The organism is Marinobacterium nitratireducens (genome assembly GCF_014645375.1).
GTDB classification, from domain to species: domain Bacteria; phylum Pseudomonadota; class Gammaproteobacteria; order Pseudomonadales; family Balneatricaceae; genus Marinobacterium_A; species Marinobacterium_A nitratireducens.
On record NZ_BMLT01000002.1, the window covers coordinates 115,344 to 346,029 of the forward strand.

At 62.1% G+C, this 230,686-nt stretch carries 193 protein-coding genes, 4 tRNA genes and 1 pseudogene (2 of these 198 only partly in view); 102 read left to right on the forward strand and 96 right to left on the reverse strand.

Annotated features, from left to right (window positions below):
- Both IEX85_RS03535 and IEX85_RS03540 read left to right on the forward strand, forming a co-directional pair.
- Positions 1-784, forward strand: the 3' end of a protein-coding gene (locus IEX85_RS03535) for a diguanylate cyclase (protein WP_229721780.1). The gene continues 971 nt to the left of window position 1, outside the view; the window shows 784 of its 1,755 coding nt (coding positions 972-1,755); its start codon lies off the left edge, out of view; it ends in the stop codon at positions 782-784.
- Positions 785-988: 204 nt separating this feature from the next.
- Positions 989-1,978, forward strand: coding sequence for an NADP-dependent oxidoreductase (locus IEX85_RS03540; protein ID WP_188858375.1), 990 nt, complete (start codon positions 989-991; stop codon positions 1,976-1,978).
- A gap of 19 nt (positions 1,979-1,997) precedes the next feature.
- Here IEX85_RS03540 and IEX85_RS03545 read toward each other — a convergent pair whose 3' ends face one another.
- Complete coding sequence (locus IEX85_RS03545; RefSeq protein WP_188858377.1) at positions 1,998-2,540, reverse strand: gamma carbonic anhydrase family protein; 543 nt, start codon at positions 2,538-2,540, stop codon at positions 1,998-2,000.
- A gap of 89 nt (positions 2,541-2,629) precedes the next feature.
- On the opposite strand from IEX85_RS03545, the gene prlC reads away from it, so the two are divergent.
- From prlC to IEX85_RS23935, 4 genes are all read left to right on the forward strand, one after another.
- Positions 2,630-4,654 (forward strand): oligopeptidase A, encoded by a 2,025-nt coding sequence (prlC, locus tag IEX85_RS03550; protein WP_188858379.1) that lies wholly within the window; start codon positions 2,630-2,632, stop codon positions 4,652-4,654.
- Positions 4,655-4,667: 13 nt separating this feature from the next.
- Complete coding sequence (locus IEX85_RS03555) at positions 4,668-4,922, forward strand: YheV family putative zinc ribbon protein (protein WP_188858381.1); 255 nt, start codon at positions 4,668-4,670, stop codon at positions 4,920-4,922.
- The gene (locus IEX85_RS03560; protein WP_188858382.1) at positions 4,922-5,506 is read left to right on the forward strand and encodes a DNA-3-methyladenine glycosylase I; all 585 of its coding nucleotides are present in this window, start codon (positions 4,922-4,924) and stop codon (positions 5,504-5,506) included. Before IEX85_RS03555 ends, IEX85_RS03560 begins: the two co-directional genes overlap by 1 nt.
- A 291-nt stretch (positions 5,507-5,797) precedes the next feature.
- Positions 5,798-5,989: a DNA-3-methyladenine glycosylase I gene (locus IEX85_RS23935; protein ID WP_229721781.1), complete on the forward strand. Its 192-nt coding sequence runs from the start codon at positions 5,798-5,800 to the stop codon at positions 5,987-5,989.
- 183 nt (positions 5,990-6,172) lie between these two features.
- On the opposite strand, the gene IEX85_RS03570 is transcribed toward IEX85_RS23935, so the two are convergent.
- From IEX85_RS03570 to IEX85_RS03585, 4 genes are read right to left on the reverse strand one after another with little or no spacing between them, the layout of a single operon-like run.
- On the reverse strand, positions 6,173-7,513 hold the full coding sequence (locus IEX85_RS03570) for an MATE family efflux transporter (protein WP_188858384.1): 1,341 nt from the start codon (positions 7,511-7,513) through the stop codon (positions 6,173-6,175).
- The gene (gene znuB / locus IEX85_RS03575; protein ID WP_188858386.1) at positions 7,510-8,313 is read right to left on the reverse strand and encodes a zinc ABC transporter permease subunit ZnuB; all 804 of its coding nucleotides are present in this window, start codon (positions 8,311-8,313) and stop codon (positions 7,510-7,512) included. The genes IEX85_RS03570 and znuB overlap by 4 nt, the downstream gene beginning before the upstream one ends.
- 4 nt (positions 8,314-8,317) lie before the next feature.
- The gene (gene znuC, locus IEX85_RS03580; RefSeq protein ID WP_188858389.1) at positions 8,318-9,094 is read right to left on the reverse strand and encodes a zinc ABC transporter ATP-binding protein ZnuC; all 777 of its coding nucleotides are present in this window, start codon (positions 9,092-9,094) and stop codon (positions 8,318-8,320) included.
- On the reverse strand, positions 9,091-9,591 hold the full coding sequence (locus tag IEX85_RS03585; protein ID WP_188858392.1) for a Fur family transcriptional regulator: 501 nt from the start codon (positions 9,589-9,591) through the stop codon (positions 9,091-9,093). Before IEX85_RS03585 ends, znuC begins: the two co-directional genes overlap by 4 nt.
- 66 nt (positions 9,592-9,657) lie before the next feature.
- Here IEX85_RS03585 and znuA point away from each other — a divergent pair, with 66 nt between their 5' ends.
- From znuA to IEX85_RS03620, 7 genes are all read left to right on the forward strand, one after another.
- Entirely contained in the window at positions 9,658-10,545 is an 888-nt protein-coding gene (gene znuA / locus IEX85_RS03590) for a zinc ABC transporter substrate-binding protein ZnuA (protein ID WP_188858394.1), read from the forward strand.
- A gap of 274 nt (positions 10,546-10,819) precedes the next feature.
- Positions 10,820-10,906 (forward strand) — tRNA-Leu (locus tag IEX85_RS03595).
- Positions 10,907-11,122: 216 nt separating this feature from the next.
- Entirely contained in the window at positions 11,123-12,052 is a 930-nt protein-coding gene (locus tag IEX85_RS03600; protein WP_188858396.1) for a LysR substrate-binding domain-containing protein, read from the forward strand.
- Between the two features lie 136 nt (positions 12,053-12,188).
- The gene (locus tag IEX85_RS03605; protein WP_188858398.1) at positions 12,189-13,619 is read left to right on the forward strand and encodes an efflux transporter outer membrane subunit; all 1,431 of its coding nucleotides are present in this window, start codon (positions 12,189-12,191) and stop codon (positions 13,617-13,619) included.
- A complete protein-coding gene (locus IEX85_RS03610) occupies positions 13,616-14,818 on the forward strand; it encodes an efflux RND transporter periplasmic adaptor subunit (protein WP_188858401.1) in 1,203 nt (400 codons plus the stop codon). Before IEX85_RS03605 ends, IEX85_RS03610 begins: the two co-directional genes overlap by 4 nt.
- Positions 14,815-17,952 (forward strand): efflux RND transporter permease subunit, encoded by a 3,138-nt coding sequence (locus IEX85_RS03615; RefSeq protein WP_188858403.1) that lies wholly within the window; start codon positions 14,815-14,817, stop codon positions 17,950-17,952. Before IEX85_RS03610 ends, IEX85_RS03615 begins: the two co-directional genes overlap by 4 nt.
- A gap of 92 nt (positions 17,953-18,044) precedes the next feature.
- Complete coding sequence (locus IEX85_RS03620) at positions 18,045-21,359, forward strand: EAL domain-containing protein (protein WP_188858405.1); 3,315 nt, start codon at positions 18,045-18,047, stop codon at positions 21,357-21,359.
- A gap of 53 nt (positions 21,360-21,412) precedes the next feature.
- On the opposite strand, the gene purK is transcribed toward IEX85_RS03620, so the two are convergent.
- The 5 genes from purK to IEX85_RS03645 form a co-directional block, all read right to left on the reverse strand.
- Complete coding sequence (gene purK / locus IEX85_RS03625; RefSeq protein WP_188858408.1) at positions 21,413-22,489, reverse strand: 5-(carboxyamino)imidazole ribonucleotide synthase; 1,077 nt, start codon at positions 22,487-22,489, stop codon at positions 21,413-21,415.
- A gap of 2 nt (positions 22,490-22,491) precedes the next feature.
- The gene (purE, locus tag IEX85_RS03630; protein WP_188858410.1) at positions 22,492-22,980 is read right to left on the reverse strand and encodes a 5-(carboxyamino)imidazole ribonucleotide mutase; all 489 of its coding nucleotides are present in this window, start codon (positions 22,978-22,980) and stop codon (positions 22,492-22,494) included.
- 198 nt (positions 22,981-23,178) lie between these two features.
- The gene (locus IEX85_RS03635) at positions 23,179-23,964 is read right to left on the reverse strand and encodes an alpha/beta fold hydrolase (protein WP_188858411.1); all 786 of its coding nucleotides are present in this window, start codon (positions 23,962-23,964) and stop codon (positions 23,179-23,181) included.
- Positions 23,965-24,280: 316 nt separating this feature from the next.
- Positions 24,281-25,681, reverse strand: a complete 1,401-nt coding sequence (locus tag IEX85_RS03640) for an MATE family efflux transporter (RefSeq protein WP_188858413.1) — start codon at positions 25,679-25,681, stop codon at positions 24,281-24,283.
- A gap of 87 nt (positions 25,682-25,768) precedes the next feature.
- The gene (locus tag IEX85_RS03645; RefSeq protein ID WP_188858415.1) at positions 25,769-29,431 is read right to left on the reverse strand and encodes an ATP-binding protein; all 3,663 of its coding nucleotides are present in this window, start codon (positions 29,429-29,431) and stop codon (positions 25,769-25,771) included.
- A 191-nt stretch (positions 29,432-29,622) separates the two neighbouring features.
- On the opposite strand from IEX85_RS03645, the gene IEX85_RS03650 reads away from it, so the two are divergent.
- The 5 genes from IEX85_RS03650 (at position 29,623) to IEX85_RS03670 (ending at position 34,976) form a co-directional block, all read left to right on the forward strand.
- Complete coding sequence (locus IEX85_RS03650) at positions 29,623-30,696, forward strand: class I SAM-dependent methyltransferase (RefSeq protein WP_188858417.1); 1,074 nt, start codon at positions 29,623-29,625, stop codon at positions 30,694-30,696.
- 64 nt (positions 30,697-30,760) lie between these two features.
- A complete protein-coding gene (locus tag IEX85_RS03655; RefSeq protein ID WP_188858420.1) occupies positions 30,761-31,108 on the forward strand; it encodes a hypothetical protein in 348 nt (115 codons plus the stop codon).
- A gap of 82 nt (positions 31,109-31,190) precedes the next feature.
- Positions 31,191-31,625: a DUF411 domain-containing protein gene (locus IEX85_RS03660; RefSeq protein ID WP_188858422.1), complete on the forward strand. Its 435-nt coding sequence runs from the start codon at positions 31,191-31,193 to the stop codon at positions 31,623-31,625.
- Positions 31,626-31,636: 11 nt separating this feature from the next.
- Positions 31,637-32,122 carry a c-type cytochrome gene (locus IEX85_RS03665; RefSeq protein WP_188858424.1) on the forward strand — a complete coding sequence of 162 codons (486 nt, stop codon included), beginning with the start codon at positions 31,637-31,639 and terminating at the stop codon, positions 32,120-32,122.
- Positions 32,123-32,261: 139 nt separating this feature from the next.
- Positions 32,262-34,976: an HAD-IC family P-type ATPase gene (locus tag IEX85_RS03670; RefSeq protein WP_188858425.1), complete on the forward strand. Its 2,715-nt coding sequence runs from the start codon at positions 32,262-32,264 to the stop codon at positions 34,974-34,976.
- 202 nt (positions 34,977-35,178) lie between these two features.
- Here the strand turns inward: IEX85_RS03670 and IEX85_RS03675 are convergent, their stop codons facing one another.
- The 10 genes from IEX85_RS03675 to IEX85_RS03720 all read right to left on the reverse strand — a co-directional run bounded on the left by IEX85_RS03675 (position 35,179) and on the right by IEX85_RS03720 (position 48,220).
- Positions 35,179-36,957: a SulP family inorganic anion transporter gene (locus IEX85_RS03675; protein WP_188858427.1), complete on the reverse strand. Its 1,779-nt coding sequence runs from the start codon at positions 36,955-36,957 to the stop codon at positions 35,179-35,181.
- Positions 36,958-36,960: 3 nt separating this feature from the next.
- The gene (locus IEX85_RS03680) at positions 36,961-38,703 is read right to left on the reverse strand and encodes a bifunctional protein tyrosine phosphatase family protein/NAD(P)/FAD-dependent oxidoreductase (protein WP_444543271.1); all 1,743 of its coding nucleotides are present in this window, start codon (positions 38,701-38,703) and stop codon (positions 36,961-36,963) included.
- Between the two features lie 120 nt (positions 38,704-38,823).
- Positions 38,824-39,687, reverse strand: a complete 864-nt coding sequence (locus IEX85_RS03685) for an MBL fold metallo-hydrolase (RefSeq protein WP_188858429.1) — start codon at positions 39,685-39,687, stop codon at positions 38,824-38,826.
- 551 nt (positions 39,688-40,238) lie between these two features.
- Entirely contained in the window at positions 40,239-41,222 is a 984-nt protein-coding gene (acuI, locus tag IEX85_RS03690) for an acrylyl-CoA reductase (NADPH) (protein ID WP_188858431.1), read from the reverse strand.
- Positions 41,223-41,564: 342 nt separating this feature from the next.
- Entirely contained in the window at positions 41,565-42,203 is a 639-nt protein-coding gene (gene acuR / locus IEX85_RS03695; protein ID WP_188858433.1) for an acrylate utilization transcriptional regulator AcuR, read from the reverse strand.
- A gap of 175 nt (positions 42,204-42,378) precedes the next feature.
- The gene (ahpF, locus tag IEX85_RS03700) at positions 42,379-43,950 is read right to left on the reverse strand and encodes an alkyl hydroperoxide reductase subunit F (RefSeq protein ID WP_188858435.1); all 1,572 of its coding nucleotides are present in this window, start codon (positions 43,948-43,950) and stop codon (positions 42,379-42,381) included.
- 148 nt (positions 43,951-44,098) lie between these two features.
- A complete protein-coding gene (gene ahpC, locus IEX85_RS03705) occupies positions 44,099-44,656 on the reverse strand; it encodes an alkyl hydroperoxide reductase subunit C (RefSeq protein WP_444543275.1) in 558 nt (185 codons plus the stop codon).
- 175 nt (positions 44,657-44,831) lie between these two features.
- Positions 44,832-46,448, reverse strand: coding sequence for a hypothetical protein (locus tag IEX85_RS03710; RefSeq protein ID WP_188858439.1), 1,617 nt, complete (start codon positions 46,446-46,448; stop codon positions 44,832-44,834).
- A gap of 75 nt (positions 46,449-46,523) precedes the next feature.
- A complete protein-coding gene (locus tag IEX85_RS03715) occupies positions 46,524-47,744 on the reverse strand; it encodes a hypothetical protein (protein ID WP_188858441.1) in 1,221 nt (406 codons plus the stop codon).
- Between the two features lie 77 nt (positions 47,745-47,821).
- Complete coding sequence (locus tag IEX85_RS03720; protein WP_188858443.1) at positions 47,822-48,220, reverse strand: hypothetical protein; 399 nt, start codon at positions 48,218-48,220, stop codon at positions 47,822-47,824.
- 916 nt (positions 48,221-49,136) lie between these two features.
- On the opposite strand from IEX85_RS03720, the gene hsdR reads away from it, so the two are divergent.
- The 10 genes from hsdR to IEX85_RS03770 all read left to right on the forward strand — a co-directional run bounded on the left by hsdR (position 49,137) and on the right by IEX85_RS03770 (position 59,561).
- Positions 49,137-51,536: an EcoAI/FtnUII family type I restriction enzme subunit R gene (hsdR, locus tag IEX85_RS03725; protein ID WP_188858445.1), complete on the forward strand. Its 2,400-nt coding sequence runs from the start codon at positions 49,137-49,139 to the stop codon at positions 51,534-51,536.
- Complete coding sequence (locus IEX85_RS03730; RefSeq protein ID WP_188858453.1) at positions 51,536-52,018, forward strand: HNH endonuclease; 483 nt, start codon at positions 51,536-51,538, stop codon at positions 52,016-52,018. The genes hsdR and IEX85_RS03730 overlap by 1 nt, the downstream gene beginning before the upstream one ends.
- A gap of 19 nt (positions 52,019-52,037) precedes the next feature.
- Positions 52,038-53,552, forward strand: coding sequence for a type I restriction-modification system subunit M (locus IEX85_RS03735; RefSeq protein ID WP_188858455.1), 1,515 nt, complete (start codon positions 52,038-52,040; stop codon positions 53,550-53,552).
- Positions 53,549-55,366 carry a restriction endonuclease subunit S gene (locus IEX85_RS03740; protein WP_188858457.1) on the forward strand — a complete coding sequence of 606 codons (1,818 nt, stop codon included), beginning with the start codon at positions 53,549-53,551 and terminating at the stop codon, positions 55,364-55,366. The genes IEX85_RS03735 and IEX85_RS03740 overlap by 4 nt, the downstream gene beginning before the upstream one ends.
- Positions 55,366-56,319: an Abi family protein gene (locus IEX85_RS03745; protein ID WP_188858459.1), complete on the forward strand. Its 954-nt coding sequence runs from the start codon at positions 55,366-55,368 to the stop codon at positions 56,317-56,319. Before IEX85_RS03740 ends, IEX85_RS03745 begins: the two co-directional genes overlap by 1 nt.
- Positions 56,320-56,695: 376 nt before the next feature.
- Positions 56,696-57,286, forward strand: a complete 591-nt coding sequence (locus IEX85_RS03750) for a hypothetical protein (RefSeq protein WP_188858461.1) — start codon at positions 56,696-56,698, stop codon at positions 57,284-57,286.
- A complete protein-coding gene (locus tag IEX85_RS03755; RefSeq protein WP_188858464.1) occupies positions 57,283-57,648 on the forward strand; it encodes a hypothetical protein in 366 nt (121 codons plus the stop codon). Before IEX85_RS03750 ends, IEX85_RS03755 begins: the two co-directional genes overlap by 4 nt.
- Entirely contained in the window at positions 57,641-58,303 is a 663-nt protein-coding gene (locus IEX85_RS03760) for a hypothetical protein (protein WP_188858466.1), read from the forward strand. The genes IEX85_RS03755 and IEX85_RS03760 overlap by 8 nt, the downstream gene beginning before the upstream one ends.
- Before the next feature lie 78 nt (positions 58,304-58,381).
- Positions 58,382-59,281, forward strand: coding sequence for a viperin family antiviral radical SAM protein (locus IEX85_RS03765; RefSeq protein WP_188858468.1), 900 nt, complete (start codon positions 58,382-58,384; stop codon positions 59,279-59,281).
- A 25-nt stretch (positions 59,282-59,306) separates the two neighbouring features.
- Positions 59,307-59,561: a ParE family toxin-like protein gene (locus IEX85_RS03770; protein WP_188858470.1), complete on the forward strand. Its 255-nt coding sequence runs from the start codon at positions 59,307-59,309 to the stop codon at positions 59,559-59,561.
- A 157-nt stretch (positions 59,562-59,718) separates the two neighbouring features.
- Here IEX85_RS03770 and IEX85_RS03775 read toward each other — a convergent pair.
- Positions 59,719-59,814: transfer RNA gene (locus IEX85_RS03775), tRNA-Arg, on the reverse strand.
- Positions 59,815-59,955: 141 nt separating this feature from the next.
- Positions 59,956-60,612 (reverse strand): recombinase family protein, encoded by a 657-nt coding sequence (locus tag IEX85_RS03780; RefSeq protein WP_188858472.1) that lies wholly within the window; start codon positions 60,610-60,612, stop codon positions 59,956-59,958.
- A gap of 220 nt (positions 60,613-60,832) precedes the next feature.
- Here IEX85_RS03780 and IEX85_RS03785 point away from each other — a divergent pair, with 220 nt between their 5' ends.
- Positions 60,833-61,141 (forward strand): hypothetical protein, encoded by a 309-nt coding sequence (locus tag IEX85_RS03785; protein WP_188858474.1) that lies wholly within the window; start codon positions 60,833-60,835, stop codon positions 61,139-61,141.
- 150 nt (positions 61,142-61,291) lie between these two features.
- Entirely contained in the window at positions 61,292-61,891 is a 600-nt protein-coding gene (locus tag IEX85_RS03790) for a hypothetical protein (RefSeq protein WP_188858476.1), read from the forward strand.
- 185 nt (positions 61,892-62,076) lie between these two features.
- Here IEX85_RS03790 and IEX85_RS03795 read toward each other — a convergent pair whose 3' ends face one another.
- From IEX85_RS03795 to IEX85_RS03805, 3 genes are all read right to left on the reverse strand, one after another.
- On the reverse strand, positions 62,077-62,349 hold the full coding sequence (locus IEX85_RS03795; RefSeq protein ID WP_188858477.1) for a hypothetical protein: 273 nt from the start codon (positions 62,347-62,349) through the stop codon (positions 62,077-62,079).
- A gap of 183 nt (positions 62,350-62,532) precedes the next feature.
- Complete coding sequence (locus tag IEX85_RS03800; RefSeq protein WP_188858479.1) at positions 62,533-63,153, reverse strand: hypothetical protein; 621 nt, start codon at positions 63,151-63,153, stop codon at positions 62,533-62,535.
- Positions 63,154-63,617: 464 nt separating this feature from the next.
- Positions 63,618-64,493 carry a restriction endonuclease gene (locus IEX85_RS03805; protein WP_188858481.1) on the reverse strand — a complete coding sequence of 292 codons (876 nt, stop codon included), beginning with the start codon at positions 64,491-64,493 and terminating at the stop codon, positions 63,618-63,620.
- 234 nt (positions 64,494-64,727) lie between these two features.
- Between IEX85_RS03805 and IEX85_RS03810 the strand changes: the two genes are divergently transcribed.
- Entirely contained in the window at positions 64,728-65,534 is an 807-nt protein-coding gene (locus IEX85_RS03810) for a recombinase family protein (RefSeq protein WP_188858483.1), read from the forward strand.
- A gap of 912 nt (positions 65,535-66,446) precedes the next feature.
- On the opposite strand, the gene IEX85_RS03815 is transcribed toward IEX85_RS03810, so the two are convergent.
- The 7 genes from IEX85_RS03815 to IEX85_RS03845 all read right to left on the reverse strand — a co-directional run bounded on the left by IEX85_RS03815 (position 66,447) and on the right by IEX85_RS03845 (position 80,380).
- A complete protein-coding gene (locus IEX85_RS03815; RefSeq protein ID WP_188858485.1) occupies positions 66,447-67,064 on the reverse strand; it encodes a hypothetical protein in 618 nt (205 codons plus the stop codon).
- 1,305 nt (positions 67,065-68,369) lie between these two features.
- Positions 68,370-69,935: an NACHT domain-containing protein gene (locus IEX85_RS03820; RefSeq protein ID WP_188858487.1), complete on the reverse strand. Its 1,566-nt coding sequence runs from the start codon at positions 69,933-69,935 to the stop codon at positions 68,370-68,372.
- Complete coding sequence (locus IEX85_RS03825; protein WP_188858489.1) at positions 69,928-73,908, reverse strand: N-6 DNA methylase; 3,981 nt, start codon at positions 73,906-73,908, stop codon at positions 69,928-69,930. Before IEX85_RS03825 ends, IEX85_RS03820 begins: the two co-directional genes overlap by 8 nt.
- Before the next feature lie 5 nt (positions 73,909-73,913).
- Positions 73,914-75,080 carry a restriction endonuclease subunit S gene (locus IEX85_RS03830; RefSeq protein ID WP_188858491.1) on the reverse strand — a complete coding sequence of 389 codons (1,167 nt, stop codon included), beginning with the start codon at positions 75,078-75,080 and terminating at the stop codon, positions 73,914-73,916.
- Positions 75,077-76,558, reverse strand: a complete 1,482-nt coding sequence (locus IEX85_RS03835) for a type I restriction-modification system subunit M (protein WP_188858493.1) — start codon at positions 76,556-76,558, stop codon at positions 75,077-75,079. Before IEX85_RS03835 ends, IEX85_RS03830 begins: the two co-directional genes overlap by 4 nt.
- A gap of 32 nt (positions 76,559-76,590) precedes the next feature.
- Positions 76,591-78,885: a DEAD/DEAH box helicase family protein gene (locus IEX85_RS03840; RefSeq protein WP_188858495.1), complete on the reverse strand. Its 2,295-nt coding sequence runs from the start codon at positions 78,883-78,885 to the stop codon at positions 76,591-76,593.
- A gap of 97 nt (positions 78,886-78,982) precedes the next feature.
- Entirely contained in the window at positions 78,983-80,380 is a 1,398-nt protein-coding gene (locus IEX85_RS03845) for a sigma-54 interaction domain-containing protein (protein WP_229721782.1), read from the reverse strand.
- Positions 80,381-80,797: 417 nt separating this feature from the next.
- Here IEX85_RS03845 and IEX85_RS23940 point away from each other — a divergent pair.
- From IEX85_RS23940 to IEX85_RS03865, 4 genes and pseudogenes are all read left to right on the forward strand, one after another.
- A pseudogene (locus IEX85_RS23940) lies at positions 80,798-81,001 on the forward strand (M48 metallopeptidase family protein); the annotation flags it as partial.
- Between the two features lie 186 nt (positions 81,002-81,187).
- Positions 81,188-81,448 (forward strand): hypothetical protein, encoded by a 261-nt coding sequence (locus IEX85_RS03855; protein WP_188858498.1) that lies wholly within the window; start codon positions 81,188-81,190, stop codon positions 81,446-81,448.
- Positions 81,445-83,973 (forward strand): McrB family protein, encoded by a 2,529-nt coding sequence (locus IEX85_RS03860; protein ID WP_188858500.1) that lies wholly within the window; start codon positions 81,445-81,447, stop codon positions 83,971-83,973. Before IEX85_RS03855 ends, IEX85_RS03860 begins: the two co-directional genes overlap by 4 nt.
- 14 nt (positions 83,974-83,987) lie before the next feature.
- Positions 83,988-85,352 (forward strand): McrC family protein, encoded by a 1,365-nt coding sequence (locus tag IEX85_RS03865; RefSeq protein ID WP_188858502.1) that lies wholly within the window; start codon positions 83,988-83,990, stop codon positions 85,350-85,352.
- A gap of 144 nt (positions 85,353-85,496) precedes the next feature.
- On the opposite strand, the gene IEX85_RS03870 is transcribed toward IEX85_RS03865, so the two are convergent.
- From IEX85_RS03870 to IEX85_RS03880, 3 genes are all read right to left on the reverse strand, one after another.
- Positions 85,497-86,471, reverse strand: coding sequence for an integrase (locus IEX85_RS03870; RefSeq protein WP_188858504.1), 975 nt, complete (start codon positions 86,469-86,471; stop codon positions 85,497-85,499).
- 479 nt (positions 86,472-86,950) lie between these two features.
- Complete coding sequence (locus IEX85_RS03875; RefSeq protein ID WP_188858506.1) at positions 86,951-87,865, reverse strand: nuclease-related domain-containing protein; 915 nt, start codon at positions 87,863-87,865, stop codon at positions 86,951-86,953.
- A 198-nt stretch (positions 87,866-88,063) separates the two neighbouring features.
- Positions 88,064-88,140 (reverse strand) — tRNA-Arg (locus IEX85_RS03880).
- Positions 88,141-88,660: 520 nt separating this feature from the next.
- Here IEX85_RS03880 and IEX85_RS03885 point away from each other — a divergent pair.
- Positions 88,661-89,083 carry a c-type cytochrome gene (locus tag IEX85_RS03885; RefSeq protein ID WP_229721784.1) on the forward strand — a complete coding sequence of 141 codons (423 nt, stop codon included), beginning with the start codon at positions 88,661-88,663 and terminating at the stop codon, positions 89,081-89,083.
- A 223-nt stretch (positions 89,084-89,306) separates the two neighbouring features.
- Here the strand turns inward: IEX85_RS03885 and ilvY are convergent, their stop codons facing one another.
- Positions 89,307-90,191: an HTH-type transcriptional activator IlvY gene (gene ilvY, locus IEX85_RS03890; RefSeq protein WP_188858510.1), complete on the reverse strand. Its 885-nt coding sequence runs from the start codon at positions 90,189-90,191 to the stop codon at positions 89,307-89,309.
- 185 nt (positions 90,192-90,376) lie between these two features.
- Between ilvY and ilvC the strand changes: the two genes are divergently transcribed.
- From ilvC to betB, 5 genes are all read left to right on the forward strand, one after another.
- Positions 90,377-91,393, forward strand: coding sequence for a ketol-acid reductoisomerase (ilvC, locus tag IEX85_RS03895; RefSeq protein ID WP_188858512.1), 1,017 nt, complete (start codon positions 90,377-90,379; stop codon positions 91,391-91,393).
- A gap of 196 nt (positions 91,394-91,589) precedes the next feature.
- Positions 91,590-93,116 (forward strand): diguanylate cyclase domain-containing protein, encoded by a 1,527-nt coding sequence (locus tag IEX85_RS03900; RefSeq protein WP_188858520.1) that lies wholly within the window; start codon positions 91,590-91,592, stop codon positions 93,114-93,116.
- A 93-nt stretch (positions 93,117-93,209) separates the two neighbouring features.
- On the forward strand, positions 93,210-93,824 hold the full coding sequence (locus tag IEX85_RS03905) for a DUF938 domain-containing protein (protein ID WP_188858522.1): 615 nt from the start codon (positions 93,210-93,212) through the stop codon (positions 93,822-93,824).
- Positions 93,825-94,058: 234 nt separating this feature from the next.
- Positions 94,059-94,658, forward strand: a complete 600-nt coding sequence (gene betI, locus IEX85_RS03910) for a transcriptional regulator BetI (protein ID WP_188858524.1) — start codon at positions 94,059-94,061, stop codon at positions 94,656-94,658.
- Positions 94,659-94,684: 26 nt separating this feature from the next.
- Positions 94,685-96,142 (forward strand): betaine-aldehyde dehydrogenase, encoded by a 1,458-nt coding sequence (gene betB, locus IEX85_RS03915; RefSeq protein ID WP_188858526.1) that lies wholly within the window; start codon positions 94,685-94,687, stop codon positions 96,140-96,142.
- An 854-nt stretch (positions 96,143-96,996) separates the two neighbouring features.
- Here the strand turns inward: betB and IEX85_RS03920 are convergent.
- From IEX85_RS03920 to IEX85_RS03970, 11 genes are all read right to left on the reverse strand, one after another.
- Positions 96,997-97,635 (reverse strand): ceramidase domain-containing protein, encoded by a 639-nt coding sequence (locus tag IEX85_RS03920; protein ID WP_188858528.1) that lies wholly within the window; start codon positions 97,633-97,635, stop codon positions 96,997-96,999.
- 531 nt (positions 97,636-98,166) lie between these two features.
- Positions 98,167-98,242 (reverse strand) — tRNA-Phe (locus tag IEX85_RS03925).
- A 105-nt stretch (positions 98,243-98,347) separates the two neighbouring features.
- Complete coding sequence (locus IEX85_RS03930) at positions 98,348-98,698, reverse strand: Na+/H+ antiporter subunit G (protein ID WP_188858530.1); 351 nt, start codon at positions 98,696-98,698, stop codon at positions 98,348-98,350.
- 9 nt (positions 98,699-98,707) lie between these two features.
- Complete coding sequence (locus IEX85_RS03935; RefSeq protein WP_188858532.1) at positions 98,708-98,977, reverse strand: K+/H+ antiporter subunit F; 270 nt, start codon at positions 98,975-98,977, stop codon at positions 98,708-98,710.
- A complete protein-coding gene (locus IEX85_RS03940; RefSeq protein ID WP_188858534.1) occupies positions 98,971-99,462 on the reverse strand; it encodes a Na+/H+ antiporter subunit E in 492 nt (163 codons plus the stop codon). Before IEX85_RS03940 ends, IEX85_RS03935 begins: the two co-directional genes overlap by 7 nt.
- Positions 99,462-100,982 carry a monovalent cation/H+ antiporter subunit D gene (locus IEX85_RS03945; RefSeq protein ID WP_188858536.1) on the reverse strand — a complete coding sequence of 507 codons (1,521 nt, stop codon included), beginning with the start codon at positions 100,980-100,982 and terminating at the stop codon, positions 99,462-99,464. Before IEX85_RS03945 ends, IEX85_RS03940 begins: the two co-directional genes overlap by 1 nt.
- Before the next feature lie 225 nt (positions 100,983-101,207).
- A complete protein-coding gene (locus IEX85_RS03950; protein ID WP_188858538.1) occupies positions 101,208-101,558 on the reverse strand; it encodes a Na+/H+ antiporter subunit C in 351 nt (116 codons plus the stop codon).
- On the reverse strand, positions 101,558-104,353 hold the full coding sequence (locus IEX85_RS03955) for a monovalent cation/H+ antiporter subunit A (RefSeq protein ID WP_188858540.1): 2,796 nt from the start codon (positions 104,351-104,353) through the stop codon (positions 101,558-101,560). Before IEX85_RS03955 ends, IEX85_RS03950 begins: the two co-directional genes overlap by 1 nt.
- Positions 104,354-104,415: 62 nt before the next feature.
- Positions 104,416-104,697 carry an oxidative damage protection protein gene (locus IEX85_RS03960; protein ID WP_188858542.1) on the reverse strand — a complete coding sequence of 94 codons (282 nt, stop codon included), beginning with the start codon at positions 104,695-104,697 and terminating at the stop codon, positions 104,416-104,418.
- A gap of 22 nt (positions 104,698-104,719) precedes the next feature.
- Positions 104,720-105,763 carry an A/G-specific adenine glycosylase gene (gene mutY, locus IEX85_RS03965; protein ID WP_188858544.1) on the reverse strand — a complete coding sequence of 348 codons (1,044 nt, stop codon included), beginning with the start codon at positions 105,761-105,763 and terminating at the stop codon, positions 104,720-104,722.
- Positions 105,763-107,940, reverse strand: a complete 2,178-nt coding sequence (locus tag IEX85_RS03970) for an AsmA family protein (protein WP_188858546.1) — start codon at positions 107,938-107,940, stop codon at positions 105,763-105,765. The genes mutY and IEX85_RS03970 overlap by 1 nt, the downstream gene beginning before the upstream one ends.
- A gap of 576 nt (positions 107,941-108,516) precedes the next feature.
- Between IEX85_RS03970 and hisB the strand changes: the two genes are divergently transcribed.
- From hisB to IEX85_RS04000, 6 genes are all read left to right on the forward strand, one after another.
- The gene (gene hisB, locus IEX85_RS03975; protein WP_188858548.1) at positions 108,517-109,110 is read left to right on the forward strand and encodes an imidazoleglycerol-phosphate dehydratase HisB; all 594 of its coding nucleotides are present in this window, start codon (positions 108,517-108,519) and stop codon (positions 109,108-109,110) included.
- A 79-nt stretch (positions 109,111-109,189) separates the two neighbouring features.
- Positions 109,190-109,840: an imidazole glycerol phosphate synthase subunit HisH gene (gene hisH, locus IEX85_RS03980; RefSeq protein ID WP_188858550.1), complete on the forward strand. Its 651-nt coding sequence runs from the start codon at positions 109,190-109,192 to the stop codon at positions 109,838-109,840.
- Positions 109,841-109,944: 104 nt separating this feature from the next.
- A complete protein-coding gene (gene hisA / locus IEX85_RS03985) occupies positions 109,945-110,682 on the forward strand; it encodes a 1-(5-phosphoribosyl)-5-[(5-phosphoribosylamino)methylideneamino]imidazole-4-carboxamide isomerase (protein WP_188858552.1) in 738 nt (245 codons plus the stop codon).
- Between the two features lie 11 nt (positions 110,683-110,693).
- On the forward strand, positions 110,694-111,467 hold the full coding sequence (gene hisF, locus IEX85_RS03990; RefSeq protein ID WP_188858554.1) for an imidazole glycerol phosphate synthase subunit HisF: 774 nt from the start codon (positions 110,694-110,696) through the stop codon (positions 111,465-111,467).
- 268 nt (positions 111,468-111,735) lie between these two features.
- Positions 111,736-112,758: an efflux RND transporter periplasmic adaptor subunit gene (locus IEX85_RS03995; RefSeq protein ID WP_188858556.1), complete on the forward strand. Its 1,023-nt coding sequence runs from the start codon at positions 111,736-111,738 to the stop codon at positions 112,756-112,758.
- A gap of 3 nt (positions 112,759-112,761) precedes the next feature.
- On the forward strand, positions 112,762-115,851 hold the full coding sequence (locus IEX85_RS04000) for an efflux RND transporter permease subunit (RefSeq protein WP_188858558.1): 3,090 nt from the start codon (positions 112,762-112,764) through the stop codon (positions 115,849-115,851).
- On the opposite strand, the gene IEX85_RS04005 is transcribed toward IEX85_RS04000, so the two are convergent.
- The 3 genes from IEX85_RS04005 to elbB all read right to left on the reverse strand — a co-directional run bounded on the left by IEX85_RS04005 (position 115,841) and on the right by elbB (position 119,568).
- Positions 115,841-117,964, reverse strand: coding sequence for a putative bifunctional diguanylate cyclase/phosphodiesterase (locus tag IEX85_RS04005; protein WP_188858560.1), 2,124 nt, complete (start codon positions 117,962-117,964; stop codon positions 115,841-115,843). The genes IEX85_RS04000 and IEX85_RS04005 overlap by 11 nt on opposite strands.
- Positions 117,958-118,836 (reverse strand): phosphate/phosphite/phosphonate ABC transporter substrate-binding protein, encoded by an 879-nt coding sequence (locus tag IEX85_RS04010; RefSeq protein ID WP_188858562.1) that lies wholly within the window; start codon positions 118,834-118,836, stop codon positions 117,958-117,960. Before IEX85_RS04010 ends, IEX85_RS04005 begins: the two co-directional genes overlap by 7 nt.
- Positions 118,837-118,914: 78 nt before the next feature.
- Positions 118,915-119,568, reverse strand: coding sequence for an isoprenoid biosynthesis glyoxalase ElbB (gene elbB / locus IEX85_RS04015; RefSeq protein ID WP_188858564.1), 654 nt, complete (start codon positions 119,566-119,568; stop codon positions 118,915-118,917).
- A gap of 256 nt (positions 119,569-119,824) precedes the next feature.
- Here elbB and hemB point away from each other — a divergent pair, with 256 nt between their 5' ends.
- The 6 genes from hemB (at position 119,825) to IEX85_RS04045 (ending at position 126,782) form a co-directional block, all read left to right on the forward strand.
- A complete protein-coding gene (hemB, locus tag IEX85_RS04020; protein ID WP_188858566.1) occupies positions 119,825-120,835 on the forward strand; it encodes a porphobilinogen synthase in 1,011 nt (336 codons plus the stop codon).
- A 52-nt stretch (positions 120,836-120,887) separates the two neighbouring features.
- Positions 120,888-123,092, forward strand: a complete 2,205-nt coding sequence (ppk1, locus tag IEX85_RS04025) for a polyphosphate kinase 1 (protein WP_188858568.1) — start codon at positions 120,888-120,890, stop codon at positions 123,090-123,092.
- A gap of 526 nt (positions 123,093-123,618) precedes the next feature.
- Complete coding sequence (locus tag IEX85_RS04030; RefSeq protein ID WP_188858576.1) at positions 123,619-124,395, forward strand: ABC transporter ATP-binding protein; 777 nt, start codon at positions 123,619-123,621, stop codon at positions 124,393-124,395.
- A 110-nt stretch (positions 124,396-124,505) separates the two neighbouring features.
- The gene (locus tag IEX85_RS04035) at positions 124,506-125,267 is read left to right on the forward strand and encodes an ABC transporter substrate-binding protein (protein ID WP_188858578.1); all 762 of its coding nucleotides are present in this window, start codon (positions 124,506-124,508) and stop codon (positions 125,265-125,267) included.
- Between the two features lie 53 nt (positions 125,268-125,320).
- Positions 125,321-126,013 (forward strand): ABC transporter permease, encoded by a 693-nt coding sequence (locus IEX85_RS04040; RefSeq protein ID WP_188858580.1) that lies wholly within the window; start codon positions 125,321-125,323, stop codon positions 126,011-126,013.
- Between the two features lie 28 nt (positions 126,014-126,041).
- Complete coding sequence (locus IEX85_RS04045; RefSeq protein ID WP_188858582.1) at positions 126,042-126,782, forward strand: ABC transporter permease; 741 nt, start codon at positions 126,042-126,044, stop codon at positions 126,780-126,782.
- Positions 126,783-126,910: 128 nt separating this feature from the next.
- Here the strand turns inward: IEX85_RS04045 and IEX85_RS04050 are convergent, their stop codons facing one another.
- Entirely contained in the window at positions 126,911-127,747 is an 837-nt protein-coding gene (locus tag IEX85_RS04050; protein WP_188858584.1) for an SDR family oxidoreductase, read from the reverse strand.
- 79 nt (positions 127,748-127,826) lie between these two features.
- On the opposite strand from IEX85_RS04050, the gene IEX85_RS04055 reads away from it, so the two are divergent.
- From IEX85_RS04055 to IEX85_RS04070, 4 genes are all read left to right on the forward strand, one after another.
- Positions 127,827-128,741, forward strand: coding sequence for a hydrogen peroxide-inducible genes activator (locus IEX85_RS04055; RefSeq protein WP_188858586.1), 915 nt, complete (start codon positions 127,827-127,829; stop codon positions 128,739-128,741).
- Positions 128,738-130,816: an ATP-dependent DNA helicase RecG gene (gene recG, locus IEX85_RS04060; RefSeq protein ID WP_188858588.1), complete on the forward strand. Its 2,079-nt coding sequence runs from the start codon at positions 128,738-128,740 to the stop codon at positions 130,814-130,816. The genes IEX85_RS04055 and recG overlap by 4 nt, the downstream gene beginning before the upstream one ends.
- 197 nt (positions 130,817-131,013) lie before the next feature.
- The gene (locus IEX85_RS04065) at positions 131,014-131,976 is read left to right on the forward strand and encodes a M14 family metallopeptidase (RefSeq protein ID WP_188858590.1); all 963 of its coding nucleotides are present in this window, start codon (positions 131,014-131,016) and stop codon (positions 131,974-131,976) included.
- A 4-nt stretch (positions 131,977-131,980) separates the two neighbouring features.
- Positions 131,981-132,487 (forward strand): DUF501 domain-containing protein, encoded by a 507-nt coding sequence (locus IEX85_RS04070; RefSeq protein ID WP_188858592.1) that lies wholly within the window; start codon positions 131,981-131,983, stop codon positions 132,485-132,487.
- Between the two features lie 178 nt (positions 132,488-132,665).
- On the opposite strand, the gene IEX85_RS04075 is transcribed toward IEX85_RS04070, so the two are convergent.
- Positions 132,666-132,914: a YfhL family 4Fe-4S dicluster ferredoxin gene (locus IEX85_RS04075; RefSeq protein WP_188858602.1), complete on the reverse strand. Its 249-nt coding sequence runs from the start codon at positions 132,912-132,914 to the stop codon at positions 132,666-132,668.
- A 32-nt stretch (positions 132,915-132,946) separates the two neighbouring features.
- Complete coding sequence (gene coaD / locus IEX85_RS04080; RefSeq protein ID WP_188858604.1) at positions 132,947-133,426, reverse strand: pantetheine-phosphate adenylyltransferase; 480 nt, start codon at positions 133,424-133,426, stop codon at positions 132,947-132,949.
- Between the two features lie 267 nt (positions 133,427-133,693).
- Here coaD and IEX85_RS04085 point away from each other — a divergent pair, with 267 nt between their 5' ends.
- Positions 133,694-134,320: a TetR family transcriptional regulator gene (locus IEX85_RS04085; RefSeq protein ID WP_188858606.1), complete on the forward strand. Its 627-nt coding sequence runs from the start codon at positions 133,694-133,696 to the stop codon at positions 134,318-134,320.
- Between the two features lie 10 nt (positions 134,321-134,330).
- Here IEX85_RS04085 and rsmD read toward each other — a convergent pair whose 3' ends face one another.
- Both rsmD and IEX85_RS04095 read right to left on the reverse strand, forming a co-directional pair.
- The gene (rsmD, locus tag IEX85_RS04090) at positions 134,331-134,960 is read right to left on the reverse strand and encodes a 16S rRNA (guanine(966)-N(2))-methyltransferase RsmD (protein ID WP_188858608.1); all 630 of its coding nucleotides are present in this window, start codon (positions 134,958-134,960) and stop codon (positions 134,331-134,333) included.
- Between the two features lie 64 nt (positions 134,961-135,024).
- The gene (locus tag IEX85_RS04095; RefSeq protein WP_188858610.1) at positions 135,025-136,218 is read right to left on the reverse strand and encodes a peptidase M16 family protein; all 1,194 of its coding nucleotides are present in this window, start codon (positions 136,216-136,218) and stop codon (positions 135,025-135,027) included.
- A 233-nt stretch (positions 136,219-136,451) separates the two neighbouring features.
- Here IEX85_RS04095 and ftsY point away from each other — a divergent pair, with 233 nt between their 5' ends.
- The 8 genes from ftsY to trmB all read left to right on the forward strand — a co-directional run bounded on the left by ftsY (position 136,452) and on the right by trmB (position 142,918).
- Positions 136,452-137,756, forward strand: a complete 1,305-nt coding sequence (gene ftsY, locus IEX85_RS04100) for a signal recognition particle-docking protein FtsY (RefSeq protein ID WP_188859409.1) — start codon at positions 136,452-136,454, stop codon at positions 137,754-137,756.
- A 26-nt stretch (positions 137,757-137,782) separates the two neighbouring features.
- A complete protein-coding gene (ftsE, locus tag IEX85_RS04105; RefSeq protein WP_229721785.1) occupies positions 137,783-138,454 on the forward strand; it encodes a cell division ATP-binding protein FtsE in 672 nt (223 codons plus the stop codon).
- The gene (ftsX, locus tag IEX85_RS04110; RefSeq protein WP_188858612.1) at positions 138,441-139,448 is read left to right on the forward strand and encodes a permease-like cell division protein FtsX; all 1,008 of its coding nucleotides are present in this window, start codon (positions 138,441-138,443) and stop codon (positions 139,446-139,448) included. The genes ftsE and ftsX overlap by 14 nt, the downstream gene beginning before the upstream one ends.
- A 140-nt stretch (positions 139,449-139,588) precedes the next feature.
- Positions 139,589-140,446: an RNA polymerase sigma factor RpoH gene (rpoH, locus tag IEX85_RS04115; RefSeq protein WP_188858614.1), complete on the forward strand. Its 858-nt coding sequence runs from the start codon at positions 139,589-139,591 to the stop codon at positions 140,444-140,446.
- 165 nt (positions 140,447-140,611) lie between these two features.
- The gene (locus tag IEX85_RS04120; RefSeq protein WP_188858616.1) at positions 140,612-141,019 is read left to right on the forward strand and encodes a DUF423 domain-containing protein; all 408 of its coding nucleotides are present in this window, start codon (positions 140,612-140,614) and stop codon (positions 141,017-141,019) included.
- 34 nt (positions 141,020-141,053) lie between these two features.
- Positions 141,054-141,254, forward strand: coding sequence for a sulfur carrier protein ThiS (gene thiS / locus IEX85_RS04125; RefSeq protein WP_188858618.1), 201 nt, complete (start codon positions 141,054-141,056; stop codon positions 141,252-141,254).
- A 107-nt stretch (positions 141,255-141,361) separates the two neighbouring features.
- On the forward strand, positions 141,362-142,156 hold the full coding sequence (locus tag IEX85_RS04130) for a thiazole synthase (protein ID WP_188858619.1): 795 nt from the start codon (positions 141,362-141,364) through the stop codon (positions 142,154-142,156).
- Positions 142,157-142,225: 69 nt separating this feature from the next.
- Complete coding sequence (gene trmB, locus IEX85_RS04135; protein ID WP_188858621.1) at positions 142,226-142,918, forward strand: tRNA (guanosine(46)-N7)-methyltransferase TrmB; 693 nt, start codon at positions 142,226-142,228, stop codon at positions 142,916-142,918.
- A 324-nt stretch (positions 142,919-143,242) separates the two neighbouring features.
- Here trmB and IEX85_RS04140 read toward each other — a convergent pair whose 3' ends face one another.
- A complete protein-coding gene (locus IEX85_RS04140) occupies positions 143,243-143,743 on the reverse strand; it encodes a Spy/CpxP family protein refolding chaperone (RefSeq protein WP_188858623.1) in 501 nt (166 codons plus the stop codon).
- 147 nt (positions 143,744-143,890) lie between these two features.
- Between IEX85_RS04140 and IEX85_RS04145 the strand changes: the two genes are divergently transcribed.
- Entirely contained in the window at positions 143,891-144,595 is a 705-nt protein-coding gene (locus IEX85_RS04145) for a response regulator transcription factor (RefSeq protein WP_188858625.1), read from the forward strand.
- On the forward strand, positions 144,592-145,884 hold the full coding sequence (locus IEX85_RS04150) for a sensor histidine kinase (protein ID WP_188858627.1): 1,293 nt from the start codon (positions 144,592-144,594) through the stop codon (positions 145,882-145,884). Before IEX85_RS04145 ends, IEX85_RS04150 begins: the two co-directional genes overlap by 4 nt.
- Here IEX85_RS04150 and astD read toward each other — a convergent pair.
- The 6 genes from astD to glnK (IEX85_RS04180) all read right to left on the reverse strand — a co-directional run bounded on the left by astD (position 145,856) and on the right by glnK (IEX85_RS04180) (position 151,747).
- Positions 145,856-147,346, reverse strand: a complete 1,491-nt coding sequence (gene astD, locus IEX85_RS04155; RefSeq protein ID WP_188858628.1) for a succinylglutamate-semialdehyde dehydrogenase — start codon at positions 147,344-147,346, stop codon at positions 145,856-145,858. The genes IEX85_RS04150 and astD overlap by 29 nt on opposite strands.
- Positions 147,343-148,377, reverse strand: coding sequence for an arginine N-succinyltransferase (gene astA, locus IEX85_RS04160; protein ID WP_188858630.1), 1,035 nt, complete (start codon positions 148,375-148,377; stop codon positions 147,343-147,345). The genes astD and astA overlap by 4 nt, the downstream gene beginning before the upstream one ends.
- A gap of 17 nt (positions 148,378-148,394) precedes the next feature.
- Positions 148,395-149,210, reverse strand: coding sequence for a DUF1338 domain-containing protein (locus IEX85_RS04165; protein WP_188858632.1), 816 nt, complete (start codon positions 149,208-149,210; stop codon positions 148,395-148,397).
- Positions 149,211-149,505: 295 nt separating this feature from the next.
- Complete coding sequence (gene glnK / locus IEX85_RS04170; RefSeq protein WP_188858634.1) at positions 149,506-149,844, reverse strand: P-II family nitrogen regulator; 339 nt, start codon at positions 149,842-149,844, stop codon at positions 149,506-149,508.
- Between the two features lie 248 nt (positions 149,845-150,092).
- On the reverse strand, positions 150,093-151,367 hold the full coding sequence (amtB, locus tag IEX85_RS04175) for an ammonium transporter AmtB (RefSeq protein ID WP_188858636.1): 1,275 nt from the start codon (positions 151,365-151,367) through the stop codon (positions 150,093-150,095).
- A gap of 41 nt (positions 151,368-151,408) precedes the next feature.
- Positions 151,409-151,747, reverse strand: a complete 339-nt coding sequence (gene glnK, locus IEX85_RS04180; protein WP_188858638.1) for a P-II family nitrogen regulator — start codon at positions 151,745-151,747, stop codon at positions 151,409-151,411.
- A 316-nt stretch (positions 151,748-152,063) separates the two neighbouring features.
- Here glnK (IEX85_RS04180) and IEX85_RS04185 point away from each other — a divergent pair, with 316 nt between their 5' ends.
- Together IEX85_RS04185 and IEX85_RS04190 are read left to right on the forward strand one after the other, a co-directional pair.
- Complete coding sequence (locus IEX85_RS04185; RefSeq protein ID WP_188858640.1) at positions 152,064-152,333, forward strand: accessory factor UbiK family protein; 270 nt, start codon at positions 152,064-152,066, stop codon at positions 152,331-152,333.
- A 114-nt stretch (positions 152,334-152,447) separates the two neighbouring features.
- A complete protein-coding gene (locus IEX85_RS04190; RefSeq protein WP_188858642.1) occupies positions 152,448-153,959 on the forward strand; it encodes a YifB family Mg chelatase-like AAA ATPase in 1,512 nt (503 codons plus the stop codon).
- Between the two features lie 253 nt (positions 153,960-154,212).
- Here the strand turns inward: IEX85_RS04190 and IEX85_RS04195 are convergent, their stop codons facing one another.
- Positions 154,213-155,925, reverse strand: a complete 1,713-nt coding sequence (locus tag IEX85_RS04195; RefSeq protein ID WP_188858644.1) for a putative bifunctional diguanylate cyclase/phosphodiesterase — start codon at positions 155,923-155,925, stop codon at positions 154,213-154,215.
- A 219-nt stretch (positions 155,926-156,144) separates the two neighbouring features.
- On the opposite strand from IEX85_RS04195, the gene rep reads away from it, so the two are divergent.
- Together rep and IEX85_RS04205 are read left to right on the forward strand one after the other, a co-directional pair.
- A complete protein-coding gene (gene rep / locus IEX85_RS04200) occupies positions 156,145-158,157 on the forward strand; it encodes a DNA helicase Rep (protein WP_188858646.1) in 2,013 nt (670 codons plus the stop codon).
- Between the two features lie 97 nt (positions 158,158-158,254).
- Positions 158,255-158,827 (forward strand): class I SAM-dependent methyltransferase, encoded by a 573-nt coding sequence (locus tag IEX85_RS04205; protein WP_188858648.1) that lies wholly within the window; start codon positions 158,255-158,257, stop codon positions 158,825-158,827.
- A 74-nt stretch (positions 158,828-158,901) separates the two neighbouring features.
- Here IEX85_RS04205 and IEX85_RS04210 read toward each other — a convergent pair whose 3' ends face one another.
- Complete coding sequence (locus IEX85_RS04210; RefSeq protein WP_188858650.1) at positions 158,902-159,303, reverse strand: acyl-CoA thioesterase; 402 nt, start codon at positions 159,301-159,303, stop codon at positions 158,902-158,904.
- Positions 159,300-159,971, reverse strand: coding sequence for an HAD family hydrolase (locus IEX85_RS04215; RefSeq protein WP_188858652.1), 672 nt, complete (start codon positions 159,969-159,971; stop codon positions 159,300-159,302). Before IEX85_RS04215 ends, IEX85_RS04210 begins: the two co-directional genes overlap by 4 nt.
- 123 nt (positions 159,972-160,094) lie before the next feature.
- Here IEX85_RS04215 and IEX85_RS04220 point away from each other — a divergent pair, with 123 nt between their 5' ends.
- Positions 160,095-162,014 carry a PhoX family protein gene (locus tag IEX85_RS04220; RefSeq protein WP_188858654.1) on the forward strand — a complete coding sequence of 640 codons (1,920 nt, stop codon included), beginning with the start codon at positions 160,095-160,097 and terminating at the stop codon, positions 162,012-162,014.
- 126 nt (positions 162,015-162,140) lie between these two features.
- Here IEX85_RS04220 and radD read toward each other — a convergent pair whose 3' ends face one another.
- Together radD and IEX85_RS04230 are read right to left on the reverse strand one after the other, a co-directional pair.
- Entirely contained in the window at positions 162,141-163,883 is a 1,743-nt protein-coding gene (gene radD / locus IEX85_RS04225) for a DNA repair helicase RadD (RefSeq protein WP_188858656.1), read from the reverse strand.
- A gap of 79 nt (positions 163,884-163,962) precedes the next feature.
- Entirely contained in the window at positions 163,963-167,055 is a 3,093-nt protein-coding gene (locus IEX85_RS04230; RefSeq protein ID WP_188858658.1) for an ABC transporter transmembrane domain-containing protein, read from the reverse strand.
- 208 nt (positions 167,056-167,263) lie between these two features.
- Between IEX85_RS04230 and IEX85_RS04235 the strand changes: the two genes are divergently transcribed.
- Complete coding sequence (locus IEX85_RS04235) at positions 167,264-169,519, forward strand: arginine/lysine/ornithine decarboxylase (protein ID WP_188858660.1); 2,256 nt, start codon at positions 167,264-167,266, stop codon at positions 169,517-169,519.
- Positions 169,520-169,874: 355 nt separating this feature from the next.
- Here the strand turns inward: IEX85_RS04235 and ilvN are convergent, their stop codons facing one another.
- Together ilvN and IEX85_RS04245 are read right to left on the reverse strand one after the other, a co-directional pair.
- Positions 169,875-170,366 carry an acetolactate synthase small subunit gene (ilvN, locus tag IEX85_RS04240; protein WP_188858669.1) on the reverse strand — a complete coding sequence of 164 codons (492 nt, stop codon included), beginning with the start codon at positions 170,364-170,366 and terminating at the stop codon, positions 169,875-169,877.
- A 2-nt stretch (positions 170,367-170,368) separates the two neighbouring features.
- Entirely contained in the window at positions 170,369-172,090 is a 1,722-nt protein-coding gene (locus IEX85_RS04245; protein WP_188858671.1) for an acetolactate synthase 3 large subunit, read from the reverse strand.
- Positions 172,091-172,545: 455 nt separating this feature from the next.
- Here IEX85_RS04245 and IEX85_RS04250 point away from each other — a divergent pair, with 455 nt between their 5' ends.
- The 3 genes from IEX85_RS04250 to IEX85_RS04260 all read left to right on the forward strand — a co-directional run bounded on the left by IEX85_RS04250 (position 172,546) and on the right by IEX85_RS04260 (position 174,577).
- Entirely contained in the window at positions 172,546-172,812 is a 267-nt protein-coding gene (locus IEX85_RS04250) for a hypothetical protein (protein WP_188858673.1), read from the forward strand.
- 230 nt (positions 172,813-173,042) lie between these two features.
- The gene (locus IEX85_RS04255) at positions 173,043-173,630 is read left to right on the forward strand and encodes a GNAT family N-acetyltransferase (protein ID WP_188858675.1); all 588 of its coding nucleotides are present in this window, start codon (positions 173,043-173,045) and stop codon (positions 173,628-173,630) included.
- Positions 173,627-174,577, forward strand: coding sequence for a carbon-nitrogen hydrolase family protein (locus IEX85_RS04260; RefSeq protein WP_229721786.1), 951 nt, complete (start codon positions 173,627-173,629; stop codon positions 174,575-174,577). Before IEX85_RS04255 ends, IEX85_RS04260 begins: the two co-directional genes overlap by 4 nt.
- 16 nt (positions 174,578-174,593) lie before the next feature.
- Here the strand turns inward: IEX85_RS04260 and IEX85_RS04265 are convergent, their stop codons facing one another.
- The 3 genes from IEX85_RS04265 to IEX85_RS04275 are packed head-to-tail and all read right to left on the reverse strand — an operon-like array spanning position 174,594 to position 176,432.
- Positions 174,594-174,935 (reverse strand): DOPA 4,5-dioxygenase family protein, encoded by a 342-nt coding sequence (locus tag IEX85_RS04265; protein WP_188858677.1) that lies wholly within the window; start codon positions 174,933-174,935, stop codon positions 174,594-174,596.
- Positions 174,936-174,985: 50 nt separating this feature from the next.
- Complete coding sequence (locus tag IEX85_RS04270) at positions 174,986-175,372, reverse strand: hypothetical protein (RefSeq protein ID WP_188858679.1); 387 nt, start codon at positions 175,370-175,372, stop codon at positions 174,986-174,988.
- Entirely contained in the window at positions 175,356-176,432 is a 1,077-nt protein-coding gene (locus IEX85_RS04275; protein WP_188858681.1) for a phytanoyl-CoA dioxygenase family protein, read from the reverse strand. The genes IEX85_RS04270 and IEX85_RS04275 overlap by 17 nt, the downstream gene beginning before the upstream one ends.
- Positions 176,433-176,620: 188 nt before the next feature.
- On the opposite strand from IEX85_RS04275, the gene IEX85_RS04280 reads away from it, so the two are divergent.
- Positions 176,621-176,860, forward strand: coding sequence for a GlsB/YeaQ/YmgE family stress response membrane protein (locus IEX85_RS04280; protein ID WP_188858682.1), 240 nt, complete (start codon positions 176,621-176,623; stop codon positions 176,858-176,860).
- Between the two features lie 103 nt (positions 176,861-176,963).
- On the opposite strand, the gene purT is transcribed toward IEX85_RS04280, so the two are convergent.
- The 4 genes from purT to IEX85_RS04300 form a co-directional block, all read right to left on the reverse strand.
- Positions 176,964-178,139, reverse strand: coding sequence for a formate-dependent phosphoribosylglycinamide formyltransferase (gene purT / locus IEX85_RS04285; RefSeq protein ID WP_188858684.1), 1,176 nt, complete (start codon positions 178,137-178,139; stop codon positions 176,964-176,966).
- A 164-nt stretch (positions 178,140-178,303) separates the two neighbouring features.
- Positions 178,304-179,098, reverse strand: coding sequence for a DUF5602 domain-containing protein (locus IEX85_RS04290; RefSeq protein ID WP_229721787.1), 795 nt, complete (start codon positions 179,096-179,098; stop codon positions 178,304-178,306).
- 186 nt (positions 179,099-179,284) lie between these two features.
- Positions 179,285-181,855 (reverse strand): ATP-dependent chaperone ClpB, encoded by a 2,571-nt coding sequence (gene clpB, locus IEX85_RS04295; RefSeq protein ID WP_188858686.1) that lies wholly within the window; start codon positions 181,853-181,855, stop codon positions 179,285-179,287.
- 320 nt (positions 181,856-182,175) lie between these two features.
- Positions 182,176-182,790 carry a M15 family metallopeptidase gene (locus tag IEX85_RS04300; RefSeq protein ID WP_188858688.1) on the reverse strand — a complete coding sequence of 205 codons (615 nt, stop codon included), beginning with the start codon at positions 182,788-182,790 and terminating at the stop codon, positions 182,176-182,178.
- A gap of 150 nt (positions 182,791-182,940) precedes the next feature.
- Between IEX85_RS04300 and IEX85_RS04305 the strand changes: the two genes are divergently transcribed.
- Entirely contained in the window at positions 182,941-184,146 is a 1,206-nt protein-coding gene (locus IEX85_RS04305) for a GGDEF domain-containing protein (RefSeq protein WP_188858690.1), read from the forward strand.
- Between the two features lie 16 nt (positions 184,147-184,162).
- On the opposite strand, the gene IEX85_RS04310 is transcribed toward IEX85_RS04305, so the two are convergent.
- Positions 184,163-184,660: a MarR family winged helix-turn-helix transcriptional regulator gene (locus IEX85_RS04310; RefSeq protein WP_188858692.1), complete on the reverse strand. Its 498-nt coding sequence runs from the start codon at positions 184,658-184,660 to the stop codon at positions 184,163-184,165.
- Positions 184,661-185,017: 357 nt separating this feature from the next.
- On the opposite strand from IEX85_RS04310, the gene ectA reads away from it, so the two are divergent.
- From ectA to IEX85_RS04345, 7 genes are all read left to right on the forward strand, one after another.
- Complete coding sequence (gene ectA, locus IEX85_RS04315) at positions 185,018-185,536, forward strand: diaminobutyrate acetyltransferase (protein WP_188858694.1); 519 nt, start codon at positions 185,018-185,020, stop codon at positions 185,534-185,536.
- Positions 185,537-185,589: 53 nt separating this feature from the next.
- The gene (gene ectB / locus IEX85_RS04320) at positions 185,590-186,867 is read left to right on the forward strand and encodes a diaminobutyrate--2-oxoglutarate transaminase (protein WP_188858696.1); all 1,278 of its coding nucleotides are present in this window, start codon (positions 185,590-185,592) and stop codon (positions 186,865-186,867) included.
- Positions 186,868-186,881: 14 nt separating this feature from the next.
- Positions 186,882-187,283, forward strand: coding sequence for an ectoine synthase (locus tag IEX85_RS04325; RefSeq protein WP_188858698.1), 402 nt, complete (start codon positions 186,882-186,884; stop codon positions 187,281-187,283).
- A 90-nt stretch (positions 187,284-187,373) separates the two neighbouring features.
- Entirely contained in the window at positions 187,374-188,288 is a 915-nt protein-coding gene (gene thpD, locus IEX85_RS04330) for an ectoine hydroxylase (protein ID WP_188858700.1), read from the forward strand.
- A gap of 94 nt (positions 188,289-188,382) precedes the next feature.
- On the forward strand, positions 188,383-189,813 hold the full coding sequence (locus IEX85_RS04335) for an aspartate kinase (RefSeq protein WP_188858702.1): 1,431 nt from the start codon (positions 188,383-188,385) through the stop codon (positions 189,811-189,813).
- A gap of 180 nt (positions 189,814-189,993) precedes the next feature.
- Positions 189,994-191,238 (forward strand): EAL and HDOD domain-containing protein, encoded by a 1,245-nt coding sequence (locus IEX85_RS04340; protein ID WP_188858704.1) that lies wholly within the window; start codon positions 189,994-189,996, stop codon positions 191,236-191,238.
- 10 nt (positions 191,239-191,248) lie between these two features.
- On the forward strand, positions 191,249-192,010 hold the full coding sequence (locus IEX85_RS04345) for a TSUP family transporter (protein WP_188858706.1): 762 nt from the start codon (positions 191,249-191,251) through the stop codon (positions 192,008-192,010).
- Between the two features lie 60 nt (positions 192,011-192,070).
- Here the strand turns inward: IEX85_RS04345 and IEX85_RS04350 are convergent, their stop codons facing one another.
- Entirely contained in the window at positions 192,071-192,265 is a 195-nt protein-coding gene (locus tag IEX85_RS04350; protein ID WP_188858708.1) for a (2Fe-2S)-binding protein, read from the reverse strand.
- 743 nt (positions 192,266-193,008) lie between these two features.
- Positions 193,009-194,853: a dihydroxy-acid dehydratase gene (gene ilvD / locus IEX85_RS04355; protein WP_188858710.1), complete on the reverse strand. Its 1,845-nt coding sequence runs from the start codon at positions 194,851-194,853 to the stop codon at positions 193,009-193,011.
- A gap of 399 nt (positions 194,854-195,252) precedes the next feature.
- Here ilvD and IEX85_RS04360 point away from each other — a divergent pair, with 399 nt between their 5' ends.
- From IEX85_RS04360 to IEX85_RS04370, 3 genes are read left to right on the forward strand one after another with little or no spacing between them, the layout of a single operon-like run.
- Complete coding sequence (locus tag IEX85_RS04360; RefSeq protein WP_188858712.1) at positions 195,253-195,591, forward strand: PepSY domain-containing protein; 339 nt, start codon at positions 195,253-195,255, stop codon at positions 195,589-195,591.
- A 41-nt stretch (positions 195,592-195,632) separates the two neighbouring features.
- On the forward strand, positions 195,633-196,313 hold the full coding sequence (locus IEX85_RS04365; protein ID WP_188858714.1) for a response regulator transcription factor: 681 nt from the start codon (positions 195,633-195,635) through the stop codon (positions 196,311-196,313).
- Complete coding sequence (locus tag IEX85_RS04370) at positions 196,313-197,683, forward strand: ATP-binding protein (RefSeq protein WP_229721788.1); 1,371 nt, start codon at positions 196,313-196,315, stop codon at positions 197,681-197,683. Before IEX85_RS04365 ends, IEX85_RS04370 begins: the two co-directional genes overlap by 1 nt.
- Before the next feature lie 35 nt (positions 197,684-197,718).
- Here the strand turns inward: IEX85_RS04370 and IEX85_RS04375 are convergent, their stop codons facing one another.
- From IEX85_RS04375 to IEX85_RS04400, 6 genes are all read right to left on the reverse strand, one after another.
- The gene (locus IEX85_RS04375; RefSeq protein ID WP_188858716.1) at positions 197,719-198,729 is read right to left on the reverse strand and encodes a M48 family metallopeptidase; all 1,011 of its coding nucleotides are present in this window, start codon (positions 198,727-198,729) and stop codon (positions 197,719-197,721) included.
- Positions 198,726-199,760: a YjgN family protein gene (locus tag IEX85_RS04380; protein WP_188858718.1), complete on the reverse strand. Its 1,035-nt coding sequence runs from the start codon at positions 199,758-199,760 to the stop codon at positions 198,726-198,728. The genes IEX85_RS04375 and IEX85_RS04380 overlap by 4 nt, the downstream gene beginning before the upstream one ends.
- Before the next feature lie 310 nt (positions 199,761-200,070).
- Positions 200,071-201,432, reverse strand: coding sequence for an amino-acid N-acetyltransferase (gene argA, locus IEX85_RS04385; RefSeq protein ID WP_188858720.1), 1,362 nt, complete (start codon positions 201,430-201,432; stop codon positions 200,071-200,073).
- Positions 201,425-202,591, reverse strand: a complete 1,167-nt coding sequence (argE, locus tag IEX85_RS04390) for an acetylornithine deacetylase (RefSeq protein WP_188858722.1) — start codon at positions 202,589-202,591, stop codon at positions 201,425-201,427. The genes argA and argE overlap by 8 nt, the downstream gene beginning before the upstream one ends.
- Positions 202,592-202,746: 155 nt before the next feature.
- Positions 202,747-204,012: an inorganic phosphate transporter gene (locus IEX85_RS04395; protein WP_188858724.1), complete on the reverse strand. Its 1,266-nt coding sequence runs from the start codon at positions 204,010-204,012 to the stop codon at positions 202,747-202,749.
- Between the two features lie 26 nt (positions 204,013-204,038).
- Positions 204,039-204,719, reverse strand: a complete 681-nt coding sequence (locus IEX85_RS04400) for a TIGR00153 family protein (protein ID WP_188858726.1) — start codon at positions 204,717-204,719, stop codon at positions 204,039-204,041.
- Positions 204,720-205,023: 304 nt separating this feature from the next.
- Between IEX85_RS04400 and IEX85_RS04405 the strand changes: the two genes are divergently transcribed.
- Together IEX85_RS04405 and glnE are read left to right on the forward strand one after the other, a co-directional pair.
- Positions 205,024-206,136 carry a CYTH domain-containing protein gene (locus IEX85_RS04405; RefSeq protein ID WP_188858728.1) on the forward strand — a complete coding sequence of 371 codons (1,113 nt, stop codon included), beginning with the start codon at positions 205,024-205,026 and terminating at the stop codon, positions 206,134-206,136.
- 64 nt (positions 206,137-206,200) lie between these two features.
- Positions 206,201-209,104, forward strand: coding sequence for a bifunctional [glutamate--ammonia ligase]-adenylyl-L-tyrosine phosphorylase/[glutamate--ammonia-ligase] adenylyltransferase (glnE, locus tag IEX85_RS04410; protein WP_188858731.1), 2,904 nt, complete (start codon positions 206,201-206,203; stop codon positions 209,102-209,104).
- Positions 209,105-209,161: 57 nt separating this feature from the next.
- On the opposite strand, the gene IEX85_RS04415 is transcribed toward glnE, so the two are convergent.
- The gene (locus IEX85_RS04415; RefSeq protein WP_188858733.1) at positions 209,162-210,157 is read right to left on the reverse strand and encodes a branched-chain amino acid aminotransferase; all 996 of its coding nucleotides are present in this window, start codon (positions 210,155-210,157) and stop codon (positions 209,162-209,164) included.
- Positions 210,158-210,376: 219 nt separating this feature from the next.
- Between IEX85_RS04415 and IEX85_RS04420 the strand changes: the two genes are divergently transcribed.
- Positions 210,377-211,279 carry a mitochondrial fission ELM1 family protein gene (locus tag IEX85_RS04420; protein ID WP_188858735.1) on the forward strand — a complete coding sequence of 301 codons (903 nt, stop codon included), beginning with the start codon at positions 210,377-210,379 and terminating at the stop codon, positions 211,277-211,279.
- Between the two features lie 20 nt (positions 211,280-211,299).
- Here the strand turns inward: IEX85_RS04420 and IEX85_RS04425 are convergent, their stop codons facing one another.
- Genes IEX85_RS04425 through IEX85_RS04440 form a run of 4 tightly spaced genes read right to left on the reverse strand, consistent with a single transcriptional unit; the run spans position 211,300 to position 215,273 of the window.
- Positions 211,300-212,343 (reverse strand): glycosyltransferase, encoded by a 1,044-nt coding sequence (locus tag IEX85_RS04425; protein WP_188858737.1) that lies wholly within the window; start codon positions 212,341-212,343, stop codon positions 211,300-211,302.
- 5 nt (positions 212,344-212,348) lie between these two features.
- Positions 212,349-213,056, reverse strand: coding sequence for a YrbL family protein (locus IEX85_RS04430; protein ID WP_188858739.1), 708 nt, complete (start codon positions 213,054-213,056; stop codon positions 212,349-212,351).
- Positions 213,053-214,099 carry a glycosyltransferase family protein gene (locus IEX85_RS04435; RefSeq protein WP_188858741.1) on the reverse strand — a complete coding sequence of 349 codons (1,047 nt, stop codon included), beginning with the start codon at positions 214,097-214,099 and terminating at the stop codon, positions 213,053-213,055. Before IEX85_RS04435 ends, IEX85_RS04430 begins: the two co-directional genes overlap by 4 nt.
- Before the next feature lie 58 nt (positions 214,100-214,157).
- A complete protein-coding gene (locus tag IEX85_RS04440) occupies positions 214,158-215,273 on the reverse strand; it encodes a glycosyltransferase family 4 protein (RefSeq protein WP_229721789.1) in 1,116 nt (371 codons plus the stop codon).
- Between the two features lie 203 nt (positions 215,274-215,476).
- On the opposite strand from IEX85_RS04440, the gene IEX85_RS04445 reads away from it, so the two are divergent.
- From IEX85_RS04445 to rffA, 4 genes are read left to right on the forward strand one after another with little or no spacing between them, the layout of a single operon-like run.
- The gene (locus tag IEX85_RS04445) at positions 215,477-216,388 is read left to right on the forward strand and encodes a glycosyltransferase family A protein (RefSeq protein ID WP_188858745.1); all 912 of its coding nucleotides are present in this window, start codon (positions 215,477-215,479) and stop codon (positions 216,386-216,388) included.
- A gap of 5 nt (positions 216,389-216,393) precedes the next feature.
- On the forward strand, positions 216,394-217,452 hold the full coding sequence (locus IEX85_RS04450; RefSeq protein ID WP_188858748.1) for a TDP-N-acetylfucosamine:lipid II N-acetylfucosaminyltransferase family protein: 1,059 nt from the start codon (positions 216,394-216,396) through the stop codon (positions 217,450-217,452).
- Between the two features lie 42 nt (positions 217,453-217,494).
- Complete coding sequence (locus IEX85_RS04455; protein ID WP_188858750.1) at positions 217,495-218,067, forward strand: acyltransferase; 573 nt, start codon at positions 217,495-217,497, stop codon at positions 218,065-218,067.
- Positions 218,054-219,190, forward strand: a complete 1,137-nt coding sequence (gene rffA / locus IEX85_RS04460; RefSeq protein ID WP_188858752.1) for a dTDP-4-amino-4,6-dideoxygalactose transaminase — start codon at positions 218,054-218,056, stop codon at positions 219,188-219,190. Before IEX85_RS04455 ends, rffA begins: the two co-directional genes overlap by 14 nt.
- 142 nt (positions 219,191-219,332) lie before the next feature.
- On the opposite strand, the gene IEX85_RS04465 is transcribed toward rffA, so the two are convergent.
- The 5 genes from IEX85_RS04465 to IEX85_RS04485 form a co-directional block, all read right to left on the reverse strand.
- Positions 219,333-220,217 carry a GT-D fold domain-containing glycosyltransferase gene (locus IEX85_RS04465; RefSeq protein ID WP_188858754.1) on the reverse strand — a complete coding sequence of 295 codons (885 nt, stop codon included), beginning with the start codon at positions 220,215-220,217 and terminating at the stop codon, positions 219,333-219,335.
- Between the two features lie 32 nt (positions 220,218-220,249).
- The gene (locus tag IEX85_RS04470; protein ID WP_188858756.1) at positions 220,250-221,236 is read right to left on the reverse strand and encodes an NAD-dependent epimerase; all 987 of its coding nucleotides are present in this window, start codon (positions 221,234-221,236) and stop codon (positions 220,250-220,252) included.
- 26 nt (positions 221,237-221,262) lie between these two features.
- Positions 221,263-222,327, reverse strand: coding sequence for a glycosyltransferase (locus IEX85_RS04475; RefSeq protein ID WP_188858758.1), 1,065 nt, complete (start codon positions 222,325-222,327; stop codon positions 221,263-221,265).
- A gap of 89 nt (positions 222,328-222,416) precedes the next feature.
- On the reverse strand, positions 222,417-223,346 hold the full coding sequence (gene lpxL, locus IEX85_RS04480) for an LpxL/LpxP family Kdo(2)-lipid IV(A) lauroyl/palmitoleoyl acyltransferase (protein WP_188858759.1): 930 nt from the start codon (positions 223,344-223,346) through the stop codon (positions 222,417-222,419).
- A 177-nt stretch (positions 223,347-223,523) separates the two neighbouring features.
- Entirely contained in the window at positions 223,524-224,693 is a 1,170-nt protein-coding gene (locus IEX85_RS04485) for a nucleotide sugar dehydrogenase (protein WP_188858768.1), read from the reverse strand.
- Positions 224,694-224,913: 220 nt separating this feature from the next.
- On the opposite strand from IEX85_RS04485, the gene msbA reads away from it, so the two are divergent.
- Both msbA and waaA read left to right on the forward strand, forming a co-directional pair.
- Positions 224,914-226,674, forward strand: a complete 1,761-nt coding sequence (gene msbA, locus IEX85_RS04490) for a lipid A export permease/ATP-binding protein MsbA (RefSeq protein WP_188858770.1) — start codon at positions 224,914-224,916, stop codon at positions 226,672-226,674.
- 3 nt (positions 226,675-226,677) lie between these two features.
- Positions 226,678-227,976: a lipid IV(A) 3-deoxy-D-manno-octulosonic acid transferase gene (gene waaA, locus IEX85_RS04495; protein ID WP_188858772.1), complete on the forward strand. Its 1,299-nt coding sequence runs from the start codon at positions 226,678-226,680 to the stop codon at positions 227,974-227,976.
- A gap of 11 nt (positions 227,977-227,987) precedes the next feature.
- On the opposite strand, the gene cyaY is transcribed toward waaA, so the two are convergent.
- On the reverse strand, positions 227,988-228,311 hold the full coding sequence (gene cyaY / locus IEX85_RS04500) for an iron donor protein CyaY (RefSeq protein WP_188858774.1): 324 nt from the start codon (positions 228,309-228,311) through the stop codon (positions 227,988-227,990).
- A 112-nt stretch (positions 228,312-228,423) separates the two neighbouring features.
- Here cyaY and lptM point away from each other — a divergent pair, with 112 nt between their 5' ends.
- The 4 genes in view from lptM to IEX85_RS04520 are tightly spaced (at most 18 nt apart) and all read left to right on the forward strand, a layout consistent with a single transcriptional unit that may run on beyond the window.
- Complete coding sequence (gene lptM / locus IEX85_RS04505) at positions 228,424-228,540, forward strand: LPS translocon maturation chaperone LptM (protein WP_188858776.1); 117 nt, start codon at positions 228,424-228,426, stop codon at positions 228,538-228,540.
- 18 nt (positions 228,541-228,558) lie between these two features.
- Positions 228,559-229,818, forward strand: coding sequence for a diaminopimelate decarboxylase (gene lysA, locus IEX85_RS04510; protein WP_188858779.1), 1,260 nt, complete (start codon positions 228,559-228,561; stop codon positions 229,816-229,818).
- Between the two features lie 9 nt (positions 229,819-229,827).
- Positions 229,828-230,658 carry a diaminopimelate epimerase gene (gene dapF / locus IEX85_RS04515; RefSeq protein WP_188858780.1) on the forward strand — a complete coding sequence of 277 codons (831 nt, stop codon included), beginning with the start codon at positions 229,828-229,830 and terminating at the stop codon, positions 230,656-230,658.
- Positions 230,655-230,686, forward strand: partial view of a DUF484 family protein gene (locus IEX85_RS04520; RefSeq protein WP_188858782.1) — the 5' portion only. It continues 658 nt past the right edge of the window; 32 of the gene's 690 nt are visible here — the first part of the coding sequence; its start codon is at positions 230,655-230,657; its stop codon lies off the right edge, out of view. The genes dapF and IEX85_RS04520 overlap by 4 nt, the downstream gene beginning before the upstream one ends.

Sequence of the window (230,686 nt, forward strand, 5' to 3'; positions counted from 1 at the left end):
GCTGATGGGGGTTCTGGCGCTGTGGCGGGGTTCGCGACCGGCGCGTTATTACATGGTCGCCTTTACGGCGCTGCTATCCGGGGTACTCGCGTACATGCTGAAAACCTTCGGTTTGCTGCCCCACAACGTTTACACCCAGAACGCCTTCCAGATCGGCTCGCTGATCGAGATGGTGCTGCTGAGTCTGGCGGTCGGATCACGTATCGGCGAGCTGCGCGACCGCGGCTACCTCGACGCTCTGACCCAGCTGCACAACCGCCGCTATTTCAACGATCAGGTGGCGAAGGAGTTCTACCGGGCACGCCGGCGCAAACGTCCCCTGTCACTGCTGGTGCTGGATATCGATCACTTCAAGCAGTTCAACGACCGTTTCGGACATGCACGGGGCGACCAGGCCCTGAAAGCGGTCGCTCAGGTGCTGGCAACCTCGGTGCGCAAACCCAACATGCCCTGTCGCTACGGCGGCGAGGAATTCGTGGTGATTCTGCCGAACACCAGCGAGTCGCAGGTTCAGGTGGTGGCGGAGCGGATTCGCCGCGAGGTGGAGGCGTCTACGGCCGAAACCTTCAAGCTCAGCGTCAGTATCGGGCACGCCACCAAGGCGCCGGGCGTGTTCGGCAACCCGCAGGATCTGTTCATTGCCGCGGACTTCGCTCTCTATACCGCCAAGGACGGCGGGCGCAACCGCGTTGTGGGCTACCGTGACTGCGAGTCCAAGCGCGAGGGTGATGCAACCTCGGCGCCCTTGCGCACTTTCGAGGCGCCTGCGGGTTCCGGTCGCTGAGACCCGCGCCGCTGTAGGTTCGGGGGCCGGCGTGCCCCTTCTCGCCCCGGCTGGACTTACCACACTTCACGCCAGTTGCTTGATAGTTTGCGACAGCGGTCTATTACGCTGTCGGGCCCGTTGGCATAATCCGGTCAATATTTCGCCGCCCGGCGGGTCCCTTTCTGCCGAGCCGTGCTGTCACCACAACTACGAGGGTGTTCCATGAGCTACAAGGCTATTCAACTGATCAAGCGGCCGAGCGGAGACCTCACGCCGGACATTTTCGCGACCGTCGAGCTGCCGCGCCCGGTGCTGGAGGAGGGGCAGTTCCTCGTCCGGCAGACGCACATGTCGCTGGACCCCGCCATGCGGACCTGGCTGCAGGAGCGCGAAGACAGCTATATCGAGCCGGTTCAGGTCGGTGAAGTGATGCGCTCCTATGGTGTCGGCGAAGTGGTGGAGTCGCGCAACCCGGACTACCCGGCAGGCGCCAGGGTGATCGGCATCACGGGATGGGCGGAATACGTGCTCGGCAATGCGGATATGCAGGTCGTGGATCCCGCGATCGACCCCGAAGCGCTGCTGTCGGTCTTCTACATGACCGGCCTCACCGCCTACGTCGGTCTGATCAGGATCGGCCGCCCCAAGGCCGGCGAAACCCTGGTCGTCAGTGGTGCCGCGGGATCCGTCGGGTCGCTGGTGGGTCAGATCGCGAAGGCGGAAGGCATGCGTGTGGTCGGCATCGCCGGCAGTGACGAGAAGTGTCGCTGGCTCGAAGAGGAGCTTGGCTTCGACAAGGCGATCAACTACAAGTCTGACAATCTTGGCGGTCAGCTGGACGAAGCCTGCCCGAACGGCATCGATCTGTACTATGAAAACACCGGTGGCGTCATTCAGCCGCTGGTGTTCGAGCGCATGAACCGGTTCGGGCGTATCGTGGTCTGTGGCATGATTTCAGAATACAACCGCGATCAGCCGACCCCGGGTCCGAGCTGGGTCGACATCAACCTCAAGGCGCTGCGGGTCGAGGGTTTCGTGGTGGTCGACCACCAGGACAAGGCCCAGGAGGCGACCGAAGCGCTGGCCGGCTATCTCCAGAACGGACAGCTGCGCTTCCGCACCCAGGTGCTGGAAGGCCTGGACAGCGCGATTGACGGCCTGTCGATGCTGTTCCGGGGCGACAATACCGGCAAGCTGCTGGTCAGGATCTGAAACCTGACTGCAGGAGTCGTTACCGGCTGTACGGTTCCTGCAGGTGCTTGTCCTTTAGCCTGACGTAGTTGCCGGCGGTGTAGCCGAAGAACGACATCTCCTTCTCGGTCAGTGCCCGCACCTGCTTCGCCGGCCGCCCGACGTACAGGTGGCCGCTTTCCAGCGTCTTGCCCGGCGGCACCAGGCTGCCGGCGCCCAGCACCACGTCCGACTCGATCACGGCGCCGTCCATGACCATGCTGCCCATGCCGATCAGCACCCGGTCGCCGATGGTACAGCCGTGCAGCATTGCCTGGTGGCCGACGGTCACTTCGTTACCGATGGTAAGCGGAAAACCGTCGGGGTTGTAGGGACCTGCGTGGGTGATATGCAGCACCGAACCGTCCTGGATGCTGCTGGAGTGGCCGATGCGGATGCGGTGCATATCGCCGCGGATCACCACCAGCGGCCACACGGACGAGTCGTCGCCGATCTCGACGTCGCCAAGCACCACGGCGCTCGGGTCGACGAATACCCGCTCGCCAAGTTGCGGGGTTTTGCCCTGGTAGGATCTTATCTTCATCGCGGTCGTCCTGTTGAATTCCGGTTGCGTTGCCCCATTGTATAATGCATGTCTTGTCATTACCCCTGGCCCACAGGAGAGCCCTGTCCATGAGCAACCCGCTGCTGCAGCCCACCGAGCTGCCCGCCTTCAGCACCATCCGCCCCGAAGCGATCGAGCCGGCCATCGATGAACTGCTGGCGCGCAACCGCGAGCGGATCGAAGCGCTCTGCAGAGCGCCGGGTACGCCGGACTGGGCCAGCCTGGTGGCGCCGCTGGAGCAGCTTAACGACGAGCTGTCGAACGCCTGGTCGCCGGTGTCGCATCTGAACTCGGTGGTCAACGAGGACAAGCTGCGCGAGGCCTACAACGCCTGCCTGCCGAAGCTGTCGCAGTACTGGACCGAACTCGGGCAGAATCAGCACCTGTTCGAGGCTTTCGGCAAACTGGGCAGGCACGAAGAGGGGCTGGACGACTCCCAGCGCAAGGTGGTGGAAAATACCCTGCGCGATTTTCGCCTGTCGGGCATCGCGCTCGACACGGCCGGGCAGCAGCGCTACGCCGAGCTGCAACAGCGCCTGTCGAAGCTCACCACGCAGTTCTCCGAAAACGTGCTCGATGCCACCAACGCCTGGAGTCTGCTGATTACCGACGAGGCACGCCTTTCCGGCCTGCCGCCGATGGCCAGGGCCGCGGCGAAACAGGCTGCAGAGGCCCGCGGGCAGGACGGCTGGCTGGTCACGCTGGACTTCCCGTCTTATTTTGCGGTGATCACCCATGCCGATGACCGTGAACTGCGCCAGCAGGTCTACCGCGCCTACATGACCCGGGCGTCGGAACTCGGTGCCGACCCGAAATGGGACAACAGCGCCATCATCGACGAGATCCTGACGCTGCGCCATGAACTGGCGCACCTGCTGGGCTTTGCCAACTACGCCGAGTATTCGCTGGCCACCAAGATGGCCGAGTCGCCGCAGCAGGTGGTGGACTTCCTCGAGGATCTGGCGGAAAAAAGCCGACCGGAGGCTCAGCGGGAGTTCGGCGAGCTGTGCGAGTACGCCCGTCGCGAGCACGGTATGCACGAGCTGCAGGCCTGGGACGTCGCCTACTTCAGCGAAAAGCTCAAGCAGGCCCGCTACGAGGTATCGCAGGAGGAACTGCGCCCCTACTTCCCGCTGCCGAAGGTGCTCGACGGTCTGTTCCAGGTCGCCGGGCGTCTGTTCGACGTCGAGATCGCCGAGGTCGAGTCGTTCGACAGCTGGCACAGGGATGCGCGCCTGTTCGAGGTCAGCCGCGGCGGTACCCCGCTGGCGCGCTTCTACCTCGATCCGTTCGCGCGCGAGCGCAAGCGCGGCGGCGCCTGGATGGATACCTGCCGCATCCGTCGGCGACTGCCGGATGGCGCGCTGCAGCTGCCGGTGGCGTACCTGGTTTGCAACTTCACGCCCGCGGTGGGCGATGACCCGGCGCTGCTGACCCATAACGAGGTCACCACCCTGTTCCACGAGTTCGGTCACGGCCTGCATCATATGCTGACGCAGATCGACTACGCCGATGTCAGCGGGATCAACGGCGTCGCCTGGGATGCGGTCGAGCTGCCGAGCCAGTTCCTGGAAAACTGGTGCTGGGAGCCAGAGGCGCTGGCGCTGATCTCCGGGCACTATCAAACCGGCGCGGTGCTGCCCGAGGCGCTGCTGGAGAAAATGCTGGCGGCGAAGAACTTCCAGTCCGGCATGTTCATGGTGCGTCAGCTCGAGTTCGCGCTGTTCGACTTCGTGCTGCATCGCGACTACGTGCCGGGCGAAACCCGGGTGCAAAGCGTGCTCGACCGGGTGCGGGAACAGGTGTCGGTGGTGCCGGTGCCGGCCTTCAACCGCTTCCAGCATGGTTTCAGCCATATCTTTGCCGGCGGCTACGCGGCCGGCTACTACAGTTACAAATGGGCCGAGGTGCTTTCGGCCGATGCCTTTTCGCGGTTCGAGGAAGAGGGTATCTTCAATCCCCAGACCGGCGCCGACTTCCGCCGCTGCATCCTGGAGGCGGGCGGCTCGCGTGAGCCGATGGAACTGTTCGTCGCCTTCCGCGGCCGCGAGCCCAGTGTCGATGCATTGCTTCGCCATAGCGGCATTGCCTGAGGAAGGTAACACCATGACTGTTGTAAAGCGTTTTGTTGCCGGTGCCGTCTGCCCCCGTTGCGGGCAGATGGACTGCATTCGCATGTACCGGGACGAGGAGCGCGAATACCGCGAGTGCGTCAGGTGCGATTTCGAGGATTCCCAGCGCCTCGACGGTGCGGCGGAGCCTGCTGAGCTGGAAACCCGCGTCAATCGCGCCAAGCCGGTACTCGAGCCCGGCGAGCGGCCGTTGCGCTTCGTCTCCAATCCGGTGAAGAAGGACGGTTGATGGGCGTCTGCGCCTGGGCCGCCAGCAGCGAGCTGGAGCGGGCATACCACGACGCCGAGTGGGGCCGTCCGCAGGCGGACGACCGCGTGCTGTTCGAGTTTCTGCTGCTGGAGGGGGCCCAGGCGGGCCTCAGCTGGCGCACGGTGCTGGAAAAGCGCGACGGCTACCGTCAGCACTTTCTCGGCTTCGATCCGCAGCGGGTGGCTGCCCTGGGGACCGAGGCTATCGAAACGATGCTGACCGATCCCGGCGTTATCCGTCATCGCGGCAAGCTCGAGAGCGCAGTCGGCAACGCCCGGGTGTTCCTGGATCTGCAGGCCCGCTACGGCAGCTTCGCCAGTTTTCTCTGGCAGTTCGTCGACGGGCGCCCGGTTCAGAACCAGCGACGGGCGATGGCCGAGCTGCCCGCCGAAACCCCGCAGTCTCAGCGTCTGTCGAAGGAGCTAAAGCGACTGGGCATGCGTTTCGTCGGTCCCACCATCTGCTACGCCTACATGCAGGCCGTCGGGCTGGTCAACGACCATCTGATCGACTGCCCCTGCCACGCTGAATGCCGCGCGGAAGGTGAGCGCTTCAGCCTTTGATCCCGCGTGCCTGTGGATCCTCGTAGCCGCGCCCCGCGGCGAAGCTCTTATCCTCTGGTGTGGCATTCGCGGCGGGGCGCCGCTCCTACGGTCGGGCGCGATGGTACCTTGTACGCAGGATGCCGCGCCCCGCGGCGAAGCTTTTATCCTCTGGTGTGGCATTCGCGGCGGGGCGCCGCTCTACGGTCGGGCGCGATGGTACCTTGTACGTAGGATGCCGCGCCCCGCGGCGAAGCTTTTAACCTCTGGTGTGGCATTCGCGGCGGGGCGCCGCTCCGACGGTCGGGCGCGATGGTACCTTGTACGCAGGATGCCGCGTCCCGCGGCGAAGCTTTTAACCTCGGCCGGTCATTCGCGGATGGGCGGCCTCCCACCATCTGCTACGCCTACATGCAGGCCGTCGGGCTGGGCAACGACCATCTGATCGACTGCCCCTGCCACGCCGAATGCGCCGCCGAGGGCGAGGCGTTCACTCTCGGTTGATACGCTGTAGGAGTTCACTCCGTGAGCGAAGCTGTTGGAGTCGGCTCAGGCATTGGTTCGCCCGCGGAGCGGGCTCCTACGGCGAGTCTATTAGCTCCGGAGGTGTTCGCCCGGGGACCGGGCTCCTACGATTTTCCCGTAACCCGTAACCCGTAACCCGTAACCCGTAACCCGTCACCGCCGTCAGGTTATCCAGGCCTGCCTTACGCAAAGCCGCCGGTATACCCAGCCGCCGGTAACGGCGCGGGCGATGAACAGGCTGAGAAAGGCCATCCAGAGGCCCTGGTTGCCGAAATCCCGCAGCAGCCACCAGAGCGGAAGATAAACCCCGAATACCGACAGCAGCATGGTGTTCTGCATCGCCCGTACCTGGGTGGTGCCGATGAATATGCCGTCGAGCAGGTAGCTCCAGACGCCGATCAGCGGCAGGAGTACTATCCAGGGCAGGTAACGCGCCGCCATGGCGCGGACATCGTCGAGGTCTGTCAGCAGTGCAATGATCTGCTCGCCGGCCAGTGCGAACACCAGTGAAAACCCGAGCGCCGTGACCAGCGACCAGATCAGGGCCGTGACCACGAGATCGTAGAACCGGTGCAGCCTGCGTTCGCCGATGGTGCGGCCCGCCAGCGCCTCGGTGGCGTGGGCAAAGCCGTCGAGGCCGTATGAAATCAGCATCAGGAAATTCAGCAGCACGGCATTGGCGGATAGGTAGAGGGTGCCGAGTCGCGCACCCTGGGCGGTGAAGAAGGCGAAGGCGAACAGCAGCGACAGAGTACGCACGAACAGATAACGGTTGACCGCCAGCAGCTCGATATAGTCGCCGAAGCGCTTCAGGCTGGCCCGGTCAAGGGTCCCCGAGGTCTGCCGCAGAACCCCCCGGCTCAGGTAGAGGCCGAGGCCGAGCGCGATGTACTCGGAGCAGACCGTCGCCAGCGCAACGCCGGCGGCGTGCATCCCGAGACCGTAGACGGCAACGATGTCGAGCAGCATGTTGGCAATATTGGTGACCAGCAGCAGCAGCAGCGGGATGCGGGTATTCTGGTTGCCCAGGAACCATCCCAGCAGTGCGTAGTTGCACAGTACCGCCGGTGCGCCGAGGATACGGATCCAGGCATAGCGTTCGGCTTCTGCGGTCACCGCCGGCGTGGCGTCGACCAGGTACAGCGCTATGGCGATCAGCGGCCGGTGCAACAGCAGCAGCATCAGCCCGATGGCGACGCCCAGCACCAGCGAGCGCGCCAGCAGCAGCCGTACCTGGTCGCCGTCCTGTCGGCCCCAGGCCTGGGCGGTCATGCCGGTGGTGCCCATGCGCAGGAAACCGAAGGCCCAGTACAGGGTGGTGAAAATCATGCTGCCGACCGCCACCGCGCCGAGGTAGTGGCTTTCGGGCAGATGACCGATCACGGCGGTATCGACCAGGCCCAGCAGCGGCACCGTGACATTGCTGAGAATCATCGGCCAGGCCAGCTGCCAGACGCGGCTGTGCTCCTCTCGCGACGGCCAGCGCAGCCGGTAGCCGCTCATCCGGGGCTGATGCCGAGCCGTCGCAGCGGCAGGCTGTACAGCACCAGGAACTCGACCAGCGCGGTGACCACCACCGAGGGACCCGCCGGGGTATCCCAGTACCAGGACGCCGCCAGTCCGCCGGCCACCGCCAGGCAACCGAGCAGCGCCGCCAGTAGCGCCATCTGTTCCGGCGTGCGCGACAGCTTGCGGGCGCTGGCGGCCGGAATGATCAGCAGGGAGGTGATCAGCAGAATGCCGACGATCTTCATCGCCGCGGCGATCACCACCGCGATCAGCAGCATCAGCGTCAGCCGCAGCCTCGCCACCGGCACGCCTTCGACCTGTGCCAGCTCCTCGTTGATGGTAATTGCCAGCAACCCGTCCCAGAGGCGCCACAGCAACACCAGCACCAGTGCGCCGCCGCCGAAGATCCAGTAGAGGTCTCGCGGCGAGATCGCCAGCAGGTCGCCGAACAGATAGGCCAGCAGGTCGACGCGGACATCCTCCAGCAGTGCGATGGCGACCAGGCCCAGCGAGAGGGTGCTGTGCGCCATAATGCCGAGAAGGGTATCGGTCGCGACCAGGCGTTGGCGCTGCAATGCCACCAGCAGCAAGGCCAGCAGAACGCAGCTGGCAACCACCGCCAGATTGAGATTGATCTGCAGCAGGAATCCGAGTGCGACGCCGAGCAGCGCCGAGTGCGCCAGGGTATCGCCAAAATAGGCCATGCGCCGCCAGACCACGAAAGAGCCCAGCGGGCCTGCGATGATGGCCACGCCGAGGCCGCCGATCAGGGCATAGAGCAGAAAGTCGTCCATCGCGTCAATCGACCTTTACATTGTTGCTGGCAGGTTTTATCACATCGCCGTGTGCGTTGTGCCGGTGGTTGTGATGATGGCTGTACAGGGCCAGGTTCTCGGCGCCCGGGACGCCGAACATCTCGATGAACGAGGGGTCCGTGCTGACCTGCTCTGGATGACCCGAGCAGCAGACGTGGCGGTTCATGCAGATCACATGGTCGGTCGAGGACATGACCAGGTGCAGGTCGTGGGAGATCATCAGTACGCCGCAGCCGCGCTGGTCGCGGATGCGGCTGATCAGCTTGTAGAGTTCGATCTGGCCGTTGATGTCGACGCCCTGCACCGGTTCGTCGAGCACCAGCAGGTTGGGTTGCTGCAGCAGCGCCCGTGCCAGCAGCACGCGCTGCATCTCGCCTCCGGACAGCCCGTGGATCGACTGCGACAGCAGGCGCGAGGCGCCGACATCGGTCAGCGCCTGTTCCAGTGCCGCCGGATCGTCGTTGCGCGCGGTCCGCAGGAAACGCTCGACGCTCAGAGGGAAGGTCTGGTCGATATGCAGCTTTTGCGGCATGTAGCCGATGCGAAGGCCCGGCTCGCGCCAGACATCGCCGCGACTTGGCCTGATCAGCCCCAGCACCACCCGCACCAGGGTCGTCTTGCCGGCGCCGTTGGGGCCGATAAGGGTGGTGATGCAGCCGCGGTGCAGCTCCATGGAAATATTCTGGATGACGTGATTGCGGCCGAAGCGCACATCTACCTGGGTCAGCCGGGCCAGGGGTTCGTGATGATGGTTGCTCATTGCGGGTCTCGCTGCGGGCGGGTCTGGCAGTTGGGGCACAGGCCCACGATCTCGACGGTTTCCTGTTCGATGGTGAAGCCGAGTGACCCGGCGCTGCTGCGAATCGCCTGCTGTATCGGTTGCGACTCGAGTTCCAGGGTGCTCTTGCAGCTACGGCAGATCAGGAAGCAGCCCTGATGCGACTGCTCCGGATGCGGGCAGCCGATGAAGGCGTTCAGCGACGCGATGCGGTGCACCAGTCCCTGGCTCTGCAGGAACTCGAGGGCGCGATAGACCGTTGGCGGTGCCGAGTTGAAACCGGCTTCCGCGAGCGCCGGCAGCAGCTCGTAGGCGCCCAGGGGCTGGTGGCTTTGCCAGATCAGCCGCAGCACCAGCTCGCGAATCGGAGTCAGCCGCTGACGGCGTTCGCGGCACAGGTGCCGGGCCTGCTCCAGCGCTTCACTGATGCAACGGTCGTGGTTGTGATCGGGTTCGAACGGCAGCGGTGACGGGTTCATCTTTCCAGACCAGAATATTTTGTTATAGTGTAACGCAATCTTTTGTCGATTGGACCCCAAGACACCATGTCGATTCGCCTGCCCAAATTTCTGATGTTCCTGACTCTGCTGTTCCCCGCCCTGCCGGCCTCGGCGTTACAGGTCGAGGCCAGCCTCAAACCGCTGCAGCTGGTGGCCGCAGCGCTGGTCGACGGACTCGCCGAACCCGGTCTGCTGGTGCCTCCCGAGGCATCGCCGCATCACTACGCGCTGAAGCCCTCGGAGATGCGGCGCATCGCGGCGGCGGACCTGGTGATCTGGGTCGGGCCGGAGCTCGAGCTGTTTCTGGTCAAGCCGCTGCAGCAGACCGAGGCGCATATCCTCCAGCTGATGGATGGCGAACCGGGCGCAGACGAAGACGCGCACCGCCATGAGGGCGAGGACGGCCACCATCACGATGTCGACGCCCATATCTGGATGGACCCGGCCCTGATGCTCGAGGCGGCGCAGAAGATGCGTGACGCCCTGATCGACATTGCGCCTGAGCATGGCGACCGGGTGGCCGCCAACTATGACCGCTTCGCCGCGGCGCTGCTGGCTCGGGATAAAGACCTGCGCCAGCGCCTGGCGCCGCTGCGCGATCGCGGCTTCTTCGTATTCCACGACGCCTACAGTCGCTTCGTCGAACACTACGGGCTCAGGCAGCTGGGGTACTTCACCGTCGACCCGGGGCGTCAGCCCGGTGCCCGTCATCTTGGCGAGATTCGCAGCCAGCTTGCCGACCAGGAGGCCGTCTGCGTCTTCAGCGAGCCGCAGTTTCGCGCCGCGGTGGTCGAGGCGGTCACGTCCGGTACCTCCGTGCGTCACGGCGAGCTCGACCCGCTGGCGCGTGATATCGCATCGGGCCCCGACGCCTATCTTCTGTACCTCGATGCCCTCGCGGGCGAGTTCGAGCGCTGTCTGAATGCTGGGTGAGTGGCGAGTGGCGAGTGGTGAGCGGTAAGTGGTGAGGCGCAAAGCGTTAGGCGTAAGGTTTCACATGCGCCTGACCGGATCCACGATCGGAGGATGGGTAGAGCGGTGCACCGGTATGGGCCTGACTGGTACCAATACCGTTCGGGCAACGCGAAACCCGTCAAATCGATCGTAGTACAGATCGATTGGCTTCAGTTGGCACGGACTTAAAAAATTTTTCCTGAGGGGGTTCCCAAGCCGAAAAACGCTCTATATAATTCGCCCCACTTTCGAAGCAGATGTGGTGGAATTGGTAGACACGCTAGCTTCAGGTGCTAGTGCCTTCACGGGCGTGGGAGTTCGAGTCTCCCCATCTGCACCATCCTCCGGATGGTGTTTCTCTCCTCCGACGCTTCGCGTCTCCTGAATTTCCAGCAGCCAGTTTTTATAGTTCACGGCCTTTCGGTGCGCTTTGTTGCACTCAGCGGCACCCTACCTTTTACGCCTTACGCTTCACCACACCACGCACCACTTCCCTGCTCATAACTTTTCCGGTACTTTCGCGGCCAATGCTTTCAGCTAAGTTATGGGTCGTCCGATGAACAGCAAACAGCTCACCGCCTTCCGTGCGATTATGCAGCAGGGGTCGATGACCGACGCCGCGCGTCAGCTCGGAGTCTCTCAGCCCGCGATTTCGCGGCTGGTCCGGGATCTGGAGCAGAGTCTGGGATTTCGCCTGTTCGAGCGACGCAACAGTCGTCTGTACGCGACCCCGGGCGGACGGGCCTTCTATCGCGAGGTCGAGCGGCATTACTGTGGTCTCGAGCGCCTCGGCCGCTCTGCCGACCGGATTCGCATGATGAAAAGCGGGCAGTTGCGCCTTGGCGCGGCGCCGCTGTTCGCCACCACGGTGCTGCCGCAGGTACTGGCCCGTTTCAGTCTGGGGCGCGACGAGGTCGCGCTGAGTCTCGGCGCGGAGCCCACGCCCGAACTGCTGCAGCGGGTCGCCGCGCAGACATATGACCTTGGCCTGGCCGAGCTGCCGGCGGAAACCGGAGCGGTTCGCATAGCTGCCGCCTGGCGCAGTGAGCTCTGCTGCATCGCCCCGGCGGGCCATCGCTTCGCCGGCCTGGACCGGGTGCGGGTGGAGGACCTGGACCGCGAGCCCTATATTCCCGTTGGCAGTGCCGACAGCCCGGGCTATCAGCGCCTGGAGCGACTGTTGCGTGATCATCTGGTTCGCCCCGACGAGCGTGCCGGCGCGGATCAGTGCGGCGTTGCCATGGCGCTGGTGCGGGCAGGTATGGGCGTGGCGCTGGTGGACCCGTTCAGTGCCCGGCAGTGGTCTGCCGAAGGTGGAGTGGCCCGCCCTTTCGCCCCGGCGCTGCCCTTCTGTCTGGGATTCGTGCTGCCGGACATCCGCGAGACCGGCGCGCTGGAGCAGGCCTTTATCGACAGTTTCGAGGCGCAGGTCTGCACGGAACTCGCACTGCAGCCGATTGAACCGGAAGACGCCTCCCGGGTCTGAAGTGGCTGGTTGCCGGATTGAGACTCTCAAGCCCCCCGTCAGCGGGGTGTAAAGAAAGGTTAAGAGCGCTGTTTCGGGGGCCGCATTACATTATGCTTGGTAACTCAGTCGCAGGATGCAGACAGACGGAAAAACCTTGAGCAGCAACGCCAAACGCCTACTTCTACTGGCCGGATTCAGTCTGGTCACCGGCTGCGCCACCTCGGGTATCAGTATCGAGCCCGAGGCGATGGTGTTGCCGCAACGCTGGCAAACCGCATCGGACAGCGCCGCGGTGGTGCCCGGCTGGCTCGACGAGATGGCCGACCCGGCCCTGTCCGGGCTGGTGGCCGAAGCGCTGTCGAACAACCACCAGCTGGCCGCGCAGCGGGCCCTGGTGCGCCAGTCCGAACAGGGCCTGATTGTCGCCGGAGCCGATCGCTATCCGGCACTCGATCTGTCACTGGATGCCAGTCGCAGCCGCCAGGCGGTGGATCGCGCAGCCGGGGGGGCCCAGACCAGCTATGGCATCGGGCTGGACCTTGGCTGGGAGCTGGATCTGTGGGGCAAGCTCAGCGACGGCGAGCGCCAGGCCAGGCTGACCCTCGGCGCGCGCCAGGCCGAGCTGGATGCGACCCGGCTGGACCTGGCGCGGGATCTGGCGTCCGCCTGGTACGAACTGCTGGCGACGGCGCAGCAGCTGGCACTGTTCAGCCGGCGTTTGCACAACCTCGAGCAGAACCTGGAGGTGATCGAGTCCGGTTACCGCCTGGGTCTTGGCAGTGCTCTGGATGTCTATCTGGCGCGTAACGATGTCGAGAGTGAGCGCGCCCGGGTCGAGGAGCAGACCCAGCTGCGCGACGAGGCCACGCGTAACCTGCAGCGGCTGCTTGGACGTTATCCCGATGGACGCTGGACACAGCTGCCGGCACTGCCAATGCTGGAGACGTCGGTCAGTGCCGGGGTTCCCGCTGAGCTCCTGCGCCGGCGTCCGGACCTGCGCTCGGCCTGGATGGACCTGATGGCAAGCGACGCAGCGTTGGCGATCGCTCACAAACAGCGCTTTCCCAGCCTCCAGCTGCGGGCAGGTGTAGCGGATGAAACCGGGCGCCTTCCGGATCTGCTGGAAGGGGGGCTGGCCTGGTCACTGGCCGCGGGCCTGACCCAGCCGCTGTTCAGCGCCGGACGCCTGAAGGCCACCGAGGCACAGGCGCGGGCGCGGGTCGAGGAGCTGGAGAAGCGCTACCTCGACGAAGTATTCACCGCCTTCGGCGAAGTGGAGAACCGGCTTAGCCGCACCGAGGCGCTGCAGGCGCAGTACGGCCAGTACCAGCAGGCCGAGCGCAATGCGCTGCTGGCCGAGGAGCTGGCGTTCGAGCAGTACCGCAAGGGGCTGGTCGAATACAGTACGGTGCTGGAAGCCCAGCGCCGTTCGCTCGATGCCCAGAACGCTGTTATCGTGACGCGTCGCGACCTGCTGCAGAACCGGGTTGCGCTTTACCGGGCGCTGGGCGGGGCGCTTTATGCCGATACCCGGGTGGCGCAGGGAGATGAGCCGGAGTCCAGACTACAGGCAGCAGTCGAATGATCAAGAAGTTAATGCCCATACTGGTGTTTGCCGGATTCGCCGGGGTGGCGGTACTGGTGATGCTGAACCGCCCGGAAGCCAATCGCACCGCGGCGCCGCCGGCGACGGTGGTGCGGGTCGAGACGATGACGCTCGAGCCGCAACCCTACCAGATCCGTCTGCAGAGCTACGGCACCGTGCGACCGCGTACCCAGAGCACACTGCTGCCACAGGTTTCGGGCCAGATAACCGAAGTGAGTCCTAACTTTCGTGACGGTGGCTTTTTCGAGGCCGGTGAGGTGCTGCTGCGCATCGACAGCCGCGACTACGAAGCCGCGGTGGCGACGGCCAGGGCGGCGCTGGCGGACAGCCGGCAGGCGCTGCTCGAACAGCAGGCGCAGGCCCAGCAGGCACTGCAGGACTGGCGCCGCCTCGGCAATACCGAAGCGCCGCCGGCGCTGGTGTCGCGTCAGCCGCAGATGGCTGCGGCGCGGGCCGCGGTGCAGTCGGCCGAGGCCAGCCTGCGGCAGGCGGAGCTGAATCTCGAGCGCACCCGTATCCGCGCCCCCTACGCCGGCCGGGTACTGTCGACCAGCGTCGACGTCGGTCAGGTGGTCGGCAGCAGTACCGAGCTTGGCCAGATTTACGCCATCGATTACGTCGAAATCCGGTTACCCCTGAAGAACCGCGATCTGCGCTTCATCGATCTGCCGGAAACCTACCGCTTCGGCGCCGATCAGGCGGTCCGGCACGAGCCCGAGGTCAGCCTTTTCTCGTCACTGGTCGAGGATCAGCAGTGGCAGGGGCGCGTGGTTCGCACCGAAGGCGCCATCGACACCAGCAGTCAGCAGCTGCATGTGGTGGCGACCATCGACGACCCCTATGGCCTCAAGGCCCAGGGCCGGCAGCCGCTGAAGATCAACCAGTACGTCAGTGCCGAGATCGAGGGCCGCAAACTCGACGCGGTACTGGTGATTCCCAACCGCACCCTGTATCAGGGGAGCTTCGTTTACCTGGTCAGGGATGGCGTGCTGCGGCGCCAGGAAGTGAGTATTTTGTGGCAGAACAGCAAGGAGGCGCTGATCGGCAGTGGACTTGAGGCCGGCGATCAGCTGGTGCTGACGCCACTCGGTCAGATCAGCAGCGGTACCCGGGCGCAGGTCATGAACGTCGCGGATGACAGCGCGGCCGAAGTGGCGTCGGAGGGCCTGCGGCCATGATTGCCTGGTTCGCGCGCAACCATGTCGCCGCCAACCTGCTGATGGTCTGCATTCTGTTCGGCGGGCTGATGTCGCTCTCGACCCGTATCCCACTGGAGGTGTTTCCCTCATTCGAGGCGGATATCGTCACCGTGTCGATGTCGCTGCGCGGCGCGACGCCGGAAGACGTCGAACAGGGCGTGACGATCCGTATCGAAGAGGCGGTGCAGGATCTCGAGGGCATCAAGGAGATCAGCAGCCGCTCCCAGGAGGGCTCGGCGAAGGTCAACATCGAAATTGACGATGATTACGATCCGCGCGAGCTGCTGGCCGATATCAAGAGCCGCGTCGACGGCATCAACACCTTTCCCGGCGAGGCCGACCGGCCGGTGATCAGTCTCGCGACCCGGCGCCGCGAGGTGATGTCGGTCACGGTCTCCGGCCCCTACAGCGAGCGCGAGATCCGCGAATACGCCGAGCGGGTGCGTGACGACCTGTCGCGCCTCGACGACGTGACCCAGGTGGAACTCGACGCGGTGCGCGAGTACGAGATCGCCATCGAGCCGTCCCAGGACCGGCTGCGGGAATTCGGTCTGACGCTGGCCGATATCGGCACCGCCATCGATAGCGGCTCCATTGACCTGTCGGCGGGCAACCTGCGCACCGACGGCGGCGACGTGCTGCTGCGATCCAAGGGGCAGGCCTATCGCCGCGACGACTTCGAACGCCTGGTGGTCAAGACCAACGAGGACGGCAGCATCATCCGCCTCGGCGATATCGCCCGGGTTTCGGACGGTTTCGAGGAAGTGCCGCTGCGCACCCGTTTCAACGGCGAGCCGGCGGCCCTGATCGAGGTCTACCGGGTCGGCAACCAGAGCGCGCTCGAGGTGTCCGAGGCGGTGCGGGGCTACATCGACAGCCAGCAGAACAACCTGCCGGTGGGCATGACGCTGAGCTACTGGGACGACGACTCCGAGATCGTCAAGAAACGCCTCAGTACCCTGGTGTCCAACGCCCTGCAGGGCGGCGCGCTGGTTCTGCTGCTGCTGACCCTGTTCCTGCGTCCGTCCATCGCCTTCTGGGTGTTCCTCGGCATCCCGATCAGCTTTATGGGCGCCTTCCTGCTGCTGCCGGTGTTTGGCGTCACCCTCAATGTCATGAGCCTGTTCGGCTTTATCCTGGTGCTCGGTATCGTGGTCGACGATGCCATCGTCACCGGCGAAAACGTCTACAGCCACATGCGCCGGGCCGAGAGCAGTCTGCATGCGGCGATCCGCGGCACCCAGGAGGTGGCGATACCGGTGACCTTCGGCGTGCTGACCACCGTCGCTGCCTTCCTGCCGCTAGCCTTTGTCGAGGGCCGGCGCGGCGCCTTCTTCGCCCAGATTCCGGCGGTGGTCATCCCGGTGCTGCTGTTCTCGCTGATCGAATCGAAGTTCGTGCTGCCGGCGCACCTCAAGCATATCCGCCTGCGCCAGCACAGCAGCGGTCAGTCGCGGCTCGAGCGCTGGCAGCAGAGCTTTGCCGACGGTTTCGAACGCGCGGTGGTGCTCTACTACCGGCCGCTTCTGAAAACCTGCCTGCGCCACCGCTACACCACCCTGGCGCTGTTCGGCGGCATTCTGGTGCTGATCCTGAGCCTGATCCTCAGCGGCTGGACCCGGTTCGTGTTCTTTCCGCGTATTCAGAGCGAAACCGCGCGGGCGTCGCTGACGATGCCCGCGGGTACCGCTTTCGACGTTACCGACCGCTACGTGGTGCGCATGCTCGACGCGGCGCGTGAGCTCAAGGACAAGTATCGCGACGAGGCCAGCGGCGAGAGTCTGATTCTCAATATTCTGGCCACCACCGGCGAGGGCGGCGGCAGCTCCAACGTCGGCGAGGTGCGTTTCGAGATCCAGTCGCCGGAGAACCGCAGCCTCGACATTACCAGCTCCGACCTGGTGCGGGAGTGGCGTCAGCGTGTCGGCCAGGTGCCGGGCGTCGAGTCGCTGACCTACCGCGCCGAGTTCGGCCGCGGCGGCAGCCCGGTCGACGTGCAGCTCAGCGGCCTCGACCTGGTGCGTCTGGGCGAGGCCGCCGAGAAGGTACGGCAGCGGCTGGCGACCTACCCGACCCTGTACGATATCGAGGACAGCCTCTCGGACGGCAAGCAGGAAATCCAGCTCGAGCTGACCGAGCAGGGCAATGCCCTGGGGCTCAGCCGGGCCGAACTGATCACCCAGGTCAGGCAGGCGTTCTTCGGTATCGAGGTGCAGCGCATCCAGCGCGGGCGCGACGATGTACGGGTGATGGTGCGCCTGCCCGCCGGCGAGCGCCAGGCGGTGTCCGACCTGCAGGAGATGCTGATCCGGCTGCCGGACGGCCGTGCCGTGCCGCTGGCGCACCTGGCGACGCTGAAGCCCGGCAAGAGCCCGTCGGCGATCTATCGCATCGACCGCTTCCGCACCGTCAACATCACTGCGGACCTCGACAAGCAGGCCACCAACATGACGGTGCTGGCGCAGGACCTGAAGACCTATCTCGATGGCCTGATGCTGCAGTACCCGGGGCTGGCCTACAGCCTGGAGGGCGAGGCGCGCGAGCAGGAGGAGTCCTTCGGTTCGCTGCAGCTGGGGCTCGCCTTCGTGCTGTTCGTCATCTACAGCCTGCTGGCGATCCCGTTCCGGTCCTATCTTCAGCCACTGATCGTGATGTCGGTGATTCCCTTCGGCGCTATCGGCGCGGTGATCGGGCACTGGATCATGGGGATGGACCTGACCATCATGAGCATGATGGGACTGATGGCGCTGATCGGGGTGGTGGTCAATGACAGCCTGGTGCTGGTGGATTTCATCAACAAGCACCGGGCCGGCGGCAACGGCGGTGAACGCAGCCTGATCCGGGCGGTGCTGGCCGCCGGAACTGCCCGTTTTCGGCCGGTGCTGCTGACCTCTCTGACCACCTTCATCGGGCTGATGCCGTTACTGTTCGAGAAGTCGACCCAGGCGCAGTTCCTGATTCCGATGGCGGTATCGCTGGGCTTCGGCATACTGTTCGCGACGGTCATCACCCTGCTGATGGTGCCGGTGAACTATCTGGTGCTGGAGGATCTGCGCCGGCTGCGACGCCGCAACCGGCCCGCTGTCGGGGAGGTGCCGGCCGGAGAAACTTGATTCCGGTCAACTAAGCGCCTGATCGCGGCGCCCCGAAGACATCAAAGTGTATCGGATATGATACGCTGGGCTGTCAAGCTGCAGGAGGCGCCATGCCCTCTCTTCGTCTGCTCAAGCCAGGAATCGCTACCTGTCTGGCCTATCTTGGGACCGGTGCGCTTGGCCTGATGATCGCCATCGAGCCGGGTTTCGCCACGCTGTTGTGGTTGCCGGCGGGTATCGCCCTGGGCATGGCCATGCATTACGGACGCGCTGTCCTCTGGGGCGTTTTCCTCGGCTCTTGCCTGCTGAATATCGGCGTTGCCTGGCATCATACGCCGGGCCTGCTGGAGGCGTTACCGGTCGCGCTGATGATAGCGCTGGGGGCCACGCTGCAGGCGCAGACGGGCGCCTGGCTGGTGCGTCGCTATATCGGTCATCCGCTGGCGCTGCACCAGCCCGCGCAGGTCATGCGCTTCATTCTCGTTGCCGGCCCCCTCTCCTGTCTGATCAATGGCACCATAGGCCCGCTGGCGCTGCTGGTTGCCGGCCAGGCCCCGGTATCGCAACTCCCGCTCACCATGCTGACCTGGTGGATCGGTGACAGCCTTGGCGTGACCATGGCGCTGCCGCTGATGCTGGTGATGATACGCCCGTTGCGCGAGAACTGGATGCCGCCGGTCCGGCGCATCGGCCGCTCGCTGCTGCTGGTTGTGCTGGCCTCGCTGCTGGCTTTTCAGGTGCTCGACAGCAGCGAGCGCAGGCACCAGCTGCAGCGCCATCGCCAGTATGCCGAGGTGCAGCAGCGCGCCCTGCAGGACTCGCTGGATGGCGCGGTCAGCGCCGCCAGCGCGCTGCGCGGTTTCGTCGATACCATACCGGAGATTACCCCGGACAACTTCCGTCGTTTTACCGGGCAGTTACTGGACAATCACCGCGTATTGCAGGGCATTTCGTGGAATCCGCTGGTGCGCGAGAGCGAGGCCGCGGCGTTCGAGGCCCGGATGCAGGCGCTTTACGGCGGCGACTTCCAGATCACGCCGGCCGGAGCCCAGACCGCCGGCGATCGGGTGGTGGTGGGTTTCATCGAGCCGCAGGCCGGCAACCGCGAAGCGCTGGGCTTCGATGTCTTTTCCAACCCTGAGCGCCAGGCGGCCCTGCGGGCTGCCGGGCGCAGTGGCGAGGCGGTACCCACCGATGCCATACATCTGGTGCAGGCGGACGGTACCCAGGCCGGCGTGCTGCTGTTTATGCCGGTCTACTCGGCCGAAACGCCCCAAGATGCCAGCCGCTGGTCGCAGCTAAGGGGGTTCGCCACCGTGGTGCTGCGAATCGGAGATCTGGTGCGGCATAGCCTGGGCCCGTCGCTCTCGGCCAACGGTGACATACTGCTGCTGGACCCTGACGCCCCGCCGGCGAACCAGGTGCTGTTCGCCAGCGAAACGGGCATGACCGCCGGGCAGCTGCAGCAGCTCGAGGCGGACGGCGACATGGCGGTAATGGTGCGTTCCGAGATCCGCTTCGGCGCCGGCCACTGGGAGCTGCTGCAGTATGCCCGCGCCGCCTACCTGGAAACGCCCTGGATGCTGTATGGGCTGCTCAGCGGAGGTCTGCTGCTCTCGGGGCTCTACTGCTGGCTGCTGATGGTGCTGGCCGGGCAGCGCAGCCGGGTGCAGCAGCAGGTGATCGAGCAGACCCGTCAGCTGGCGCAGAGCAACGCCATGCTGGCCGAGGCGCAACGTGTCGCCGGGCTGAGTCAATGGATCTGGCGACCGGCGACAGGCTGTCACGTCTGGTCTGATGCCCTGCGCCAGCAGCTGGGTCTTCAGTCCGGGAGCGAGACCTCGGTCCAGGCCTTCCTGGCCCGATTGCAGCCGGCATGCCGCGATCGCGTGGCGGCCGCCATCGAGGACTGGCTCGGTGGCGCCAACTCGGCGCAAGCGCTGGTCTGCGAGCTGCAACCCCTTGCCGGCAAGTCACGCTATCTCGAGCTGCAGAGCGCCTGGGTCGGCGACGAGCAGGGACAGCCCGAATATCTCTCGATCGTGGTCCGCGATATCACCGAGCGCTGGCTTGCCGAGGAGCAGATACGCCGGCTGGCCTACTACGACTCCCTGACCGGCCTGCCGAACCGCGAGCTGTTCCATGAGAACCTGCGCCAGCAGATCTTACAGGGGCGTCGCGGCAGCCGCTTCGGTGCTTTGATGTTCATCGACCTCGACAACTTCAAGAGCCTCAACGACACCCTGGGCCACAGCGTCGGCGACGAGTTGCTGCGCGATGTCACGCTGCGCCTGCGCCAGGGATTGCGGGAGCAGGACATCATCAGTCGCTTCGGCGGCGACGAGTTCGTGATTCTGCTGCCCTGCACCTGTGCCGACGAGGATGCGGCGCGAAGCATGGGCGCGGCGGTAGCGCAGAAGGTCATCGACCTGCTGCAGCCACCGTTCCAGTTCGGCAGTTACAGTCACAGCGTGTCGGCCAGCGTCGGCGTGACCCTGGTGCCGCAGGGCACGGCCAAACCGGAAGTGCTGATCATGCAGGCCGACACCGCCATGTACCGTGCCAAGAATATGGGCAAAGGGCGCTACGCGCATTACGAGCCGGATATGCAGGCGGAGCTGCTGCAGCAGGTTCAGCTCGAGCAGGAGTTGCGCAAGGCGGTGTCGCAGGGGCAGCTGGAGCTGCATTACCAGCCGCAGTTCGACCGCGAACGACGCCTCGTCGGCGCCGAGGCGCTGGTGCGCTGGCGCCATCCACAGCAGGGGCTGTTGCTGCCCGGCAGCTTTGTCGGGGTGGCCGAAGAGTCCGGATTGATCGGTCCGCTCGGCGAGTGGGTGCTGGACCAGGGCGTGCGTCAGCTCGGACGCTGGAGCCGAGAGGGCTACGAGCTGGCGCGACTCTCGGTCAACGTGTGTCCCAGCCAGCTCGACGATGCCGGTTTCATCGACCGTCTCGACGCGCGCCTGGCCGCGGCCGGGGTGCTGCCGCAGCGGTTGTGCCTGGAGCTCACCGAGCAGGTGTTGCTGCCCCAGGCCAGCCTGGTACAGCAACGGGTCGAAGCGTTGCAGGAGCGGGGCTACTGTATCTCCATCGACGATTTCGGCACCGGCTACTCGTCGCTGAACTACCTCAAGAAACTGTCGTTCCACGAGCTCAAGATCGCCCGCGACTTCGTGCGCGACCTGCCGCTCGGGCGACGGGATTCGCTGCTGGTGAAGACCATTCTCAGCATGGCGCGCACCCTCGGGGTCGAAGCCATCGCCGAAGGCGTGGAGACCGTGGAGCAGTACGAGTATCTGTGCCAGCTCGGCTGCCAGCGCTTCCAGGGATTCTACCTCGGCCGGCCGGTGCCAGGGGCTGATTTCCAGCGCCTGCTGGCGACCGACTATGCGGTCGACGCCGAGGCCGTCTACGAAATCGATTGAAACGAAGAAACCCGGCGCGGGGCCGGGTTTCGGGAGGGGCGGCTGTTACCGGCTCAGGCCGGGGTGTCGCCCAGCAGTTCCTTCAGGCCCCAGAGCAACGGGGCGCGCTCGTCCTCCGGCAGCATGTCGGCGAGCTGGCGGATACTTGCCTCCAGATCCGCCACCTGAGGGCGATGAATGTTGACGTGGCCGACCTTGCGACCGGGGCGGATTTCCTTTTCGTACCAGTGCACGTCGCAGCCGGGCACCGCAAGCCAGCGGGTCGACCAGTCGCGGCCGAGCAGGTTCCACATCAGGGTGTAGCCATCGACCACCGGCGTGAACAGCGGCAGGTCCGCGACCGCGCGCAGGTGCAGCTGGAACTGGCTCGGGTTGGCGCCGGCCTGGGTCCAGTGGCCGCTGTTGTGGACGCGCGGCGCCAGTTCGTTGACCAGCAGATCGCCGTCGACGACGAAGCACTCCATCGCCATCACGCCGACATAGTCGAGCTCTTCCATGATCCGGGTCAGCCACTCTTCTGCGGTTGCCTGCAGCGGCTGCAGACGCTTCAGGCCGCCCACGCTGGCGTGCAGGATGCCCTGCCGGTGCAGGTTCAGGGTGAGCGGATAGAAGACGCAGTTGCCGTCGCGATCGCGGGCGCCGACCAGCGAGACTTCCTCGTCGAACGGAATCATCTTCTCTGCGATGCACTCGCCCAGCCACTCGTCCAGCGCCGGCTCGCCCTGCTGCCAGCGCCACTGTCCGCGGCCGTCGTAGCCGCCCTGGCGACGCTTGATGACCAGCTTGTCACCGACCAGCGCGAGGTGCTCGGTGGTGTGATCCGGGGTGATGTTGCACCAGGGAGCGGTGCCGACCTTGAGGTGGTCGAGCAGGCTCTTTTCGCTCAGGCGGTCGCGGATCACCTCGGTGGCGCGGGCGTTGAGAAAGCCCGGGTGTGCGGTCAGCTGGCGGCTGCGCGAGGTGTCGGGCCAGAGCTCCTGCTCGACGGTGACGACGTCGTCCGGGTTCAGGGAGACCGGCTCCTCCAGCGACGGATCGCAGGGCAGTACCTCGAGGCCCATGGGGGCGCCCGCCTGCTTCAGCATGCGACCGAGCTGGCCGTTTCCGATCACGGCGATACGTGGCAGCATGCTCAGCTCCTCGGGTCCGGGTTGTCCAGCACCGCCTGCGACTGGGCGCTGCGCCATTCCTGCAGTCGGGTCAGCAGGTCGCTGTCACGGGTGGCCAGGATCTGCGCCGCCATCAGGCCTGCATTGAAGGCACCGGCGCCGCCGATGGCCAGGGTGCCGACGGTCACGCCGCGCGGCATCTGGACGATGGAGTAGAGGCTGTCCATGCCGCTGAGCGCCTTGCTCTGTACCGGCACGCCGAGTACCGGCACCAGCGTCTTGCTGCTGATCATACCGGGCAGGTGGGCAGCCCCTCCGGCACCGGCGATGATCACCTCGAAGCCGCGATCGGCAGCCTCTTCGGCGAAACGGAACATCTTGTCCGGGGTGCGGTGGGCCGAGACCACTTCGGCATGGTAGGCGACGCCGAGGGTATCGAGAATATCGGCAGCCTCTTTCATGGTCGGCCAGTCGGAACGGGAGCCCATGACTATGGCGACTTTTGCACTCATTACCTTGTCCTGTCAGGAAATTCTAAGGAACCTTCGGGCGGGATCCGCAGCTCGCCCGGGCGTGGCAGAGGCGGTAGTCGGGAGGCGGGACCGGAAAAGGCCCGGCCGCAGAGACGGCTCTGCCGGAAAAACGCTCAAGAATAAGCCCAGGCCGGCGACAAGGCAATCTTTGATGGCATTTGAATGCAATTACCGGATTCAGGTGGCGTCGCTCCAGGCGACGTTTTCCGCCGTGATGGCGGCTTGCGGCAACTGTTCCTGCTCCAGCTGCAACAGCCAGTCGCTGGCGCAGCGGCCGGTGTGCGGCGTGCGGTTCTCGCCGGCGCGGTTGCCCGGGCTCAGGGTGGCGACCGGGATCCGCACCACCATCCTTCGGGCCAGACGTAGCGACGGCAGTGGTGCCCGGCGGTTGCAGATCAGGTGCACCGGCATGTTCAGAGCCCGCAGGTCGTGGCGGTGCGGGACGTTGGTGTAAAAGCCCGACAGCTCGTCGACGATGGCCGGCAGTTGCCGCAGGATCCGCTGCCGCTGTCCCGGTCGCAGCAGCCACCAGGCGGTGAGTCCGAACCAGAATTGCACCAGGGTGCGGGCCGCGAGGCTGTGAGCGCCGGCGGCCTGCAGCGCGATTATATTGCTGGCGAGACGGTTCGCGGCGTCCCATCCCTCCCAGTCGTGCAACTGACGCAGCAGGCCGAAGGCGGCGGGGTTGATCAGCGTCAGAGAACGCAGCTGGTCCGGCCGTTCCAGTGCTGTCAGCAGCGCCGGGATGGTGCCCATATCGTGGCCGACGAGGTGGCAGGGGCGCCCGGGCGAGGCCAGCTGGCGTCCGATCCCGTCGGGATCTGCGGCACTTGCGAGAAGCAGCGGGTGCTGATGGCCGAGCTGTTGCAGCAGGGCCTTGCACGGCAGCCAGCCATGGCTGCTGATCAGCAGAATGGGGCATCGGTCTTCGGAAACCGGCTCGGCCGGTAACGGGGCCAGCATATACTACACTCCCACAGGTGTCGGGCAGCCACTCGGGTGACTGCAAGCGTCCGGGTTGCTGCAACGTGCGGGGCGCTATTCGAGAGCCGGATAAAGCCGAGCGTCCGCACCGCTGCCAGTGCCTCTCTTGATGAGTGTGGCAACCCGGCCGCTCCGAAAGGAGCCCGTGGCTTTGCGTGATCGGCTGCGTGCTGATCGTGCCCGTTCAACTTCAAGGGGGGCGTCCTGAAACGTCAGTATCTCAAGCGCCCCTAAAAGCCTAGCGTCTGCTACGTCGCTCTGCCTTAGGAGTTTTGCCTAATTTGCCGGCCCCACCTCAGGCACATGCCTGCCAGGGATCCGGCTCCGCAGATGCGGGCCCGGCGTTGCGCCGGGACGCCAGCGCGAGCTGCGGTTGCAGGCGCAGCAGCAGTCCGGCGCATGCCAGCAGCACTCCGCTGCCTAGCCCGAGCCAGATCCCGGTGGCGCCAAGGCCAGCGCCATGGCCCAGCAAAAGCCCCAAGGGCAGCGCCAGTAGCCACTGGCTGCAGATGATCAGCTGCATTGGCCGGCGCGTATCCTGCAGGCCGCGCAGAAAGCCCGTGACCTGGGTTGCCAGGTTGTCTGCGGGCTGCAGCAGCGCCAGCAGCAACAGCAGCAGCGAAGCGGTTTCGAGTAGTGCCGGCCGGCCGCCGGCATCGGGCAGCAGCCAGAGGGTCAGGAGTTCGCGTCCTTCAAGCAGCAGCAGTACCAGCGGCAGGCCCCAGAGCAGTGCCAGCCACAGTTGAATGCGCAGCACCCGGACCATTGCGGCTGGGTCTTTGGCGCCGAACGCCAGTCCCGCTCTGACCGTGGCGGCCTGGGAAAGCCCCAGCGGCACGGCGTAGAGTACACCGGCAACACGAAGCGTGAGGGTGTGCGCCGCCAGCTCCTCGAGACTGAAGCCTGCGATCAGCAGGGTTGCCAGCAGGAAGACACCGGTTTCGCCGAGGCAGGTGACACCGATTGGCACACCCAGGCGCAGCAGCTTGCTCCGGCGCAGCGAATCGTTGCACAGCAGCAGGCGGGCAACGGGGCGATACCAGTGGGCCCGCCGTGCCTGCAGGCTATACCACAGCAGCAGGGTCGCGGCGCAGATAACGGAAGACAGTCCGATCCCCGCGAGGCCGAGCTCCGGCAGCCCCCAGTGGCCGTTCATCAGCGCGTAGTTGCCGAGGGCATTGAGCGGCAGGCTGATAAGCATGCCGCCGAGGATGGTGCGGGTATGCTCGAAGGCGGCGAAGCACTGATGCCAGACGCGGCTCAGCAGCAGCAGGACAAAGGTCAGGGCCAGCATGGGCGCATAGTCGCCGGCGGCCACGACCACCTCGCTTTCGGCGCCGATCAACTGCAGCAGCTGCGGTATCGCACCGATCAGCAGTGCGCCGGGCAGTGCCATGATCAGTGCCAGGCGAAAGCTCTGGGCGATCCAGACGGCGCAGTCGCTATCGCGACCGGCGCCCCGGCTTTCGGCCAGGACGGCCGAGAGCGCGCCGAGTATGCCACCGACGAGATAGACCAGGATCGAATAGAAGTCGCTGACGGCGGCGCCGGCGGCCAGGACCGGGCTGCCAAGCCAGGCCATCATTACCACGTCGGTGATGGCGATGCCCATCGACAGCAGCGATGAGAGTATCAGCGGTGTAGCGATTGCCAGGGTGCGGCCCAGCTCCCGGCGCAGTGTAATACCGATATTCATAGTCGACCTCCCGTTTATTCTGAGCATGACGGGACGTCGTCAATGTGGGCCTTTCTTTGGTGTCAAAGCCGCGTCAAAAGGAGCACTTCAGTATTCGAACCAGCGCAGGCAGTGCAGCAGACCGATCCGGCGCAGCTCGGGCTCGAGGGCGGAGCGGTCGATGCGCCCCTGCTGCAGGTCCAGCGACCGCCGGGCGTAAAAATGTGCCAGCGGCATGTCACGCCCGGCGGCGTAGGCCTCGAGCGACCGGCAGGCAGCCTGTAGCGCATCCGGGTTGCGGTCCCTCAGCGCCAGGTCGATCTGCAGCTGATGGACATGCAGCTGGCAGTGCGGCAGGCAGGCCGGCGTCAGCAGTCCCAATGCCTGCTCCATCAGCCGCTGGCGGCTGTCGGCGTCGGTCTGCCCGCAGGCTTCCACCGCGCGCAGCCAGGGCAGTATGAAGTGGCGCGCACCCGCTTCCAGACTGGCATTGGCGGCCTCGACATGACGCTCGAAGCCTTCGCGGTCGCCGCCCAGCAGCGCCAGATAGGCCAGCTGGGCGTTGCTGTCGGTCATGAAACGCCGTGCCCCCAGCTGCTCCGCCAGCTGCAGGCTTGCCCGGAAAGCGTCGATGGCTTTGGCCCTGTCGGCGCTGGCGAAGCAGTGCAGCAGCCCCTGGACGTTGAGCAGCAGGGCATCGGAGCGGGGCTCCGGTCGCCGGCGGGCCAACTGCCCGGCAATCTCCAGGTTGCGCAGGGCGCCGGTGTTGTCGAGCCGGTACAGCTGGCAGGTGGCGACCATGGCATAGTTGTTGACGGCCTCGGCCAGCAGGTCCTGTTCGATGGCGGTATCGACGGCGCGCTGAAAGTATTCCTGTGCCTGGCCCATGCGGCCCTGCAGGTAGTAGCCGTCGCCGACGCTACTGAGGGCGCGCACCTGCCAGTGTGGGGAATCGGACCTGGTGGCGCTTTCCAGTCCCTTGAGCGCCGCCTCGAGGCAGCTATGCTGCTCGCCAAGGGTGAACAGGATACTGCTGCGGGTGATGTGCAGCCGTGCCTGCTGGTCGCAGGACGGGCCGGCGCTCAGGCGCTCGGCGTAGTCGAGTGATTGCAGCGCCTGGTCGAACTGATCCTGGATGGTCTGGGCGCTGGCAATGCCGAGCCAGCTGTCGACCTGCTGCGAGGGCCGATCGCCAAGCCCGATGGCCTCGTCGAAGGCGGCGATGGCCTCGTCGATTCGGCCGAGCCGGATCAGCGCCTCGCCCTGCAACTGCTGCAGCGACCAGAGCAGACTGGTGTCGGCGACCGGCAGCGCCTGTTCGCAGAACCAGAGCGCACGCTGTGGTTGTTGACGAGCCAGCAGCTGGTGCGCGGCGTCACAGCTGCGCTCCGCGGCCAGAGGCTCGTCGGCGTGCAGCAGGTGTTCGGCCTCGCGTACCAGCGAGCGGCCGCAATAGAAGCGCGCCGCACACCGGTGGATATGCTGCCGCTCGCGGTGGTCGAGCTGGGCATAGAGACTTTCCTGCAGCAGGGCATGGGCGAATTCGAGCTGTCCGTCACGTACCCGCAGCAGACGCTGGCGTATCAGCGTTTCGATCAGCTCGGGCTCCGCCTCCCCCAGCGCCAGCAAATCCTGCTGCTCGAACTGCTGTCCCAGTACCGCCGCCAACCGGATCAGGCGCCGGGTGGGTGCTTCCAGTGCATCGACACGGGCGGCGACGAGACTGTCGATGCGCAGCGGCAGTGCCCTGTCTGCGGTGTTGTCGTCGTAAAATAGCAGCTGCTCGAGAAACAGTGGGTTGCCCGCGGCGCGCTGCCGGCAGCGCTGTGCCGCCGGGCTGTCGGGATCGTGGCCAAGGGCGCGGACCAGCCGGCGACTCTCTTCGCTGCGCAGCGGGGCCAGGTCCAGCGTCAGTAGCGGCAGTTCGCCGAGACTCGAGCGCCACTGCGGGCTGAATGGGTGGCCCCCGAAGCGGCTGGTCAGGGCCAGCAGGATCGGGCGATCGCTACCGGCACGGGCCAACGCGGTGAGCGCCGCGGCGGTCGTGGCATCGGCCCAATGGATGTCTTCGACCGCGATCAGCAGCGGTGCCCGGTCGCTCAGCTGATTCAGCAGTGTTTCCAGCACCGCCTGCTGCGGCAGGCCCGCCGACGAGCTGTTGTGCCGTTCCAGTCCCGCCAGTTCCGATAGCCCGGGCAGCGGGCCGTAGCGGCGCTGGTATTGATCGACCGCCGGCTCGAGCCCGGCGGCGTCGACCCGGTCGCCGAGCAACTGTCCCAGCACGCCCCTGAGCAAACGCTGCAGCGGGTTGTGGTCGCTGTGTTGTGCCAGCGGCAGCATTTCGGTGGAAAGACAGCGGAACCCCTGCTCTTCGGCACGCCGGACAAGCTGTTGCAGCAGGCGGCTCTTGCCCACCCCGGCATCGCCGCGGATGTAGACGACATGGGCGCAGCCGGCATCGCCGGTTGCCTGCAGATAGAGCTCGAGCTGCTGCAGCTCGAGACTCCGGCCGACAAAAGGACTGCTCGCTGCGGCCGCCCGCAGACCGCCCTGCACATGCCAGCCTTTGCCGTCCGTGCCGCGCCGCGCCTGGAGGCGGCCCCGGTAGGCAAGGTAGACCGATTCGCCGAGCCAGAGTCCAGGGGCGTCGGCCAGCAGCACCAGGCGACGGGCTTCCTGCAGTGCGGGGCCGGCGGCGCCCCCCGGGGGACGTTGCAGCAGCCGGACCGGCCCGTAGCTGAGGCCGGCAATCAGGGGCAGGCCCTGCTGTTCCGCCCAGTCCAGCAGCTGCAGGGCGCAGCGCAGGGCCCGGTCGCAGTCATCGTCCCGCAGCCGAGGCAGGCCGAACAGCAGCAGGCGCTGGTCAGCCTCTGCGCTGTCCAGTAAGCAGCCGCCGCTGTTCCGGCATATGCCTGTCAGCGCCCGTGTACGCGGGGCATCGTGCAACAGCGCGTCGTCCAGCTGCACCAGCAAAACGGCCAGTGACTTGATTTCGCTATCGTGCCCGGGCGCCTCGCCGGCGCCGGGATCCGTGGGTGGCTTTTCGACGTCGAGCTTCAGCTGCTCGCGGCGGTGCTGCAGCAGCCGGTACAGGTTCTGCGTGTTCTGGTCTGGCTCCATGTCCAGTTCGCGCCGCAGCAGGCTGCGACAGAGCTGGTACTGGCGCAGGGCATGGTTGTACTGCCCGAGCTTTGCATAGACCTCCATCAGCTGCCGGTGCACGTCCTCGCGCAGCGGGTCCAGCATCAGCAGCCGGGCGCCGAGGCGGGCGGCGTCGCTGAGGGCGTTGTGCGCCAGACAGTCGTCGAGCCGCTGTTGCAGCAGGTCCAGGGCCTTGCGGCGGTAGTGCTCGCGCTGCAATTGCAGCCAGTCTTCGAATGGATAGCTGCGGCTCTGGAAACCCTCTAGCAGCTCGCCGCCGCAGAGTGCGGCGGCTTCGCCGTCCTGCTGGCCGAGCAGCTGCTCGAAGCGCGCAACATCGGTCTCGAGGATGTTGGGGGCCAGCTGCAGGTGCTCGCTGTCGCCCACCAGCGCGGCGTCGCCCAGCGCCTTGCGCAGGCTTACCAGTGCCTGACGCAGGCTGTGCCGGGCCTGAGTCTCGTCGCTGTCTGGCCACAGCAACGCGGCAATGCGCTCGCGTCGCTGGTTGCCGGGAGTCAGCGCCAGGTAGGCCAGCAGTGCCATCGCTTTCTTGCTGCGCAGCGGACAGCTATTGCCATGGGCGTCGCTGAGTTCGAAGCCGCCGAGCAGGGTGAGTCGGAATCCGACCACGGCTTTATCCTGTTGTGAGCTGTCTTACATGCTATTACGGCCGCTGCCCGGCGGAAAGGTCGGAAACCGGCAAATGCCCGGATTGACGCTGCCTTGACGGTTGGCAGCGGCAAAGTTTGACGGCGATCCCCGAGGATGGGCAGTACGGGGCGGCAAGTTGCCGACCTGAAGTCCAATCCGGAGGAATTGTCATGTGCCGTCTTTGCACCCAGGCCCTGCCCGAAGAGGCCTTTGCCGAAAAACTGCTGGAAACCGTGAATGCGGCGGCTCTCAATCAGATGCTGTCGCTGGGGCACCGCAGCGGACTGTTCGACTGCCTGGCCGGCATGAAGCCGGCGACCAGCGCCGCGATCGCCGCCCGGGCCGGCCTCAACGAGCGTTATGTCCGGGAATGGCTCGGCGCGATGGTGGTGTCCGGCATTCTGCTCTATGACCCGGACGACGAATGCTATCAGCTGCCCGACTCCCACGCCGCCTTTCTGACCCGGGCGGCAAGCCCCAACAACCTGGCCGTGATGGCCCAGTTCATGCCGATGCTCGGTAGCGTCGAAAACAGGGTCCTGGAATGCTTTCGCAACGGTGGTGGGCTGCGCTATGACGAGTATCCGGGGTTCCACCGGGTGATGGCCGAGGATAGCGGTCAGTCCGTGGTGAGCTGTCTGTTCAGTCATATACTGCCGCTGGTGGACGGGCTCGAGGGGCGCCTGCAGCGGGGAATCGAGGTGCTGGACCTCGGCTGCGGCTCGGGCCGGGCGCTGCTGGCAATGGCGCAGCGCTACCCGGCGAGCCGCTTTGTGGGGCTCGACTTTTCCGCTGAGGCGGTGGGCAATGCCCGGCGCGAAGCCACCCGCCTGCGGCTGGAGAATATCGACTTCGAGGTACGCGACGTCGCGCGTCTCGATGATCGCGAGCGCTTCGGTCTGATCACGGCGTTCGACGCCATCCATGATCAGGCCGAACCGGCGCGGGTGCTGAGCGCCGCGGCCAGGGCCCTGCATCCCGAAGGTATCTTCCTGATGGTGGATATCGCCGCGTCGAGCCGCCTTGAAGACAATATCGGTCATCCGCTGGCGCCGACGCTCTATGCCATTTCCTGCATGCACTGCATGTCGGTGTCCCTGGGTCAGGGTGGCCCCGGGCTCGGTACCGTCTGGGGGCGCGAGCTGGCGCAGCAGATGCTGCGGGAAGCAGGGTTCCGGCACACCAAGGTGCATCGGCTGGAGCACGATATCCAGAACTATTATTACGTTAACCGCAAGGCGTAAGGCGTGCCGGTGGTGTCGGCGCCGCCTTGCCGTTTTCCGGGGTGCCGTGCTTTAATCCGAGGTGATGAAGATACTCCCGGTTCACCGCCTGCTGGCGGCCTTGATGCTGATCGTTCTGACGCTGGCGCTGGTTGTCCAGCTGGCGCAGACGCGTCTGCACCCTGGCGCCGCCGGCCCGATGGTCGATATGGGTCTGTCCATGACGTCGCATTGCGACGGCTGCACCGACGCCAGCCAGTCTGCCGACTGCGCCGACGGTCTGTGCAGCGGCGTGGCGGCGATGGCGATCGCGGAGGAAGTGGCCGCCATCGCCGCGCCCGAGCACGCCGAGCGGGCGCAGATCCCGCGCTTTCATCCCGGCCTGCGCGCCGCCCCCGATCCACAGCCTCCCCGTCTTTCACTGACCGTCTGAAACCTTATCCGCCTGTCGGCGGGTGTCGAAACGCGGCGGGCCCATATTGATGCCCGTTCACTCTGTATGCGGAGTCAGTGAAATGAACACGATCAAATCCATTGTCGTTGTGGCCGGCCTGTTGCTGGCCGGTATGCTTCAGGCTGCCGAAGCGGTGACCGGAACCCTGTACAAGAACCCCCAGTGCGGCTGCTGCACCGGTCATGCCGAGTACCTGCGCGAGCACGGCTACGAGATAAAGGTGGTCGAGAGCCACCGCCTCGCCGAACTCAAGCGCGAGCAGGGTGTGCCGCCGTCGCTGGAGAGCTGCCATACCCTGATCATCGACGGTTATGTCGTCGAGGGCCATGTCCCGGTGGCGTCCATTCGCAAGCTGCTCGCCGAACGGCCGGCGATCCGCGGAATTGCGCTGCCGGGCATGCCCCAGGGCTCGCCCGGGATGTCCGGAACCAAGACGCAGCCCTTCAGGGTCATGGAGCTGTCTGCGGGTATGCCGCGCATTTTCTCCACCGAGTGAGGGGCCTGCCGATGACATCGCGTTCGCAAGGTCTGGCGCGCCTGCTGGCCTGGCTGGTGGCGGCACTGAGCCTGGCAATCATCGTCGCCAGCCTGGCACTGCAGTGGGCGCAGACCGGCAGCGGTCGCGCCGATCCCGAGGATGCGGCTCAGGTGGCGGCCGGTCGGGAGGTATACGCAGCCGAATGCGCCAGCTGTCATGGCGCTCGGCTGCAGGGCCAGCCGAACTGGCAGCGGCCACTGCCCAACGGTCGCATGCCCGCGCCGCCCCACGATCGCAGCGGCCACACCTGGCATCATCCGGATTCGCTGCTGTTCGCGATTATCCGCGACGGTATGGTGCCGCCCCACGCGCCGCCGGGCTACGAAAGCGACATGCCGGCGTTCGGAGACCGTCTCAGCGACGATCGGATCTGGGCCGTACTGGCCTACATCAAGAGTCAATGGCCACAGCAGGTTCGCGACTGGCAGGCGGAAAAGACCCGTCAGGCCCGTTAGCGGCTGTTGAGGTTTAGGGAGGCTGCCGGTTGCGCTGCAAAACGTCGGTCAGCAGCCCCCGGTTTTGTTGACGACGCTCATGTCTATTTCCGTTAGCGCTTATACACTGTAGGCATTTGCCGATGGGCGACGAGACGACATGGACGAGCAGGAAGCACAGCAGCGGGCGCCGGCCCATGCCCTGAGCCCGGAGGCGGCGCTGGCGCAGTATCACAGCGACCCGGCAGGGCTGGATGCCCGGGAGGCCGGGACGCGCCTGGCCGCGCAGGGACCAAACCAGTTGCCGCAGCCACGCCGGCGCAGCCCGCTGCTGCGGCTGCTGGCCCAGTTCAACAACGCGCTGATCTATGTACTGCTGGCGTCGACCCTGGTGACGGCGCTGTTGCAGCAGTGGATCGATACCGGTGTGATTCTGGCGGTGGTGCTGGTCAATGCGGTACTCGGCTTTGCCCAGGAGGGTCGGGCCGAGCGGGCGATGGAGGCGGTGCGCAGAATGCTGGCGCCGATGGCCTCGGTGCTCAGGGACGGGCAGCGACAGGCTGTGCCGGCGGAGCAACTGGTGCCCGGCGACGTCGTGCTGCTGGAGGCCGGCGACCGCGTCCCTGCCGACCTGCGCCTGCTGAGCTGCCATGGGCTGCGCGTTCAGGAAGCGGTCCTGACCGGCGAGTCGGTAGCGGTGGACAAGGACTGCGCTGCTGTGGATGCGGGGGCTGCGCTGGGCGATCGCGGCTGCATGGCCTACAGCGGCACCCTGGTCAGCGGCGGTCAGGCGCGTGGCCTGGTGGTGGCGACCGGCACTGAAACCGAAATCGGCCGTATCAGTGGCCTGCTGTCGTCGGTGGAGCCGCTGGTAACGCCGCTGCTGCGGCAGATGTCGGACTTCGCCCGCTGGCTGACGCTGTTGATTCTGGTGTTTGCCGCGCTGCTGCTGGCGTATGGCTACTTCGTGCAGCAGCTCCCGTTCGCCGAGCTGTTCATGGCGGTCGTCGGCCTGTCGGTTGCGGCCATCCCCGAAGGGCTGCCGGCGGTGCTGACCATCACGCTGGCGATCGGCGTCCAGGCCATGGCCCGGCGCAGCGCCATCGTGCGGCGCATGCCCGCGATCGAGACCGTCGGTGCGGTCTCGGTGATCTGCACCGACAAGACCGGTACCCTGACCTGCAACGAAATGATGGTGGCGACCCTGGTGAGCGCCGGGCACTGCTACAGCCTGAGCGGTTCCGGTTACGTGCCGGACGGTCAGCTGCTGCGAGACGGGGCGCCGGTCGATCCCGCAACCGAGCCCGTGCTTGCGCCTATCGCCACCGTCGCGAGCCTGTGCAACGATGCCCGGCTGCATGAGCAGGACGCCAGCTGGAGCGTCCGGGGCGACCCGATGGAGGGTGCGCTGCTGGTCATGGCGCGCAAGCTGGGGTTGGACGAAGAGGAGCTGCGCCAGCGCTGGAGCCGCACCGACGCGATTCCGTTCGACGCCGGTCACCGCTACATGGCGACCCTCAACCATGATCATCGCCATCGCGCCTGCGTTTTCGTCAAGGGCGCACCGGAAAAGGTGCTGGCGCTGTGCAGCGGCCAGTGGCACCCGGACGGCGCCGTCGGGCTCGAGCGCGAGTACTGGCGCAGTCGTTACGAAGCCGTCGCCGCAGAGGGGCAGCGGGTGCTGGCCCTGGCGATGAAGCCAGTACCGGACGACAACCGGGTACTGGAGTTCGACGATCTCGACGACGGCCTGCTGCTGCTGGGTCTGGTGGGCCTGATCGATCCGCCGCGGGCCGAGGCGATAGAGGCGGTGGCGCAGTGCCGCGATGCCGGTATCGACGTCAAGATGATCACCGGGGATCACGCCGGTACCGCGACGGCGATCGCCCGCCTGGTGGGGCTGGCGCGGCCCGAGGCGGTGCTCACCGGCGCCGACCTCGATCAGCTCGACGACCGGGCGCTGATCGAGGCGGTACGGGATACCGACGTCTTCGCCCGCACCAGTCCCGAGCACAAGCTGCGTCTGGTGATGGCGTTGCAGGCGAGCGACATGATCGTGGCGATGACCGGTGACGGGGTCAACGATGCTCCGGCGCTGAAGCGCGCCGATGTCGGCATCGCCATGGGCCGAAGTGGCACCGAGTCGGCCAAGGAAGCGGCCGACCTGGTGCTGGCGGACGACAACTTCGCCACCCTCGTCGCAGCGGTGCGCGAGGGGCGGCGCGTCTACGACAATCTCAAGAAGGTGATCGGCTGGACTCTGCCGACCAGTACCGGCGAGGCCCTGACCATCGTCGTCGCGCTGCTGCTGGGCGCGACCCTGCCGGTTACGCCGGTGCAGATTCTCTGGATCAACCTGATCACGGCCGTCACGCTGGGCATGGCGCTGGCGTTCGAGCCGCTGGAGAAGCGCACCATGCAGCGCCCGCCGCGACGGCGCGACGAGCCGCTGATGGCCGGTACCCTGGCCTGGCATATCCTGCTGGTGTCGGTCCTGTTTCCCTGCGGTGTCTACAGTGTCTTCAGTTACGCTCTGGGACAGGGCTATACGATCGAGCTGGCCCGCACCATGGCGGTCAACACGCTGGTGGTGATGGAGATTTTCCACCTGTTCTTCATGCGCAATTTCTACACCACCTCGATAACACCCCGGGCCGTGGCCGGCACTCCGGTAGTCTGGCTCACCGTCGCACTGGTGACCCTGGGCCAGTTCGCGGTCACCTACGTGCCGGCACTGCAGCAGATTTTCGGCACCGCGGCGGTGTCGTTGCGCGACGGTCTCGTAATCATCGGTGTCGGGGTGGCACTGTTCGTGATCATCGAGCTGGAAAAGCAGCTGCGGCTGCGTCTCCTGCGGATGCGCGGGCAAAGGTGATTGAGCTGAAACGGCTGCAGCAGCGGATCGCCGGTGCTTCGCGGAACTCCAGTACCATTCCGGGCGCTGCCCCAATTAGGGGAAATCAACCGAAGTGTGCTTTTTTCCCGCTAAGGAGCGTTGGAACCAGTTCTTGTGGGTAATACCACATTGCAGGTCGGGAAGCCCCGGGCTGCGCACCCGGGAACGCCATCCGGTGGTTTCAGGACGCCGGCGACTGTTCCCGGTGTGGCACCGGTGTCGCCTCTGGCGTGCCGGTGACGGCCGCGCTTGCCGCTTCCCGACGCAGCGCTTCCCAGGCGTCGTACTGGCTCAGGAACACCTGTCCGGTCAGTTCGTCCAGCAGGCTGCTGTGCCTGAGCGCGTCCATGACCGGTCCCTTGACCTCGGACAGATGGAAGCGCACGCCGCTGTCGCTGAGGCGCTGGTTGATCGCTTCCAGGCTTTCCAGCGCCGAAGCGTCGATCAGGTTCACCGCCGGGCACATCAGCACCAGGTGCTCGACGCTGGGGTTGTTCGCGATCAGTGCCTCGATGCGGTCCTCGAGAAAGCGGGCGTTGGCGAAGTAGAGGCTTTCGTCGACGCGCAGCGTGAGGATGCGCGGGTCGGTTTCGACCGCATGGCGGTCAATGTTACGAAAGTGCTCGCTGCCGGGCAGCTTGCCGACCAGCGCGCTGTGGGGCTTGCTGGTGCGATAGAGATAGAGCAGCAGCGATAGCCCGACGCCGGCGATGATGCCGACCTCCACCCCCTCGACCAGCGTCAGTACCAGCGTGGCCAGCATCGCGGTGAAGTCGCTGCGCGAATAGCTCCAGGTGCGCTTGAGGGCGCCGAAATCCACCAGCGACAGCACCGCGACAATGATGGTTGCGGCCAGCGTGGCCTTGGGCAGGAACTCGATCAGCGGTGTCAGCAGCAGGGTTACCAGGGCAATGCCGACGGCGGTAAAGGCGCCGGCGGCCGGTGTCTCGGCGCCGGCGTCGAAGTTGACCACCGAGCGCGAAAAACCGCCGGTGACCGGAAAGCCACCGGAAACGGACGAGGCGATATTGGCGCTGCCAAGGCCGATCAGCTCCTGGTTCGGGCAGATGCGCTGGCGGCGCTTGGCCGCCAGCGTCTGCGCCACCGACACCGATTCGACGAAACCGACCAGGCTGATCAGCAGCGCCGAGACGAACAGCTGCTGCCAGAGTTCGGCATCCAGCGGCGGCAGCCCGAGGCCCGGCAGTCCCTGGGGGACCTCGCCGACGACGCGCACGCCCTGCTCCGTCAGGCCGGCGCCGGCGGTGACCAGGGTGGTGACGGCCATGGCCAGCACGGGGCCGGCCTTGGCCAGCAGGTCGGCGAGCCGTGGCCTGAGGCCGGCGCGGACCAGCAGCGGCTTGAGCCGGCTGCGGACCCAGAACAGGAAGATCACCGCGCCTGCGCCGATCAGCAGCGTCGGCAGGTTGGCTTCGTCGATTCGGTTGCCAAGCGCCAGCAGGATCTGCAGCAGGTTGTCGCCGCCTGCGTCGACACCGAGCAGGTGTTTTAGCTGGCTGGCGGCGATGATCAGCCCCGAGGCGGTGATAAAGGCGGAAATCACCGGATGGCTGAGGAAGTTGGCGATCAGGCCCAGGCGCAGCACGCCCATGGCGATCAGCAGCAGGCCGGAAATAAACGCCAGTGCCACGGCGGCGGCGAGATAGGCTTCGCTATCCGGCAGCGACAGATTGCCCACGGCGGCGGCGGTCATCAGCGACACCACTGCCACCGGCCCCACCGCCAGGGTGCGACTGGTACCGAACAGGGCGTAGGCGACCAGTGGCAGGATGCTGGCGTAGAGGCCGACCTCTGCCGGCAGACCGGCCAGCAGCGCATAGGCCAGCGATTGCGGGATCAGCATCACGGTTACAATCAGTGCCGCCACCAGATCGCTGGTCAGGGTGTCGCGATTATAGGTCTTGAGCCAGCCGAGGATCGGCAGATAGCGTTGCAGCATCGGTCAGGTTCCCGGCTTGCGCTCTTCGAAATTGCAGGCGGCGCTGGCCTCGTGCGGCGCCGGACTGTGGGCCAGCAGCTGCGGCCCGGCCAGCCACTCCCGCCCCTTGAGCATGGCGTTCCAGTACACCCAGGGCAGCAGCTTTTCCTTCAGCAGCCAGGCCAGCCGGCTCGGCTGCCGGCCCTCGACCAGCCAGGTCGGGAAGGTCGGCTGCAGCTTGCCGCCATAGCCGAACTCGGCCAGCACGATCTTGCCCCGCTCCACCGTCAGCGGGCAGGAACCATAGCCGTCGTAGACCGCACGCGGGGCCTCGCCGCGCAGCGCCCGGAGCACGTTTTCGGCTACCACCGGGGCCTGCTTGCGCACCGCCGCGGCGGTCTTGGCGTTGGGTGTGTTGCCGGCGTCGCCGAGCCCGAAAATATCGCCGAAGCGTTTGTGCTGCAGGGTTTCCGGGTCGAGTTCGAGCCACCCGGCTGCATCGGCCAGGGGGCTGGCGCTGATGAATGCCGGAGCCTTCTGCGGCGGGCAGACGTGCAGCATGTCGAACGGCTTTTCCACCTCTCGGCTGTGCCCCTCGGTATCGGTGACCTTGAACGTGGCGCAGCGACGGCCGCCGTCGACGCCGACCAGGTTGTGCTGCAGATTGAGCTTGATGCCGTATTTCTGCACGTAATCCATCAGTGCCGGCACGTAGTCTGCGACGCCGAAAAGCGCAGCGCCGGCGGTGCAGAACTCGACGTCGATGTACTTGAGGCTCTGCTGCCGGGCCCAGTGGTCGCAGGCCAGGTACATCGCCTTCTGCGGTGCGCCGGCGCATTTGATGGGCATCGGCGGCTGGGTAAAGAGGGCGCGGCCGCCGCGGGTGCTCTGGATCAGCTCCCAGGTGTAGGGCGCGAGGTCGAACAGGTAGTTGGAGGTGACGCCGTTGCGGCCGAGGGTATCCCGCAGGCCCGGAATGGCATCCCAGTCGAGCGCCAGACCCGGTGCAACGACGAGGATGCGGTAACCGATACGCTCGCCGTCCTCGAGCACCAGCTGCTGCTGCTCGGGCTCGAAACCGGCGGCGGCGGACGGGTACCACTTCACCTGCTCGGGCATGACGTCGGCCATCGGCCGCACCGTCTGGCGGCGATCGAAAACGCCGCCGCCGACCAGGGTCCAGCCGGGCTGGTAATAGTGCTCGGTGCGGGGTTCGACGACAGCGATATCGAGATCCGGCTGGCGTCTGAGCAGGCTGCCGGCCACCGCCAGGCCGCCGGCACCGCCGCCGACGATCAGTACATCGTGACGCACGCCAAAGGCGTTTTGCGACGCCGGCGGCATCCCCGACTGCGCCTGCAGGCGCTCCCGCTGCGCCGCAAGGTCGTACCCTGCCGCAGCGGTCGCACGCAGCACGGCATCGGCGTCAAGGTGCGCCGCTTCGCTGAGCGCCCACAGGGTGGCGCTGCGCGTACCGGTGCGGCAGAAGGCCAGCACCGGCCCCTGCAGTTCGTCGAGGAGGTTGCGGAAGGCGCGGATGTCGTCGTCGGTGATCTGACCCGGAACTACCGGCAGGTAGTGCCAGGACAGGCCGTGGCGCTCGCAGGCGGCTCGGATGTCGTCGTTGGCCGGCTGATCCTCGCTTTCCCTGTCCGGGCGGTTGCCGATGATCGCCTTGAATCCCGCCGAGGCGGCGAGACCGACGTCAGCCGGGGTAAGCTGCGGGCTGACGCTGATGAAGGGGGATAGCTGTCGAACGTCCATCATGCACCTCGTTTGGCTGTATCGAATGGAACGGGCATCCCTGTCGGGCGACGCGCACTTGTACGGTGCTCGTCCCCTGTATCCGGATCTCTGTGCGCCGGTCGATAACGGAGGACCCGGTCGCTACAGCAGGTCGATCGGCACCTTCAGATAGCGCTGGCCGTTGTCTTCCGCCGGCGGCATCTCCCCGGCACGCATGTTCACCTGAACCGAAGGCAGGATCAGGCGCGGCATGCCGAGGGTTTTGTCACGTTCGACGCGCATGCGCACGAAGTCGCCCTCGCTGATGCCCTGGTGCACGTGAACGTTTTCCCGGCGCTCTGCCCCGACGGTGGTTTCGTGCAGATAGTCGTCGCGTCCCGGTGCCTTGTAGTCGTGGCACATAAAAAGCCGGGTGGCATCCGGCAGCGCGAACAGCTTCTGGACCGAGCGATACAGCGTCGCCGCGTCGCCGCCGGGAAAATCGCAGCGCGCGGTGCCGTAGTCGGGCATGAACAGGGTGTCGCCGACGAAGGCCGCGTCGCCGAAGACGTAGGTCATGCAGGCCGGCGTATGGCCCGGAGTGTGGATGGCGCGTCCTGTCAGATTGCCGACCTGGATCTCGTCGCCGTCGTTCAGCAGCCGGTCGAACTGGCTGCCGTCATGGGCGAATCCGGTGCCGGCATTGAAGATCTTGCCGAAGGTGTCCTGTACCGTGCGGATATGGCTGCCAATGGCGATCGGTGCGCCGGTTTTCCGGTGCAGATACTGGGCGGCGGAGAGGTGGTCGGCGTGGACGTGGGTTTCCAGAATCCAGTCGACCGTCAGGCCCTCGCTGTCGATGAAGGCGAGAATGGCATCCGCGGACGCGGTCGAGGTGCGACCGGCGGCATAGTCGAAATCGAGCACCGAGTCGACGATGGCGCAGTGGCGGGAGTCGGGATCCCGGACCACGTAGCTGAAGGTAAACGTCGGCTCGTCGAAGAAGTGAGTAACGATCGGATGCATATCGGAAACCTCGCTAATTCTTTTAAGGAATAAGCATATTCTATATTTATATAATCTAATATTCAGCGAGACAAAAGGCAATAGAGGAAGTGCAGTTGTATGGGGGAAATGGCGGTTAATCGGATCTACGAATGGAGGGTGGGTCTAGCGATGCATCCCGATGAATTTGATCGGTTTCCTCGCTGTATGGGCATCGCGTAACCCGCAATATCGATTGCAGTACAGATCGATTGGTGTCGGTTGGCATTTTACGTTCCGTGAATCCCGGTGTTGGGTTACGCGACTTCGTCGCTAGACCCAACCTACAATCGATGTATGACGTCCGGGCTGGAGGGTAAGTCTAGCGATGCATTGGCACCTGCGTGATGTTATCTGTTTCGTTTGGGCATCGCGTAACCGCCATGGATGGCGGAAATCCCGACTACGCAGGCGCGGTTTTCAGGGAACCCGCAATATCGATCGTATTGCAGATCGATTGGCGTCATTCGGCACGGATCAGAAAAGGCATCAGTAGGAGCTCGCTCCGCGAGCGAGCTCGTACCGTCTATCGCCTAGCCCGCAACCTTCACGACCACCCTGCCGCGCACCTTGCCCTCGAGCAGCTGGCCCGCGGTGTCGATGGCATCCTCGAGGCCGATCTCGGTGGCGATGGCGTCGAGGGCCTCGAGGTCGAGCAGCGGCACCAGCCGTTGCCAGGCCTCCAGACGCCGTGGCCTGGGGCACATCACGCTGTCGATGCCGGCCAGCGTTACACCGCGTAGTATAAAGGGCGCCACGGTTGCCGGAAAATCCATGCCCTGCGCCAGGCCGCAGGCCGCGACGGTACCGCCGTAGCGGGTTCCGGCGCAGACGTTGGCCAGCGTGTGGCTGCCGACGGAGTCGACCGCGCCGGCCCAGCGCTCCTTCTGCAGCGGTTTGCCGGGTTCGGAGAGTTCGTTGCGGTCGATGATGTCGGAGGCGCCCAGGGACCCGAGGTAGTCGGCCTCCTGCGGACGGCCGGTGGAGGCGACGACCCGGTAGCCGAGTTTCGACAGCAGTGACACCGCGAAACTGCCGACGCCGCCGTTGGCGCCTGTCACCAGGATATCGCCGTCATCGGGCGTCACGCCGTGGCGCTCCAGCGCCAGGATGCACAGCATGGCGGTGTAGCCGGCGGTGCCGACTGCCATCGCCTGGCGGCTGCTGAGGCCTTCGGGCAGCGGGATCAGCCAGTCGCCCTTGAGGCGGGCCTTTTCCGCCAGGCCACCCCAGTGCACTTCGCCGACGCCCCAGCCGTTGAGCACGACCCGGTCGCCCGGCTTGAAGTCGGGGTTTTCGCTGGACTCGACGACGCCGGCAAGGTCGATGCCGGGCACCATCGGAAACTGCCGCACCACCGGCATTTCGCCGGTGATGGCGAGACCGTCCTTGTAGTTCAGGGTGCTGTACTCGACGCGCACCGTGACGTCGCCCTCGGGCAGGCGGTCATCGTCGAGTTCGGCGAAGCTGGCGCTGTAGCCGGCTTCGGTCTTGTCGATCAGTATGCCTTTGAACATCGTTACCTCCATTTTAGACCGGTCGTCTAATTAATGCGGCTGTCGGATCTCCGCGGTGCTTTTATCTGTTGCTTGGCAGATTGACGTGAAGCCAGGTGATCAAACTGTAGGATGGGTGGAGCCGCATTGGCGCTACGTTTTTCGCGGCTACCGAATCTGACGCGGCGTAACCCATCAATGACTCTGGCATGCATAGTGCCGATCTGAGTTCCCGTGATGGGTTGCGCGATGCCCCGGCAGCATCAGTGACGGATACAAGGTATCAAGGCGTCGTTCCACCCATTCTACGAAACACCTATTCCTTCAAAAGTGCGATAAACCTTTTATCTTGCATGGCATGTCTCAAGAGTTCTGCGGCAGTCCCGCAATGAACAGCTCGATAAAGCGTTCGAGTGGTGCGCCGTCGGCGCTCAGTCGTGCCCGCATCACGGCACCCTCCCATCCGATCCAGAAGTATTCCGCCAGGGCATCGCAGTCGGCATCGGCGGCGAGGTCGCCGCAATCGCGGGCTTCGCGCAGCAGAGCGGCGATCAGGCGCTGCCAGTGGGCGAAGACCTCGCCGAGCCGGTTTCTGAAGCTGGGTGGCAGCAGACCGACCTCCTGGCCGAGGTTGCCAACCAGGCAGCCACGACGAAACCGGTGTCTTGCCATCCCCGCGCAGGCCTCGTCGGCGAACCGGCGCAGGCGCTCCAGCGGCGGCTGATCCGCATCCTGAAAATTGCGGCTGAGTTTGGCTGCGAAGTAGGCGTCGTAGCGCTCGAGCACCGCCAGGCCGAACGCTTCCTTGTTCGCGAAGTAGTGGTAGAAGGAGCCCTTGGGCACGCCGACGGCCCGGAGAATTCCGTCGATGCCGGCGCTGGAAAAGCCCTGCTCGGTGAGCACGGCCATGCCCTGTCGCAACAGCGCCTCGCGGGTATCGTCGAAGCTGCGGTCTGTTTTTGGCGGTCGGCCGCGGCGTGGTCTGGCAATGGATTCGGTCATGCGGAATATATTAGACCGGCCGTCTATAAAATACAAACTGCTTCGCTAATCAGTGTGAAATCATTGGCCCAACCTACGAATTACGTTTTCCCGCTAATCTGCAAAGAAACAAAAAAAGGGCCCCGAAGGACCCTGACTCATAGAGGGATGAGCAAAAGAGAGACTTGATTCCGTTTCAGGCGGCCTGTTCGTCCGCCTCTACCGACTCGCGGATCAGGTAGTCGAAGGCCCCCAGTGCAGCGGTGGCGCCGGCGCCCATCGAGATGATGATCTGCTTGAACGGCACGGTGGTGACATCGCCCGCGGCAAAGACGCCCGGCACCGAGGTTTCGCCGCGGCTGTTGATCTCGATTTCGCCGTGGCGGCTCAGCTCGATGTCACCCTTGAGCCACTCGGTGTTCGGGATCAGACCGATCTGCACGAAGATGCCGGCCAGCGCAACGTCGTGGCTGTCGCCGCTGGCGCGGTCGGTGTAGCGCAGGCCGGTCACGCGCTGGCCGTCACCGAGCACTTCGGTAGTCTGGGCCCGGGTGACGATGTCGATGTTCTTCATCGAGCGCGCCTTGCGCTGCAGCACTTCGTCGGCGCGCAGGCTGTCGCCGAACTCCAGCACGGTGACGTGCTCGACGATACCGGCCAGGTCGATTGCCGCCTCGATGCCGGAGTTGCCGCCGCCGATCACCGCGACCTTCTTGCCCTTGAACAGCGGGCCATCACAGTGCGGGCAGTAGGCCACGCCTTTGCCGCGGTATTGGTGCTCGCCCGGTACGTTGAGTTCGCGCCAGCGGGCACCGGTCGCCAGTACCACCGAGCGGCTCTTTAGCGTGGCGCCGCTTTCGAGCTCGATCTCGACCAGCTCCTTGCGGCTGAGCTTGCCGGCCTTCTGCGCTGTCATGACGTCGATATCGTAGTCGAGCACGTGCTGTTCGAGATTCGCGACCAGCTTCGGGCCTTCGGTGGCTTTCACCGAAATGAAGTTCTCGATGCCGACGGTGTCCATCACCTGGCCGCCGAAACGGTCGGCGACAAGGCCGGTGCGGATGCCCTTGCGCGCGGCGTAGATCGCCGCAGCGGCGCCGGCGGGTCCTGCCCCGACCACCAGCAGGTCGTATGGCTCTTTGTCGTCGAGCGCCCTGGCCTGGCGCTCGGCGGCGCCGGTATCGACCTTGTTGACGATCTCGGACAGCGTCATGCGGCCCTGGCCGAAGGGCTCGCCGTTGAGGTAGACCGAGGGCACGGCCATGACGTTGCGCTCGCTGACTTCGTCCTGGAACAGGGCGCCGTCGATCATCACGTGGCTGATGTTCGGATTAAGCGTCGCCATCAGGTTCAGCGCCTGGACCACGTCCGGGCAGTTCTGACAGGACAGCGAAATATAGGTCTCGAAACGGTACTCGCCTTCGAGGTTGCGGATCTGGTCGATCAGCGCAGCATCGGCCTTGGACGGGTGTCCGCCGGTCTGCAGCAGCGCCAGTACCAGAGAGGTGAATTCGTGGCCCATCGGCACGCCGGCGAACTCGACCCGCGGGGTCTCTCCGGCCCGGGCGATGCCAAGGCTCGGTGCCCGGCCCGAGCCGGGCTGGCTCTCACCGAGGCTTACCTGGTCGGAGAGTGCGACGATATCCTGCGCCAGTGCGGACAGCTCCCGGGCCTTGGCGCTGTCGTCGAGCGACAGGCTGAGCTCGACCGGCGTAACGATGTTGTGCAGATAGGTTGCCAGTTGTTTCTTCAGATTCGCGTCCAGCATCGGGATGTCCTTCCGGTAAAGATGGTTTGCAGGATGGGTGAAACGACGCTCCCGCGCGGGGAAACAGACCTTCTGGAAAATCGGCCGTCGTGTAACCCATCTCTGAGTGACGGTCCGGCAACGGGGTTACCGGACTCCATCCCTCGTCTTATATCTTGCCGACCAGGTCCAGGGACGGCGCCAGGGTTTCCTCGCCTTCCTTCCACTTCGCCGGGCAGACTTCACCCGGGTGGGCGGCGACGTACTGGGCAGCCTTGATCTTGCGCACCAGTTCGCTGGCGTCGCGGCCGATGCCGCCGGCGTTGATCTCGATGATCTGGATCTTGCCTTCCGGATCGATGACGAAGGTGCCACGCTCGGCGAGGCCCGCTTCCTCGATCATCACACCGAAGTTGCGGGTGATGGCACCGGTCGGGTCGCCGATCATCGGGAACTGGATCTTGCCGATGGTTTCGGAGGTGTCGTGCCAGGCCTTGTGGGTGAAGTGGGTGTCGGTGGAGACCGAGTACACCTCGACGCCACGGGACTTCAGCTCTTCGTAGTGATCCGCCAGGTCGCCGAGCTCGGTCGGGCAGACGAAGGTGAAATCGGCCGGGTAGAAGAAGAACACCGACCACTGGCCTTTCAGGCTGGCTTCGTTGACTTCGACGAATTCGCCGTTATGGAACGCAGTGGCCTGGAAGGGTTTGACTTCGGTGTTGATCAGAGACTGGCTCATCTGTGTCTAGCTCCTTGGGTTGGCATGTGTCTTGAGAACAGGAGCCATGTTAGAGCCTGACGATTTGTTGTTGAAATTAATTGATTTAAATAGATGTATAGTAATTAGCTATCAAGTTTCGCTTGGACAGGACGGTACAGCCTGAGCCGCTGCGGCCAACGGCTCAGGGATGGATAACGTAGATACCGGCCATGCCGTCCTCATCCTCACCCTCGACGGCCATTTTTGCGCTGATGGCGAGCCAGTTACCGCGGTATCCGTCCCGTTCCAGACCGATTTCGGTCACAGTCGCCCCGGCCGGCGCCTCGGCGTCCAGCAGGCTGCCCGGCATACCGGCCTGCAACAGCATCTGCATCGGCACACGACCCGGGTGACGCACCAGATAGAGGCCATCGAGCCCGCCGGAATTGCCATTGTCGCTGTGTGCCTTGAACACGACCCTTGCCGCCCCGCCGCTCCCCGACACTGCCGCGAAGCTCGATACCCGCCAGCGGGCGAATTCGCCGTCATCTTCACCGCCTCCTCCCGGTACCCGTCCCGAGAAATTCCAGTACAGGAAGCTGCTGAAGTCGCTGTCGGTGTCTGCGATCCGGCTCAGGAGACCGCGACGGATATCCAGCAGGAAAATACCCTGATTCGCCGGTATCTCGACTTCGTAGCCGTCACCGAACGCCGCCAGACAGTAGGCGATCCGCTCCTTATTGCCCTCCCTCGGACAGTCGAGTTGCAGTGAGTGCGTCGCATCACCCCAGGCGCCCCAGAAGGTGACGAAGCGGCCGTCGTAAGACAGCGCTTCGCCGAGCCGGTTGAATGTCTGCCCTTCGCTGCCCGGCACGCTGGTCTCGAGGCTGACCAGCGTCCTGAGGGCCGGGTTTGCGGCCAGCGGAGCCCGGTAGAGCCCGCCGCAGCTGGGCTGCTCCTCGTTGTCGAGCCCGACGAACACCAGGCTTCCGGTCACGGCACTTGGCGGAGCCGTCGAACCGAACCTTGTGCCCGGGGCGCAACGGCCGGGATCGGGCAGCGGGGTACCGGAGTCGGCGATGGGCATCACCGGCGCCGCACCACCCTCGGCGGCAGCGTCCAGTGGCCTGAAGAACACTCCGGTTCTGGCGGTGCTGTCGGTGTAATTGCCCTTGAAGGCGATCACGCCATCGTCGGTGATCGCCGGGGCTCCGGGAAAAACGTCGAACGGCAGCGGATCCAGATAGCCCGGTACCGCGAGGAATTCGAAACCGGGTACTGCGCCCAGTTTCGCAGCGCCGGTTACAAGGTCGCCGTTGTCGCCCCTGGCCGATAGCCTGGCGTAAATACCGGCTGTACCGGCCCGGGTATCGGCGTAGACCCAGACGGGCGGATGATTGCCGCGGGAGGCGATATTGGCAGAGCGCATTGCGATGCGGGGAAAGGCCGGAAATTCATTGAAGTCGGTGCCTGCATTGTTGGGATCCGGAACCGGCGTCAGGGTATCGGCCAGCAGGAACGCCGGCGCCCCTCTGCCCATGTCGCGGGCAAAAATGCCGTGCAGGGGATGGCCGCCCGGCGACCCGCCACGGCTGCGGGCCCGGAAGGTCACAATGCCGCGGGCGTTGACCGACGGCTGATTGAAGCTGTTGAAGGTTTGCCCGGCAGGCGCCCCGGGCATGACGTCGTTCTGATTGACGACGGTGCGCCAGCCGGGGCGGCCTTTGTCGTTGTCGGCACCCTGCGCCGGCGGGAATGCGAGCAGACCCGAGGTGGCCAGCATTATCGAGACTAACTTGAGTATCGGGCCCGTATTCATGGCAGGCTCCTTATCGGGCAGGCCGCGCCGGCGTACGCATCGCCCCTGCCGGGACGATGCGCCGGGGCCGTGCGATCAGGGGGTTGCAGGGGTTGGCGCGTTGCAGATAACCTCGGTGTGCTGGCCGATGCTGTCCACATTGGTCACGATATTGTCGTGGACGAAGGCGATAACCCGGCGGGCGTCATCTGCGGCCGTGGCGAAGGCGAATACGTTGTCGTCTTCGAAGTCGGCATCACCGAAAACGTAGTGCATCAGCGAGCCGTGGAAGGGCACAGTGGTTTCGCCTTCAATGAAATAGCCGCGCACGCAGCCCGGATAGGTGTCCGATCGCTTGTACTGGTATCCGCTGTAGTCCATGTACTTTTCGCCGGCTTCACCGATCGCACCGTCGCCCGTGAGGGTGTCGTACTGCGTCAGGTTGGGGATATTCAGAATACGGTTGTCGTAGACCACGAGATCGAGGTTCACCAGTCCGCCCTTGTCGGCGGCCGCGCCCAGTGCCGAGGCGGCGATATCGAGGAAGCTAAAGCCCGAGATTCCCGGATCCGGCAAGACGATAGCGGTCTGATCCTTCGCCTTCAGCCCGCCGAATTTTTGCAGCTCGGCGTGTATGGCGAGGTTCTGCCCGGGTGAGTCGATGGCGACACCGTCAGCCACCAGGCGCCCGGCGTGGTCCAGGCTGAGCTGCGAGGCCGCCGACAGCACATCGGTTACGTCGCTGAGTTGCTGTTTCAGCACCTGGGTCGGTGCGCGCCCGAGGTTGAGTCGGCCGAACAGCACTTCCTGAGGATAGTCGACGAAGTCCGTCGCTACATCGCACTCTTCGCCTGCGATACCGGTTCCGCCCAGAGGTACCGGCGATACCGATTTCCCGTTCGCGGCATTGGTCAGCGGGTTGCTCAGCTGGGGCACCAGACTCTCCGCGTACAGGTCGATAGGTCCGTTTTCCCCGTCGTCGATAGGCGCTGCGGTAACAGGCTGAAGACAGGCGACGGGCTCCCCGACGGCTTCGCCCTCCTCTTCGGTCCCGGCCGGTACGCCGGAAAAGATCGGCAGGCCGTTATCCGAGCGGTTCAGAATGAGCAGGTCGGAATAGAGCCCGCCCTTGCCGCGCCCCGGCTTATCCGGCTTGCCGCCACCCCCTCCGGGGTTTTCGCCGGGTTTGCCCTGACCGTTGCTGCCGGGGTTTTCGGGCTTGCCTCCGCCCCCGTCGGGTGCTGCCTGAGCTGTTCCCATCATGAGCGCGATCGCCACAGCAGCACTCAGCAATGAATATACGGGTTTCTTCGTCATCGACTTGCTCCTTTGTATCCTTTTGCCAGCCAGGGCTTTCCGCCCTTCTCAGGTATGTGCCTGATTCAGCCGGATCCCTAGTGCCTGCCTTTGCCACCGCCGGTACCAGGGCCGTTGCCGCCCTTCCGGGGAGAGTTGTTCTGCATCTGTTGGCGTTTCGATGGGCTCATATTGCGCGGTTGTTCGCGCATCCGTTGCATCATGAGTTCATGCTGCTGATCGCGAAAACGTTCGCGCTCCTGCTGGGTCTCGAGCTGCTGCATCTGCTCGCGATACTGTCGACGCTCCTGTTCGGTCATCAGGTTCCAGCCGTCGATGCGGTCCTGTTGCTGCAGGCGCTGTCTGTCCGGGTCGAGCAGATGATCCCTTGATTGCAGGCGGTCTCGATCGCGATCCTGTTCCGCGGCGATTGTCGGCAGGTTGGTCGATGCCAGCAAAGAACCGAGCAGCAGCGCGGTGGTAAGAGATATCTTCATCCTCCGGCTCCTTCAGCCTTGAAGTAGCGGCTCTTCTGCTTTTCCAGGAGAGCGAAAAGGCAATCGTTGCAATGTCCTGCTGGCCTGTTTCGTCCAGGCCAATCCGGCAGATGCATTGGATGGCTGCCAGCCGCATCGTGATTTATTCATGAAATCTAATGTAGTCCGAATATTGCGCTGCCGCTCAGAAAACATCCAGCCTCGGATGCGGGTCAGCTGACACAGATCAACGAATATTCAGGTAACGCGATACGGTGCGAGCGCTGCGACGGCGACCGGTCTCGCTGCTCTGCCGCTGGCAAATCGATCGTGACGGTGATTTTGCGGGTTCGTGGCTGGCCATAACAGGGTGTGAAGCGGCGCGGAGAACAGGGGTGCAAATGTTATGTGCTGCACGGGGATTGGCAGCAAGGCGCCTGGGAGCGACAGATCCTAGGTTGGAGCGGGGCCATCGGAAAGGGAAGCTGTCTTGTAACAGCGGTTAACGATAGCGTGAAACCGGTCTCTCGCTCTCCTGCTCCCACCGGCACAGCTCATTGTGCTCTTCGAGCGCCTGCAGGCCCCACTGCAGGAGCCGGTGCCAGAGACGGACCACGAGAGGAGCGCAGCAGACTCTATCAACAGAAGCGTGGCGCTTGCCGGGTAATTTCGACTCCATCCTGACTGCCTCGTTTGCTTGTGCGGCTGTAAGTCCCCGAGGGGGTTAGAACGGTCGGCATTATCGCGGGGAACTGTTGCAGTCTTGTGAAGCGGAGGGGCCAAACCGGAACGGGTCGGTACAAGTTTGAGCTAAGGTGTGCGAGTTTTGGCTGACTGCCAGTCGGGGGCCTGTGCTGATGCACCTGCCCTGGTCGGGTAGTATGATGCGGGTTAGCCGGAGTTAGGCTTTACTCTTGGACCAGTCAAAGGATTCGACATGTCGGTCAACAAGAAAGCCCTGTCAGAAAGGGACATCTGCACCAAATACATCACGCCCGCCATCCAGCAAGCCGGCTGGGATATCCAGAGCCAGGTGCGCGAGGAGGTCTCGTTCACCGACGGGCGCATCATCGTGCGCGGCCGGATGCACAGCCGCGGCGAGCGTCGCCGGGCCGATTACATTCTCTACTTGCAGAAAAACCAGCCGCTGGCGGTGATCGAGGCCAAGGACAACAGCCACAGCCTCGGGGCCGGGATGCAGCAGGCGCTGGGCTATGCCGATGCGCTCGACGTGCCCTTCGTGTTTTCCAGCAACGGCGACGGCTTTCTGTTCCATGACCGCACCGGCCTGAGCGGACAGGTGGAAACCGAGCTGGGTCTGGGCGACTTCCCCTCGCCAGAGCGACTCTGGGACTGGTACTGCCGGCACAAGGGGCTTGCCGGCGATGCCCAGGAAACGGTCGAAACGCCTTACTACGACGACGGCTCCGGCCGCACGCCGCGCTACTACCAGATCAATGCGGTCAACCGCGCCGTCGAGGCCGTGGCGCGGGGCCAGGATCGCATTTTGCTGGTGATGGCCACCGGGACCGGCAAGACCTACACCGCCTTCCAGATCATCTGGCGGCTGTGGAAGGCGCGGCAGAAGAAGCGGATTCTGTTCCTGGCGGACCGCAATATCCTGGTCGACCAGACCAAGAACAACGACTTCAAGCCCTTCGGCCAGGCGATGACCAAGATCGCCAAGCGCCAGATCAACAAGTCTTACGAGATTTACCTCTCGCTCTATCAGGCGGTGTCGGGCAACGAGGAAGAACGGAACGTCTACAAAGAGTTCTCACGGGACTTTTTCGATCTGATCGTGATCGACGAGTGTCACCGTGGCAGCGCCCGCGCCGATTCGGCCTGGCGCGAGATCCTGGAGTATTTCGAGGGCGCGACCCAGATCGGCCTGACTGCCACACCGAAGGAAACCGAGGAAGTCAGCAACATCGACTACTTCGGCGAGCCGATCTACACCTACTCGCTGAAACAGGGCATCGAGGACGGCTTCCTCGCGCCCTACAAGGTCGTGCGCATCGACTTCGACCTCGACCTGCAGGGCTGGCGCCCGCGCAAGGGACAGCGGGACAGGCACGGCAACCTGATCGAAGACCGCATCTACAACCAGAAGGACATCGATCGCAATATCGTCTTCGACGAGCGCACCCAACTGGTGGCGATGAAGGTGACCGAGTTCCTGCAGCAGAGCGGCGAGTTCCAGAAAACCATCGTTTTCTGCGACAACATCGACCATGCCGAGCGCATGCGCCAGGCGCTGGCCAACCTGAATCCGGAGCGGATGCGGGAGAGCAGCAAGTACGTGATGCGCATTACCGGCGACGATGTCGAGGGCAAGGCGGAGCTCGACAACTTCATCAACCCCGAAGAGCCCTACCCGGTCATTGCCACGACCAGCAAGCTGATGACCACCGGTGTCGACGCCCAGACCTGCAAGCTGGTGGTGCTGGACCAGCGCATCCAGTCGATGACCGAGTTCAAGCAGATCATCGGGCGTGGCACCCGCATCAACGAGGATTACGGCAAGCACTGGTTCACCATCATGGACTTCAAGAAGGCGACTGAACTGTTCGCCGATCCGAATTTCGATGGCGACCCGGTACAGGTCTACAGTCCGTCCCCGGAAGACCCGGCCATGCCGCCCGATAACGAACCCGGCGAGCCTGTCGGTGGCATCGAGGACGATACCGGCAACTGGGACCCAGCCGTAGCGCACGGCGCTGCCGCCACCTTCCCCGATGACCCGTCCGAGGCGCCGAAGAAGTTCTTCGTCAAGGGCGAACCGGTGAAGGTGCTGGCCGAACGGGTGCAGTTCCTGGGGCCGGACGGCAAGCTGATCACCGAATCGCTCACCGACTACACCCGGAGCTGCGTGAAAAAGCAGTACGCCAGCCTCAAGGACTTCCTGCGCCGTTGGTCCGACACCGAGCGCAAGCAAGTGATCATCGACGAGCTGGCGGAACAGGGTGTGTTCTGGGACGACCTGCAGCAGTCGGTGAAAAAGAAGCTCGGCGCGGAGCTGGACGCTTTCGACCTCATCACCCATATCGTCTATGATCAGCCGCCGCTGAGCCGGCGGGAGCGGGCCGACAACGTCAGGAAGCGCAACTACTTCACCCGCTACGACGGCACCGCGAGGCAGGTGCTGGAGGCGCTGCTCGACAAGTACGCCGATACCGGCATCGAGCATATCGAGGATATCAAGATCCTGCAGTTGCCCCCGTTCAACCAGTTGGGCACCGGGCCAGAGCTGATCCGGGCGTTCGGTGGCAAGCCGGGCTTTCAGGAAGCGCTGCAGGGGCTGGAGCGGGCCCTGTACGGGCAGGAGGCGGGCTGATGAGCCCCTCGCAGGCGCGCAATGCAATCAAGAGAAGCCTGAAAGCGCTGGTGGACCCGCCGCCGTCTCGGCAGGAGAAGGAAACCATCTGGCACTACTTCGGCCACGCCTGCGCCTACTGTGGCTATCAAATGACTCGGCACGGTCGCCAGGCCCACCTTGATCACCTGATTGCCGAGTCTGCGGGTGGCTCGAACCGGCTCTGCAATCTGGTGCTGACCTGTGGCCGCTGCAACGGAGATATGAAACGGGAACTGGACTGGCAGGAGTATCTGGCAGTCTGTTGCGGCGACGACAAGGCACTATTCAGCCAGCGCCTGAAAAGGATCTACGACTGGGTCGAGCAGAACGAGGGCTCTCCGCTATTGTCCCCCGAACTGTCGGCCCTTTGCGACGACGAGTTTGACATTATCAATCAACAATTTACCAAGGCGGTCGAGCGTCTGAGAGACGTCGGCAGACGCACCAAAGCCGGTAGTTGAAGCAGTATCGAGGAAACCCATGTCCATCAGCACCGTTATCAAATCCATTCAGGACATCATGCGCAAGGACGTCGGCGTCGACGGCGATGCCCAGCGTATCGGCCAGCTGGTCTGGATGCTGTTCCTGAAGATCTTCGACGACCGCGAGCAGGAGTGGGAGCTGTTCGATGACGACTATCACTCGCCGATCCCCCAGTACCTGCGCTGGCGCAACTGGGCGGCGGACCCGGAAGGCATTACCGGCGACGAGCTGAAGGCATTCATCGACAACGACCTCTTCCCTGGCCTGCAGTCGCTGCAGCCGCGCGGCGAAGACAAGCGTGCCTTCGTGGTGCGCAGCGTGTTCGAGGATGCCTACAACTACATGAAGTCCGGCCAGCTGCTGCGCCAGGTCATCAACAAGATCGAGGAAGGCATCGACTTCAACCGGTCGCAGCAGCGCCATGCTTTCGGCGACATGTACGAGCAGATCCTCCGGGACTTGCAGAGCGCCGGCAATGCGGGCGAGTTCTACACGCCCCGCGCCGTGACCGAGTTCATGGTCAACCGCGTCGATCCCAGGCTTGACGAGTCGGTGATGGACCCGGCCTGCGGCACCGGCGGCTTCCTCACCTGCACCATCGAGCACAAGCGCAAGCACTACGTCCAGACGGCGGACGACGAGCAGCGCCTGCAGCGCAGCATCCACGGCGTCGAGAAGAAGCCGCTGCCGCACCTGCTGGCGACCACTAACATGATCCTGCACGGCATCGAGGTGCCGGATCAAATCCGCCACGACAATACTCTCGCCCGCCCGCTGATCAGCTGGGGGCCGAAGGAACGCGTCGACGTCATCGTCGCCAACCCGCCGTTCGGCGGCATGGAGGAAGATGGTATCGAGACCAATTTCCCGCAGGCCTTCCGCACCCGGGAAACCGCTGACCTCTTCATGACGCTGTTCATTCACCTGCTGAAGGACGGCGGCCGCGCCGCTGTAGTGCTGCCGGATGGTTTCCTGTTCGGCGAGGGCATGAAAACTCGCCTCAAGGAAAAGCTGCTGAGCGAGTGCAACCTGCACACCATCGTCCGGCTGCCCAACGGCGTCTTCAACCCCTACACCGGCATCAAGACCAACCTGCTGTTCTTCACCAAGGGCCGACCGACCGAAAGCATCTGGTACTACGAGCATCCATACCCGGAAGGCTACAAGAGCTACAGCAAGACCAAGCCGATGCGCTTCACGGAGTTAGAGACCGAGATCGACTGGTGGGGTGACGAGGCCGACGGCTTTGCCAAGCGCGTCGAGAACGAGCGGGCCTGGAAGGTCGGCATCGATGAGATCAAGGCGCGCAACTACAACCTCGATATCAAAAACCCACACCAGGGCGAGCAGATCAGCCACGACCCGGACGAGCTGCTCGCCAAATACGAACAGCAGCAGGCCGAGATTCAGGAAATTCGCAACCAGCTGAAGGATATCCTGGCTGATGCGCTGGGCGGTTCCGCCAACAGTGCGGTAGTGGCTTCCGAAAGCGCGGAGGCAAAGCAGGCATGAGTGCGCAGCGGATCGAAACGAAGACCGCCAGGGATGGCGGGAATGCCGACGTTGCAGGAGCACTCGTCGGCAATATGGACCTCTGGACCAGTGCGATTACCCACAAGTCTAGCGCGGGTCGTGGCGCTGGCTCCGGAAAGAGCGGCAAACTCGAACTGACTGGCATCAAGAAGCTGCGCGAGCTGATTTTGGAGCTGGCGGTACGCGGCAAGCTGCTGCCGCAGGACCCGACCGATGAGCCGGCTTCCGAGCTGCTGAAACGGATCGAGGCGGAAAAAGTCCGGTTGGTGAAAGAGGGGAAGATTAAGAAGCCGAAGAAGCTTCCGGAGATTTTGGAGGATAAGAGCCCGTGCCAGTTGCCAGAAGGTTGGGCGCTAGTGACTTTATCCCATCTTGGTATCTTCTCTGGTGGTAAGACGCCGAGTAAGTTAAAAGAAAAATATTGGAACGGAGATATTCCTTGGGTTACACCCAAGGATATGAAGGTCTCTGATATTTTTGATTCCGAAGATCATGTGACTGATCAAGCAGTTGATGACGGGCTGGAGCTCTATCCTGAAAATACCTTGCTATTTGTTGTGCGAAGTGGGATTTTAAGGCGGCTTTTTCCAGTTGCGCTTACCAAAGTTAAATGCACAGTAAACCAGGATTTAAAAGCACTAAGGCCATATCAGCCTGATCTTTCCTTGTATATTAGGCTTGTGATGGCGGGGTTCGAAAAGTTTATACTCGAAATCTTGACGAAAACAGGAACAACTGTGGAAAGCTTGAAGTTTGATGAGTTTTCAAAACAAGTGTTCCCGATACCTCCACTTGCTGAACAACAGCGCATCGTTGAAAAAGTCGATGAACTAATGGCTCTCTGTGACCATCTGGAGCAGCAGACCAGCAACCAGATCAGCGCCCACGAAACCCTCGTCGATGCCCTGCTAGACACCCTCGTTCAGGCAAAGGACGCCGCCGAACTGGCCGACAACTGGTCCCGCCTCGCCACCCACTTCGACACTCTGTTCACCACCGAACATAGCATCGAGCGTTTGAAGCAGACCATCCTCCAGCTTGCCGTGATGGGCCGCCTTGTGCCCCAGGACCCGAATGATGGGTCGGCGTCCGAGCTGCTGAAAGAGATTGAGGTAGAGAAAGTTAGGCTGGTGAAAGAGGGCAAGATCAAAAGATATAAAAAGTTACCATCAGTAGCAGATGACGAGAAGAGCTTTGACCTTCCTTCGAAATGGGTATGGTCCCGCCTCAGCGAAGTAATAGACGTTAGAGATGGTACGCATGACTCGCCAAAAGATGCTGCTGGGGATAATACTTATCCGTTAGTAACCAGTAAAAACTTCTGCGAAGGTAACATTGATTTTTCTTCCGCCCGCAGAATTAGTGAGTTAGATCATATTGAAATATGCCGACGATCTAAAGTTGAAGTAGATGATATCCTTTTCTCTATGATTGGCGGGAATATTGGGAACCAGGTGATGGTTAAGGACGATCGGCCTTTTAGCATAAAAAATGTTGCTTTGTTTAAGTACTTTAGTAAGACATTAACCTACCCAAGATTTATTAAACTCTATACCGAAGATCTTGCGACGAAGCTACAGGATCAAGCCTCCGGTGGAGCTCAGCCATTTGTGTCATTAGGAGCTTTGAGAAAGCTTGTTATTGGACTTCCTCCACTTGCTGAACAATATCGTATCGTCACTAAAGTTGACGAGCTAATGGCCCTCTGCGACCAACTCAAGGAGCGCCTGAATCAGGCCAACGAAACCCGCTGCCATCTGGCCGAGGCGGTCGTGGAACAGGCGGTCGGCTAATGGCCTACGACCGCCCCTGGAAGTCCTATGGGGATCAGCTGGCCCTGCTGCAGAGCCGGGGCTTGGGCGTTTCCGATGAAACCGCGGCTTTGGATTACCTCGAACGAGTCGGGTACTACCGTCTCAGCGCCTACTGGTACCCCTTCCGGCAGTTCGAGGAGGTTGGTAGGAGTCATTCCGGGCAGCCATTGACCCGGGCGACCGATAGATTCGTCGATGATACCCAGTTTGTCGATGCCGTGCGTCTCTACCTATTCGACAAACAGCTGCGGCTGCTGATGATGGATGCACTGGAGCGCATCGAGGTGGCATTGCGCGTCGATCTGGCCCATCGACTGGGTGAGCGCGATACCTTCGCCCATCTGAACAAGTCGCTGTACCACCCCTCCTTCGTTCGCGGTGGACGCTTCGAGCGCTGGGCCAAACGCTGTCGGGACTTGCAGAACCGCTCGAAGGAAGACTTTATCAAGCACTACCGGCAGCGCCACGGCGACGATCTGCCCATCTGGGTTGTTGTGGAAACCTGGGACTTCGGCGCCGTTTCGATGCTCTTTGCGATGATGAAGGTTGCCGACCAGCAGGCGATCGCAACCAAGTATGGCGTGCGGGACTGGCTGGCTTTTCAGAGCTGGCTACGCTCGCTTAACTACCTGCGTAATCTGTGCGCGCATCACAGCCGGCTCTGGAACCGGAACGTAGTGGATCAGCCCCAGCTTCCGGATGCAGGTGTTCTATCCTGGTGCGATGCCTTTATCGGCCGACCAGAGCTGATTGCTCGCCCGTTTCTTCTGTTTGCCATTGCCCGTCACCTCGTTCGCATTGTGTGTCCAGAGACCCGGTGGCACGAGCGGCTGGCAGAGCATCTGGACCGGTTTCCTGGGCAACACTCGGTATGCAAGTTGTCCGTAGACGACACGGGGGCGCCGGAGCACTGGAAAAGCTGGTGGGTTTGATACGCGGGGAAAAATAAGAACCCCCGCGTAAGTCCGAAGACCAAGTGGCGGGGGCCGTGTTGATCAGAAGTATAACTTCCGTTATCCGGGTGTCAATGAATCCCCGCCGATACGGTAGACACTGTGTGGCCGCAATGCGCGCTTAAACAAGACCAGGCAAAGGCTGGGACACGAACGGGAGTCGTAGCTGACCAGAAGGCCCTCTCATTTGACGGTCATTTGACCAAGTCGGGCCGCTATTGGATGGGCGTAACAAAAAGTCTATATAGAACAATGAGAAAGGTGCTTTCTCTCATTTGACGGCATGCACGAACCCACAACTATATGATGGGCTCCGGCAGCTACTCGAATCACAAACCTCAAGGATGAGCACTCAATGACACATATCCTCAATTTTCTCGACGGTATCTTCGGCCGGGCGGCATCCTGGTCGCTCACGGCTGTACTCTACTTAAGCCTGGGATTGCTCGCGCTGTTGTGCCTTGGGCTGACGCCGTATGAAATATTCGAATATGGCGAGGGCGTGAGCGATCTCGACCTGTCTGAGCTGGCCATACTGATTGTGCTGCCATTGGTCATCTGGCGCTATATCTGGCGTTGTCGCCAGCAGGGCTGGAGTTGGTGGGTGCTCATGCGGCAACTGGGATTTGTCGTTGCCATCTTTGCATTACTTAGCGCGGAGTTCTGGACGCTCTTCGCAGTCATCGAAGGGCAGCCTGCAGGCTCCGACTTTATGGAGCATATGGAACTTTTACGCAGCCCCTGGATTCCGCTGGAGAACCTACTGTTGATCCTGTGTATCTACGGAGCAGCCCCGCTGCCGAAGCTGACCGCAGAGCGACTGACGAAGCCGGAACCTGAGACGGCCACGGATAGAGTGCCACCAACAGTCGGGACAGTTAACGCATGGGGTGTTGCAGAGGATGACAGCACCCGACAGGACAAGAGCCAGGAGGCCAACGTATGAAACGCACCGCCGCAGTTACTGTGCTTGCTCTGGGATTCGGTCTGACAGCCGAGGCGCGGGAGCAGCCCTTCAGTGGCAACGATCCGCAGTTCCTGATCGAGTCCTGCCGCGAGGTGGTGGAAATCTTCAGCCGCCGTGACGAGCAGAACATGCTCGCCGCGGTCAGCACCTCGCTTTCCGAGGCGATGCGTGCCGGCTATTGCATCGGCGTTGTGCAGCAGTATCGCAGCGAAGGGCCCGGCTGCCGCTACGGATACAGTTCGAAGGACTGGTTTACTGCTGCCCGGTTTCTGGCAGAGCTGCCGGTCAACGCGGATCATTCGGTCAGCAGGATGCTGAGGGCGGCGTCCTGCAATGGCTAGCCGCAGAACGGTGCCGGAGGCCATACGGCACCTGTTCGGTATCGACGTGGCCCGGGAAAGCCAGCTGCTGAAGACCAAGGCCAACTCGCTGGTACGCAACGGCCTGATCAAGGTGGAGAAGGAGCTGATTGTCGATCGCTCCGCCACCTATCTGGCGTCAGGCCAGGAGGTGGTGCTGTACAACGCCCTGCTGCTCAATGCGGTGTTCAGCGACCCCAAGCAGATCAAGGCCATCTTCGATAACGGGGAGACTCGTCAGCAAGCCGCCGTTACACTGCGGGCCTTGTTTTCCGAACGAAATAGCCTCTTGGGAATAGGGCTCAGCAGTCCGGACGCCATGGACCTGGTGGAAGCCCTGGCAGACGATCATGACCTCTATACCCAGCGTCTGCCGAACCCCTTCGCCCGTCTGCCGCAGGTGGCAGGCGACAACCTGAACCTGCTGCAGGCACTGCTGGCGCAGGCGGCGGTGCTGGCACCTGCGGACAGCATGCTGCTGGCATACCTGCAGGGAGACCTGGGCCGGGCGGCTGAGCTGGCGAACGCTGTCGAGAGCAGCGAGCCGTCCGTGATGGCACTGCGGCAACATTTGATCGACAAGCACTCCGAAGCGCGGGATTTCGACGCCCTGCTGGATCAGTTCAAAAAAATGTGACTTTTTTCTCCGGTCCTCTTGGTAGTGCAATGCACTGGGGGACGCTCCTTATCGTCAGCAACGAAAGGAGCGTTTCCCATGACTACCCTCGATCAACTGGTTATCAACTTCCACATGACCGAAAGCTGCAACTACCGTTGCGGCTACTGCTACGCGACCTGGAACGACCACTGCTCGGCGCGTGAGCTGCATCGCCATTCGGGTGAGGTGGAACGCCTGCTGGATGGTCTGTCGGACTACTTCCTGAATCCCAATCCCCTGCAGCAGGCGCTTGGCTACCGGAGCGTGCGTCTCAACTTTGCCGGTGGCGAGCCCATGCTACTTGGAGACCGCTTCGTGCAGGCGCTGCACCGGGCGCAGGACTGTGGTTTCGAGACCTCCATTATCACCAACGGCCACTTCCTCGACGAGGCCATGCTGGAGGCTCTGGCGCCCCGGCTGAGCGTGCTGGGCATCAGCTACGACTCGATGAACCCGGAAACGGTGCAGCGTATCGGTCGCCAGGACCGTAAGGGACGTGGTCTTTCCCGGGAGCGGCTGATCGAAATGGCGCGCCAGTATCGTGCGCTCAATCCCCGAGGCGTACTCAAGATCAATACCGTGGTCAATGCCTTCAACTGGCAGGAGGACATGCGCGATCTTGGTCACCAGGTCCGTCCGGACAAGTGGAAACTGCTACGTGTGCTGCCGGTCCACGACCACAACCTGGTGATCAGCGACGCCCAATACCGGGCCTTTGTAGAGCGGCATGCGGAACTCGGCACCATGGTCGTCGAGGAGGACAACCAGGATATGCGCCAGTCCTACCTGATGATCGACCCCGAGGGGCGCTTCTACCAGAACGGCGAGGCAGGCCAGGGTTATATCCTCAGCTCGCCGATCCTCCAGGTCGGTGTGGCACGCGCGCTGACGCAGGTACCATTCGACGCCGAAGCTTTCGCCCGTCGTTACCAGCTGATCCCGGTACAGGCCGTCTGATCGGTCGCTGGAGGAGGTTGATGACATGGACAAAGGAATGATTCGCGAGCTGGACCCGCTGGACCCGGGTCTGCGCCGGAAGGCCGAACGCATGATCGCCGTGCTGCAGCGACATCCAGCAAAGGCTACTCGGTTGGGCGGCAAGAAACTCCGGGGTTACAGAAAGCTGGTGCGCTTCAAGATCAACTGCGGCTACCGGATGGTGGTTTCGATCGAGCAGCTCACCGTCGGTCCGTATCTGTGCATGGCGCACGATACCTTTGATCGCAGGTATGGCTAGCGGTAGCGGGTCGGGGGCTTTTTCGCGCCCGGCCTATAAAGCCGAGTCCGAGCCGAAAGCCACAACGGCAGCAAGTTGCGATTGGGGATTTGCAGTGTAACGGGGGCGGGAGATTTTAAGTCTCCTGTGTCGCAGGGAGTGCCGAGCCAGGAAAAGATGGCGCGCCCGGAGGGATTCGAACCCCCGACCAACAGGATCGGAACCTGGCCCTGATTGGGGCTGAGATTTTGCCTGATCGTGTCGGGCCAGGCCCCATGCGGTTCCGGGGCAATGTAGAGGGCATCGCTTTGGGGAAAACAGAGGCGATTTCTCGGCGGCAGTGTGATCAGAGTGTGCTCGGAATTGGAGCATCATCCTTGCCTTGTCGGGGGCTTGGCAGCCCCCTTGAGCTGTTTTACTTCACATCCTCAGGCTCCGGTAGCGTCTTCCGCAACCGCTCCTGTATTTCTCGTTTTTGGATCTCTCGTCGCTCTTCTTGCTTCCGTTGCTCATCCTGAAGCCGGGGGTGAACCACCGAATAATAGGAGGCGCGGGATATACCGTGCTGCTGACAAATCTGTGTGATAGGGATTTCTGGGTTCATCTGCACGTCGGCCACGATCTTCAAGATCACGTTGTCGGTGATCGTCCTCCTGCGGCCCCCAACTCGTCCGCGTGCTCGTGCAGACCGAAGGCCGGCGTTGACACGTTCGCGTAGTAGACCTCGCTCAAACTCAGCCAGAGCGCAGAAGAGGTGGAAGATCAATGTTCCCGCGGCGGTTCCGGTATCGATCTGCTCATTCAAGCTTGAGAAGTTCTTTTTCTGTTCCCTCAGTTCCTCGACAGTACGAACTAGGTGCTTGAGGTTCCGGCCGAGTCGATCGAGGCGCCACACGACCAGCGTGTCACCCTCTCGCATGAAGTCGAGAGCCTTCTGGAGCTCCGGACGATCGATCTTTGCCCCGGATGCTCTCTCCTGGTAGATGCGGGCGCAGCCAGCTGCTTCCAGGGCATCCATCTGCATATCAAAGTTCTGCTCCTCGCTGGAGATCCGCGCATATCCTATTTTCATGGTGTCTCTGCTGCCTAGTAAACGTCGTGATCAGTTGTGACTGCACATAGATTTTTTACACAGAGTTTTTAGACGTGATAGTCACGGCAATAGGTAGATCACTAGGAACTTATAGTGGGGTCTGAAATGTTCCAGTTTGATGGACTTGCTCAGCACCGGCGATTTACCAACCCCGCACATGCTGCGAATATGGAGCGATGATCACAGTAAGGGACCGGGTATGGACTTCAGTGACAGTCGGATCGGGATCAACGACGCCGCGCGCCTTCTGAACGTGCGCACATCGGAGTTGAAGGCCGCGATTCATGAACGCAAGCCGTTGCGTGGCGTGGAGCCACCTGAGCCAATGTACCGAACAGGTTCTGGAGGCCTGGTCTTCCGTGCTGGGGACGTGATGGCCGTTGCATCCTTGTTGAGGGCCTCCTTGCAGAAGCGCGACGCCGGCTTCCTGCGCGACCAGATCAAGGTGCCCGACGATTTCGACCGCATGTGCGAGGACGAGATCGCAGAGCTGTTCAATGGGAAGTAGTGCCACTGCTCACACCGAGCTGGCCGCTCGTGAACCGGGCACCTCAAAAGCTCACCGTCGCCCTCGTTGAGGTTGGAATGTGCGCGTTCCGACTTTACGCCGCACACCGGCAGTCTATGTTTACCGCATTGACAACAGAGGAACGTTCCAATGCGGTTAAGCGACCTTCGCATGCTGTCCGATCGCGCCTATACGCCCGCCCTGGCGAATACCCCGATCTGGACCCAGGATCTCAGCCTGCTCTCCAACTACAAACTCAAGGCCGTACATGACCTGATCCGCACGCGCGCCGACCGAGCCACTGCCGACAAGGCGGTGCGGGGCGTGCTGCAGGCAGTCAAGCGTGCCGAGTTCTTCGGCGAGATCGATCCGTCGCTGAATCTGTGGTTCGACTTCCACGGCCCGCTGACGGTGCAGGACTTCAACGAGCACATGGACCACCTGGACGATCTGCATCAGCGCATGTTCCTGTTCGGCCTCGCCAACGACATGGCGCTGACCGACGTGATCGCCCTGAACTGGACCCAGGCCCGGCGTCTGATGCGCATGCGTGATCTGCATCCGATCTGCCGTGAAATCCTCGAGACCCAGGTGCGCAACGTCCGGAGCGACTTCGTGTTCTGGCAGTACCTGGATGAGTTCGCACCGGCGCCGATCTACGATGCCGACGAGCGGATCCAACGGACGATCCATTGCCCCTGGTCTGACTACCGCCGGCGCTATGCCACGATGACCAACCGCCCGTTCTGATCACACCGAAAAGCGAGGGGTCTGCCAACGCCCCTCGCTAATCAGCCCGACAGCCTGACCCCGGGAAAAGCCAGCGCATGACCGGGGCATGATTTCTCAGATCGTCTCTAAGCGCTTCCGAATCGCTACCCGTCAATCGACTCGTATCTCGTCTGATCGTCGCGCACGCGTAAGCACAGGGGCGCTCAGCTGCAGGCCTGAGTGCTTCTCGCGCTGCAGATCGCAATCAGACACAGCTTCAACTGCGTCGTCGTACGGGTTTTCATAGCCGCGGAGGCTTCACTCCGCACACTCCGGTTCAATGCTGCGCCGCGATACAAAATCAACCAGAGGTTCCTGGCGCCATCGCTCAATGCCGACTCGAACAAGATGTGATCCAGTACCGACGTCGCGATGACCCGGTACTCATAGCGCTCTGCCAGGTACAGCAGCTCGATCCCTTTGCGTGGTTCAGCCATGACCATTCTCCCTGAAACGAAAAAGGGCCGCGAAGCGCGACCCTGTTGGACTTTGTTGAAGGCGTAAAAAGCCCGCACTGTGGGGCTTTTGATGTGGTTGGCTGATAGCTAAAGTAGGTGTAAAAATGCTTTATTTGTATTGTTTGAAGATGAATTTTTGTGATGAATCCTTTGGTTTTTATTTTAAAAGTCCTCTGTAGCTTTTTTGATCGATGCGTTTTTTACTTCCTCGTCTGCTTTTATCATTAGCATTGCATGAGTAGGGTCTTCTATAGTTAATTCGATAAAGTCTTGGTGGTCTGGTCCATAGGTTCCGTCCTCAATTGTTACTATTGCATCATCGGTTACAGCAACCGCTTTAAGCTTCGTGAAGTTTCGACCGAGGCCATCTGTTACGCTGTATGAGGTTGTTTTGAAGTCACCAAAATTTTTCGAGAAAATAACAACAAGTTCAGGAACTGTAAATCCTGATTCTCCTAAAACTTTTTCTGATAAAGTGATTGCATGAATCTGAAATAATCCGCTGTATTTAGTGGCAACTATATTGTGTACTGCTTCTAAATGTCGGTCTAGATAACCCGCATTGGGTTTTTCGCATGATGCACTCCAGCCATCTAAACCCCCATAAGTCCATTTTTTATCTGGAATTGCAGAAGCACAGTCATACTTTGTAGTACCGCCGGCAATTTGAGCGATTTGCTCTGCGCTCATACGCCATTTTAATCCTTTTATGTCGAACTCTGATGCGACTGTGATTGATGAGAAGCTGAGTGAATAAATTAGGGTCAGAAAAAATGTTTTCACTGCATTCTCCTTGTCGTGTTTGAGAAGATATAGCAGTATAGTTAAAAAACGAGCAATTCAACCTCCCCTCTGTCTTTCGGCTCAAGCTAGTCTATTGGACATAGATACGTACCTAGGATCTAAAGGTTTCGAGTACAAGCTTGACCTATAGTAATGAGTGATAGTGAGACTGTTATAGTTGTTACTCATGTAGCTAGCTCCCGCCTTGACCTCGGTGTTCATGCGATAATAGACCATCAGGTGGTATTCCCAGACGCCACGAGAACTCTGGTAGCGAGGCCTGAGCCAATTGGTTCATTCATCAGCTTGGCGAGATTCTCAGCATCGGCCCAGCCGAACTGGCCGGAGCGCTCATCGTTCTCCAGCCGCCTGCAGCGCCGCAGCTTTCTGATCGGTGTAGGCGTTGACGGAGCAAGGCGCCTCAAGGCCAAGTTCGAAACAGGCGCGCCAGCGCCAGCTGAAGATTAGATCTGCCGAATTCCCCTGCATTTCGGATACCGCGAACATCCCCAGAACTCCTGCCCCGTATTCACTCCCTGACGTGCTTTGCGCTTGATCATGGGAGATGCGCAGCGCGGGCACGAAACAGTCCCAGGGAACGTCTCAGACGGTCTCAGAGCGTCTTCTGGAAGTGACTTCGCTGCACTCCGAAGCATCACATCGAGTTCGACGCCGTCGATCAGGTCGATGCTATTGCCGTGCGCGAAAACCTTGGCGTCATCTGTGAAGTCGCCGGATGTCACAACAAAGCCCCCTGCGGCACCCGACGCGGCCATGACGCCGTAAAGCTCACGCACAACGGAAACGCCAATGCTGCGCGCCTTCCAATGCTTGCACTGAACGAGGTACGTCTTGCCGTCCTTTTTCAGGTGCACGTCGACGCCGCCATCGGGGCCGTCCTCGCCGCCGTCGATCACCCGGTAGCCCTGTTGCCGGAACGCCTGACCCACAAGTAGCTCAAACTGCTGCCAGCTCATATCGGCCGTGCCCTGGCGGCCCCGGAACGGCGTCAGCGCGTCGATCTGGGGCGAGGGAGTGGCGAGGTACTGCTTCGCAAGCCGGCGCCCGCTGAAGGCCTTCAGGAGCGATACCAGGGCTCCGAACACAAGCGCTATGGGGATGGCGTACTGCAGGACACTGAGCAGCGGGTGGAGCAGGATCTCGACCATGTTGGCCGGCACCGCGCTGCCGGGTCTCGTCGCGACTGCAACCGGACGATCGGCGAACTGGTGCAGGACCAGGTAGCTGATCAGCGCCAGCAACAGGCTCACCCAGGCGGGCAGCCGGGTAGCGATGCGGATCAGGTGTTCCAAGGGTGAGGAGCGGCGTTTCCGTGCCATGTATGTGTCCTGTGCAAACTGACGATCGTGCGCTTGAGGCACCTATGAAAAGTAGACCTGTTTTCGACAGTGTATGGGCGGAAAGGGTCTGTGCGACGGCCCGTCATGTTCCGGGTCGCCAGCGAAATCGAGGTGAACTGCACTCATACCGTGATGCACAGGTGTCCAAAACGAGACTTATAGCATCTAATACGTCATACTCATAGATCTCATATAACCACTGACTTACTATCGATGTCTCCAGACAACCTCCACCCCCTCTATTACATCCGCGTATCAACCTCCAAACAGAGTGAGGAAGGTACTTCCCTACAGGCGCAGGAAGGTCTCCTACGAGAATGCGCAGCAATGCATCAATGGCTCATGAACGAAGAGGATCTCGTCATTGAGGTCATGTCCAGTAGAGACAACCTCCTCAAGAAGAACAGCAAGCTTCGACAAGTGTTCGAGCTAGCGAAGAGAACGGGCAGGCCTGTTGTCGTGACGCGGATTGACCGACTGACGCGTAACCTGGACGCGGCACAGGCTTTCTTTGATGCTGGTATCCCGATCTTCGAGAGCCAGAACAACGACTTCATCTCCGAGAGGCAAGCGATCTCCTACTTGAACCGCTGTGAGGAAGAGCGCGAGAAGAAGATCAAGACCACCAAAAAAACCTTCGATGAGAAGCGGGCCAGGGGCGAGACGTTCGGGAATCCGAACATCCGCGAGGTTCAGGTCAATGCAGCGGCGCAGGCGCGAAACAAAGCCGACGAGTTCGCTCGCCAGCTATACCCGGAGCTCAAGACGCTTCGTAGTGAGGGTCTCTCGTACTCTGCCATCGCAAAGCGATTCAACGACGAGGGGCGGGCCACACGGCAGGGGGGAAAGTGGTCAGCAAACACCGTAAAGGACTATATGGACCGCATCGAGAACCCGGAGAAGGTGCGCGCCAAGTCCAAGCGCAAGAGTGCCTCTGCCGTTCAGAGTACCGACGTAGAGAAGCGAGACAATCACTGGGATGCCTATGGTGACAACCCGGATGTCGGCTCATTCGCATAGCCAGTCCGGGCCGGGTCAGGTGGTTGAAATTTGTCCACATTTGGTTGCCCCCTACTGGGGGCACCATCTGTCATAGTCTTAGGTGGTTCAGAGCATGCTGATCCGGATCGATTCTGTCTGGAGCCAGCGCAGAGCTCCGTTCCTTATACTTCCGCACTGAAGACGCTGACCAAGCCGGCTCTGAATGGGCTGCCCCCCCTGTGCCGACGGCGCCGGAAAGTTTCGATCCTTATAGATTGGGCGGTACCGATCAACGACTCGGCCGGAAAGCCTCGTGGTGCATGGGCTGCAGCCGGGTGACCTCGCGGCGGTCTTCAGAATTTCGACGACATTTCACCAACTGGCGGTCAACAACCATCAATCCTGGACGCCATCCGGCCCATGTTCTGGCTCGAGTTGAGCTGGTGCGATCAACCTTCCATGACGCCGCCGATGCAACCTGAACGGCGGGGCTGCACCTGATGGGCTCGAGAACCGCCTGTATTGCTGCTCAGGCGCGACATCCCGGCTCGGGCTGTCACTGACGCATCTCAGGTGATCGAGCGTTGGAGGCGATTGAGAGAGCCTGAGAAGCGAGAGGTATGTTGTTGGCAGGAGCATGATCGGTGTGCCTGTTGTGCGCACGGAGATCAGGCGCTGTGGCAACAGTGCCACGGTGCAGATCCCGACCAGGCTGCTCGACATCATCGGCCTGGGCGCCAACAGCCCAGTGTCGATGAGGGTACAGGCCGGCATACCTACACCGGCAACCCAGATGATGGATCCTGCGCGTAGTCATGTCAGGGCCGGAGGTCGAATTTTGTCCTATTTGGTTGGTTAAACTAAGGGATGGGATGCCAAATAACAGATGTTTTAACAAATAAAAAATCCCGGGTGCGATACCAGTACCCGGGAAGCTAAGCTAGGGGTTAATTACCCACAAGCGGGAAGCTTTTCAAGCCTTTCCTTCCAGTCAGGTCCATATCCATATGGATCGTAATTGTCTTCGCTATCAGGGTCCCAGTTGACGCAAATTGCGCGGATTACTACCCCATCAGTGTCCCTAAGCTTCCATTGGCCGTCGCGCCAAGCGACATATGTATTGAATATGACGCCTACTCCGTCACCTCTGAAGGGCTGTCCATAAATATGTGTCCCGTGAAACTGAGTTTGCATCAAGAAGGAAGCGATTCCCGTTTTCGGATCATAGCCAGACAAAAATACCTCCTCCTCAAAGTCATCAAAAAACAAGTGTGCGTTCGTTTTTTCGAAGACACTTTCTAACGACGCCATCAAAAAGTCGACTACTTCGTGTCTGAATGGGTGGAGCCAAACCTTAATGTCTAATGCTTCAACCCCAAGGGCAGCCTTAAGAAGTCGCGGATCATCAGGATTGCGCTTAGATACAGTAATCATTTCATGAAATCCGGAAAAGCCATTACATTTAGCAATGTGCTCTTGGGCTGATGTTACTGTCAGGCCATTGGCTTTGGCATAAGCTTTAGCTTCGCGTTTGATGAGGGATAAGAAACTATACTTGTAGTCAGACATAAAGATCTCCATATGCGCATGTTTATGATCGAGCCGCTTGCTTACCCGACATGGCAAAATTTCTATGTCGCCAGAAGTTTGTATTGTAGTAATGGTGCTGAGCTTTGCCTTTGCAAGCGGGCGGGCGTCCATCAACGCCGAATAGAATTTTATTGTTGCTTGAAATGTACTGCAATAGGCAGTTTAACTTGTTGCTTAGGCATGCCTAAGCAAAAGAAGAGGCGGCTGCTTGACAATAAATATGGATGACGGTCTAGGAGAGTTTTATTTCTGTCATAGTCTTAGAAAAATAGCGGACTGCTGATCCGGGTCGACTCTGTGTGGGGCCTATCTAAATCGTTTATCCTTATACGTGTTGGAGTGGCCGGATATATACCACTGCGGACTAGATTCGCCTATCTGTGCCGACGGCGCCGAAAAGTTTCAATCCTTATAGATCGGGCGGTGATGATCAACGACACGGCCGGAAAGCCGTATTGCGCTTGGGCTGTAGCCGGATGACGTCGCGGCGGTTTTCCGCATATCGACGACATTGAGCCAATTGGTAGTCAACATACGTCAACCGTATGCGCCATCAGGTACATGTTTTGGCTGGGACTGGATAGGCACGCTCAACTTTCCATCCAGCCACAGATACAACCTGAGCGCCTAGATTGCATCAGATTGGCACGATAGTGACCAAGCCCTAGTGATTGAGAGCAACAGTACGGTTCGTGCTGTCACCGCCATACTTCAGCTGCTCGGCCACTGAATACGAAAGAGAAAGCGTGAGACGCGGCGGGTAGTGTATCTCGAAGGCAGGGACCAGATCGAAGTGCTTATCATGCGGACCAAGACAAGCGCTGAAGCAACAGCGCTGCGCTACGGATCCCAGCCAATTTGCTCGAGGCCCTCAACCCGGAAGTGAACAGCACGGTTTCGATGGGAATATAGGAATGAAAAGTCATCATTAAACCGGGATCTGTCCCCAGATACCGTTCACAGCTCCCTTTTTACGTAGGTGTAGCTTAAGAGGGCGACCCCGGAAGTCGCCCACGCAGCAGCTCTGGCGCCTCTAGGAAACTTTGAAACATTGGAGTCAATGCAAGTCCGCCGAGCATCAAAGTCCTGACTGGCAGGAGAAGGGTTTCTACGATGGGAACCGACAGCCCTTTTATTGTCGAGGATAGATTCTTGTAAAGAACCTATTGAGCTGTTTTAGCCAAGGCTAGCTCAAATCAGCCGGAGCTGTGGCGTGGTGGTGAGTCTGCTGAATTCATTCTGGGAGCGCCGCGGAAACGCCCCCGTAAGCCACTGGAAGTCTTCCTAGGTTGGTAACTCTCTAGCAAGTGTTGCTGCCAGTTCAACGCAAAGGTGAAGGGCCGCATAGGCAGTACCATGATCGATAGGGGTGCCTTCTTGATGTTGCCCAAAATCCCCAAATACATGCACGGCGTTCATGAGGATATAAGTTTCCTTCGACACATGATTCGCGCATGGGACGCTCTTGTCAGTACCCGTCATCAAGTTGAGCAGACGAACACGGCGAATCCCCTGGGGAAAGGTTGTTTCCCAATCATCGACCCCACGTTCTCTATTTTGTTTCCAAATCGCCATCCAGCCGGAAGGAATTCGCCTATCTGGCAGCTCCGCCTTCCAAATCAATTCAAACGCTTGGTTTACGATGCCGCGGATGTTAGTCAGAAACACATCCGGGTGGTCGGGTAGATCGTCAGTGCAACGTTCAAGGAAGCGCTGTAGTGTCGGGTCGATGTTGTTGAGCTGTCCGATCCTGCGCTCTAACACACCATTGAGATTCTTTTTGTAAGAATCGGCGGTACCAAACAACCGCACAAGTGCATTGCCGTCGTGTGGTTGCTCCTCGAGATAGGTGCAAAGTATGCGGCTCACCCGCTGAAGCTTGTTTGCCTCATAGCGTACAAAGCCCCGCTCAATTAGTGTCTCTGCATCTGCAGAGGGAATGCCGGTGCGGGGCACGGACTTCTCTTCCAATACACGCATTAATAGGTCTTGAGATGAAGATGAACAGTCAATCCATAATGCGTCGACGGCGTCGTTTAATGAGGGAAAGGCGCTGCTGCACGCTACTTTCATATCTTCCGGGCTAACTATTCCAGATGTACCTGTCTCACAAAGCGCATTCAGAACCCCAAGCGTAATAACCGGAAATCCGTTACCTGCATTTGAAAGCTCCGTTTTGGCGCCAATTGAAAATTGCATATCTGGTAGCTCTTCAAGAATAGCTGCAAGGTCGTCTTCATCAAAGCATCCAATGGGGACCCTGGTATCAAAAATACCCCAGAAATCACTCGTTTGTGACTCAGGGCTACGTAAGAGCTTATACAGGCTTTGGCGGCTTGCCGTTACAAGCCGAAGACTGGGCTTGCGAGCCAATTCTAGCAATTGGTCCCATAAGTTTCGCGTCAGTTGACCATTAGCGAGCGGCTTATCAAAACCATCCATAATCACCAGAACTTTGGTGCCTTCTTCAGTTAATAGCTCCAGAACCTCGGCGATCTCATGGTATGGATTACCATCGGTACTACGGATATGCTTGGCATAGTCTGGATAGCTATCCTCGATAGCAGAAGACAACTCACGTGCGAAGCACAGCATGAATTGCTCGTCAGTCCCCGGTGTTTGATGCCCCAGATCCCACAAAACGACTGCAGAATAGGGGAGGCTAGCCTGCCGTAGTTGGCCAGCGAGCTCATGTAGTATCACTGTTTTACCTGCGAATCGAGGGCCTACCACTTGCAGGTGATCTGGAACTGACTTGCTTAAGGCATCGACCATTCCTTGGACAATAGCCTTTCGCCCAAGCATTGGTGGCACTGATGTGCCTAATATAGGGAATCGCTTATCAGACATTTTCTTCCTCCGCCTCCGTGCGTGCGTGACTGGCTACCACTTCGCCATCCTTTTGTTGTTCGATCCAATCTGCCATCAGCGGTATGGCTAAACGATACTCCGTATCGCCTATCTCGCCGCAAAACTCGATCAGCTCAAGTTCGCGAAGGTAGGTCAAATCGACATCAAGCGCCGCGTCGTCCACGTTAACGCCCTCTTGCACCAATAGCTCGTGCAATGTTCCGAAGTCGATGTGTGTACCCTGTTTGAGGCTATCAGCGCATTGGAGCAGGATTAATTGCCGTCGTTGACGCCCTGTTTCAGGACCCCAGCCAGCGTAATCCCATAGGCTAGCGAAGTGCTCATTGTCCCTTACGAGACCTCTTGCCGCATCGTTAATCACGCTCACAGTGATCGAGTGACTCTTGGTTTGAACGGCATAGTCGAATATGCGGTTGCATAGGCACTGCATCAGATATGGGTGCCTTGCAGTCACTTTGATAACGCGATCAATGGCCTCTTCAGAGTAGATCAGCTGATCACGAACAGGCTCGGTCACCACTTTGCGTGCACTCTGTTCGTCAAGTGCTGTCACTGGAATACTTGTGCCAAGGCCATAAAGTGCAGACCAATACTCCTCACGAAGGCGCTTGAGGCGGCGCGAGCCAGTCAGTATGGCCGAGAACTTCGGATAGGACTGGATCAGGAACCTGATGTTCTCCGGTACTTGCGGTGAGGTTACGCCATTGTCGATACCTTCCTGGAGCTTGTCGAATTCATCGAGCATCAGCACCAGGCCGAGCGCTAAGGGCTCTAGAATGGCTAGGACCAGTTCAAGGTAATCGCGAAAGTCGGAAAATGGTGACTCGACACTGATGCCTTCTCGGCACGCACGTGCGATACCTAGCGCCGGCTTGCCTGCGTTGATGATCTGGCCATTTGGCAGAGTTACCTCGATCCCCAGTTTTGTCAGTGCTGTGGCAATACTGCGAGCAATCTCACGAAATACTTCGGCGGTGGGTACGCCAACGGCTTGCGAGGAGCCTTCAGCCCCTTGCAGACTGGAATAGACTGCAAGCCAGCCCGGTATTGCGGTTCGGCCTTCCAGATGCCTGAGGATGGAGGTCTTACCTGCCCGTCGGTTGCCTTCTAGCAACACCACGTTGCCGTGGGTGGCAATCTGGCGGCTAATTTTGCCCATCAGTCCTTCCCGGCCATAGAAAACGTCGTGGCCGTGCTGAGGCTTCAGGGGACTACCTGTGACATAGGGGCTGCCACCAAGATCAGGGACCTTAGTGCGGGCCTCATGCTCTATATTGGCCACCCGTATTATTAGCTCGATCTGCCCATTTACCTCTTCTCCCGAAAGGGAGCGTGCTTTCCACAGCAAACGCAAAGGTAGATCACGGCCTTGCTTGGGTACGTCTCCTTGCAAATGGATCGCAAATGAGGCCCTCTCAGCAAGGTAAGGGAGTTCGGTTACACCCCAATGGGGCTGCGTTTCTACACGCACGTTACGCAGTGGCAAGGCGCCGAGATTTTCCAGCCCCACAGAGAACTCAGCAAAACTGCCGGCGGTCAACAATTCGGGTGAGGTGCTTAACTTCAGCCCAACAGCATTAATCAAGTCCGTAGTCGCAGCGCGAAGCCAATCGCGCAAGCGCTCACTAATAGCGCGGGCCTGAGACGTAGTGGGTCGGTGGCCGGTAGCCCGTTCCAGTACTACCGCTACGCCACGTTCAGCCTCCTGTAACACGCTAAGGAGCCCGGCACCTTCCGGAACCTGGGCCACGCCAGCTAGAGGTAGCAAGGTCGAGGTGAGAGGTGCTAACCATCGCGCCGCTTGGCTGCTCACTTGTTCCTGATCCAGCCAACGACGCACTGGTCTGGCCAAAGCCACAATTGGTTCGAAGTGACTCAGTGCCGGAGTATCATCCAGGCCTCTTACAAATCTGGGAACCTTGGCATCCAGCTCGGCTAGCCAGATGGAGAGACGGTCGGGTTCGCTGTTGCCCATGATCTGTGATAAGAACGCTAAAGCATCAGTGCCGAACTCACGGTACTGCGCAGCGGCCTGGGCCTGCAGGTGCAACGGCGGCAGCGGCAGCGGCAATTGATCCAGCACTACACGGTTAAGGTGCTGGATTACTGCACCGCGCGATTGGGCGGCCAACCAGTTCTGGCAAGCCGGGCTTGCCAGGTAGGCTTGCAGGAAGCCTGCGTCCAGTCGTTCCGGATGGGCACGCAGTACATAAAGCCCCCCGGCAGCCACTGAGCCGACCGCACTGTCACGAACCATAGCTGCCTTACCAATGGTACCTGACTTGGATACAAGGACATCGCCGGACAATAGAGCCCAACGTCGTTCCACGCTGGCCACCTCCGGTCGCAGCCAACTAGAAACTCGGCCTACACTGCCTTTGCTTAAATCCCTGATACGTACATAGCCTGTGGCCCGTTCTAAAGGGGGGGCATCCAGCAAGTCAGCCGACTTTATGGAGCGCCCTCCAATTACTTCAGCCACATCCGAAAGAGTAGCTACTGAGACAGTTTCTCCTGGCGCCTCCTTGAGGCTGGCGAGGAATTCATCCAAACCACCCTTTTCGCGAAGTCGGGGAGACAGGTCCCAGTCGATGGAGGCAAGCTCGTCGACGCTGACTTCCCATATTGAACGCGAAAGCACACCAGAGCCCGGCGTGCCTTCAGGGGTGCCAGGGCGCGGCTCACGCCGCTTGCGAAGCTCAGCGCTCCTTATGTCGTTGGCTAATTGGTCCGCTAGCTCCTCGCTAATAACTGGAGGCTTGCGGCCGGACCTCTGGTCAAAATGCGAGCTCGCATCGACCATTCGCACTCGGCTCGCACCTCCTTGCTTATTCAGCACCAGCAAACAACTCTTTACGTTGGTATACGGCGCAAAGACTCCAGCCGGCAGACCAACTATGGCTTCCACCTGACCTTTTTCGAGCAGACAGCGGCGTAATTCGCGCTCAGCACCACCTCGATAGAGGAAGCCCTCGGGCACAGCAAGCACCGCCCGCCCATGTGGCTTGAGCTGCGATAGTGCGTGTTGTACAAACAACCCTGTGCTGTCACTCGTGAGAACAGGGAAATGGGAGATGCAATACGGATCTCTTTTCGCCTTCACGCCGAAAGGCGGGTCGGCCAACACAACATCGAAGCCTTGCTGGCTGGGGCTGCTGAGAGACTCTCGTTCCAGGCTGTTCCCCAGCGCTAGGCGCGGGTTGTCGATGCCTGCAAGGAGCATGCGCGTCAGGCCGATTAGGAACGTGTTTGCACTGATCTCGATGCCTGATGCTTCGAGCAAGGCACCAGAACGATGTTGTTTTATCCTGCTGCGCTCGGCATGTTGCCAAGCAACTACGAGAAAATTACCTAAACCAAAGCACGGATCGTACACTCGTTCGCCGGGTTTCGGGTCGGCCAGCGCCACAACGAGACGGGCAATGTTGACTGGTGTCGAGAACTGGCCTCCACGGACGTCGCTCGTTTCGGCAAGCATCTTATCGTACACATTTAGCAAGGCGTAACGGGCGCTCGAAGTATCGAAAGGCAGCTTATCCAGCCAGCGAACTAGGTCGATTAGGTAAGCAAAATTTACCTCCAGGACGTGGCGTAGAGGGGCGACCAGGGGGTGTAAGTATGCGACCAATGGGTGAGAGGAGTTACCGCGTAAGCCCTCAATGTAGCCCGCCAGCTCATGCAGCTGCTTGGCGATGCTCGTCGGGTGGTCTAGGCTGACCCAATGCCGCCATTGCAGTTGTTCGGGCAGAAGCGGCTGGTAGCTACGGTCTTCAAAGATCGCCATGGCCTCCTGCTCGGAATCTTGCATGTCAGCCCAACGCAGCAGCAGGAATGTGCTGAAGACCTCACGGATCAGGGCATTGGACTCGCCAGTGGACAGCGTGCTGGTGAACACAGCATCTAGATTGCCGACCCATTGTGAAGTTTCTTCAAGCAGTTCGTTATCTTGCACGATTCTCAGAGCTCCCCGGCGAAAGCTTTGCGCAGGATGGCATCACGCAGTTGAGCCGCTTCGGTCTCAGCAACTTTCATTTCCTTGCTGAGAAACTGCACCGATTCGATAGCTGAATCTAAATGCTGACAGACGCTCCTCTGGACAGCTATCGAAGGCAGCTTGAAACGATATGCGAAGAGATGTTTACGGTTGACCTTGGGCATGCCAGCGCGGTTCGATCCAGCAATGGCGTAATCCGTAAAACGACGTGACATCAGCACGTAGTAAATGAAATCACGCAATGCACGCCCTTTTTTGGGTGTAAGCGGATACATGTCCGCACTGCACAGACCTGAGAAATTAGGCCGTGCTGCCTTCACCAGGTAAGGGCGAATCTTATTATAAAGCACCACCGATTCGTCAAAGACAAACTTGCTAGATTTGAGATTTTCCTCAGACGCAGTTTTTAAGTCGACAAGACGGCCTGTCTTGCTTTCGATGTTGGCTCCGCCAACATGCAACATTGATTGATACTGAGCCTCACGAGGGTTTATGAGTCTAGATACAATCTCACATACATCGGCCATTGCGACTTCCTCGCCTTCTAGGCCCGCCAGCTCGGCTTCAATGAGTGACTCGGCTAAATAGGCTTGCTCTGTTAGGGATGCTTTGCGCAGAGTCTCTAGCTCATCCACTCGCTCTAGGAAGTCTTTTATTTTGCCTATGATTAGACGCTGTTCATCCAGAGATGGAGCTGCGATCTCGACCTCTTTCAACTTGGCTTTCGTAATGTGGCGCAATCCTGCTGCACCATGTGCCAAATTAATTATCTCCTCAAGTCGGCTGTTCGTTGCATAAACGAAATACTCCCGTAGGACTATTTCTTCATTAACTTTTACCTTGAAAATGTGCTGATTGAGCAGCGCTTCACCGCGATTCCATATAAAACAACCAAATGAAGTGCCTGGTGTGCCCGACCATGAAAACAGAACGTCACCTGATTCAATTTTGTGCTTTTCTGCATACGAGCCAGAGAAGTAGTTGAAGGGCTTCATGGGCTCATTCAAGTTCTGGATCCGAACGATTGGTAGCCCTGTATGTCCCCAGTCTTCAGGTTTAAAAGCTCGACCGTTGATGTACTCGGCGAGCTGACCAAGCTTGTAGACAGGCCAGTTCGGGGCAAAAGTCATTCGGATCGCTCCAGCAGAATTTCCAATTCGTCCAAAAGCTCATTAATCCGTGCTTCTTTGGCCTTGATCGACACCACCAATTCCAATGCCGGTCGGTGTTCGTAGTCGTCCACTTTATTCGGGTTCTTGGCCGAGAGGTCGAAGCCATTGGCCATGATGTCCTCCAACGAGATAGTCCAAGAGTTCGCACTATCCGCGCGGTCTTGCCATTTGGCGAGGAAGTCAGGCAATTGGCTCCCTGCCACCGGCTTGCGCGTCTGCTTCAGTTCAAAGCCATCGTTGGTGAGCTCGTAATACCATATAGAGTCAGTGGTCGAGCCATCCTCAGGGCGGTCAAAAAAGATTACGTTGGTCTTGACGCCGGTGTATGGGAGGAAGCAGCCCGCAGGTAACGACAGAATGGTATGCACCTTGAATTGCTCCAGCAGTTCCTTGCGAACCTTTTGATCCGGTCCGCCACGGAACAGCACGCCTTCGGGAATGACCACTGCCGCACGCCCACCTTTGGCCAGGTTTGTCATGATGTGTTGCAGGAACAGGCATTCGGTGGCACTGGAGCGTACGCGGAAGTTGGTCTGCAGCTCCTGCGCCATCTTACCGCCATAAGGGGGATTTGCGAGGATGACTTGGTATTTGTCCTTCTCTGCTACATTTTGGTCATGCACTTCCAGGGTGTTGGCCAGCTCGAAGTTTGCCCCCTCGATACCATGCAGGATCATGTTCATTGAGCCCAGCAGGTAGGTCAGTGGCTTGAGCTCCAAGCCATAGAAGGTTTGGTGCTGAAGCTCGTCGAGCTGGCCGGTGCTCAGCGTGCTGTTGCTGCGAATGTGGTCAGCTGCCTCGCCTAGAAAACCTGCGGTTCCGAAGCACGGATCGTAAATACGTTCGCCTGCCTGTGGCGTCACTACCTGCACCATTGCGCGGATGATGTGCCGCTGGGTGTAAAATTCGCCGGCATATCCGGCTGAGTCGGCGGCCACACGCTTGAGTAGGTCTTCATAGATTTTTGAGAGGATAATGACGTCCGTCTCGCTGGAAAAGTGCAGTTTGTCGACCTGTTGTACAACCTTGGCGAAGGATACGCCCCGGCGGCAGTAGTTACGCACGTTGTCGAAGATGCGGCGAAAGCGCTGTGCCAGAGCGTCGTCGCCCAGTCCCATCTTGGGGTCGGGGCTAGTGAGCTTGATCCACAGCCTACCATCGACAAACTCCAGCATCTCGTCAGGGTGGTCGGTGTTCTTGGCCCAGTGGTTCCAGGCGTATTCGCCAGCTAGTCGACGCACATAGGGCGTGTCGTCGAAGGCCGCTTCCTCCTCCTTGCGGGCTTCAGTTTCGTCGAAGGCCTTAAGGAAAAAAAGCCAGGCAAGCTGTTCCACATAGTTGCGGGCGTCCACTCCTTCCGCATTGAGCTGATCGCAGGCGTTCTTGACGATCTTCTGTACTTCTGCGCGGCGGTGGTCTGTGTTGTTAAGGGTCATGTCTGTTCCGTTTGTTTTATGCCTTGACAGCATCAGGCAGCCATGGGCACATATAAGTGTTGCTTGATCAGCTCGAGATCGGCTTTGAGCACCGCAGGTCCCCCGTAGCGTCGGGTTAGCATGGTGAAGTTGCCGAACTGATCGACGAACTGCGGAGCGCTGTAGGTACGAGCCTGCTCTAGATCATCGATGCCAAATAACCGGTAGTGATCTAGCGCGGTTTGCCACAGATGGGTTTTAAAGCGCTGGTTTTCAGGTAACGCTACTTCTCCCAAATGATTTAGCAGCCAGAGTTGGTCTTCATCCCACAGACGGTTGGCACGGTCTGCTCGGTTGGGCACACGCGGCAGTTGGAAGCCGATCTTGGCCAAGATGTCCACGTCATCAACATCCGGCAGGTCGAGATAATGCCTGAAAGCCGAGGGGTAGATGTCATGGTCGCGCAGGGCTTCGCGCAGTTCCTGCCGGCTTCCCTTGTCGATCCAGATGCGTAATAGCTCATCCATGCCTTTGTGGCTGACATCAAGGATGAACTCGCGCGATTGCTCCGTGTACTCTTCGAATGGTACTTTGCGACCGTCAGCTAGGCAGACATACCGGTTTTCGGTAGAGATGACCACCGAGATGCCTTCGCCTACCAGCTTCGGAGTGGAGTCTTCGCCCTTTTTCTTTTTGGGCTTGTTGCTAGCGGTTTGTGTCTTCTGGCGGTTGGCTGGATGACCGTCGAACTCGGTATCTTCCAACTGGCTGGCACCCGAGTAGTCGAAAATAGTGAAGTAGCGCTTGTCTACGTCCTCGCATAACCGGGTGCCACGCCCTTTCATTTGCTTATAGAGGATAGCGCTGCGTAGTGGTCGCACAAATACAACATTCTTGACATCGGGTGCGTCAAAACCGGTTGTCAGCAGATCGACAGTGACAGCGACACGCGGGTTGCTGGGGCCTACGACTGCGAAGTTACGTTCCAACTGATGACTGTTGCGCTCGGCACGGGTAATGCGGGCTGCATAGTCATTGTTACCCGAGAGTCGGCGCAGCTCCTGCGCCATGAATGCTGCATGAGTGTCATCGACACAGAAGACGATAGTTTTCTCGTCGCGCAATTCGTACTTGCCCAGCGCTTCCCATAGGTCTTCTGCGATGGCTCGAGTACGGTCCGGCATGCGGATGTCGCGCTCAAAATTGGCAGTAGTGTAGTGTTTGCCGTCCGGGCCGGTGTAACCGCTTTCGTCGACATTTGTTACTCGCTCTTCCAGCAGGTAAGGCACCAAGTATCCATCTTCGATAGCCTGTCTGAGGCTGTACGTGAAGACCGGATTACCAAAGTAATGCTGGGTATCGCGGCGCTTTTCTTCATCTGTCAACGCGCGCTCGCCTTCCTCCAACTCGCGCGGCGTAGCGGTCAGACCCAACTGCAAAGCATCGCTAAAATGTTCGAGCACGCCGAACCAGTCGCCAAATCCCGAGCGATGGCACTCGTCAACAACCACCAGATCGAAGAAGTCAGGGTCGTAATGCTCATAGACCTTCTTGCCTTCCAACTCTTCATCTAGGCTCTGGTAGTTAGCAAAAAACACTTTACCCACCAGATGCTGGCCTTGGGCAACTGTGCTTTTGTCGATTTGCACGCGTTCGGAAGCAGAATAAGCGCTAAAGGCGCGGTAGGCCTGGTCCTTGAGGCTATTTCGGTCGGTTAGGAACAGCACGTGTTCCCGATTGAGCGCCTTGCCGTTGAGGAGTTTCCACACCAATTGGAATATGGTGAAGGTCTTGCCAGTACCGGTGGCCATGAGCAGTAGGACACGGTTATTACCTTGCGCAAACTGCCACAGGGCCTTATTGATTGCCACATCCTGGTAGGGACGTACTCCTTTACGCGAAACTTGGTCAAAGTGGTAGCCGGCTGCGAACGCGCTCTCCCAGAGGGACCAGTCGACCGACGCGCCCATGCGGGCTATGAGTTCCTCAGGCGACGGCGGAGAGCTTAGCGACTCGAATTCGCCAGTATCATTGTCGGTTAGGATCCAGTCGTTACCATTTGATGCAATCGAGAAGCGCAGGGATAGGCGACGGGCATAGCGGGACGCCTGCTGCATACCATCAGCCGCGCTTTCGGACTCGGACTTGGCTTCCAGGATGGCTAGCGGCACGCCATTAAAGCGCAAAAGATAATCCGCGATGATCGACTGTGTCTCGTCATACATCGTTTCGCCAGTGAGGTTGACCCGCCCCGGCCCGATTCGCAATTGTTCCTGCCACGACCAACCCATCGTCGCCAAGTGGGGCTCGATAAGTTCCTTACAGGTCAGTCGTTCGTTGCGCGCCATTCAGGTTGCCTCATTAACGTTTAGTAAGATTTATATCGCGACTAGGATAATAAAAAATTTTGCAGGTTGACTTAATGGAAAGCACAAGTTGTGCCAGCTACCCAGATTTATACTTCTGAAGCCAATTGGTGAGCGTCTGATAGCTGCCCAATCCTAACAGACGAGCGGCTTCAGATTTGTTGCCATGGCTCTGCACCATGGCGCGCTCCAAGTAATGGCGGGCGACATCAGCGATCAGTTCTGGCAGCGAAATCCCGTGCTCCAACGGGCGGCCAAGCACAGTTTCACCTTTGGTAGGCATTGTTACGGCCAAAGAAGTGGCAACGTCTTCGCCAGTGATTGTGTCGCCCGTGGCCCAGATGCTGGCACGTAGCAAGGTGTTGTGCAATTCGCGAACATTTCCTGGCCAAGAATGGCGAAGAATAAGATTTCTTGCTGAAGTGTCTAATTTTTTATGTTGGTAGCCAGGTTGCGAGGCTGCTTCCACGTTAATGGTTGCGAGCATCGAATCGATCAGCAAGTTGAGGTCGCCCTCACGCTCCCGCAGGGGAGGCAGTTGCAAAACCCCCACCGCCAAGCGGTGGAACAGGTCTTCTCTGAAATGCCCTGACTGTATCTCTAGAGGGAGCACGCGATTAGTGGCCGCGATAATACGAACATTGATCGCCTTAGGCTTTGTGGAACCCAAGCGGGTGACCTCGCATTCCTGAAGAACGCGTAGTAGACGAACTTGTGAAGCCAGTGGCAATTCGCCAACCTCGTCTAGAAACAAGGTGCCACCATTAGCGGACTCGAAGTAGCCAGCGCGAGCGGTCGTCGCTCCCGTAAAGGCCCCCTTCTCATGGCCAAAGAGCTCTGCATCAACCAGCTCCTGAGGAATGGCACCGCAGTTCACCGCTATGAACGGTTGTGTGCTTCGCGGACTAGCCTGGTGAATCGCGCGCGCAAAAAGCTCCTTGCCCGTGCCGGATTCACCTTGAATCAACACCGGTACATCACGCAGGGCCAAGCGGTGCGCCATGGCCACCGTTCGCTTCATGGCTGCGCAGCGATGAATGATGGACGTGAAGGCTGGTGACTCGGGAGGGAGGCCCTGCATTAGTCGTGTAAGGGACTCGTCGGCCCTCTGGTCCTGAACTGGCGCATATTCAGCTGAAAGTTCAAACGGGATGTTGACCTCCCTGACGCCATGCTCACGTGATGATTCGATCAGGCGAGCCGGGTACTGCGTCTTGGCGAGCAGTATCCAGATTGCTGCCATAGCCGGAGTGCCGGGGCTGAGATGGAATACTAAAGGAGCAGCTTTCGAAGCTTGCTGAACCTCGTTGATCACGGTTCTGGCGGCTTTGAAGATTTCTTCAAAGCTTGTCGGGCTGGTCAGCTTGATGTTATGTGCTGAGACAGTTGCATTGGATTGGCCACCTAACCATCGGGCATATGCACGAGTAGTCGAGGCCGAATGATCGGATAACAAATGAACTGTCGAGAAGTCCATAGCTTGGACCGCGCTAAGAATGGGGCCTCTGTCACTGGAAACAGTTGATTCGGAAGCGCGGAGGTCTGTATTTCCTAGCCACGCTAGCAAGATCGACATTGGCTATAACTTTTTGTGTGGCAACATAAAAATTATTGTATGTCTTGACGGGTGGTAGAGCGAGGCTTTTCTCTATCTCGGGCGTCATCACAGACTCAATCTTGTCACTGATTAGGATTAGCCCATAACGTAGGTCAACGGTTGAATTCGCTTGCGTTAGGTTGCGGTACTGAAAGTCCGTAGCACTTCATCTGCTGTTAAAGCGAACGCGGCAGGCAATTGCTTTGGCTGCGTGTCAAAGATTTCGCGCAGTGGCTTGAAGTCAGCCCGACAACGATCAAGGTGCAGGACCTGAGATTCCGCTGAGGTTCCTGTGGCCGGGGTGGCACCTTGTACTTCCACTGGAAGACGATTCTGCTGCCGGCCCGAATCGCCGAGTACGTTGTGATGCACGAGCCGGTGCACCTGTATGGGCCTAACCACTCCGTCGAGTTCTGGCATCGGCTGGAGCGTGCGATGCCGGTTTACGACGAGCGCAAGCTGTGGCTGGCCCGGCACGGAATGGATGTTGACGGTCTATAAGACCCTCTGTATTCATCCTTGATTTTGCAGTTTTTTGATCGGGGCTTAAGGAAAAAGCCCCTCAAGACGACTTCCGCGATCATTGCCATCGGACTGCCCTCCTATGCCGACAGGAGGGTATGATGAGAGCAAGTTCGCCACGTGCAGTGCGCCGAGATCAGAAATAAATGGAGTAAGTAAGACAACATGGACGAGATCAAGCCGCCGATCTGTCATTTCAGCGAGCCCTTTTCACATGCGTCCGCTGCTGTAGGGCGGGGACGCTACAAGTGGGTGCGGACTTCCTTATACACCGTATCATTTAACGCCAGCACAGAGCCTGAAGAGTTCATCGGCTCTATAGTGGCCAATACCGGCGATTGCACCGGATTTAGTGATCTCTGCAAAACAGATTTAGCGGCCTCTTGCTACTTGCTGATCGACGCAAGCGTGGAGGTCTCTCGATGACTGATTTCCAACAGAAATACGCTCTGTGGGACGAGTTCCTCGCCGCTTGGCCCCGCTCACGGCTGACCTCGATGACGCTAGACGAGTACACTCAGGTGGGCTCAAAGGATAGCTTCACCTATTGGATCGAGTCACGTCTCGATGAGCTTGGCAGCATCTGGGGTGGATCGTCGTTCAAGTTCCAAGTGTTCTCGCGAAAAGATACCGAGAATAAGGAGTCGGGCGCCAAATTGAGCTACTCCGACACCCACGGCTGGTATTCATCCCTTGGCGCGACGGCAGAGGAAGCCTTCGAGAAGGTACGGAGCTACGTCGCGGAGGTGGCGGATTTGTCTGCACAAGGTGATGTGGATGGCATCGAGGCCTTCGAGCACTTAGGGGAAGCAGTAAAATGGAAAATCGCCTTCCACTACCAGAACCGGCAGGCGCCGGTGATAGTGGACATCTTCAAGCGGGCACCGCTGGCAGCCTACGTCGGCGACGCCGCGAACCAGAACATGGCTGCATTGCAGAAGGCCACGCTGGCCAAACTGCCTCCCGATCTGGGAATTCTAGAGTTTGGGCAAAAAGTTTGGGAGGCGTGGAGCCAGAAGAACCTGGAGATTTGGAAGTTATCGCACGGCAACCCGCCCAACTTTACTGATGCCGAGCGTCAGCAGTATCTAGACGACCACTGGGCAGTAATGCACCGCGACACCGGCAAGGAACAAGGCAAGAAGTTCGCCGAAGCATCAATAGGCACGTTGTTCTTCCTCTGCCACGGCAACAGCCCACAGCGCATTGGTCAATTCACCTCCGAAGCCATGCCTTGCGCCAAAGGTGATGGCTGGTTGCAGCGCAGCTATCGTGAGCTCAAAGCCGCCCAGCGTTCCGATCGCTATACCGCCAATTCCAAGGGCTGGTCGCCGCAAGGCAATTCTACCTTCTGGAAAGTCGGTGAGCATGATTTGCCAGAGTTCGAATCCACCTTGCTCAAACCCTTCTTTGGCGCGGACTTGGCAGAGGTGGCTGCGCTGGCTGGTGAACCGATCGAAGCGGCAAGCCTTGGCAGAGAAGTGGCGACCTCACCGTTGCCGACACCCGCAACGCCGGCGATGAAACCCAGCAAGTCAGCTTCTCCCTGCATCAACCGCATCTATTACGGACCACCTGGAACCGGGAAGACGTATGCCCTGGCCCGTTTGCTAAAGCGTGAATATGAGCAGACGGCGCAGTCGATCTCAGCGGAGGCCTGGCGCAACCAGTTCATCGCAGAAAAGGTCGCGACTTTGAAGTGGTGGGAAGGAACGGCTGCCGCGCTGTATGACCTTGGCGGTAAGGCCAAGGTGCCAGAGCTGGCTGAGCATCCGTTTATTCAAGCTATTGCAGACGCCAAAGGGCGCCGCAACGGCATTAAGCAGACGCTGTGGGGAACACTTCAACACCACACACCGCTTGAGTCCACTACAGTCAACAGCAAGCAGCGTCTTGGTCCTGCTGTGTTCGATAAGATGGCGGATTCGGTATGGTGCTTTGCAGGAGACTGGCAAGAGGCTTGTGCGGATCTGGTCGCACTTGTCGACCAGCTCGGGTTGGGCCCGCAAGACCGCGGTTCAGTACAGCGGTACAGCTTCGTCACCTTTCACCAGTCTTACGGTTATGAGGAGTTCGTCGAGGGCCTGCGGCCGTTGCTGGCGGGGGCGGATGATGAAACTGGCGAAGTGGCTTACGAGATCCGCCCTGGTGTATTCAAAGAGTTGTGCCGCAAGGCACGTCAGGCTCCAGACCAGCGGTTTGCGATGGTCATCGATGAGATCAACCGCGGTAACATCAGCAAGATCTTCGGCGAACTGATCACACTAATCGAATCCGACAAGCGTGACCCACTCGATGGCGATTCGCCGCCAGCAGAAGTAACCCTCGCTTATTCGGGCGAAAAGTTCTCCGTGCCGGCCAACGTCGACATCATCGGCACGATGAACACTGCCGATCGCTCGCTGGCCTTGCTGGACACAGCTTTGCGCCGTCGCTTCGAATTTGTGCCGCTGATGCCCGATACCCGGGCGGAGAAGGATTCGGGTGATCCGGACAGTGCGCCGCTGGCCGGTCTAGTGGTCACTCTGCCTGCGAACGTTATCGATGTACGGCGAATGCTGGAATGCATCAACGAGCGCATCGAGGCTCTATACGATCGGGACCACACCATCGGCCATGCCTATTTCACACATCTGGTGAAAACACCAGATGGCCGCGAACGGTTCGAGTCGCTCACCAAGACATTCCGCAACCGCATCCTGCCGTTACTGGAGGAATACTTCTTTGAAGACTGGCAGAAGATCCGGCTGGTAATGGCCGACAACCAGAAGTCCGATCCTGCGACGCGCTTTGTTATCGAGGCGGATGATCATGAGCAAGATCTGGCTGAGCTGTTTGGCAATGATCACGGGCTCGACATGTATGCTGCCAAAAGGCGCTATTCCTTGCAGGAATCAGCGTTCGCCCAACCCTTGGCTTACATCGGCATTTACCAGCCGACGCATTCGTGATGGGGAGCCCGCGGATGCACTGTATTACCTGCTTCGAGTTTGATGCCTTGGTGGGGAGCGAATCAGGCGTGCAGGAGGGCGCTAATCTCCACAGCGTGCCGGCTCAAGTTTTCGATTGGCTTGAGTCGCAGGCACTGTACTTGTCTGATCGGGTTGAGAGCGACACGCGTTCTTGGTTGCGGCTAACGCAACGGCGGGGACGGCGAGCTGTACAGCTGACAGGCTTTGTTGGCGTGATTCGGGTGCCGGATGGCTTTCAGATCGAGGTTTTGCCCAAGGTTGGCAAGGCCATCGGCGGTGGGGTGGAAGATGCGCGCACATTGTTGATCGATATGCTCCGCTGCCTAGGTGGTTTCCGGCATATCCAGACGGATAGCGCCAAACTTAAGGCGACGCATATGCCGCTGCTGGAGGTCTTCATCGCGGAGTTTCTCCAATCCGTCGATCACGTGGTCAAACGCGGGCTGCACGGTGGTTACCATGTGCGTGAGGAGAATCTGTTCGCGCTGCGCGGGAAGTTACATGTGGCGCAGCACCTGCGTCAGAACCTTTGTCGTCGGGATCGCTTCTTTGCCGAGTATGACGAGTTCTCGACCAACCGTCCCGAAAACCGATTGCTTCACAGCGCGCTGCGCTGCGCGCTCTTGGCCTCAACTTCACAGGCAAACCAACAACTCGCTCGCGAGTTGTGTTTCGTGTTCGCTGATGTGCCTGTGTCGGATGTGCCTGCTCATGATTTCCAGCGAGTCCGACTCGATCGGGGTATGATGCACTATGACAATGCGTTGGCGTGGGCAAGGCTGATCTTGGCGAGCGCGTCGCCGCTCACCGGTGCGGGAGATCATCACGCTCCGTCATTGCTGTTCCCAATGGAGTCGGTGTTCGAGGCCTTCGTTGCCAAGCACCTGGCCCGTCAGTTGGCGCCATCCTTCATCCTGAAAGCGCAGACACGCGCCTTATCATTGGTTCGGCATCGTGGGCGAGACTGGTTTCGCTTGAAGCCCGATCTGTTGGTCACTGAGGGAGGCAGGAATCGGCTGGTGCTGGACACAAAGTGGAAGCTGATCGACGGTAGGAAGGACAACGGCTCAGAGAAATATGGATTGAGCCAGGGCGATTTCTATCAGCTATATGCATACGGTCAAGGCTACCTTGACGGCGTAGGTGATGTGGTGCTGATCTACCCTAAGACTGATGTCCTGCACGAGGCGCTGCCTGTCTTTGAGTTTCCGAAGTCCAAGGACCTGCGCCTGTGGGTGCTACCGTTCTGCCTCAGATCGCGGCGCCTGTCCGTACCGGAAGGCGCTCCGTTCGTGGGTGTGTTCTTGGCTAGCAGACTTCTCCAAGCCACCGGTTCAGAGTTTACGGCTGCCGAATGACTGGGTTATATATGCCGTGTGCCAAGGCTCTGAGGAAACCGAGCCCCAGAACGAATCCCCCTGCATTCGCCCCCCTGACGTCCAAGGCGACGAAGATGTAATTATCGCTCCGGCGACTACTCCAATACATCAATAGGGCCAATTTCAGGATACCAATTTGTCGACCAAGGTTTCTGCACGCAGATGGGTATAGCGATTCAACATTTCCAGCGTCTTATGCCCGGTGATCGTCGCCACCTCCATTGTGTTCAGTCCCATCTCGAAGAACCGGCTCGTTGCCTCGTGGCGCAGATCGTGAAACCGAAGCCCCTTGATGCCAGCGCGTTTGCAGGCCCGCTCGAACGCTTGGGAGACACTATCGGCCTGGATGTTGAAGACCCGCCCCTGCTGCTGAACGCCAATACCTGCAGCCTTCAATACAGTGACAGCGCATTCAGAGAGCGGTACGTCACGTGGCACGCCGGTCTTCGTTTCGGGTATGTGCAGCGTCCGGGCGACCCAGTTGATATGTTGCCACTGGATCTTGACTAGCTCACCCCGGCGCATTGCTGTCTCTACTGCCAAGATCACGATTTGTTGTACCACTGGTGTTTCCGACAGCGCTTCCAGTAGCTGATCCATCTCACCAGCTCGCAGACGGCGATCACGACCACGGGGGCGTTTCGGCTTGCGTACCGTCGGAATACCCTTCGGGAACGGCACATCCCACTCCCGATAGGCGACATTGAGTACCTTGCTCAAAAGCGACAGCCGGTGCACAACGGTTGTGGGTCCCACGGTCTGTAATTGCTGATCTCTGAAGTCCGCCAAGTGTTGATTGGTGAGGTTGAACAGCGACACATGCCCCAGAGTGGCAATCACAGGCCGCGCTGTAGAGAGTTCTATGCGACGTTTGTGCTCATCCGCGATACTCGATAGGTAGCGCTCGATCGCGTCTCTAACGCTCATACGCTCGGCTACAGCGGTGTCGACAAAGACGCCCCGTTCCATCGCGGCTTCGACTTGCCGTGCCCATGCTGTGGCATCAGATTTGAGCGTGAATGACTTGGTCTGCGGCTTGTGTCCCTTGAGTCTGACCTGCGCTTGCCACTTGTTGCGTAACTTCCTGATTGTCGCCATGTTTCTGTCCGACACTTCATCATCTGAGACTGCTGATGACGATTCTAAGATGCCGGCAAAACGGTGTCGGGCTTGGAAGATAGGCAGTTGTGATCGGGCTATGGTTGTCAGAATGATGACTGTTCTGCTGGCGTTGAAGGCCGACGGAGTGGCTATCCTTCGATTGGCATTTATGGGTCATTGATACCCAAGAGGTGTCTCAGGAGAGCTTCTGCAGCAGCGACAGTCGTAGTCGGACTAGCACCGTCCGGATCGGGACGATACGTGGCTGAATGCGGTGGTAAGAAAAGTCAGTCCGGTGTGATCAGGTTGTGATCGGCACAGTCCCCGCGAACGGCAATGATGGGGTAAAACAAAGGGGAACCCGCGTGGTTACTGGTTCCCCTTGTTGTTCAGGGCGTGGGTGAACAACGGTGTCTGAGGCTGTTGGTCAGGTCTGAAGCTCGTCGGCAAGCCGCAGGCTGTCGGGAGTGTTCAGCTCACAGCACCCGCTCTCGGTCTACATCACGCACCCGCTGTGCCACCTGGTGCGCGACAGCAGTTACCTGTCCGGCCTCAAGTGTTCCTGCACGTAGCTTGGGTAGCTGTTGTGTCAGCTCAGCCGCATTCATGACAAATGGATCAACGGAGCGTTGTTTGCGCTCGATGTACCACCCGGGGAGGACTAGCACGCCCGCAACCGGGACTTCGAAGCCAGTGGCATCGGCAAGCCATTTGCGAACCGATTGCGCATTTCTCCGGGTTTGCTCCAGCGGCGCGCGTTCGATGTGATTCGGAAAATGAAGAGCGTTGCCTTCCAGTCGAACCTTGAACTGCTTGCTGCCGGAGTTTAGAGGCTTTGAACGCCCCTTCGTTTCGATCACGAAGACGCCGGACGGTGTGACAATCAGATGGTCGATGTTGAAGCCTTCAAACGGGATGTCGTGAAAGACGCGGTAAGGCCGCTCGGCGGGACGAATGATCTGCTCCAGCTCCTGACCTACTGCCATTTCGCATGCATAACCCAGTCTCAGGTGCCCAAGCTGCTTCACAATTTTGAGCGCCTTCCAGGCGTAGTACCCGACCGCTATTGCAGTGATGCCTGACAGTATCATCCAGGTTGCCAGGCTTGCCCTTTTGTCGAAGAACTCTGCCTGCATCAAGAGCATTAACGGCGCCAGTGTCGTCATGACGGGAATCGCCAAAAAGCACTCGGACAAATCGTCCTGCAGGGCGTCGATTTGCTTTTGTAGCGTGAAACCTGCCGGACGTAGCAGATTGGCGGTGAGCGGTGAAGTACGACTGCGCGACTGTAGCTTTCTCCGATACAGAATGACGCCAACCAGCAGCATCAGCGGACCGAGGAATAAGGTGAGGACAACGCCAACGGCGTAGAACGACGAAAGCCACTCCATGTGCTTCTATCCATCCGTGATCAGTCAGAGAAGGCATCATAGGCCGTTCCCCCGGAACCGCAAATAGGCGTCACTGTGATCAGATTGTGATCAGACGTAGTTTAGCCACTCGCAAGTGTTTCCATGCGCGCCCGTGGCTCGGGTGGATGGAGTAGCACTTTCCGAAGGTAAACAAGGACTTACAAGGGAAGGAAAAGATGGCGCGCCCGGAGGGATTCGAACCCCCGACCAACAGGATCGGAACCTGCTACTCTATCCAGCTGAGCTACGGGCGCGCAAAGGAAGTTGTTTGCAGGCGGCTATGTTACGGATTGCTAAGGCGTTTGCCAAGCCCTTTTCGTCGCGTGGGGAAGGCTGGTCAAAGGGTGATCATATTCGCTGTCACCGTTCTGTCACGACCGCCCTTTAGAGTTGCTTCTGAGCCGATCAGGACACGTATTGGCAGGGAGCAGGCCACGGATGGCGCTTTCCCGTTTGCGTTGTACTCTTAGCACCGCTCACCAAGCCACCCACCGCCCACCGCGATTCCTGCGGCACGATTCGCTGCGTTCAAGGTGCCCTACTATGATGCTAATTCCGCGCCCAAGCTGGCCGATGTGCAGGCTGCCCTGCGCAAGCGTTGCCTTGTCGCGGGGCGATAGGCGCTAAAGCCCCGTTTCCGTAATGGGCATTTGCCGGTATACTTTTGCGCCAATTACGCCATTGCGTCGTTGCCCCGGTTTTGCGGCTCCCTGTCGGAGCGTCCGGCGGTGAATCGAGGCGCAGAATTCTTGCAAAGTAATGAGGGTACTGACTGTGAACAAATTTGCGTCTGCGCTCTGCGCCCTGGGTCTGGGTGTTGCGCTGGTGGCCTCCGTCCAGGCGGCTACCGACAACGACAAGATCATCGAGCGGATCAAGCCGGTCGGCGAAGTCTGCATGGAAGGCGACGACAGCTGCGGCGGCGCGGCTGCGGCAGCTACCGCTTCTGCCGGCGGCGGGCGCAGCGGCGAAGAGGTTTACAACGCCAGTTGTGCGGCTTGCCACGGCACCGGCGTTGCTGGCGCACCGAAGTTCGGTACCAGCGACTGGACCGCTCGCGCTGAAAAGGGCATGGACACCCTGCTTGACCACGCCATCAACGGTATCAATGCGATGCCGCCGCGCGGCACCTGCGCCAGCTGCTCCGATGACGAGATCAAGGCTGCTATCGAGCACATGGTCAACAGCGCCGGTTAATATCTGCGCGTGACCGCCGTACCAACGAAACCCCGCAGCCGCGGGGTTTTGTTTTTATGGGGGCGCGGCCCAATTCGCGGCGGAGAAGTGCCCGTAAGTTTGGGTACGCCGCTCCTGCGATCGGAAATCTGATAGATATGGTGCGGTTCGTTGCGCTTACCGGCACCCTACCCGTCACCCGTCACCCGTCACCCGTCACCCGTCACCCGTCACCCGTCACCCGTCACCCCTGCAACTGCGCCCAGAAGGCACGGATCAGCGGGTTCTTGAGCTTCTTTTGCAGCGCGAACAGCCCGACCTCCAGCGGCGCCAGTTCCGGGCGCACGTCGAGCACCTTCACGCGCTCGGCCAGCGGGCTGTTGTCCAGCACGATGCGCGGCACCACGCCGATACCGAAGCCAAGGCTCACCATGCTGACGATGGCTTCGTTACCGGCGATTTGGGCGTAGATCCTGGGCTTCACTGCCAGCGCCCGGAACCATTCGTCGACCCTGTCGCGGGCGACGCCGCCTTCGGGCAGGATCATCGGCACCTCCGACCAGTCATCGGCGTTCGAGTGACCGGCGGGCGGCAGTTCGAAACCCAGGTCGCCGGTCGGGGCGATGAACAGCAGAGACGATTCCGCGATCGGTTTGAAGTCGAGCCCCGCGGGCAGGTTGTCGGGCCGGGCGGCAATGGCGATATCCTCGTCCCCGGCCTGGGCCCTTGCGATCGACTGGTCAGGGTCGCCGGTATGGAGCTTGATTTCGATACGCGGGTACTGATGGCGGAAACGGCTGAGTATCTCGTAGAGAAAGCTGTAGCTGGCGGTCACCGAGCAGTACATGCTGATCTCGCCGTGCAGTTCGTCCGCCTCGGCCAGCAGGGAGTTGCGTATCAGGTCCCACTGCGCCAGCGCCTCGCGGGCGTAATGCTGAAACAGCCGGCCTTCGTGGGTCAGGGTCACGGTGCGGTTGTCGCGCTCGAACAGCCGTACGCCCAGGTCGTCCTCGAGCTGCTTCAGGCTGCGGCTCAGGGTCGAAGGGCTGACGTGGCAGGCCTCGCTGGAACGCCCGAAGTGCAGCGTTTCCGAGAGGCTGAGAAAGAGCTGCAGGCTGCGGCTGTCCATGGGACTCCTTGTATTGCGGCAGACGGGATGCCCGCGATATTGTGTTGCGAATTATGAAATATAATGTTGCAAATATATCATTTTACGCAACGGTTTTTATCCCTTATCTTTGACGCCATCGAGTCGCCGGAGCCGCAACCGGCCACTTTGCAGCGAACACATTCACCCAGATTCAGGAATTCATCATGCAAGTCTATTACGACAAAGACTGTGATCTGTCGATCATCCAGGGCAAGAAAGTTTCCATCATCGGTTACGGCTCCCAGGGCCACGCCCACGCCTGCAACCTGAAGGATTCCGGTGTCGACGTCACCGTCGGTCTGCGTGCCGGTTCCGCTTCCCGCGCCAAGGCTGAAGGCGCTGGCCTGAAAGTTGCCGACGTGTCCGACGCCGTCGCGTCCGCCGATCTGGTCATGATCCTGACCCCGGACGAATTCCAGGGCCAGCTGTACCGTGAAGAGATCGAGCCGAACCTGAAGGAAGGCGCTACCCTGGCATTCGCGCACGGTTTCTCCATCCACTACAACCAGGTCGTGCCGCGCAAGGATCTGGACGTCATCATGATCGCGCCGAAGGCTCCGGGCCACACCGTTCGCTCCGAGTTCGTCAAGGGCGGCGGCATCCCCGACCTGGTAGCCGTTTTCCAGGACGTTTCCGGCAAGGCGAAAGACGTTGCCCTGTCCTACGCCAGCGGTGTCGGCGGCGGCCGTACCGGCATCATCGAAACCACCTTCAAGGACGAGACCGAAACCGACCTGTTCGGTGAGCAGGCTGTGCTGTGCGGCGGTGCGGTCGAACTGGTCAAGGCCGGTTTCGAAACCCTGACCGAAGCCGGTTACGCGCCGGAAATGGCCTACTTCGAGTGTCTGCACGAGCTCAAGCTGATCGTCGACCTGATGTACGAAGGCGGCATCGCCAACATGAACTACTCGATCTCCAACAACGCCGAGTACGGTGAGTACGTTACCGGTCCGGAGGTCATCAACGACGAATCCCGCGCTGCCATGCGTAACGCTCTGAAGCGCATCCAGAACGGCGAATACGCCAAGATGTTTGTACAGGAAGGCGCCTCCAACTACGCTTCCATGACCGCTTACCGTCGCAACAACGCTGCTCACCCGATCGAGCAGGTCGGCGAGCGTCTGCGTGCGATGATGCCGTGGATCTCTGCCAACAAGCTGGTCGACAAAGAGAAGAACTAAGTCTCCTCCTTGCCAGCGCCGCGCACGTAAGTGCGCGGTTGACGACAGAACCGGTACCGGGCGCAGGCCCGCTACCGGTTTTTTGTTTTCGGGGAGGACTGGCCGGATCTCCGGAATTGCGGCTTTTTCTTGATCGTTTCGCCGATTGGGGTGATCATTTCAGTTAACGCTAAACCAACCGAACCGGGACTACAGCATGGAGCGCTCCCCCGCCGCCCTCATTCCGCGCCCTCATCTGATGAGCAACCTTGTTGTCTGGGTACTGGCGACCCTGTTGTTCGTGGTCTGTGTGCTGAACCTGGAATATCGTCGCCTCGATGCGCGGGTCGACAAGGTAGCCGACAACCTGCGCCATCACCTGGCCATGCAGCTGAACCTGCGGGAGCTGTCGCTCGAGAGTTTTTCGCACCATCTCTCCACGCTTCCCGTCCTGGATCTCGAGCTGGCCCGAAATTACGCCGCGCGTCTGCTGCAGCACCATCCGCAGATCTATATGCTGGCGCTAGCCAGCCAAGTGCCGGCGGGCGAGCGCCGGCGGTTCGAAAAGGATATGAGCGAGTTCAGCGCGCGTGGCTTCAGTATCCATCCGCCGCGCGAGGGAGGGGCCACGCTGCCGCCGGCCTATTATCCGGTGGTGCTGCTGGAGCCGGAGCTTCCCGAGGCGCGGGGCCTGCTTGGCATGGACATGGCGGAAAGCTCGTCGGTCCTGAGTGGCCTGCTCGGAGGAGTCAAGGATGGCGGTCTGTCCCGTCCCATCGCGCTTGCCGATAACCGCGGCTATCTGCTCTACCATGCGGTCGACAGCGGGTTCGGACATGGCGCACCGCCAACCATCCACGGCTATCAGCATTATGCATTGCTGGTAGTGCGTGCGTCCGCGCTGCTGCCGGGCTGGGCACTCGATATGCCCGGGCTGCAGCTGCGGCTGCGTCACCCCGACAGCTCGCTCGGCGAGCGGGGGCTGTTGCTGGAGCATCGCAGCGAAGCCAGTCAGTTGCTGCCGCTGCCGGTTTTCGAACGGGTAATCGACATGGACGACGAGCAGCAGCCGCTGCGGCTCGAGATAGAGTACCTGCCGTCCTGGCAGGCGCTGGACATCTGGCTGCTAGCCGGGCTCTTCGTTGCTGGCTTGCTGCTGGTGGCCCAGGCGGGATGGATCTTGCTGAGGGTGAGCCGCGCCCGTCACCGGTTGCTGGAGCAGCAGCAGACCCTGTATCAGAAGGCCCACTTCGACCACCTGACCGGCCTGCCCAATACCAACCTGCTGATCGACCGTCTGGAACAGGCGATCCGGTCGGCGCAACGCACGTCGAGCCGGGTGGCGGTGTTCTTTCTCGACCTTGACGAATTCAAGCGGGTCAACGACCTCTGGGGCCATGATGTCGGTGACCAGTTGCTGATCCAGATCGGGGTGCGGCTGCGCGAGTCGATGCGGGGCGAGGATACGGTGGCGCGTATCCATGGCGACGAATTCATCGTGCTGATTCCGATGCTGGACGGCGACGAGCAGTTGCGCCGGGTGCGTTACAAGCTCGAGTTGCTGTTCGAGGCGCCTTTCCGCGTCGGCGATATCGAACTGAGACAAACCGGCAGTATCGGTCTGGCGGTGTACCCGGACGATGCGAACGACGCCGAGGAGCTGCTGGGACTGGCGGATCGCGAGATGTACCAGCACAAGAACACCCGGGACGGTGGCGATGTGTCTGCGGCGGTCGGCGGCTGACAGCCATTACGGCGTGCCACCTGCGCCGTTGGAGTTGACAGCTTTTCGCGGCGGTGTCGAAAATGGTCGTGTTCATGCCGCTACGGAGGCCCCGTGAACTGGACAACCTACAGCGAAGCCTGCGCCCGCAATCAGCGCCCTATTCTGGAGCGTCTGGCGCCGCTGCTCGCGAACAGCTGCCGGCTGCTGGAGATAGGCAGCGGTACCGGGCAGCACGCGGTGCACTTTAGCGCCGCGATGCCGGCGCTTGGCTGGCAGCCCACCGATCTGGCGGCGAACCTGGCGTCACTGCGTATCAATCTGGCCCGAAACGGATGCGACAACATTTTGCCGCCGCTGGAGCTGGATGTCCGTACGGAGCGCTGGCCGGCTGGACCCTGGGATGCGGTGTTCAGCGCCAATACGCTGCATATCGTCGGCTGGTCGGAAGTGGAGGCGCTGATGGCCGGCGTCGGGCGGGTGCTGGCGCCGGGCGGTCTGCTGTGCGTCTACGGGCCCTTCCGCTACGGAGGCGACTATAGCAGCCCCAGCAATGCCGAGTTCGATCGCTGGCTGCGGTTGCGCGATCCGCACAGCGGCATCCGCGATTTCGAAGCGGTGGACGCGCTGGCACGGGCCGCGGGCCTGACGCTCGAGCACGACTTTGCCATGCCCGCCAACAACCAGTTGCTGGTATGGCGGCGCGGTGCCGCAGCATCATCCATCTAGCTGGCGCGAAGCCAGGCAGACCCCGCCCCTGCCTGCTATCCTGCGTTTTCGATCGTCCGGTGCCTCGGGGTGCAACGCTCAGTCGTGACCTCTCCACCCCGGTATTTTTTTGACGATTTTCCCTCATTTTCGGAGCTGTTGGCGTCATTCGTGTCTTTCGGGTTGACACAGCGGCGCCAAGGTGACAATCTTTTCTTAATTGATCGTTTAATTAAAAAAGAGGATGTGCATCGCATGCCCAAAGTCGGGATGCCGGAGATCAGAAAGCCGCAGCTGATCAACGCCACCATGGAGGCCATCGACTCCCACGGACTGCAGAAGGCCAGCGTGGCTGTCATCAGCCGGTACGCCGGCGTCTCTCCGGCCATCATCAACCACTATTTCGGCGGCAAGGATGGCCTGATGGAGGCGACGATGCGTTCGGTGCTGAGGCAGTTGTCCGAAGGCGTACGCGAGCGTCTGGCCGCGACCGACGAGGGCGATACCGTGGGCCGGATCAAGGCAATTGTCGGCGGGAACTTCGACCCGAGCCAGATCGACCGCAAGGTGGTCAAGACCTGGCTGGCGTTCTGGTCTCAGGCGATGCACCACCCGCAGCTGTTCCGGCTACAGCGCGTCAACGAGCAGCGCCTGCTGTCCCATCTGCGGCGCGAACTCAAGCAGGTGCTGGATCCGGAGCGTGCCCAGTTCGTCGCCCAGGGAATCGCGGCCCTGATCGATGGCATCTGGTTGCGCGGCGCCCTGGCGCCGGAAGGCATCAACAGCGATCTGGCACAGCGAATCATCACCGATTACCTCGAGCGGCAGTTGCCGCCGGCGATCGGTAAATCCTAATTCAAGCGCAGGACCCAACAGACATCATGAACACTATTACCCAGTACATTCATGGCCGCTGCCGGGACGCGGCGAGCGGCGAAACCTTCGAATCCCGCAATCCGTCCACCGGCGAGGTGCTGGCACAGATTCAGCAGGCCGCCGAGGCGGATGTCGAGGCAGCAATTGCCTCCGCCAAAGAAGGCTTTGCGGTCTGGTCGGCAATGACCGGTACCGAACGCAGCCGCATTCTGCTGCGCGCCGTCGAGTTGCTGCGCGAACGCAACGATGAACTCGCGCGTCTGGAGGTGCTCGATACCGGCAAGCCGCTGCAGGAAGCCGAGGTCGTGGATATCCACACCGGCGCCGACGTGCTCGAGTACTACGCAGGCCTTGCCGGCAAGATTCAGGGTGATTACCAGGATCTGGGTAATGGCAATTTCTACTACACCCGGCGCGAGCCGCTGGGTATCTGCGCCGGTATCGGCGCCTGGAATTACCCGATCCAGATCGCCTGCTGGAAGTCGGCGCCGGCGCTGGCGGCGGGCAATGTCATGATCTTCAAGCCGTCCGAGGAAACCCCGCTGACGGCGATGAAACTGGCCGAGATCTTCACCGAGGCCGGTGTGCCGGACGGCGTTTTCAACGTCGTCCAGGGCGACGGCCGCGTTGGTTCCATGCTGACTCACCATCCGGATATCGCCAAGGTCTCCTTTACCGGCGAGTGCGGTACCGGCAAGCGTGTAATGGGCGCCGCCGCGACGACGCTGAAGTCGGTCACCATGGAACTGGGTGGCAAGTCGCCGATGATCGTGTTCCCGGATACCAGGGTCGAAACCGCGGTTTCCGGCGCCTTGCTGGCCAACTTCTACACCCAGGGCGAGGTCTGCACCCACGGAACCCGTGTATTCGTGCACGATGATATCTACGATGCCTTCCTCGAAGAGCTGGAGACGCGTACCCGCGCGCTGCGTATCGGCGATCCGCTGGATCCGGACACCCAGATCGGCGCCCTGATTTCCGAAAAGCACCTTGAAAAGGTACTGGGCTACGTCGACGCGGCGCAGCAGGCCGGTGCCCGCCTCGTCTGCGGCGGACGTCGTGCCTCGATCGCAGGTCACGAGAACGGTTGCTTCGTCGAGCCGACGGTCTTCGCCGACTGCAGCGACGATATGCCAAACGTGCGCGATGAAATCTTCGGTCCGGTGATGTCGGTGCTGCGCTTCAGCGACGAAGACGAAGTGATCCGTCGCGCCAACGACACCCGAGTGGGTCTGGCCGCCGGCGTCTTCACCCGCGATATCGGCCGCGCCCACCGTGTAATCGCACAGCTGCAGGCCGGCATATGCTGGATCAACACCTGGGGCGCCTCGCCGGCGGAGATGCCGGTGGGCGGTTACAAGGAGTCCGGTATCGGTCGTGAGAACGGCATCGAGAGCCTTTATCACTATACCCAGACCAAAAGCGTATTCGTCGAACTTGGCGAGCTCGAAAGCCCTTACTGACACCGCCAGTTCAAGCCAAACCGGGTCATCGGGCGGGAGACGAGCTTCCCGCCTTTGCCCGTCTGAACACAGCAGCGCGTTGGCTCACAAGAGCCTCTGCCAGGGACGGCAACCTTATGCTCAGGGACGAGCATTTTTCCACGCCCCTCCTCCTCCATCCTTGGATAAATCTGTGGAAACTGTGGGTATGATGTCTGCAGCCTGTCTTTGATTCTTTTCCACAGGCCGTATATAACCACTTTGGCTGCTTCCTTGATCAATTTCCACAGCGACAGCTACCACGGGCTCTGTATGCAAGTGCCGGGCAGTTGCCACATGGCTATCCACAGGGTGGTAAACAGATATTGTGCATAGTTTGACGGCTCTTTATGGGTAAGGTTATCCACTATTCTGTTATGCACAGGCCCGGAGGCAATGCGATATTACGCCAGGCGTAGCGGCGCCCCGCCGCGAATGATCGGGCACGGTGCCAAACCTGTTCGCCGCGGGGCGCGCCTCCTACGATGGGTGCCGAATATCCGGTTTCCGTGGGAGCGGCATCTCGCCGCGAATGACCGCTCAACCCAGGGCTAATCGCAAAGCTAAATACCAGCCAAGGCCTGTTTATTGCTGTTTACAATCCTGAACTGTGCTGTTTATAAGTTGTTAGTTAAAGTTATCAACGCTCTGGATATCGTTTCCCACAGGGCACTTTCACGGTTTTGGGTGTTCTGGTGATCAATTCCCTCAGCGCCAGACACCATGCGGGTTGTGGGTATCTTTAAGGTGTTTGTCACTAGCTTATTCACAGGGCTGCAAACAGAAATTGTGTGTATATTTCGTGGTGTGAATACTTGGCTTTATGCACAGCCTGTTTATCTACAGGATTGCCGTGTCGCAGATTGCTGCAGCCAGGCGCGTCCGACCAGGTAGAGCACCAGGCCGTTCAACAGGTGCCAGGGAAAGTGGGTGCCAACAGGAAGCGCAGCGCAGAGCTCGAGATCCAGGGTGCGAAACGTCAGAGACAGCAGCAGTGTTGCCGAGGCCTGTAACAGCAACCAGGGCTCGCGGCCGTGTCGGCAGTGCCAGAAGCCGAGACCGGTGAGAAACAGCAGTGCGGGCAGGTAGAGGATGGACCGGTTCAGCAGCGTCGGATCCAGGTACATCAACGCGCCGGCGGCAAGGAAAAGGCCGAGCAGCGCAACAGACCAACCCCTGCTCAGACCGATCTCTACCCGGGCATAGATCCACAGAAACCAGAGCTGGAACAGCAGGATCGGAATGACATCCATCCAGCGGGCCCAGGCAGTGGCGAACGTATGGTAGAGGCTGCTGCCGGTGCCGATGCAAAGCAGCAGGACAAGCAACAGACCGCCCTCGACGCCGAAACCGCCCTCCCGGCGCGCCAGTCGCCACAGCGCCCAGGCGGCAACGAAGAATGCCAGATTGCTCAGGGCATTGAATGGCTCGCCCAGCAGCCCCGGGCTCAGGCGTTCGCAGTATTCGTCGAGCATGCATCAGGCTCCGGTTGAGTGACGGAAAGCGGCTGTGATGACAGGTAATCGACAATGAGTTGCCATCATCGTAGTCCAAGCTGTATGCAGTATCGCTGCAGCGGGCTTGAGCATGCCCGCCAGGGCCAGGGCGTCGTGTAACCCATCGGGACGTTCGTTTGGGCACGAGGGTAATCCGGGGCACGATGGGTTACGCCGCCGGTACGACGGGGCGCACCGACAGGGCGGTGCCATGGCGGCTGCACCCATCCTACGCCGATCTGATCGTAGGATGGGTAAAACGGCGCGCTGCAGCGGGCTTGCGTCTGCCTGCCAGGGCCAGGGCGTCGTATAACCCATCGGGCAGTCTAGCGAGGCTTTAAAGTAAGGTGGTGCCCAGAGGCGGACCAAATCGTCGGGAACGATTTGGCGCGTAAGCCCGAAGGGTTGGTCACAGGGACGTGATCAACAATCGAACCGGTTCGATGACGCAGCGCGGTCTGTCCGGACACAAAAAAGCCCCACTATTGCTAGCGAGGCTTTAAAGTAAGGTGGTGCCCAGAGGCGGAATCGAACCACCGACACGGGGATTTTCAATCCCCTGCTCTACCGACTGAGCTATCTGGGCAACTCAAGAGGCGCGTATTGTGCCCCGCCAGACGGCAGCTGTCAACGCAATTTCTTCAATTTTTTCAGGCACTTTGCGATTTCTGCCGCTACTGCCCGGGGTTGGTTATTCCTTGTGCAGCGGTTCCTCGATCAGCTCCGGGTGTCCGGTCTGCTTGGCGTGTTCGAGACGGTGATGCAGGCCGCTCTTGGCCAGCATGTGCGCGCTGACCGGGGCCGTGATCAGCAGGAAGATGGTGATCAGCACCTCGTAGATGCTCAGGGAGCCGCTGGACCAGGTCGAGAGCACCATCGAGCCGATCAGCAGGCAGCCGACGCCCAGGGTCGTGGCCTTGGTCGGCGCGTGCAGGCGGGTGTAGAAGTCGGGAAGGCGGGCCAGGCCGACCGAGCCCAGCAGCACGAATACCCCGCCGACCAGCAAAAACAGCGAAACGATCAGTTCTATCCAGAATGGCATAGCGGGTTCCTATTCGATGATGTCGCCGCGCAGCAGGTACTTGCACACCGCCACGGTGCCGATGAAGCCGAGCATCGCGATCAGCAGTGCCGCTTCGAAATACAGCGAGCCGCTCTGCCAGATGCCGTAGAGAATGATCAGCGCGCTGCTGTTGATGTACATGGTATCCAGCGCCAGGGTGCGGTCCGGCACTCCGGGACCGGCCTGGAGGCTCCAGAAGTTCAGTATCAGCGCCAGGCTGACCATCGCGAAAACCACCGGCAATACCCAGCTCAGCATGCGAAAATCTCCTTCAGCGGCTTTTCGTAGCGCGTCTTGATGGTGCTGATGAGTTCCTCCTCGTCTTCGAGGTGCAGTACATGCAGCAGCAGGCGCGAGCGGTCGTCCGAGACGTCTGCGCTGACCGTGCCCGGGGTCAGGGTAATGGTGCTGGCGAGCACGGTGATCGGCAGGTCTCCGCTGATATCCAGCGGCACCTCGACGAACGACGGCCGCAGGGCCATGTGCGGGCGGATGATCAGCCGCGCAACCTGCAGGTTGGCGACCAGAATGTCACCCAGCACCCGGAACAGGTAAAGCAGCGCCTTGACCGGCCTGCGGATACCGGGGTGAGGGTTGCGCAGCCGGTTGGTGAGCAGCGGAATCAGGATCGCCAGCAGTGCGCCGAGCAGGATATGGCCGGGCGACACGGACTTGTTGAGCAGTAGCCAGACCACAAACAGCAGCAGGCTGTGTCCGGGCGTTGGAAGTAGTAGCTTGCGCATCAGTTCGAGCCCTCCGCGAGCGAGGTCCGGAGCACGCCGCCAATCTGCCCCGGAACGTCATGCAGCTGCTGCGCGGTGGCGTCGGTGAGTTCGGTCAGCGGGCCGCCGAACAGCGACATCAGTACCGGTGTGGATAGCAGCAGTATCACGGCGGTCAGCTGGGCCCTGTCGACCGGTGTCACGACCGGTTTTTCACCGGTGATGTGCCAGAACAGGTTGGAGCCGGCGCGGGACAGCTTGATCAGCGCGACCAGGCTGCTGATCAGCAGCACCGGCCAGAACCATTGCATCTCGCTGACAGCCAGTGCCGATTTCATCAGCAGGGCCTTGCCGACGAAACCGGACAGCGGCGGCATACCGATCACCGCCAGGGCGCCGATCAGGTACAGGATGCTGAGCCATTTGCCCTGATGCATGGGGCGGGCGGCGATGAGCCGGTCGCCGGCCTTGCCGCGCTGGCGGCCGATCAGGTCGGCAAGCAGGAACAGGCCTGCGCTGACCAGGGTGGTGTGGATCAGGTAGTACAGCGCCGCCGAGGTTGCGGCTTCGCGCTCGAGGCCAATGCCGGCGAGCAGGGTGCCGACCGAGATGATGATCAGGTGCGCCACCAGGCGGCGCATGTCCTTGGCCGCGAGCACACCGATGCCGCCGATCGTCAGGGTCAGCAGCGACAGCCACCAGAGCCAGGGACCGGCAAGGCCCGAGAGATCGCCGGCGGAGTCGCCGAAGACCACGGTGAAGACCCGCAGGATGGCGTAGATGCCGACCTTGGTCATGATGGCGAACAGCGCCGCTACTGCCGGCGCGGCGGCGGAATAGGCCGCCGGCAGCCAGAACTGCAGTGGCAGTATCGCGGCCTTGAGACCGAACACGATCAGCAGCATCAAGCCGCCCGCCTTGACCAGCGGCAGATCGGCCGGATCCACAAGCTGCACCTGGCGCGCCATGTCGGCGATATTGAGCGTGCCCAGGGTGCCGTAGAGAATTCCCAGGGCGAACAGGAAGACCGCCGAACCTGCCAGGTTGAGGATCACGTAGTGCAGGCCCGCGCGGGTGCGCCGCTTGCCGCCGCCAAACATCAGCAGGCCGTAGGACGCGATCAGCAACACCTCGAAGAATACGAACAGGTTGAAGATGTCCCCGGTCAGGAAGGCGCCGTTGATGCCCAGCAGCTGGAACTGCATCAGTGGCTGAAAGAAGGAGCCTTCTTCCTCGGACGGGCCGAAGGTATAGAGCAGCGAACAGAACGCCAGCACCGAAGTGAGCAGCACCAGCAGGGTGCTGAGGCGGTCGCCGACCAGCGCGATGCCGAACGGTGGCGCCCAGTTGCCCAGGTGGTAAACGATAATCTCGCCCGGCCTGGCCTCAACGACCAGCAGGATCGAGATCAGGATCATGGCGGAGGCCAGCCCCAGGGCGAAGTTGCGCTGGCGCACGCGGCTTTTGCTGAGCGGTGGCAGCAGCATCAGCAGGCCACCGAGCAATGGCAGAATCAGCGGCAGTATCAGCAGATGATCCATCAGCTGCGATCCCCCCCCATGGTATTGACCGGCAGCTTGCCGTCGACGTGGTCATTGCCGAGGTCGCCTGTGAAGGGACGCATGGCCGGTCTGGTCATCGCTCCTTGAATCGTCATGTGCGATCCCCCCCCATGGTATTGACCGGCAGCCTGCCGTCGACGTGGTCATTGCCGAGGTCGCCTGTGAAGGGACGCATGGCCGGTCTGGTCATCGCTCCTTGAATCGTCATGTGCGATCCCCCCCCATGGTATTCACCGGCAGCCTGCCGTCGACGTGGTCATTGCCGAGGTCGCCGCGCGCGCGCATGGCCAGAATCACCACGAAAGCGGTCATGGCGAAGCCGATTACGATGGCGGTCAGCACCAGCGCCTGCGGCAGCGGGTCGGCGTAGTGCTCGGAGGTGCCGAGCACCGCGGCGCCGTCTTCGGTGAGGCGGCCGGAGGCGAACAGAAACAGGTTAACCGCGTAGGACAGCAGCGTCAGGCCGACGACGACCGGAAAGGTGCGGCCGCGCAGGGTCAGGAAAATACCGCAGGCGGTCAGCAGGCCCACGCAGAAGGCGTAGAGGGCTTCCATCAATCTTGCTCCTTGGTCACGGGGCGTTCGCTGGTGGTCATCTGGCCGAGGTTCGCCAGTATCAGCAGGGTCGCACCCACAACGGTGATATAGACGCCGAGGTCGAAGACCATGGCGCTGGCGAGTTCGAATTCGCCTACCAGCGGCCAGTGGAAATGGTCGAACCAGGACGTCAGGAAGGGACGCTGGAACAGCCAGCTGGCGACGCCGGTGAGGGCGGAAATCAGCACGCCGCAGGCGATCATGCGGTGGTAGGCGATATCCAGGCGCGTCTTCATCCAGTCGACGCCATGGGCCATGTATTGCAGGATCAGCGCCACCGCGGTAACGAGGCCGGCGATGAAGCCGCCGCCGGGCAGGTTGTGGCCACGCAGGAAGATGAAGACCGATACCAGCAGCGCCAGTGGCAGCAGGCTCTGGGAGATGACCGCCAGGATCATGGGGTGGCGGTCGAGAGCCCACTGGCGGCCTTCGCTGTCGCCTGAGGGCATGAACAGCCGCAGTCCTGCCAGCAGGTTGTAGATGCCGAGCGCGGCGATGCCGAGTACGGTGATCTCGCCCAGGGTATCGAAGCCGCGGAAATCGACCAGGATGACGTTGACCACGTTGGTGCCGCCGCCGCCGGTCTTGCTGTTGGCGAGGAAGAAGTCGGAGATGCTGTGCAGCTCACGCGTCATCAGGGCATAGCAGATGGTGCCGATGATGCCGCCGATCAGGCCGGCGATGCAGATATCGCGCAGAATGCGACGCGGGCTCGACTCCTTCGGTGTTTTCTGCGGCAGGAAGAACAGCGCCAGCATCAGCAGGATGATGGTCACGACCTCGACCGCCAGCTGCGTCAGCGCCAGGTCAGGGGCCGAGAAGCGGGCGAAGGCCAGCGACACCACCAGACCGACCACCGAGAGCATCAGCAGCGCGATCAGGCGCTGGCGGTTGTAGATCACGGTCCCGAGGCCCGCGACCACCAGCAGGCCGCCGGCCACCAGGCTCGGGATGTCGACCGGCAGGTGCGCACGCTTGCCGGTCAGGTGGGTCAGTTCGGTCAGCGCCGGCCATAACATCAGTATCAGCAGCATCAGCATCAGCAGCAGGTAGCGTTGCAGCGAGCCGTTTTCGAGCCAGTCGAGCAGCTTGCCGGCCGCGTCCTGTACCCGCCGCATGGCCATCTCGAAGGACTCGCTGGCATTCCATTCCGGGAACTGCTTCTGAAAGCGGAACAGGTGGGCGCGGTGGAAATAGACGAACAGGCCGCCGGCCATCGCCACCAGGCTCATCAGCAGCGGCAGATTGAAACCGTGCCAGATCGCCAGACTGTAGTCCGGCAGCTCTCCGCCGAGCACCGCCGAGGAGGCGATGTTCAGCAGCGGGCCAACGACAATATTCGGCAGGATGCCGACCAGCAGGCACAGGCCCACCAGTATTTCCACCGGCACCTTCATGTAGCGCGGCGGCTCGTGGGGCGTCTTCGGCAGATTGATCGGTTCGCCGTTGAAGAAGACGTCGTGAATGAAGCGTACCGAGTAGGCCACCGAGAAGACGCCCGCCAGGGTCGCCAGCACCGGAATCATCCAGGACAGCGAGCCGAGGAATTCCTGTTCCAGGGTTTCGGCAAAGAACATCTCCTTGGACAGGAAACCGTTGAGCAGCGGCACGCCGGCCATCGCCGAGGCGGCGATCATCGCCAGGGCGGCGGTGTAGGGCATGTACTTCCAGAGGCCGTTGATGCGGCGCATGTCGCGCGAGCCGCACTCGTGGTCGATGATACCGGCCGCCATGAACAGCGACGCCTTGAAGGTGGCGTGGTTGATGATGTGGAACACCGCCGCCACCGCCGCGAGCTTGGTGCCCAGACCGAACAGCAGCGTGATCAGACCCAGATGACTGATGGTGGAGTAGGCCAGCAGTCCCTTGAGATCATGCTTCAAATTGGCGAAGTAAGCGCCCACCAACAGGGTTATCAGCCCGGTGCTGCTGACCACGATGAACCACAGCTCGGTACCGGCAAGCGCCGGGTACAGCCGCGCCAGCAGGAAGATGCCCGCCTTGACCATGGTGGCCGAGTGCAGGTAGGCGCTGACCGGGGTCGGCGCTGCCATCGCGTGTGGCAGCCAGGAGTGGAACGGGAACTGTGCCGACTTGGTGAACACGCCGGCCAGGATCAGCAGCAGCGCTGCCGGGTACCAGCGATGTTCGCGGATCAGGTCGCCGCTTTGCAGGATGACGTCGAGATCGAAGCTGGCGGCGATGCGGCCGAGCAGCAGGATACCCGCCAGCAGTGCCAGGCCGCCGGCACCGGTGACGGTCAGCGCCAGCCGTGCGCCGCGCCGGGCCTCCGGCTTGTGCCACCAGAAGCTGATCAGCAGATACGAGCTGATGCTGGTCAGCTCCCAGAACAGCCACAGCTGCAGCAGGTTGCCGGACAGCACGATGCCGAGCATCGCGGTCATGAACAGCATCAGGTAGGCGTAGAAACGCCCCATCGAGTCCTTTTCGGAGAGATAGTATCGGGCGTACAGGATGACCAGCAGCCCGATGCCGAGAATCAGGACGGAAAACAGCAGCGCGAGGCCGTCGAAGCGAAAGCTCAGGTTCAGTCCCAGCGCCGGAATCCACGATATCGTGGACTTGATGCTGCCGGTTTCGGAGAGCTGCGGAATCAGGCTGAGGATCAGTGCCAGCGCCAGTGCCGGAAGTGCGGCCGTGGCCCAGGCGCAGCGGGTCCTGCCCCAGTGCGCGGTCAGCGCCGCAATGACGGCGCCCAGCAGCGGCAGCAGCGGTATCCACATCAAGGTCATGCCGAGTTTTTTCCTGCGTTAATCTTGTTAGGTCGTCCCTGCATCGGCCGGACGCGTCTGGATCAGGTTTCGTCTTTGCTCGGCGGCACGTAGCCTTCCGCCTTGGCGAAGTCCTCGCCGCTCATGAACTTTTCCATTTCCTGCTGCAGAAAATCACGGGTCGACGGGTCCATCAGGCTCAGGTGCTTCTCGTTGATCAGCATGGTCTGGTGTTCGGTCCACTCCAGCCAGGCTTTCTTGGAGACGTTCTCGTAGATATCCATGCCATTCGGGCCCGGGTACGGTGGGCGCTCGAGTCCTTCGAGTTCCTGTTGGTACTTGCGGCAGAATACGGTACGGCTCATCAGAATCTCCGTTTAAAGGGGCTTAGGCTTGGGGCAGACATTCCAGCAGGCGCTTGACCGGAGCCGCGAGGCCAATACTGGAAGGTTGGCGTATGTTATACCAGAGTCGCGGCGTGCCTTCCATGACAGCTCCCGCATCGCGCAACTTGACAAGAACCGGCGTGATATCGAGGTGAAAGTGGCTGAACGTGTGCCGTACCGGCTCAAGTGGCCGGGCCGAATCGAGCGCCAGCGCGAGGCCGGACTCGCCCTCGGCATCGCGCAGATCGGTCGCCTCCGGCAGGCTCCAGAGACCGCCCCAGATACCGCTCGGGGGGCGTTGCTGCAGCAGTACCTCACCGTCTTCATTGCGGATCAGAAGCATCAGCGTCTGGCGTACCGGCAGCGTCTTTTTCGGTCGTGGCGCCGGCAGCTCGCCGGTGCGGCCCTGGGCGAACGCTTCGCAGTGCGGCTGCAGCGGGCACAGCAGGCAGCTCGGCTTGCCGCGGGTGCAGAGAGTGGCGCCGAGATCCATCATCGCCTGGGTGTAATCGCCGACCCGGGCGTGCGGGGTGTTGCGCTCGGCGTGCTGCCAAAGCTCCTTCATCACCGCCGGTGCGCCGGGCCAGCCGTCGACGGCGTAGAAGCGCGCCAGCACCCGCTTGACGTTGCCATCGAGAATGGCGGCGCGACGTCCGGTCGAGATCGACAGGATGGCGCCGGCGGTGGAGCGGCCGATGCCGGGCAGCGCCTCGAGTCCGTCGACGCTGTCGGGAAAGATGCCGCCGAAGTCATCGGCGACGATGCGCGCGGCCTTGTGCAGGTTGCGCGCCCGGGCGTAGTAGCCGAGCCCGGTCCAGAGGTGCAGCACCTCGTCCTGCGGCGCCTCGGCCAGGCTGTGGACGTCGGGAAAGCGCTCGATGAAACGCTCGAAGTACGGGATCACCGTCGCCACCTGGGTCTGCTGCAGCATGATTTCCGAGACCCAGGTGTGGTAGGCGGTCTTGTGCGCCTGCCATGGCAGATCGTGGCGACCGTGGCGGTCGAACCATTGCAGCACTGCGGTGTGGAACTGTTGCGGAGTCATCAGTTGCCGAACAGCCCCTTCAGCAGATCCTTGGCCTTCTTGGCTTCCTCGCCGAGCCGGTCCTTGAGCTTCTGGTCCACTTCCTCCTCGACCTTTTTCTGCACTTCCTGCTGCAACTGCTGCTTCAGCAGGTCCTCGAACACGCTCAGGTCCGGCCGGCAGAGTTCCGCCGGCGGGGTGTCGAAGCTGCCCTTGCAGTTCACGGGCCACTCCACGCCCTGGATCTTGTTGTTGACCGAACAGCTCTGCTTGAACAGGTTCTCCTCGATCGACAGGCCGAGGCGGTAGTCGAGGGAGCGTTGCGGCAGGTTGACCGAGCCGCGCCCCTTGAGGGCCATGGCGTCGAGCGAAGCCGCCAGATCCTGGTTGCTGATCACGCCGTTGCTGATGCGGAAGTTGCCGCCGAGGTTGGCGAACGGCGTCGAGCGGTCGACCTGCTGGGCGTTCACGCCCAGGCTGCCAAGGGTATTGAATCCCTGGCAGATGGTCTGCGCCATGCTGATGCCCTCGATGGTACCGTCGGTAACGTTGAAGTTGGCGCTGCCGCCGAGACTGTTGACGATGGCGTCTACCGAACGGCCGTTGGCGCTGATATCCGCCTGACTGCTGAGGGTGCCGGTGATACGCGGGTTTTCACCGGTCAGTGTCTGCAGCAGGGTGCCGATCTGCAGGCCGCTGACGTTCTTCTTCACCTGCAGGCGTACCGGTGTCTGGCGTACATCCAGTCTGGCGCTGCTGCGCACGCTGCCGCCGAACAGGTTGGCGTTGATGCGGCTGAAGTCGGCGATGCCATCCCGGGCGTCGAGTGCGAGTTCGACATCGCGCATGGCGACGCCGGATGCGGTCAGCTGCTTGAGTCCGAGCCGCAGGTCGAGGTTGAGGTGCTGCAATGGCTCGACCGGGATAACGGGCTCTTTCGAGTAGCCTGCATCGCCAGACGTCTGCTGGCTGCTGTCGCCGGATGCCGGTGTGCCGGCCTGTCCGTTCCCGGGCGGCAGGTAGCGGTCGGCGTCGAGCTTGTCGCCGTCCAGCTGCAGGCTCAGCCGGCCGCTGTTAAGGTCGTAGCCGAAACGGCCGCTGAAACGGCTGTCGTCGAGGGTCAGCGTCAGCGGTTGCAGCGCAAAGGTGTTGGCCGGGCCATTGATCGCGGCGCCGAAAGCGACGCGGGTCAGTGCATTGCTGTCGGCGGTTTCCGGTACCGGCTGGCCCAGGCTGGCGAGCAGAGTGCGGGCGTTGAACTGCGCTACCTTGAGATCGCCACCGAATTTGGGGGCGGCAAAATCCTGCACCGACACCGAACCGGCGGCGCTGATATCCGCGAGCTTCAGACTGAGGTTGTCGATACGCGCCAGCTCCGAGGCCAGGTCTGCCGACAGATCGCCGCCGAGCTGCAGCTCCAGTGGCTTGTCGCCCAGGGCGGCGGTGGCCAGCGAGAGGGTGCTGTCGAGACCCCGCAGGCGGTACTGCTGAGCCTGTGGATCCAGCTGGGCTTCCGCCTGAAGCGTCACGCCGGCCTGCAGGTCGGTGCCGGCAGCGCTCTGCTGCAGTTCGAACCCGAGCTCGAGCGGGAACCAGGCGCCCGCCTGAACACGGCCGGTCGTGACTGCCAGGTTCTGCAGGGTCAGCTGGCTGCCGGCCTTGCGGTCGTCAAGGCTCAGGCGCCCGTCGCTGACCCGGATGCTTTCGATATCGAGTGCCACCGGCGCGGTGGTTTCTGCGGCTTCCGGCGCGGGCGCGGAGGCGCTGGGCGGTGGTTCGCCGGCGGCTGAGTCCGCAGCGGTTGCGGCAGTGGCGGGCGTCCAGTTGTCGCTGCCGTCGGCTTCGCGAACCAGGTTGAGTTCCAGCGCGCTGACTTCGACGCTGCTCAGCTGCGCCTGACGCGACAGCAGCGGCAGCAGCTTGACGGCCACCCGGGCCTGGCCGAGGCTGGCCAGTTCCGGCTTTCCGGGATAGCGCGCCTGGACGCCGTTGAGTTCGAGGCCCAGCCAGGGGAACAGCGTCCAGCCGATGTCGCCATCGATGGACAGCTCCAGTCCGGCCTTGTCCAGCGCCAGCTTTTCGATGTCGTCCTTGTAGTCGTTGGGGTCGATGAAGATACCGAGCAGGACCCCTGCCGCCGCCACCAGGACAACTACCAGGCCCACCAGACCCAGTATCAGCTTCGCCATGCCTTTCATGCCTGCCTCCGTTCGTGTTCTGTGGCCGCCAGCATAATCGCTTCCTGCCAGGATGCAATGGCTGGGCCAGGGATGGCCCCTGTGCAAAAAACGCAAGGAGCAGTATTTTTTGCCTGGGCCAGGGATGGCCCTTGTGCAAAAAACGCATGGAGCAGTTTTTTTGCCTGGGCCAGGAAGTCACCCGGGCCGCTCTCGACAACAACATGCCGAGAACGGTTTTCCAGCCAGTCTGCGGCAATACGCAGTGGCCGGTCGCTCCACCTCATTGGCACAACTTCCCGCGTTACTGCGCGCACCGTCTTTTGTAGGTTGGGTCTAGGCCCGAAGGGCCGTAACCCAACATCAACCTGCATGGTTGCCAGCCGACACCCATCGATCTGTACTACGATCGATATTGCGGGTTCCGCGATGCCCGTAATTCACGGCTGGCGTACAGCTCGCTGCGACGCATCGCCGTACCCGGCCTCCGGTCCGTGCCTCTCACCCGTCCGGCTTGCCGAAAAGCCCCCGGCTCGTGCGTGGCCGCGTGGTTAGATGTATAATCGCCCGCCTGATTCAAGCTATCCGGAGAGCCCCATGGCAGAGCGTACCGCCACGGTCACCCGCAATACCCTCGAGACCAAGATCACCGTCTCCGTCAACCTCGACGGCAGCGGCAAGCTGAAAGCCGATACGGGCGTGCCCTTTCTCGAGCACATGCTGGACCAGATCGCGCGCCACGGCCTGATCGACCTCGATATTCACTGCGAGGGTGATATCCATATCGATGATCACCACAGCGTCGAGGATATCGGTATCACCCTGGGGCAGGCGTTCGCCCAGGCGGTGGGCGACAAGAAAGGCATCATGCGCTACGGCCATGCCTATGTGCCGCTCGACGAGGCGTTGTCGCGGGTCGTCATCGACTTCTCCGGTCGTCCCGGCCTGCATATGGACGTCGAGTTCACCCGTGCCGCTATCGGAAAGATGGACACCCAATTGTTCTGGGAGTTCTTCCAGGGTTTCGTCAATCATGCGTCGGTAACGCTGCATATCGACAATCTCAAGGGCTTCAACGCGCACCACCAGGCCGAAACCATCTTCAAGGGCTTCGGCCGGGCGCTGCGTTTTGCGCTGCAGATCGACGAGCGTGCCGCCAATCAAATGCCGTCGACCAAGGGGTGCCTGTAATGCCCGATGTCGTGACCGACTTCCAATTGAACCCGGGGGCAGCACCCGATGCGCCTTCTCAAGCCAAGGGGGGCCTCTGATGTCGAGCATCGCGGTAATCGACTATGGCATGGGCAACCTGCACTCGGTGGCCAAGGCGTTGGAGTTCGTACAGCCCGGCGTCGAGGTGAGGGTCACCGCCGATCCTGAGCAGGTGCGCACGGCGGACCGGGTACTGCTGCCCGGTGTCGGCGCCATCCGTGACTGCATGGCCGAGATCCGGCGCCTCGGCGTCGATCGCGAAGTGGCCGAGGCGATCGCCTCCGGCAAGCCGTTCCTGGGCATCTGCGTCGGCTATCAGGCGCTGATGCAGGACTCCGAGGAAAACGGCGGGGTGCCGTGCCTCGGCGAGTTCGACGGCCATGTGCGTTTTTTCGGCGACAACCTGAAGGATGAGTCTGGCGAGAAGCTCAAGGTGCCGCATATGGGCTGGAATTGCGTCGAGCAGAGCCTCGACCACCCGCTCTGGGCCGGCATCGAGAATGGCAGCCGCTTCTATTTCGTGCACAGCTACTACGTCAAGCTCGACAACCGCGACCAGGTCGCCGGTACCTGCAACTACGGCCTGGACTTCGACGTCGCGCTGCACCACAAGAACGTGTTCGCGGTACAGTTTCACCCGGAGAAGAGTGCCAAGCCGGGACTGCAGCTGCTGAAGAACTTCCTCGAGTGGGATGGCAACGCCAGTTAACAGATTGGAGTTAACAGTGAACAGACAGTGGTTTCCAGTTGGCGGAAGGCAACTGGAAACTGTGAACCTGCCACTGTTAACTTACTACCAACAGTGAGATTCCAATGCTTATTATCCCTGCGATTGATCTGAAAGACGGCAAATGCGTGCGCCTGCGCCAGGGCCGCATGGACGACTCCACCGTCTTTTCCGACAACCCGGTCGAGATGGCTGCCAAGTGGGTGGACGCCGGCTGCCGCCGCCTGCACCTGGTGGACCTCAACGGCGCCTTTGCCGGCACCCCGGTCAACGGCGAGATCGTCAGCGCCATCGCCAAGGCCTACCCGAATCTGCCGATCCAGATCGGCGGTGGTATCCGCAGCGCCGAGACCATCGAAGCCTATCTCAAGGCCGGTGTCGACTACGTCATCATCGGCACCAAGGCGGTGAAGGAGCCCGACTTCGTCACCGAGATGTGCAAGCAGTTCCCCGGTCACATCATTGTCGGTCTCGACGCCCAGGACGGCTACGTCGCCACCGATGGCTGGGCAGAGGTGTCACAGGTCAAGGCCGTGGATCTGGCCAAGCGTTTCCGCAACGACGGCGTCTCGTCCATCGTCTACACCGATATCGCCCGTGACGGCATGATGCAGGGCGTCAACGTCGAGGCCACCGTGGAGCTGGCGCGCGAGGGCGGCATTCCGGTCATCGCCTCCGGCGGCGTCACCAACATGGACGACATCCGGGCGCTGGCCGCGGTTGCCGGTCAGGGTATCCTCGGCGCCATCACCGGCCGTGCCATCTACGAAGGCACCCTGGACGTGGCCGAAGCGCAGCAGTACTGCGACCAGTCCGGCAACTGAGGAGAGATTCCATGGCTCTGGCGAAACGCATCATACCCTGTCTCGACGTCGAGAACGGCCGCGTGGTCAAGGGTGTCCAGTTCGTCGATATCCGCGACGCCGGCGACCCGGTGGAGATCGCCCGCAAGTACGACGAGCAGGGCGCCGACGAGATCACCTTCCTCGACATCACCGCCAGCCATGAGGGCCGCGACACCATGGTGCATACCGTGGAGCGCATGGCGTCCCAGGTGTTCATTCCGCTGACCGTCGGCGGCGGCATCCGCACCTGCGAGGATATCCGCAAGCTGCTCAACGCCGGCGCCGACAAGGTGTCGATCAACACCGCAGCGGTGTTCAACCCGGAATTCGTGCGCGAGGCGGCCGAGCGCTTCGGCTCCCAGTGCATCGTGGTGGCGATCGATGCCAAGAAGGTGTCGATGCCGGACGAGCCCGACAAGTGGGAGATCTTCACCCATGGCGGCCGCAAGCCGACCGGTCTCGACGCGGTCGAGTGGGCGCGCAAGATGGTGGACCTGGGGGCAGGCGAGATCCTGCTGACCTCGATGGACCGCGACGGTACCAAGAACGGCTTCGATCTGGGCGTGACCCGCGCCATTTCCGAAGCGGTGCACGTGCCGGTGATCGCCTCCGGTGGCGTCGGCAACCTCGACCATCTGGTCGACGGCTGTATCGAAGGCAAGGCCGATGCGGTGCTGGCGGCGTCGATCTTCCACTTCAACGAGTACAGCATTCCGCAGGCCAAAGCCTATATGCGCGAGCGCGGTATCGAAGTGCGCCTCTGATCAGTTATTGCTGAATCCCCGTAGAAAAAGCCGCGGCTCCGACAGAGACCGCGGCTTTTTTGTGGGATGAGAAGCTACAATGCGTGAACGAAATTTTCTGTAGGGCACCATGAGCGCAGCGAATCGTGCCAGGTCTACAGGTGCGCTTCGTTTCACTCAGGGCACCCTACGTTCTGACCCGCATCGCGGCGGGCCGAATGAACGTAGGGCACCATGAGCGCAGCGAATAGTGCCGGTCCGACGTTTTATGCAAACTGAAGGATTAGTTATGCTCTATCGCTGGATTATATCGCTCTGGCTTTGCCTGGCCGCCACGGTTGCCGGGGCTGTAACGGTACGGGTGGCGCCGCTCGAAAGCCTGGTCAAGACGGTGGAGCTGAGCGCGCCGGCGCAGGTCGTGGCCGAGGATCACAGCGTATTGAGCGCCCAGATCGGTGGGCTGGTCGAGTCGATGCCGGTAAGGGTTGGCGATCACGTCTCGGCCGGGCAGTTGCTGGTTCGGCTCGAGTGCAGCGATTACGAACTGGCGTTGCAGCAGGCGCGCGCGAGCCTGGATTCCCTCGATGCCCGTATCGTCCTGGCACGCCAGCAGCTCGAGCGGGTGAAAACATTGGTCAAGCAACGTAATGTCTCGGTGGAGCTGCGCGACCAGCGCCAGAGTGAACTCGAGCAGCTTACGGCGGAGCGGGCCGGTTCCGTGCTGTCGGTCGAGAAGGCCGGGCTTGCGGTTAAACGTTGCAGCGTCAATGCTCCGTTCGACGGCATCGTGACCGAGCGTCCCGGCTCCGAAGGAAGCCTTGCCAGCTCCGGTACGCCACTGCTGCGACTGCTGAGGGACGAGGCGCTCGAGGTCGAGGCGCAGGTGCCGATGGAGCAGGCCGGGAGTCTGCAGCAGGCCGCTGTCCTGGCCTTCGAAAATAATGGAAGGCGCTACTCACTGGAGCTGCGCACCGTGCTGCCGCTGGTGGACAGCCGTACCCGAACCCGCCGAATCCGGCTCGGATTCAGCGGCGAGCCGGCACTGGCCGGCAGCAGCGGTCGACTGCTGTGGCAGGCGCCGCAGCCGCGCCTGCCGGCTGCGCTGGTGGTCCGGCGCGAAGGGCAGCTGGGTCTTATGCTGTATCGGGATGGCCGGGCCGAGTTCAGGCCGCTGCCCGGGGCGCTCGAGGGTCAGGCCGCGGCGGTGGATCTGGCCCCGGATACGCTGGTGATTATCGAGGGGCAGTACGCGGTCAACGACGGCGAGCCGGTACAGCGGCAAGGGACGGCAACGGCGGCGGCAGAGGAGTAGGGAATGCTCGAGCGTCTGATCGGCCATCATGTGCTGGCCAACCTGCTGTTCGTGCTGGTGCTGGTGGTCGGGGTATTGGCATACAACCTGCTGCCGCGCCAGCAGGATCCCACCATCAACTTCAACTGGATCGTCATTACCACGGCACTGCCCGGGGCCTCCGCAGAGGACGTGGAGCGGCGCGTCACCGACCCGCTCGAGCAGGCGATCCGGGGCATTTCCGATATCCGCTTCGCTTCGTCCAACAGTCGCGAGGGCGTCTCCAGCCTGCTGGTGCGGTTCGAGGACATTGACGCCCGCACCTTCGACAAGCGCGTCACCGACCTGCGGCGTGAAATTCAGAATGCCGAAGACGAACTGCCGGAGGCGGCGGTCGATCCGTTCATTGTCGAGCTGACCACCGCCAACGCTTTTCCCAGCGTTACGCTGGCGGTGGTGGGCGAGGCCGACGATGAAAACCTGCGGTTGCAGGCACGCAGCATCGAGCGTGACCTGGAAGCGCTGGCGGGGGTCGACCGGGTCGACCCGATCGCGCTCGACGACCCCGAGCTGCAGGTGAATTTCGATCCCGACGCGCTGCAGGCGCTGGGGCTGTCGCCGACCCAGGTGGCGGACAGTGTCGCGCTCTGGTTTCGGGACATTTCGGCCGGCAGTGTCGATGTCGGCGGCACCCGCTGGCTGGTGCGCCTCGCCGGGCGCGATCAGTCGCCGGATCGCATCAAACAGATTCCACTGGTCGGGCTGGACGGCGAGGAGGTTACCCTGGATCGCATCGCCACGGTGGAGCGGGCGCGGGAGAAGCCGAGCCAGGAGGCGGTGATAGGTGGCCGCCCGGCGGTGGTCATGGCGGTGATGAAACAGGGGGAGACCAACACTCTGGAACTGGTCGAGCGGGTGCGGGCCTACATGGACGAGCGCAACGCCCTGCGGGTCCGGACCGGCGTCGAGCTGGTGATGGTGGACGACCAGACGGTGCCGACCCGCGAAGCCATCCGGCTGATGCAGAACAACGCCCTGATCGGCCTGCTGCTGGTATTGCTGGTGGCCTGGCTGTTCCTGGGGGCCCGCATCGCGCTGCTGACGGCGATCGGCATTCCCTTCGTGCTGGCGGGGACGTTCTGGGTGCTCTGGGTCAGTGGTGAGACGCTGAACGTGACCGTGCTGCTCGGGGTGGTGATCGTGCTGGGGATGCTGGTCGACGACGCCGTGGTGGTGGTCGAGGCGATCTACTATCGCCTGCAGCAGGGCGAGCAGGCGCTCGAGGCCGCGGTGGCTTCGCTCAGGGAGGTCGGCTGGCCGGTGACCAGCGCGGTACTGACGACCATGGCGGCCTTTCTGCCGCTGATGCTGTTGCCGGGTATCCTCGGCGACTTCATGCGCGTGATTCCGATGGTGGTGACCATCGCGCTGGCGATTTCGCTGATCGAGGCGTTCTGGATGCTGCCGGCCCATGTCACCGTCGCCCGTATCGATCTGTCGAGACCCGGGCGCATGCAGCGCTGGCGAATGCGCGCCACGCGCCGGGTGCAGGTGTTCTACATCCGCGTGCTGGTCAAGGCGCTGCGACGGCCGGTGCTGACGCTGTCTCTGATGGTGGCGCTGTTCGCAGGCTCCATCGGCGTCGTTGCTGCCGGCATGATCAAGATGGACTTCTTTGCCTCGGACCCGCTGCGGCTGTTCTACGTCAATATCGAGATGCCGCCGCAGACGCCGCTGTCGGCTACCCTCGACAAGGTGCGCGAGGCCGAGCGGCTGGTGCGCCGCCATCTGGGGGACGAGGACCTTCGCGCCGTGGTCGGCTATGCCGGCCAGCAGTTCACCGAAACGGCGCCGCAGTTCGGCGAGCATTACGGGCAGATTCTGGTCGGACTCAGGCCCAAAAACGATCGCAACCGCTCGGTCGATGCGCTGATAGAGGCGGTTCGGCCGGATATCGAGCGCCTGGCAGGTCCCGTCAACGTCTCCTTCCTGCGGTTGGTGGGCGGGCCACCGGTGTCGCGACCGATCAGTATCAAGGTTCGCGGCGATGACTACAGCGCCATCCGCGCCGCGGCGGACGCCCTGCTGGCGAAGATGGAATCGGTCGAGGCCATCGTCGATGTCAGCGACGATACCGGCGGTGGACGCATGGCGCTGGTGCTGACCCCCGACTACGACGCCATCAACCGTGCCGGCCTGCAGCCGGCCGAGGTGCTGCGCAGCGCGCTGCTGCTGGTCGACGGTGAAATTGTCGCCGATATGCAGCATCTCGGCGACAAGCTGGAAGTACGGGTGCGGGCGCAGCCGCGCGGTTTCGACGATGTCATCCGGCTGCTCGACTTCCGGCTGCCGACGCCGGGCGGCGGGCAGGTGGCGCTGTCGACGCTGGTGCGCGCCGAACGACAGCCGGGACTCGGCAATATCCGCCACTACAATTTCCGCCGGGCCATCACGGTGGAGGCGGACCTGCTGCCGGACAGTGAACTCGACACCCTGGCCGCCAACCGGCTGCTGCAGGCGTACTGGGACAGCGAGCTGCAGGCGCAATACCCCAACGTGGCGCTTGATTTCACCGGCGAGCTCGACGATATCCAGGAAAGCATCGACGCCATTGCGGTGCTGTTCGTGTTCGGTGTCGGGCTGATGTACCTGATTCTCGGCACCCAGTTCCGCAGCTACTGGCAGCCGGTGATGATACTGGCGACGGTGCCGATGGCGTTCACCGGTGTGGTCCTCGGGCTGCTGTTGACGCAGAACCCGCTGAGCCTGTTCACCCTCTATGGTGTGGTGGCGCTGGCCGGCATCGCCGTCAATGCCGCCATCGTGCTGATCTCGGCGGCCAACAGCCGTATCGCCGAGGGCATGAGCGTACTCCACGCTACACTGTACGCGGCCAGACGGCGCGTGATACCGATCCTGATCACCTCGCTGACCACCATTGCCGGGCTGTTCTCGCTCGCCACCGGGCTCGGCGGTGCCTCGCTGGTGTGGGGGCCGGTGGCGACGGCCATTGTCAGCGGGCTGGCCTTTTCCACGCTGCTGACGCTCCTGGTGATCCCGACGCTCTACCGCATTTGCATGGGACGGGCGACGGCGGCCCGTTTCAGCTCATGATTCCGCTGTGATGCAACGGCTGGGGATGCTCCAGCAACGTCCGCAGCTGCGACACCGGCATCGGGCGGCCCAGCAGGTAGCCCTGGCCGTGGCTGGCACGCATCTGGCGCAGCAGCTGCAGCTGCTCCTGCGTTTCGATACCTTCGGCAATGGTTTCGATGCCGAGGGTGCGCGACAGCGCCAGGATGGCGTCGACCACCGGGCCCTGGCTGCTCTGCTGCAGCTGGGAGATAAAGCTGCGATCGATCTTGAGGCCATCGATCGGCAGGCTGGTGAGGTAGCTCAGTGAGGAGTAGCCGGTGCCGAAGTCGTCGATCAGGATGCGCAGACCGGCCTGCTGCCAGAGCTTGAGCGTTTCGGCGCTTTTTTCGATATCGCGCATCATTGTCGTTTCGGTGATCTCGAGGCGCAGGCTGGCCGGCGACACGCCTTCGCGCGACAGCGTCTCGAGCACCCGGTCGCGCAGGCTGTCCGACTGCAGCGCGACGCCGGACACGTTCAGCGACAGCTTGAAGCCCGGTGCGCGCGGCAGAATGCGGTCGCGCAGATCCCGGCAAGCCTGTGTCAGAACCCAGAGGGTCAGCGCTTCGATGCGGTCGGATTCCTCGACGATGGGGATGAAGCTGGCCGGCGACACCAGCCCCTGCCGGGGGTGTCGCCAGCGCACCAGGGCCTCGGCGCCGCTGATGACGTCGCGCTGCAGGTCGAAAACCGGCTGGTACTCGAGAAACAGCTGATGCTCGGCCAGCGCCTGGTCGATGCCCTGAAGCACCAGCAGGTGCTCATGGACCCGCTGGTTCATCGACTGCTCGAAGAAACAGAAGCGGTTGCGGCCGGCCTGTTTGGCCTCGTACATGGCGGTGTCGGCATGGCGCATCAGGTCCACCGGGCTGAAACCATCATCCGGAAACAGGGTGATGCCGATGCTGGCGGATACGCGGAACTGCTGCCGTGCCACCTCGACCGGTATCTGCAGCAGCCCGGCCACGCGCTCGGCGACCTCGCCGGCGGCGTCAGGATGCGGTAGCTGCGGCAGCACCAGTGTGAACTCGTCGCCGCCGAGGCGCGCCACCAGGGCTTCGCCGTCGAGGCTGCGGGCGATCGATTCGAGTCGCGAGGCGACGTTGCGCAGTACCTGGTCGCCAACCTCGTGACCGGCGCTGTCGTTGACGGCCTTGAAGTGGTCGAGGTCGATGAACAGCAGCGCCAGCGGGTCGTTGCCGGCGCTCAGCAGCCGTTCCAGTTCCTGCTGCAGGAAACGCCGGTTGGCAAGACCCGTGAGAGGGTCGCGAAAAGCCATGCGGGAGATGGTCTTGTGGCTCTGCTGAACGCGCCGGCGCATCTGCTCCAGCGCTTCGGCCAGCTCGCCGATCTCGTCGTCGCGTTGCAGGCTGAAGCGCACGCTCTCGTCGTTGGCCCTGAAATTGCGGCTCAGCGCCGCCAGCTCCTGCAGCGGTTGCATAAGGCGCCGGCTGGCTCCGAGCGACAGCAGCAGCGTCACCGCCATCAGTGCCAGGAACGCCAGCACCAGACCGATCACCACCTGCTGGCGGAAGCCGGCGAACGCCTGATCCAGCTGCGATGTCAGCGCCGCGGTATCGGTGCGGGCGTCGCTGAAGGAGACGGAAAAGCGCACGGCGCCGATGGTGCTGCTGCCGGAGGTCACCGGGAAGGTGACATGGATCAGGTCGTCGATCGTGCGGGCCGAGGGTTGAAAGTGGTCATCGAGGCCGGCGGGAATCAGCTGGCTGACCGGAGTGCCATAGTGGTTTACCTCCGCGGTGCCGTCGTGGATGACGCGAAGGTCCGGGTCGTAGACGAAGATGTAGCCGATTTCGGCGCGTTGCCGCAGGTGCTGCAGGATTTCCTCGATGGCGCTGAAATCGTTGTGGTAGACCGGCAGGGCAAGGTTGCCGGCCAGGGTTTCGCCGAGCAGCAGCGCATCGCGCGACAGCTGTCGCGCGACACCCTGCTCGACCGCCTGCTGGGCGCTGCGGCTGACCTGCTGGTAGACATTCTGCAGCATGTAGAGCGAGAACAGCAGCAGCAGGCCGCAGACGCCGAAGGTCACCAGCGCCAGGGTCGCGCTGTAGCGGGTGCGAAGGGTCACCATCGTCGGCTGCTGTCGTAGATGTCGCTCAGCAACTCGATGTCGCCGGGCTGCAGCGGCTCGAAGCCGGTGCTGTTTTCATAGCTGGCAAGCACTTCGCTCGCCCCGGAGGCCGGCATGGCCAGCAGCAGCTCGCGCAGGGCCGCGACAACGTTGTCGTCGAGCTCGCTTGATACCAGCTCGAGGGCCCGGGGATAGGTTTCGGAGCGGTAGATAATACGCAGGTCCCGACGTATGGCGACGGGAACGCGCTCGCGGTTTTCCCAGTCGCCGCTGTTGAGGGCACCGGCGTCGACCAGCCCCTTGTGGACCCAGAGCGCGTTGTTTTTCTCGTTGCGGCTGAACAGGTAGCCGGTGTTGCCCGGCGGCGGCGGCTGATGCAGGTCCTTCAGCCCGGTCAGCTGCAGGCCGCTGCGCAGCAGGATCCTGCGTGGCACGAAATAGCTGCTGAAGGATTCGGGATGCTCGAAGGCGATGCGCCTGTCGGTGAGGTCGAGGACGCTGCGGATCGGGCTGTCGCTGCGGGTGTAGATCAGTGTCTGGTACTGGTGCTGACCGCCTTTCCACTTTCGCAGCAAAGGCCGGGCCCCGGCTTCGTGCATCAGTCTTGCCGCCGTGAAGGGCGTCTCGGTAATCCAGTCGACGTCGCCGGCCTGCAGCGCCGAGGCGAGTTGCTCGGCACTGTCGTAGAGCCGTACTTCGCCCGAAGTGATACCCAGCGGGGCCAGCCGGGCGGCCGCATACTCGACCATGGGGCGCAGCTGTTCGAAGTCCTTGCTGGGTCTGTCGCTGACCTGGGCCAGCACCAGTGGCTCGGCACGGGCGATCTGGCTCCAGACCAGTAACAGCAGTAGAAGCGGTTTCAGGATGCGCAACCGTGACTCCTTTCAGCGATGCTGTATGCGGCCTTTAAATTACTTCATACCGGCCGGCAACAAAAGCCGGACCGTCGCTCAGGCCAGCTCCAGTACCCGGTCGATCAGTTTGTTGATGCCGGACTGGGCTTCCAGTATCGAACCCGCGAGCATGTAGGCCGGGGTGGTGACCACTTTCGCCCCGGTATCCTCGACGATGGCGTCGACGCCGCAGGCCTGGTGCACCCCGCCCATGCGCTCGATGGCTCCTGCGACTTCGGCGTCCTCGCCGATGGTGCAGCGGATGCCCTGGCCCAGCAGCTTCGGAATCATCGTCGGTGCGATGCACATCAGGCCGACCGGTTTGCCGGCGTCGTGGAAGGCGCGGGCAAGGGCCGCGACCTGCGGATTGACGGTGCACTGGTCGCCCTTGAGCGCGAAATCCGAGAGGTTCTTGGCGGCGCCGAAGCCGCCCGGCAGGATCAGGGCGTCGTAATCGGCGGCGCTGGCCGTGCCGATGTCGATGATGCGACCGCGGGCAAGGCGCGCGGCCTCCTGCAGCACGTTGCGGCTTTCGCCCGGCACGGGTTCTCCGCTTTGGTGGTCGACGACGTGCAACTGGGGGACGTCTGGCGCCATGCACTGATACTCTGCGCCCTGCTGTTCGAGGCGCAGCAGCGTAAGGACGGATTCGTAGATTTCGGAACCGTCGTAAACACCGCAACCCGAAAGTATGACGGCGACTTTTTTCATCCTGAACCTCCACTCGTCTTGGCTGGTTGTCTGGGGGCCGATGGCGGTTGGGCAGGGGCACCGGAGTGAGGGGCCCTGAAAGATTTCCCGCCCACCGGTGCCCGGCGGTATCATAGTCGGCAAACCGGGCGTTTCGCCAGCGCGGACGCCGCCAGATACCGCGGGAAGCATGACCAAACGACTCTCGATTGTCGTTGTCATATTCCCGTCATATAAATTCGTTCCAATTGCCAGCGAAACGAGAGGTGCCTGCCCCGTGGCCTTTAACGACAGCCAGCGCTTTTTCCCCGAAACCCGCATGCGCCGGATGCGCGCCGACGACTTTTCCCGTCGCCTGATGCGGGAGAACCGACTGTCGCCCGACGATCTCATTTATCCGGTGTTCGTGATCGAAGGTAACGACTGCACCGAAGCGGTCGCGTCGATGCCGGGCGTCGAGCGCATGAGCATCGACCGGCTGGTGCGCGAAGCCCGGCAGCTTGAATCCCTCGGCGTTCCGGCGCTGGCGCTGTTTCCGGTCACTCCCGCCGCGGCCAAGTCCGAGTTCGCCGAAGAGGCCTACAATCCCGACGGCCTGGCGCAACGTGCGGTCAAGGCGCTGAAGGACGCCTGCCCGGATCTGGGCGTGATTACCGATGTCGCGCTCGATCCCTTCACCACCCACGGCCAGGACGGCATTATCGACGAGCGTGGCTACGTGCTCAACGACCGCACCGTCGACACCCTGGTGCGCCAGGCGCTGTCCCATGCCGAGGCCGGCGCCGACGTGGTGGCGCCCAGCGACATGATGGATGGCCGTATCGGCTCGATTCGCGAGGAGCTCGAGAGTCACGGCCACGTCAATACCCGCATCATGGCGTATTCTGCCAAGTATGCGAGCGCTTACTATGGTCCCTTCCGCGATGCGGTCGGCTCCGCCGGTAACCTCGGCAAGGGCAACAAGTTCGGCTATCAGATGGACCCGGCCAACAGCAACGAGGCGCTGCACGAGGTCGGACTCGATCTGGCGGAAGGGGCCGACATGGTGATGGTCAAGCCGGGTATGCCCTATCTTGATATTGTGCGCCGGGTAAAGGACGAGTTTCAGGCGCCCACTTTCGTGTACCAGGTCAGCGGCGAGTACGCCATGCACATGGCCGCCTTCCAGAACGGCTGGCTCGACGAGCGCAGCGTGATGCTCGAGTCGCTGCTGGCCTTCAAGCGTGCCGGTGCCGACGGTGTGCTGACGTACTTCGCCAAACGCGCAGCCCAGCTGCTGAACGAATAACCTCCCTGTTGCTCGGCACCGCGGAGCTGAGGGAACACCAGGAGACGATGGAATGAACAAGGCGCTCGAAGAACCGGCCGCCCAGCGCGACGCCGAGGCCCCGGCAGAACCGGTGCTGGATCAGACCGAGGCGACCCAGGCGCTGCTCGAGAGCCGCGAGAGCCTGGCGATCACCGAGCCGGTGGAGGTGCCGCCGGTCGACCTCAAGGCGCCGGAGCTCTACATCAACCGTGAGCTCAGTCATCTGCAGTTCAACGTGCGGGTGCTGGAGCAGGCGCTGGACCCGGGCTACCCGCTGCTCGAACGGCTGATGTTCCTGCTGATCTTCTCCAGCAACCTGGACGAGTTCTTCGAGATCCGCGTCGCCGAGCAGCTGCGCCAGCTCAAGTACGGCCGCGAAGCGGTCGGCCCTGACGCCATGCACCCGCAGAAGGTGCTGGAGCGCATTCGCGAGATCTGCGATCTCAATGTCACGCGTCAGTACAAGATTCTCAACGAGATCATCTTTCCGGAGATGGCGTCCCAGGGCATCCGCTTCATCCGCCGCGCCGACTGGACCCCGGAGCAGCGTGACTGGGTGCGGGAATACTTCGACGGGAACGTGGTGCCGGTGATCAGCCCGATTGGTCTGGATCCGTCGCATCCTTTCCCGCGGCTGGTCAACAAGAGCCTCAACTTCATCGTCCAGCTCGACGGCAAGGACGCTTTCGGTCGTGAGACCGGACTGGCGATCATTCCTGCACCGCGCTCGCTGCCTCGCCTGATCCGGCTGCCCGACGAGCTGTGCAACGGCGGCGACAACCTGGTGTTCCTGTCGTCGATGATCCACGAGTTCGCCGACGATCTCTTTCCGGGTATGGCGATCAAGGGCTGCTATCAGTTTCGCATTACCCGCAACGCCGACCTGACCTTCGACTTCGAGGAGATCGAGGACCTGGCGCGTACCCTGAAAGGGGAACTGCACTCGCGCAAGTACGGCGACGCCGTGCGCCTGGAGGTGGACAACCGCACACCCGAGGAATTCATCAGCTTCCTGCAGGAGGAGTTCACCCTCAACGACAGTCAGGTCTACCGCGTCGACGGTCCGGTCAACCTGACCCGCCTGATGGCGGTGCGCGACCTGGTCGATCGCTCCGACCTGCGCTGGAAGCCGTTTTCTCCGGGCATTCCGAACAAACTTCGCAACGAAAAGACGGTGTTCGAAAGCATCGCCGCCAACGAGCAGTTGCTGCTGCACCCCTTCCAGTCGTTCTCGCCGGTGGTGGATCTGCTGCGCCAGGCGGCCAAGGATCCCAAGGTGGTGGCGATCAAGCAGACGCTGTACCGCACCGGCGACAAGTCCGACATCGTCAATGCGCTGGTCGAAGCGGCCCGCAGCGGCAAGGAGGTCACGGTGGTGATCGAGCTGCGCGCCCGTTTCGACGAGGAAAGTAACCTGCACCTGGCAAGCCGTCTGCAAGAGGCCGGCTGCCTGGTGGTCTACGGCGTGGTGGGCTACAAGTGCCATGCCAAGGCGATGCTGATCGTGCGCCAGGAAGGCAACAAGCTGGTACGTTACTGCCACCTCGGCACCGGTAACTATCATTCCGGCACGGCCCGCCTCTATACCGACTACAGCTTCATCACCGCCGATCAGGAGATGGGCGAGGATGTGCACAAGGTGTTCCAGCAGCTCACCGGCATGGGCAAGATCCAGCGCCTGAAAAAGCTCTTCAACGCGCCCTTCACGCTGATGGCGAAGATGATCGAGCTGATTCAGCGTGAAGCCAGGAACGCCGCCAGCGGCAAGCCGGCACGCATTATCGTCAAGGTCAACGGGCTCACCGAACCGAAGCTGATCCGGGCGCTCTACGAAGCCTCTCAGGCCGGGGTGCAGATCGACCTGGTGGTGCGCGGGATGTGCCAGCTGCGCCCGGGCATTGAGGGCATTTCCGATAATATCCGCGTGGTGTCGATCATCGGCCGCTTCCTCGAGCACACACGGGTCTACTACTTCGAGAATACCGGCGGCAAGCCCGACGTCTTCTGTTCCAGCGCCGACTGGATGGAGCGCAATATGCGCAACCGCGTCGAGACCGGGTTTCAGCTCTCCGGCAAGAACGCCGAACGCATCAGGCGCGAGCTGGAATACTACCTGCAGGACAATACCCAGTCCTGGGAGCTGGCACTGGACGGCAGCTACACGCTGCGCCAGCCCGCCGAGGGCGAAGAGCCCTTCAGCGCCCAGCAGCAGCTGCTGAGCGATTACGCCAGCTGAAAGTCGCACCGGGCGCGACTTGATGCAGTAGGTTGGGTCTAGCGACGAAGTCGCGTAACCCAACACCCGTGGTGCGGGCTGAAACCAATCGATCTGTACTGCGATTGATATGGCGGGTTCCCCGAAAAATGGCTCCTGCGTTTTCGGGGTTTCCACCGTCCATGGCGGTTCCGCGATGCCCGTACCGCAATAGGTAGGTTACCCAAGGTGCCAATGCATCGCTTCACCCACCCTCCGGCTTTTTTGTTAACTGCCCGCTGTCGACTATCTCCTTCCCACTTCGTCTGTCCACCGCTACACTGCCTTGGCGAGGCAGTCGGATTTCCCCATATTCATCCCATACGATTGCCTTTTGACGAAATTTAAGGAAAATGGCGTCCCTTGCCCGGACCCTCGCTGTTTTTTGGGTCCGGGGCAGGCTTACTGATCGGACGCGGGCGTTACCAGGCAGTGCGCGTCACCGGAGGTGGTTGCGCAGTGATCCTGCCAGGCCGCCACGACCCAGGGCGATAACGGAATCCAACAGATGTCCCAGGCGCAAACAGCTTTGGAGCTGGTCGATATTCACAAATCCTACGGAGAGCTCGAAGTCCTGAAGGGGATTTCTCTGCAGGCGAGGGATGGCGACGTCATTTCCATCCTCGGCTCCAGCGGCTCCGGCAAAAGCACCCTGCTACGCTGCATCAACCTGCTCGAACGCCCCAACGCCGGACAGATCCGCGTTGCCGGCGAGGAACTGGTGCTGAAAAAGGCCAAGGATGGCGCGCTCGACGCGGCCAGCCGCCGTCAGCTTGAACAGATGCGCGCGCGCATCGGCTTCGTGTTTCAGAGCTTCAACCTCTGGCCCCACAAAACCATTCTCGACAATATCATCGAAGCGCCGATACAGGTGCTCGGGCAGTCGCGGCAACAGGCGGTTGCCCGGGCGCAGGAGCTGCTTGCACGCGTCGGTCTCGAGGACAAGGCCAAGGCCTACCCGGGCAACCTTTCCGGCGGCCAGCAGCAGCGTGTCGCCATTGCCCGTGCGCTGGCGATGGACCCGCAGGTGCTGCTGTTCGACGAGCCGACCTCGGCGCTGGATCCGGAGCTGGTTAATGAGGTGCTGGCGGTGATTCGTTCGCTCGCCGAAGAGGGGCGCACCATGCTGATCGTCACCCACGAAATGCGCTTTGCGCGCGATGTGTCGAGTCAGGTGGTGTTCCTGCACCAGGGGCAGATCGAGGAAATGGGACCACCGGAACAGCTGTTCGGGAATCCGCGCTCACAGCGGGTGCGCGACTTCATGTCGAGCCACCTGTCCTGACGAGCCTGTCGGTCCGGGCACCCGACCGGCCCGGCGGGGCATCTATTCTGTAGGGAGCCCGCCGTTACCAACGGCAATAACAACAACGCTATCAGCGAGAGACAAAAACCATGACCATGCGCAAACTGATCGCAACCCTTTCCCTGGCTGTCGGCGGCCTGCTGTCCGCACTGCCGGCACAGGCTGATACCGAGACCATCCGCATCGCGACCGAAGGCGCCTATGCGCCTTTCAACATGATCGACGAAAGTGGCGAACTCAAGGGCTTCGACGTCGATATCGCCAACGCCCTCTGCGCCCAGATGAAGGCCGATTGCGAGCTGGTGGCCCAGGACTGGGATGGCATCATTCCGGGTCTTATGACCCGCAAGTACGATGCCATCATCGCGTCCATGTCGATTACCGACGAGCGTCTGCGTGTGGTCGACTTCTCCGATCGTTACTACTCCAACGTGCTGGCCTTCGTCGCCGCCAAGGGGCAGGAGCTCGATACCTCCGAAGCGGGTCTCAAGGGCAAGGTCGTCGGCGCCCAGCGCGCCACCATCGCCGGCCAGTACCTCGAGGACAACTTGGCCGATGTCGTCGGCGTCAAGCTCTACGACACCCAGGACAACGCCTATCTGGACCTGGCCGCCGGCCGCCTGGACGCGTTGCTGTCCGACAAATTCCCGGCCTACGACTGGCTGCAGAGCGAAGCCGGCGAGGGCTTCGAGTTCAAGGGTGAGGACATCGATATCAATGACGAAATCGCCATCGCGGTACGCAAGGGCGATCCGCTGAAGGACAAGTTCAGCGAGGCGATCAAGGCCATCGTCGAGAACGGTACTTACAAGGAGATCAACGACAAGTACTTCCCGTTCTCCATCTACTGATTATCCGACGGGGCTCGCAAGAGCCCCTTTTACGCTGACAGGACAATCCGACAATGGATCTTCAGGGTTTCGGCCATCTGCTCGTTTCCGGTGCCTGGGTGACGCTGCAACTGGCGCTGGCCAGCCTTTTCGTAGGCCTGATCTTCGGTCTGATCGGTGCCTCCGCCAAGCTGTCCAGGTTTCGCTTCGCCCGCTGGCTGGGAACGCTCTACACCACCTTCGTGCGGGGCATTCCCGAGCTGCTGCTCGTACTGACCATTTATTTCGGTGGCTCGATGCTGCTGATGGGCATCGGCAGCTGGTTCGGCTACGACGAATACATCGAGATCAGCGCTTTCGTCGCCGGTGTGGCGGCGCTGTCCGTCGCCTTTGGCGCTTACGCCACCGAGGTGTTCCGGGCGGCGATCCAGGAGCTGCCGAAAGGACAGTGGGAGTCGGCCTACGCCCTCGGCATGACGCGCCGCAAGACCTTTTTCCGCATTATTCTGCCACAGGTCTGGCGGCTTGCATTGCCGGGTCTGGGCAACCTGTTCCAGGTGCTGCTCAAGGACACCGCGCTGGTGTCGGTGGTCGGACTCGACGAGCTGATGCGCCAGGCCTACGTGGCGTCCGGTTACACCAAGGAACCCTTTACCTTCTACATGGCGGCGGCCTTTATCTATCTGGGACTGACGGTGATCGCGACCTGCATCACCATGCTGCTGGAGCGTGCCAGCAACCCGGCAGCGCGGGGGGCTCGGGCATGATCAATCGATACCGCAGGGAGACGTGGCGATGAGCTGGGACTGGAGCATAATCTGGCAGTACCTGCCCCGACTGCTCGACGGTGCGTTGCTGACGCTGGAGCTGGTGGCCATTTCCGGCCTGATCGGCATCGCCCTGGCGGTGCCGCTGGCGCTGCTTCGGGTGTCGCCGAACCCCTGGGTGCGGGCGCTGCCGTTTGCCTATATCTTTTTCTTTCGCGGCACGCCGCTGCTGGTACAGATCTTTCTGATCTACTACGGCGCCTCCCAGTTCGAGGCGGTGAAGCAGTCGGTGCTCTGGAACCTGCTCAGCGAGCCGTACTGGTGCGCGATCATCGCCTTTTCGATGAATACCGCGGCCTACAGCGCCGAGCTGATTCGGGGCGCCATCCAGGCGATTCCGCGCGGCGAGATCGAAGCGGCCGAGGCGCTCGGTATGAGCAAGCCGCTGCAGGTTCGGCGCATCGTGCTGCCGCGCGCCTTCGGTATCGTGCTGCCGGCCTACGGCAACGAGCTTATCCTGATGCTCAAGGGCAGCTCGCTGGCCTCGACCATTACCCTGCTGGATCTTACCGGCATGGCCAGGACCATCATCGCCCGTACCTACACGCCGCTGGAGATCTTCTTCGCCGCCGGCATGATCTATCTGCTGATCAGCGCCTGCTTTATCGGCGGCTTCCGCCTGCTGGAGCGACGCCTGAACCGCTACCAGCACTACCGTCACCATATCGCCCACGAGATGACCGAGGTCGATCCCCGGTTGCAGGATTAAGGCCAGGGATCGCGGGAGGCCGGCCCGCCTGTATGCTCGTAGGAGCCGCGCCTCGCGGCGAACCGAGTTAGCACGGTGGCCATTCGCGGCGGGGCGCCGCTCCTACGATATAAATGACGCGTGACGCGTCACTCGTCGGCCAGAATCTGCGCGTATCCGGTCCGGTAATCGGGATAGCGCAGGCGATAGCCGCTGGCCTTGAGACGGGTGTTGCGACAGCGTTTGCTGCCGCCGCGGCGCACCGGCTTTCGCTCGCAGATCTCGACCCCAAGCTGCAACGCCAGCCACTCCATCACCTCGTGAAGCGGCGTCGGGGCGTCGTCCGTGGCCAGATAAAGCGGCTCCAGCGGCCGTTCGTCCAGGCAGCGCCGGATCAGGTGCGCCAGTACCCCAGCGCAGTCGTCGCGGTGGATGCGGTTGCCGTAATGCGGAGGTTCTGCGGGAGCGGCGATGCCGCTGCGTACCTGGTTCAGCAGGTGGTTGCGACCGGGACCGTAGATGCCGCTGAAGCGCACCACCGTCGCCGGTATGCCGCTGCCGAGCGCCAGCCGTTCCGCTTCCAGCAGGATGCGGCCGCTGAAACCGGTCGGCTCGGTGGTGCTGGACTCGTCGACCCAGCGACCGTCGGCCTGATGATAGACGCCGGTGCTGGAGGTGAAAAACAGCTGCCGCGGCGGCGCGGGCAGCGCCGCCAGCAGATTGCGCAGGCCCTCGACATAGGCCAATCGGTAGCCGTTCTCGTCGTGCGTTGTCGCCGCCGTGCAGTACACCAGAATGTCGCAGGCCGGCAGCTTCTGCAGGCTCGCCGGGTCGGTCAGGTCGGCGGCGATGCCGTGGATGCCCGCGGGCAGCTGGTTTATAGTACGGCGAAGGCCCTGGACGAAATGGCCTGCCGCGGCCAGCTCCACTCCCAGGGCGCTGCCGACGTCGCCGCAGCCGGCGATCAGTATTCGTTGCTTGTGCATCAACCGGTCTCCGTCAGTCCAGGGCGGCAAATGGTAACCTGACGGCACCTGCAGAGCCAAGCGAGAAAGGAAGTCTTCGATGACGCTCACAGAGCTGCGCTATATCGTCACCCTTGCCCGCGAGCAGCATTTCGGACGGGCGGCCGAGCGCTGTTACGTCAGTCAGCCGACGCTGTCGATAGCGGTCAAGAAGCTCGAGGACGAGCTCGGAATCGCCCTGTTCGAACGCAGCAAGAACTCGGTTCGCCTCACGCCCACCGGCGAGCGCATCGTGCAGCAGGCGCAGAAGGTGCTGGAGCAGGCCGAGTCGATCAAGGACCTGGCCCAGCAGGGCAAGGACCAGCTCTCGAGTCCGCTGCGGGTCGGGGCCATCTATACCATAGGCCCTTACCTGTTTCCGCACCTGGTACCCGAAGTACAGCGGCTGGCGCCGCAGATGCCGCTCTACATCGAGGAGAATTTCACCGAGACGCTGCGTGGCAAGGTTCGCAACGGCGAACTCGACGCCATCATCGTCGCGCTGCCGTTCAGCGAGCCGGACGTGCTTACCCGGCCGCTCTACGACGAGCCTTTCATGATGCTGCTGCCGAAAAATCACCCCTGGGCGGAGCTCGACGAAATCGACAGCAATCGCCTCGATGAAACCGAAATGCTGCTGCTCGGCGAGGGACACTGCTTTCGCGACCATGTGCTGGAAGCCTGCCCTACGCTGTCTCAGGCGATGCATCACCAGCACCATGTCACCGAGGGCAGTTCGCTCGAGACCATTCGCATGATGGTGGCATCGGGGCTCGGTACCAGCGTGTTGCCGCTGTCGGCGGTCGAGGGGTACTACCGCTCCGATCTGGTCGTGACGAAACCATTCAAGCTTCCGCAGCCGATGCGCACCGTCGCCATCGCCTGGCGCGCCAGCTTTCCGCGTCCCAAGGCGATCGACGTGCTGGTCGAGGCCCTGAGCCGCTGTCAGCTGAGCGAGGCTGAACCGGTTTCATGAGTCTGCCGTTAGCACAGAGGCCGGTCACCGATCTCAAGGGTGTCGGTGCCGCGCTCGAGCTCAAGCTCGAACGGCTGGGCATTCACACCCTGCAGGATCTGCTGTTTCACCTGCCGCTACGCTATCAGGACCGTACCCGGGTCGTGCCGGTCGGCGGGCTCGTACCCGGTCAGGAGGCGGTAATCTGCGGCGAGATCAAGGTCGCCGATCTGGTGCAGGGCCGCCGGCGGGCGCTACTGTGTCGCATCCAGGACGGCACCGGTACCATCAGTCTGCGCTTCTTCCACTTCTCCGCCGCGCAGAAGAATCAGCTCAAACCCGGCGTGCGGCTGCGCTGTTTCGGCGAGGCCCGGCCGGGGCCGTCCGGTCTCGAGATGGTGCACCCGGAATACCGGCGCATCGACGCCGAAACGGCGGTCGCGGTGGAGGACTCGCTGACCCCTATCTACCCCACCACCGAAGGACTGCACCAGACCCGCCTGCGCGGCCTGGTTACATTGGCGCTGCAATCCTTGAGCGCGGAGGCGTTGCCGGATCTGCTGCCTGAAACATTGCGCAGGCAATGGAATCTGCCTTCGCTCGAGGAGTCGATACGCTACCTGCACCAGCCGCCGGTCGAGGCCGATCAGGCGCTGCTTCTGGACGGGCGCCATCCTGCGCAACGCCGGCTGGCCTTCGAGGAACTGCTGGCGCATCACCTGTCGTTGCTGAAGCTGCGACATCAGGCGCAACACCCGGGGGCGCCGTCGCTGCCGTACCGTGGAGAGCTGATACGGCCCTTTCTCGACGCCTTGCCGTTCCCGCTGACCGGAGCCCAGAAGCGGGTCTGTAACGAGGTGGCGCGGGACCTGGCCCGAACGGTGCCCATGCTGCGTCTGGTGCAGGGCGATGTCGGTTCCGGCAAGACGGTAGTGGCTGCGATGGCGGCGCTGCAGGCGGTCGAGAACGGGCTCCAGGCCGCGGTGATGGCGCCGACCGAGATACTGGCCGAGCAGCATCATATCAACTTTAGCGCCTGGCTCGAGCCTTTGGGCCTGGAGGTGGCCTGGCTTGCAGGCAAGGTCAAGGGCAAGGCGCGGGAAAAGCAGCTGGCGGCGATTGCCGCTGGCGAGGCGCGCGTGGTGGTCGGCACCCATGCACTGTTCCAGGATGACGTGCACTTTGCGGACCTGGGGCTGGTGGTGGTGGACGAGCAGCACCGCTTCGGTGTGCACCAGCGCCTGAGCCTGCGCGAAAAAGGACGCAACGGCGCGCGCGCGCCGCATCAGCTGATCATGACCGCGACACCGATACCGCGAACGCTGACCATGAGCGCCTACGCCGACCTCGACTGTTCCGTCATCGACGAGCTGCCGCCGGGGCGCACGCCGGTCAGTACCGTGGTGATCGCCGACAGCCGTCGCGCCGAGGTGGTCGAGCGGGTCCGGCTGGCCTGCGCCCAGGGGCGTCAGGCCTACTGGGTCTGTACCCTGATCGAGGAATCCGAGGCGCTGCAGTGCCAGGCTGCGGAAGTGACCGCCGAATCCCTGCGCGAAGCTCTGCCGGGGCTGCGCATTGGCCTGGTGCACGGACGCATGAAGCCGGCGGAGAAAGCGGCCGTGATGGCGCAGTTCAAGGCCGCCGAGCTCCAGTTGCTGGTGGCGACCACGGTGATCGAGGTCGGCGTCGATGTGCCCAATGCCAGCCTGATGATCATCGAAAACCCGGAACGTCTGGGGCTGGCTCAGCTGCACCAGTTGCGCGGCCGGGTCGGGCGCGGATCGGTCGAGAGCTACTGCGTGCTGATGTACCAGGCGCCGCTGTCGAAGCAGGGGCGTGAACGGCTCGGGGTGATGCGCGAAACCAGCGACGGCTTCCGTATCGCGGAAAAGGACCTGGAACTGCGCGGACCGGGCGAGGTGCTCGGCACCCGTCAGACCGGCATGATGCAGTTCCGCATTGCCGATCTGCAGCGAGATGCAGACCTGCTGCCGCGGGTACGGCAGGTGGCGACGCAGATCGAGCACGACGTAGAGCTGAACAGCGCCGTGATCCGCCGCTGGCTCGGTGCCGGCGAGGAGTACGGGCAGGTGTGATGAGTGGTATAGGAGCCCGCTCTGCGGGCGAATCTTTTCCATTCCGGGGTTCGCCCGGGGACCGGGCTCCTACAATTTTCCCGTCACCCGTCACCCGTCACCCGTCACCCGTCACCCGTCACCCGTCACCCGTCACCCGTGCTGATGCGATTCATTCCGCATGATAGACTTTGCAGGTAGCCAACGAACCGACGACCATGAACGATCAGCCATCACTTCTTGCGCCCGAGCAGCCACTGGAGCTGCTGCCCCTGGACATCGAGGCCTATCGCCATGGCAATACCGGCGTCGACTACTGCCATCGTTTCGACTCGGGACGTGAAGGGCCCGATCTGGCGGTCGTTGGCCTGACCCACGGCAACGAGTTCTGCGGCGCCCACGCCCTGTGCGAGCTGCTGGAGCAGGATTTGCGCCCGCTGCGCGGCAGCCTGACGCTGATTTTCAACAATGTCGCCGCCTACCGGCGTTTCGATCCGGCCCGGCCCTATGCCAGCCGCTGCATCGACGAGGACGGCAACCGGGCCTGGCTGCCGGAGCGACTGAAGCACCCGAACAGCGAAGAAACCCGACGCGCCGCGCGTATCGCGCCGCTGCTGCGGGACGTCGACTTCGTGCTCGATCTGCACTCGACCAGCCACCCGGTTGCGCCAATGCTGATTTATCCCGAACAGCCGGACTGCACCGCGCTGGCCGCGACCCTGGAATTTCCGTTCCCGCACCTGCTCTACAAGCTCGGCAGCTATCATCCGGGTATGCTGATCTCCTATGCCATGCAGCATGGCAGGCGCGGCTGCCATGGCATGGTCGCGGAGTGCGGTTCCCACTTCGCGCTGGAGAGCGCGCAGCAGGCCCACGCCATCACGCGTCGTCTTTTGCACCGTTTTGGCTTGCTGAAAGAAGACGCCATAGTACCGCCCTGGGGCTATGAACCCGATCACAGCGCCGGCCACTATCGCATCCGCGAGGTCATCGAGGCCCGCACCGAGCATTTTCGCTTCGCCCGGACCTATCGCGGCTTCGAGCGCCTTGTCCGTGGCGCCGTCTATGCCCGCGACCCGGAGCCGCTGCTGGCGCCATTCGACAACTGCACCCTGATCATGCCGGCGCGCATCCCCGTATGCGGTGCCGAAGCCGTGACCCTGGCCGAGTACCTAGGATAATCCCATGCTGACCCAGGCCCAGAACGAAATTATCGAGCGTCAGCTCGGTCGCAAGCCGCGCGGCATCGCCTGCATCGCGCATCAGACGGCCGCCGGGGTTCCCACCGTGCTGCAGATGCGCTCGCTGGTGGAGCGGCGACCCTTCCCGACGCTGTACTGGTTGTGCTCGCGCGATCTCTATCGCGCCATTGCCGAGATCGAGACCTCGGGCTGGGTCAAGCAGATCGAGCGGGAGCTACAGCAGGACGAGGCTCTGCGCGAGGCCTACCGCAAGAACCATGAGGACTATGTCGCGTTGCGCTGGCAGCTGATGGATCCGGGCGACCGCGATTGCATCGAGCGCCTGGGGTTTACCCATCTCTTCGATCAGTACGGAATCGGCGGAATTTCGCAGTGGGACAAGGTGCGCTGCCTGCACATGCAGTACGCCCATCACCTGTGCGGCGACAACGTGATCGGGCAGCGCATGGATGCGGAGTTCGGGCTCGACAAGCTCGGTATTACGCTGTGAGATAAATGGTTGGTAGCGAGCCGGTAGGATGGGGGGAGCCGCACGGGCACTCTGCCACCGTCATTCCCGCGAACGCGGGAATCCATAATCTCCGGGAACTGTGGTTTCCCGCTTACGCGGGAATGACGGCAAAAAAAAGCAGACCGAAGTCTGCTTTTTCGTGGAACCCTCGCCTGGCTCAGTTGCCGGTCAGGTTCTTGTACTTGATCATCAGCTGATCCTGGGTTTCGGCGTGGTCCGGGTCCTTCGGGATACAGTCGACCGGGCACACCTCAACGCACTGCGGAGTATCGTAGTGACCTACGCACTCGGTGCATTTGTTCGGATCGATCTCGTAAATTTCGTCGCCCGGAGAGATCGCCTCGTTCGGGCATTCAGGCTCGCATACATCACAGTTGATGCATTCGTCGGTAATCATCAATGCCATGGTCGGCTACCTCACTGACTACGGTAAAAAGTTTATTGCCCCAGACTTTCCCGCAATGCCTGTTCGACAGCGGGGTGAACGAATTTGCTCACATCGCCGTCGAGGCTTGCGATCTCCCGAATCAGGGTCGAGGAGATGAACGAAAGGTGTTCCGCCGGGGTCAGAAACATGCTCTCGGCCTGCGGTGCCAGCTTGCGGTTCATATTGGCCAGCTGGAATTCGTACTCGAAGTCCGAAACGGCTCGCAGGCCGCGCAGAATAATGTTGGCGTTCTGCTGTTTCACCAGATTCGCCAGCAGACAATCGAAGCCGATCACTTCCACATTGGGCAGGTGAGCGAGCACCGTTTTCGCCAGTCCGACCCTTTGCTCGAGCGGGAGCATCGGAGCCTTTTTCGGGCTCGCGGCTACCGCCACGACGACGCGGTCGAAGATACGGGCGGCCCTTTGCACCAGGTCGGTGTGGCCGTTGGTGATAGGGTCGAAGGTGCCGGGATAGACAGCGGTATTCATATCGCGCTCTCTGACGGTTGATCTGCGGGAGTCTCTCGCGAATGCGGCATGTTAGCCGAATTGCCTGGAGCGTACAAATACAATAATGGAATGCATCTTTAAGTTTGGGTTATAAAAACGCATGGCTTTTATTCGTTGCAGTCATATAGATGAAGACCCTGTCGAGGGCTTCGTGCAAGTGGGGTCGAGCGTTGTAATATAACTGTCACGGGATGCTTTTACATTGCTATGGCATTGTAAAAATTTGGTAATGGAGCTGTCATTAATATGGTCAGGCGTTCGCCGCAAGAGGCTGAAAAAACGCGCCAGGCGCTGCTGCAGTCGGCGCTCGACGTGTTCAGCGAAAAGGGCGCTGCCAACGGCACCCTCAAGGAAGTGGCGGCTCGCGCCCAGGTGACCCACGGCGCGCTCTACTGGCATTTCAAGGATCGGGCGGCCCTCTTGCAGGGGCTGTTCGAGCACTCGGAGCTTCCTTTCGACCAGCACTATCTGGAGCAGTTGCAGGCCTCGCGCCAGGATGCGCTCGAGGCTCTGGAAGGTTATCTGCTTGGCCTGTTGCGCGATATTCACACGCAGCCGCACAGCCACAAGGTGTACCGGCTTTTCTACAGCGGTAGCGACACCTGTGCCGAGCTCGCCGGGTTGGCGGGGCTGCGGCGTGAGGCGCTGGAGCAACCCCTCGAGCACATCCATCACTTTCTCAAACTGGCGCGCAAGCAGGGGCTCATCGGTTTGAAGAAGCGTCAGCTCGACCCGATGGCCAGTGCCATCTTCTGCCTGCTGGTTGGCGTGCTGCAGTCGGCGCAACTGACTCCGGAACTGTTCAGCTGCGATAACCAGGGGGCTCTGCTGGTGCGCAGCTGCATCGATGGCCTTCGCGCCAGCGCAAAATAGAATCTAAGGCTTACTGGGGCAGGCTCTCGCCCTCGCGGATAAACAGCCGGTAGCTTACCTGACCGGCGGTCTTGCTGCGCAGTTCCTTCCAGCTTTCGGGCAGCCTTGGCAGGCCCAGTTCGCTCTCGGCTTCGATATAGATCAGCGCCTGGTCGGCCAGCAGGTTGCGCGACTCGAGCAGCTCGCACGCCAGCGGCAGCAGGTCGCAGCGAAACGGCGGGTCGAGGAAGACCAGGTCATAGCGCGCCTCCAGATCGGTCTGGCGCTGCAACAGCCAGTCCATTGCCGCGGCTTCCACAACCTCGGCGTTGCGCGCGTTGAGTCGCTGCAGGTTGTCGCGCAGTTGCCGTGTCACCGCCGGTGAATTGTCCACGAAGGTGGCGCTGAGGGCGCCGCGTGAAAGCGCTTCCAGTCCCAGCGCGCCGCTGCCGGCGAAAAGGTCGAGGCAGCGGGCCCCCGGCACGTAGGCCTGCAGCCAGTTGAACAGGGTCTCCCTGACCCGGTCCGGGGTCGGTCGCAACCCCTGGAGGGCCGGAAAGTTCAGACGTCGCCCACGCCACTCGCCGGCGATGATCCGCAGCTCGCCCTCTTCGAAAGTGGCCGGTTTAGCACGGCCTCGGGGTCTGTTGTGTCTGCCCATGCAGTTTCCAGTCACCAATTGTCGTTTCACGGAAGTCAGTCGACACCCACTCACCACTCACCACTCACCACTCACCACTCTCCATCAGGCCTGTGCCGTTCAGCTCGATGCGGATCAGGGGTTCGGGGTCGAGATAGTGCGACATCCGCGCGCCAATGTCATCCTCGTCCGCGGCTTCCAGCGCCCCGATAATGGCGTCGAGCGGTTGCTGTGGCCGCTGGTACAGGACATTGGCGACCAGCTCGTCCAGCTGACCGGAGGGGGCGTCGAGAAGCGCCCGGTACTGCAGCAGCAGCTGCTCCCGGGCGCGGCGGACGGGGGCCGCGGCTTTGCGCAGCAGGCTTTCCGGGTCCTGCAGTGTCGCCGGCAGCACCAGAGCGCGAAAGCCGCCCTGGTGCAGTGCCTGCCACTGCAGCCGGTACTGCATTGACGGCTGCGCGTCGAGCAGAAGCCTCAGGCTCGTGAATGCCAGCAGCTCGTTGGCGTAGTCCGGGCTGTCCCGCCCCGCAGCGGCTCCGCCCAGCAGCCGCATGGACGGGTGGCGCGCGTCGTCCAGCTGCAGTCGCAACTGGCGGACCGGCTGCAGCGGCGCAATGCTGGTCGCTGGCCGGGGGGCACCCTCGGGCAGGCTGTCGGCGGTGCGGGCGGCGATATCGGGGGCTCGGGGCCCGCCGATCAATACCCGCGGGGGCGATCCGGAAACAGCAGCCTGCAGGGCCTGCCAGCGGTCTGCCAGGTTCGCCGGCGAAGCCGGGGGCTGCAACTGCGACAGAAAACGGTTCAGCAGTATCTGGTCAGGCTGCTGGCCAGCCAGATACTGTTGTGCCTGCAGCCGCTGCAACTGGGTCTCGGGGATGGGTTCCGGCGCCGTCAACAGCTGCAGCAGCGGGCTCAGGTCGGGTACCCCGGCTGCGGCCGGCCAACTCAGGCGCAGTTGCAGATGGTCCGCCTGTGCGCTGATCGTTGCCGGCCAGTCGTGCCGGGTCAGGCGCGACTCCAGTTGCGCCGCCATCGCCTGCTGGACGAGACGCTGTGCGGGAGCGATGGCGAGGCCGGTAGCGTAGATCAGGCGGACTTCGTGATACGGGCTGTCCGGCTGTTCCAGCCAGTACAGTTCGCGGTCCGGCCATTTTTCGGCGATGGGTATGTCGGTCCCGGCGGGGCCGAGGGAGGCCAGCAGCAGAATCAGGCCCGGCAGCACGACGAGCAGCGTCTTCAGGGTCCGGCGGCTGAAGCGCGGCCGGTAGGTGTCGGGCATGCTTGGGTTCCTGTCGTCGAGGCTATGGGTTCTGTGTTCCGGAGGTAGGAAAAATTTCCCGCAGCGGCGTGATCGGGACGGCAAAATCCGGCGAACTCCTATGATAAGATACCGCGCTCGACGGGAAAGCTGCACAGGATATTCAGGTGGAAGTTTTATTTAGATGGATGGTCGACAACGGATGGAATCCTTCGATCGTAACCTGGGTCGGGGCTGCTCTGTTTCTGGTCATCATGTTCGGGATCTATTTCTATATCCGGGGTGACAAGAGTTCGCAGGACCAGGCCGAAACACCGGCCGTCAAGGCGAAGAAACGGGAAGCCGCCGCAACCGACACGCCCACCAAGGCGCAACCGAAGGCTGCCGCACCGGGCGATACGGCGAAAGCCGCCAAACCGAAGAAGGCCGGCGGGGAGACGTCCGCAGCTGCGCAAGCTGAGGTCGCTGCGGAGTCTGAGGTTGCTGCGGCCGACGCCAGCGCTGCTGCCGTGGTGGCGCCGGAGCCTGAAGCCGCGCCTGAGCCGCAGGCAGAGCCCGAGCCGCAGCCAGAGCCTGCACAGGGACCCCGACCGGAACCGAAGTCTGCGCCCGCCGCTGCCGTCAGCGCCGAAAAACAGGGCGGCATGTTTGCCCGCATGAAGGCCGGCCTGAGCCGCACCAAGGCCAATCTCGGCGAAAAGCTCGGCAATCTTTTCCTGGGCGCCAAGGAAATCGATGACGAACTGCTCGAGGATATCGAAACACTGCTGCTCACCGCCGAAGTCGGCGTCGAGGCGACCACCGAGATCATCAAGCGCCTCACCGATCGTGTCGAGCGCAAGCAGCTGGCCGATCCGGCGGCCCTGCAGGAGGCGCTGCAGCAGGAGCTGGCGTCGCTGCTGCACGAGGTCGAGCAGCCGCTGGATATCGCTATCGATCAGGAAAAGCGCCCCTACGTGATCCTGATGGTGGGCGTCAACGGCGTCGGCAAGACCACCACCATCGGTAAACTGGCCAAGCGCTACCAGTCCGAGGGCAAGTCGGTGATGCTGGCGGCCGGCGACACCTTCCGCGCGGCGGCGGTGGAACAGCTGCAGGTCTGGGGCGAGCGCAACGCCGTGCCGGTGGTGGCGCAGCACACCGGGGCCGATTCGGCGTCGGTGCTGTTCGATGCGCTGCAGTCGGCCAAGGCGCGTGATGTCGATGTGCTGATCGCGGATACCGCCGGACGGCTGCAGAACAAGGATAACCTGATGCAGGAGCTGCAGAAGGTGGTCCGGGTGATGAAGAAGCTGGATCCGGAAGCGCCGCACGAGGTGATGCTGGTACTGGACGCCGGTACCGGCCAGAACGCCCTCAGCCAGGCGCGCATCTTCCGCGAAGCGGTTGGCGTCAGCGGCATCACCCTGACCAAGCTCGACGGCACCGCCAAGGGCGGCATCATCTTCGCCATCGCCAGGCAGCAAGGCTTGCCGATCCGCTTTATCGGTGTCGGCGAGCAGGCCGAGGATCTGCGGCCCTTTGCCGCCGACGATTTCGTCAAGGCGCTGTTCGACTGACCCGCCACACCAGGAGGGAACCCCAGATGGCACTGATCAGTTTCGACAATGTCAGCAAGCGCTATCCCAGCGGGCAGGAGGCTCTTAGCAATGTCTCCTTCACGCTGCGGGAGGGCGAGATGGCCTTCCTGACAGGGCACTCCGGGGCAGGCAAGAGCACCCTGCTGCGGATGATCATGCTGATGGAGCGTCCGTCGCAGGGGCAGCTCGTGGTGGGCGACCAGAACCTCTCGCGTCTGCCGCGGCGCGAGCTTCCCTACCACCGGCGCCGCATTGGCGTGGTGTTCCAGAATCATCAGCTGCTGTTCGATCGCAGCGTTTTCGACAACGTGGTGCTGCCGCTGCAGATCTGCGGCTACGATACCGAGGATGCGTCGCGCCGGGTGCGGGCGGCGCTGAACAAGGTCGGTCTGCTCGACAAGGAGCGCCTGAACCCGATCAGTCTCTCGAGCGGCGAGCAGCAGCGCGTCGGTATCGCCCGTGCCATCGTGCACAAGCCGCAGGTACTGCTGGCGGACGAGCCAACCGGAAACCTGGACCCCCAGTTGTCGGAAGAGATCATGAAACTGTTTCAGCAGTTCAACCGCGTCGGTACCACGGTGCTGATCGCCAGCCACGACCTGGGGCTGATCGAACGCATGCGTCATCGCACCCTGGTATTGCGCAACGGGAGGCTGATCGCCGATGGCCGCGGATAACAGAAGCGCGCGGCCGGAGCGCCGCGATAGCGCAGCGCCGGGACGGCGTGGCGCCGAGCAGCACCGCATTGCACTGCGCGACCGCAACCGCAACTGGCGCCGTCACCACCTGCTGGTTGCCAGGCAGAGCTGGGCGCGGCTGTTCGCCACGCCGCTGCCAACTCTGATCACTCTGGCGGTGCTGGCGATTGCGCTGGCGCTGCCGGGCTTTCTGCTGACCGGGCTTGCCAACCTGCAGCGGCTGAGCGATGGCTGGGATCACGAGCCGCGTATCAGCCTGTACCTGCGGGCCGATCTCGACGACGAGGCTGCCGACCGTTTCAGTCGCAGTCTGCTGCTGCGCGACGACCTGTCGTCGGTGGAACTGGTGAGCCGGACGCAGGGGCTGGTGGAGTTTCGGGAAATGTCGGGCTTTGGCAATATCGTCGACCTGCTGGACGAGAATCCGCTGCCGGCGGTGATCCTGGTGCAGCCGGCCAGCAGCGGTATTACCGAGTTGCCGCTGCTCAGGGCTCGGCTCCAGGAGCTGGCTGAGGTCGACGAGGCGGTGCTGGACATGGAGTGGCTGCAGCGCCTCAACGCCTTCGTACTGCTGGCCGAACGTACCGTGCTGGTGTTGGGGCTGCTGCTCGCGCTGGCGGTGCTGCTGGTGGTCGGCAACACCATCCGGCTGGCGATCGAAAGCCGCCGTGACGAGATCGTCGTCGTCAAGCTGATCGGCGGCACAGATGCCTGGGTGCGCCGTCCCTTCCTCTATACCGGCGTCTGGTATGGCCTGCTCGGGGCTGTGCTGGCCTGGTGCTTGATCCAGTTCAGCCTGCTGCTGCTGAGCGAGCCGGTATCGGAGCTTGCGCGTCTGTACAGCAGCGACTTCGAACCGTCGGGCCTCGGCGTCGCCGGCGCGCTGCTCCTGCTCGGCTGCAGTCTGCTGCTGGGCTGGCTCGGCGCCTGGCTGGCGGTCGGGCATCATATGCGCGAGATCGAACCGTCATGAATCCTGCACACTTGCGATTTATGGTTGTAATCGCTAAGTTATTCCGTCCGCTGCGCGAACTCCGGCCGGAACTTACCGAATTTGCTCCGGTCATAGCTGCGGATTCAATGCTAGTTACTGTATCAACGAGGTCAAACTGAATGGGCAAGAGCCTGCAACTCGTCGAACACCTCTCTCCGGGACGCAACCTGGATGCCTACATGCAGTCGGTCAGCTCGATCTCCGTGCTGTCGGCCGAGGAGGAGCGCGAGCTGGCGGACCGCCTTTACTACCAGAATGATCTGGAAGCGGCGCGCCGTCTGGTTATGTCGCACCTGCGTTTTGTTGTACATATCGCCAAGACCTACTCCGGCTACGGACTGCAGCTGGGCGACCTGATCCAGGAAGGTAACGTCGGCCTGATGAAGGCGGTCAAGCGCTTCGATCCCAGCATGGGTGTACGGCTGGTGTCGTTTGCCGTGCACTGGATCAAGGCCGAGATGCACGAATTCATCCTGCGTAACTGGCGTATCGTCAAGATCGCCACCACCAAGGCGCAGCGCAAGCTGTTCTTCAATCTGCGCTCGCAGAAGAAGAGCCTGGGCTGGATGACCAACGACGAAGTCAAGGCCGTGGCCGAGGATCTGGGCGTCGAAGCCGCAGTGGTGCGGCAGATGGAAGGCCGCCTGGCTTCCGCCGACACCGCCTTCGATGCGCCGGTCGACGAAGACGAAGACCGGGCCTACCTGGCGCCGGCCAGCTACCTCGAGGATCAGAGCGCCGACCCGGCGCTGCAGCTCGAGAACGCCGACTGGGAGCAGCAGTCGCAGCAGCAACTGGTTGCTGCCATGCAGCAGCTCGACGAGCGCAGCCAGGATATTCTGGTGCAGCGCTGGCTGCAGGAGGAGAAAGCGACACTGCACGAGCTGGCCGCCAAGTATCAGGTGTCCGCCGAGCGTATCCGCCAGCTCGAAAAGAACGCCATGAAGAAGATCAAGGGTTCGCTGCTGCAGGCCTGAAAATCGCTCTCCGCGTTACCGGGGGCCGCCTTTGGGCGGCCCCTGTCGTTTATACGGCTGAAACCCTGGCAACATCCCCCCAGGCGCCGGTTTCGGCTACAATAGTGCCCCCTTTTGATCGCTCAGGCGTCTGCGGACACCGGAGCCTCTGTGCCGGGACCCCAAATGAATGCAGCAATCCACCTGCGACTGGCAGCCTGCAGCGGCTTTGTCGCGGTCGCGCTGGGCGCTTTCGCCGCCCACGGACTCAAGTCGCAGCTTGCGCCGGCGTTGCTCGAGGTCTTCCAGACCGCGGTGCAGTACCAGTTCTATCACAGCCTGGCCTGGCTGCTGGTGGCACTCGCCGGGCTGTTCGGCCAGGCCGGCAAGCGTCTGCGTTTCAGCGGTTACTGTTTCGGCATCGGCATACTGCTGTTCAGCGGCAGCCTCTACGTGCTGGCGCTTGGCGGCGTGCACTGGCTCGGGGCTGTCACGCCGCTGGGCGGTGTCGCCTTTTTGTTGGGCTGGTTGCTGCTAGCCGGCTCGGCGGGCACGCTGGTGCCGCGGACACCCCAACAACGCGCCGGTGACTGAACACTGGCGTCACAGACAGTTCGGAATTGGAACAATGCGAATTCAGGTAAACGGTGACAACATGGAGCTTCGCGACGGCGCCAGCCTTGCGGAGCTGGTCGAACAGCTCGGCTTCGCCGGCAAGCGTATTGCCGCCGAGGTGAACCTCGAGATCGTGCCGCGCAGCGAACACGACAGGCTTTCGCTCAACGATGGCGACCGCGTCGAAATCGTGCATGCGATAGGCGGGGGCTGAGGCCGCAAAGGGGCTGCAGGAGTTGTCGTGCCTCCGTTGTGGCGCGGGAGCAGCTGCAGCAGCCCGATGCAGATACAGGGTAATTCATAACAAAACGGTGGAGACGAATGTCAGAGCAAAAGCATCATGACCCGCTGATCATCGCGGGTAAGGAATACAACTCCAGGCTGCTGGTCGGAACCGGGAAATACAAGGATCTGGACGAAACCCGTCTGGCAATCGAGGCCAGCGGTGCACAGATCGTCACGGTGGCGGTGCGTCGCACCAATATCGGCCAGAATGCCGACGAGCCCAACCTGCTCGACGCCGTCTCCCCGGACAAATACACCATCCTGCCCAACACCGCCGGCTGCTACACGGCGGAGGACGCGGTTCGTACCTGCCGTCTGGCGCGCGAGCTGCTGGACGGGCACGATCTGGTGAAGCTCGAAGTGCTGGGCGACCAGAAAACTCTGTATCCGAACATTGTCGAAACCCTGAAAGCCGCCGAGACCCTGGTTCGCGATGGCTTCAAGGTGATGGTCTACACTAACGACGACCCGATCGTCGCCAAGCAGCTGGAAGAGATGGGCTGCGTCGCGGTGATGCCGCTGGGTTCGCTGATCGGCTCCGGTCTCGGCATCCTGAACCCGCACAATATCCGCCTGATCATGGAGGCGGCAGAAGTCCCCGTGCTGGTGGACGCCGGCGTGGGTACCGCATCCGATGCTGCCATTGCCATGGAAATGGGCTGCGAGGGCGTGCTGATGAATACCGCCATTGCTGCGGCCCGGGATCCGATCCTGATGGCATCGGCGATGCGCAAGGCGATCGAAGCCGGTCGCGAGGCTTTCCTGGCCGGTCGTATGCCGCGCAAGCGATACGCCAGCGCCTCGTCGCCGCTCGAAGGCACCATTATTTGAAACAAGCGTGACAGGTTACGAGTGACGGGTGACCTGTCACCCGTAACCTGTCACCCGTAACGATTAAAAATGACTGAAGAACAGAAACCGATGCGCCGTGTGCGCAGTTTTGTATTGCGCGCCGGCCGCATGACCGAAGGCCAGCAGCGCGGATTCGAGCAAGCCTGGCCGGAGATGGGGCTGGAAAAAGCCGACGGCATGATCGATCCGGCACAGGTGTTCGGCCGCGAGGCGCCACTGGTGCTGGAGATCGGCTTCGGTATGGGCGATTCCCTGCTGCAGATGGCGCGGCAGATGCCGGAGAAGAACTATATCGGCATCGAGGTTCACAAGCCCGGTGTCGGCCGTTTGCTGAACAACGCCCGCAACGAGGGAATCGGCAACATCCGCGTCTACTGCGACGATGCCGTTGAGGTGCTGGCCGAATGCATTCCCGATGGCAGTCTCGACTGCCTGCAGCTGTTCTTCCCGGACCCCTGGCACAAGAAGCGCCATCACAAGCGCCGTATCGTGCAGCCGGCATTCGTGCAGGCCATACGCAAGAAGCTCAGGATCGGCGGCCAGTTCCATATGGCGACCGACTGGGAGAACTACGCCGAGCAGATGATGGAAGTCATGAGCGCGGCCGAAGGTTTTCGCAATGCAGCCGGGGAAGGTCAGTACTCGCCGCAGCCGGATTTCCGTCCGGTGACCAAGTTCCAGAACCGTGGCGAGAAGCTCGGCCACGGCGTCTGGGATCTGATCTTCGAACGTACCGCTTGAGCGGTGCCGCAAAAAGAGTTCATCGCGCTTAAGCGGGAAAAACGTAAATCGTAGGATGGGTGGAGCGACGCGTCGGTACGGCGTATCCGTCACTAATGTGGCCAGGGCGTCGTGCAACCCATCTTGGGCGTCGGTTCGGCACTATGCATGTACCGACTCCTTGATGGGTTGCGCTGCGTCAACCTCGCTGAAAGCGTTAAGCAGGGTGCCAATGCGGCTCCACCCATCCTACTTTTGCTTCGTTTGACAGCTTTCCCGCTTAAATGCGGTGAACCCCAAAAGGCCCCGATTAACGGGGCTCAGGGGAAAAGGTGTTGATTGCGATTAGTCGTCCCGGTCGCAGTCGCCGTGACCGCGCTCGCCGTGATGTCCCTTGCCGCCGTGATGCTCTTTCCAGTTTTCCCGGCGTTCCTTTCTCCAGTCCGCCAGCTTCTGTTCCTGTTCGTCGGTCAGGATTTCGGCCACTGCAGCGCGGTGTTCGGCGCGGGCGCGGATGCGCTCGCCGACGCGGTCCTGGGCCTGTTTGACCAGGTCATCGAGCTGCTGCTGGTAGTCCGCAGCAGCGGGGTCCAGGTCCTGCAACTGGCGGTAGATTTCTCGACCCTCACCCCGTTCCGGGCGCTGTTCGTGCTGCTTCTCCATCAGTGCCTGCATCTGGCTGCGCTGCTCGTCACTCAGATCGAGGCGTTCGGCCATGCGCTCCATGCGTTCTTGCGGATTGTGCCGGCCCCAGCCGCCGTCACTCTTATCGTGGGCCGTTGCGATGCCGGCGGTGGTGGCGCTCAGGGCAAGAGCGGTCAGGGCGATAATCAGTGGCTTGCGCATTGGTCTGTCTCCGTTTTTCGATTCGATGACGGCAGTATGGCCCGCGGAAATGCAAACTTGGGTTGCGCCTCTGTAAAGATAGGTAAAGCCCGGCAGCGGTGATGCGGGCGGGGTTATCATAAGCGGGCAACGTCGAGAGGAAAGGCAATGAAAGAACGTCTGTTGCTGGTGGATGACGATACCGAGCTGTGCCAGCTGCTGGGTGACTATCTGCGTCACGAGAACTATGAAGTCGACTATGCCCATAACGCCGATGAAGCCCTGGCGTGCATCGGGGGCGGTAAAACTTATGATCTGATGGTGCTCGACATCATGATGCCGGGACAGAGTGGCCTCGAACTGCTGCAGCAACTGCGGCCACGGGTGCAGCTTCCGGTGATCATGCTCACCGGCCGCGGCGAGGAGATCGATCGTATCCTGGGCCTGGAAATGGGCGCCGACGATTATCTAGGCAAGCCGTGCAATCCCCGTGAACTGCTGGCGCGGATCAGGGCGGTGCGGCGACGTTCGGACGGCGCCGGCTCCCGAACCCGTTTTCCCGAGCGGCCGCTCGAAATGCACGGCATTCGGCTGGACCCGGGTCAGCGGGAACTGATGGTTGCCGGGCAGCCCGTCGACCTGACCAGTGCCGAGTTCAACGTGCTGGCCTATCTGATGGAAAACGCCGGCAGGGTCATGAGCAAGGGCGAGCTGACCGAGCTGGTGCTGCATCGTCCGCTTACCGCCTATGACCGGGCGATCGACGTCCATATCAGCCGGGTCCGGCAGAAGCTGGCGCCGGTTGTCGGCGACCTCGAGTTGATCAAGACGGTACGCGGAGAAGGCTATCAGCTGGTACGGGAAACGCCATGAAATGGTATCGCAGCCTGTTCTGGAAGATTTTCCTGACATTCTGGCTCGGCAGCGCGCTGATCGTGCTGGCAACGGTGCTGATCGTTGGCGGTATCGCCGAGCGCCAGCGCGATGCCGACGTTCAGGAAGTCAGGGCACGCGCGGTGGCGGAAAGGCTGATGGACCGTTACGAGCGGGACGACAGCAGACACGCCGATTCCGACCGCGAGGCGCGGCGCCACAAACGCTGGCCCGGCATCAGGCTGACCGAGGAGGTCAGTGGCCGGGTCATTTACGACGGTATTCCGGCACGGGGCCCCGACTCGAAACCGGAGCGAACCCTGGTGCTGCAAAGCGATAGCGGCCGGCACTATCGGCTGGAGCTGGCGCCACGGCCGCGAAGCCGACAGCTGGATCGGCTGCTGGGCTTGCTGGTTTCGGTGCAATTCGTGCTGATCCTGCTGTTCTCGGCGCTTGCCAGCATGCTGCTGAGCATGCTGGTGGTCCGGCCGGTAAACCGGCTGCGTCAGCACGCCCGGGCGCTCTATCAGGGTGACCTGGCGGCACGCAGTGAACGGCGCCTGATCGGCCGGGGCGACGAGATCGGCGAGCTGGCGCGGGAATTCAACGCCATGGCCGATTATGTCGAGCAGACCCTCGGCGCCAGCCAGAGGCTGATGCAGGATGTGTCGCACGAGCTGCGCGCGCCACTGGCGCGGATGCAGGCCGCGGCAGGACTGCTGGAGCAGCGCCTTGGCGAGGACGACAGTCTGGTCACGCGGGTCAATCGCGAGTGCAGTCGCATCAACCGGCTGATCGACGAGATCCTGTCGCTGTCGCGGCTCGATACGATGGAGCAGGGCAGCGGCACCTTCGATGTCGGCGCCCAGCTGTCGGAAATGCTCGAGGATGCCCGCTTTCAGGCGCCCGGGCGTGAGTTGCGCAGCCGTATCGGCAAGGGGCTCAAGGTAACTGGGAATCCTCAGCTTCTTGAGCGTGCCCTGGGCAATGTACTGAGCAACGCGCTCAAGCATACCCCGGATGAGGCGGCCATCGATATCGTGCTGGAGCGCAAAGGGGCGCAGGCCCTGCTGCGGGTGCGGGACGCAGGGCCCGGTGTGGAGCCGGCGCAGCTTGCCCGGCTGTTCGAGCCTTTTTACCGCACCGGCAACGGCGCCCAAAGTGACGGTTACGGGCTCGGTCTCAGCATCGCCCGGCGCGCGGTCACCCGTCTGGGCGGGAGCATCGAGGCGCTCAACCACCCCGACGGTGGCCTGGAAGTTATGATCCGCCTGCCGCTGGCAGGCTGAGGCCGGGCGGCAGCTGCGGCGGCATCTCCAGGGCTTCGGCCTCGAGAGAGGCCACCGGGTAGGCGCAGTAGTCGGCCGCATACCAGGCGCTGGGCCTGTGGTTGCCGCTGATGCCGACGCCGCCGAACGGCAGGCTGCTGCTGGCGCCGGTCAAAGGTCGGTTCCAGTTGACGATGCCGGCGCGGATGCGTTGCAGAAAGCGCTGATAGAGGTGCTCGTTCTCGCTGAAGAGCCCGGCCGAAAGGCCGAAGCGGGTGCGGTTGGCCAGCTGCAGGGCCTCATCGAAGCTGTCATAGCGCAAGAGCTGCAGCAGCGGCCCGAAGTACTCCTCATCAGGTAGGTCCTTGACCGCGCTGACATCGATCAGACCCGGCGACAGCAGGGCGCTTTTCGGTCTCAGCTGACTCATCGACACCAGCACGCGGCCGCCGAGTTCGGAGAGCCGATGCTGGGCCTTGAGCATTCGCTCCAGTGCCGGAACATCGATCAGTGCGCCCATGAAGGGCGCCGGCTGCTGATTGTAGGGGCCGGTTTCGATGGCCAGCACGGCCTGGCACAGCCGCTCGACAAAGTCATCGCCGCGGCTGCCCCGGGGAACGAACAGCCGCCGGGCGCAGGTACAGCGCTGGCCAGCGCTGAGGTAGGCGGATTGAATGGTCGTCAGCACGGCGGCATCGAGATCGCCGCTGTCGGCGAAGATCAGCGGATTGTTGCCACCCATTTCCAGCGCCAGGATTTTTTCCGGATGGCCGCCGAACTGCTGGTGCAGATAGCTGCCGGTACTGGCGCTGCCGGTGAAGAACAGGCCGTCGATGCCGTCGTGCGCGGCCAGCGCCTGGCCGGTGGTGCGTCCGCCCTGTACCAGGTTCAGCACGCCGTCCGGGAGGTCGGCTTTCTGCCACAGGTGCAGGCAGAGTTCGGCGACCCTGGGCGTCAGCTCGCTGGGCTTGAAGACCAGGGTGTTGCCTGCAAGGAGCGCCGGCATGATATGCCCGTTGGGCAGGTGTGCGGGGAAGTTGTAGGGCCCGAAAATCGCGACCACGCCGTGGGGGCGGTGGCGCAGCGCAGACACCACCTTGCCGTTGTGTTTGTGCTTCTCGCCGCTGCGCTCGAGGCCGGCCTGGATCGAAATGTCGGCCTTGGCGATCATCGCCGCAACCTCGGTGTCGGCTTCCCACAGCGGTTTTCCGGTTTCCTGCCCGAAGGTGTCGACCAGCAGTTCGCGGTGGTGCTCGATCTGGCTCACGAAGCGGCGCAGCAGCGTCGCGCGCTGCTCGAAGGTCTGCGACCGCCAGTGCTCGAAGGCCTCACGGGCTGCCCCGACGGCGTCGTCGACCTGCTCGGCGGTGGCGCTGCGACCGCGCCAGATATGATGACCGTTGGCGGGGTTGACCGATTCCATATCGGCACCGTCGCCCGCGCGCCACTGGCCGTTGATAAAAAGGGAGGGACCTTCGATCATGATGATTGCCTCGCTTTCAGCGGCACGATGCGCAGCGGCTCGCCGCCGTTGACCTGCAGCGCATCCGCCAGCCTCTGGTCGATCTGCACCGAGCTGCTTTCGGGCCGCAGCGGTGCGACTGTGCAGCGAAAGTCCGCCAGTTTGGTATTGCTGACCAGGAACAGACCGTCGCCGTCCGGGGGCTCGGCGCCGATGCGGGCCTTGACGTAGCGGCTGTCGCGCACGCTGCGGATATCGTGGAGGCGCGTTGCCACGGTGGGGCCGGCATCGAAGATGTCGATATAGCCTTCGAAACGAAAGCCCTCGCTTTCGAGCATGCGCCGCGCAGGTTCGGTGTTGCGGTGAACCTGGCCGATCACCTCCTGCGCCGCCTCTGGCAGCAGGTGCAGATAGATGCTGTGCTTGGGCATCAGCTCGGCGATGAAAACCTTGTTGCCGGAGCCCGTCAGGTAGTCGGCTTCGGAGTATTCCATCGAAAAAAAGTGACGACCGAGGCCGTCCCAGAACGGCGAGCGCCCCTGATCGTCGGAGTAGCCCCGCATTTCGGCGATGACCCGTTCGGCGAAACGCTCCGGGAATTCGGCCATGAACATAAAGCGGCTTTTCGACAGCAGCCTGCCGTTGCTGCCCTGGCGGTAATCCGGCTTCAGGTACAGCGTGCAGACCTCGGCGCAGCCGGTGTAGTCATTGCACAGGTCGAGGGTGCGAAAGGCGTTGTAGACGTTGAGCTCGCGCGAGGCATGCACCGCCGTGCCGATGCGGTAGTGGTACCAGGGCTCGTTGAGACCGACCGCGGTTTCGATGCCGCAGGTACCGACCACCTCGCCGCTGTCGGTATCCTCGGCCACGAACAGGTAGCCCTGGCTGCCATCGAGACAGGGCTCGGCGGCCAGGGCATCGCAGGTGCGCTCGATCTTGCGCCTTAGCAGATCGGGATTTTCCGGCAGCGAGGTAAAACCGGGGCCGGACTCGCGCGCGATATCGGACAGCACCTGGTAGTCGGATTCACGGATCGGTCGGATGATGATCATCGGCGCTCTCCCTGCGTTCAGTATCCTGTCGGGCACTGCAGGCCGTTCGCCGACAAGTTCCCGGCCGAAGCGGCGACAAACCCCTGATAGAGCTGGCCGTCGGGCCTAGGGTAGCGTTTCGCAAACTCGCAGTAGCCGCCGGGTACAAGGGCCGTACGGTCGCTGAAACGCACCTCCACCTGATCGGCCAGCGTCGAGGTCTGCTCGAGATACTCGTCCGGGGTCCCCTTGACCAGGCCTCCGGAGGTGTCGAGCCGAAAGCCGTGCTGCAGCAGGAAATCGTTGATCTCATCGATGCTGCGGTGGGACTGCAGATCATTGACCAGCACCGTGAAATGACTGGCCCTGAAGCCGAAAGCGGCGACCCAGGCCGCGTGCTCGGACAGTGCACGCAGCTGGCGGTAGGTGTCGTAGTCGATCTTCCAGTGCCGCCCGGACCAGGCGAAATCGTCTCTCGAGAGCGCCGTATCGGGTATCTGGCTGACCAGCTGGTGAATGATGTTGCGGGCGTCATCGTCGAGACAGTCGACGTGGAACTCGGATATGAACAGTTTCGGCAGGCCGGGATCCGGGTGCTCGTAATGGCGGGCGAAAAGCTGCTCGACCGGAAATCGATATTCGCCGCAGGCACCGTAACCGGCCTCTTCGAAGGGGCGGGCCAGGTGCGCAATGCCGACCCGTGGCAGGTCGTAGGTGCGCAGTTCGATGTGGTCGGTGACGACCCGGGGGTTGCAGGCCGCAAGCAGGTCGTGAATGCGCCGGGTCTGGGGACTGAGGCTCAGGAAGTCCTGCCAGATTGCGTCCAGTGCCGGTTTCAGTTGTTCGTGAATCATCTTGCAGCCTCCCGCGGATCACCCATCCGCTCGGGTTGGCACGCTCAGACTGCAGTCGACTGCTCGTCGCTGCCCGGTTTATGCCGGGCGGGCAGGCCGATATCGCCGCGAGGCCCGGCTATCACTGGGTTCAGTGTAGACGGTCCCGGTGCAGGTCGAGGTGATTCTACGGATCAGGAGGGCTGGCGGGGACTGGTAAAGCCGCGGGCAGGGGGCATCGGTGCTGTCAGGAAGGGGTGGCAACACAAAAAAAGCACTCCGGAGAGTGCTTTGCTTTTTTCATGCCGGTTTGGCGTTAGAGCGCGTCCGGTCCGGTCTCGCCGGTACGGATGCGTATGACCTGCTCCAGCGGCATGACGAAGATCTTGCCGTCGCCGATTTTGCCGGTATTGGCGGTCTTGGTAACGGCTTCGATCACCTGGTCGACCATATCGTCATCGACGGCGACCTCGATCTTGACCTTGGGCAGGAAGTCGACGACGTACTCGGCGCCGCGGTAGAGCTCGGTGTGGCCTTTCTGGCGGCCGAAACCCTTGACCTCGGTGACGGTGACGCCCTGGATGCCGATTTCGGACAGGGCCTCGCGCACATCGTCCAGTTTGAATGGTTTGATTACCGCAGTGATCAGTTTCATGGCTTGCTCCCTTCAGGCATCCCCGGCACAGGGTGCTGCGTTGGATGATTTCGAACCCGTGCGACGGGCTGGCTACACAAAGCGCAGATCCGTCCGGTCTTTCCCTGCACGGACATGCTGTAAATTCACGCCAGTATAACTGTAATGAGCTTCGGTCGCACAGCGGGTCGCGTAAACGGCCGGCGGGTCTCGATGTCAAAGACAAAAAGGCGCCCCGTCGGGGCGCCTTGTCGATCCGGCTCAGCCTGTTACTTCTTGCTGGCGCTGAATTCCGGGTAGGCTTCCATACCGCATTCCGCGATATCGACACCTTCGTACTCTTCCTCCTCGCTGACACGGACACCCATGACAGCTTTCAGCACCAGCCAGACAACCAGGCTGGCGAGGAAGACCCAGGCGAAGATGGATACGATACCCAGCAGCTGCGCACCGAAGGTGGCTTCTGCATTGTTGAAAGGTACCGCCAGCAGGCCCCAGATGCCGACTACGCCGTGGACGGAGATGGCGCCGACCGGATCGTCGATCTTGACCTTGTCCAGAGTGACGATGGAGAAGACGACCACGATACCGCCGATCGCACCGATGATGGTCGAGGCCAGAGCGGTCGGAGCCAGCGGCTCGGCGGTGATGGCCACGAGACCTGCCAGGGCGCCGTTCAGGGCCATGGTGAGGTCAGCTTTCTTGAACCACAGGCGGGCGGTGATCAGGGCCGCGATGACACCACCGGCAGCAGCAGCGTTGGTGTTGACGAAGACCTGAGCCACGGCATTGGCTTCGCCGACATCGGACAGCTTCAGCTCGGAGCCGCCGTTGAAGCCGAACCAGCCCAGCCACAGGATGAAGGTACCCAGGGTTGCCAGCGGCAGGTTGGCACCCGGGATGGCGTTGATTTCGCCGTTCTTGCCGTACTTGCCTTTACGGGCGCCCAGGACCAGCACGCCGGCCAGAGCTGCGGCAGCACCTGCCATGTGGACGATACCGGAACCTGCGAAGTCGGAGAAACCTGCTTCGCTCAGGAAGCCGCCGCCCCAGGTCCAGTAGCCTTCGACCGGGTAGATGAAGCCGGTCATGACGACTGCGAACGCCAGGAAGGCCCACAGCTTCATGCGCTCGGCCACGGCACCGGAAACGATGGACATGGCGGTTGCGACAAAGACGACCTGGAAGAAGAAGTCCGAGCGGGAGGAGTAGTAGGGGGCGTCATCGCCGCCTGCCAGCACCGCGTCGACGCTGTTCTCGCTGCCGATCAGTCCGCCGAGGTTCGGCAGGATGCCGCCGGCATCGGAGCTGTACATGATGTAGTAGCCGCACAGCAGGTACAGGGTACAGGCGATGGCGTACAGGGCAATGTTCTTGGTCAGGATTTCGGTGGTGTTCTTGGCGCGCACCAGGCCCGCTTCGAGCATTGCGAAACCCGCGGCCATCCACATGACCAGGGCACCGCAGACCAGGAAGTAAAAGGTGTCCAGAGCGTATTTGAGCTGCGTTAGGTCCGCAGCGGTGGTTTTCAGAAGTTCTTCCATCTCGTCAGCCCTCCGTTAAGGCGCGATTGGTAAAGTTATAATCAGAGTGCGTCTTTGCCGGACTCGCCGGTACGGATGCGAATGACCTGCTCGAGCGGCGTGACGAAGATTTTGCCGTCACCGATCTTGCCGGTCTGCGCCGCCTTGCTGATAGCATCGACGACCTGTTCGACGATGTCGGCCGAGACGGCCGCATCGACGCGTACCTTGGGCAGAAAGTCCACCACGTATTCAGCGCCACGATAGAGTTCGGTGTGTCCTTTCTGGCGGCCGAAGCCTTTGACTTCCGTGACGGTGATACCCTGGACGCCAATTTCGGAAAGCGCCTCGCGGACGTCGTCCAGCTTGAATGGCTTGATAATCGCCGATATGAGTTTCATGGGTCTGTCCCCCGCGTCTAATTTGCTTCCTTCAAAAGCCGCCCCGGCAGCTAATGACCCGAAACGGTTGATCACGTAAAAGCCAATCTTGTGCCAGCTTTTAATAAGTTCTTTAAAAACAATGAATTGAGTTGTGTGTGTGAAAAAATGTCCGGGCAGGAGCAGAGTTGGGGCACCAGAAAGGGGTTTATGGGTGCACAAATTTTGTGCACGCCCCATTTAAGTGCTTCCTGGAGAGGCATGGCCGAAACCGGCGATGTCGGAACTGCGGCCTGATAGCGAAAATGCTAAGCTGCAGCAAAACGGAGTTCGAATCATGTTGAATCAAAAGTTGATAGAAAGCCTGTCGAGTCAGCTCAGCGAGCTGTTCGCCGGGGGCCGCGAGTTGCCTGGCCAGGAGGCGATGCGGCAGCAGGTGCGTTCGCTGTTGCAGGGCAGCTTCGCGCGCCTGGATCTGGTAACGCGTGAGGAGTTCGATGCCCAGGCGGCCGTTCTGGCGCGCACCCGTGAAAAGGTCGACCAGATGGAAGCGAAGCTGGCCGAAATCGAGGCGCGCCTGGCGCACGAAACGCCTGCCGGCGACTGAATACAGCGTCGGTGCGGATGACAGCCCGATTCAGGGCTGTCGAAAAAATGCACAATGATGGTGCGTTGAGCGTCGGAGAGGATCTCCCGGCGCTGATTCCCAGGGAGGGAGCCCATGTCGCTTGCGGTGGTTCATTCGCGCGCGGTGCTCGGCGTTTCGGCGCCGGCGGTCACCGTCGAGGTGCACCTGTCCGGCGGTCTGCCGTCGCTGTCCATCGTTGGATTGCCCGAGGCGGCGGTGCGCGAGTCCAAGGATCGGGTGCGCAGTGCGCTGATCAATGCCGGATTCGACTACCCGCAGCGACGCATCACCGTCAACCTGGCCCCCGCCGATCTTCCCAAGGAAGGCGGTCGTTATGACCTGGCCATCGCGCTGGGGGTGCTGGCGGCGTCCCGGCAGTTGCCGGGCGGTGAGCTGGATGGCTGGGAAGTGCTCGGAGAGCTGACGTTATCCGGCCAGGTTCGGCCGGTGAGTGGCGTGCTGCCGGCGGCGGTCGCCTGTCGCGACGTGCAGCGGCGACTGCTGGTGCCGCGCGACAACGGTGCAGAAGCGGCGCTGGTGCAGGATGTCGATATTCGTGCCACCGCTCACCTGCTCGAAGTCTGCGCGGCATTGCGCGGCGATGGCGAGCTGGAAAAGCCGGTTGCGGCGCCGGACTCCGGGCTGGAGGGCCTGCCCGATCTTGCCGACGTCAAAGGTCAGTTCCAGGCACGGCGGGCGCTGGAGGTCGCCGCGGCGGGCGGACACAATCTTCTGTTCAGCGGACCACCCGGAAGCGGCAAGAGCATGCTGGCCGCGAGGCTGCCGTCGTTGCTGCCGCCGCTCGACGAGCGCGAGCGGCTCGAGGTCGCGGCTGCCTATTCCGTCGCAGGCCGCTCGGTCGGCGCCCTGGCCCGCGGCGAGCGGCCCTTCCGCAATCCCCATCATACCGCTTCGGCTGCGGCCCTGGTCGGCGGTGGCAGCCAGCCCAGGCCCGGTGAAATTTCGCTGGCGCACCGTGGCGTGCTGTTCCTCGACGAGCTGCCGGAGTTTCCCCGTGCGGTGCTGGAAGTGCTGCGCGAGCCGCTGGAAACCGGCGAAATCCTGATCTCGCGAGCGGCGCGACAGGTCAGTTTTCCGGCCCGGTTTCAGTTGCTGGCCGCAATGAACCCCTGCCCCTGCGGCTACTTCGGCGATGCCGGCGGCCGCTGCCGCTGCACGCCGGATCAGATTCAGCGCTATCAGGCGCGGTTGTCCGGCCCGTTGCTGGATCGCTTCGACATGCTGCTCAACGTAGCCGCGTTACCGGCCGACGAACTGCTGCTGCCCGGCGGTGGCGGAGAGGCGAGCGCCTCGGTGGCGCAGCGGGTCGCTGCGGCACTCGATATCCAGCAGCGGCGCCAGGGCTGTCCGAACCGGGAGCTGAGCGGTACGCCGCTGGAACAGGCCTGCGGGCTGGACCACGCCGGTCGCGCGCTACTGGTGCAGGCGGCATCGCGTCTGGGGTTGTCGGCGCGGGCCTGCCACCGGGTGCTGCGGGTGGCGCGGACGCTGGCGGATCTGTCCGGCGCTCAGCGGGTCGGAGAACCGCAACTGCTCGAAGCCATCGGATTTCGTCAGGGGCTGGCGGACCGGGGGAACCGGTGACGCGTTGCGGTTTAGATGTAGGTTGGGTGGAGCGGCGGCATGCCTGTGGAATCGGCTTTCTACCGGGCTTTCGCGCCGCGTAACCCAACAGCTGTGCCGGCTGCCGCCAATCGATCTGTACAGCGATCGATATGATGGGGCCGCGATGCCCTGGCCGCATAGCCAAGCGTGGAGCCGATGCCATTGCATTGCTTGCCCCATCCTACGCCCGATACCCTTGATAGCCCCTGCGCCGGGTCGCGAGGGCGGCCAGTCAATTGTTACGCAGCATCCGCATGAAATCCTCGACCGGTACCGGGGGACTGAAGAAATATCCCTGCACCTGGTCGCACTCGTGTCGGATCAGGAACTCCAGCTGGGCCTTGTTCTCGACGCCTTCGGCGATCACTTTCTTGTTCAGGTTATGCGCGAGGTTGATGACGGCGCGCACGATTTCCTCGTCGTCCTTGCTGGAATTGACGCCGCCGACGAACGACTTGTCGATCTTGAGTGTGCTGATCGGCAGTTTCTGCAGCAGCGCGAACGACGAATAGCCGGTGCCGAAGTCGTCGAGGGAGAAATCGATCCCCAGTTCGCTGAGTTCCTTGAGGCAGCTCTGGACATGGGTCTCGTCGGCGAAGAGGGCGGATTCGGTGAGCTCGAACTCCAGGCGGGTCGGGTCGATTTCGTTCTTGTCGATGATGCGGCGGATGGTTCTGGCGAGAAACTCGTCCTTGAACTGCCGGAACGACAGGTTCACGCCGATGCTGCCATAGCGGAAGCCGGCATCGCGAAAGCGGCGCATGTCCTGCCCTGCCTGGTGGATCGCCCAGTAGCCCATGGGCACGATCAGACCGGTCTTTTCCGCCACCGGTATGAATTCGTCGGGCTGCACCAGGCCGCGTTCCGGGTGCCGCCAGCGCATCAGTGCCTCGGCGCCGATGATCTTGCCCGTGCGCAGATCGATGCGAGGCTGGTAGAAAAGTACGAACTGCTCCTGGCGCAGGGCCTCCCACAGTTCCGGCTCCAGCGTGATATGGGTCGCGGGATCCGAGTCCCTGGACGTCTCGAAGATGGCATAGCTGCAGCCGTGCGTCTGCTTGGCGCGCTGCCGTGCCTGGGAGGCCTGGCGGATCAGCGCGTCGAACTCCCGGCTGTGCTCAGGGGCGAAGGACACACCGATGCTGCTCGGCAGCATGGTCTCGCGCTCGCCGGTCCGGTACGGCTCGCTGACGCCGAGCATCAGGCTGGCGAGAAGCTCCCGGGTAGAGGCTCGCAGATCGGTGTCGGCATCCACTTCGTGGATGATGGCGAACTCGTCGCCGCCGATTCGCGCCAGGACCTGGTCGTGCAGTACATCCTGCAGCCGCCGGCTCAGTTGCTGTACGACCCCGTCGCCGACGGAGTGGCCCAGGCTGTCGTTGAGCTTGCGAAAGCCGTCGAGGTCGATGGTGATCAGCGCCACACGGTGCCCGTGGCTGTCGATACGGGCCAGTGCCTCGAGCAGCTTGCTGTAGAAGTACTGCCGGTTGCCGGTGGCGGTCAGTGGGTCGGCGTGGCGCAGCTGGTCGATTTCCTCGTCCTGGCGCTTGGTGCCGATGGCGTAGCGTATCGCTCGCTGCAGCGTATCGCTGTCCAGCTGCTCGAGGGGCAAATAGTCGGACGCCGACTGGCTGAGCAGTCGGCGTCCGGTAAAATCGTCGATGGCGTCATCCAGTACGATAACCGGCAGGCAGCTGTTGCTGCGCTTGATCGCCAGCAGCGCGGCACTTTCCAGCAGTTCGCGGGCCGGCAGACAGAGAAACAGCAGGTCGATCCGTTCCCGCTCCAGCAGCAGCAGGGCCTGCTCCATCGCGCTGCAGTCCAGCAGTTCGTAACCCGCTTCCGGGCCGAGCAGGTCGCCAATACGATCGCGCTCCAGGGGATCTCTGGCGACGATCAGCAGGCGTATGCTGGACTCACTGGATTGCCGCTGGGCGGACTGCATCGATTCGTATCCCATGAATATGAGCCTCGACCGGTGTCGGGCACTGCTGAAAATTGTTCAACCCCTGACCATGCCGCTGCGGCGTCGAACGTGGCATAATGCTCTGCTTCGCGTCGCGACCTCCCAAACTTAACACGAAGCCCTCTGATAACACAGGCAGCCTGTCGTCCTGTAATCGGCCGCCAACCCGGGCGCTTTAGTATTTTCGAATGTATTTAGATGAGTAAGCTCAATCCCAGACAGAAGGAAGCGGTCGACTATGTCGGTGGCCCGCTGCTGGTACTGGCCGGCGCGGGTTCGGGCAAGACCAGCGTCATTACCCGCAAGATCGCCTACATGATCGAGAAGTGCGGCATCGAGGCGCGTCATATCGCGGCGGTGACCTTTACCAACAAGGCTTCCCGCGAGATGAAGGAGCGCGTCGGCCAGCTGGTCAGGGGCAAGGCCGCGCGTGGCCTGACGGTATCGACCTTCCACAACCTCGGGCTCAATATCATTCGCCGCGAGCATCGGGTGCTGGGGCTGAAGTCTGCCTTCTCGCTGTTCGACGACCAGGACAGCAAGGCGCTGCTGAAGGATCTGCTGCTGCACCACAACGAAGATACCGATCAGGTCGATACCATCGCGCACCAGATTTCCAACTGGAAGAACGACATGCTGACGCCCGAGCAGGCGCTGGCACAGGCCACCGGCCCCGACGATATACGCGCGGCCCGGGCCTACGAGTCCTACAACCTGCACCTGAAGGCATACAACGCGGTCGACTTCGACGACCTGATCCTGACACCGGTGATGCTGTTTCAAAACCATCCGGAGGTGCTGGAGCGCTGGCAGGGCCGTATCCGCTACCTGCTGGTGGACGAGTACCAGGACACCAACCTGTCGCAGTACCGGCTGGTGCGTCAGTTGGTGGGCCACCGCGGCGGTCTGACGGTGGTCGGGGACGACGACCAGTCGATCTACGCCTGGCGCGGTGCCCGGCCCGAGAATCTGGTGCAGCTGAACGAAGACTTTCCGAGCCTCAAGGTGGTCAAGCTGGAACAGAACTACCGCTCGACCGGCCGTATCCTGAAGGCTGCGAACACCCTGATCGCCAACAACCCGCACGTGTTCGACAAGACGCTCTGGAGCGATATGGGGTTCGGCGACCCGATCCGGGTTATCTACAACCGAAACGAGGAAACCGAGTGCGAGCGTATCGCCACCGAGATCCTCGATCGCCATCTGCGCAAGGGCGTGCCGTTTCGCGATTTCGCCATCCTCTATCGGGGCAATTTTCAGGCCCGGCTGCTGGAGGTGAAGCTGCAGGCGTACCAGGTTCCGTACAAGCTTTCCGGCGGCACCTCCTTCTTCTCGCGTGCCGAGATCAAGGATCTGATGGCTTACCTGAAGGTGCTGATCAACCCGGACGACGACAATGCCTTTTTACGCATCATCAACACCCCGCGACGGGAAATCGGCCCCGGCACGTTGCAGAAGCTCGGTACCTATGCCTCCGAGCGTCAGGTCAGCATGTTCGCTGCCTGCGACGAAATGGGTCTCGAGCAGGTGCTGCCGGCGCAGGCGGTGGAGCGGCTGCGGCGCTTCTGCAGCTGGATGCAGCGGCTCTATCAGCAATGCCGGCAGGCGGATCCGGTAGCCGCGATTCGCGAATTGATTCTCGATATCGATTACGAGGGCTGGATCTACCAGAATACCGCCAGCGAAGCGGCGGCGGAAAAGCGCATCCAGAACATCTGGTTCCTGGTCGACTCGATCCGCTCGACGATGGAGCGTCTTCAGGAGGACGACCCGGATGCCGGTATCGAGGAGACCATCGCGCGGCTGATTCTGCTCGATTTGCTCGAGCGCCAGGAGGAAGAGGACGACTCCGACCGGGTTCAGCTGATGACGCTGCATGCCTCCAAGGGGCTGGAGTTTCCGCACGTCTTTCTGATGGGGATGGAGGAGGAGCTGCTGCCGCATCGCAACAGCATCGAGACCGACAATATCGAGGAGGAGCGGCGTCTTGCCTACGTCGGCATCACCCGTGCGCGCGAAACCCTGACCATGACGCTGGCGAAACAGCGCAAGCAGTACGGCGAACTGGTGGATTGCATGCCGAGCCGCTTCCTCGACGAGATACCGCAGGAGGATCTGGAAATCGAGGGGCAAGACCGCTGCGAGGATCAGAACCGCGCGCGCGGTCGCGCCACCCTCAACAGTCTCAAGAGCCTGCTCGACGGGCTTTGAGAGAGGCAGGGTGAGGCGTAAGGCCTGTAGGAGCCCGGTCCCCGGGCGAACGCTGTCAACGCGGTAAGTCGTGAGCGGTAAGCAGGCGGAGAGTCGAATGACTGAGGGCGTACGCGACAAATGGAACCGGCGTTATCTCGAACGAGGCGAGCATCCGCCCGGGGTGCCGGATTTCGTACCCGAGCTTGTGCCGGCACTGAGACCGGGGCGGCTGCTGGATGTCGGCGCCGGGGACGGCGCGGCCAGTCTGTATCTGGCCGGGCAGGGCTTCGAGGTGACGGCGGTCGATATCGCCGAGGCGGGGCTGGCGCGGCTGCAGGGCTTTGCCCGGGCGCGGCGGCTGGTGCTTGCCACCCGCTGTGTCGACCTGGGGGCGCCGGACTGCCTGGCGGGGCTCGGCGCTTTCGACAGCATCGTCATCTGCCGCTACAAGCCGGATGCGGCGCTGTGGCCGCAGCTGGCGGCTGCACTGGTGCCAGGCGGTACTATGGCACTGGTGACCTTCAACCTGGAACACCACCGCCGCAGCGGTTTTTCGGCGCGTTTCTGTCTGGCTCCGGACGAGCTGGTCGGGATCGACCCGCGTCTGGAGCTGCTCGAGTACAGGTCGATCGAATGCGACGGCGACTGTCTGGATCGCTATCTGTTCAAGCGAAACAATGTCGCGTGACAGGTGACAGGTGACAGGTGACAGGTGACAGGTGACCATAGACCCGTAACCCATAACCCGTAACCCGTAACCTCTCACGCCTCGTCAAACAGACACTCGATCGACGGCGCGATATAGGGCCGACCGCGCTCGTTGAGCGCGGTGCCGATCACCAGACCCTCGAGAACCGTTTTCCCGTCGTCCAGGCGGATCACGCGCTGGCGAAAGCCGAACCTCACCTTGCCGAGGCGCTCGGTGGTGACCTCGACCGCGAAGCGGTCGCCGCTTTTCAGCGAGGCCTTGTAGTCCAGTTCCGAACGCACCACCACCAGATGGATACCGTCACGGGTCAGCGCGGCGAAGTCGACTCCTTTGGCCAGCAGGTACTCGTGTCGGGCGTGTTCGAGGTAGTTGAAATAAACGCCGTTGTTGACGATGCCCTGCATGTCCAGTTCGTAGTCCCGGACCTGCAGCTCGATGCGAAAAGGCTGTTTCATGAGGAGATTTCCTTATATTCGGTGCGAATCCAGTCGTGGGCGCCTTCGAGGCTGTCCACCACGGCGCTGGCGGCGCTGAAGTCATGGCTGCCTGCCAGTGGCGAGCGAATGGCGATCACCTGGAGTCCCGCCGCCCTGGCCGCGCGTACACCGACTTCGGTGTCCTCCACGGCGAGGCAGTCGCTGGCCTCCAGCCGCATCTGTTCGAGCGCCTTCAGATAACCGTCGGGCCGGGGCTTGTTGCGGCTGACGTCGTCGCCGGTCACGACCTGTTCGAACAGCGTCTGCCAGCCGTGGCCGCGCAGCGAGGCTTCGACGCAGTTACGCTGGGAACCGCTCACCAGTCCCAGTCGAACCTGGCCGGCGAGTGACTGCAGGATACGGCTGGCGCCCGGCATCGCCGGAAAGCAGCTGTCGCGAAGAAAGCGTTCATTGGCTTCGAGCTTGGCCTGCACCAGCTCCGTTGCCCCGGCGTCGATACCGTAGATCCGGATCAGGTCGGCGGCGTTGCGCTCGACGGGCACGCCGAGCATCTGCTCCCAGTAATCCCGCTCGCGGATCTCGACACCGAAGGGGGCCACAACCTGGCGCCAGAGCTGAAGATGGGTGGCTTCGGAGTCGACCAGGGTGCCGTCGTGGTCGAACAGGATTGCGTGCAGTGACATCATGACTCCCTCTGGATGCTGTGGGCACTCTACCATAAAGAAACGGCGAAACCCGCCCTGGCGAAGGGTCATCTGATCTTCACAAAGGCCGGCTAGGATGCCGCCATTCTTACTGGAGGGATTCCAATGAACACCAAGCTCCGAGACGTAAACGACCAGAAAAGCGATGCCATCGAGAACACCGACTTCGATGCCCTGGTGGACCAGGTCATCAGCCGTCGCGGCCTGCTCAAGGGCGGTATGGCACTGGGTATCGCCGGCTTCTTCGGCCTGACGCCGGTTGGCCGGGCCGTGGCTGCTGCAGTTGAGCCGTCACGGTTGCTGGGTTTCGCCGGAATTCCCGCCTCAACCGAGGACAGCGTCCAGGTTCCGTCGGGCTATCGCACCTCGATTCTGATGTCCTGGGGTGACCCGGTGCTGCCCGGCGCGCCCGAGTTCGACCACGCTGGTGGCAACAGTGCGGACGACCAGGCCGGACAGTTCGGTGACAATACCGACGGCATGGCGCTGTTTCACGTGAAACGTGCCGACGGCTCTGCCGATCCGGATCGCGCGGTGCTGGCGGTCAACAACGAATACTGCAACTACGAGTTCCTGCTCGAGACCGGCCAGGCCGAATCCCGCGAGGACGTCGAGAAGGCCAAGGCGGCACATGGCGTTACCATTGTCGAGCTGGTTCGCGAAGGCGGCCAGTGGCGTTACGTGCACAACTCCAGGCTGAACCGTCGTATTCATCTTGAAACCGAAATGGCGATGACCGGGCCCGTCGCCGGCCACGCGATGGTGCAGACCGCGGCCGATCCCGATGGCCGCCGGGTTTTCGGCACCGTCAACAACTGCGCCAATGGCCGCACGCCCTGGGGCACCTATCTGACCTGCGAAGAAAACTTCCATGGCTACTTCGGTGCCGAGCGTGACGAGGACGTACCGGCGGACATGGCGCGTTACTACGGTCTCAGTGCCGCCGAGGACCGCTATGGCTGGTGGCGGCATGACGATCGCTTCAACCTGAGCAAGACGCCCAACGAGCCCAATCGCTTTGGCTGGGTCGTCGAGATCGATCCCTTCGATCCGCAGTCGCGGCCGCTGAAGCGCACCGCGCTGGGGCGCTTCAAGCACGAGAACGCCGAGCTGGTGGTCAACGGCGATGGTCATGTCGTGGTCTATATGGGCGATGATGAGCGCGGCGAGCACCTTTACAAGTTCGTATCCAGCGGCAAGTACGACCCGGCCAACGACGCCGGCAATCGCCGCCTGCTGGAAGAAGGCACGCTGTTCGTCGCGCAGCTGACCGGCGGTGAGGGCGATAACCATGCCGGCAGCGGCCGCTGGATCGAACTGAGCCACGGCAGGAACGGGCTCACCGTCGACAACGGCTTTGCCGATCAGGCCGAGGTACTGATCCAGGCCCGCAAGGCGGCGAAGCAGGTCGGCGCCACCACCATGGATCGTCCCGAATGGGTCAGCGCCAACCCGCACAATGGTCAGGTCTACTGCGCGCTGACCAACAACAAGCACCGCGGCAACAAGGACAGCCAGCCGCTGAACGGGCCCAACCCGCGCGCGTCCAACCACTACGGACAGATCATCCGCTGGCAGGCGAAGGGTGGCGACCACACCGCCGCCGAGTTCGATTGGGACCTGTTCCTGCTGGCCGGCAATCCGGCTCGGCACCAGGACGCCTACGCCGGGTCGTCGAACATCACCGCCGACAACATGTTCAACAGCCCGGACGGCCTGGCGTTCGACCGCGATGGCCGACTCTGGATCCAGACCGACGGCGACGACTCCAACACCGGTGATTTCGCCGGCATGGGCAACAACCAGATGCTCTGCGCCGATACCGGGAGCGGTGAAATCCGTCGCTTCCTGGTGGGGCCGACCGGCTGCGAAGTGACCGGCCTGACCTTCTCCGAGGACTACCGCACGATGTTCGTCGGCATCCAGCACCCGACCGGTGGCTTTCCGGAGCATAAGGAGGGCGGCAAGCCGCGCTCCAGCATCGTGATGGTCACCCGCGAAGACGGCGGCGTGATCGGCGCCTGATCCTCAAGGTGACGGGCGACGGGTGAGGCGTCGCCCCTGCCGATCCTCGGTAGGAGCCCACTCCGTGGGCGAATCTGTTCGATCCGCAGGCGTTCGCCCGGAGACCGGGCTCCTGCGGTTTTCCCGTCATAGTTCATTCGCCTTGCGGTAAGGGCCGCTATAGTCGAACAGGCGTTCACGCACGCGCCAGTGGCGGCCGGACTTGCGGGCGATCACGAAGTCCGGTCCCCGGAAGTCATGGGCGACGGCCAGTACCTCGGCAAGGTTATCGAATGTCCGGGGCTTTGCACCGGCGCCGAAACGGCGGCCGAAAAGACGGTTGAAGACCGCGCGCTGGCCGTTGTGCGCGAGGTCGAAGCGCTCGTGCAGTTCCTCCCCCTGCTCGTCGTGATAGGTGACCCGCAGCGCGCCCCTGTGCTCCGACAGGCTGATGCCGGCGCAGCGTATCACCATCGCATCCTTCAGCTGCAGCGCCTTCTTCAGCAGGTCGTCCGGATCGATGATGGTGCCGTCGCACTGGCCGCAGCGTCGGGCGGCGATATCATTCTCGGCGCCACAGTGGGGACAGGACTTGAAGCGGAAGCGGTAGTCGCACTGCTCGCGCCGACCCTCGTCATCCTCGAACCAGCCCTGGCAGCGCCGGCCATGGTGCTCGATCACCTGGCCGGCGCCGTCGGTGCGCCCCCAGAAGATGTTGGCGAAGCCGCAGCCGGGGCAGAATACCTGCACCGGCTCGCTGTCGCTGTCGGGTTTGGGGCTGCCGACCTCCGGCGCGAACAGATCGAAGCCGTTGCCGGCGTAGTCGATCACCAGGCAGTTTTCCTTGCCAGGTGCCAGGCGCAGCCCTCGGCCGACGATCTGCTGGTACAGGCTGACCGACTGGGTCGGGCGCAGTATCGCGATCAGGTCGACATGGGGTGCGTCGAAGCCGGTGGTCAGCACCGCGACGTTGACCAGAAACTTCAGCTCCCGCTGCTTGAAGCGATTGATCAGTGTCTCGCGCTCGCGCCCCGGGGTATCTCCGGTGACCAGTGCGGTGCAGTCCGGTGGCAGATAGCCGCAGATTTCGCGGGCATGCTCGACGGTGGCGGCGAAAATCATCACGCCGGCACGCTCCTGTGCCAGTTGCAGCACCTGCTCGCAGATGGCGCGGGTTACCCGCGGATGGCGTGCCAGCAGGCTGTTGAGTTCGGTCTCGCGGTATTCGCCGTTGCGCCCCGGCGTCAGCGATGAGAAATCGTAGTGGGCGATGCTGGCATCGATCGTCTGCGGCGGCGTCAGGTAGCCCTCGCGGATCAGCTGGCGCAGCGGCAGTTCGTAGATGCAGTGGCGGAAGGGCCGCGCCTCTTCGCTGCGTACGAAACCGCGGTGGTGGAACTGGTAGATCCAGCCCTGGCCAAGACGGTACGGCGTGGCGGTGAGCCCCAGCACCTTGAGACGCGGATTCTGTTCCCGCAGCCGGGAGATGATCTGCTGGTACTGGCTGCCGTCGGCATCGCCGACGCGGTGGCATTCGTCGACGATCAGCAGCGAATAGTCGCCGGCGAAGCTCTCGAGATTGCGACTGACCGACTGCACACTGGCGAAGGTGACCTGGTGCCCGGCTTCCTTGCGACCGAGGCCGGCGGAGAAAATACCCGCCTCGAGACCGAAGGCGCTGTACTTGGCGTGATTCTGCTCCACCAGTTCGCGGACATGCGCCAGCACCAGAATACGCCGGCGGGCCAGCCGGGCGAGTTCCGCGATCACCAGGCTCTTGCCGGCGCCGGTGGGCAGCACGATCACGGCCGGCTCGTCGCTGGCGCGAAAATGGCGCAGCGTGGCGTCGACGGCCTGCTGCTGATAGGGGCGCAGACGGATCTGGGGCATCGTCCTCGAATCGCGGGGGCTGATTGAGCCGGCATGATACCGTCGCCGCAGCAGGGTGCAAAGTCACCCGCGCTGTCGTTCAGAGATCCTCGTAGCGCTCGACGCGTATCTCCTCGGCCGCCTCGTAGAGGTGTTCGGACACCGTCCGCAGCAGTGTGGTGGCCACCCGCACGTCGTTCTCGATGATCTGCATCAGCTCGCGCCGTTCGAGTCGCAGCGCCAGCACCGGTCGCACCGCCATCAGGTCCATGCTGCGGGGCCGGTCGAGAATCACCGAGAGGTCGCCGATCAGCCGTCCTGGCCCGACATCGGTCACCGAGGGCTCGTCGGCGGCGGAGCCGGGCCAGCGCATCTGGGCGATACCCTCGGCCAGGATGTAGGCGCCATCGGGGGCGTCGCCGGCGCGGAACAGGCACTCGCCGGTATCGGCCCTTACCCAGCGGGCGGCATAGGCGAGCAGGCGGATCGGGCCTGTGCCGAGGTGCGAGAATACCGAGGCTCCGGCGATGACCCGGTATTTGCGCTCGAAATCGGTACTGCTTTCACTGGCGCGCCTGGCGGCGACGGTCTCGTCGAGGTGCAGGCGGCCATCCTTGAGCCGCACCACCAGGTCGTACTCGCTGGTATCCTTGAAGCTTGGCTCCATCACCAGGATGGTGGTTTCGGGCAGCAGCCGGCGCAGTGCCTCGAGCGATTCGAGCCTGTTCCGCGGGGCGTGGGTGGCCAGTGCCTGATCGAGGATCAGGATGTCCGGCCGCTTGACCAGGGCGCGCAGGAAGCCGAACCGCTCCCGGGATGTCTGTGGCAGTTCCGAGCCGCCGATGCCGGCGGGCAGGCTGCGCACCAGCAGCCATAGCTTCGATTGCAGACCGGCCTGTTGCACGCTGTCGGCGACCAGGCTGCGAATCTGTTTTTCGCGCGTCTCGCCGGCCCGGGCCAGGCGCCCGAACAGCAGGTTTTCCATTACGCTGAGGTCGGAGTTGAAGGCCTCGACGTCGAGCGGGCGGTAGTAGGGCTGCAGAGCTTCGCCGAAACGCTCGATGCAACTCTCGCGCAGCGCCAGCACCGCCGCGCCGATTCCCTTGGGCAGCGCCATGTCCAGCTGCTCCGGCGCCAGAATGAACGGCAGCGAGAGCCAGATGCGTCGCTCCCTGGCATTGATCATGCGGCCGGACTGAAGCTTCTGGTACAGCGCTTCCAGCACATGGTACTGGTCGGCGCTCAGCCCGTTCAAACGCTGAAACAGCGGGTGCGCGGGGCCGACCGATGCGAAGGTCTGGATCAGGGTCTCGAGCTGAGTGTCGGCGAACTGGGCCAGCTCGGGCCCGTAGCCGGAATCGATCAGCCAGTCGATCAGCCGGGAATAAGCTTCCTCCTGTGGCACCGATGCGCTGTTGTCCCGAAGCGCGAACAGCAGGTTCTCGCCCAGTGTCAGCGTCGGGTTCAGCCGGGTGCTGTCGAACAGGTGCACCTGCCCCTCGAGATGCTCCGCCTTCAGACGCGCGGCGACGACAGGCCGCAGCTTGACCAGTTCCTGGGCCAGCTCAGGACGATCCGACGGGTCGAAGCGGGAATCGAGCGAGCGTTGCAGCAGGTATTCCTCGCTACCCATGACCTCGATCAGCTGCAGCCACCACTGACGCATCTCTTCCTGGCTGGTGAAGCCGGCGCGGGACAGATCGAGCCACTCGGCGTTGACCGGGTAGGTGCTGTTGCCCGAGAGGATCGCCTCGCGCAGCTGCGGATCGCGGCTGCGCGAATCCGGTGCCTCGGTGCGGGGGTCGCCGCGCAGCGGCATATAGACGTTCTCGCCGACAGACGCATTGAACAGGTAGGGCGTGCCGGTGGCCAGACCGATACGGGCGGCGATGACCGATTGGGGCAGCTCGCCAAGGTCATGACCGTTGACTTCTATGCGTCCGGACGTCACCTGGATACTGCGGCTCAGCACCTGGGCCAATGCCTGGCGCACCGGTGCGCTGCGACTTTCCACCGCGACCAGGGCCCCGGCGGGTATTTCGAGGCTGATATCGGTGAGCAGCGAACTGCCGTTGCTGTCGGTGACGTTGACCTGTTCGAGGCGGATGTCGCCATCCAGCCGCGGAATCTCGCCGGGCTGATCCTCGAACAGCCGGGCCGGCATGATATCGTCGGGCTCGAACTGGTCGACCAGGCTGAGGTAGCGGTCGCTGGTTTCCTGAATCTGACTGATATAGCTGAGCAGCTCGCGCCAGGGCGCCAGTATGTCCTTGTTCGCCGAAATGGCCGCCACCAGGGCGCCGACCGACAGCTCGCCCTGGATCACCAGGTAACCGCCGGCGATGTAGAAGAAAAACGGCGGCAGGTTGTTGATGAAGTTGTTCAGAAACTTCATGAAGAATTTCTTGCGAAAGATGTCGGCGCGGATCCAGAACAGACCGCCGAGGCGGTGGCTGAAGAGCGCCAGCGCGTAGGGCAGTCCGCCGTTGATGCGCAGGTCCTCGAGGCCCTGCACGCTTTCGCCGATCAGCTCCGACAGCTTGCGTACCCGTTTCACGCGCTCTCGGTGCAGGCGGTTGATGCGCCGCTGCAGCAACGGCGTGATGATCGCCTGCAGCGGCACCATGGCGATACCGGCGAGACCGAACCAGGGACTCTGCACGAACAGAAAGGTGAGGATGGTCAGCATCTGGCCGGCCTGGAACAGCGGGTGAGCCAGGGCATCGCCCATGATCCCGCTGAGCGGCTCCACCTCGGCGGTGATCATGGACACCACCTCGCCCTGTGAGGTGCGCCGGAAGCGGCTGGTGGGAAAGCGCATCATCTGGGTGACGAGCCGGTAGCGCAGGCGCCGCAGCAGGCGCTCGCCGACCAGGCCCTTGTAGATGTTGAGGCGCATCTTGATCAGGCCGTTCAGCAGCAGCGTCAGCAGGAACAGGACGCAGAGCAGCAACAGCAGCTGCAGTTGCCCGAGCTCGAGACCGAACAGGCTGACCGGGAACAGATTGCCGCCGATGGCGTCGTTGAGGATGCGTTTGGGCAGTTCGAGACTGGCGTAGAGGACCGGAAAGGACAATAGCGTGATCGCCAGCAATATCAGCTGCTGGCGCGCGCTGTAGCGCCAGATGAAGCGCATCAGGGTGGGCTCCAGCCGGTCAGTCGACGATGGCGGGCGGGTATCGTTCTGTGGCATCGGGCGGCACTGTCCTTCGAGCGGAATCCACTTCAGTTTAGTCGCGCCGGGCGAGGCGAAATCTTCACTATCGCAGTCGCCCGGATCGGGATACTATTGCTCGCCCTTCACCGCCCGTCTCTCACGGACAGGTGGGCACTGCTATCCTTTAATCCGACAGGCGTCCGCCTGCCATTCATTCCTGTAACCATCGAGTGAACGGCCGCACATGAAATTTCGCTTTCCCGTTGTCATCATCGACGAAGACTTCCGCTCCGAAAACATTTCCGGTTCCGGCATCCGCGACCTCGCCGAGGCTATCGGCCAGGAGGGGGTCGAGGTCGTCGGATTTACCAGTTACGGCGATCTGACGGCTTTCGCGCAGCAGGCAAGCCGTGCCTCCTGTTTCATCGTCTCCATCGACGACGAGGAGTTCGGCGACGGCAGCGAGGCCGATGTCGAGCGGGGGCTTGCCGGGGTCCGCGGCTTTATTCAGGAAGTGCGCAAGCGCAACACCGACATACCGGTGTTCCTGTACGGCGAAACCCGTACCTCTCGGCATATTCCCAACGAGATCCTGCGCGAACTGCACGGCTTCATTCACATGTTCGAGGACACGCCGGAGTTCGTCGCGCGTCATATTATCCGCGAGGCGCGCAAGTATCTCGATTCGCTAGCGCCGCCGTTTTTCAACGCGCTGATGGACTATGCCAGCGACAGCTCCTACTCCTGGCACTGCCCCGGACATTCCGGCGGCGTCGCTTTCCTGAAGAGCCCGGTGGGGCAGATGTTCCACCAGTTCTTCGGTGAAAACATGCTGCGCGCCGACGTCTGCAATGCGGTCGACGAACTCGGCCAGTTGCTGGACCACACCGGTCCCGTGGCGGCCAGCGAGCGCAATGCGGCGCGCATTTTCGGCTGCGACCACCTGTTTTTCGTTACCAACGGCACCTCGACCTCGAACAAGGTGGTCTGGCACTCGACGGTGGCGCCGGGCGATATTGTCGTGGTCGACCGCAACTGCCACAAGTCGATTCTGCACTCGATCATCATGACCGGCGCGATTCCGGTGTTCCTGATGCCGACGCGCAACCACTACGGCATTATCGGCCCGATTCCCAAGAGCGAGTTCGACCCGGAGGCGATTCGCAAGAAGATCGCCGACAACCCCTTCGCCCGCAACGCCGCCAACAAGAAGCCGCGTATTCTGACCATCACCCAGAGTACCTACGACGGCGTGCTGTACAACGTCGAGACCATCAAGTCGATGCTCGGCAGTACCATCGACACCCTGCACTTCGACGAGGCCTGGCTGCCACACGCGGCCTTTCACAGCTTCTATCGCAACATGCACGCCATCGGCCAGGGCCGGCCGCGCTCGGACGATACCCTGGTGTTCGCGACCCAGTCGACCCACAAACTGCTGGCCGGCCTGTCGCAGGCGTCGCAGATTCTGGTGCAGGACAGCCAGTCGCGCAAGCTGGATACGCATCGTTTCAACGAGTCCTACCTGATGCACTCCTCGACCAGCCCGCAGTACGCCATCATCGCTTCCTGCGATGTCGCGGCGGCGATGATGGAGCCGCCGGGCGGCACCGCGCTGGTGGAGGAGTCGATTCTCGAGGCGCTGGACTTCCGCCGCGCCATGCGCAAGGTGGACGAGGAGTTCGGCAAGGACGACTGGTGGTTCCAGGTCTGGGGGCCGGACCATCTCGCCGACGAGGGCGTTGGCGATCGCGACGACTGGGTGATTCATTCCGGCGATCGCTGGCACGGATTCGGCGAGATCGAGTCGGGCTTCAACATGCTCGACCCGATCAAGGCGACGATCATCACCCCGGGGCTCGATGTCGACGGCAACTTCGACGACTTCGGTATCCCGGCGGCGATCGTGAGCAAGTACCTGGCCGAGCACGGCATCATCATCGAGAAGACCGGCCTCTACTCGTTCTTCATCATGTTCACCATCGGCATCACCAAGGGCCGCTGGAACTCGATGGTGACCGAGCTGCAGCAGTTCAAGGACGACTACGATCACAACCAGCCGATGTGGCGCATCATGCCGGAATTCGCCCGCGCCTATCCGCAGTACGAGCGGGTGGGGCTGCGCGACCTGTGCAGCGAGATCCACGAGGTGTACCGCGAGTACGATGTCGCCAGGATCACCACCGACATGTACCTGTCGAAGATCCAGCCCGCGATGACGCCGGCCGACGCCTGGGCCAAGATGGCGCACCGTCAGGTGGAGCGGGTGCCGATCGACGAGCTGGAAGGCCGTATCACGGCGATGCTGGTAACGCCGTACCCGCCGGGCATACCGCTGCTGATCCCGGGCGAGTGCTACAACGCCACCATCGTCAAGTACCTGCAGTTCGTGCGCGATTTCAACGGCCGCTTCCCCGGCTTCGAAACCGATGTGCACGGCCTGGTACGCGAGACCATCGACGGCGTCGATCACTACTTCGTCGACGCGGTGAAGAGCTGAGACGGTAACCGCTTCCCGCGTTCGCGGGAATGACGGGAGAGTTCTCAAGAATGACGGGTACTTTCGCGGGCGTGACGGAACGGCGGGTGGCTTTTCGCGAATCCGTCAGCTCCGTCATTACCCGTCCGGGTCCTGACCCGTCACTCCCGCATTTCAGTTACCGTTATCGTCGTTCCCGCGAACGCGGGAATCCAGGACTTATGCTTCCTGCACGATGTCCTTCCCGTCTTTGCCCACTCAGGTGTAGTTCGCAGTATTGAAGAGTCGGCCGCCGCCGCTCAAAGCGGCTTACTGCCCGGAAACGAAGAACGCCCGCAAATGCGGGCGTTCTTGGGTTACGGCAATCGCGCAGCGATTAGAGGCTCAGCGTCTTCTCGCCGCGGGCGATGCCGGAGACGCCGGAACGCACCACTTCCATGATGCTGGTCGCACCCAGGGCGCTGATGAAGGCGTCCAGCTTGTCGCTGGCGCCGATCAGCTGCACCGTGTAGGTGGTCGGCGTGACGTCGATGATCTGGCCGCGGAAAATATCGGCGGTGCGCTTGATCTCGGCGCGGGTGGCGCCCGAGGCCTTGAGCTTGATCATCATCAGTTCGCGCTCGATATGGTCGCCTTCGGTGAGGTCGACGACCTTGACCACGTCGATCAGCTTGTTCAGGTGCTTGGTGATCTGCTCGATTACACGATCGTCGCCGATGGTGGTGACGGTCAGGCGCGACAGCGTCGCGTCGTCGGTCGGGGCCACGGTCAGGGACTCGATGTTGTAATTGCGCTGCGAAAAGAGCCCGACGACACGCGACAGGGCACCCGGTTCGTTTTCCAACAGAACTGAAATGATGTGTCGCATTGTCAGGTTCTCTCCGTCTTGTTCAGCCACATGTCACGCATCGAGCCGCGCGCTACCTGCATCGGGTAGACGTGTTCGAACGGGTCCACGTAGATGTCCATGAACACCAGGCGATCCTTCAGCGCGAAGGCTTCGCGCATCGCCGCTTCCAGGTCCTCGTATTTTTCGACCTTCATGCCGACGTGACCGTAGGCCTCGGCCAGCTTGATGAAGTCCGGCAGCGACTTCATGTACGAATGCGAGTGCCGCGATTCGTAGTTCATGTCCTGCCACTGGCGCACCATGCCAAGGGACTGGTTGTTGAGGTTGATGATCTTCACCGGCAGATCGTACTGCTTGCAGGTGGAGAGCTCCTGAATGTTCATCTGGATGCTGCCCTCGCCGGTGACGCAGGCCACGTCGGCGTCCGGGAAGTTCAGCTTGACGCCCATCGCCGCGGGCAGGCCGAAGCCCATGGTGCCGAGGCCGCCGGAGTTGATCCAGCGATTGGGCTTGTTGAACTTGTAGTACTGGGCCGCGAACATCTGGTGCTGGCCAACGTCGGAGCAGACATAGGCGTCGCCGTTGGTGACCTTGCTCAGCATCTCGATGACCTGCTGCGGCTTCATCAGCTCGGAGTCGTCGGTGCTGTAACGGCCGCCGTGGCGCGCGCGCCACTCGTCGATCTGTTCCCACCAGGCCTTGAGCGCGGACTCGTCCGGATGCTTCTTGGATCCTGCAACCAGCTCGAGCATCTCGGTCAGCACGCCCTGCGCAGGGCCGACGATCGGAATGTCGGCCTTGACGGTCTTGGAGATGGACGCGGGATCGATGTCGATGTGGATGATCTTGGCGGTCGGGCAGAACTTGTCGACGCCGTTGGTGACGCGGTCGTCGAAACGCGCGCCGACGCACAGAATCAGGTCCGAGTGGTGCATCGCCATATTGGCTTCATAGCTGCCGTGCATGCCGAGCATGCCGAGCGACTGCCGGTCGGTGCCCGGGTAGGCGCCGAGGCCCATCAGGGTGCAGGTCACCGGGTAGTTCAGCAGTTTCGCCAGCTCGGTGAGCTCGTTGCTGGCTTCACCCATGATGACGCCGCCGCCGGCGTAGATAACCGGGCGACGCGCCGCCAGCAGCAGGTCGGTGGCCTTCTTGATCTGACCGCTGTGGCCGCGGCTGATCGGGTTGTAGGAGCGCAGCTTGACCGACTTCGGGTATTCGTACTCGAAGCGTTCGGTCGGCGTGGTCATGTCCTTCGGGATATCGACGACGACGGGGCCGGGACGGCCGGTCTGGGCGATATGGAAGGCCTTCTTGATGACCGTCGGAATCTCTTCGGCGTGGGAAACGCTGAAGTTGTGCTTCACGATGGGGCGGGAGATGCCCATCATGTCGGTTTCCTGGAAAGCGTCCTCGCCAACCAGATGGCTCATGACCTGACCGGTGATGACCACCATCGGGATCGAGTCCATGTAGGCGGTGGCAATGCCGGTGACGGCATTGGTGGCGCCGGGGCCCGAGGTCACCAGTGCGACGCCGGCCTTGCCGGTGGCGCGGGCATAGGCGTCCGCCATATGGGTCGCCGCCTGTTCGTGGCGCACAAGAATATGCTGGACTTCGTCCTGCTGGAAAATGGCATCGTAAACGTGCAGCAGGGCGCCGCCCGGATAACCATAGATATATTTCACGCCCTCGTCACGGAGAGCACGAACGACCATTTCTGCGCCTGAAAGTAATTCCACTGTATTCACCCTCTAGTGCGCCAGTCCCCGGCAAGGGAAAAGCGCGTAACAGTTTTTGTTTCTGCAACGTTGAACAAAGCCGTCCACTGAAGCTGCGTTGATGCTTTGGTGGAGATATTCCCAACCATTCCAGGGTTGAGAGGTGGAGGCTTCGCTCGGGTGCTTGCCGGAGCGGGGGGTTGCCCAGCCGGCAGGCCATCGGGAAACAGTACGGGACACCGTCTCGCCAGAGCTTCGGGTTTACCTACGCGCTCAAGGCCTCAAAATGAGGCGGACATTCTCGCACCGGCATGACTTTTGTTCAACTGGAATGCGCTGAATTTGCTTGAAAAACTGGCCAATCCCGCTTCTTGGGCGAAGATGTCGGCTCTGCCGGGGAAAACAGCCTGGCTTCCCTAAACAGAAATGCCGAAAGGCGTTATAGTTTCTGCAGAGGTTTTCAGGAGAAACACAGCATGAGAGTGTCCGAAGTCAAACAGCCGGAAAAGGTCATCAACGAGCTGCTGCTCTTTATCCGCAAAGTGCTGGTGGAGCCGGATATCAACGCCAAGGCGCTCGATATCGCGCGCAAGTACGCCAATGAGAAAAATGCCGACGAGCTGATCGCCGAAGAGCTGTCCTCGACCACCAACGTCAAGATTCCCGCCAAGCACAGCGATGCCGACAAGCTGTTTCTGCAGGTGCTGCGCGACGTGATCCGCGACGAGAAGGCGTTGTACTGAGCTTGTGTAGGAGCCCGGTCCCCGGGCGAAAGGGGGCGGCAGAGTGCCAAACCGGCTCTGATGGTAGGAGCGGCGCCTCGCCGCGAACCGGCCTGGGACCGCGGTTGTTCGCGGCGGGGAAGTGCCCTTAAGTTTGGGTACGCCGCCCCTACCGATGTCGCTCCCGGCCATTTCCCGTCGGGCGCATTATGGTATAAACGCTCCGAACCGAATCCGGCCGGAGCCATACCATGCAGATCAAAACCCTCTGCGGCGAGGCGATCGCCCCCCATATCGACGACCTGGCGCGCCTTCGCATCGAGGTGTTTCGCGCCTTTCCCTATCTCTACGACGGCAGCCTCGACTACGAGCGCGACTATCTGGGCACCTATGCCCGGTCCCCCGAAAGCCTGTTCGTGCTGGCGCTGGACGGCGACCGCGTGGTCGGCGCCGCGACCGGCGTGCCGATGGCGGACGAGACCGAGGAGTTCAGGCGCCCGTTCGTCGAGGCCGGCTGGAACCCCGACGAGATCTTTTACTTCGGCGAGTCGGTCCTGCTGCCGGAATACCGCGGTCAGGGACTGGGCGTGCGTTTCTTCGAGGAGCGCGAAGCCTACGCGCGAAGGCTCGGGCGCTTCCGCCACTGCGCCTTCTGTGCCGTCGAGCGCCCCGCCGATCACCCGTTGCGACCGGCGGACCATGTTCAGCTGAATGACTTCTGGGCCAACCGTGGCTATGTGCATCAGCCGACGCTGCGTACCGAATACCGCTGGAAAGATGTCGGCGAGACCTGCGAAACCGCCAAACCGATGTCTTTCTGGCTGAGGGAACTGATATGAACGCCCGTGACAGCGGGTCCCTGCAGCAAACGAATCCGCACCTGGTCAAGCTGGCTGCCTGCCAGTACGCCATCGAGCTGCTCGAAAGCTGGGACGCCTACGAGGCACATCTGAGCGGGCTTGTCGCCGAGGCGGTCGCCCGCGATGCCGAATTGCTGTTGCTACCCGAGTACGCCGGCATGGCGTTGACGGGCCAGCTGGAACCTTCGATCCGCTCCGACCTGCAGGGATCTATCACCGCGATGCAGGCGCTGATCCCGCGCTGGCTCGAGCTTTGCGAAAACCTGGCGCGCCGGCACGGCATCTGGTTCTGCCCGGGCAGCCTGCCGGTGCTGGATGATGACGGCATTTATCGCAATCGCTGCTGGCTGTTCGGACCGGACGGCGTCGTCGGTCATCAGGACAAGCTGATCATGACGCGCTTCGAGCGCGAGCAGTGGTACATCGGTGCCGGGCAGGGGCTGCGGGTATTCGAGGCGCCCTTCGCCCGTATCGGCATCCTGATCTGCTATGACAACGAGTTTCCGATGCTGGGCCGTCAGCTGGTCGACGCCGGCGTCGATCTGATTCTGGCGCCAAGCTGTACCGATACCCAGGCGGGCTATCACCGGGTGCGGATCGGTTGCCAGGCGCGGGCACTGGAAGGGCAGGTCGCGGTGCTGCAGTCGCCGACCGCGGGTGTTGCCGACTGGTCGCCGGCGGTCGATATCAATACCGGTCGCGCCGCGCTCTACCTGCCGCCGGATTACGGTCTGCCGGATGACGGCGTACTGGCCCAGAGCGCTAGCGCCGAGGTGACCGAAAGCCGCTGGCTGATACAGGAACTCGACTTCGCGGCGTTGCACGGGGTGCGGCTGCGCGGCCAGGTGCTGACGCGGCGCGACTGGCCGGAGCAGTTCGACCATGGCGTGCTGGAAATAGTCGGGCGCAGCGCCGCAGAGGTTTGATGCCGCGGCTGGGCGCTCAGTCGGCGTCCGGCAGAAACTGCCTCAGATCCAGCTCGAGCATTTCGCCCATCCAGATCGCATGCTGGGTATGGTCGGTGAGGTCGTCGTCGGTGACCAGGTGGGTGAAGATCGTCAGCTCGCCGCGGTTCTCCGCCAGCCACGCAAGCGCGGGACCCAGGCGCTCGATGCGCTCCGACAGTTGGCAGCTCCAGCGCGGATGGGGGCCAACGAGCTTGCGGTGAAAGCGCCCGACCCGCACCCCCAGTTCCTCGCCGGCGCGCTGGCAAAGGGCTTCGGCCTCTGCGGCGCTGCGCTCATCGAAATAGACGTGGGCGTGAAAGGCGTGGGCTTTGGTCATGGGGATTTCCTGTCGCGATCAGAAGGCTCGGATCAAAAGTGTAACCTGAATCAGGCCCGGCGTTCGATCAGAGACGCAAGCAGTACCGAGGGCTGCGGTGGTATCCGTGCCGGTAGAACCAGCACCGGTACCTTCAGTGTCGCGAGTTCCTCCCGTGCCCAGGAATCGACCGGCGGGACCTTGGCTCCCTCCACCTGAAGCACCGCGCAGGCATCGTGCTTGCGCACCAGCGCCACCAGTTCGCCGGGGTACTGTACCGGTGCTTCGCCGATGCGGGTGCGGTGATTCCAGGGTTCGTCATCGATGAAGGCGCGGATGCGGAAGTCACGGCCGGCATGCAGGGCCTGATACCACTGGTGGCAGCCGTAGTCGATACCGAGCATCACCAGCGCCCGGGGAGGGCGCCGGCGAAAAAGGCGGCTAAGCCTGCCGGGCACGGGCGGCCGTCGGTTGTGGGGTTTCCTGATTGCGGACGGTCTCGGTGATACTGTTGCGGTGGACCGGCGCCCAGGGCCGTCCGCGGCCGGTCAGTCGGTGGCGCAGATCCAGGTACCACCAGAACAGCCGCACCTGACGGCCGCGTATGAACGGCAGTGAGAAGACGTCCAGCCCCAGCCAGGGCAGGTAGGGGTTGCGGCGGGCGTAGGCCCAGAGTTCGACCCGAACCGACGGCTCGCTGCTGCGGCCGCGGGCGTGGAACCCCACGGTGTCGCCGACCACCAGGCTGTTGCCGGGGACCGCCAGTGGCACTGCCTGCGGCAGTCCGAGTGCTGCCAGCTCCTCGGGCTGAATGCGCAGCGACCCGCGGGCGGCGAGGCGGTCGTCGCCCTTGCCCACGGTGATGCTTTGCTGTTTTTCCCAGGCCAGGCGGGGTGCATCGGCGCGGTGGGAGCCGGGCACGTAGGTGAAGGGTCCCTTGTGGGGCTCCACCTCGTCCATGAAGAACCAGGCTTTCATCGACGGATGGAAGGCGTCCATGTGCAGCACGGTCTGGGGATCGTCGGGCCGGTTGTCCAGGTGAGTCAGGATCACCTGGATGTAATAAACAGGCTCCATGTCGTAGCTGGACACATAGCGCATCAGGCCTTTCCAGCGTTCGCTGCGCAGCAGTTTGTCGACGTGGGGCATCTGCTTCAGGGTTCGGGCATCGAGCAGTACGCGGCGGGTCACGGTGTTGCCCTGGGTCATCTCGCGCATGTCGCCGCTGTAGCTGTAGATTTCCCGGCGCACCGCCGCGAACTCCTCGTCGGGGAGCAGGTTCTGCTTGAGAATGAAGCCGTTACGCTCGAACTCCTCGACCTCTTCCGGCCGGATCCGCCTGGCCAGTCGCTTGCGGCGCCAGTCCGCCAGATCGCACGCCAGCTTCTTGCGGAAGACGTGCAGTCCGTGCCGGTTCAGCGTTTCGCTGCCGATGATCGGGTTGTCCTTGAAGGACTTGGCCGAAGTGGCCAGCTCCGCCAGCCAGATCGGCAGTTTCAGCCAACGCAGTGCGCTCATCCGCGATCCTCAATCTGTGTCTGTTCCCGGGATGGCGGGAACGGTTCCTGGCAGCACACTATAGGGCAGGGAGTCCGATGACAAGTGTCGCCGGGCGGGAACCTGCTGCTCCTTGATCTGGCGCAAGGGTCACGAACCGGTCATCTTCATGGCTATACTGGGGGTTTCGAACGAACGGAGGCAAGGCTATGGGATTGATCGCGTTTCTGATTATCGGCGGGCTCGCCGGTTGGCTGGCGGGAACCCTGATGAAGGGCGATGGTTTCGGCCTGCTCGGCAATATCGTACTGGGAATCGTGGGCGCGGTCGTCGGCGGGTTTCTGTTCGGCCTGGTCGGGGTCAAGACCGGTGGCTTTGTCGGCTCGCTGATCACCGCGACCATCGGCGCGGTGATCCTGCTCTATGCCGGGCGGTTGCTCAGAAAGTAATGCACAGCATCCGGCCGTAGGGTGCCGCTGAGCGCAGCGATGCGCACCATCAACAATCGGTGCGGTTCACTCCGTTCACCAGCACCCTACGCCACCTTCAGTTTCAGTAGTGGATTTTTACCGTCGCGGCGGCCTGCTTGGCACGTTCAACGGCTTCTTCCACCGATTCCGCCCGCGCCAGGGCCACGCCGAGACGACGGCGGCCGTCGATATCCGGCTTGCCGAACAGTCGCAGCTGGGTGTCGGGCTGTGCCAGGGCTTCGGCGATCCCCTCGAAGCGAAGGTCGCTGGACTGGCCTTCGCCGAGGATTACCGCCGAGGCGCTTGGCCCGCGCTGGACAATGTTGCCGACCGGCAGGCCAAGGATGGCACGCACGTGCAGCGCGAATTCCGAGAGATCCTGGGAGATCAGCGTTACCAGCCCGGTATCGTGGGGCCGCGGCGATACTTCGCTGAACCAGACATCGTCGCCCGAGACGAACAGCTCGACCCCGTAAAGGCCGTGCCCTGCCAGGTTTTCCACCACTGCCCGGGCGATCTGCTGCGAGCGCTCCAGCGCCTTCGGCGACATCGCCTGCGGCTGCCAGGGTTCGCGGTAGTCGCCGTCTTCCTGGCGGTGGCCGATGGGGGCGCAGAAGTGGATGCCGTCGACGGCACTGATGGTCAGCAGCGTGATTTCGTAGTCGAAGCTGACGAAGCCCTCGACGATTACCCGGCCCTGACCGGCGCGGCCTCCCTCCTGGGCATACTGCCAGGCGCCTTCGATATCGGCTTCGCTGCGTACCAGGCTCTGTCCCTTGCCGGACGAGCTCATCACCGGCTTGACGACGCAGGGCAGGCCGATCTCTGCAACGGCCGCGCGGTAGTCGTCGACGCTGTCGGCGAAGCGGTAGTCGGAGGTGGGCAGGCCGAGCTCCTCGGCTGCGAGGCGCCGAATGCCTTCCCGGTTCATGGTCAGCTGCGTGGCGCGGGCCGTGGGCACCACCCGGAAGCCTTCCCGTTCCAGCTCCGCCAGGGTGCCGGTGGCCAACGCCTCGATTTCCGGCACGATCAGGTCGGGCCTTTCCGCTTCGACGACGGCCCTCAGTGCAGCGCCGTCGAGCATGTTGAGGGTATGGCTGCGATGGGCGACCTGCATGGCGGGGGCGTTATCGTAACGGTCCACGGCGATCACCTCGACGCCGAGGCGTTGCAGTTCGATGACCACTTCCTTGCCGAGCTCGCCGCAGCCGCATAGCAGCACGCGGGTGGAGCCCGGAGAGAGGGCTGTTCCTAGCATGGGATTACGTCCAGTCGGTTAAAAATTGGGCGCTATTGTAGGGGGTCGCCGGCCAAACGACCAGCGTGTGGGAGCGGCGCCTCGTCGCGAACAACCCCTGTATGCCGGTTCATTCGCGGCGGGGCACCGCTCCTACTGGCGAATGGATTTTGCCGCGGGAGTCCTCAATGCCGCGCCAGGTCGTTAAGGGTGATCTCGTACTGCTTCGCTGCGCTGTCGTAACGGACGCCATAGCGATTCGGGTAGGCGAAACCGCCGAGGTAAGCCGCCGGCTGCTTGATCGGTGTCGAAACGCTGGGGCGGGACTGCAGGAAACTCAGCGTGATCATCGGTTCCATGAAGATGATGCTGCCATCGTAGAAGCCGTAGATGAATGTCTGGGTGAAGGGCCTGTTCTGGAACTCGTCACCCGCCGGGTCGATCGCGTGGGCGCCCATCCTGGGGACTTCGGTACCGGGCGGCAGGACGTAACCGGCAGGCATGTAGCTGGCCTCGGGTTGCTTGTGCGACCGTTCCAGGTCATCGCCCACGGCGGTGATGGCGTTGCGGGTGTCGGCGTCGATCACGTAAAAGTGAAAATCGAAGTGGGGCACGTTGTAGACGCCTTCCGGAATATGGCCGTGGGGATTCCAGTCGACGGTGACATGATCGTAACCGCTGCCGGCAGCTTCCCTGGGCAGCGCAAGCTGGTACTCCCACTCGCCGCCGCTGACCGGCGGCTCGGCGGGCAGGCCCGACAGGGCCTTTTCGCTCAGACGAATGCCCAGGGTGCCGGGGTTGCCCTGATCATCCAGTGTGACGAAGGTCCAGGCCTGGCCCTCGCCGATGGCGACCGGCGCCCCTTCGTAGGTGCCGGCAAGCGAGGTTTGCTGTTGCTGCACCGAGCAGCCCAGGGACAATGCAGCGGTCAGTGCGAGCAGGGCGACGGCGCCGCGTCGCGAACCGGGTAACGGCATCATTTTCAAAGCCCTCGTAGGATGAACCCATGCTACCGGCGCGGGTCAGCGGCTGCCGGTGTGCTCGAAGCATGGACCGGGACGGGCGGGAGCGCCAGTGGCGGCGCCAATTTGCTCTGCAGACGCAAAAAAGGCGCCCGCGGGAATGCCGCGGGCGCCGGTGGTTTTTTCGTACTGCGAGGCGAAGGGTCAGCGGAAGCAGAACTCTCCGGCTTCGACATCGACGACGATCTCGTCGCCCGGGGCGAAGTCGCCGGCCAGCAGGCGCTGTGCCAGCGGGTTCTCGATCCATTGCTGGATGGCCCGTTTGAGCGGTCGTGCACCGTAGATCGGTTCGAAGCCAACCTCGACCAGCTTGTCCATCGCGGTGCTGGTCAGGGTCAGACTCAGCTCGCGCTCGGCCAGGCGCTTGCGCAGCCGGTCGAGCTGGATCTCGGCGATACCGGAGACCTGCTCCTTGCGCAGGCTGTGGAACACCACCACTTCGTCGATGCGGTTGATCACCTCGGGGCGGAAGTGGGTGCCGACGGCTTCCATCACGGCCGCCTTCATCAGGTTGTAATCGTCGTCATCGCTGTAGTTCTGGATCAGGTCGGAACCCAGGTTCGAGGTCATCACCACGATGCAGTTGCGAAAATCCACGGTACGGCCCTGACCGTCGGTCAGGCGGCCGTCTTCCAGCACCTGCAGCAGGATGTTGAAGACATCCGGGTGCGCCTTCTCGACTTCGTCGAGCAGCAGTACCGAGTAAGGGCGACGGCGCACCGCCTCGGTCAGGTAACCGCCTTCCTCGTAGCCGACGTAGCCCGGAGGCGCGCCGATCAGCCGTGCCACCGAGTGCTTCTCCATGAACTCGGACATGTCGATGCGCACCATCGCCTCTTCGGTGTCGAACAGGAAGCTGGCCAGCGCCTTGCACAGCTCGGTCTTGCCGACGCCGGTCGGGCCCAGGAACAGGAAGCTGCCGTTGGGACGGTTGGGGTCCGACAGGCCGGCGCGGGAGCGGCGCACGGCGTTGGATACCGCGACCACGGCTTCGTCCTGGCCGATAACGCGCCGGTGCAGCGCGTCTTCCATGCGCAGCAGTTTCTCGCGTTCGCCTTCGAGCATCTTGCTGACCGGGATGCCGGTCCAGCGTGACACCACTTCAGCGACCTCTTCCTCGGTGACCTTGTTGCGCAGCAGCTTGGTTTCGGTGACCTCGGCTTCGTCGGACGCCGCCAGTTGCTTCTTGAGTTCCGGAATACGGCCGTACTGCAGCTCGGACATCTTCGACAGGTCGCCGGCCCGTTTCGCCTGTTCCATTTCGATCTGGGCCTGGTCGAGCTGCTCCTTGATGTGCGCTGAACCCTGAAGCATGGCCTTTTCCGCCTTCCAGATTTCCTCGAAGTCGGCGTATTCGCGTTCCAGCCTGGCGATGTTCTGTTCCAGCTCCTCCAGGCGTTTGCGGGAGGCGTCGTCCTTCTCCTTCTTCAGCGCCTCGCGTTCCATCTTCAGCTGGATCAGGCGGCGCTCCAGCCGGTCCATGTCCTCCGGCTTGGAGTCCATCTCCATGCGGATACGCGATGCCGCTTCGTCGATCAGGTCTATCGCCTTGTCCGGCAGCTGGCGATCGGTGATGTAGCGCTGGCTCAGCTTGGCCGCGGCGATGATCGCAGAGTCGGTGATATCGACACTGTGGTGGATTTCGTAGCGTTCCTTGAGGCCGCGCAGAATGGCCACGGTGTCCTCCTCGCTCGGTTCGTCGACCAGTACCTTCTGGAAGCGGCGCTCGAGCGCGGCGTCCTTCTCGACGTACTGACGGTACTCGTCGAGTGTGGTGGCGCCGACGCAGTGCAGTTCGCCGCGCGCCAGCGCGGGTTTCAGCATGTTGCCGGCATCCATGGCGCCCTCGGCCTTGCCGGCACCGACCATGGTATGCAGTTCGTCGATGAAGAGGATGATCTGACCTTCCTGCTTCGACAGCTCGTTGAGCACCGCCTTGAGGCGTTCCTCGAATTCGCCACGGAACTTGGCGCCGGCGATCAGCGCGCCCATGTCGAGCGCCAGCACCTGCTTGCGCTTGAGCCCTTCGGGCACCTCGCCGTTGACGATGCGCTGCGCCAGGCCTTCGACGATGGCGGTCTTGCCGACGCCGGGCTCGCCGATCAGCACCGGATTGTTCTTGGTGCGGCGCTGCAGAACCTGGATGGTGCGGCGGATCTCGTCATCACGGCCGATGACCGGGTCGAGCTTGCCGGATTCAGCCCGCGCGGTCAGGTCGATACAGTATTTTTCCAGCGCCTGCCGGGATTCCTCGGCATTGGGGTCCTGCACGCTTTCGCCGCCTCGCATCTGATTGATCGCCTCTTCCAGGGTGGATTTGGTGACACCGGCGTCCCGCAGTATCTTGCCGGCGTCGGTTTTGTCGTCGAGCATCGCCAGCAGGATCAGTTCGCTGGCGATGTACTGATCGCCGCGCTGCTGCGCCAGCTTGTCGGTCAGATTGAACAGTCGCGCCATATTCTGCGACAGCCGGATCTCGCCGTCCGGGCTCTGCACCTGCGGCAGCCGGTCCAGCGCCTCGCCGACCTTGCGGGTCAGCTCCTGGGCATTGGCGCCGGCATTCTTGAGCAGTGGTCCGATGGAGCCGCCGCGCTGCTCGGTGAACGCTGCCAGCAGATGGATCGGCTCCATCATGTTGTGATCCCGACCTACCGCCAGCGATTGCGCGTCGGCCAGGGCTTCCTGCAGTTTCGAAGTGAATTTGTCGGGTCGCATGGGGCCCTCCTGGGGCTGATGTTCGTCAGGACAAGGGGCTGCGCCTGCGCCCCGTCATTGCCAACAGATATGGTGGCATATCCTTAGCGATTCAAGGGGTATCGGGCATTAAATTAGATTTTTCTTAATAATCTGTATGGCTGGCGTGCCAACCCGGTGCATATCGAGGCTCCGGACCGGAGGGTGGGTCTAGCGATGCATTGGCATAGTGGTTACGAAACCCAGATGGTATGGGCATCGCGTAACCCGCAATATCGATCGCAGTGCAGATCGATTGGTGTCGGCTGGCATTGAATTGTCCCGAAACCTCCCGTGTTGGCTTACGCAATCGGAATATCGAAACAGGTATCCGGAAAGGGCTCGTCGCGCAGGGTGAAGTGCCACCACTCGTGGTGGAAGGGGATAAAGCCTTCGGCGGTCATCACCTTCTGCAGCAGCAGGCGGTTGGCGCGTGCCTGGGGTGAAATGCTGTCGCAGTCGAGCCAGGACTCCGGGCCGAAGAAGTCGAAGCGGGTGCCCATATCGAGCTCGGTGCCGGCGTCCGTGGAGGCGATGGTCAGGTCGACGGTGCTGCCGCGGCTGTGGGTCGAGCGGCGGTTCAGGTAGCCTTCGCCGAACAGGTCGCGCTTGTCGAGCGAAGGATAGTAAAGCGCCTTCAGCGCCGGGTCGCAGGGCGTGTCGCACCAGCGGATAAAGTGGTCGACCGCCCGCTGGGGGCGATAGGCGTCGAACAGTTTCAGCGACAGGTCGAATCGTCGCAGCTGCCGCTGCGCCCGGGCCAGCGCCTGCGCCGCGGGCTCGGTCAGCCAGGCACGGTGCGTTTCATAGCCGTCTACCGGCGCGCCGATGAAGTTGTCGCTGCCGTAGTAGCGCAGATCCAGTTGCAGATCGGGGATGAGTTCGGCGAGATCCACGAAGGGACTGGGTGCAGTCAAGGCTCGATTCCTGTGCTGATACCCGCAGCGCCTGTGGCCCGGGTTGGTTCGCAGTTTCCCTGAGTGTATTCCACTCCGGCGCCGGCTGCAGGCATACTGGCCCGACGCTCGTCTATATTGAACGGATACCCGCCGACTGGAGATCGCTGCATGGATTCTATGGTTCCACCGGATGATCGGCGGCCATTGCGTGCCAAGTCCAACATCACCGAGCAGACGCTGGCGGAGCAGCTGAAGATCACCGAGCGGGAAATCGAGGAGCGCAAGGCGCTGGTGGGGTTCGGTGACAACGATGTCCGGGTGCTTCACGACTGGAAGCCGGTGGTGCAGCGGGATATCGATCTGATCGTCGACGAGTTCTACCGCCGACAGCGTGCCATCGCGGAGGTGGCGCTGCTGATTGGCGACTCCGAGACCTTCCGGCGTCTGCACAATTCCATGCGCCGCTATGTGCTGGAACTGTTCGATGGTTTCTACGATTCCGAATACGTCAACAAGCGCCTTCGCATCGGTAAGGTGCACAAGCAGATCGGGGTATCGCCAAAGTTGTATATCGGCGCCATCGTGACGCTGCAGGAGGTCCTGTCGCAACATCTGACCCAGGCCGGGGGCGATGACCGGCAGGGTGACCGCAGCCAGGTGCTGAAATCGTTGCACCGGCTGATGATGTTCGATGTGCAGTTCGTGTTCGATACCTACATTCACAGCCTGGTGTCGGAAGTCGAGGCCATTCGGCACAAGGTGGAGGACTACGCTTCCAGTCTCGAGAGCACCATCGCTGAGCGAACCCAGGAGCTGGAGCGACTCTCCAAGACGGATCCGCTCACCGGGCTGCAGAACCAGCGCTCCTTCTACGAGCACCTGCGCCGTGAAGTGGCGCGCTCAGAGCGTCAGGGCTCCACGCTCAGCCTGCTGTATATCGACCTCAATCACTTCAAGGCGCTCAATGACAGAGCCGGGCACCAGGCCGGCGACGAGTTGCTGAGCCGGTTCAGTCAGGTGTTGCTGAATTTCTGCCGGGCCAGCGATATCGCCTGCCGTTACGGAGGGGATGAGTTCACCATGATTCTGCCGGATACCGGTCGCGAGCAGGCCGAGTCGGTGGCGCTGCGTCTGAGCGAGAGCTTCGAGGACGGGGAGAACGATGGCGTGACGCTGAGCATCGGCATTGCCCAGACGACGCCGGATGAAAGCCACGGTCCCGAGGAGCTCACCGGCCTGGCCGACAAGGCGATGTATCAGGCCAAGAAGCGCAGCCGCAGTACCGGCGCCAGCCAGATTCGCCCCTTCGGTGTTGAGCAGCATGCAGCTACACCTGAGCCCGTTACCGGAGAAGGGAGCGGGGACAGCGATTAGCCCTGGTCGGTTCCTGTCAGGCTCCCTTGTCCTGCTCTGCGGAGGAGCGTGCCAGATCGCCGATATCGAGTACCGGAGCCGCATCGATATCGAGAGCATTGAGTATTCCCGCCACGCGTTCGAGCGCGGTAATCACCATTGACTGCTCCCACTGTTCCATCCCTTCGAACTTGTCGATGAAAAGGTCATGCAGTGAGGTCGGTGCCGACAGCAGCAGTTGCCGTCCGGATTCCGACAGGCAGGCCCATACCTTGCGTTTGTCCTGACTGTCGCGATGCCGTTCGATTAAATGTTTCTTTTCCAGTCGGTCCAGCAGGCTGGTGACCGTTGCCTGTGCCAGATTCAGCTCCCGCGCCAGCTTGCCGATCGTCATGGAACCGCCTTCCTGCAGGGTCTGCAGGGTCAGCAATTGCGGCAGCGTCAGGCCAGTTGCGCGGCTCAACTGTTTGTCGTGCAGGTCGGTGGCGCGAATGATCTGGCGGATCAGGATCAGGGCGGACTGGCTTTTGCTCATAGTGGGGTCGGTAGCGAATGAGGACTCGGTGTTTTGTACGTTGTAGAGCCGGCGAATGCAACGAGTCGCATGGGCCGAGAATGTAAAAGTGGTGGCGCAGAGTACGGCGTTGTCGTTCGAATTGCTATGCATTTGATGTCAAGAAACGGTCGCTTGCTCGTCATAATGTTTTGAAATGCTATTTATTTATATTCATTTTGATGCCTCTTTAGGGGGCTGCAAGGCCCCGTGATGCCTGATAATTGTGCGTTTCTTGCCAAAAAGGCGCAGGGTGACCCAGGCGCATCGGAGGTTGATGTTCCAAATTGAATATGTTTTATACTAAAAAGCATAGTATTGCTAAACATTCAACAGGCTATGGATATTGACTCGATAACGTTTCGCCCCCCGACCGACCAAGATGGTCACGCTTTGCACCTGCTGGTGTCCCGCTGCCCCCCTCTTGATACCAATTCCGTCTACTGCAATCTGTTGCAGTGCTCCGACTTTGCCGATACCGCCATCGCCGCGGTGGCGGACGACGGCCGACTGCTGGGGTTCATCTCCGGCTACCGTCCGCCGAGGCGTCCGGACACGATTTTTGTATGGCAGGTCGCGGTTGATGAGGCCGCCCGAGGGCTGGGGCTCGGCAGCCGGATGCTGCTGGCGCTGGTGCGCCGGCTGGCGCCGAAAGGCGTGCGCTTCATCGAGACCACTATTTCGCCCGGTAACGACGCCTCCGAGGCGCTGTTTCGCAAGGTATTCGGTGTGCTCGAGGCCCCCTGGGATCGCACGCTGCTGTTTTCCCGCGAGACCCATTTCGACGGCCAGCACGACGATGAACTGCTGTACCGTGCCGGCCCTTTCACGCTACCGGTTCCCGAGCAGGCGTCCTGATGGCGGACAGCCACCGAACCGATCACCCAATTCGCATTAAGACAGGAGAAATCATGAACATTTTTGAGCAGAATGAATCCGGAATCCGAAGCTACTGCCGCTCTTTCCCGGTTGTTTTCAAACAAGCCAAGGGCGCCGAGCTGATCGCCCGGGACGGCACCCGCTATATCGACTTCCTCGCCGGCGCCGGCACCCTGAACTACGGGCACAACAACCCGGTTCTGAAAAATGCGCTGCTGGAATACATCGAGGCGGATGGCCTGACCCACGGTCTGGATATGCATTCTGACGCCAAGGAAACTTTCCTCGAAGTGTTCAACCGCGTTATTCTCGAGCCCCGCGACATGGGTGACTGCGTACTGCAGTTCACCGGCCCGACCGGCGCCAATGCCGTCGAAGCGGCGTTGAAGCTGGCGCGCAAGGTCAAGGGTCGTCGCAACATCATCAGCTTCACCAACGGCTTCCACGGCTGCACCCTCGGCGCCCTGGCCGCGACCGGCAACCAGCACCACCGTGGCGCTGCAGGCACCGCTCTGACCGATGTCACCCGCATGCCGTTCGATGGCTACATGGGCGACAAGCTCAACACCATCGCCTATATGGACAAGTTGCTGTCCGATCCGAGCAGCGGTATCGACAAGCCGGCTGCCGTTATTGTCGAAACCGTTCAGGGTGAAGGCGGTCTCAACGTCGCCTCTGCCGAATGGATGCGCCGCCTCGAGCGCCTGTGCCGCAAGCACGACATGCTGCTGATCGTCGACGATATCCAGGCGGGCTGCGGCCGTACCGGCACCTTCTTCAGCTTCGAGGAAATGGGCATCAAGCCGGACATGGTTACCCTGTCCAAATCCCTGAGCGGCTATGGCCTGCCGTTCGCGGTACTGGTCATGCGCAAGGAACTGGACCAGTGGAAGCCGGGCGAGCACAACGGTACTTTCCGCGGCAACAACCACGCCTTCGTTACCGCAGCCACCGCCATCGAAACGTTCTGGAACGACAAGCAGTTCGGCGACGAGGTCAAGCGCAAGGGCGAGCTGGTGCGCGAGCGCATGCAGAACATCGTTCGCCGTCACGGACCGGACTCGCTAAAGGTCAAGGGTCGCGGTCTGATGGTCGGTATCGAGTGCCCGGACGGCGATATCGCGTCCAGCGTCTGTCGCCGCGCCTTCGAGCGCAACCTGGTCATCGAGACCAGCGGCGCCCACGACCAGGTCGTCAAGTGCCTCTGCCCGCTGACGATCAGCGACGAGCAGCTGCGTACCGCGCTGGATATTCTGGATGGCGCCTTCGCCGGCGCCATGGCCGAAAACCTTGAAACCGCCGCATCCTGAGGAGTGTTACCGGAATGATCGTAAGGACCCTGGAAGAGTGTGAAAAGAGCGACCGCCGCGTTGAGTCGGAAACCGGCACCTGGGAGAGCACGCGCATGCTGCTCAAGCAGGACAACATGGGCTACTCGTTCCATATCACCACCATTTACGCCAACACCGAGACGCACATCTGGTATCAGAACCATTTCGAGTCGGTGTACTGCATCAGCGGTGAGGGCGAAATCGAAACCCTGGCCGACGGCAAGGTCTACCAGATTCGTCCCGGCACGCTCTACAACCTGGACCAGCACGACGAGCACCTGCTGCGGGCGAAGAGCGAGCTGAAACTCGCCTGCGTATTCAATCCGCCGCTCACCGGCAAGGAAGTCCATGACGAAAACGGCGTCTATCCGCTGGAGGCGGAAGAAGTCGCCTGATAGCGGGGACCTTCTGGTCCCCGCTTCTTTAATACCCAGCCGCACCTGTCAGAGCGGTGCGGCATCCACGTTCAACAAGATGGAGGACCCATGAGTTCGCGAGAAGATCTGTATCCGTCACGTCAGCTTGACCGGCCTGTATGGCTGGAGCGCCAGGACCCGGTGGTTTACCGGGACGATCTGGAGGCGGCGCCGATTGCGCCGGAGCTGATCGCTCAGTTCGAGCGCGACGGCTATATGGTGCTGCCGGAACTCTTTAGCCCTGAAGAAGTGGCTGTACTGCGGGCCGAGCTGAACCGGCTGCGCCAGGACGAGAAAACCCTGGCTTCCGATGAAGCCGTGCGGGAACCCGAGAGTGGCGCCCTGCGCTCGGTTTTCGAGATTCACAAGAGTAATGCGCTGTTTGCCCGCGTTGCCCGCGATGCGCGTATCGCCGAAGTTGCCCGTTTCATCCTGGGCGGCGATATCTATGTCCATCAGTCGCGCATGAATTTCAAGCCAGGCTTTACCGGCAAGGAATTCTACTGGCATTCCGACTTCGAAACCTGGCACGTCGAGGATGGCCTGCCGCGGATGCGCACGCTGAGCTGCTCCATTCTGCTGACCGACAACGACAGCAACAACGGTCCGCTGATGCTGGTGCCCGGTTCGCACCGTCATTACGTCAGCTGCGTCGGCGAGACGCCCGCCAATCACTATCAGCAGTCGTTGCGCAAGCAGGAGTTCGGCGTGCCGGACAACAACAGCATGAGCGAGCTGGTGTCCCGCTATGGCATCGACACGGCAACAGGCCCGGCGGGCTCGGTGCTGTTTTTCGACTGCAATACCATGCACGGCTCCAACAGCAACATCACACCGGCGGCGCGCAGCAACCTGTTCTTCGTCTACAACCAGGTCGAAAACGCGCTGCAGGATCCTTATTGCAGTCAGGCCCCGCGTCCGAGCTTTATCGCCGATCGTGGCCCGGTGACGCCGCTGGATATCGCGCCTCAGACATATCTCTGAGCCGGCAGCGGCACAGGCATAGGAGCCCACCCATTTTTCCGGCCAGGCCCGCAGATCGCGTCGGCCGGCCCAACAGGACTAAATTGACAAAAACATGCATACAGTAGAGAAAATCGGCGGCACTTCCATGAGCCGCTTCGATGAAATCATGGACAATCTGCTGATCGGTGACCGTACCGGCGCCGAACTGTACAACAGGGTCTTCGTCGTTTCGGCGTATGGCGGTATGACCAACCTGCTGCTCGAGCACAAGAAAACCGGCGAACCCGGCGTCTATGCACGTTTCGCCGATGCCGACAGCGAGGATGCCTGGCTGGGCGCGCTGGAGGAAGTGCGCGAGCGCATGCTGGCGAAAAACGCCGAACTTTTCGAGGCGGAGTACGAACGCAGCGCCGCCGACCATTTCGTGCAGGAGCGTATCGATGATGCCCGCGACTGCATGCAGAGCCTGCAGCGCCTTTGCACCTACGGCCACTTCCAGCTCGACGAGCACCTGATGAAGGTACGCGAAATGCTGGCGGCCATCGGCGAGGCTCACAGCGCGCACAACACTGTGCTGGCGCTGCGTGCCCGTGGCGTCAATGCACGCCTGGTGGACCTGACCGGCTGGCACCAGGATGCGCCGCTGTCGTTCGAGGACATGATCCGCGATGGCTTCTCCAAGGTCGATATCGACACCGAGCTGGCGGTCGCGACCGGCTACGCGCACTGCGCCGAAGGCCTGATGAATACCTACGACCGCGGTTACAGCGAGATCACCTTCGCCCAGATCGCGGCCGAGACCAGCGCCCGCGAGGCCATCATCCACAAGGAATATCACCTTAGCAGTGCCGACCCGATGCTGGTCGGTACCGATAAGGTGGTGACCATCGGCCGTACCAATTACGACGTCGCGGACCAGCTGTCCAACCTCGGCATGGAAGCGATCCACCCGAAGGCCGCCAAGTCGCTGCGTCGCGCCGGCGTCGAGCTGCGCATCAAGAACGCCTTCGAGCCGGACCACGGCGGTACCCTCATCAGCCAGGACTACATCAGTGATCGCCCCTGTGTCGAAATCGTTGCCGGGCGCAAGGATGTCTTCGGCCTCGAAGTGTTCGATCAGGAGATGCTCGGCGATGTGGGCTACGACATCGAGATCACGCGCCTGCTAAAGCAGCTCAAGCTTTACGTGGTCAACAAGGATTCGGACGCCAACAGCATTACCTACTACGTCTCGGGTTCGCGCAAGAAGGTCAATCGTGCCGCACGTCTGATCGAAGAACAGTACAGAGCCGCCGAGGTCAACGTGCACAACGTCGCCATCGTCTCGGCGATCGGCTCGGACCTCAAGGTCAAGGGCATGCTGGCGCGGATGATGTCGGCGCTGGCCGATGCGGATATCAGTGTCCAGGCCGCTCATCAATCCATCCGCCAGGTGGAAATGCAGTGCGTGGTCCACGAGGACGATTACTCGCAGGCGGTGGCAGTGCTACACCGCGCGCTGGTCGAGCGTGAAGGTTACGACGATGTGATCTCTGCGGCATAAAGAGCCTCTACCGGGCTGCATCCCTTAGGAGCTGCGCCTCGCAGCGAATACCAAAGCTGAGGACTCGGCCTTCGCGCCGGGGCGGCGCTCCTACGGGAGGGAAAGTCGATTTTGCCGATTTTTGGTGTCATTATGGGGGCTCGCACGCCCCTGTAGACGGAACTATCGGAGAGTCAGATCTTGAGCGCCGCGCTTAAATCCCTGAAAGAATCTGAGCAGCTGCAGGTATTGCTTGCTCGGCAACCCATCTTCACCAAGAACCAGGACGTTGTCGCTTTCGAGCTGCTGTTCCGTACCCAGACGGGCGGCTTCGATGCCACGATCACGGACGACCGCGCAACGCTCTCGGTGATCGTCAATACCTACGCCAGCATCTGCCGCGAGGGCGAGATCCGCAATCTGCCCTGCTATCTGAAGCTCACCGACAAGGTACTGCTCGACAGCACGTTGCCGGAGCTGCCCAAGGACACCTTCGCGCTTGAACTGCTGGGCCATACCGAGGTTACGCCAGCTCTGATCGCCAAGCTCCAGGAGTTGGCCAAGCGCGGCTATCGTCTGGTACTGGCCGACTACGATCCTCGCGATACCAAGTTCGAGCCGCTGCTCAACATCGTTCATGTCCTCAAGCTCGATATCCTCAAGCTGGGCCTGCAGGCGCTGCCGGCGATTATCGCCAGGCTCAAGCCCTACAACCTCGAGCTGCTGGCCGACAAGGTGGAGAACCAGGACCAGTTCCGTCAGTGCCTGGAAATGGGCTTCTCGCTTTACCAGGGCTACTTCCTCAGCAAGCCGGTGCCGGTGCGCGGCAGGAAGATCGGTGGCAACAAGGTGGTGCTGCTGCAATTGCTGGCCGAGCTGCAAAACCCGGAAACGACCGCCGCGGCGCTCGAGCAGATTGCAGTCAACGATGCAGCCCTGACTTACAAGATCCTGCGTGTGGTCAACTCGGCGGCTTTCAGTCTGCGCCGCGAGATCGAGTCGCTGTCCCACGCCATCACGCTGCTGGGGCTGGACCAGATCCGGCGCTGGGTCACGCTCTTTCTCGCCAGCGGGGAGGAGGGCAAACCCGACGAACTGACCCGCAACATGCTGGTGCGGGGTCGCATGTGCGAACTGCTGGCCGAGCTGATGGGGCGCGAGCAGCCGATCAACTACTTTATCGTCGGCCTGCTGTCGCAGCTCGACGTCCTGCTGGATATCGAAATGGCGGAACTGATGGAGCAGGTGCCGCTGCGTCAGGATATCAAGGATGCACTGCTGAGCCGAGCCGGCGAGCTCGGACAGGTGCTGTCCGACGTCGAGGTCTACGAGCGCGGAGAGTTCGATAGACTGCAGCGTTTCGTCGACCCGGCGTACTACGAGGTGGCCTATCGGCACAGCATCGCCTGGGGGCAGCAGGTGATGCAGGCCATGTCCGAAGGCTGAACCTGCGGTCATGGATGCTCTGGCGGGCTGGCTGCCGGCAGCGCTGGGGCCTGGCCAGGCCCTGCTGCTGATAGGGCTCAGTAGCCTCAGTTCCATGATTACTGCGGCGCTCGGGATAGGTGGCGGTGTATTGCTGCTGGCCGCGATGGCGTCGATGCTGCCGGTGTCGGTGCTGATTCCGGTGCACGGGCTGGTGCAGCTGGGTTCCAACTTCAACCGGGCGCTGATGACGCGCCCGCATATCGACTGGATGCGGGTACGGCCCTTCGCGGCCGGAGCGGTGCTGGGCGCGCTGGCAGCCATGCTGGTGCTGATACAGCTGCCGCTGACGGTGATTCAGCTGAGCGTGGCGGTTTTCATTCTCTACCTGCTGTGGGGGCCGGGCTTTGGCAAGGGAGAGCTGCGTTTCGGCGGTTTGCTGGTGACGGGGGCTCTGACCACTCTGCTGTCGATGTTCGTCGGCGCCACCGGGCCGCTGGTTGCCGCCTGGGTTCACCGCCTCAACGTTGACAGGTTCCCCGCAGTCGCCACCTTCGCCGCCTGCATGAGCGTCCAGCATCTGCTGAAACTGGCGGTATTCGGCACCCTGGGGTTCATGTTCATGGAATGGTTGCCGCTGATACTGGCGATGATTGCGGCGGGGGCCGCCGGTACCTGGGTGGGGCTCAGAGTGCTGGACCGGATGCCGCCGTCATGGTTCAGGCCGATGTTCCGGATGATCGTTACGCTGCTGGCCTTGCGCCTGATCTGGCAGGCCGTGACAGCCGGCTGAAAACCACTGCGGCGTTCGAGCTGACGTGCGCAGCTGCTGACGCCCGGGAGCGGGCTGCACTCAGGCAGCGATGACTTCGGTGGCCAGGTCTTCGAAAGTGTGAGAGCGCAGGATCCGCTTGGCCGCACAGGCGCACTTGCCGCACTCGGTTCCGACACACAGTTCCTCGCGCAGGTCGCGCATTGTCTGAGCACCGTTCTCGATGGCAGCGCGAATCTCGCTGTCGCTGACGTTGTTGCAGATGCAGATTTTCATCGCTTTTCCGAAGTCATTGTTGTTAGTGGAACGGTAATGATAATAGTTATCAACATTCTTCTTGGCAACAGGCTGTTCAGTGTTTGATCAGTAAAGTTTTTAATAGACCATATAGAATTAATAGCTTGTATCAATAGTGGTTGGGTCGGGGTCGATTCAATCGGGGAGCAAGCTACGAAGTCGGATCGGAGGGTGGGTCTAGCGATGCACTGGCACCAGCGTGATGCCATCTGCTTCACTTGGGCATCGCGTAACCCGCCATATCGATCGTAGTACAGATCGATTGGCGTCAGCCGGCAGAGAGTCTGTTGGGTTACGGTCCTTCGGACCTGGACCCAACCTACAAAAGCTGCCGATCGCGTAACCCGCCATATCGATCGCAGTGCAGATCGATTGGCGTCAGCCGGCAGAGAGTCTGTTGGGTTACGGTCCTCCGGACCTGGACCCAACCTACAAAAGCTGCCGATCGCGTAACCCGCCATATCGATCGCAGTGCAGATCGATTGGCGTCAGCCGGCAGAGAGTCTGTTGGGTTACGGTCCTTCGGACCTGGACCCAACCTACGAAAGATACGAAAGATACGAAAGCTGAAGGCCTGGTGCGGTTCGCAGGCTCACCGGCACCCTACAATTTTCCCCGTAACCCGTAACCCGTAACCCGTAACCCGTAACCCGTAACCTGCCCCGAAAACGCAAAAGGGGCAGCCGAAGCTGCCCCTGGTACGCTCGGGTCGAAGCCTGTCGTCAGTCGAGCATGGACAGGTCGCGAACCGCGCCCTTGTCGGCGCTGGTGGCGAGCAGGGCGTAGGCCTTGAGCGCCGCGGACACCTTGCGCGGGCGGTCTTCCGCCGGCTTCCATCCATCCTTGCCCTTGGCATCCATCCGGGCGCGACGGTGCGCCAGCTCTTCCATCGACAGCTTGACGTCGATGGTGCGGTTGGGGATGTCGATACGGATGATGTCGCCTTTCTCGACCAGGCCGATGGCGCCGCCAGCCGCCGCTTCCGGCGAGACGTGGCCGATCGACAGGCCCGAGGTGCCGCCGGAGAAGCGGCCGTCGGTGAGCAGCGCGCACTCCTTGCCAAGGCCCTTCGACTTCAGGTAGGAGGTCGGGTAGAGCATTTCCTGCATGCCCGGGCCGCCCTTGGGACCTTCATAGCGAACGATGACGACGTCGCCGGACTTCACCTGGCCTTCGAGGATATGGTGTACCGCCTGGTCCTGGGACTCGGTGATGTGGGCCGGACCTTCGAATACCAGGATGGAGTCATCGACGCCGGCGGTTTTCACCACGCAGCCGTCCTCGGCGATGTTGCCGTACAGGACCGCAAGGCCTCCTTCGAGCGAGAAGGCGTGCTCGAGTGAGCGGATGCAGCCGTTTTCGCGATCGCCGTCCAGGGTCGGCCAGCGGGTCGATTGGCTGAAGGCCACCTGGGTCGGGATGCCGGCGGGGCCTGCCTTGTAGAACTCCATGACCTCGGGACTGGGGTTGCGCATGATGTCCCACTCGTCCAGGGCGTCCTTCATGGTCGCGCTGTGAACCGTCGGCACATCGCTGTGCAGCTTGCCTGCGCGGTCCAGCTCGCCGAGGATGGCCATGATGCCGCCGGCGCGGTGCACGTCCTCGATGTGGTACTTCTGGGTGTTCGGCGCCACCTTGCACAGCTGCGGCACGGTGCGGGACAGGCGGTCGATATCCTTCAGCGTGAAGTCCAGCTCGGCCTCCTGGGCAATCGCCAGCAGGTGCAGGATGGTATTGGTCGAGCCCCCCATGGCGATGTCGAGGCTGATGGCGTTTTCGAACGCCTTGGTGCTGCCGATGTGGCGCGGCAGTACGGTTTCGTCGTCCTGCTCGTAGTAGCGCTTGGCCAGATCGACGATGGTACGGCCGGCTCTGAGGAACAGCTTTTCGCGGTCGGCGTGGGTCGCGACCACGGTGCCGTTGCCCGGCAGCGCCAGGCCCAGGGCTTCGGCGAGGCAGTTCATCGAGTTGGCGGTGAACATGCCGGAGCAGGAGCCGCAGGTCGGGCAGGCGGAGCGCTCGTAGGCCTCGACCTTCTCGTCGGAGGCGCTGTCATCGGCGGCGATGACCATGGCGTCGACTAGGTCGAGCTTGTGTTCGGCGAGTTTGGTCTTGCCGGCCTCCATCGGGCCGCCGGTGACGAAAATCACCGGGATGTTGAGACGCATCGCGGCCATCAGCATTCCCGGGGTGATCTTGTCGCAGTTGGATATGCACACCAGTGCGTCGGCGCAGTGGGCGTTGACCATGTACTCGACGGAGTCGGCGATGATGTCGCGGCTCGGCAGCGAATACAGCATGCCGTCGTGGCCCATGGCGATACCGTCGTCGACCGCGATGGTGTTGAATTCCTTGGCCACGCCGCCGGCTTTTTCGATTTCCCGCGCGACCAGCTGACCCATATCCTTCAGGTGTACGTGCCCGGGCACGAACTGGGTGAAGGAGTTGGCGACGGCGATGATCGGCTTGTGGAAATCATCATCTTTCATTCCGGTAGCGCGCCAGAGTGCGCGGGCACCGGCCATATTGCGACCTGCGGTGGAGGTCTTGGAGCGGTATTGCGGCATGACCTGAAATCCTCGGCTTGGGGAGCCTTTGAAAGCGTGTTTGGCTAAGGGAACCTATGGACAAGTCCCGCAGAGGACAGCTGGGACTTGTTCATAGGTTCCCTGAGAGCCCGAGTATATCAGGGCTGGTGAGTGGTAAGTAGAGTGCGCCACCCGTAAGGCATCACCACTCACTCGATGCCGAGTTCATGCCGGATTCAGCCGTTTCGGGCTAGATTGACAGCATGATCGACAGGTCTGCCGCGTTGCTGTGCCGTCGGGTCCGATTTTGAGTATCATGAGGCCGTTGCCGGACGCTCACCGCCGCTGTCCGGGAGACCGGGGCGATATTGCTCCGGCGCCGTTTTGGGCCGACTAGCCTTTCCCCGTGCGAGTTCTGAACGAGAGGAGCACCACCTGATGTTGCGAAAGAAGTCCTGGTCTCGCCCAGCGTCGCTCTTGACGGCCGTAGGGCTCGGCTTGCTGCTGCTCCTGCCGCTGGGTGCGGCCGCTGCCGAGCAGCCGATCTGGCAACTGACCCGGACCTCCGACGCCCAGGGCCAGCTGCTGAGGGTGGCGCAGGAGGGCATCAGCCTGCAGCAGGCGGTGGAGCAGGTGCGCAGGCGCTATCAGGGGCAGGTGATCAAGGCGACCTCAACCGATCTCAAGGGGCGGCCCGTCTACCGAATCCGACTGGTGCATGAGGGACGGGTACGGGAGGTACTCGTCGATGCCCTCTCGGGCGAGATACTCAATTAGTCACCCGGCCAGAGCGGTCCGGGCAATCAAGGTGTTAGCGGATGAAAGTACTGATCGTCGAGGATGACAACGACCTGCGGCGCCAGCTGAAAACGGCGCTGGAAAGCCGCGGCTACACCGTGGAGGAAAGCGCTGACGGCGAGGATGCCGAGTTCATGGGACAGGAGTATCCCTACGATCTGGCGATCGTCGACCTCGGACTTCCCAAGCTGCCGGGAGTCGAGGTCATTCGACGCTGGCGCGATGCCCAGAAAACCTTTCCGGTGCTGATCCTGACCGCCCGGGGTGACTGGCAGGACAAGGTCGAGGGCCTGGAAGCCGGCGCAGACGATTACTTGGTCAAGCCCTTCCATATCGAGGAGCTGGTGGCGCGCCTAAACGCCTTGCTGCGCCGTGCCGCGGGGCACGCCACGCCGGTGATGCGCTACGGCCCGGTCACCCTCGATACCGCGGGTCGCGTCGTCACTCTCAACGACAAGCCGGTGAAGCTCACCAGCTACGAATACCGTACCCTGGAATACCTTATCCTCAATGCCGGCAAGACCATCTCCAAGACCGAGTTGACCGAGCACCTCTACCACCAGGACTTTGACCGGGACAGCAATGTTCTCGAGGTCTTCATCCGCCGCCTGCGGCAGAAACTGGACCCGGAGCAGACCCTGCAACCGATTACCACGGTACGTGGCCTGGGCTACCGCTTCGACCTGTCGCCGGAGGACTGATGCGGCTGCGCTGGCCCCGCGTGCGCTCGCTGCGGGCGCGGCTGCTGGTATTTTCCTGCAGTCTACTGCCGGTGGTCTTTTTCAGCGCCTGGTTCGCGCTCCAGAATGCCTTTCTGCACAGCCTGGAAACCGCCGAGCGGGAGCAGCTCAAGCTTCAGGTCTATCTGCTGCTCGGTGCCGCCGAGTTCCAGGACGGGCGCCTCAGCATCCCGCAGGCGCTGCGCGAACCGCGCTTCGGTCAGCTCGAATCCGGACTTTATGGCGTTATCCAGAGCCAGAGTGGCGCGCTGCAGTGGCGCTCGGAATCGAGCATGCTGCTGCCGGCCGGGCTGCTGCTGGCCCTCGACGATACGCCGCTGGCGCCCGGTGACGTGCTCTTCGCCCACCTGCCCGAGCACGGACTCTACCTGTACCAGTATCCGGTGGTCTGGGAAGGCGGCGGCCGCGAATATCATTATCTGATCAATGTGCTGGAAACCGATGCGCCGCTGCTGACCGAACTGCGCGCCTACCGCAACCAGCTGGTGGGCTGGCTAAGCCTGCTGTTCCTGCTGGCGTTACTGGTGCAGTACGTGATTCTGCGCTGGAGTCTCAAGCCGCTCGACGGCCTGGCACGTGATATCAAGCGTATCGAAAGCGGTGAGGCGGACAGCCTCGGCGGCAGCTATCCACTCGAGGTGCAGCCGGTGACGGCGAACCTGAACCTGTTGCTCGACAGCGAGCGGCGTCAGCGCGAGCGCTATCGCAACACCCTGGGCGATCTGGCGCACAGCCTCAAGACGCCACTGGCGGTCATCCGCGGCAGTGCCGAGGAAGAATTGCCGCTGCAGGAGTATCGCTGCGTCGTCGATGAACAGGTGCAGCGCATGGATCAGATTGTGCAGTACCAGCTGGCGCGGGCGGTCAAAAGTCAGGGCCGGGCGATATCGTCGGGTGTCGACATAGGGCCCGTGCTGCAGCGCATTACCGGCGCTCTGATGAAGGTATACCGCGACAAGGGCATCGAAATCGAGGTCGTGCACCCGCCCGGGCTCAGGTTCGCCGGCGACGAGCGAGACCTGATGGAGCTGCTGGGCAACCTGCTGGAGAACGCCTGCAAATACGGCAGACAACAGGTGCGGGTGATGGCTCAGCGCGACGACGCGGACCTTCGCATCGATATCGAGGACGACGGTCCCGGTGTCTCTCCACAGCGGCGCGATACCATACTGCAGCGCGGTGCCCGCCTCGATACCTCCGCGCCCGGGCAGGGCATCGGGCTGGCCGTGGCGGTGGATATTCTCAGCAGCTACGACGGCGAGCTGAGCATCGATTCCTCGGTGCTCGGCGGGGCGCGTTTCCGTCTGCTGCTGCCCGCCATGCGCCCCTGACGGCGGCCGCCTTCAACAGCACCCAGGGCGATCGTTCAGTCCGCCGTCAGCAGATGGCGGCGCTCGGCGTTGCCCGGATGAGTCCGTAGCCAGTCGGGCAGCGGTTGCCCGCCCTCCGCCTGATTCGCTTCTAGCCGTCGCAGCAGCTTGACCAGCGGCGCCGGATCCCGGTTCAGATCCTGTAGTTGCCTCAGCGCGAAGCGGTCCGCCTCGCGCTCGAAGCTGCGCGAGTAGTGGCGTTCGATCAGCAGCGTCGGCAGCGCCACCAGCAGCGAGCCGGCGGCGTTGAGGTCGCCGGTGGCGGTGACGATCAGCAGTGGCAGCGCGCTGCTCTGAAGCGCCCGCCGCAGGCCATGTCGATGCTGTACATGGGCGATTTCATGCGCCAGCACTCCGGCGAGCGCATCGGGGTGCGGGCTCAGGCGCACGAGCTGGTCGGTGAGGATGATCTGGCCCGATGGCAGCGCCAGCGCATTGGCACCCAGGTCCCCGCCGTCGCGCAGGTGCAGCCGGTAGTCGAACTCGGCGGGTTGCAGGCCGGCAAGTTCGTCGAACAGTGCTTGCAGGCGCTGCTGTTGCTGTGGCGGCAGCTGCGTTGGCGCCAGCAGCCAGCGATCGAGCGCGGCCAGGGTCTGGCGGCTGCTGTGCTCGCTGACGCTGGCCGGCAGGCGGAAGGCCACCGTTTTCGCAAGCGCCGGGAGCCCGTAGCGAAGCCCGCCCGCGCCGGCAAGGATGACCAGCAGCAGAGCCAGCAACACCCAGCGCCAGCGGCTTTCCATACGGTGAAGGCGCTGCCCCGGCGCGCCGGGGCGAAAGCGCCTCTCTAGGCGGTCGACATCCGGGTACTGCGCCGTTTCGAAGCGCAGCCCTGCGGGCAGTTCGAGAAATCGAGGTCCGCCGGCCGCGGGCGTGCTGACGGACAGTGCCCGCCAGCTCAGCAGGCTGCCGTCCGGCAGCCGTACCCGCCCATCGTCGTCGACACTCAGACGCACGGCTCGGCGCGCCGAGCTGCGGCCGTCGTAGAGGTAGCCGTCGAGCTCGGTCACAGGCCGACTTCGATATCGAGTGCTTCGCCTAGCTCCTCGCCAAAGGCGTTCTGCTCGGCTTCGCGGGTCTGGATGTACCGATCCGGCTCGCCCCGGAACAGAACCCCGGTGCACTCGGCCCGATAGCGCGCCATGCGTATCTTCGCCCAGGGAATCAGCAGGCCCAGTGACAGCATTATCCCCAGGGTATTGGTAATCAGCAGGCGGCAGACGGCAGCGGTTTCCATCCGGCTTTCGAAGCGGTGCTCGTCCAGGCTGGCGTGATTCAGCGTCAGGTTGGTCATCTGCGTATCCACGAAAACGAATGCCAGATAGTAGAACGGCACGCTCAGCAGTGGCAGCAGCAGCTGGCCGGCCCCGGCGGGGATAAAGTTGGCGGCCAGCCCCTGAAGGACAATGCCGAGCAGTGCTATTCCGCCTCCGACGATGTAGACCCCGTAGACACTGCTGGTCCCAAGGTCGGTGTCAAAACGGGCGTCGCCGAAGCGGCTGTTGCGTACCAGCCACTGCTGCTGGCGACAGGCGACGTAGGGATAGGCCAGAAACACTGTCAGCACGCTGCCGATCGGCGCCAGCAGGTACCAGATCAGGGCCCTGGGGTAGCGGCCGTCGAAGCCGAAACGAATGCCGCGGTAGCGACTGTTGTCGTGCCGGAAACGCAGCGAGCGCACCACCAGCCAGGGCATCGCGAACATGAAAGCAACGGCGAATAGAGGCGCGGTCAGCGGGAACTGACTGCTGACGAAGCTGTACAGCAACACCACCGCAAGCGCCACGAGTCTTCCCTTGAGAATGCTGATGGGGCTTGCGGTGTACTCGAAGCTGCTGCCGTCGAGCCGGGTATGGCCGTAGAAGTAACGTTCGCTGCGCACCTTGGCCCAGGCCGAATAGATGCCGAGGGTTAAAAGTGAGAGGAAGAGGTTGAGGATCCAGATACGGAAATATTCGCGGCTGTCGCCGCTGAACTCGAAACTGAGGCGGCGTGTTGCCGCCTGGCCGCAATCGCGCGGCACTGGTGCGGTGCTGTCCATGGTGAAACCTTCCCTGGTTGCGTGGACGGATGAAATCGTCGCGTCCTGCGACGATTTCAGTCTGGACCAGAAGGAAGAGTCTTGCCACCGGTGACAAATCGATCTGCAATACGATTTAACGGTGCCGCGAGGTGGTTGGAGAGATTGCGCCGATGCCTCGCTTGCCCCGTCCTGCCCGTCTGCGCGAGCTGCGCTGGCACCAGAGCTTCGCCCGGAGACCGGGCTCCTACGCGGGATGTGGCACCCAGGCAGCCGTAGGAGCCCACTCCGTGGGCGAACAAGCCCTGGAAATCGCTCTGGTGCAGCCCCGTTACCCCATGCCGAGCTTCTTGATAAAGACCTTGGAATTGCGCTGGTAGTTGTACAGTTCCTGGCGTTGCCCGGGCAGCTGGTCGAGGGTCGCCTCGGCGAAGCCGCGCTCGATGAACCAATGGGCGGTCCGGGTGGTGAGCACGAACAGGCGTTCCAGACCCATCTCGCGGGCGCAGTCCTCGATGGCGCCCAGCAGCATATCGCCGCGTTCGCCGCCGCGGTACAGGCTGGACACCGCCACGCAGGCAAGCTCGCCGATGCGATCTTCGGCGAACGGGTAGAGGGCGGCGCAGGCGATGATGGCGCCGTCACGCTCGACGATGGTGAACTGCTCGATTTCCGCCTCCAACAGCTCGCGGGAACGGCGTACCAGAATGCCCGCCTGCTCCAGTGGCGCGATCAGCTCGAGGATGCCGCCAACGTCCTCGATCGAGGCCTGGCGTACCTGCTCGTACGATTCGCGAACCACCATGGTGCCGGAGCCATCGCGGGTGAACAGCTCGCCGATCAGGGCGCCGTCCTCCTGATAGCTGATCAGGTGACAGCGTGGGATCCCGAGGTTGCAGGCCTCGACGGCGGCTTCCAGCTGGCGCGCCAGTTCCGAATACTCCCGGTCCGGCGCCTCGGATTCCATGCGATGCAGGTACTGATTGACCAGACGTTCGGCGGTGCGGGCGAGCAGTTCGCTGCGCAGCTCGCCACGACTGTCGAACACGCCCTTTTCGGCGCCGAAAAGAATCAGCTTTTCGGCATCCAGCGCTTTGGCCGCCGCGGTGGCGATTTCCTCGATGGCAAGGTTGAACATTTCCCCGGTCGGCGAGTAGCCGATGTTGGAAAGCAGCACGATCTCGCCATGATCGAGGTGGCGGCCAATCGCCTTGCTGTCGACGCGGCGCACCTCGCCGGTGTGCAGCAGGTCGGCGCCTTCGTAAATGCCATAGGGGCGGGCGGTGACGAAATTGCCGGAGCAGGTGCGGATGCGGGCCCCGTGCATCGGGGTATTGGCCAGCCCCATCGAAAGCCTGGCTTCGATCCGCGAGCGCTGGTAGCCGGCGGCCTCGATCACGCACTCCAGGGTTTCGCTGTCGGTGATGCGCATGTCGTGGTGCAGGCGCGACGCCAGCCCGCGGGCCGCCAGGCGCTGTTCTATCTGCAGGCGGGAGCCGTACACCAGCACCAGACGCACGCCAAGGCTGTTGAGCAGAGCGATGTCGTGCACGATGTTGGCGAAGTTCGGGTCCACCACGGCGTCGCCGCCCAGCATCAGCACGAAGGTCTTGCCTCTGTGGGCGTTGATATAGGGCGATGAGTGGCGGAACCAGTTGACGTATTGCTGTTGCTCGCGGGTTTCGTCAGGCATCCGGGCTGTCCTGCAGGCAGTATTTCTGAATCAGTTGCTCGAGGATGGCGACAGTGGGTTTGATCTGGTCGAAACCCAGATACTCGTCGGGCTGGTGGGCCTGTTCGATATGGCCCGGACCCATGACGATGGTGTCCATCCCCAGGTCCTTGAGGAAGGGCGCCTCGGTGCCGAAGGCCACCGCTTGCGCGTTGTGGCCGGTAAGGCGCTCGGCGGTGCGGACCAGGTCCGAGTTGCGTTCGTTCTGGAACGACGGTATGCCCGGGAACAGCGCCTCGACCTCGATCTGCACGCCGTAGGGCTGCTGCAGCGGGGCCAGGCGCTTGTGGATCGCCTCGCGAAGCACGTCGATGCTCATACCCGGCAGCGGACGCAGATCGAACTCGAGTTCGCAGCGGCCACAGATGCGGTTGGGGTTGTCGCCGCCGTGGATGCATCCGAGATTCAGCGTCGGCACGGCAACGGCGAAGTCACTCTGCCGGTACTGTTGCTGCAGCTCGCGGCGAAAGGCGATCAGCTCGCCCATGACGCCGTGCATGGCCTCCAGCGCGCTGGCGCCGAGGCTCGGGTCGGAAGAATGACCGGCGCGGCCGGTGACGCGCACCGCCTCCATCATGATGCCCTTGTGCATGTAGATAGGCTTCATGCCCGTGGGCTCGCCGATCACCGCGTAACGGGCCCGGGGCTTGCCGGCCTCCGCCAGCGCTCGGGCCCCGGACATCGAGCTTTCTTCGTCGGCCGTCGCGAGAATGATCAGAGGCTGCTTCAGCGGCTGGTCGACGAAGCGGCGCGCCGCCTCGATGGCGAGCGGGAAAAAGCCCTTCATGTCGCAGGTGCCGAGACCGTAGAAACGGTTGTCGCGCTCGTCGAGCCGGAACGGATCGCTGTGCCAGAGTTCGTCGTTGCACGGCACGGTATCGGTGTGCCCTGAAAACACCAGGCCGCCGGGACCCGTGCCCAGAGTGGCGATGAGGTTGGCCTTGCCTGGAAATCCGGGTATCGGCATGACTTCGGTGCGAAACCCGAGGCTGGCGAGCCAGCTTTCGAGCTTCTCGATGACGCCGAGGTTGCTTTGGTCCCAGCCCGGTGAGGTGCAGCTGATCGAGGGAGCCGCAATCAGTTCGCGGAGCATGGTTACCAGATCGGGAATGGCGGGCATGGTCGACCTCGCAGGCAGAATGGCGATGGCACTATTGTGCAGCCTTTGCCGGTCGTAATCCATGTCTGTAGGAGCCCGCTCCGCGGGCGAATGCCCCCGGGAGCGTCTTCTATTCGCCCGGGGGCCGGGCTCCCACATTTGCAGGCGATTGCCGGTTAGCCGAACATGCCCTTGAACATGAAGAAGAACATGATCGCCAGCAGGGCGCCGGCCGGCAGCGTCACGATCCAGGAAATGAAGATGGTGCCGACGACGCGCAGATTGAGTGCCGCGATACCCCGTGCAATACCGACGCCCAGCACCGCCCCCACCAGGGTGTGGGTGGTCGAGATCGGCAGGCCGGTGCCTGAGGCCACCACCACGGTCGTGGCCGCGGCGAGGGTCGCCGCGAAGCCGCGGCTCGGGGTCAGCTCGGTGATATTGTTGCCGACGGTGGCAATGACCTTGTGACCGTACATCACCAGGCCCGCGACGATGCCGCCGCCGCCGAGCAGCAGGATCCAGGCCGGCATTGCGGTTTTCTGCGCCACCTCGCCGCCGGCGGCGACGACGCCGACGATGGCCGCCAGCGGGCCGACGGCATTGGCGACATCATTGGAGCCGTGGGCGAAGGCCATGGCACAGGCGGTGAACATCATCAGAATGCCAAAGATCTTCTCGACGCTGGAGAAGTGATAGTTGCGGTCGGCCTGCGGGTTGGGCTTGATATTCCGCTGCAGCATCATGCCGACAAACATCGTCAGGATGCCGATGCCGATCGAGAACAGCGCGCTCTGGCCCCAGCTCAGGTGCAGGCCGATGTGCTTGAGACCCTTGGTGAAGGTCACCATGGCGACGATAAAGCCAACCAGGAAGATGTAGGCCGGCACGTACTTCTTGGCATTGGCGAAGGGGTCGTCGGTATCGAGAATGAGTTTCTGCACGCTCTTGAACAGGAAGAAGGCGATAAACCCTGCCGTTACCGGCGACACGACCCAGCTGGCGACGATACTGGACACCTTGCCCCACTGTACGGCGTCCACCGAGATCCCCACGGCGGCAAAGCCGACGATGGCGCCGACGATGGTATGGGTGGTGGATACCGGCCAGCCGAAGTGAGTGGCGACCAGCAGCCACAGGCCGGCGGCGAGCAAAGAGGCGAGCATGCCGTAGACCAGCAGGTCCGGCGAGCCTGACAGCAGCGCGGGGTCGATGATGCCCTTGCGTATGGTTGCGGTGACGGCGCCGCCGGCGAGGTAAGCGCCGGCAAATTCGAACAGGATGGCGATAATGATCGCCTGTTTCAGCGTGAGGGCTCGGGAGCCTACCGAGGTACCCATGGCGTTGGCCACGTCGTTGGCGCCGACGCCCCAGGCCATGAAGAAACCGAAGATACAGGCGAGAATGACGATAATATCGCCGTACTGCGCGATGATGCTCATGTTGGAATCCTTACTGGATGAAGCGTTTAACGGGCCAGAAGCAGTTGCAGACGGGCACCGACCTGTTGCGCCCGGTCGGCAATCTCACCGATCCAGTTGATCACCTTGTAAAGGAACATCGCATCGATCGGATGCATGTCCTTCTCGACCTGAAACAGCGCATGGCGAATCTCGCGCTCGAGGTCGTCGGCGTCATGTTCCAGGTCGTCGATGCCATGAATCATGTCTTCGACCACGTGCACTTCGTGACCGCCAAAGCCGGAGCTGATCAGCTCGTCGATTTCGTTGAAGGCGGCCATCGCCTGCGCCGAGGTTTTCAGGGCGCCGCGCACAAAGCTGCCCATCTGCGGCTTGATCTCTTCCGGGATCGCCATCTGGCGACCGAGCATCAGACCGGCGATATCCTTGGCGCGGTTGGCGATCTTGTCCTGCATGCGCAGCAGATCCAGCAGGTCCGAGCGGGGAACCGGCAGGAAGATACTGTTGGGTAAATGAGCGCGAACATCCTTTTTCAACTCATCCGCATCATGCTCCAGCTGAGTTATCCGTTGCTGGATGGCTTCGGCCTTGTCCCAGTCATCGGCCATCAGGGCGTCGAAAAATGGGATAAGCTCGAGCGCGCAGGCCTGCGCCTTGGCGATGTGTTCCTGCATCGGTTTGAACGGTGACCGTGCGAACATTTGCAGGATCGGATTGTTGGTTACCATCGGGTTTCCCTGTTGGTTGTCACGACTTCGCGCGCAAGTATAAGTGCCGCTTTGGTGTGGTTGTAGTCGCAGCGTAACTTTTTTTTAATGGCTTTCTGGTATTTGCGCGGCCTGGCTTTGCCGCTGCCGGTCGTCCAGGACCATAATGCCGCCTGTATCGACCCGGCGGGTCGTTGTCTGAAACGGATAGGCCCTGCAATGCATCGGGCGTCATGGGAGCGCTGCGAGACTTGCATGTTCGAGGCCTCCGAAGTGTGCATCGGGCACGGGCAGACGCCTCAATCGCTGACTGGAGAATCAAGGAATGGCAAGGGAAATCGAACTCAAGCTCAGCCTGGACGAGGATGATGTGGCGAAGCTGCGCGCCCTGCCGCTGTTGGCGGCGGGTGCCGAGTACCGCGGCAGCGTGCCGCTGCACAACCGGTACTTCGATACGCCCGGCCAGGCGCTGGCGTCGCACCGGGTAGCGCTGCGCATAAGGGAGGATGGCGGACGTTATATCCAGACCCTGAAGACCCGCGGCGCCAGCCAGGGAGGCCTGCACCAGCGCAACGAGTGGGAGTGGGAACTGCCGGCGCCTGAGCTCGATTATCGTCTGCTGGCCGAGGCGAGCTGGCCGCAGGCACTGAGCGATGCGTCGGTGCAGCGGGAGATCGTGCCGGCTTTTCGCACCGACTTCGAACGCAGTACCTGGTGGCTGCGAAGACCGGGGTGTGCCGGCGACGAGGCGCTGATCGAGCTGGTGCTGGACCTTGGTGAGGTGACCGCGGGCGCTGCAGGTCGCGATGCACTCTGCGAGATCGAGCTGGAGCTGAAAGCGGGACAGGCGGAGGATCTCTACGCCGTGGCGCAGGAACTGGCGGCGGAGGTGCCGCTACTGGTCAGTGACATCAGCAAGGCCGAACGCGGCTATCGACTGCTGCGGGATGGCCGCTGCGACGCAGCCCCACGGCCCCTGCGCCTTGGCATCTCGGCCCGGGACGCCTTCATCGGGTCCGCAGAACAGGCCCTGAACAGGGTGTCCAGAGGCTTCGAGCAATGGCAGCATGGCCGCAACTGGCAGGATGCGCTCGCGGCTTCGCAGGGGCTGACGCAGCTGCGTGCGACGCTGGATTGTTTCTCGTCGCTGTTACCCGAGACGGTGCCGGCCTCGCTGTTGCCCGGGTTGGCGCAACTGTCGTGGGAGCTTGACGGAGCCCTCGCCTGGCAGCGCCTGCTGCCGCTGATGGACGTCGATCTGGCCGCTCGCTGGCAGGCCTCGCAGTCCCCGGATGGCGCCGCACGCCTGCAGCGTCTGCTGCGCACCACGCTGGTCGGCCGGCTGCTGCTCGACTGCAGTCGTCTGCTGATCATCGAAGACTGGCCGCCGGAAGCATCGCAGTCGGTCGCGGCTTTTCGCATAATGGAACAAAGTTAGCCCGGTCGCTTTCAGCGCAAGCCAACAGTATCCGGACCCTCGAAGGCTACAAAAAGGACAGACTATGCTGGTTCCGCATCTCGAGTCGCTTCCGCCATCCCTTCACGCCGTCATCGAGCGGCACTGGCATCGGCTGGACGCCGCACTGGCGGCGATCGAGTCGCCGCCGCAAGGATTCGCTCAGGCGCTGACAACGGTGCTGGTCGGCAGCGACTACGTCGCCGATCAGCTGGCGCAGCGTCCGGATATGCTGGCGGAACTGGTGTCCGGCGGAGACCTGTACCGGAATTTCGGCGAAACGGACTTTCGCGACCTGCTGGCGTCGCGGCTGCAGCAGCAGACCGACGAGCCGGGGTTGCATCGCGAACTGCGCCGTTTTCGCCAGCGTCAGATGGTGCGCATCATCTGGCGTGACCTCAATCGTGATGCGGACATGCGCCAGACCACCCGCGAGCTGTCCTGGCTCGCGGACGCCTGCATCGACGGGGCTCTGGACTGGCTTTATCGCGCCGCCTGCGAGCGGTGGGGCACGCCCTATTCGCGGCCGGATACGCAGGGGCAGCGCCAGGAACAGAAGATGGTGGTGCTGGGCATGGGCAAGCTCGGCGCCCATGAGCTCAACCTGTCGTCCGATATCGACCTGATGTTCGTGTATCCCAGCAAAGGCGAAACCGAAGGCGCGCGGCGCACTCTGGAAAACCAGGATTTCTTTATCCGCCTGGGTCAAAAGCTGATCCAGGCGCTCGACAGCGTCACCGTCGACGGCTTCGTGTTCCGCGTCGACATGCGGTTGCGTCCGTTCGGCTCCGCAGGGCCTTTGGCGGTAAGTTTCGACGCCATGGAGGGCTATTACCAGGACCAGGGACGGGAATGGGAGCGCTACGCCATGATCAAGGCGCGGGTGGTTGCCGGCGACAAGACCGGGGGCGCCCGCCTGCTGAAGCTGCTGCGTCCCTTTGTCTATCGCAAGTACATCGACTTCAGCGCCTTCGAATCGCTGCGAGAAATGAAGGAAATGATCAATCGCGAGGTACGGCGCAAGGGACTCGAGCAGAACGTCAAGCTCGGCTCCGGCGGCATCCGCGAGGTCGAGTTCATCGCCCAGGCCTTCCAGCTGATTCGGGGCGGGCGCGACACCCGCCTGCAGCAGCGCGAGTTGCTGAACATCCTGCCACTGCTGGCGGAGTTCGGCATGCCGCAGCAGGCGATCGACCAGCTGATCGAGGCCTACGAATACCTGCGCAATGTCGAGCACGGGTTGCAGGCACTGCATGATCAGCAGACCCAGGAACTTCCCGTCGACGAAGTCCCCCGACAGCGCCTCGCGACCGTTATGGGCTGTCCCGACTGGCCTGCCTTCATATCAGTGCTGGAAGGTCATAGGGCCGCAGTGCGCACTCACTTCGCCGACGTTATCGCGCCGGCGGAAGACAATCGTGTCGAGACCGTCGACGAGGCCGCCGACTGGCTGGCGCTCTGGGACGGGGCGCTGGACACGGAGACCGCCGAGACGTTTCTCGCCGGGCATGGCTTTGACGATTCCGAACGGGCGTGGAAGCTGCTGGATGATCTGCGGCAATCGCGCACCGTCGTCATGCTGCAGGCGGCCGGGCTCGAGCGCCTGCGCACGGTGCTGCCGGCGCTGCTGAGTGAGGTCGCGACGGTGGACAACGCCGCCGAAACCCTCGCCCGGGTGCTGCAGCTGATTCAGGCGGTGCTGCGTCGCTCGGCCTACCTGGTGCTGCTGGCGGAAAATCCCGACGCGATGCGCCAACTGGTGCGTCTTTGCTCGGCGAGCCCCTGGTTCTCGAACCAGCTGGCGAAGCTGCCGATCCTGCTCGACGAACTGATCGATCCGCGCAGTCTGTACGCGCCGCCGGACAAGCAGACCCTGCAGCATGAGCTGCGTCAGCAGCTTTTGCGCATCCCCCAGGAGGATACGGAACAGCTGATGGAGGCGCTGCGCTACTTCAAGAATGCGCACGTGCTGCGGGTGGCCGCGTCCGATATCACCGGTGTGCTGCCGTTGATGAAGGTCAGCGACTATCTGACCTGGACCGCCGAGAGCATCCTCGAGAGCGTGCTGGAGGCGTCGTGGCGTCTGCTGACCGAGAAGCACGGGTTGCCGCAGAAGGCTCCGGGGGAGCCCTGCGATCCCGATTTCGTGATCCTGGGCTACGGCAAGCTCGGCGGCATCGAGCTGTCCTACGGTTCGGATCTCGATCTGGTGTTTCTGCACGATGCCGATCCGAACCTTTCGACCGACGGGGAAAAGCCGCTGATCAACAGCGTTTTCTTTACCCGTCTGGGGCAGCGCATTATCCACATGCTCAACACCTTCACCGCCGGCGGTCTGCTGTACGAGGTCGATATGCGCCTGCGCCCATCCGGCAACTCGGGACTTCTGGTCAGTTCGTTGAAGGCGTTTCGGGAGTACCAGCTGAACGAAGCCTGGACCTGGGAGCATCAGGCCCTGACCCGTGCGCGGGTGGTGGCGGGCTGCCCGAAACTGGCGCATCGTTTCGAGACGGTGCGAGCGGAGATCCTGGGGCAGTCGCGGGATACCGAAAAGCTGCGCGGCGAAGTGGTGGACATGCGACGCAAGATGCGCGAGCACCTGGGCAGCAAACCGAATACGGGCGACGAGCGAGCTGTATTCAATCTCAAGCAGGACGCCGGCGGGATCGTCGATATCGAGTTCCTGGTGCAGTACCAGGTGCTGGCCCACGCGCATCGTCACCCCGAGCTGCTGGAGTTCACCGACAATATCCGCATCCTCGATGCCGTCGAACGGGTCGGTCTGCTGTCGTCCCAGGATGCCGGGACCCTGCGCGAGGCCTACAAGGCGTACCGCTCGGTCGGCCATCGCCTGAGCCTGCAGGAGCAGTCGAGTGTTATCGACGATTCGGAGATGCAGGATTGCCGCGAGGGCGTCGGCCGCATCTGGGCGGCGGTGATGGGGGAGTGACAGGTTACGCGTGACAGGTGACGCGTAACCCGTCACTCGTCACGCGTCACCTGGTCTTCAGAGGCCGGTGAGCCAGCCGTGGGTGTCTTCGCTGCGGCCCCACTGGATATCGTTCAGCGCCTGGCGCAGCTTGACGGTGGTCTCGCCGATGGTGCCGTCGCCGACGCTGTACTCCTGGCCCTTGTAGATCATGGTGCCGACCGGGGTCAGGACCGCGGCGGTGCCCGAGAGCGCCGCTTCGCAGCCGGGCTTGGCGATGCGCTCGAGCAGTTCGTCAACGCTGATGTTGCGCTCCGAAACCTTCATGCCGCGGTCCCGCGCCAGGGTCAGCAGGGAGTCGCGGGTGATGCCGTGCAGGAAGCTCTCGTCGAGGGCCTTGGTGATGATTTCGTTGCCGTCGATCAGCAGGAAGTTGGCGGCACCGGTTTCCTGAACGTCGCCACCCGGGCAGAACAGCACCTGGTCGACCTGGTATTCGGCACGGGCCTTCATGATCGGACGCAGTGCGCTGGCATAGTTGCCGCCGCTCTTGACCATGCCCATGTGCGGCGGGCAGCGCATGCCTTCGTCGTCGATCAGCAGGCGCAGCGCCTTGTCGCCGCCGGCGAAATAGTCGCCGACCGGCGAAACCAGTACGTACAGGCAGGAGGTCAGCGAGGGTACCGCCGCCTTGCCGATGACCGGTTCGGTGCCGATGTGGGTCGGACGGATGTACAGGGATCCCGGCGGTGCCGGCACATCGTCGGCAAAACGCGCAACGATATCGCGGATCATCCGCGCCAGACTCTCGTGATCGAACTCGGGCAGCGCCAGCAGATGGGTGCTCTGCGCCAGACGCTCGATATTGCGATCCATACGGAAGATCTTGATCGAACCGTCGTCGTGGCGGAAGGCCTTCAACCCCTCGAAGCAGGTGCTGGAATAATGCAGCACATGGGCGCCCGGATGCAGTTTGAGGTTATCGCTCGGCACGATTTCTGTTTCGCTCCACTTGGAACCGTCAAACCAGGAGATTGCCATTTCTGGCATGATTACAGAGCCGAACGCCGCCATACTGAGTATCCCAAACAGATTGTGAGCAGATCCCGCAGAACGCGAGACAGGAGCCATGCACCCGGGCCATGTACCCGGGCGAGTGTCATAGGACCGTAGATTGTAAGCATCCCTGTCAAAAATGGAATTGCCTGGCGCGGAAAATTACGTTTGCGTCCGGGTCTTGGGTCGGGAATTCGATTATCATGCGGTCGCAGCAGCCGCCGGGACGGGGGATACGTGACAGACATCTGCATTATCAGCGACGGCAAGCCAGGGCATCTGAATCAGTCTCGAGGGCTGGCGGAAGCGCTGCAGCGCCAGCGGCCCGGGGTCGAGGTGATCGAGATCCCGCCGCTTGGACGCGGCGCGGCGCTGGGGACCTGGCTGAGCGGCCGGGCGCCATCGGGTCTGGCCGTACCGGATGGCGCGAAACCGTCTTTGCTGATCGGTGCCGGACACGCCACCCACGCCACGCTGCTGGCGCTGAAACGGGCCTGGCGCCTTCCCGCCGTGGTGTTGATGAAACCTTCGCTTCCCCTGCGCTGCTTCGACCTCTGCCTGATTCCAGAGCATGACCGTCCGCCGGTCCGAGACAATGTCGTGCGCACCCGGGGTGCGCTCAATCGCATGAGACCGGGGCGCAAGCAGCCGGGCCAGGGCGTGATTCTGATTGGCGGGCCGTCCAGACACAGCGGCTGGGACGAGGCATCGTTGTTCGCCCAGCTCGACAAGGTCCTGGGCGATACCGGTATGCGCTGGCGCATGACCAGTTCGCGGCGCACGCCCGAAGCCACCGAGCGGCGTCTTGCCGGTCTGCCGAATGTCGACTTCGTGCCGGCTGGCGAGACCGGACCGGACTGGCTGCCGACACAGCTGACAACAGCCGAAACCTGCTGGGTAACCGGGGACAGCGTGTCGATGGTCTACGAGGCGCTGAGCGCCGGCTGCGCTGTTGGCATCCTGTCGGTGCCGCAGAACCGGGAGAACCGTCTGCAGCAGGGAGTCAGGCAGCTGGCGCAGCGGGGACTGGTGCTACCTTTCGATAGCTGGCGGGGCGGGGCGCTGCCTTTGCCGGCAAGTCAGTTCGACGAGGCCGGCCGCTGCGCCGAGCTGCTTCTGGCGCGCGGCTGGCTCGACTGAGAGCGGCCGTCGGGTCGGCGTTAGCGGCGGATCTGGTGATAGAACTCGTTGTAACGCTCGACGATGTATTTCTTGCTGTAGCCGTTGGCGTACACTTCGCTCGCGCCTTCGATCAGGCGGGTACGCAGGTCATCGCTTTTGAGCACGGAGTCTATCGCTTTCGCCAGCGCGTCGGCGTCGTCGACCGGCGTGATCAGGCCGCTGACGCCGTCGGTGATCGCCTCGCCCGGTCCCTGGGAGTCGGTGGCGACGATCGGGCAGCGGTGGGCCCAGGACTCCATGACGATCGAGCCCAGCCCTTCGTGGCGTGACGGGCAGACGAAGAGGTCGGCGGTGCGCATCAGCGCCGTGACGTCGGTGCGCCAGCCGAGGAAGCGTACCCGCGACTCGAGCCCGAGCTTGGCGCAAAGGGCTTTCAGATTCTGCTCCTCCGGGCCGGAGCCCGCCAGCCAGAGCGTAACGTCCGGCAGTGCGGCGAGGCTGTGCAGCAGCACGTCGAAGGCCTTGTTGACGTGCAGCCGGCCGGCGGACAGGATCAGCGGCTTGTCGGCCGGGGTGTCGAAGCTGTCCCGCGGCAGCGGCTCGACCTCGCGCTCGTCGGCGAAGTTGGGAATGTGCACCACGCGTTCGGCGGGGAAGCCGCCGTCGATCATGTGCTTGCAGATGCCCTTGCTGATGCCGACCCAGTAATCGGCGTGGCTGTAGTATTTGAGCTTGTAGTAGTGCCCCAGCCGGTTGACCAGCAGGTAGTCCTTCGAGTGCGGCGTGTAAGCGCTGGCGCGGCCCATCCAGGTCATGACGATCTCGGGGGCGTAGTCCTTGAGCGCCCTGCGGAAGTGATGGCGATCGAGCAGATCCAGCGCGGAGCCGAAGCGGAATCCCTGGGTTTCGACGCCGGCCTGGCGCAGCGATTCGACGCGATGGGCGTGGTCGCGGATGAAGGCTTTGACGTCGAGTGACGGGTGCTCCTGCAGCCCGGCCACCAGGCGGACGAAGAAGTTCTCGGCGCCGCCCTGAGCGGCCCCGGCCAGTACCTGTGCGACACGTATCGGAGAATCTGTCATATCGATCAGCCTTGGGATTCCTGATGGGTGGGGCGGAGGCGGGCCGTGGCCATTCCGTGACTGCCGGGTTTCTCGCCGCGAGCCTTTTTCGCCAGTGTCTGTTCGATGCGCTGCCGCAGGTTGGCGAGCTTGCGCTCGACCTTGGCCTGGCGCTGCGCCGATGGCAGCCAGTGGAAAGGGATGATGTTGGGGCTGCCCAGCCCGTCGATGACGACCAGGCGGCGAATGTTTCCATCTTCGCCGCGTTGCACCAGTATGTTGTGCAGCAGCAGGTCTCTGGACGGTATCTGCAGTTCGCGCCAGCGCTTGCTGAAGCGCTCGACGGCGGCACGACAGTCGTCGGTGTAGCCCTCGTTCCAGATCTGTGCCTTGAGGGTCTGGGATATGCTGCCGTCGGCATCGCGCACCAGTTCCAGCACCAGTCCCGGGCCCAGGTCCGTCTGCTCGAAGCCGAAGCAGCGGCTGATCAGCTCGAAGGCGGCGTCGCCGGGATGACGGGCCAGGCCGCGGATGACCTCGTATTCCTCGCGGTTGTCGTCGAAACGGCTCAACGGCAGCAGCGTCTTGGGAAAGCCCTTCTTGCGGCGCAGGTCCTGCAGCGAGAAGTCGGGCCGGCGCACCTTGATGCAGCGCCCCGGGTCCTGTGGGTGCACGAAGCAGAGACGGTTGCCACCCTGGGCAAAGGGCTTCTCGGCGCTCAGAGCCAGCGTCATTTCAGGGTGCCGTCGAGATTGATGTCCTGCGCCCAGCAGTAGGGGTGGCTGAAGGGAATCTGCAGGCTGGCCTCGAGGATGTACTGACCGTACAGCTTGGAGTTGATCTCGCGATGGAAGAATTCGCGTGCGGCGCCGGCCCAGGCGCGTCGCTTGTCGTCGTCGGCGTGGAACTCGCGGATCCTCGCGACCAGGTCGTCTTCTTCGTCGAAGTAGACCAGCGTTTCCGGCGGCAGCAGCTCGTCGAAGCGGCCCGATGAGTGGGTGAACTGCAGGATGCCGTTGCCGGCGAGCTGGGCCATGCGGGCCGACGAGTACCAGTGCAGCCCTTCCTGGCGATTGAAGTTCAGTCCCATCTTGCTCGACTGCAGCGCACGGTCGTAGTCGCGACCCCAGACCGGCGGCTCGTTGAAACTGCCGAAGGTCTTGAAGGACATGATCGGGTCGAGCTGCTCCTTCATGCGCCCGACCATCTCCAGGCGCTTGGTGAAGTTCTGGCTGTTGCTGCAGAAAATCAGATCGATGGGCAGCTCCTCCGACGCGCGCACCGAGTTGTCGAAGCACTCGACCGAAGCCTCGACGGGGTTCGGCATGTGGTAGACACGGGCTCTGGAGCCTTCGAACTGGGTCAGTTCGCGGCGGCCGGTGGAGACGAACACCGCGTCGGTGACTTCGGCGCGGTATTTGATGCGCTCGACGTTGGAGGGCACGAAAAGCGGATCGTTGTTGCAGTGAATGATGGCGCAGTTGGGCATCATCGCGCGGATGGCCTCGAGGGTGTCGTTGCCGATCATGTCGCAGTGGCCGGCGATCACCAGATCCGGTTCGAAGGCCTCGACGGTTTCCAGCAGGCGTTTGTTGGCCTTTTTCTTGCCCAGATCACGAATTCCCAGCGGCGCCTCGAACGCGGCCACGTCGCGATCGCTGAAGCCCTGAACCAGATGATCGTTCTTGATCAGGCCATAGGTAAGCTTCTGCGCCCAGCTGACGCGGGTATGGCCGTAGCGCTTGAGCTGCTGGTAGGCGACGTGAAGTACTCTCATTTTGATCCGACCCGGTTGTGGATAAAGTTACCGCCGTGCATGAGGCGGACGATGACGATCAGTGCTGCGCCAGAAGCCTGCGGTACACCTCGAGCGTCGCCTCCGCCTGGTGCTGCAGATAGAACTGCTCCGGGAGCTCGATATCGGCGGTGTCCTGGCGCAACAGCTGGTCCGCCCGTTGCGCGAAAGCCTCGATATTGTCGGCCTCTACCAGTCCCTGCGCAAATGCAGCATGCAGCGACTCGCTCGCGCCCCCGCGATCATACGCGATGACCGGACATCCGCAAGCCAGTGCCTCGGGCACGGTGCGGCCAAAGGGCTCGGCCTTGTTGGACAGGTGACAGCACAGATCGGCCAGGCGATAGAACGACTGGATATCGGATCTGTGTCCGACGAACGTGACCCGGTCATCCAGTCCCAGGGCATGACGCTTGTCGAGCAGTTCCTGCAGATAGTGTTGCTTGTTCTCCTCCGCCTCGCCAATCACGATGCCGTGACAGTCGGAGCGCAGCCGGTACAGCTGCTGCATCACCTCGAGAAAGGCTTCCTGCCCCTTCCAGCGCGACAGGCGCCCCGGCATCACCAGCAGACGCTTGCCTTGAAACTGCGGGTAATCGCGAAACAGCTGCTCGCGCCAGGCACTGTCGTCCCCCTCCAGGCTGAACACGGCGGGGTCGAGCCCACGGTAGATACGGGTGATGCGCTCTTCCGGAATCCGGTAATTTTGCGTTATGTAGTCGTGGACGCAGTCGGATATGGCGATAATATGCTCGGCCTTTGTCATAATGGCGCTGTAGCCGTTGACCGAGTACATGCCATGCACCGTACTGACCAGCCGGGGCCGCGACGCGGCCGGCATCTTGCGCCACGCCAGCCAGGCGATCCAGGCCGGCGCCCGGGAGCGCACATGCACGATATCGGGCCCGAGTTCGGTCAGCAGCCGGCGCATGGGGCGCACCTGCAGCAGCGAGCGCAGCGACTTGCGGTGTACCGGCATCCGGATATGACGGGAGCCTTCGGCTTCGAGGCGTTCGACCTGGCGGCCGCCATTGGAGATCACGATCGACTCGTGGCCGCGCCTGACCAGTTCGCGGGCGAACTCGACGGTACCGCGTTCGACGCCTCCGGCGTCCAGTGCGGGAAGGATCTGAACAATTCGGAGAGACCGGGTCATCGTCCCTGGTGGTTGCATGCTGTAATGGGCTTCTTTGCAGGTGGTCGGTTATGCTAGCAGAGTTCCGTCGGCAGTATAAATGCTTATGCCGGCAGGCGCATCGGCGTTTTGTCACGTCAGAAACTGACTCTGATGTATCCCTGCCTAGAGGTTAGAACGGCAGTTGTTATTTATCTAAATATTTATCGCCTGATAGGTTTGAAATGCTAATCAATGTATCTGTTTGCACTTATCGGCGGGAAAAGTTGCTCTTCGCCTGTTTGCAGAGCCTGAGCGCGATCACCGTCCCGCGGGGGACAGTGGTGAAAATCTCGGTGGTCGACAATGACTCCGAAATGTCTGCCAGGCAGGTCGTCGCCGAAATTCAGAACAGCACGGGGTGCGAGATAACCTACGCAGTTGAAGAAAAGAGAGGTATTCCCTGTGCCCGCAACAGGGCGATTGATATCGCCAACAGCATGGGTGCCGACTTGCTGGTCTTTATCGATGATGACGAAATTGCCGAGCCGGACTGGCTTGAAGCGCTGTTCAGGGTCAGCGGCGATTACGACCATCAGGCGGTGATACATGGGGCGGTGCTGTCCGAGCTCGATCCGAGTGTTCCCAAAAGTATTTCGGGCCTGTTTTCCACCCGTGTGCGCTCGGAACGGCAGGCGCTGACTGCCTGTGCCACGGACAATGTGATGATTCCCTTGGCATTCGTCAACCGTGAACGACTGCGGTTCGATGAGTCGAAGCCGCTTGCCGGTGGAACCGATACCATCTTCTTCACTCAGGCACATAAGCTCGGCCTGAATATTTACCAAACCAACACAGCGAAGGTGACCGAAACCATACCGCTCAGCCGGACGAGGCTCTCGTGGCTTTCGAAGCGCAAGTTCAGGGCCGGCGTAACCGATGCATGGCGTAAGATCAGCAAGGGGCGATCCAAGGGCGGTGTAATGATGTCGGCCTTTTTTCAGGTTGCCTGGTTTTCAGTCCAGGCCGCTGTCTATTGTATTGCCTTCATGCCACTGAGGAGGAATGAAAGTTACCTTAGAGCGGCCAAGTCGATGGGGGTTTTTATGGGATGCCTTGGTGTGAAGGTTGATAGCTATCAAAAAGTTGATTCCTAGTTTTTATGAAGAATAGAATTGTACATGTATTCAAGGCGAATAAGTTCGTTTCGCCCTATATTGAGCTGATATCAAAAAGTCCGGAGTTCAAAGGGCAGAGCCATACTTTCTGGGTTTCTGGCGATACCGATAAGTTTCCGTTGACTGAGAGTAGTGATATTATTTCGTCAAGAGGTGTTTTGGGACGTCCTTACTCTTTTTTAAAGCTATTTTGGCTGTTTTTGGTATCTGATAAGGTCATCCTTCACGGCCTGTTTGACCGAAAATTGATCTATTTTCTTTTCATTAATGCCTGGGCTTTGCCTAAATGCTATTGGGTGATTTGGGGTGCGGATCTGTATGGTGAGCTGAGAAAGAGAAAAAAACTAAAAGATAAGATTCATTCTTTTTGTAAGCGTTTTGTAATAAGAAAGGTAGGGCACCTTGTCACTCATGTAAAAGGTGATGTGGATATAGCGAAGGAGCGCCTTCGCAATTCAGGACATTATCATCACTGTATTCTTTACACATCGAATATTTTCGAATTCCCACTCCATTGTCAGCCTGTAGATGAAAATAGAGGGCTTGATGTTCTTGTGGGGAATTCAGCAGACCCTAGTAATAATCACATCGAAGCGTTTGAAAGGCTGTCGTGTGTTGATAATCTTGAAATGCGAGTTTATTCGCCACTTTCTTATGGGAAAAATAGATATTCAGAGAAGGTTGAGGATTCAGGGATCCGGTTCTTTGGAGAGAACTTTAAGGCGGTTAAGGATTTTATGCCTTATGAAGATTATCTTTGTTTTTTGAAGACAAAAGATGTCGCTATATTTAATCACGATCGGCAGCAGGCATTAGGGAATATAATAAATCTTCTAGGTATGGGTAAGGTGGTGTTTTTACGAAGTGATATTGCTACATGGGATTATATGCAAAATCTTGGATTGACGGTGTTTGATGTGCGCGATATTCAGGAAATGGCATCAATTGTATCACTTGATCTCAGTGAAAACGTCGAAATTGTGCGGCGAGAGTTTTGTCTTCAAAAGCTTATAGATCAGTGGAACAGGATTTTCTCTTTCTAGTATATTGGTTTGTTTTCTAGTCTTGGTTGTTGGAGATTTTCTATGGCTTACTATACCGATGATCAGTTGAAGCGTATGGGTTTTAAAAGTGTAGGTAAGAACGTCAAGATTAGTGATAAAGCCAGTATTTATGATGTTGAGAAAATTGAAATTGGTGATAACAGTAGGATTGATGATTTTTGTGTCGTTTCGGGCAGTCTGACAATAGGTCATAATGTTTTCATTGGAGCCATGTGTTTGATTGCCGGAGGCGAGAAGGGAATTCGTATGGAAGACTTTTCCACTCTGTCGTACCAGGTGAAAGTCTTTACTCAATCGGACGACTATTCCGGTGAAACGCTGACAAACTCGACTGTGCCGAAAAAGTATAAATCGGAGAAGAAGCAGGCAGTGCGGCTTGGGCGTCATGTTATTGTGGGTGCCGGTGCAACAGTATTTCCTGGTGTCGATGTGGCTGACGGGTGCTCAATCGGTGCTATGAGTCTGGTGACCAAAAGCACTGATGAGTGGGGAGTCTATGTGGGTACCCCTGCCCGTAGACTTAAGGACAGGAAAAAAGACCTGCTTGAGCTCGAACAACAGTATCTCAAGGAAATTAAGAATGATTCCCTTTAACAGGCCTCCGCGCACGGGTTCGGAAGATCAATATGTCCTGGCCGCGATGCGTAGCGACAAGATTTCGGGTGATGGAGATTTTGGTAAAAAGTGTCAGGCGTGGTTTGAGCAGGAGCTCGGTTGCGACAAGGCTCTTTTGACGCCATCCTGCACGCATGCGCTGGAAATGGCCGCCATTCTGATAGATATACAGCCAGGCGATGAAGTCATCATGCCTAGCTACACTTTTGTCAGCACTGCAAATGCCTTTGTACTGCGAGGTGCAAAAATCGTATTCGTCGATATCAGGCCGGATACGATGAATCTGGATGAGACGAAAATCGAGTCCGCAATTACTGCCAGAACGAAGGCAATAGTGCCTGTACATTATGCCGGCGTGGCCTGTGAAATGGATAGGATCATGGAGCTAGCCAATCAGTATAATTTGTTCGTAATTGAGGACGCCGCGCAAGGGATGATGTCTGAGTACAAGGGGAGGAAGCTTGGCACTATAGGACATATTGGTGCTTACAGTTTTCATGAAACGAAAAACTATACCAGTGGTGGTGAAGGTGGCTTGCTGATTGTTAATGACGGAAGGTTCGTTAACAGGGCGGAAATTATTCGCGAGAAAGGCACTAATAGAAGTCAGTTTTTTCGGGGAATGGTTGATAAATATAGCTGGGTTGATCTTGGTAGCAGCTATCTGCCAGGAGAGCTTCAGGCTGCTTATCTTTGGGGGCAGTTAGAGCAAGCGGATAAAATAAATAATAATCGTCTGGAGTCTTGGAATTTCTATTGGAAGGGTTTGAGAAATCTGCAGGACTCGGATTATATTTCGCTTCCAAAGGTGCCGGTTGACTGTGTGCACAATGCACATATGTTCTATATCAAAACGGCCGATATTAATGAACGTTCAGAATTGATTGAACATTTGAAGCTGAAAGGTGCAATGGCGGTTTTTCATTACGTCCCATTACATAGCGCGGCGGGAGGGAAGAAGTTTGGTCGCTTTATCGGAATTGATAACTTCACCACTACTGAAAGTGAACGACTGATAAGGCTGCCTCTTTGGTTTGGTATTAGTAATCATGATCAGCAGTTAGTCATTACTGCGATTCAGGATTATTATTCTGGTCGGTAACGCTCCAGCTGCCGTATTAAGTTATCTGCGTTACGAGATCGCTTGTGGCGCAGCTTGACCTGGAGTTAGACCGAGCTCACTTAAACAGGTCAAGGTGGCACGCTTGAGCTTCTCCTCCTTTGCGAAACTATTGTCGACGCCGTTAGACATTTAACTCATCGATAAGGTGGTCTTCGTTGCCAAAAATAAGCCCTTTGGCGCGTCGAAAGGTGCCCGGCATCTGCCCAAAGTCGATCGCCTGGTAACCTTTCTTTGCGAGGTCGAACGCGAGCACCGTTGCTGTCGGGCCCAGTACCGGCATAATCAGGTACTCATCCTTGTCATAGGCGCAGATGCGCTCGAGAATGTCGTCGTATTCGCGAAAAGCATTCTTCGCCGGAGCATAGAGGAACTCGACGGACTCTGCATTGTTGAACAGCTCCGGCTCGAACTTGAAGCGGCTGTTGGTGCCGACAACCAGCAGGATTTTTCGCCCCTGCCAGATTTGTTTGATCAATTGGATCCGGGCGACGAATTCTTCAGGGTTTTGACGTGGCAGGGTGCGAAAGGCCCCCATGGAGGGATAGTCCCTTTTTAGGTCAAAAAGCTTCAGAACATCATTACCGATCCGGATAATGAATTTCTGCCAGATGCGTCCAAGGTCTTCGAAACTGCGAACCGGATGTATGGCGACGAGTATTTGCGGGTCATCGCTTTGCAGCACTTCACGCAGCCGGGCATTGAGCGCAGGGTCGACGTCCTGAAACGATTTGTGGCGTTCGCCGACCATCAGCTTCAACTCGCCGTCGCCAAAACGGCAGATGCTCGAGCGGTGCTCGATCAGGTGACGAATGGTTTTCTCCTCGCTCCAGACTTCAGGATAGCGTCGGACAAAATCCTCGATGTCGTCACGGTAGAGTTCGACGATGCGATCGTCGAAATATTCCCGAAAGCGCGTTCGACGGGCCGAAGTGAGCATAAAAGGCGCGCCGAGAATGGCGGTTTGACGATAAACAGCGCGAAGAGCCTGCTTTTTGAATGTTGACATCGATGTTTGTATCCTTGGCCCGCGGCCTGACTTCAGCGGTAATAATCCCGGTACCAGTGCACGAATTGCTGCAAACCGTCTTCGATCGATGTCCGCGGGCTGTAATCGACAGTTTCTACCAGTTCGTCGATATCGGCATAGGTCGCGGGCACATCCCCGGGCTGCATCGGCAGCAGGTTCCTGATGGCGGACTTGCCGCAGGCGCTTTCGATCGCCTCGATAAAGCGGTTGAGGGTGACGGGGCTATGATTGCCGATATTATACAGCCGGTAAGGGGCCTGCGCATTGCTGCCTTCTGGGCGGCGGCTGGCCGGCACTTTGTCTGTCAGCCGGGTCAGGCAGTTGACGATATCGTCGATAAAGGTGAAGTCGCGCTGCATCTGGCCATTGTTGTATACGTCTATCGGCTTTCCTTCGAGGATAGCTTCAGTGAACTTGAAATAGGCCATGTCCGGTCGTCCCCAGGGGCCGTAGACGGTAAAGAAGCGCAGCCCGGTCGTCGGCAAGCCGTAGAGGTGACTGTAGCTGTAGGCCAGCAGTTCGTTGGACTTCTTGGTTGCGGCATAGAGGCTGACCGGATAGTCGGTCCGGTCTTCGGTGCTGAACGGGCTTTTGCTGTTCATGCCGTAGACCGAACTGGAGGAAGCGAACATGAAGTGACCGACCTGCTGTCGCCTACAGCCTTCCAGTACGTTCATGAAGCCAACCAGGTTGGAGTCCACATATGATTCGGGGTGATCGATCGAATAGCGTACGCCTGCCTGCGCCGCCAGGTGGATGACCGTATCGAAACGTCGGCTGTCGAAAAGGCTGGCGACGGCCTGGCGGTCGGCGATATCCAGTCGGATGAATTGCAGCCCGTCCCGTTGCAGAAGCCGGTCGAGGCGCGCCTGCTTCAGATCGACGGCATAGTAATCGTTCAGGTTGTCGACGGTGGTGACGCTAAGGCCCTGGGCCAGCAGCGCTTCGATCAGATGGTAGCCGATAAAGCCGGCGCCGCCCGTGACCAGTATGTGCATGAATACAGTCCTTTTCTTTTGCCGCTTCAGGTGTGCGTAGTTGTCGGCTTCCCGGCACGACGCGCGGCGACCAGTTTGGTGAAAAGCGTCTTGTACTGGTCAAGGATGACGCTCTCGGAGAATTCCCGTTGGTACTTCTCGGCGCCGTTTCGCACCAGCGTTTCGGCCAGTTCCGGTGAGTGCAGCAGGCGGTTGACTTCGGTCGCACAGCGTTCGGCATCGTCAACCGGAAACAGCAGGCCGTTCCGTTCGTGTTCGATGAGCCACGAAGGGCCCGTACTGGCGGCGGACACGATCGGCGTTCCGGTGGCCCAGGCTTCCAGCACAACATTGCCCAGCGGTTCGAAGCGGGACGGAAACAGGCAAATGTCGGCAAGGTCGAACAGCTGGCGTATGTCTTTGCGCAGGCCCAGAAACCGGACCCGCTCGGCGACGCCTTCGGCACGCGCCAGTGCCTGTAGTTCGTCCAGCAGTTCTCCGCTGCCGGCGATCAGCAGCGTCGTATCGGGAATCTTCGCCAGTGCCCTGATCGCCGTATCCTGCGCCTTTTTCTGATGCAGGCGGCCCAGCGTCAGCAGCACCTTGTGGCCGGCCGGAATCTCGGGCAGCGGATCGCTGACATTCAGGGCCGGGGGCAGTTCTCCGAAGTTCGAGATCATCGAGACCCGATCGAGCGGCCACTGGTGGTCGGTCACGTGACGTACCAGATCGGGCGTATTGACGATCAGGTGATCGCACTTGCGGTAGTTGTTGATGTCGTAGTAACCGCCGAGTCGTCCGACGACAACGGCTTGGGTGGGCGGACACTTGCGCGAGGCGCGGTTGACCCAGGTCACGATCAGGTCGGGGGCGAACTGTGCCACATGGCGTTTCAGCATGTAGTTGTACAGCAGAGGCTTGCTGACAGACCCCATTGGCAGGGTGCGAAAGTCGACACCCGCATTGCTCAGTCGCCTCTCGCGGCTCGGCTGCGCTTCGATAACGAGCCGTTGCTCGAAGTCCGGATCGGTCGCAAATGCCGCCGCGACCTTCTCGAAATAGGTCTCGGCTCCCGCCTCCGATTGCGACAGCAGTATTTGCATCAGTTTCATAGGAGCACCCGGGTCAGTTGCCTTTTTCACGGCATATTTTTATTCGCTGATCTGACAGTCACTCTATTCAGAAGTGCAGACTCTTAACATTATCGCGGTTGCTTGTACAAATAGCTTTTCCCCTTGGGGTGGGTCTTGAAACGTCGGTGAACCCACATGTACTGCGTCGGATCCTTGCGAATGGCGCGCTCGATTTCGGCATTGATACGGGCGGCGTCGGATTCGTCGTCGCCGGTCGGGAAGGGTTCGATGATCGGGTAGAGTTCCAGCTCGTAGCGACCGTCGGGCAGGCGGTGCTGAGCCAGCATCAGAATCGGCGAGCCGTTCAGTTTGGCCAGTCGCGCAGTGGCGGTGATGGTCGCGGCGGGAACGCCGAAGAAAGGAGCGTAGACCGACTGCTTGATTCCGAAGTCCTGGTCCGGCGCGTACCAGATGATGTGATTCTTGCGCAAGGCGCGAATGACAGAGCGGATGTCTGAACGCTCGATGGACTGACCGAAGTAGCGGCTGCGTCCCTTCTTGATGATCTCTTCCATCAACGGGTTGTTGTGGCGGCGGTACATGGCGTCGACCGGATAGAACTCCGAGAACAGCAGACCGCCAAGGTCGAGGGTGGAAAAGTGCGCTCCCAGCAGCAGCACACCCTTGCCCTGCGCCAGCGCCGCATCCAGGTGTTCGCGGCCCTTGAACACAATGCGATCCCTGAAGACCCTGCGGGGGGTCCACCAGGCCATCGCGGTTTCGAAGATGCCGATGCCGTTGTTGACGAAAACGTCTTTGACGAAGCGTCTGTGTTCTTCGGCGCCAAATTCTGGAAAGCAGAGGCGGGCATTGACCTCGACAACATGTCGCCGGGCCGGTGTCACGCGATAGAGGAGCAGCCCGAGCAGGCGCCCAAGGTGCAGCTGCCAGCGCCAGGGCAGGCGATTCAGTAGCCAGAGGGTGCCGGTCCCGAGCCAGTTGGGCCAGAAGACGGGGTGCCAGAAGGGCCGGTTGGGTGCTTTCCGTTTAGATGCCATAACGTCCGCCTAGAGTTGGCCGGCTATTTTAAGCTGAGCCCGGGGAGGCGGCAAATGAGTGCGGGGCCTTCCCGGGAGGCGCGTCACAAGTTGCGGACTGCCGGTCGCGCGCCATGGCCCCCGGCAGACGGGCGACCATGGTGGGGTATCGGGACGGCAGCGAAGGTCCGCCGCCGTTCAGGCGTCGCCGCCGAAGAGGTCCCGGGTGTACACCTTGGCCTCGACGTCGCGAATGTCATCGGTCATACGGTTGGCGATAATGAGGTCGGAGCGGGATTTGAAGTCCTCGAGGTCCTTCACGACTTCCGAATGGAAGAACTCGCCCTCCTGCAGTACCGGCTCGTAGACGATGACCTCGACCCCCTTGGCCTTGAGCCGTTTCATGACACCCTGAATGGCCGAGGCGCGGAAATTGTCGGAGTCGGCCTTCATCACCAGCCGATAGATGCCCACCGTCTGCGGGTTGCGCCGCAGAATCGACTCGGCGACGAAGTCCTTGCGTGTGGTGTTGGAGTCGACGATGGCCCGGATCAGGTTGCTCGGCACGTCGGCATAGTTGGCCAGCAGCTGCTTGGTATCCTTGGGCAGGCAGTAGCCGCCGTAACCGAAAGAGGGATTGTTGTAGTGACTGCCGATACGCGGATCGAGGCCGACGCCTTCGATGATCTGGCGGCTGTCGAGGCCGTGGCTCTCGGCGTAGGTATCCAGCTCGTTGAAGTAGGCGACGCGCATCGCCAGATAGGTGTTGGCGAACAGCTTGATCGCCTCGGCTTCGGTGCTGTCGGTAAACAGGGTCGGAACATCCTGCTTGATCGCGCCTTCCTGCAGCAGGCCTGCGAAGGTGCGGGCACGCTCGCTGCGCTCGCCGACGATGATGCGGGACGGATAGAGGTTGTCGTGCAGGGCCTTGCCCTCGCGCAGGAACTCGGGCGAGAAGATCAGGTTGTCGGTGCCGTGGGATGCTTTCAGTTCCTGGGTATAGCCGACCGGGATGGTCGATTTGACGACCATCACCGCCTCCGGGTTGATGGCCATCACGTCCCGGATCACCGCCTCGACGCTGGAGGTGTTGAAGTAGTTGGTCTCGGGGTCGTAGTCGGTCGGAGTGGCGATGATGACGAAGTCGGCGCCGCGGTAGGCGTCTTCTTTATCCAGGGTCGCGCGCAGGTTGAGCGTCTTTTCCTGCAGGTAGGACTCGATCTCGGCATCGACGATCGGTGAGTGGCGGTCATTGATCTGCCTGACCTTCTCCTCGACGATATCGATCGCCACCACCTCGTGGTGCTGCGACAGCAGCACGGCGTTGGAGAGTCCGACGTAGCCGGTTCCGGCAACTGCGATTTTCATGGGATATCTGTGCCTGTCTGTAATTCTGTCAGGTAAATAATACCACTCGATTTCAACTCGTAGGCAGCACGCCCCTTTATCTGTGAGCGCGTGCAGCCCGGACCAGTATATCAGCCTGCGCGAACGGAGGTTTGACAGCAGGCGAAAGCGATGTCGACGCGAAGCGGGGCCTTCGCATGTATAATGTGCGCCAAAACTCGGAATGGCACAGTCTTCTTCGATGAATAAACAACAGTCACCGGCAATGCAGCACAATGGCTGGACGCTCTACAAGCGCCTGCTGGTTTACGTGAAGCCTTACTGGTTCGCCTTCGTCGTCAGTTTCGCCGCCTTCGGCCTGTTCGGGGCTTCGCAGGCGCTTTCCGCGAAGTGGCTGGAGCATGTGATCAACGCCATCGAGCAGGGGGCGCTGGACCAGCGTGGCCTGCTGGCACTGGCAGTACTGGGTATTTTCGCGATGCGTGGGGTCGGTACCTTTATCGGCAACTACAGCATCAGCCATGTCGCGCGCCAGGTGGTGCACAGTCTGCGGACCGATCTTTTCGATCGCATGCTGACGCTGCCCAGCAGCTACTACCATCACAGCTCCAGCGGCGAGCTGCTCGCCAAGCTGACCTACAACGTCGAGCAGGTGACGGGCGCCGTCACCAATGCCGTGAAAACCGCGCTGCGCGAGGGGCTTACGGTCATCGGCCTGTTTGGTTACCTGTTCTACCTCAACTGGAAGCTGACCCTGATATTCGTCGCCGCGGCGCCCTTTATCGCCGTGGTGGTATCGGTCGCCTCAAAGCGCATGCGCAAGCTGAGCCGGCGTCTGCAGCAGTCGGTCGGCGACATTACCAGCGCGGCGTCGGAAACCATCAAAGGCTATCAGATCGTGCGCATCTTCGGCGGTACCGAGTTCGAGCGCAGCCGTTTCCATGCCGCCAGCGAGCGCAATCGCCGCCAGTTCATGAAGATGGTCGTGACCCAGTCCCTGAATACGCCGATCGTCCAGTTCCTGATCGCACTGGCGCTCGCCGGCCTGCTTTTCATTGCCATGAGCCCCGCGGTGATGGGGAGCATGAGCACCGGTCAGTTCGTCGCCTTTCTGACGGCGGCGGGCCTGGTGACCAAGCCGCTGCGGCAGCTCACGGATCTGAGCACCACCATACAAAAGGGCATAGCAGCTTCGGAGTCGCTGTTCGCGGTGATCGACGAGCCGCCCGAGCAGGACAGCGGCCATCATAGCGTGTCCCGGGTTCAGGGACGGATCCGCTTCGAACAGGTCGGTTTCCGTTATCGCGGCGACAGCGACATCGTGCTGCATGACCTCGATCTCGAAATCGCGCCGGGCCAGACGGTGGCGCTGGTGGGTCGTTCCGGCAGCGGCAAGTCGACACTGGCGTCAATACTGCCGCGCTTCAACTCCGGCTGGACCGGTCGGATCATGCTCGATGAGGTACCACTGGAGGATTATCGCCTGGAAAACCTGCGTCAGCAGATTGCGCTGGTGAACCAGCAGGTGGTGCTGTTCAACGGCACCATCGCAGACAACATCGCCTACGGCGCCATGGCCGGGTGCAGCGAAGAGCAGGTCCGGGCCGCGGCCGAAGCGGCCCATGTCATGGAGTTTGCCGAGCGCCTGCCGGAAGGCCTGCAAACCCAGGTCGGCGAGAGCGGCCTGCTGCTGTCAGGCGGTCAGCGTCAGCGCATCGCCATTGCCCGCGCCATTCTCAAGGACGCGCCGATCCTGATTCTCGACGAAGCCACATCGGCGCTCGATACCGAGTCCGAACGTCACATCCAGGATGCACTCGAAGAGGTGATGCGCAATCGCACCACCCTGGTTATCGCGCACCGTCTGTCCACGGTCGAGAAAGCGGATCAGATTCTGGTGCTGGACAAGGGACGCATCGTCGAGCAGGGCACTCACCGGGAGCTGCTCGAGCTGGGCGGCACCTACGCGGCGTTGTACCGGATGCAGTTCGCGGACGCCTGACGCATGCTGCGGGCGCTCTATACGGCGGTTTTCTACCTGGCCCTGCCGGCAGTGCTGGTGCGGCTCTGGTGGCGCGGCAGGCGGTCGCCGGCGTATCGTCAGCGCTGGTCCGAGCGTCTCGGGCGGGTCACGGCGGACGCCGATTCGCCGCTATGGATTCACGCGGTGTCGGTGGGCGAGACAGTGGCGATCGCGCCATTGGTGGAGCTGTTGCTGCAACGACACCCCGAGCTGCCCATCCTGCTGACCACTATGACGCCCACCGGCGCCGAACGGGTACAGGCGCTGTTCGGGGAACGGGTGCGTCACTGTTACTGCCCCTGGGATTTGCCCCACGCGCTGGCGCGTTTTCATCGTCGCATCCGCCCTCGGGGGCTGGTGATCGTCGAAACCGAACTCTGGCCCAACCTGATCAAGAGCTGCGCCGAGCGGCAGGTGCCGGTGCTGGTGGCCAATGCCCGCCTGTCCGCGCGCTCGGCCCGGGGCTACCGGCGCTTCGGCGGCTTGACCCGTCCGATGTTGCAACGGCTGCACCGGGTGGTGGCGCAGCACCATGCCGACGGCGAGCGCTTCGTCGAGCTCGGGTTGCCGCCTGACCGGCTGAGTGTCAGCGGCAGCATCAAATTCGATATCGAGATCAGGCAAGAGTGGCAGGACGCGGGGCAACGGCTGCGACGGAGCTGGGGCGAAGCGCGCCCGGTACTGGTTGCCGGAAGTACCCATGAAGGTGAAGACTCACTTCTATTCGATGCCTTGAAAACGCTGAGGTCGCGGCATCCGAATCTGTTGCTGGTGCTGGTGCCGCGCCACCCCGAGCGTTTCGATTCGGTGTATCAGCAATGTCTGGATGCGGGGCTAGCGGCGGCGCGGCACAGCCTCAGCGAGCCGGTGGGTGAGGCAGTAGCGGTGTACCTCGGCGACACCATGGGGGAGCTGATGGCGTTCTATGCCGCCGCCGATATCGCCTACGTCGGCGGCAGCCTGGTGCCGCGTGGCGGTCACAATCCGCTGGAACCCGCCGCGCTCGGCAAGCCTGTGCTGATGGGGCCTGAAGTGTTCAACTTCCAGTCGATCTGCGATGAGCTCGAAACGGCTGGAGGGCTGGAGCGGGTGCCGGACGAGGCGGCGCTGGCGTCGCAACTGGAGCGGCTGCTGAGCGATGAGGCATTGCGGCTGGAGCGGGGCGAGGCGGCACGAAACTTCGTTGCGCAAAACCGCGGGGCGCTGGAGCGGCTCTACGGCGAAGTCGAAGCCATGCTCGTACGCGCCCCTGTAGGAGCGCGCTCCGCGCGCGAAAAATAGTTCCGGCTGCTCTAGAACGGGAAACTGAAATCCTCGCCGGCCTGGGCCTGAAAGATATCGCTCAGTACCTCCGCCAGCGGCGCTTGGTCGCTATCGCGCAACCAGCGCTGGGATGCAGGGTCGAAATCGAAATGGAAGCCGCCATTGCGGGCCGCGACCCAGAGCTGGGAGACCGGCGGCTGGCGCGTGAAGATGACCTGGCTGCCGTTTTCGCACTTCACGGTCAGCATGCCGCCCTGGGCTTCGTAGTCGAGGTCGCTATCGGCGTCGTCGAGCACCTCTTCGATGGCTTCGATGGTCTGGTCGACGCGGTCGTTGAATTCGGATTCGGTCATGATTCTCGAGGGTCCTCGGGGCTGGAATGGCGGCAGTATATCCGAGTTTCTGCATCCTCTCATCCCGGGTATAATCGATCGTTTTGGACCGAATTGGATAAGGGGCGTACAGATGGCACGCAGAATCTGGATAGTTCTGGCCGCGGTCGCGGTACTGGCGGGCTGTGGCAACAAGGGCCCGCTGTACCTTCCCGATCAGGCCCCGCAGGCGTCCGAACAGCAACAGTAAATCTTCACGGGATTATCGATGGACAGTTTCGAATACCGCAACGGGCGCCTGCACTGCGAGGAGATGAGCCTCGAAAGAGTCGCCAACGAGTATGGCACGCCGCTTTACGTTTATTCCCGCGACGCACTCGAGCGCGCATACATGAGCTATGCCCAGGCGCTGGAAGGACGCGACGCGCTGGTCTGCTACGCGGTAAAGGCCAACAGCAACATCGCCGTACTGAACGTGCTGGCGCGTCTGGGAGCCGGGTTCGATATCGTCTCCCTGGGTGAACTTGAGCGTGTGCTCAAGGCCGGCGGCGATCCGTCCAAGGTGGTCTTTTCCGGCGTCGGCAAGCAGCCGCAGGAAATCATGCGTGCGCTGGAAGTGGGTATTCACTGTTTCAATATCGAGTCCGAGGCGGAACTGGAGCGCGTCAACACGGTGGCGGCGGAGGTCGGTGCGGTGGCACCGGTGTCTTTCCGCGTCAACCCGGATGTCGATGCCGGTACCCACCCTTATATTTCCACCGGCCTCAAGGAAAACAAGTTCGGCATCGCCATCGAGCGCGCCGGCGAGGTTTACCGCCAGGCGGCCGCGATGTCGAACGTCGAGGTGGTCGGCATGGACTGCCATATCGGCAGTCAACTGACCGAGATCCGCCCCTTCCTCGATGCCCTCGATCGCCTGCTGGTGCTGGTGGACGAACTCGAGGCGGACGGTATTCGTATTCGCCACCTCGATCTAGGCGGCGGCCTGGGCGTCTGCTACACCGACGAGCAGCCGCCTTCGCCCCAGGCGTACATCGAGGCGGTGCTGCAAAAGCTCGGCGAGCGCAAGCTGAGCCTGATCTTCGAACCGGGGCGCTCGATCGCCGCCAACGCCGGCGTGATGCTGACCCGCGTCGAGTTCCTCAAGAGCAACGGCGACAAGCATTTTGCCATCGTCGACGGTGCCATGAACGACCTGATCCGGCCGTCTCTGTACAGTGCCTACCAGGAGATCATCCCGGTCAATCTGCGCGAAGACGCCGCTAGCCGGCTTTACGACCTGGTCGGCCCGGTCTGCGAAACCGGCGATTTTCTCGGCAAGGACCGTGAGCTCAGCCTCGAGCCCGGCGATCTGCTGGCGGTCTGCTCCGCCGGCGCCTACGGTTTTGTGATGAGCTCCAACTACAATACCCGGCCGCGTCCGGCCGAGGTGATGGTGCAGGACAATCAGGTCTATCTGGTGCGCAAGCGTGAGAGCATCGGCGACCTGCTCCACGGCGAGCAGCTGCTGCCAAGGGACCCGCACTGAGGAACGAAGATGCTGGTACGCTTTACCAAGATGCATGGCCTGGGCAACGATTTCATGGTGGTCGACCTGGTGACGCAGCGCGCCAAGATCACGCCGGGAATCGTGCGTCGCCTGGCCGACCGCCACATCGGTATCGGCTTCGACCAGCTGCTGCTCGTCGAGCCGCCGACCGACCCGGCGATGGACTTCCGCTACCGTATCTACAACGCCGATGGCTCCGAAGTCGAGCACTGCGGCAACGGTGCGCGCTGTTTCGCCAAATTCGTGCGTGACAAGCGGCTGACGATCAAGCCCGAGATCGCGGTGGAAACCGCCAAGGGCAAGGCGCTGCTGAAGGTTCGCGAGGATCGCCTGATCGAAGTCGATATGGGGGCGCCGGAGCTGGAGCCCGCCGAGATTCCGTTCGAAGCGGCCGAGCGCGCCATCACCTACGATATCGAGGTGAACGGCGAGCGGCTGGAAATCGGCGCGGTATCGATGGGTAACCCCCACGGCGTGCTGCTGGTCGACGATGTCGCCGAGGCGCCGGTCGAAGTGCTGGGGCCTGCACTCGAAAGTCACCCGCGCTTCCCGGCCCGGGCCAATATCGGCTTCATGCAGATCGTCTCGCGCAGCGAGATTCGTCTGCGGGTGTTCGAGCGCGGCGCCGGCGAAACCCGGGCCTGCGGCACCGGTGCCTGCGCCGCGGTGGTTTCGGGGCGCCTGCGCGGCCTGCTGGACGAGGAGGTGCGGGTGCATCTGCCCGGAGGGGAGCTGTTGATCCGCTGGGCCGGGAACGCTGAGCCTGTCGTCATGACAGGTCCGGCAACGACCGTTTACGAGGGGCAAATCTTCCTATGAGCGAACAAGCGACGCCGCTGGCGGCACT

Excerpts from the sequence above, each read along its gene's own strand:
- IEX85_RS03540 (WP_188858375.1), top strand. The coding sequence starts at position 989 with ATGAGCTACAAGGCTATTCAACTGATCAAGCGGCCGAGCGGAGACCTC.
- IEX85_RS03545 (WP_188858377.1), bottom strand. The coding sequence starts at position 2,540 with ATGAAGATAAGATCCTACCAGGGCAAAACCCCGCAACTTGGCGAGCGG.
- prlC (WP_188858379.1), top strand. The coding sequence starts at position 2,630 with ATGAGCAACCCGCTGCTGCAGCCCACCGAGCTGCCCGCCTTCAGCACC.
- IEX85_RS03555 (WP_188858381.1), top strand. The coding sequence starts at position 4,668 with ATGACTGTTGTAAAGCGTTTTGTTGCCGGTGCCGTCTGCCCCCGTTGC.
- IEX85_RS03560 (WP_188858382.1), top strand. The coding sequence starts at position 4,922 with ATGGGCGTCTGCGCCTGGGCCGCCAGCAGCGAGCTGGAGCGGGCATAC.
- IEX85_RS23935 (WP_229721781.1), top strand. The coding sequence starts at position 5,798 with ATGGTACCTTGTACGCAGGATGCCGCGTCCCGCGGCGAAGCTTTTAAC.
- IEX85_RS03570 (WP_188858384.1), bottom strand. The coding sequence starts at position 7,513 with ATGAGCGGCTACCGGCTGCGCTGGCCGTCGCGAGAGGAGCACAGCCGC.
- znuB (WP_188858386.1), bottom strand. The coding sequence starts at position 8,313 with ATGGACGACTTTCTGCTCTATGCCCTGATCGGCGGCCTCGGCGTGGCC.
- znuC (WP_188858389.1), bottom strand. The coding sequence starts at position 9,094 with ATGAGCAACCATCATCACGAACCCCTGGCCCGGCTGACCCAGGTAGAT.
- IEX85_RS03585 (WP_188858392.1), bottom strand. The coding sequence starts at position 9,591 with ATGAACCCGTCACCGCTGCCGTTCGAACCCGATCACAACCACGACCGT.
- znuA (WP_188858394.1), top strand. The coding sequence starts at position 9,658 with ATGTCGATTCGCCTGCCCAAATTTCTGATGTTCCTGACTCTGCTGTTC.
- IEX85_RS03600 (WP_188858396.1), top strand. The coding sequence starts at position 11,123 with ATGAACAGCAAACAGCTCACCGCCTTCCGTGCGATTATGCAGCAGGGG.
- IEX85_RS03610 (WP_188858401.1), top strand. The coding sequence starts at position 13,616 with ATGATCAAGAAGTTAATGCCCATACTGGTGTTTGCCGGATTCGCCGGG.
- IEX85_RS03615 (WP_188858403.1), top strand. The coding sequence starts at position 14,815 with ATGATTGCCTGGTTCGCGCGCAACCATGTCGCCGCCAACCTGCTGATG.
- IEX85_RS03620 (WP_188858405.1), top strand. The coding sequence starts at position 18,045 with ATGCCCTCTCTTCGTCTGCTCAAGCCAGGAATCGCTACCTGTCTGGCC.
- purK (WP_188858408.1), bottom strand. The coding sequence starts at position 22,489 with ATGCTGCCACGTATCGCCGTGATCGGAAACGGCCAGCTCGGTCGCATG.
- purE (WP_188858410.1), bottom strand. The coding sequence starts at position 22,980 with ATGAGTGCAAAAGTCGCCATAGTCATGGGCTCCCGTTCCGACTGGCCG.
- IEX85_RS03635 (WP_188858411.1), bottom strand. The coding sequence starts at position 23,964 with ATGCTGGCCCCGTTACCGGCCGAGCCGGTTTCCGAAGACCGATGCCCC.
- IEX85_RS03640 (WP_188858413.1), bottom strand. The coding sequence starts at position 25,681 with ATGAATATCGGTATTACACTGCGCCGGGAGCTGGGCCGCACCCTGGCA.
- IEX85_RS03650 (WP_188858417.1), top strand. The coding sequence starts at position 29,623 with ATGTGCCGTCTTTGCACCCAGGCCCTGCCCGAAGAGGCCTTTGCCGAA.
- IEX85_RS03655 (WP_188858420.1), top strand. The coding sequence starts at position 30,761 with ATGAAGATACTCCCGGTTCACCGCCTGCTGGCGGCCTTGATGCTGATC.
- IEX85_RS03660 (WP_188858422.1), top strand. The coding sequence starts at position 31,191 with ATGAACACGATCAAATCCATTGTCGTTGTGGCCGGCCTGTTGCTGGCC.
- IEX85_RS03665 (WP_188858424.1), top strand. The coding sequence starts at position 31,637 with ATGACATCGCGTTCGCAAGGTCTGGCGCGCCTGCTGGCCTGGCTGGTG.
- IEX85_RS03670 (WP_188858425.1), top strand. The coding sequence starts at position 32,262 with ATGGACGAGCAGGAAGCACAGCAGCGGGCGCCGGCCCATGCCCTGAGC.
- IEX85_RS03675 (WP_188858427.1), bottom strand. The coding sequence starts at position 36,957 with ATGCTGCAACGCTATCTGCCGATCCTCGGCTGGCTCAAGACCTATAAT.
- IEX85_RS03680 (WP_444543271.1), bottom strand. The coding sequence starts at position 38,703 with ATGATGGACGTTCGACAGCTATCCCCCTTCATCAGCGTCAGCCCGCAG.
- IEX85_RS03685 (WP_188858429.1), bottom strand. The coding sequence starts at position 39,687 with ATGCATCCGATCGTTACTCACTTCTTCGACGAGCCGACGTTTACCTTC.
- acuI (WP_188858431.1), bottom strand. The coding sequence starts at position 41,222 with ATGTTCAAAGGCATACTGATCGACAAGACCGAAGCCGGCTACAGCGCC.
- acuR (WP_188858433.1), bottom strand. The coding sequence starts at position 42,203 with ATGACCGAATCCATTGCCAGACCACGCCGCGGCCGACCGCCAAAAACA.
- ahpF (WP_188858435.1), bottom strand. The coding sequence starts at position 43,950 with ATGCTGGACGCGAATCTGAAGAAACAACTGGCAACCTATCTGCACAAC.
- IEX85_RS03710 (WP_188858439.1), bottom strand. The coding sequence starts at position 46,448 with ATGAATACGGGCCCGATACTCAAGTTAGTCTCGATAATGCTGGCCACC.
- IEX85_RS03715 (WP_188858441.1), bottom strand. The coding sequence starts at position 47,744 with ATGACGAAGAAACCCGTATATTCATTGCTGAGTGCTGCTGTGGCGATC.
- IEX85_RS03720 (WP_188858443.1), bottom strand. The coding sequence starts at position 48,220 with ATGAAGATATCTCTTACCACCGCGCTGCTGCTCGGTTCTTTGCTGGCA.
- hsdR (WP_188858445.1), top strand. The coding sequence starts at position 49,137 with ATGTCGGTCAACAAGAAAGCCCTGTCAGAAAGGGACATCTGCACCAAA.
- IEX85_RS03730 (WP_188858453.1), top strand. The coding sequence starts at position 51,536 with ATGAGCCCCTCGCAGGCGCGCAATGCAATCAAGAGAAGCCTGAAAGCG.
- IEX85_RS03735 (WP_188858455.1), top strand. The coding sequence starts at position 52,038 with ATGTCCATCAGCACCGTTATCAAATCCATTCAGGACATCATGCGCAAG.
- IEX85_RS03740 (WP_188858457.1), top strand. The coding sequence starts at position 53,549 with ATGAGTGCGCAGCGGATCGAAACGAAGACCGCCAGGGATGGCGGGAAT.
- IEX85_RS03745 (WP_188858459.1), top strand. The coding sequence starts at position 55,366 with ATGGCCTACGACCGCCCCTGGAAGTCCTATGGGGATCAGCTGGCCCTG.
- IEX85_RS03750 (WP_188858461.1), top strand. The coding sequence starts at position 56,696 with ATGACACATATCCTCAATTTTCTCGACGGTATCTTCGGCCGGGCGGCA.
- IEX85_RS03755 (WP_188858464.1), top strand. The coding sequence starts at position 57,283 with ATGAAACGCACCGCCGCAGTTACTGTGCTTGCTCTGGGATTCGGTCTG.
- IEX85_RS03760 (WP_188858466.1), top strand. The coding sequence starts at position 57,641 with ATGGCTAGCCGCAGAACGGTGCCGGAGGCCATACGGCACCTGTTCGGT.
- IEX85_RS03765 (WP_188858468.1), top strand. The coding sequence starts at position 58,382 with ATGACTACCCTCGATCAACTGGTTATCAACTTCCACATGACCGAAAGC.
- IEX85_RS03770 (WP_188858470.1), top strand. The coding sequence starts at position 59,307 with ATGGACAAAGGAATGATTCGCGAGCTGGACCCGCTGGACCCGGGTCTG.
- IEX85_RS03780 (WP_188858472.1), bottom strand. The coding sequence starts at position 60,612 with ATGAAAATAGGATATGCGCGGATCTCCAGCGAGGAGCAGAACTTTGAT.
- IEX85_RS03785 (WP_188858474.1), top strand. The coding sequence starts at position 60,833 with ATGGACTTCAGTGACAGTCGGATCGGGATCAACGACGCCGCGCGCCTT.
- IEX85_RS03790 (WP_188858476.1), top strand. The coding sequence starts at position 61,292 with ATGCGGTTAAGCGACCTTCGCATGCTGTCCGATCGCGCCTATACGCCC.
- IEX85_RS03795 (WP_188858477.1), bottom strand. The coding sequence starts at position 62,349 with ATGGCTGAACCACGCAAAGGGATCGAGCTGCTGTACCTGGCAGAGCGC.
- IEX85_RS03805 (WP_188858481.1), bottom strand. The coding sequence starts at position 64,493 with ATGGCACGGAAACGCCGCTCCTCACCCTTGGAACACCTGATCCGCATC.
- IEX85_RS03810 (WP_188858483.1), top strand. The coding sequence starts at position 64,728 with ATGTCTCCAGACAACCTCCACCCCCTCTATTACATCCGCGTATCAACC.
- IEX85_RS03815 (WP_188858485.1), bottom strand. The coding sequence starts at position 67,064 with ATGTCTGACTACAAGTATAGTTTCTTATCCCTCATCAAACGCGAAGCT.
- IEX85_RS03820 (WP_188858487.1), bottom strand. The coding sequence starts at position 69,935 with ATGTCTGATAAGCGATTCCCTATATTAGGCACATCAGTGCCACCAATG.
- IEX85_RS03830 (WP_188858491.1), bottom strand. The coding sequence starts at position 75,080 with ATGACTTTTGCCCCGAACTGGCCTGTCTACAAGCTTGGTCAGCTCGCC.
- IEX85_RS03835 (WP_188858493.1), bottom strand. The coding sequence starts at position 76,558 with ATGACCCTTAACAACACAGACCACCGCCGCGCAGAAGTACAGAAGATC.
- IEX85_RS03840 (WP_188858495.1), bottom strand. The coding sequence starts at position 78,885 with ATGGCGCGCAACGAACGACTGACCTGTAAGGAACTTATCGAGCCCCAC.
- IEX85_RS03845 (WP_229721782.1), bottom strand. The coding sequence starts at position 80,380 with ATGGACTTCTCGACAGTTCATTTGTTATCCGATCATTCGGCCTCGACT.
- IEX85_RS03855 (WP_188858498.1), top strand. The coding sequence starts at position 81,188 with ATGGACGAGATCAAGCCGCCGATCTGTCATTTCAGCGAGCCCTTTTCA.
- IEX85_RS03860 (WP_188858500.1), top strand. The coding sequence starts at position 81,445 with ATGACTGATTTCCAACAGAAATACGCTCTGTGGGACGAGTTCCTCGCC.
- IEX85_RS03865 (WP_188858502.1), top strand. The coding sequence starts at position 83,988 with ATGCACTGTATTACCTGCTTCGAGTTTGATGCCTTGGTGGGGAGCGAA.
- IEX85_RS03870 (WP_188858504.1), bottom strand. The coding sequence starts at position 86,471 with ATGGCGACAATCAGGAAGTTACGCAACAAGTGGCAAGCGCAGGTCAGA.
- IEX85_RS03875 (WP_188858506.1), bottom strand. The coding sequence starts at position 87,865 with ATGGAGTGGCTTTCGTCGTTCTACGCCGTTGGCGTTGTCCTCACCTTA.
- ilvY (WP_188858510.1), bottom strand. The coding sequence starts at position 90,191 with ATGGACAGCCGCAGCCTGCAGCTCTTTCTCAGCCTCTCGGAAACGCTG.
- ilvC (WP_188858512.1), top strand. The coding sequence starts at position 90,377 with ATGCAAGTCTATTACGACAAAGACTGTGATCTGTCGATCATCCAGGGC.
- IEX85_RS03900 (WP_188858520.1), top strand. The coding sequence starts at position 91,590 with ATGGAGCGCTCCCCCGCCGCCCTCATTCCGCGCCCTCATCTGATGAGC.
- betI (WP_188858524.1), top strand. The coding sequence starts at position 94,059 with ATGCCCAAAGTCGGGATGCCGGAGATCAGAAAGCCGCAGCTGATCAAC.
- betB (WP_188858526.1), top strand. The coding sequence starts at position 94,685 with ATGAACACTATTACCCAGTACATTCATGGCCGCTGCCGGGACGCGGCG.
- IEX85_RS03920 (WP_188858528.1), bottom strand. The coding sequence starts at position 97,635 with ATGCTCGACGAATACTGCGAACGCCTGAGCCCGGGGCTGCTGGGCGAG.
- IEX85_RS03930 (WP_188858530.1), bottom strand. The coding sequence starts at position 98,698 with ATGCCATTCTGGATAGAACTGATCGTTTCGCTGTTTTTGCTGGTCGGC.
- IEX85_RS03935 (WP_188858532.1), bottom strand. The coding sequence starts at position 98,977 with ATGCTGAGCTGGGTATTGCCGGTGGTTTTCGCGATGGTCAGCCTGGCG.
- IEX85_RS03940 (WP_188858534.1), bottom strand. The coding sequence starts at position 99,462 with ATGCGCAAGCTACTACTTCCAACGCCCGGACACAGCCTGCTGCTGTTT.
- IEX85_RS03945 (WP_188858536.1), bottom strand. The coding sequence starts at position 100,982 with ATGGATCATCTGCTGATACTGCCGCTGATTCTGCCATTGCTCGGTGGC.
- IEX85_RS03950 (WP_188858538.1), bottom strand. The coding sequence starts at position 101,558 with ATGGAAGCCCTCTACGCCTTCTGCGTGGGCCTGCTGACCGCCTGCGGT.
- IEX85_RS03955 (WP_188858540.1), bottom strand. The coding sequence starts at position 104,353 with ATGACCTTGATGTGGATACCGCTGCTGCCGCTGCTGGGCGCCGTCATT.
- IEX85_RS03960 (WP_188858542.1), bottom strand. The coding sequence starts at position 104,697 with ATGAGCCGTACCGTATTCTGCCGCAAGTACCAACAGGAACTCGAAGGA.
- mutY (WP_188858544.1), bottom strand. The coding sequence starts at position 105,763 with ATGACTCCGCAACAGTTCCACACCGCAGTGCTGCAATGGTTCGACCGC.
- IEX85_RS03970 (WP_188858546.1), bottom strand. The coding sequence starts at position 107,940 with ATGAAAGGCATGGCGAAGCTGATACTGGGTCTGGTGGGCCTGGTAGTT.
- hisB (WP_188858548.1), top strand. The coding sequence starts at position 108,517 with ATGGCAGAGCGTACCGCCACGGTCACCCGCAATACCCTCGAGACCAAG.
- hisH (WP_188858550.1), top strand. The coding sequence starts at position 109,190 with ATGTCGAGCATCGCGGTAATCGACTATGGCATGGGCAACCTGCACTCG.
- hisA (WP_188858552.1), top strand. The coding sequence starts at position 109,945 with ATGCTTATTATCCCTGCGATTGATCTGAAAGACGGCAAATGCGTGCGC.
- hisF (WP_188858554.1), top strand. The coding sequence starts at position 110,694 with ATGGCTCTGGCGAAACGCATCATACCCTGTCTCGACGTCGAGAACGGC.
- IEX85_RS03995 (WP_188858556.1), top strand. The coding sequence starts at position 111,736 with ATGCTCTATCGCTGGATTATATCGCTCTGGCTTTGCCTGGCCGCCACG.
- IEX85_RS04000 (WP_188858558.1), top strand. The coding sequence starts at position 112,762 with ATGCTCGAGCGTCTGATCGGCCATCATGTGCTGGCCAACCTGCTGTTC.
- IEX85_RS04005 (WP_188858560.1), bottom strand. The coding sequence starts at position 117,964 with ATGGTGACCCTTCGCACCCGCTACAGCGCGACCCTGGCGCTGGTGACC.
- elbB (WP_188858564.1), bottom strand. The coding sequence starts at position 119,568 with ATGAAAAAAGTCGCCGTCATACTTTCGGGTTGCGGTGTTTACGACGGT.
- ppk1 (WP_188858568.1), top strand. The coding sequence starts at position 120,888 with ATGAACAAGGCGCTCGAAGAACCGGCCGCCCAGCGCGACGCCGAGGCC.
- IEX85_RS04030 (WP_188858576.1), top strand. The coding sequence starts at position 123,619 with ATGTCCCAGGCGCAAACAGCTTTGGAGCTGGTCGATATTCACAAATCC.
- IEX85_RS04035 (WP_188858578.1), top strand. The coding sequence starts at position 124,506 with ATGACCATGCGCAAACTGATCGCAACCCTTTCCCTGGCTGTCGGCGGC.
- IEX85_RS04040 (WP_188858580.1), top strand. The coding sequence starts at position 125,321 with ATGGATCTTCAGGGTTTCGGCCATCTGCTCGTTTCCGGTGCCTGGGTG.
- IEX85_RS04045 (WP_188858582.1), top strand. The coding sequence starts at position 126,042 with ATGAGCTGGGACTGGAGCATAATCTGGCAGTACCTGCCCCGACTGCTC.
- IEX85_RS04050 (WP_188858584.1), bottom strand. The coding sequence starts at position 127,747 with ATGCACAAGCAACGAATACTGATCGCCGGCTGCGGCGACGTCGGCAGC.
- IEX85_RS04055 (WP_188858586.1), top strand. The coding sequence starts at position 127,827 with ATGACGCTCACAGAGCTGCGCTATATCGTCACCCTTGCCCGCGAGCAG.
- recG (WP_188858588.1), top strand. The coding sequence starts at position 128,738 with ATGAGTCTGCCGTTAGCACAGAGGCCGGTCACCGATCTCAAGGGTGTC.
- IEX85_RS04065 (WP_188858590.1), top strand. The coding sequence starts at position 131,014 with ATGAACGATCAGCCATCACTTCTTGCGCCCGAGCAGCCACTGGAGCTG.
- IEX85_RS04070 (WP_188858592.1), top strand. The coding sequence starts at position 131,981 with ATGCTGACCCAGGCCCAGAACGAAATTATCGAGCGTCAGCTCGGTCGC.
- IEX85_RS04075 (WP_188858602.1), bottom strand. The coding sequence starts at position 132,914 with ATGGCATTGATGATTACCGACGAATGCATCAACTGTGATGTATGCGAG.
- coaD (WP_188858604.1), bottom strand. The coding sequence starts at position 133,426 with ATGAATACCGCTGTCTATCCCGGCACCTTCGACCCTATCACCAACGGC.
- IEX85_RS04085 (WP_188858606.1), top strand. The coding sequence starts at position 133,694 with ATGGTCAGGCGTTCGCCGCAAGAGGCTGAAAAAACGCGCCAGGCGCTG.
- rsmD (WP_188858608.1), bottom strand. The coding sequence starts at position 134,960 with ATGGGCAGACACAACAGACCCCGAGGCCGTGCTAAACCGGCCACTTTC.
- IEX85_RS04095 (WP_188858610.1), bottom strand. The coding sequence starts at position 136,218 with ATGCCCGACACCTACCGGCCGCGCTTCAGCCGCCGGACCCTGAAGACG.
- ftsY (WP_188859409.1), top strand. The coding sequence starts at position 136,452 with ATGTTCGGGATCTATTTCTATATCCGGGGTGACAAGAGTTCGCAGGAC.
- ftsE (WP_229721785.1), top strand. The coding sequence starts at position 137,783 with ATGGCACTGATCAGTTTCGACAATGTCAGCAAGCGCTATCCCAGCGGG.
- ftsX (WP_188858612.1), top strand. The coding sequence starts at position 138,441 with ATGGCCGCGGATAACAGAAGCGCGCGGCCGGAGCGCCGCGATAGCGCA.
- rpoH (WP_188858614.1), top strand. The coding sequence starts at position 139,589 with ATGGGCAAGAGCCTGCAACTCGTCGAACACCTCTCTCCGGGACGCAAC.
- IEX85_RS04120 (WP_188858616.1), top strand. The coding sequence starts at position 140,612 with ATGAATGCAGCAATCCACCTGCGACTGGCAGCCTGCAGCGGCTTTGTC.
- thiS (WP_188858618.1), top strand. The coding sequence starts at position 141,054 with ATGCGAATTCAGGTAAACGGTGACAACATGGAGCTTCGCGACGGCGCC.
- IEX85_RS04130 (WP_188858619.1), top strand. The coding sequence starts at position 141,362 with ATGTCAGAGCAAAAGCATCATGACCCGCTGATCATCGCGGGTAAGGAA.
- trmB (WP_188858621.1), top strand. The coding sequence starts at position 142,226 with ATGACTGAAGAACAGAAACCGATGCGCCGTGTGCGCAGTTTTGTATTG.
- IEX85_RS04140 (WP_188858623.1), bottom strand. The coding sequence starts at position 143,743 with ATGCGCAAGCCACTGATTATCGCCCTGACCGCTCTTGCCCTGAGCGCC.
- IEX85_RS04145 (WP_188858625.1), top strand. The coding sequence starts at position 143,891 with ATGAAAGAACGTCTGTTGCTGGTGGATGACGATACCGAGCTGTGCCAG.
- IEX85_RS04150 (WP_188858627.1), top strand. The coding sequence starts at position 144,592 with ATGAAATGGTATCGCAGCCTGTTCTGGAAGATTTTCCTGACATTCTGG.
- astD (WP_188858628.1), bottom strand. The coding sequence starts at position 147,346 with ATGATCGAAGGTCCCTCCCTTTTTATCAACGGCCAGTGGCGCGCGGGC.
- astA (WP_188858630.1), bottom strand. The coding sequence starts at position 148,377 with ATGATCATCATCCGACCGATCCGTGAATCCGACTACCAGGTGCTGTCC.
- IEX85_RS04165 (WP_188858632.1), bottom strand. The coding sequence starts at position 149,210 with ATGATTCACGAACAACTGAAACCGGCACTGGACGCAATCTGGCAGGAC.
- glnK (WP_188858634.1), bottom strand. The coding sequence starts at position 149,844 with ATGAAACTGATCACTGCGGTAATCAAACCATTCAAACTGGACGATGTG.
- amtB (WP_188858636.1), bottom strand. The coding sequence starts at position 151,367 with ATGGAAGAACTTCTGAAAACCACCGCTGCGGACCTAACGCAGCTCAAA.
- glnK (WP_188858638.1), bottom strand. The coding sequence starts at position 151,747 with ATGAAACTCATATCGGCGATTATCAAGCCATTCAAGCTGGACGACGTC.
- IEX85_RS04185 (WP_188858640.1), top strand. The coding sequence starts at position 152,064 with ATGTTGAATCAAAAGTTGATAGAAAGCCTGTCGAGTCAGCTCAGCGAG.
- IEX85_RS04190 (WP_188858642.1), top strand. The coding sequence starts at position 152,448 with ATGTCGCTTGCGGTGGTTCATTCGCGCGCGGTGCTCGGCGTTTCGGCG.
- IEX85_RS04195 (WP_188858644.1), bottom strand. The coding sequence starts at position 155,925 with ATGCAGTCCGCCCAGCGGCAATCCAGTGAGTCCAGCATACGCCTGCTG.
- rep (WP_188858646.1), top strand. The coding sequence starts at position 156,145 with ATGAGTAAGCTCAATCCCAGACAGAAGGAAGCGGTCGACTATGTCGGT.
- IEX85_RS04205 (WP_188858648.1), top strand. The coding sequence starts at position 158,255 with ATGACTGAGGGCGTACGCGACAAATGGAACCGGCGTTATCTCGAACGA.
- IEX85_RS04210 (WP_188858650.1), bottom strand. The coding sequence starts at position 159,303 with ATGAAACAGCCTTTTCGCATCGAGCTGCAGGTCCGGGACTACGAACTG.
- IEX85_RS04215 (WP_188858652.1), bottom strand. The coding sequence starts at position 159,971 with ATGATGTCACTGCACGCAATCCTGTTCGACCACGACGGCACCCTGGTC.
- IEX85_RS04220 (WP_188858654.1), top strand. The coding sequence starts at position 160,095 with ATGAACACCAAGCTCCGAGACGTAAACGACCAGAAAAGCGATGCCATC.
- radD (WP_188858656.1), bottom strand. The coding sequence starts at position 163,883 with ATGCCCCAGATCCGTCTGCGCCCCTATCAGCAGCAGGCCGTCGACGCC.
- IEX85_RS04230 (WP_188858658.1), bottom strand. The coding sequence starts at position 167,055 with ATGCCACAGAACGATACCCGCCCGCCATCGTCGACTGACCGGCTGGAG.
- IEX85_RS04235 (WP_188858660.1), top strand. The coding sequence starts at position 167,264 with ATGAAATTTCGCTTTCCCGTTGTCATCATCGACGAAGACTTCCGCTCC.
- ilvN (WP_188858669.1), bottom strand. The coding sequence starts at position 170,366 with ATGCGACACATCATTTCAGTTCTGTTGGAAAACGAACCGGGTGCCCTG.
- IEX85_RS04250 (WP_188858673.1), top strand. The coding sequence starts at position 172,546 with ATGAGAGTGTCCGAAGTCAAACAGCCGGAAAAGGTCATCAACGAGCTG.
- IEX85_RS04255 (WP_188858675.1), top strand. The coding sequence starts at position 173,043 with ATGCAGATCAAAACCCTCTGCGGCGAGGCGATCGCCCCCCATATCGAC.
- IEX85_RS04260 (WP_229721786.1), top strand. The coding sequence starts at position 173,627 with ATGAACGCCCGTGACAGCGGGTCCCTGCAGCAAACGAATCCGCACCTG.
- IEX85_RS04265 (WP_188858677.1), bottom strand. The coding sequence starts at position 174,935 with ATGACCAAAGCCCACGCCTTTCACGCCCACGTCTATTTCGATGAGCGC.
- IEX85_RS04275 (WP_188858681.1), bottom strand. The coding sequence starts at position 176,432 with ATGAGCGCACTGCGTTGGCTGAAACTGCCGATCTGGCTGGCGGAGCTG.
- IEX85_RS04280 (WP_188858682.1), top strand. The coding sequence starts at position 176,621 with ATGGGATTGATCGCGTTTCTGATTATCGGCGGGCTCGCCGGTTGGCTG.
- purT (WP_188858684.1), bottom strand. The coding sequence starts at position 178,139 with ATGCTAGGAACAGCCCTCTCTCCGGGCTCCACCCGCGTGCTGCTATGC.
- IEX85_RS04290 (WP_229721787.1), bottom strand. The coding sequence starts at position 179,098 with ATGATGCCGTTACCCGGTTCGCGACGCGGCGCCGTCGCCCTGCTCGCA.
- clpB (WP_188858686.1), bottom strand. The coding sequence starts at position 181,855 with ATGCGACCCGACAAATTCACTTCGAAACTGCAGGAAGCCCTGGCCGAC.
- IEX85_RS04305 (WP_188858690.1), top strand. The coding sequence starts at position 182,941 with ATGGATTCTATGGTTCCACCGGATGATCGGCGGCCATTGCGTGCCAAG.
- IEX85_RS04310 (WP_188858692.1), bottom strand. The coding sequence starts at position 184,660 with ATGAGCAAAAGCCAGTCCGCCCTGATCCTGATCCGCCAGATCATTCGC.
- ectA (WP_188858694.1), top strand. The coding sequence starts at position 185,018 with ATGGATATTGACTCGATAACGTTTCGCCCCCCGACCGACCAAGATGGT.
- ectB (WP_188858696.1), top strand. The coding sequence starts at position 185,590 with ATGAACATTTTTGAGCAGAATGAATCCGGAATCCGAAGCTACTGCCGC.
- IEX85_RS04325 (WP_188858698.1), top strand. The coding sequence starts at position 186,882 with ATGATCGTAAGGACCCTGGAAGAGTGTGAAAAGAGCGACCGCCGCGTT.
- thpD (WP_188858700.1), top strand. The coding sequence starts at position 187,374 with ATGAGTTCGCGAGAAGATCTGTATCCGTCACGTCAGCTTGACCGGCCT.
- IEX85_RS04335 (WP_188858702.1), top strand. The coding sequence starts at position 188,383 with ATGCATACAGTAGAGAAAATCGGCGGCACTTCCATGAGCCGCTTCGAT.
- IEX85_RS04345 (WP_188858706.1), top strand. The coding sequence starts at position 191,249 with ATGGATGCTCTGGCGGGCTGGCTGCCGGCAGCGCTGGGGCCTGGCCAG.
- IEX85_RS04350 (WP_188858708.1), bottom strand. The coding sequence starts at position 192,265 with ATGAAAATCTGCATCTGCAACAACGTCAGCGACAGCGAGATTCGCGCT.
- ilvD (WP_188858710.1), bottom strand. The coding sequence starts at position 194,853 with ATGCCGCAATACCGCTCCAAGACCTCCACCGCAGGTCGCAATATGGCC.
- IEX85_RS04360 (WP_188858712.1), top strand. The coding sequence starts at position 195,253 with ATGTTGCGAAAGAAGTCCTGGTCTCGCCCAGCGTCGCTCTTGACGGCC.
- IEX85_RS04365 (WP_188858714.1), top strand. The coding sequence starts at position 195,633 with ATGAAAGTACTGATCGTCGAGGATGACAACGACCTGCGGCGCCAGCTG.
- IEX85_RS04370 (WP_229721788.1), top strand. The coding sequence starts at position 196,313 with ATGCGGCTGCGCTGGCCCCGCGTGCGCTCGCTGCGGGCGCGGCTGCTG.
- IEX85_RS04380 (WP_188858718.1), bottom strand. The coding sequence starts at position 199,760 with ATGGACAGCACCGCACCAGTGCCGCGCGATTGCGGCCAGGCGGCAACA.
- argA (WP_188858720.1), bottom strand. The coding sequence starts at position 201,432 with ATGCCTGACGAAACCCGCGAGCAACAGCAATACGTCAACTGGTTCCGC.
- argE (WP_188858722.1), bottom strand. The coding sequence starts at position 202,591 with ATGCCCGCCATTCCCGATCTGGTAACCATGCTCCGCGAACTGATTGCG.
- IEX85_RS04395 (WP_188858724.1), bottom strand. The coding sequence starts at position 204,012 with ATGAGCATCATCGCGCAGTACGGCGATATTATCGTCATTCTCGCCTGT.
- IEX85_RS04400 (WP_188858726.1), bottom strand. The coding sequence starts at position 204,719 with ATGGTAACCAACAATCCGATCCTGCAAATGTTCGCACGGTCACCGTTC.
- IEX85_RS04405 (WP_188858728.1), top strand. The coding sequence starts at position 205,024 with ATGGCAAGGGAAATCGAACTCAAGCTCAGCCTGGACGAGGATGATGTG.
- glnE (WP_188858731.1), top strand. The coding sequence starts at position 206,201 with ATGCTGGTTCCGCATCTCGAGTCGCTTCCGCCATCCCTTCACGCCGTC.
- IEX85_RS04415 (WP_188858733.1), bottom strand. The coding sequence starts at position 210,157 with ATGGCGGCGTTCGGCTCTGTAATCATGCCAGAAATGGCAATCTCCTGG.
- IEX85_RS04425 (WP_188858737.1), bottom strand. The coding sequence starts at position 212,343 with ATGACAGATTCTCCGATACGTGTCGCACAGGTACTGGCCGGGGCCGCT.
- IEX85_RS04430 (WP_188858739.1), bottom strand. The coding sequence starts at position 213,056 with ATGACGCTGGCTCTGAGCGCCGAGAAGCCCTTTGCCCAGGGTGGCAAC.
- IEX85_RS04435 (WP_188858741.1), bottom strand. The coding sequence starts at position 214,099 with ATGAGAGTACTTCACGTCGCCTACCAGCAGCTCAAGCGCTACGGCCAT.
- IEX85_RS04440 (WP_229721789.1), bottom strand. The coding sequence starts at position 215,273 with ATGACCCGGTCTCTCCGAATTGTTCAGATCCTTCCCGCACTGGACGCC.
- IEX85_RS04445 (WP_188858745.1), top strand. The coding sequence starts at position 215,477 with ATGCTAATCAATGTATCTGTTTGCACTTATCGGCGGGAAAAGTTGCTC.
- IEX85_RS04450 (WP_188858748.1), top strand. The coding sequence starts at position 216,394 with ATGAAGAATAGAATTGTACATGTATTCAAGGCGAATAAGTTCGTTTCG.
- IEX85_RS04455 (WP_188858750.1), top strand. The coding sequence starts at position 217,495 with ATGGCTTACTATACCGATGATCAGTTGAAGCGTATGGGTTTTAAAAGT.
- rffA (WP_188858752.1), top strand. The coding sequence starts at position 218,054 with ATGATTCCCTTTAACAGGCCTCCGCGCACGGGTTCGGAAGATCAATAT.
- IEX85_RS04465 (WP_188858754.1), bottom strand. The coding sequence starts at position 220,217 with ATGTCAACATTCAAAAAGCAGGCTCTTCGCGCTGTTTATCGTCAAACC.
- IEX85_RS04470 (WP_188858756.1), bottom strand. The coding sequence starts at position 221,236 with ATGCACATACTGGTCACGGGCGGCGCCGGCTTTATCGGCTACCATCTG.
- IEX85_RS04475 (WP_188858758.1), bottom strand. The coding sequence starts at position 222,327 with ATGAAACTGATGCAAATACTGCTGTCGCAATCGGAGGCGGGAGCCGAG.
- lpxL (WP_188858759.1), bottom strand. The coding sequence starts at position 223,346 with ATGGCATCTAAACGGAAAGCACCCAACCGGCCCTTCTGGCACCCCGTC.
- IEX85_RS04485 (WP_188858768.1), bottom strand. The coding sequence starts at position 224,693 with ATGAAAATCGCAGTTGCCGGAACCGGCTACGTCGGACTCTCCAACGCC.
- msbA (WP_188858770.1), top strand. The coding sequence starts at position 224,914 with ATGAATAAACAACAGTCACCGGCAATGCAGCACAATGGCTGGACGCTC.
- waaA (WP_188858772.1), top strand. The coding sequence starts at position 226,678 with ATGCTGCGGGCGCTCTATACGGCGGTTTTCTACCTGGCCCTGCCGGCA.
- cyaY (WP_188858774.1), bottom strand. The coding sequence starts at position 228,311 with ATGACCGAATCCGAATTCAACGACCGCGTCGACCAGACCATCGAAGCC.
- lptM (WP_188858776.1), top strand. The coding sequence starts at position 228,424 with ATGGCACGCAGAATCTGGATAGTTCTGGCCGCGGTCGCGGTACTGGCG.
- lysA (WP_188858779.1), top strand. The coding sequence starts at position 228,559 with ATGGACAGTTTCGAATACCGCAACGGGCGCCTGCACTGCGAGGAGATG.
- dapF (WP_188858780.1), top strand. The coding sequence starts at position 229,828 with ATGCTGGTACGCTTTACCAAGATGCATGGCCTGGGCAACGATTTCATG.